Genomic DNA, 230,686 nt, shown 5'->3' on the forward strand with positions numbered 1-230,686 from the left:
TTAAAATAAAAAAACTATATATTTCAGTTCATTATCATAAGAAATAAAAAGGGGTCGGAGTGAATTAAATTTAATTCACTCCGACCCCTTTTTATTTGTGTTTATCGTTTTAGATGTTTTGGTATATCTGTTACTTGTAGGTTTACTGTGATTTCTTCACGGTCATGGTATAAATGTTTTGCCTGCAATTTATATTCAATGCCATATTTTTTAAGTTCAGTTCGAATTAAACTTAAATTTTCATATACGCTATCAAAGCGTTTTTTCATTGGTAATTTTAAGTTAAAGATAAGTTCTGTTACATAACCGTTCACAACCCAATCTAACATCAGCCTAGTAACTTTAGATGGTTTTTCTACCATGTCACATACTAACCAATCTATATTCTTTTTCTCTGGGCGAAACTTAAAGCCATCTTCAGTAAAGTGGCGTACTTGGCCTGTATCCATTAATGACTCAGCCATAGGACCATTATCAATTGCTTGAACAAACATACCTCTACGTACTAATTGATATGTCCAACCACCAGGACAAGCACCTAAATCAACTGCATTCATGCTTGGTTTGATACGCGCTTCTTTTTCATCATCAGGAACAAAAAATATAAATGCTTCATCTAATTTTAAAGTAGAGCGACTTGGCGCTGCACCTGGCATTTTTAACCTAGGAATCCCCATAAAGAATGCAGAGTTATTATTCGTATGAGAATAACCAACATAAGCAACTGAGCTTGATAAAAGCAATACATGCATTATAGGGCGTTTTTTAGCTGAATTGCTTATAGCGCCTTTTTTATCATCTATTAAACGATTCTTTTTGATGAGTTTATGTTTTAAAGGCACAGATAGTTTTTTACAGAATCTCAGTAATTCTTTGCCTTCATTCGTATCTGGGGTTTCAACACGTAATTCACTGCAAAGTTTAATGTCAGCAGCAAACTGCTCTGTGGCTTCAACAAGCGGCGTTACACGATCTTCATCCGGCATGTTTTCAACTAAAGTTGCTGCAAACCACTGTCTCGCAAACACCATTTGTGTAAATGGTACATTTTTAATTATTTTATCAGCATGACCTTCTTCAAAACACTGAAAAATAACAAACCCACTTTGTGGTTTGGTTTTTACAAAACCAGCGACATTTTGCTGTGCTGCTTGATGCGTGATCTCAGCTGCGGCATCACTTTCAAAACCAATACGACAGTAAATAACAATACAATTCATTAAAAATTAAACCCTAAACTTCGAAATAACGATAAATCTGAACAACAAATAAAACCCAACCAATTATAAAACATAATCCACCTAATGGTGTTATTGGGCCAAACCATTTAACGCCAGTTAGCGCTAAAGCATATAAACTACCACTAAAAAGCAATATGCCTGCAACCAAAAAACCTGAACCCCAATTAAGTGGCACTCCTTGTTTGGCAACAATTGCAAATAAAATCAAAGCTAAAGCATGATACATCTGATAAGTCACACCAGTTTGAAAAGTCACAATTGCTTGCTCTGAAATTTTACTTTTTAAACCATGTGCAGCAAACGCACCTAAAATCACACTTAACGTAGCAAAAATACCACCTAACATTAGATATACTTTAATCATGATAATAGCTCTTCAATAAAGCTAACTGCATTATCTGCAGCACTTGCCCAGTTTTGCTCTTGTGTAAAACCCGACTTTTTTCTTGGAACCAAAGAATGATCACCATCTGGAATCCAATTTAGCTGTACATTATCGCATAAATCCATAGCCGACACCTCAGCTTCAGTACCAAAGGTATCTCTTTGTCCTTGAATAACCCTTAATGGGCAATTTAAATTAAGAAAATGGGCCGTTCTTAATTTTTCGGGTTTACCAGGTGGGTGAAAAGGGTAACCAAATGCAATTATACCTTTAACAGCAGATATTGCTTCATGTGATAAATAAGCTTCATCGCTGACTATCATTGATGCCATTCTCCCACCCATAGACTTACCGCCTACAAACAAAGGTAATTCACTTTCTTTAACGGCTTGAGCTAATACTTTATCAAAATAAGCTAATAACTTATCTGCACGCTCTGGCGGCCTTCTTTTACCTTCTGCTTTTATTTTTTGCATATATTCAAAATTAAATAAACCTACGCTTATTTGTTTTTCAGACAGCATTTGTGCCATTTTTTGCATAAATTCAGAATCCATACCTGCACCGGCACCGTGTGCAAATATAAACTGTGCTTTTGCATTATCTGCTTTGTACCATTGAATCATTAAAACTTTCCTAATTTTGTTCTTGTGCTACTAAATCTAACATCCAATCTTTAAAAGACACGATTTTACCGAGCTCTGATTGCGACTCTCTAAAAACCAAATAAAATGCATTTTTACTTTCTAGATAATGACTAAAAGGTATCACTAAACGGCCTGCATCAATATCTGGTTTAGCTAATACACTGTTACCTAAAGCAACACCTTGACCATGAACAGCCGCTTGTAAAACCATAGATGAATGACTAAAGATCGGACCTTGATTCACTTTGATATCTCGTACACCTGCTGTTTTCATCCAGGTTTTCCAATTCCTACGTGTCATATCATGTAAAAGTACATGTTTTTGCAAATCTGCTGGGGTATTCATAGGGATTGAACTATTTAACAGCATAGGGCTACATAATGGCACCATATACTCAGTGTGTAACTTATGAGTCTCTATGCCGCTCCAATTACCCCTGCCATAATAAATAGCAACATCAACATCATCGGTTAACGAGTTTTCATCTTGATCTTGCGCTTTGATCCTTACATCAATATCAGGATGCGCTTCATTAAATAAATTAAGCCTAGGTACTAACCATTGAATAGCAAAACTAGGAGTTAAACTTACAGTTAAAGAACCCTTAGCACCACGCGCTAATAGCTTTTCTGTCGCATCAATTAATTGAGTGAAAATATCACGAATATCTAAAAAGTAACCTTGACCTTCTTCGGTCAATAATAGAGAGCGATTTTTACGTAGAAATAACTTTAAACCTAAGTGTTCTTCTAAGGTTTTTATTTGATGACTAACAGCAGCTTGCGTTACAAATAACTCATCTGCTGCTTTTGTAAAACTGAGGTTTCGTGCCGCAGCTTCAAATGCCTTTAACGCATTTAATGGGGGTAACCTTCTAGACATGACAACCTCATGACAGTGATACTCAAGCGACCTCAAAATACGAGTTTCAGTTGGAATTAAAAACGATTTAGACAAGGCATTGATAGCTGAGAATGGTTACTCCCTTTTCAAAATCAATAACGCAGTATTAATCGTTTTTAAACCAACCTTTTAGGCATTCAACAGGAACTTACTCTCTGCGTTCCAACTTATTAAAAGGGAATAGCCATTTCTGCAAAGCTGCGCCTTGATATTAAGTCCCTGTTAAATGCTGAATTCTGTATTTTGAGGTCACTTGAGTATTCATTAGTTTTTCTAATCTATTCGCATTATAAATGATCGTTTTTAAATTACAAACCAAACGGTTATTATTTCCCCGACCTTAAGGAACACCTTACAACCAAAGGAACTGAAGGTAAGAATTTAAAATTGATTTTAACTTTGAATATATTTATGCCCTCAACCTGCATAACTATTTCTATTCAATACCGAGGTATATTATGAAAAATTTAACAGCTAGCATCGCAATACTCGCAATCACTTTATTTAGTGCAAATGTTTTTGCAGCACAAACGCAAAGTGAAATAAAAGCACAGTTAAAAAATGAAGTAACAACTCAAATTAAAAACGTTATTGCAGTGCAACTAAACGATTCATTTAATGCGCAATCTTTTGCACCTAAATTAACATTGGAAAAGGTTAATACGCAATGGGCATTAGCAAAAAATACAGTAACGCAACCAAATACAGGTATTAAAGCAACAGATCTATCTGAATAAATGAATTATTTGCATTTATCAGCCAACCAAAATGAAAAAAGGAAGCTAAGCTTCCTTTTTAAAATGCGATTCTAATTAGTATCAGTTCACCACAACAAGCTGACCATCTGTTAACCGTTCAGCACCTCTAACAGCTACTTTATCACCTTCAATCAAGTCACCTTGTATTGCAACACGCTCTAAACTGCCTAACCCCACTTTTACTAACAATTTATGTGCTTTGTTCTCATTGTCGACTTTTATCACATAAGTGCCATCTTTTCTTAAAATTAATGCATCTCTATGAACTGTTAATTTTGCCAAGTTATTTTGAGTTGGTACTGTCACAGTGACTAGCTGCCCCGCTGCCCAATAATTATTTATCTCTTGTGGGATCTTAATTCTCACCTCAAATGTTTGTGAGCGAGGATCTGCACTTGGAATTTTTGCTATAATTGGTGCTTCTATTTCTTTACCGTTTGCGAATATTTTTAAAAGATTGCCTTTACTGATATACGCTAAATATTTTATTGGTACAAAAACGCGTACTTCTAAGTTTTCTGTATCAAGTAATTTAAGCAAAGTATCACTTCTGCTCACATCTGTGCCCGCACGTGTAAGCCTTTGCGTAATGACACCTTCAAATGGTGCTATTACTGTTGCACGATTAATTTGATCTTCAATTTGCTGTAATTTTAATTGTGCAATTTCAATATCGGTTTGCGCTAATTCATATTGAGATCGGGTTTGATCTAATTGAAATTGTGATGTCGAATTTGTTTTACGTAGTTTTTGCAGTCTATCCCATTCATTTTTAAGATAAGCCAAATTGATGTTTGCACGCTTAATTTGTGCTTTTTGCTCTGCAAGCTTTAATTTTAATGGCAATAAATCCATTTTGACTAAAGTATCTCCGGTATTTACATGCGTACCAGGCTCAGCAAGCCATTCTAAACGACCATTGATCCCAGCTGTGATCTGAATATGAGAGCGACTATGCAAAGTGCCCATTAAATCTGTCGTTGCTGGTAATGAAATACTTGTTACTGTATCTAATTTTACAGGGCTTGCAGGCTTATCTTGTGCGTTTGTAGAAATAGCTAATAACGCTATACTACTGGCTAGTAACCCTTTAACTAATTTTTTGGTAAACATACTGACTCCTAGCTAGCCTGTTGATGTAACGAATTTAAATCCGCAACTTTATTATCTGATTTATTTACTGAGCTATCTTGATTTGAACTCGATGAGTTTTTCCCTAACTGTAATAAACAAGGGAATAATAATAAGGTGAAAATTGCACTAATACTCATACCGCCAACAATAACGGTAGCTAACCCGCGGTATATTTCACTACCAACACCTGGCATTAACATAAGTGGCAACATGCCAAATAAGCTAGTTAATGTACTCATGTATACTGGTCTTGCACGAATACTCACAGCTTGTGCGACTGCATCTGTACGAGATAAACCTTGCTTTTGCGCTTCCCGTGTTTGATCTACTAATAAAATGGCATTATTAACTACTAGGCCAAGTAAAATAATGAAACCTATCATAGTTAATAAATCTAGTGACTGATAAGTAAATAGATTTAATATATATAGACCAATTACCCCACCAGCAACCGCTAAAGGCATTACCAAAAGTACTAACAAACTATCTTTTGCAGACTTAAATAAAGCTGTCATTAATAAAAACAAAATCAATAAAGCTAAAGCAAAATTCTGCAACATATCATTAATTGCATTAGCCATTTTATTTGCATTGCCACTTAATAGAATTGAAGCATCATTTGGTAAGTTTTCATTCATTTTTGGAATGATTTTTTCGTTGATCATCACTAGTGCTTCTTCTAATGACATATCAGCCGGCGGCGATACTTGTAAACTAATAGTACGTTTACCATCAACCCTCCTAAGCTGTGTTGGACCTGCTGTTCTCGTTAAAGTTGTTAATTCACCAATTGTTTGAACACCCGCTAACGGCGAATAAATAGGGAATGATGCAAGCTCATCGGGAGTCTTCCATTTTTCACCGCGTAAAATCACATTAACCCTATCGTTACCATCAAAGTATTCACTAATAAATAAACCACTGGTATAAGCTCTCACTGCATTTGCTACATCTCTTCTTGTGAGCCCAGCTTGGGTGATCCTTTGATCATTGGGTATTAAATTAAGCTCAGGCTCAGCAAGATTTAAGCTTGGAATAGGAAAAGCGGTTGTGCCAGACATATTTTCATTAATGGCATCTATACCTGTTTGTGCTACTGACATTAAGCTTTCAATATCAGAACCATTAATATCAATATCTATTGTACGGCCATTACCTGAGCCCGAGACATTGATCATAGAGCCTCTAAATAAAAATATTTGTGTATCAGGTAATCCTGCAAGCACTTTATTTCTAATAACATCCATAAGCTCTTCTACCCGCCTTGGATCATCAGAATAGATAAAACCACCGGTTGCGCCAGCACCGTAAGAGAAGAAGTTATAACTTTTAATCTTAGGCTCTTGTTCACCCGATATATAAGGTGCTAAACGTTCTTTTACTAAAGAAGCAGTTTCTTTTTCAATAGATTCCACATTGCCACCCGGTGGCATATTAAAACTCATAAAAAAACCATCTGTAGGTGCCCTTGGCATAAAATCTGTTTTTGGCATTAACATGACACTTGCCACAACAGAACCACCTAATAAGATTGCTATCCAAGAAAAGCGTTTAGCTGTTGTATTGGTAACTTTCATTACAAAGCTTGTCAGTTTTTGCCAATAAGCTTTATAAGGATCTATTTCTTCTTTGCTATTTAGCCAATACTTACTCGCAATAGGTAAAACAGTCACAGCTGATACAAATGATGCTATTACCGCGATAGATAAAGTAAGGGCTAAATCAGAAAATAACTGACCTTCAATACCAGCCATAAACAAGATCGGTAAAAATATCGCTACACTGGTTGCTGTTGAGGCAAATAAAGCGCCTGTCACTTGAAGCGCGCCACGCATTACAGCTTTCGATGTATCTAACCCCTGACTTCTAAGCCTTACGATATTTTCTTGGACAATAATGGCGGCATCAAGTACCAAACCCACAGAGAAAGCTAAGCCAGCTAAAGAAATTACATTTAAGCTACGATCAAAAATACTTAATGCTGCAAACGACACCATAAGCGAAACAGGTATTGTCATAGCAATAATTAAAGTTGTTTTTATACCCCTTAAAAATAACCAAAGAATAATCAATGCCAAAAGCACACCTAGACCTAAATTATTTTGTACTAGTTCTAGGGCGTTTCGAATATGCACAGAGGCATCAAAACTTAGATCTATGGTTAAACCCGCTGCCGCCATAGGGCCAGCATTGAGCTCTTTTATTGCGATATTAATTTCATCCAATAAGGCAACTGTATTTGCATCATTTTGGCGTTTTAAAGTGAAGTAATATGAAGGCTGGCCATTTCTTAAATTAAAAGCAAATTTATCGACTAAGGTATTTTCAACTGTTGCTACATCTTTTAAATAAATAGGACGTTCGCCACTATAACCTATGATCATATCGGTTAAATTACCAATATTGTACTGACCAGAAAAACGAACCGTATATTGACGGCGACCAACATTGGCAATACCACCTGATACGTCACTGGCTCTGGCAATGGTTGAACTAATATCAGTAATGCTTAGCCCTAGGGAGGCTGCTCTTAACGCATCAAAGGTAATTCTAAGCTCTCTTGGTCTATGGCTAGCTAAATTAACTTGGCCCATACCAGGGATACGAGCAAATCGTGGTTTTACTACATCTTCAATCAACTTTTGATATTGACCTAAATCTTGAGCCGGATTTGAAGGTAAAGTTTTTATCATTAATGATGCAGTATTGGGGCCGCCTCGGCCGCCACCAGCTGAAATTACAGGCTCTATCGCATCTAATGGTAATGGAGGAGCTTGGTTTAGATTATTAATCACATCTAACATAGCTTTTTGCATATCGGCACCGACATCAAATGTTAGTGAAATATTGCCAAAACCACGTTGAATATTAGTTGTTACTTTAGTAACACCTTGGGTATTTTTAACGACGTTTTCTATAGGTTCTATTATCACCGATTCCATTTCAGAGGGTGCAGCACTTCGCCAACCAGTTGAAATGGTAATTTGAGGTTGCTCTATATCTGGGGTGAGTTGCAGTGGTAATTTAAAAACACTTATGACGCCAAAAACCATCACTAAAGCGACTATTACGATAATAGCGGCAGGATTTTTTAAGGCCGAACGCGTTAAGTTCATTTTTTTATTCTCAATTTTAGCCAGTTGATTCCCTAATTTTATTATAAGCTTTGTACAGCGTTCCTCTAGTGAACTTTCGTTAAACAGCAATAATTTCACGTTAGAAACGAATTTTGAAACACCTTGTTACAGCTCGAAATCTTGAGCAACAATATTTAATCTGGGCTTCGAATAAGAGAATAAAATTTATTTTCGATGACTAAACAAAAAGGCAAGATAAGTTTGATGGTAAAATAACTTTAACTCTGGGTTTTTAATAACTACTGGACACAGTGCGCGCTTAGGTGGTAAAAACCTGACCTAATATTGAAATATAATAATAATTAAGGTCTGTTATGACAGCTTTTTTAAAAAAATTACAATCAACCAGTCTGGTTAGTCAAATTATAGTCGCTATTATTTTGGGCTGTCTTTTGGCTGTTGCATCACCCGAAACCGCTAAATCATTCTCTATGTTAGGTGGTTTATTTGTTAGCGCATTAAAAGCCGTTGCGCCTATATTAGTATTAGTATTGGTAGCCTCTTCAATCGCGAATCAAAAAGTAGATAGCGACGCTAATTTAAAGCCTATTGTCGGTCTTTATTTAATTGGTACATTAAGCGCTGCATTTGTAGCTGTTGTAATGAGCTTTTTATTTCCAACTCAACTGACGCTTGATTTAGCAGGCGCAACAGCAAACCCACCGCAAGGCTTATCTGAAGTCTTAACAACACTCGCTTTTAAAGTAGTAGATAATCCAATTAATGCCGTAGCTACGGGTAACTTTATTGGTATTTTAGCTTGGGGATTAGGGTTAGGTTTTGCATTAAAACGTGCCAGTGAGTCATCTAAAATAATGGTTCATGACTTAGCTGATGCAGTTTCTAGTATCGTTAAAACAGTTATTAAGTTTGCACCTTTAGGTATATTTGGTTTAGTTGCCAATACAATTGCAACAACTGGTTTTTCTGCATTAGCTGAGTTTAGCCATTTAGTATTTGTATTAGTAAGCTCTATGCTAATTATTGCGCTAATTGTTAATCCTTTAATTGTATATATCGTGACACGTAAAAACCCATACCCATTAGTATTAACTTGTTTAAAAGATTCAGGTATTACTGCTTTCTTTACAAGAAGTTCAGCTGCAAACATTCCTGTAAATATGGCTTTATGTAAAAGACTAGATTTACATGAAGATACTTACTCTTTATCAATTCCACTAGGCGCTACGATTAATATGGCCGGTGCTGCAATTACAATTACTGTACTGACTTTAGCTGCTGCTAATACGTTAAATATTGAAGTTGATATTGCGACTGCTATTTTATTAAGTGTGATTGCATCTGTATCTGCTTGTGGTGCATCAGGTGTTGCAGGCGGTTCTTTATTATTAATACCTCTAGCTTGTAGCTTATTTGGTATAGATACTGATATTGCAATGCAAGTAGTTGCGATTGGCTTTATTATTGGTGTGATCCAAGATTCAGCAGAAACTGCGTTAAATAGCTCTACTGATGTTGTATTCTCTGCAGCGGCTTCTCATCACGCTACAAAAGAATAATAAAATAACGTGTGGTACAAAATAAAAAGAGCAGCTAATTAGCTGCTCTTTTGCTTTAAGGATTCATCTAACTATTTCCTAAAGCTTACGCCATACTGACGCTGTTCCAGGTTCTTCATTTTTAGTCCACCAGCCAGCACTATATTGAGCGCCACTATGCGTTACTTTATCGCCGCTGTTATAAACTAAGTCTGAGCGCCAAGCGCGAACTTGACCATCATCAGGGATCACTTCTTCCCATGGACCACCAAGATCTGGTTGATTACCTTGCGTCCACCATTTTGCTTTATATGTCACACCATTAAATACGACAGTATCACCTGTGTTATATATTTTAGTGCTGCTCCATGTCGTATCACCGCCACCTGCTTTGTTTGTTACTGAAACAGTAAAGCTTTGTGATACAACAGCAGTGCCATCTGAAACATCAACAGATACAGTGTAATTTGTATCTGAAGTTACTTCATCTGCTGTTAAAGTCACACTAGAACCGGTTCCTGATACAACTAAACCAGCAGGTACATTCCACGTGTAAGTTAAAGCATCGTTATCCGCATCAGTTGCTGAAACTGACACATTTACTTGTGTATTTTCTTCCAAAGTAACATTACTAATTGGCGATACAACAGGTGCTGTATTTCCAGTTGTTGGTGCAACGACAGTAACAACAGCTGATTTTGTTACGATAGCAGTGCCATCTGACACACTGATAGATATTGGGTAATCAGTTGTCGAAGTTACATTTGGTGCTGTGATGCTGATTGAAGTTGAATCTGTACCTGTTGCATTTAATGCTGCATCAACAGACCAACTATAAGTTAGTACATCATTATCAGCATCTGTAGCTGTTGCTGAAATTGCTAAGGTGTCACCCGCATTAACACTAAAACTAGCACCTAAAGTAACAACAGGCTTTTTATTGACTGGATCCGTTGGACCACCCGCCAAACCTTCATGCATTGCATTAAGAATATCACCGTTATCAGCATCAATTTCCCATGCAAATAAACCGCCTAAACCACTATTAGTCACATATTGACCTTTAGCGATTACTGAACGTGGGCTATCATAAGTAATTAATTGGCCAGAAGTTCGATTCCAAACATAAGCAGCTTCTGCCACTTCGTCATAACCCACTTCAAAACCATTAACACCTGTACCTGCTGACCCTACTTTATAGTTTGCGATGCCTTTATAATCAATAACACCTGCTTCCCAAACACCTTCAGTTGTAGAACCTTTTAACTTACCATTACCTGGCGCAGTCATAGGATTATCCATATCCGTTGCGTTTGCAGGGAAAACACCTTCCCAACCACGACCATACATAGCAGTACCTACAACGATTTGCTTAGCAGCAACACCTTGAGCAAGTAATAAATCAACGGCATTAGTAATTGTATAAGCAGGTCCTTTACGTGGTTTACCATCAGCATCAACACCTGTGCCATCACACTCACCCGCACTGATATGACTACCACAATTAAGGCCAGTTTGGTGTCCAGTTACATTGTTCCAGCCACCAAAGAAGTCATATGTCATGGCAAAAATGTAATCCATGTACTGCGCAGCAGCTGCATAATCAACATCTTCAATTTTGTCATAGCCAGAACCTATTGCAGAAGTAAGTTCATATTTACGACCTGTCTCAGCTTCTAAGCCATTTAACATAGTGCGAAGCTCTTGCATTAATGCAATATACGCAGGGCCATCATTAATCGGATCGCCTAAGTTAGCAGAAGCACCGTCACCACCAGGGAATTCCCAATCAATATCAACACCATCATAGAACTTCCATGTTCTTAGGAATTTTTCCATCGATGCAACAAATACATCTCGGTTAGCTTTTTCTGTAAATCCATAGAATGGGTCTGATAACGTCCAACCACCCACTGAAGGTAAAATTTTCAAATCCGGATTTCGTTGTTTTAATGCCATTAACTGCGCATAAGTACCGCGAATTGGATCTTTTGCATCAATACCTGGTAGCGCTTTTTGAACAGCTGCCCATGGGTCGTGGATCACGACTTCATAATCAGCAGATCCACCACATGCTTTTTGCAACGCACGCCAGCTATTTCCATTTTCGATTTCTTTTAATGATTCGTTTGGACCACAAATTGGAATAAATCCATATAATAAGTGAGTTAAGTTATCTACAGGGATCTGAGTAACATCGTATTTACGACCATAGATACCCCATTCAACAAAGTAAGCACCCACTACATTATCTATTTGTTTAGGGTATTGCTTATTATTAGGATCAATATTCATATCTAATGGTGCTAAATGACCACCATCAGTATCTGCAATCACAATTGGCTTAATTGCACTTGTTGCACACCCCGTTGAGTCACATAATTGAATAGTTAAGTCATGACGACCTGATTTATCGTATGGGAAAGTGATCACACCACTTTTAGTACCAGCTGCTAATGCACCTTCATTTACAACAACACCATCAAATAATACTTTATAGCTATCGCCACCAGTACCACTCCAAGAGTTCCATTTGATGCTAATGTCTACGACATCTTTTGCTTTCACTAAATCTTTATAAGAGCCATTTGACTCTAGATTTACTTCAACAAAAGAATAATCTTGTGGTGTCCAATCTATGCTTGGTGCAGCTGGAGCAGCTGTAACTTGCCAAGATGACAGTATTGCCGATACAGCACAGGCAGTGAGTAATTTTTTATACATAATTTCCTCTTCTTTTTATTTAATTAAATCGATAGTTATTGCTTTTGCCAAACAGCATTGACGCCAGGCTCTTCACCCTTAGTCCACCACTTAGCTTTATATTGAATTGTGTTATGAGATACGATAGTGCCACCAGCGTAGTCATTTTGTGCATTCCATATTGCAACACCACCGTCACTCGGTGTCGCTAACTTCCAAGCATTGCTATTATTTGGCTTTTGGTTTTTATTCCACCATTTAGCTTCATAAACTTTGCCTTCAAACACTACTTTATCGCCAGCAGAATACGCTTTAGTGCTAGTCCACGGGGGTTCAGTTGGATCGATTACTAGATTATTTACACTTACGACAAAAGATTTTGTTGTTGTAAGCTTGCCATCTGAAACAGATACACTTATTGGGTAGTCAGTATTAAGTTCAACGGAAGGTGCTGTAATTACAATGTTTGCATCACTGCCTGTATAACTGATTTCACTTGGAACAGACCAAGTAAACTCAAGCGCAGTTTGTTCATCATCAAATGCATGCACATGAATTTGAACACTTGCTAATTCATCAATATTTATATCCGCAATATCATGAACGATCGGCGCTGTATTTACGGGTGCAGCTTTAATAGAAACAGCAAAGGTATGATCTTTATTTGTTACAAATACACTATTGCTTAAGATATTTTGCTCATCAAAAACAATATCACCAGTAGGATTTTTAATGCCGATAGCAACTAAATTGCTGTAATCAAGATTAAGCGATTGTGCAAAGTTGGTTTGCCAATTTGATACATTATTTTGAGTAATCGCTAATTGTTGATTAACAAGCTCTTGACCACTGGCATTAAAGACTCTAAATGTAACTGTTTCGCCAACTTTAGCTGTTTGACCCTGCTTTACATAAAAGCCGGCGTCAAACCAAGTATCAGGCTGAACATCATCACGCTTTATTGTAATGTCACTACAGTTATAAAAGCCTTCTCCTACCACATCTTCACGTTGCCAGCGAGTATAAAGGATTGCTTCACCAACACGATCTACAGGTAGATTTACATTCATTTCATAAAAACGCTTACCATCACTGTCTTTAATAAAATCAACATTACCTATTGATTGCACTAAAGTAAGATCAGACCAATTGAGTGCTTGTGTCGCATCATAGGTTTCATTACTTAAGTAAAACTGCCAAAAGCTGGGGTTATGGGGTGTTGTCGCTCTAAAACGTACTTTAATATCACCATTAGCATTTGGAATCACATCCGTTCTTTGCCAATGCGCTGATGTTAAGTTCATGCCTTTTTTATTCACGTCACCTGCAGCACATAAAGTACCATCAGGAATATTAGCTTCAACTGCTGCTTGGTTATTATAATCTCGCGTATTAACGGCAAATTCATGCTCTTGAATAAATTGAACATGGCCTGAATCTAAATATGCTGCACGACATGCTGCATTAGGAATATTTGAACCATCTTCTGGCCACCAATACCCTTGCTGCTCTTCACAAATGGCTTGCCTTGCTTTTGGGCTATCCATATAGCCATGGGCATTTACTTCTATTGAACTACCAAGTAAAGCAGTACTTAATGCAAGGCTAAGCACTGATAATTTACTCTTTTGGTGATTTTTAAACATAGTTATCTCCTAAGCAAAGAGATCACTCTCTTTGCTCATATTGATATTTACTTAAAAGAAGTAGTTAGATTAAAGTGCGCAGACTTTTTCCCAGTCAGCACTACCTGGCTCTGAACTTGTCCACCATTTAGCTTTGTAAACAGCACTACTGTGAACCATCATATCGCCTTGATTAGCATGACTTGGATTACCAGCCCAATCTTTTTGTGGGAAATCTGGATAGATAGGTAAAGTTGCTACATCAACACCTTCACACCCAGTACCTGTGCCGCCACCATCGCCACCACCTGTACCACCGGTAGTTGCTTCAGGTAAATTAGGGTATTCAGATTTAAAAGCGAATGACTTGCCATCTTTTTCAATTACGAAGTTAACTGGTCCGCTAATTGGCATGTAGTACATAACCTGAGCATTAACAGTTTCACCTACAGCAAATGATTCAGCCGCACCACCCCATTCATTTGTTAATGTAATTGAAAATCTATGGAATTCATTTTCAAAGCCACCAATATTATTTCCTGCTGCATTTGAAGCATTAGCATCAATCGCCATTTTGAGTTTTTTAGTGGCACTCCAGTTAGATTTGAAAATTGCCGAAGTGGACACTGGCACATCAAACGATATTTTTGCACCACTAAAGTCAATTGCTGAGTTATTAATAAATGCAAATGTTGGGCTGATAGGATAGTTTTTATCACCTTCAGGGAAATCTTTAGCAACGAAGCTCACATCAACCATTTCAGCAGGCTTAACAAAAGTACTATTACCTTTATCTATGCCATAAGGCACACCACTTTGATTAAACTTATCATAGGCAAGCGTTGTCATAGTTGAACCCATGAAGTACTCACCTTTAGCTGCATCAAAATCAAAATCACCAGCTAGCTCCCAGAACATCACGCCACCTAAGCCATTATTAATGACATAGTCAACCTTAGTCGCCATAGACTCTTCATCTTCAGTAGAGATAAATACTTTTTTAGTGTCATTCCATAACCAAGGTGCTACAGCAACACTGTCGTAATGACGTGTATATGTGCCTGTGAACTTATCTTCAGGATCTGTTACTGGATCTAAACCATATGCTGTTAAATAGCTGCCAACAATTCCTTTTTCTAAGTTTTTAGTATGCCAAAGCGGATTGCTACCAGCAGGTACTTCACGATCATTCTCAGTATCATGCCAAAGGTTATCTATACCAACGGCACCATTACCACAGAAGTTTTTATCTCCTTTACCTGTACCTTTAGGACAACTAGCTTGATCAGGCAGTTTTGCTTGACCCCACAGACCATTAGTTCCACCCGTTACATCTTTAAAACCACGCGTATAATAAGGTAAACCAATATTGATTCGACCTGCTGATAATCCACCTCTAAAGTACTTAACTGCCCAATCTGTATTTAAATAACCTATGCCTTCAAACTCTTTTGTGCCATATACATCCCACACTTTAAGCTCAGAATCTAAACCTGTATCATAGAGCGAAGCGTTATGACCAACATGAGAGTTCCAAGCGCCATGCAAGTCATAAGACATGATATTGACATAATCTAAATATTGCGTAGCTTGAAATGTTTCCATACCACGTAATAAGTAACCAGAAGATGGCGAAGCAATTGTTAGCATGTAATGTTTGCCCGCAGCTTCACCGGCTTTATCAAGTGACTCACGTAATGATTTCATTAATACTTGATAAGAAGCATTTAAACCTGCACGACGTGCATTAGATATTTCAAAATCATCCGGATGACCTGCATCAGCCATAGATGAAGGGTACTCATAATCTATATCAACACCATCAAAGCCATACTTTTCAATAAACTCAACAGCACTTGCACTAAATGCTGCAATACCAGCATGATTTACGCTGCCATCAGCATTGGTCGTTAATGTATAAAAACCACCATCAGCAATTCGTCCATTGTCACCAAAATGGCCACCTGTTTCAGCCCACCCACCTACAGACACAAGAGTTTTAACATCAGGGTATAATTTTTTATATTTATTTAATAAGTTGAAGTGACCTTTATAAGGTAAACTAGGATCCAGCTCTGCACCTGCAACACCAGGCCATTCCATATTTGTTGCTGGATTGTTAGGTGAATTAGGATCGCCAATTGACACTTTTTGATTGCTATCAACATGTGCAAAAGCATAGTTAATATGGGTAATTTTATCCCAAGGAATATCATTTACTAAATAACTAGGTTGGTTGTTTGCGCCATTTCGCCAACTAGTGAAATAACCGATTACACGTCTTGGGTGATCTGCCCCCATTAACTCACGACCATCAGCATCATAAATAGTACAATATGGCGTATTTACACCAGGTGTTTGATATAAACCTTCAGGGCGACATGCGTCTGCACCATTATCAACTTGACCATCCACTACAGAAACATTAATTACATTACTTAAATCTGTCGCACCTTTATCATCAGTTGCTTTAACCGAAAATTGTACAGCACCTAAAGCTGAAGCCGTCCATAAATAACTACCACTTGCTGAAGAAATTGTACTAACTACACTATTGCCTTCTAATAATTCTAAAGAAGCAATTTGGCCATCACTATCTGTTGCTGAAAATTCAAAGTTAATTGTATCGCCAATTAATACTTTACTTGGGATCGTTGCCATTAAGGTTGCAACTGGCGCTTTATTAACTGGTGGCTGATCTTTTGCAGTAACAGAAATTAAAACTGAATTACTTTGAGTTTGTTCACCTTTATCATCATAAGCAATTGCAGTGAGTGAATATTCGCCTTTAACTGCAGTCCAATTATAGGTGTATGGGTTATTCGCTAAGCTAGCTAATTTAACACCATCAATAAATACTTCTACTTGAGCAACGGTACCGTCTTCGTCAGATGCCGAAAGATCAAAGACAACGCTGTCATTTTCAACAAAAGAACTTCCACTTATAGGGCTATTCCAAGAAACAATAGGAGGTACATTAACAATGACACCGCTGTCACAATCGCCCGTTTTTTTCCATTCTTGCCAAGGTCCAGATTTTTCTAAAGGATTAGACTTATTCCACCACTGAGATTCAAAAGCTTGATTCTCAAGTTGAACTAACTGTCCTTCTGTATACGCAGTATTCGGTTGCCAAGTTTCTAAACTCGTACAGTCAACTGTTGCAGCTTGAGCTTGAACACTGACTATCGCCAGTGATACAGCACTAAGCGCTAATATATTTTTTATATTTTTAACAGGTTTCATTGTCACCTCCGTTATTATTTTAATTAACTTATTTTCATTACAAACACATGACAACATAAAGGTAACATAGTTTTTACATTCGTCAAGAATAAAGGTACTAAAATAAAAATCAATAACACCCAGCACAACTCATTAAAAAACAACAATCTACAACAAAACAAAAATAAGTAACGTGTAAATAAATATGATAATCGATGTTTAATAGGCATGCTATAACGGATAAATATTACTACAACCAAATCACTAGTTAACAATTATTTAACCATATAATACATAAACTTACGGAACAGAATAAAGTGGAAATAACTTCCCTCAATAGATATAACAAAATGAAATAAGACAAAAAAACATGTTATATAGAACTTAAAATAAAAATATTTAAATCCTAATTGATAATGATTTAATTAAGCTGTTACTTATCTGCTACTAGCATGATAAAATGATCTATTAGATTAAATGTTAAACCTTTTTTAAATAGTGAGTATATATTTTGCAAACAACTGAATTATTAGATTTTGCCTTTGATAAAATTGATGATATGAAAGCCAGAGATATTGTTAAACTTGATGTTATCGGTAAATCAAGCATTACTGATTACATGATTGTTTGTTCTGGTAACTCTAAACGTCATGTTTTATCAATTGCTGATAACGTGAATAAAGAAGCTAAAAAAGCAGGTATTGACCCTTTAGGTTTTGAAGGCCGAGATAGCGGCGAGTGGGTGATTGTTGATTTAGGCGAAGTTATTGTTCATGTAATGCAAGAGCAAAGCAGAGACTTTTATCAACTAGAAAAACTTTGGGGCTAGTATGAAAATACAGCTCGTTGCAGTCGGTACTAAAATGCCAAGCTGGGTTGAAACCGGCTTCAAAGAGTATCAGCGTCGTTTTCCTAAGGATATGGCGCTAGAGTTAATAGAGATCCCTGCAGGTAAACGTGGAAAAAACGCAGATATTAAGCGTATTTTGCATATAGAGGGTGAAAAAACCCTTGCAGCTGTACCTAAAGGTAATCGCATTGTTACGCTAGAAGTAACAGGTCAACCTTGGGATACGCATAAACTCGCAAAAAATATGACAAAATGGCAACTAGATGGCCGAGATGTCAGTTTATTAGTTGGTGGACCAGAGGGGTTAGCACCGCAGTGTATTGCAGCTTCAGAGCAAAAGTGGTCATTGTCAAATCTCACTTTACCTCATCCATTAGTGCGAATTATTTTAGCTGAAAGCCTGTATCGAGGTTGGAGCTTAAATACAAATCACCCTTATCACAGAGAGTAGCACTTTTAGATGTTTAAAGGCCCAACTACCATTCGAGATCACTCCTTTGAAGCAAATTTATTTGCACGTAGGGCCTTTATCGCTTTTGTTTTTGTACTTGTTCTAGTCGCGATTCTTTTTATCAATGTTTATCAATTACAAGTCACCTCACACGATACGTATCAAACACGCTCTAACGATAACCGTATAAAAATTGTTCCTGTCGCACCAAATCGTGGCATTATTTATGACCGTAATGGCGTAATTTTAGCTGAAAACAAACCTGTTTACAGTCTTGAAGGTATTTCAGAAAATATCAAAGATTTAGATAAGTCATTAGAAGAATTAGCTAAATTACTCGCGATTAGTGAACAACAACAAACCAACTTTTTAAATGATCTAAAACATAACCGCCGTTTTAAAAGCCAAATTCTAAAATCTAGATTAAGCGAAAAAGAAGTAGCGCTATTTTCTGTTAATCAGCATAAGTTTCCAGGTTTTAGTATTGAAGCCCGCTTAGCGCGCCACTACCCTTATGGTGATACTTTAACCCATGCTTTAGGGTACGTTGCAAAAATAGGCAAAAAAGAATTACTCAAATTAGATTCCGAAAATAAAACCAAAAACTACCGTGCAACCAGAGATATTGGCAAACTTGGAATAGAAAAATTCTACGAAGATACATTACACGGCACTGTGGGTTCACAAAAAATAGAAATCAATAATCGTGGTCGTGTATTACGCACTTTAAGCTTTACACCACCAATACCAGGTGATGATCTTGTTTTAACCATGGATATAGGGTTACAACAAGCCGCCCAGGAAGCATTAAAAGGCATGCGTGGAGCGATTACAATTTTAGATGCTAAAGATGGTGGTGTATTAGCTATGTATTCAAACCCTAGCTACGATCCAAATTTATTTGTCCATGGCATTAGCAGCAAAAATTACAAAGCACTACTCAATCCAGATAGACCACTTATTAACCGTGCAACACAGGGGCGATACGCTCCAGCTTCTACAGTTAAGCCATTATTTGCAATATTAGGTTTAAATGAAGGTATTATCACCGAAACGACAAAAATTCATGACCCAGGATTTTTTCAAATACCTAATGTTAAACATAAATGGCGAGATTGGAAATCTTGGGGGCATGGCACAAAAGAAGATGGTTATAAGGTAGGTATTTATAAAGCGATAGAAGAATCTTGTGATACTTTTTTTTATGATATTGCCTACCGATTAGGTATTACTAAAATAAGTGATTTTATGGCTAAGTTTGGCTTCGGTGAAAAATCAGGCATTGATATTTATGAAGAAACCAGTGCTATTTTACCTACAGTTGAGTGGAAAAAAGAGCGATATAAAGAAGGTTGGTATGTAGGCGATACAATTTCTGTAGGTATCGGTCAAGGATATTGGTCAGCAACACAAATTCAAATTGTCAATTCAATTAATATATTAGCAAATAAAGGCATTCATAACCCACCACATTTAGTGTCTGTCACTAAACAAGGTAGCACAGTAAATTTAATTAATAATGATGAAAAAGAACCTATTGTATTAAAAGATCCGCATTATTGGGATGTTGCATTAATCGCAATGCACAATACGGTTAAAAAGACGACTGGTACAGCGCACAAAGCATTTAAAGGGGTTGATTACGACCCAGCAGGCAAGACTGGTACAGCCCAAGTTGTAAAAATCGCCCAAGGCGAAAAGTATGATGAAAAAAAACTAAAAGAAAAACATAGAGACAATGCCATGTATGTTGGTTTTGCACCTTTTGATGACCCTGAAATAGTTATCGCGATCACTGTAGAGAATACTGGTGGCGGTAGTAGTGTTGGTGCACCTATGGCAAGAAAAGTAATGGATTATTACTTTGCAAATAAAGCAAAAGATTTAGCAGGCAACCCATGAACCCACTAAAACATCGCGCCACTCTTTGGGATAAATTGCATATTGATTTACCTTTGCTACTTGCTTTGCTTGTTTTGTTAGGAGCCAGTTTATTAATTGTATTTAGTGCCGGCGGTCAAGAAATGCCAATTGTATATCGCCAATTAAAACGAATGGGCGTTGCGCTGATTATCATGTTGGTTTTAGCACAAATTCCTCCCTCTACATTGCAAAGGTTTGTAATCCCATTTTATTGTATTGGTCTTGTTTTACTTGTTGCTGTATTAGTCGCAGGGATTACAATTAATGGCTCACAACGTTGGTTAAGTATTGGTATTACGCGTATTCAACCTTCAGAAATAATGAAATTAATGGTACCTATGATGGTTGCTTGGTATATAGGTAAGTATCACTTACCACCAAAAATGAAGCATTTATTTGTTGGTTTTATTTTAGTGATGCTACCAACTATTTTAATTCAGCGCCAACCAGATCTAGGTACTTCTCTTTTGGTGGCTAGTTCAGGCATATTTGTATTGTTTTTAGCCGGAGTTAGTTGGCGCCTAATAGGTGGTTTGGCTGCAGTAGGTGCTATTAGTGCCTGGCCGTTGTGGACTTATGGTATGCACGCTTATCAAAAACAAAGAGTGCTCACTTTATTTAACCCTGAAAGTGACCCTTTAGGTGCTGGTTATCATATTATTCAATCAAAAATAGCGATTGGCTCTGGTGGATTGGAAGGAAAAGGCTGGTTGCATGGTACGCAATCTCAATTAGAGTTTTTACCAGAACGACATACTGATTTTATATTTTCAGTGCTCAGTGAAGAGTTTGGCTTAGTAGGAGTTACATTACTGCTTGCAGCGTATTTATTTATCATAGCACGTGGTTTATTTATAGCTGTTAATGCACAAGACGCATTTGGTAAACTTTTAGCAGGCAGTTTAACACTCACTTTTTTTGTTTATTTATTTGTAAATATAGGCATGGTTTCAGGATTATTACCGGTAGTGGGCGTACCTTTACCATTAATTAGTTATGGCGGCACTTCAATGGTTACATTACTAGCAGGGTTTGGCATGATAATGTCAATCGCAACCCATAAACGTATATTGGTGCATACATGAACCTGATTAACAAAAGTATTTCACTACTTTTAATTCTGATGATTTTAGGCTGTAGTTCTAGTCGTTATGAAATGCGCCATGATTCTGCCCCGCTTAGAAAACCGACTTTGCTAGAACAATTAGATGCACAAGTTGTACAAGTAGATAAAAGCTCGGCTGCAAAACGCCCTTATAGTATCAGGGGAAAGCGTTATTATCCTATGCTGTCAGAAAAAGGCTATAAAGCATCTGGTGTTGCATCTTGGTATGGTCGTAAATTTCATGGGCACCTAACTTCTAATGGTGAAGTTTATGATATGTTTGATATGACAGCCGCACATAAAACATTACCTTTACCTAGCTTTGTTGAAGTAACCAATATAAAAAATGGTAAAACAGCAATAGTTAAAGTTAATGATCGTGGCCCATTTCACGATAATAGATTAATTGATTTATCTTATTCTGCCGCATACAAACTTGGTATTTATCAATCAGGTACTGGAAATGTAAAAATAAAGGCATTGTTACCTGACGACGCCAAAATACCTAAAACTTATATTCAGGTATTAGCAGCATCAAATCTCGTTAATGTTCAATCACTTGCGGTAACTCTTTCCAATAATTACAAATTAAATCATAAAATAAGCCAAGTAAATGGAATTTATCGACTTCATTTAGGTCCTATAAAAGATCAATCAAAAGCCCAAGAAGTATTAAATAGTTTAAAACAAAATTCACATAAACAAGCGTTCTTACTTTACTCTCAAGACAAGCTTTAGGATAATGCTCTTTCAGCGCGTCACTTTAACTCATTAAAAAGTAACTAATTAGCAATATGAAACAAATAAAAATGACATTATTAAAAAAACTCAGCAAAATTGTTTGCTCTGCGGCAGTTATTGCCACAGTAGGGACATCATTTAGCGCGACAGCTCAAATCATCCCTTCTGTACCTCAAATAAATGCAAAAGGTTATTATTTAGTAGACTTCACCACAGGTAAAGTAATTGCGCAAGGCGACGGCGATACCAAACTAGCACCTGCAAGCCTGACAAAAATGATGACTAGCTATGTAATCGGCTCAGAAGTTAAAAACGGCAATATCGCTTTAACTGACATGGTTACCGTAAGTGAAAATGCGTGGGCTAAAAATTTCCCTGACTCTTCAAAAATGTTTATTGAAGTAGGCAAAGAAATTTCAGTAGAAGATTTAAACCGCGGTATTATTATTCAATCAGGTAATGATGCCTGTGTCGCTATGGCAGAACATATCGCAGGTAGCGAAAGTGCGTTTGCGGATTTAATGAATGCACATGCTAAACAACTTGGTATGACTAACTCTCATTTCATCAATAGCCATGGCTTAGATACTAATGAGCATTACACTACGCCAAAAGATATGGCTACTTTAGGTGCTGCATTAATACGTGATGTTCCAGAAGAATATGCTTTATATGCAGAGAAATCATTTACTTTTAATGGTATAAAGCAATTTAACCGTAACTCACTTCTTTGGGATAATAGCCTAAATGTTGATGGTATAAAAACAGGCCATACAAGTGAAGCAGGTTATAGCTTAGTAACTTCAGCAACTAAAGGCGACATGCGTTTAATTACAGTTGTTATGGGTACTAAAAGCGAGCGAGCACGTAAAGTCGAAAGTAAAAAACTACTAAACTATGGCTTTAGATTTTTTGAAACAATTACACCTTATAAAGCAGGCGATAGCTTTGCTAAACAACGCATTTGGATGGGCGATAAAGAAGAAGTTTCTTTAGGTATTTTGCAAGATACACCTATCACGATCCCACGTGGTCAGCGCAAAAACTTAAAAGCAAACTTTAAGTTAGATACTGAATTAAAAGCACCGATAGCTAAGGGTACTCCTGTAGGCACTTTATTCTTACAGCTTGAAGGTGAAGATATTGCTCAGTATCCACTTGTTACTTTAGAAGAAATTGAAGAAGGTAGTTTCTTTAGTAAAGTATATGACTACTTACGTTTACAACTTACAAACTAAGCTGTACAAGTAAAAAGATATTGAAAAGCCTCATTAATTAATGAGGCTTTTTTTATTATAGACACCCCGCACCTATAATATAAAACCCTAACAGCTTTATTAATCTTTAAATTTAGAATATTAATAAGCGTTTTTAGCTGATTAATGTTAAAATGCCGACCTTTTTAACATTCAGTTCCTTTTATTATCTGCTCATCAAAGGCTTAAGGCTGTTGAACACATAACAAATCATTTGAACTGTAATGCGCTTGAACAAAGAATATTAAGGTGAATTATTGTGGTTAAACCAGTTAAAGATACTAAATTTGATGAACTTTTAGAATTTCCATGTCAACTTACTTTTCGTATCATGGGTTTGGCAAACACAAACTTAACAGATCAAATCATTGCTGTATTGCAAGAGTATGCACCAGGTGATTTTGCACCTACAAGCAAACCTAGCAGTAAAGGCACTTACGAATCAGTTAGCATTGCAACAACCGTGACAAGTAAAGAGCATATCGAACAGCTTTATACTGTGATTGGCAATATAGAAGACGTGCGTTACGTACTATAAGCGCTATTTTCCTATTTAGGAGTCATTAAGTTGAGTCAAAACAGCGTTATTATCCGTCAGTTGAATCGTCGTGGCTACGAAAGCGTCTTACATGCAATGCAAGACTTTACAGATACCAGAAATGACGATACGCCTGATGAAATATGGTTAGTAGAGCATGATCCCGTTTTCACACAAGGTCAAGCAGGTAAAGAAGAACACTTGCTTATGCCTGGTGATATCCCTGTGGTAAAAGTAGACAGGGGCGGTCAAGTTACTTACCACGGCCCAGGACAACAAGTTTTATATGTCATGTTTAACCTTCGACGCTTAAAAATAGGTGTACGTGAACTAGTAACTTGGCTTGAAGAAGCAATAGTCGAAACATTAGTTCAATATGGTATTAAAGCTTACGCTAAGCCAGATGCACCAGGTGTATATGTTGATGATAGTAAAATTGCGTCTTTAGGATTAAGAGTCCGTAAAGGTTGTTCCTTCCATGGTCTTGCTTTAAATATCGATATGGATTTAACACCATTTTTGCGTATAAACCCATGTGGTTACGCTGGTATGACTATGATACAAAGTAAAGATTTATCAGGTCCTCAAAACCTTGAAGAAGCCGCAAACGGTTTAGTTAAATCTCTACTTAATAAATTGCAGCAAAACAATGCTGACCTTACAAGCATTCAAATACAGGGGTTTGAGAACGAATGACTCTTTTAGACAAAGCACAAGATAAACCAGTAAAAGTACAACCAGGTGTTAAACTGCGTGATGCTGAAAAAATGCAACATATCCCAATTCAGGTTATAGCAACAGAAAAAAGTGAAATGCTGCGTAAACCTGAATGGCTAAAAATACGATTACCTAAATCAAGTGAACGTATTGATGGTATCAAAAAAGCAATGCGTAGCCGTGGATTAAGTTCAGTATGTGAAGAAGCGTCATGCCCTAATTTATCTGAATGTTTTAATCATGGTACTGCAACCTTTATGATTTTAGGTGCGATATGTACACGTCGCTGTCCATTTTGTGATGTAGGCCATGGTCGACCTTTAAAGCCTGATGCTGAAGAGCCAGAAAAGCTCGCTTTAACGATTCGTGATATGAAATTGAAATACGTTGTTATCACATCTGTAGATAGAGATGATTTACGTGATGGTGGTGCACAGCATTTTGCAGATTGTATTACGCAAATCCGAAAGCATTGTCCTGGTATTACAATCGAGATCCTAGTACCTGACTTTAAAGGTCGTATGGATCGTGCACTAGAGATATTAATTCAAACACCACCAGATGTATTTAACCATAACCTAGAAACAGCACCACGCTTATATAAACTAGCACGTCCAGGTGCTGGCTATAAATGGTCACTAGAACTATTACGTCGCTTTAAAGAAGCACACCCTGATGTTAAAACTAAATCCGGATTAATGGTTGGCTTAGGTGAAGAAATATCTGAAATTGAAGAAGTATTAAGAGACTTACGTGAACATAATGTTGATATGTTAACGGTAGGTCAGTACTTACAACCTTCAAAACATCATTTACCAGTTAAGCGTTACGTACCGCCAGCTGAATTTGATGCATTAAAAGCATATGCTGATGAGATTGGTTTTAGCCATGCTGCAAGTGGTCCATTTGTTCGTTCTAGTTACCATGCTGATCAACAAGCTGCCGGTAACGAAGTAAAATAGCTTCCTCAAGTAATTAATTTTACTTTGAAAGGCTTGATAATTTATCAAGCCTTTTTCTTATCTGCTCATTTTAAGTCAAATAAATGCTAAAATTCCTATATAACTTTAAAATTGAATAATGAAATGCTAATTTCCACTAAGATGTTTTCAATACTATTTTACTTTACTCTCACAACCTCCCCTTCATTGGCAGTTGATGCATTGCCCAATGCAGAAGTGAGTGCGATTAATAATCCTAGTATGGCGATAAGCGCTTATCAACAATATAAAGAGACTTTGAATACACTTCCCCATTCAATTCAATTAAGGTGGCATACCGTTGCAATAAGAGCCGCATTAAATAATTCTCAATTTTTATTTGCAGAAGAAGTATTTAGGGAAATGAATATAAGCTATGATAAAGCTGGTAATAATCAAAAGGGATATTACTTTAATTTATCTGGGATCTGGTTTCGCAAAAATGGCTTTTTTAAACAAGCGGAGCAAGCATATAAATGTGCTTTTAAAACAACAAAAAATACTTCTGAACAATTAAAATATCTTAATAATGCAGCAATTGTTACCCGATATACTAATAACACTGAGCAAGCAGAAAAGTATATTCAGAAAGCTTTATCAATTTTGGAAATTGCACCGCATAAAACTATCGAAGCAAGTATATATAATACTTTAGGCATGCTTGCGCTAAGTCAAAAAGACTATCTATTGGCTAAACAGAGCTTTACACGTTCTTTATTTTTAAAAGAAGGTAAATCAAGAGATTCTGCACAACTTATTTCAGCTCTTAACCTCTTAAATACATTACTTTATTTAGAAGATACCTCACTATCAATTAGAGTATTACCTACAATAGAAAGACTGTTAAAACGCAGTAATAATATAGATCATCATACTTATTACCATTGGCTGCAATTTAGCCTTGCAAAACTGCAAAATAAACAAAGTGATATCACATCCGAAATACTGGTAAAAGAGTTCAAATTATTAAGTGGTAGTAGTTATAAAGCATTGATAAAACAAAGAGCTATTCATTTAAACATCCAATTGCCACTGGCTAAAAAAACCACAAAAAAAATGCAGTATAGTGGCCCTATACTGCATTATTTAAAAGCGTGTAAAACAAAGGTATAGAAGAAATTAATCTTCTTCTATATTATCTAAGCCTTTCGTGCCTTTTTTTGCGTCTAGCTTATGATGTATGGCAGCCTTAATAAGCATATAGCCCGTTATAGGTGCCGTGATCAATAAGAAGATAGAGATTAATATTTCTTTCAAGCTTATGGTATCTGTTGTCACACTAAAATAGACCATAGCGGCAATTAAGATACCTGCCATACCTAAAGTTGTCGCCTTCGTTGGGCCATGTAAACGCATGAAAAAATCAGACATCTTATTTAGGCCGATAGAGCCAATTAAAATAAAAGCACCACCTAGCAGTAATAAAATCGATACTATCCATTCAAAAATCATAGTCACCCTTATTCAATAATATCGCCACGAAGCAAGTATTTACATACCGCTACCGTGCTAACAAAACCTAACATTGCAATTAATAGTGCAGCTTCAAAGTAAAGCGCTGTATCCATTTGCAAGCCGTATAAAATTATCAGAGCTATGGTATTTATATACATAGTATCTAAGGCTAAAATGCGATCAGGTACTGAAGGACCGACAATTAATCGCCAAAGATTTAATAATAAAGCGATGCCAATCATAGAAAATACAATCAAAATTACAGTGTCTAACATTGAAAAATCTCCTTTAGCGGCGCTTCATATCTTTGTTTAATCATTTTAATTAATGCTTCCTCATCTTCCAAATCCAAAACATGGATCAGTAAATATTTTTGAGGCTCAGGCGCTTCATCATCAATATTTTCAGGTATTGGATATATCTCTGCGCTGACAGTTCCTGGTGTTAGCGATACTGTGCTTGCCAATATGGTAATTGGCATTTCATGAGATAAATCCAAAGGTACCTTTACAAATGCTGGACGTAACTTTTTAGTTGATCCTAATATCAAAATTGCCACTTGCACATTAGCAGTCACAATATCGTAAAGTACTAATAAAAAGTGCCTAAGCGCAAGCCCAGGCTTTAAGATCAAAGGTTGCGGCTCTCTAAATCTAAAAGTTAACAACGGAATTAAAACAGCTAAAATCGTTGCTAAAATTAAATGCCCAACTGAAACACTATTATTTAATAATAACCATACAATAAATAATAACAGGCTGCGAAATGGCGTTGGTAGCCAAGATACCTTCGCTTCTAATCTCATTATTTAGCTCCATGGTTTGATATGGCTAAAACGGTATTAACATGATTAGTCACATCATGTAATTGTTTAGCAGCAGCTAATGTAAAGTCACTAATAGGTCCTGAAAAAATAACCATTAAAGGTGAACATAATAATAAAGCAATGATCACATTTGTTTTTAATGGTGCTGCGATTTCTTTGGTCGCTTCATTATTTGAATGTCGCCAAAATAAATAACTACCCGCACGCGATAAAGCAATTAATACAACAAAACTCGCAGTCAAATATACAGGCCAAAATATATAGGTACCGTTAATTTCTGAAGAGGCTTTTAATAACCAAATCTTACCAATAAAACCCGACATAGGCGGCATCCCCATTACAGCCAAAGCTGCAATTAAAAAACCACCGCCTAAAATATAAGGTTGAGCGACCGGTCGTCCTTCAACGAGTCTATCGGATACTTTACCTCTTTGGACTGAAATTAAATCAGCCAATAAAAAGAGTGCTGCTATCATTAAGGTTGAATGAATAACGTAATACAGTGCTGCGGCAGTCGCCATAACAGAATGCATACTAATTGCTGCAACCAAAGTACCCACAGAAATAATAACAAGGTTCGCTGTTAGCTTTCTTAAATCTTCACTGGCAAGTACACCAATAGCACCAATCGCGATAGTTAAAATAGCCAATGGCCATAACCAAGACTGCGCCATAAAGGCAAGCTCGCCCGCTTGTTCACCAAAAATAATGGTATATACTCTAAACATCGCATACACGCCTACCTTAGTCATTATTGCAAACATCGCTGCAATAACAGGCAAGGCTGATGAATAGGTTTTTGGTAGCCATAAATGCAGTGGTAAAATCGCTGCTTTTAAACCAAAAACAATCAATAATAATAATCCACCAATTTTAGCTAAAGCAACATCGTCTCCAGTAAGTTGTGATACTTTCACTGCCATATCAGCAATATTTAATGTGCCTAATACGCCGTATAATACGCCTAAGCCAATCAGGAATATGCTTGAACCAATGAGATTTAAAATCACATAATGCAATGCTGAACGAGTTTTATGCTTATCTCCTGCATGCATCAATAATGAATATGACGCGATTAATAAAACTTCAAAAAATACAAATAAATTAAATAAATCCCCAGTTAAAAATGCCCCATTCACACCCATAACTAAAAAATGCATTAAAGGGTGAAAAAAGCTGCCTTTCTCATCGTCACCAGCACTTGCATAAAAAATACAACATAAAGCTAAAAATGACGTTAAAGAAATCAAAAGTGTCGATAGCATATCGCTAACCAACACAATACCAAATGGCGCGCTCCAATTACCAACCGCATATACTTCGATGTTATTGCTAGCACTATGATTTAATAATATTAAAGAAGCAACTAAGGTAAAAAAAGCAAATGCTTGAGATACCATACGTCTAATTTTTACATTTTTACCACAAGGTGGCAGCAATGCTAAAATTGCGCCTAACATAGGTAATAATATAGGTAAGGTCACTAAGTGGCCCATTAACGACTCTCCCTTTTAGATTTCTTGTTTTTATTTGGAATAATGCCATCTACATGGTCATTACCTAAATCAGCTCTGCCACGTATAGATAAAATCACCACAAATGCCGTCATTGCAAAACCAATTACAATCGCGGTTAAAACTAAAGCTTGTGGTAAGGGGTCAGCATATTGTGCTGACTGACCTAATACGGCAGCTTGATTTGAGTTAAGTCGCCCTGAGGCAAATAAAAATAAATTAACTGCGTAAGACATCATAGTGAGACCCAAGACAACTGGAAACGTACGGGCTCTTAATATTAAAAACAGTCCGCAAGTTACAAGTATGCCGACACATGTCGAATATAAAATCTCCATTATTTACTCTCCTTAGCTTCAGTGCCTATGGTGAGCTTACCTAAACTAGCTAAAATCATTAATGTAGAACCTACAACTGTAATATAAACACCTAAATCAAATGCGATTGCACTGGCTAACTCTACTTTTCCGACAAATGGAATATCAAAGTATTCAAACCAACTTGTTAAAAATGGACGGTCGAAGAACCAGCTTCCCACACCCGTTGCTAAAGCAATTAAAATACCTGAGGCGATGATCTTCCTGTAGTTTGCATCAAATCGAGATGACACCCACTGAGAGCCATGTGCCATATACTGCAATATAAATGCAGTTGCAGTAACCAAACCAGCTATAAATCCGCCACCTGGTAAATTATGGCCACGTAAGAAGATATACACAGATACCAATAAAGCTAAAGGTAATAAGCTTTGTGAAATACTGGCTAGCAAAATAGGATGACGCTCTCTTGCCCAAGGACGCCCTTCACCATCGCTTGATGGCATAAATAAAGGTAAATTAGTTAATAATTTATAAATACCCAATGCGGCAATGCCTAAAACGGTAATTTCACCAAAAGTATCAAAGCCTCTAAAATCCACTAAAATCACGTTTACAACATTTGTACCACCACCGCCAGTTTTAGCATTAGCTAAAAAGAAGTCAGATATTGATGATAAAGGACGTGTCAGCATGGCATAACAGATACTACCTATAACCACACCAATACTAGATGCAATAGCTAAATCTCTTAAGATACGTGGCGAACTTGATTCTTTTGGTGTTTTTTGTGGTAAAAAGAATAATGCTAGCATTAATAAAATAACCGTCACAACCTCAACGATTAACTGTGTTAAAGCTAAATCAGGTGCTGAAAAACGGGTAAATGCCACAGATACCATTAAACCTACAATAGAAATACTGATCAGTGAAATGATACGTACTCGATGCCAAATGATAGTCGCAAATGCACCTGCTATTAACAAGCCTGCGCCAACCGCATTTTGAGGTGTAATAGGCATTAACTCTTCAGTACCTGCTAATTGGATCATATCGAATAATGGTAAGCCCGCTAAAATAAGCACTGTAAGCAAGAACAAAAATATGTATCTTTGTAATGAGGCGTTTTCAACAGAGTTTATAAATTTAGCGCTTACTTTAACCGAAGCTTGTACCCATGTTTCAAACCATATTTTTGCATCAATGCTTGGTAAAGATGCTTGAAACTGGAAGAAATGCTTGCGCTGTGTATATACAAATAAGCCAACTACAACAGCAATAAAACTCATTAATAATGGTAAGTTAAATCCATGCCAAATGGCTAAGTTAAATTCAGGTAATGCATGACCAACTACAGCCATCGATGCCGATGTTAAAATACCATTCACAACAAAATTAGGTATTACACCAACAATAATACAAAGCGCAACTAAAATTTCAACGGGTACACGCATATATCTTGGCGGTTCATGTGGGGTTTTAGTTAACCCAATTGGCTCACCATTAAAGAATACATCATGAATAAATCGCGCCGAATAAGCCACAGCAAAAATACCCGCTAAAGTAGCCAGCACAGGGATCAACCAAGACATTGAACCAAGTACTTGTTGGTGCAGTGTTTCAGCAAAAAACATCTCTTTAGATAAGAAACCGTTTAATAAGGGCACACCAGCCATAGAAGCTGATGCCACCATAGCGAGCGTTGCGGTATAAGGCATAAATTTAAATAAACCATTTAATTTACGCATATCACGAGAACCTGTCTCATGATCAATAATACCCGCAGCCATAAACAGCGATGCTTTAAATATCGCATGGTTGATAATATGGAAAATCGCTGCAACTGCAGCCAGTTGAGTATCTAAGCCTAATAATAAAGTAATCAAACCTAAATGGCTGATCGTTGAGTAAGCTAATAAACCTTTAAGATCGTGCTTAAATAATGCTATGTATGCACCTAAAAGCAAGGTGGCTAAACCTGTTAAACCAACAATTAAAAACCAAAGTTCAGTGCCCGCTAAAGCAGGATAAAAACGCGCGAGTAAAAATATACCTGCTTTTACCATAGTGGCAGAATGTAAATATGCACTTACTGGCGTTGGCGCGCTCATCGCATGAGGCAACCAGAAGTGGAATGGAAATTGTGCCGACTTAGTAAAAGCACCTAATAAAATCAATACTAAAGTAACAGGATAAAGTGCATGATTTTTTATTAATTCACCACTTTTTAATACAACACTTAAGTCGTAACTACCAACGATATTACCAAGCAAAATCAATCCAGCGAGTAAAGCTAAACCACCTGCTCCCGTCACAGCTAAGGCCATTCTTGCGCCTTTTCTTGCAGCCGATTGATGCCACCAAAAACTAATCAGTAAAAATGAACTAACACTGGTTAATTCCCAAAAAACCCACAGCTGAATAATATTATTTGATAGTACGATACCTAACATCGCAGTCATAAATAACATTAAAAAGGCATAAAACTTAGCCATTGAGTCTTTTTCACTTAAGTAATATCGGGCATACAAGATAACTAATAGCCCGATACCTAAGATCATAAATACAAATAATAAGGCAAGACCATCAAGTCTGAACGATAAATTTATACCTAGCGCGGGTATCCACTGAAGGGAATACAACAAAGTTTCACCAGCAAAAACAGCCGGTGTATAATAAATCGCAATCGCAAGCGCAATCGCCGGCAAAATTGCAGTTAACCAAGCGCTTGTCGTTCTGTTTAAGTTTCCGGTAACAGACGCAATTACACTAGCTAACAAAGATAATATGGGGATCCATAGCAAAGCCATTTGTTTATTTTATTTCCTGAATCTAAATTCAAATCTCTATGATGATATCATTTATCCCCCCAAACAAAATAGATATTAAATGAAAATTATAAAAAATAGCTCAGCGACACTAAAATTAACTTGTTGATGAAAATAAGCTAAATAGAACTTAAACATATCAGGAAGCTTTTACCCCTGATTTTGATAACATGATTAGAGCGACCCTTTCCTCCTATTCATATACTGCACTGCTAATGGGTTATTTTGTGCTGCTGATAACTTAAAATAACGCATTGCAGCCTTTTTATCCGCCTTGCCTCCCAATCCATCATTTAACATTTTCCCATAAAAATACTGTGCAAAACTATCCGATGATAACTTACTTGCACTAAGATAAAGTGCCCTCGCCTTTTTATAATCAGACTTTTCATAATGGAGCCTTGCTAAATGAGATTGTGCTAGCGGCCAGTCTCCGGCTTGTTGTAAACGTGTAATAGCCAAATCAATCTCACCTTTATTTTCATAATATAGAGCTAGCTGAAGCGACGCGCCTTTAAAGCCAAGTTCTGCTGCATACTGATACCAATAATAGGAATTGTCCAATTTAGCAAACGCCATGGAGAAAACCTCAAAGTCAGGCAAGCTATTCTCCATATTACGTTCTAATATATTTTTATAATCTAATGGTAAATTTTTATCTAAATACTGCATTAAAGTTAGTTCAGTTACAGGTTTATAAGCTGTCATTTCACTGCCATTACAAGTTGGTACAGCATGTAAGTTAAGTGGTTTTGGCTCTTTATTTGAAATCAGTGTTAATTGACTATGCTTTAAATTTAAAGCTTGAGAATTGCAGCGCTGTTTTTGTATAGGTTGTGAAAGCAGGTATTCATCTTCAAAGCCAAACAAATGCATAAACTCATGTTTGAAAACATTAAAGTGACTTTTTTTGGCTAAATACATTACCCCTGAATTGACATTAGCTTTACCTTTCTCGCTCATTATCATTAGGTGTCGTATGCCTTTAGGCCAATTTTCAGACTGCGCTAAATGGCTTAAATCACATGATATTGCTTTACCCTGCTGTGCAGAACATTTTAATTTAGCACTTTGAATATAAAGTGGTTTAGTAAAACATACAGGTAAACTTGATAAATATGCATCGTTTTTAAAAGATTGAATAATTTCTATAGAGCGCGCTAATCTAGAGTAACTCGTTGCTATGGGCACAATATTAATTTGGCAACTTGTGATATTAAGTTGATTTTCTTGAGCGACAAAGTCACGCGTAAAATAAAGAGAATTATGGCTTATACGCTTGTATAGCGCAGTTGAAGGCTTTATAGATAAAACTTGAGAGTTGTGCAACTGCGATAAGTAATGCCAACTGTCATCATCTTGCGGGGTTAAAAAGTCACTGATCTGAGACCAGTTATTTTGCTTTTCATAAAACGATAAAATGTTTTCTCTTGCTGATTTTTTACTAGCAGCATCATCAGCTAAATTTAAAATTTTATAATATAACTTTTTGGCTAATAAATGCTTTTGCTGCATTTGATAATGACTCGCCAATAACGTCATCGCCTTTACATCATTTTTTGATGATAAATACCTTAAACTCTCAATATCAATATAAGCCGAATCTGATAGCTCTGATTTTTGTAATATCAAATTAGCAAATTGATAACTGCCATTACTATAAAGGCTATACAAAGTTTGCATTGTTAAATTTGATGAATTTAAAACAAAAAGTGTTAAACAAATACATAAAAGCCGAAGCATTTGCTTCGGCTTAATATTGAAGGCTAAAAACATTACCTTATTGCACAGCTTGAGCGGCTTCTAAAGCTTGATTCTGTAATACTTGTAGTTCTAATCGAGCATATTTGTACTCTACAAACTCATGTACATTTGTTGATAATGCCAACTTAAAATATTCTAAAGCTCTTGCGTTATTACCGTCATATTGATGTTGTTTAGCTAAATAAAAATAAGCTTCGCATAAACGCTCTGCGTATTGCTGATGATTACTTATATTTTTATCTAAACCTGCTAAAAAGTCTTTTTCACTTAAATCGCCGCTATATAGCGAAACCAACTGATATGCCCAGTTATCTGAATTTAATTTTTTGGCATGTTGTTTTAAATGTTTAACAGCCTCTGGTTTTGATATCGCTTGCTCAGCTAAATATAACCACACTACACGGTAAGCGTCATCAGGTGCATAATCTAAAAACCTTTGAAAATCAGATTGCGCAAGTTGCGCTCTATCACCATAGTAAAGTGCTATACCACGATTTAAATAGGCGTATTCATGCTCTGGCTTTAAATCTAAAACCGAATCAAACATTTCATATGCTTTGGTATATTGTTGTTTAAGCGTTAAATGAATACCTAAAAAGTTATAAACCTCAGGTAAATCCGGCTTTAATTTAATAGTACGATTAAAGTCGATCCACGCTAAAGTTTGCATACCTAAGCTATCAAATAATACACCTCTGTCATAATACAGTTGTGCTTTTTGCTCATCAGTTAAGTTTGCACGATAAAGTAACTCGCTATAGCGGGCGATTGCGATTTCACTACGCACATCAGACTCTAATGGCGTGGTAAAAGCAACATTTACAATAGGTGTATCCGTTTTTTCAGGTGTTGATTGACATGCCATCAAGCTAAAACCTAAAAATGTACCTAGTATTATATTTTTTAATTGCATCGATTTCCCTAGAATTAATAATCGATAAAAAGAAACTACTCTTAAGAGTATAGCCTATTCTTTTGGTTCAATTAAACCTATTAAAAATAATAAATAACATTAGATCAAACTTTTACCTTAAACACAAAAAAGGGCCAAAAGGCCCTTTTAAAAAAACTAATTTTTAGTTTAAATTATTCTGCAGCAGGTGCTTCAGTCGGAGCAGCAGGAGCCATCGCTTCTTTGATGCTTAAGCGCACACGTCCTTGACGGTCAACTTCAACAACTTTAACTTTAACTTCTTGACCAACTTTAAGGTGATCAGCAACATTATTCACACGCTCTTGACAGATTTGTGAAATATGAACTAGACCATCTTTACCTGGAAGTACGTTTACAAACGCACCAAAATCAACGATACGTACAACTTTACCGTTGTAGATAGTACCTACTTCAAGCTCAGCAGTGATTTGCTCGATACGCTCGATTGTCGCACGTGCACTTGCACCGTCAGTTGCTGCAATTTTGATTGTGCCATCATCTTCAATTTCGATAGTTGTACCGAATTCTTCAGTTAATGCACGAATTACCGCACCACCTTTACCAATTACATCCGCAATTTTCTTAGCTGGGATGTTCATAGTGTAGATACGTGGAGCAAATTCTGATAATTCTTCAGAAGGTGCAGAAATCGCTTCGTCCATCACAGTAAGTATGTGTAAACGTGCCGCTTTTGCTTGAGTCAAAGCAATTTGCATGATTTCTTGTGTGATACCTTCAATTTTGATATCCATTTGTAGTGCAGTTATACCGCCTTGAGTACCCGCTACTTTAAAGTCCATGTCACCTAAGTGATCTTCATCACCTAAGATATCTGAAAGTACTACAAAGTTTTCGTCTTCTTTAACAAGGCCCATAGCAATACCCGCTACAGATGCTTTAATTGGTACACCAGCGTTCATAAGCGCAAGTGAAGAACCACACACTGAAGCCATTGAAGAAGAACCATTTGATTCAGTGATTTCAGATACAACACGAATTGAGTATGGGAATTCAGTTAACGATGGCATTACAGCTTTCATACCACGTTTTGCTAAGTTACCGTGACCAATTTCACGACGTTTAGGAGAACCTACAAAACCAGTTTCGCCAACACAGAATGGAGGGAAGTTATAGTTAAGCATGAAATGATTCTTTTGCGTGCCTAAAAGGTCATCGATAAGTTGTGAATCACGTTCCGTACCTAAAGTAGCTGTAACGATTGCTTGTGTTTCACCACGTGTAAAGATTGAAGAACCGTGAGTACGTGGAAGTACGCCAGTTTTTACATCTAATGCACGAACAGAAGCAGGATCACGACCATCAATACGCTTTTCACCCGCAATGATGCGGCCACGTACAGCTTTTTTCTCTAAAGAACCAAAAAGTTTACCTACTTCTTGAGAATCTAGCTTTTCATCTTCAGCAAGTTCAGCTGTTAATGTTTCGATTACTAATGCTTTTGTTTCGTTAAGAGAATCTTTACGAGCAACTTTATCAGTAATTAAGTATGCCGCACCGATTTTTTCTTCAGCGATTGCAGCAATTTTATCTGCTAATACAACATTTTTTTCAGGAGCAGTCCAATCCCAAGTAGGCTTGCCAGCTTCTGCTTTAAATTCATTTACAGCAGTGATAATAGATTGTGCTTGCTCATGGCCATATACAACAGCGCCAAGCATAACGTCTTCAGCTAATACTTCAGCTTCTGACTCAACCATTAATACTGCATTTTCAGTACCAGCAACAACTAAATCTAATTGGCTGTTTTCAAGTTCAGTTACTGAAGGGTTTAGTACGTATTGGCCGTCAACATAACCAACTCGAGATGCACCGATAGGACCATTAAATGGGATACCAGAGATAGCTAATGCTGCAGAAGTACCAATCATAGTTACGATATCTGGTTGGATTTCTGGGTTTGATGACATTACAGTAGCAATAACTTGCACTTCGTTCATGAAACCAGCAGGGAATAAAGGACGAATTGGACGGTCAATTAAACGTGCGATAAGTGTTTCGCCATCGTTTGGACGACCTTCACGCTTTAAGAAACCACCTGGGATACGACCAGCAGCATACATACGCTCTTGGTAGTTAACTGTAAGAGGGAAAAAATCTTGACCCGCTTTAACGTCTTTTTTACCAACAACAGTTACTAAAACTGAAGTATCACCGATGCTTGCTAATACCGCACCACATGCTTGACGTGCAATTGCACCTGTTTCTAGGGTTACTTCATGTTGGCCTAGTTGAAATTTTTTAATAATTGCTTGCACTTAATATTCCTTAATAAATAAGTTTGAAATTGTTGTTTTGCTTTAATCTGAAATCATCAATTGAACTCGTGGAAAGAGTGTTAGCCAATGGTGCAATTGGCGTAGCGAAAAAATTCGTAGTCACCTTATAGGCAATGAGTAATTTTTTCGTATAGCCAGGTGCATCAGTGGGTGGCGCTATTTTTCGTGGTTCAACTGATTAATCCAGGTTTCAGTACCAATTCCAGTAGTTAATTGTACTTTAACCGTCAAATTGAAAGATCAATTAACTACTACAATTGGTATCCGCGCTTAGTATACTTTACAAAACACATGATAGTAATAAACAGACATAAAAAAAGAGGCTAAAAAGCCTCTTTTTTTAATCAAAATCTTAGCATCGAATTAACGACGTAGGCCAAGCTCTTGGATTAACGCCTTGTAAGACTCTACTTTTTTACCTTTAAGGTAATCAAGAAGTTTACGACGTTGGCTAACTTTACGTAGAAGACCACGACGAGAATGGAAATCATGTATATGGCTTTTGAAATGGCCTTGTAGCTTGTTGATATCAAATGTTAATAATGCAATTTGAACTTCAGGTGAACCAGTATCGCCTTCAGCACGAGCAAATTTAGCAACGATTTCAGCAGTTTCTTGAGTACTTAGTGACATGTGTAACTCCAATATTTAAAAATTTAGACTCTTGAAAACAAGAGCACTTAGGGTGTTTAAGCCGATCACTAATTCAGCAAAAACGATTCGGACGGGATTATACGGTTTAATATACCAGTCTGCAAACTTTATTGTGGCTGTAAGCTTTCTAAAGTGCGTTTTGCTTTTAATTCGCCTTGGCTATTTTTTTCACCAACACCAATAAATGTTTTAGCGCTTCCGGCTGTTACCCTAACAACACCATCAGGTAAACCTTTAACAGCAATACTGCGGCCATTTGCAAAAAAGCGTCCGTTTTCTTCGCTGATATTAACTTCTTTAAGATCTGCAACCGCCGTATCCATAGGTAATAGTAGTGAATCTAACACAATGTAAGCATCAGCTGATATTTGCTCTCGTTTATCTGATTCATTTTCCTTGCCACGATCAAGTAACTCTTGTATTTGGTCTAGCGTAACCATTTGATCGCTAGGATAATTACCTACTTTTGATCTATGCAGCATAATGACATGCGCACCACAACCTAAGAGTTCACCTAAATCATCAACAATTGTCCTGATATAAGTGCCTTTGCTCACATGCGCTGTCATTTGAATTTCGTTGGTTTCACTGTCGAATTCGTCAAACGTCAGGCTAAATACATTTATTTTTCTGCATTTTCTAGGTACTTCTATGCCTTCTCTGGCATATTTATATAAAGGACGACCTTCATATTTTAGTGCAGAATACATAGAGGGGTATTGATCAGTTTCACCGACAAATGTTTTTATCGCATCGTCAATTTGGGCATGTGTTACTGATACCGGCTTTTCACACACTACATCACCTTGAGAGTCTGATGTTGTAGTACGAACACCTAACTTTGCACGAACAACATACGTTTTATCAGTGTCTAACAAAAACTGTGAAAACTTAGTTGCTTCACCAAAACAAATTGGCAGCATACCTGTTGCCAATGGGTCTAGTGCGCCAGTATGACCTGCTTTTTGAGCATAATAAATCGCTTTAGCACGTTGCAAAACATTATTAGATGATAGCCCTTCTTGCTTATCTAATAGCAAGACTCCATTGATAGGGCGACCTTTAGACCTTCTTGCCATTTTAAAACCTATTACTTTTGTTCTGTAGAACTGTCTTCATTGTTATCTAAGATATCTTCATTGTTGTCTGCGATATCTTCGTTATTATCTGCACCACGTCTTTCATTATCAGTACGTACAGCAGTTTCAACTAAGTTAGAAATACGCATACCATCCATTAACGAAGTATCTAATACAAACTTAAGCTCAGGCATAATTCGAGCACGAATTCGCTTGCCTAATAGAGAACGGATGTAGCCCGTTGCATCATTTAATATTGCCACACTCTTTTTACCACTATCTTCATCTTTTTGATCTAGGATAGTTATAAAAATTCTTGCATAAGATAAATCACGTGATACTTCAACAGCCGATACTGTTACAAAGCCTAAACGTGGATCTTTTATTTCTCTTTGTAAAATCTGAGCTATTTCTTTTTGAATAGACTGACTTACGCGATCTGTACGAGAAAACTCTCTCATTTTATCACTCTTTAATTTACATAAACTTTAGGTGACTTAAGACCTAAAATTTTAAAATTCTTAAAATACGAATGGGGGCTAAAGCCCCCATTCATTCATTTTGAAATTACTAAAAATTATAGTGAACGTTGAACTTCAACAATTTCAAATACTTCAATCTGATCGCCAACTTTAACGTCATTGTAGTTCTTAACACCGATACCACATTCCATACCGTTACGAACTTCTTGAACATCATCCTTAAAGCGACGAAGTGATTCAAGCTCACCTTCGTAGATAACAACATTATCACGTAGAACACGAATTGGGTTGCTACGTTTAATTGTACCTTCAGTAACCATACAACCTGCGATTGCACCAATCTTAGGAGATTTGAATACATCACGTACTTCAGCAAGACCAATGATCTCTTGCTTGAATTCTGGTGCTAACATACCAGACATTGCTTGTTTAACTTCTTCAATCAATGCATAGATAACGCTGTAGTAACGTAAATCTAGGTTTTCAGTTTCAATTACTTTACGCGCTGATGCATCGGCACGTACGTTGAAACCAACAACGATTGCATTTGAAGCTGCAGCAAGTGTTGCATCTGTTTCAGTGATTCCACCAACACCAGTACCAACAATTTTAACTTTAACTTCATCAGTTGATAAACGTTGTAATGAATCAGAGATTGCTTCAATTGAACCTTGTACATCAGCTTTAAGTACAACGTTAACTTCAGAAACATCACCAGCAGTCATATTAGCAAACATGTTTTCAAGTTTAGCTTTTTGCTGACGAGCAAGCTTAACATCACGGAATTTACCTTGACGGTAAAGTGCTACTTCACGTGCTTTCTTCTCATCTTTAACAACTGTCGCTTCATCACCAGCAGCTGGAATACCTGATAAACCTAAGATTTCAACTGGAATTGCAGGACCAGCAGAAGTGATATCTTTACCGTTTTCATCACGCATTGCTCTTACACGGCCATATTCTTGACCACATAAAACGATATCGCCTTTATTCAATGTACCTTCTTGAATAAGTACTGATGCAACTGGACCACGGCCTTTATCTAGACGAGATTCAATAACAACACCAGCAGCCATACCTTCTTTAGACGCTGTAAGTTCTAAAACTTCAGATTGTAATAATATTTGCTCTAATAAAGCGTCAACATTCTCACCCGTTTTAGCTGAAATATGAACGAATGGTACATCACCACCCCACTCTTCAGGTATAACATCATGTTGAGAAAGTTCATTTTTAACGCGATCTGGATCTGCGCCTTCTTTATCTATCTTATTTACAGCAATGATAAGCGGAACTTCAGCTGCTTTAGCATGCTGAACAGCTTCAACAGTTTGTGGCATAACACCATCATCTGCTGCAACTACTAGCACTACGATATCAGTCGCTTTAGCACCACGCGCACGCATTGATGTAAATGCCGCATGACCTGGAGTATCTAAGAAGGTAATCATACCGTTCTCAGTATCTACGTGGTATGCACCGATATGCTGTGTAATACCGCCGGCTTCGCCGTCAGCTACTTTCGCTTTACGAATATAATCTAGTGTTGACGTTTTACCGTGATCTACGTGACCCATTACTGTAACAACAGGAGCACGAGATTCTTTATTACCCGCTTCACCACGGTCAGCAAGAACATTAGTTTCTAATTCATTTTCTTTAACTAAAACAACTTTATAACCCATTTCTTCTGCAACAAGTTGTGCAGTTTCTTGGTCGATGATTTGGTTAATTGTAACCATATCACCCATTTTCATCATTGCTTTAACAACTTCTACACCTTTAACTGACATTCTGTCAGCTAAATCAGCTACGCTGATAGTCTCGCTGATGCGAACATCTTTTGATTTAACTTCACCAGTTGGTTTTGTAAAACCATGCTGTAATGAAGTTGGTGCTTTAAGTTTGTTTTTACCGCGACCTTTACCACGTAAAGTAGTTTGAGCAGCAGCTGGCTTTTTCTTCTTACGACGACGGTCACTTTTAGCTTCTTTCGCTTCAGTTTCATCTTCTGCAGCACGTGCTACTGTTGAAGTCGTTACATGTAAATCAGCTGTTGCTTCTGCTTTTTTACGTGCTTCTTCTTCCGCTTTCCAGCGTGCAGCATTTACTTCTGCAAGTTTACGTGCTTCTTCAGAAAGCTTAGCGCCTTCTTCTTCAGCTTTTTTACGTGCAGTTTCATCAGCAATGTTTTGAATGCGTTGTGCTTCTTGACGCTCTTTAGCAATACGTTGTGCTTCTTCTTTACTTACAACCTTTTTAGGTTGTGCAGCAGCTTTACGTGCAGCTAATGCTTTCTCTTTCGCTTCTTGCTTCGCTTTTACTTCAGCTTCATGCTTTAATTTTGCAGCCGCTTCTGGATTTGCTTTTTGCTTAGCAACTAGCTCTGCATTTTCTTCAGCTTTAATTGCCGCTTCTTTTTCAACAGCACGTTCAGCTAAACGCTTTTGCAATGCTTCAGCATCTTTTTTAGCTTGCTCTTGTTGTTGTTCTTGTACTGCGCTTTTCTTAGCGTAAGTACGTTTTTTACGAACTTCAACTTGAACTGATTTTTTACCTTTAACGTTTAAAGTACTTTTACTTTTACGTTGTAAAGTCATTTTAGCTGGTTCAGTTGTACCTGTACCACCGTGTTGCTTGCTTAAGTGATCTAGCAATGTCGATTTTTCAGCATCTGATACATTATCAGCTTCTGCTTTATTAATGCCTGCTTGTGCTAACTGTTTAACTAATTTATCAACAGTTGTGCCTATATCACTGGCCAGCTTTTTTACGCTTACATCTGCCATCTACTTGTTATCTCCGTCAATAAATTATTCGTTAGCGAACCAGCATATATTACGAGCAGCCATTATTAGCTTGCCAGCTTCTTCATCAGGAAGCTCCGTAATTTCTACTAGTTCATCAATACCTTGTTCTGCCAAGTCTTCTAAAGTGATTACACCTTTACTTGCCATAACAAACGCTAAATGTTTTTCTAAGCCTTCAAGGGCTAATAAATCTTCAGCTGGATGTGCATCTTCTAATGTTTCTTCAGATGCTAATGCTTTTGTTGTAATTGCTGCTTTTGCACGATTACGCAGTTCTTCAACTGTTTCTTCGTCTAAATCACCAATTTCCATAAATTCTGCTACTGGGATGTATGCAACTTCTTCTAAAGAAGAGAAACCTTCTTCAATTAATAAAGTGGCAAAATCTTCGTCTAAATCTAAGTTTTCAGTAAATAACGTCATTAACTTATCTGATTCAGCTTGATTCTTTTCAGCCATATCATCAACTGTCATTACGTTTAGTTCCCAGCCAGTAAGCTGTGTTGCTAAACGAATGTTCTGACCGTTACGACCGATAGCTTGTGCTAAGTTATCAGCTTCAACTGCGATATCCATAGAGTGTGTATCTTCATCCATTACGATTGAAGCTACTTCTGCTGGCGCCATTGCATTAATAACAAATTGCGCAGGATTATCATCATATAAAACGATATCAATACGTTCGCCACCAAGCTCTGTAGAAACAGCTTGAACACGTGCGCCACGCATACCAACACACGCACCAACAGGGTCAATACGTTTATCGTTAGATTTAACAGCGATTTTTGCACGAGAACCAGGATCACGTGCCCCAGCTTTAATGTCTATTGTTTCTTCGCCAACTTCTGGCACCTCAATGCGGAATAATTCAATCAGCATTTCAGGCTTTGAACGTGTTACAAATAACTGTGCGCCACGCGCTTCTGGTTTTACATCGTAAAGTAAACCACGTACACGATCGCCTGGACGGAAGTTTTCACGTGGTAACATATCATCACGGTATATAACAGCTTCAGCGTTATTACCTAAGTCTAACATTACAGCTTCGCGCGTTGCTTTTTTAACAACACCCGTTACCATTTCGCCAACTTGATCTTGGTATGCTTCAACCACTAAAGCACGTTCAGCTTCACGTACTTTTTGTACGATTACTTGCTTAGCCGTTTGTGTTGTTACACGGTCAAATTTAATTGAGTCAATTTGATCTTCAATAAATTCACCAAGTTTGATTTCAGGCTCTTCATATTGAGCCGCTTCAACTGTGATTTCTTTGAATGGGTTTTCTAAACAACCGGTTTCTTGGTTTGTTTCAACAACCATCCAACGACGGAAAGTATCGTATTCACCTGTTTTACGGTCAATACATACTCTTACATCAATATCACCTTCGTGTTTTTTCTTTGTAGCAGTTGCTAAAGCGATTTCTAAAGCTTCAAAAATCTTCTCTTTTGGAACTGCTTTTTCATTGGAAACAGCTTCTGCTACCAATAATATCTCTTTTGCCATTTTATATGCCTCGCTGCCTTAATTCCTTTATGCTTAATAAAAATTTAGCAGTTTAAAATTTAGCAATAATGTTTGCTTTTTCGACGTTACCTAGCATGATCATAAAATCTGAACCATCTATAGATAAAGTCAACATATCACCTTCTACTGATACCAAATCGCCCTTAAAATTACGGCGACCATCTTGAGGAAGTTTTGTTCTTAATCGAATTTCTTCACCCTGTGCTTTTTTATAATGTTCTAGCTTGAACAAAGGACGATCTATACCAGGAGAAGAAACTTCCAAATTGTATTCATTTGTTATTGGATCTTCGACATCTAAAATTGCGCTAATTTGACGACTCGTGTCAGCACAATTATCAACCGTAATTCCCTCAGCATTTTGTAAATTTTCAATATATACACGCAAAGTAGAATGCTGGCCAGCTCGAACAAACTCTAGGCCTAGTAACTCAAAACCTAATGCTTCAACGGCAGGTTCTAACATAGCTGTTAAATCTTGCTCTAGCTTAGTCACAAAAATCCTCCATACAGACAAAAAAGGGCTCAATACCCACATATAACCAATTACATTAAATAATTGTTTTCACTTATTTAATAAAACTGACATTTATTTTGCTTCAGAAACAACAACGCCCCTATCTAAGGGGCGCACACCTGAAACAAAAAAAATGTGTGCCCTAAAGGGCTTGCGTATTAACTTTAATGCCAAATATAAAAGCACTAAAACGCAAAATGCGCATTACCAGAATGCGCCATAACCATCATTATCAGTATAAACCGATAATGGCTTGGTTGCGGGAGCTTAAACTAAGTTTAAATTGCTCAATGAACAAATAAATTTAATTATATGTCCAGCACCGCTTTATGATGGCAGGGATTATAATTTCCCGCAGCTAATTTAGCAACCTTTGAATAGCTTATTTTTTGAGATAAAGTGAATGAAAGCCAATATTACTCAAGCTTAGTCACTGTAACCGATTAACCTATATATGTAGCTTATTGAATAGTGCTGTATTTTTAGGGTTTAATAACGTTTAAAACACTAAACTATTTTTCTACCGTTAAAAGCATGTGAGAGTGTCATACCATCCACTAAATCAAGCTCACCACCAACAGGCACGCCATGGGCAATACGTGAAGCCTTAACTTGATGTTTTAAACAAAGCTCAGCGATAAAGTGCGCTGTTGTTTCACCTTCTATTGTCGGGTTAGTTGCTAAAATAACCTCATCAACGTTACTTGAAAGCAAAACTGTTTCTAATTGATCTAAGCCAATTTCTTTTGGCCCAATACCATCTAACGGTGATAAGTGCCCCATCAATACAAAATAACGACCTACATACTGCCCTGTTTGTTCAATCGCGAGGATATCTGATGGTGATTCAACAACACATAATAAACCTGAATCAATTCGTTTTACGTTTTGACATAAATCACAAATAGCCTCTTCGCAAAAAGTACGACACGATTGACAATGACCTATTTTTTCCATCGCATTTGTTAAAGATTGCCCTAACTGACTGCCGCCATGTCTATCTCGCTCTAATAAGTGAAATGCAATTCTTTGTGCTGATTTTGGACCAATGCCAGGCAGACATCTTAATGCGTCGATTAATTGAGAAAGACTTGCAGATAGTTTCATTGAGTTTCGCTTACATACTTTTAGAGTGGGTTATTAAAAACTCTTGGCAATTTACACTGACAAGAGTTTTTAGAGTATTAATTGATGATTAAATCAATTAGAACGGCATTTTCATACCTGGTGGCATTTGCATGCCACCTGTTACTTTACCCATTCTTGATTCGCTTTCTTCAGCTACACGACGTACTGCGTCATTAGTTGCTGCTGCTACTAAATCTTCAATCATGTCTTTATCATCTTCCATAAGGCTTTCATCGATTTCTACGCGACGAACATTATGGTTACCTAGCATAGTTACTTTAACTAGACCTGCGCCAGCTTCACCAACTACTTCCATTTTCGCTATTTCTTCTTGGGCTTTTTGCATGCGCTCTTGCATTTGCTGCGCTTGCTTCATCATGTTGCCCATTCCGCCTTTAAACATATTCTCTACTCTCTATTACATTTAACTAAATTTAAACTGAGCAAAAGATAAGGATTTCTTTTGCTGATTACAAGTTTAAATACCTACATTTTATCTCGTTCGTACACTTGATTCATCCATTTGTGCATCAAAACGAGATACAAACTGCGTTACAACAGGATCTTGCTTTAATACTTCAGATGCATGTTGCAGTCTGTCTGAATCAATTTTTTGCTGGATCAGGTAAGGTGAATTTTCAACTGTATCTTCAAACTGCACTTGTAAGCCTATCGCTTCATTTAATACTTGAGATAAACTAGTCTGAAGTTGATCTCGTAACATCTGACTATCTAGATGCTGTTGCGTTAAATCTACATTTAAAAAAATTTGATTATCTTGCTTTTGATATATTGAGTGTAAAGCAAATTGACGAATACGCCCACCCAACTCCATTTTATTAATAATATCTGCCCAATGATCTTTTTGATAAGCAAATTTAGTTTCACTCAAAGGACTTACAAAGCCTTCTGGAATTTCAATTACTTGCTCAATCACCTCTTCAACCTGCTGGATATCACCTGATATTTGAACTAACAGTTCAGGTGCTAAATTTGCAGGATCAGACTTTATTCTTTCATGTACTTGTTGTTTTTTTCTAGGCTTAGCCGACCTAATATCTGGTTTTTGTATCGCTGCTACTTCGCCCCTTTGGGGCTCAGCCTTTTTTACGGGTGTTTCATTTTTTGTAGCAACTGGTGCAACTTGTTCTGCGGCTACTTTACTAGGCGACGATAACTGACCTGTACCTGATATATTCCTATTTGCTAAAATACGTGCGATAGCAGATTGTGCACCCGACATCATTTTAGCTACATTAACTGGCTCTTCTTGTTCAACATTAGGCGATTGTATGCCAGTTTCAGCTAGGTCACTACGTTGAATATCTGGATTGTGCGGAACTGAAGACGCTTGAGCTTGTTCCATTGCTTCAGATGATTGATTATCACTGTGTTGTTCTACAGCATTGCCAGTATCTGATGCGCTAGGTATCAATTGCTGTGCATTGCCTAATACATCTTGCATTTGTGCATTAATATCAGCTTCAGTGTCTGTACCCGGTAATTGAGAATCTAATTGCTGCGACACAATATGAATGTCATTTATAGCAGTAGGCATCAATTGCTGTGCATTGTCTAATATATCTTGCATTTGTGCATTAATATCAGCTTCAGTGACAGTATCTGCTGATTGAATATTTGCTTGCTGTTCAGCTATATTATTTTTAGGTATTGATCTAGCTTGCTGTTCAATATTATCAGTTTCAGAGACAGCCTCTGTCGTCACTTGTTTTTCAGGCTCAGAATTTGTTTTGCTCGGAGTATTAGATTTAGGTTGATCTAATAATTGACGCAAATTTGCCATTTTACTGGTTTTATCAGTTTGAGCAGTTGCAGTATTTTGATTCACGGGTGCAGACTGTACATGGGCACTCGGCTCAAATGCTAGCAATCTGAGCAGTACCATCTCAAAACCAAGTTTTGCTTCTGGTGCCCATAATAAATCTTTTTTACCATTGAGTAATAACTGATAATAAACTTGAATTTGTTCCGCACTACTTTGGTTGGCAACTTGAGAGATAAACGCTTCGTTCTTATCATCTAAATTGGCTGCACTCGGTACTAATTGTGTCATTAAAATTAAATGTGTTAATGCCAACAAATCATCAAGTACCCTAGTATAACTTGGGTTTTGCATTGAAAGTTGCGAAACGACATCTAATAAAGCTTCACCATCATTACACACTATGGCAACAAATAACTTTTGTGACCAACTGATGTCCATTAGCCCTAACATAGTCATTATATCAGGTGTTTTTAACTGGCCATTAGTTTGTGCAATTGCTTGATCGGTTAAACTTAAAGCATCACGCATACTGCCATCTGCAGCTTTTGCTAGTAACTTAAGCGCTTCAACATCAAAGCTAAGTTGTTCTTTATTTAATATTGTATCTAATTGTTGTTGGATTTCATCTTGAGACAGTGCACTGAGATTAAACTGTAAACAACGAGATAAAATTGTAACAGGCAGCTTTTGAGGATCGGTTGTCGCGAGTAAAAACTTAACATGCTCTGGTGGCTCTTCTAAAGTTTTAAGTAAAGCATTAAAACTGTGTTTAGATAACATATGAACTTCATCTATCAAGTAGACTTTATAACGTCCTCTAGATGGTGCATATTGCACGTTATCTAATATTTCTCTAGTATCTTCAACTTTAGTTCTTGATGCCGCATCGATTTCTAATAGATCTATATATCTACCTTCTTCGATATCTAAACAAGTTGAGCAGGTACCGCAGGGCTCTGCCGTAATGCCCTGCTCACAGTTAAGGCTTTTTGAAAATATACGCGCTATCGTGGTTTTACCTACACCACGTGTACCAGTAAATAGATATGCATGATGCAATCTCTGTTGTTCAAGACCATTAATTAAAGCTTGTTTAACATGGTTTTGACCAACTAACTGGTGAAAGTTTTGTGGTCGCCATTTACGTGCAAGAACCTGATAGCTCATTTATTATTAACCCTTAAGAACACTTGTCGAAACTGACTATTCGCCTTCAAATTCCACTAACTTTAATATATTAATCCCTAAGTCTTTCATTTTATCTTCACCACCTAATTCTGGTAATGAAACAACAAATGCAGCATCAGTTGCTTTGCCACCTAAACGCTCAACTAATTTGAACGTCGCTTCGATAGTGCCGCCCGTTGCTAATAGATCGTCAACTAATAATACCTTATCGCCTGCTACAATAGCGTCAGTATGTAATTCTAATACATCTTCACCATATTCTAATTGGTATGCTTGACTTGTAACGGCTCTTGGTAATTTACCTGGTTTACGAACTGGCACAAATGGAATACCTAAAGCATAAGATAAAGGCGCACCAAAAATAAAGCCTCTCGCTTCAGTACCGATGATTTTAGTAAAACCTTTGTCTTTATAATTATCGGAAAATAAATCAATTACCGCTTTAAAAGCGTCAGGATCAGCCATTAAAGTTGTTACATCACGAAACATGATGCCTGGCTTTGGGTAATTAGGAACTGTTGCGATGCTCGCTTTTATTTTATCAATGCTTGGCTGTGTCATTTTTGACTCTAGAAAATTTATAACTCATTAAGTGCATTATACCCAAGCCATTTCAAGATGCGAGTTTCCCAAGGAATTAAAGCTTAACATAAGTGAATAATCGTCTTTTTCTATTAGGCACAAAAAAGCCGGTTTAGTTATAAACCGGCTTTTTCATTATTTGGTGCGGATGGGGGGACTTGAACCCCCACGCCCTAAAGCACAGCCCCCTCAAGGCTGCGTGTCTACCAATTCCACCACATCCGCATTTTCTGTTCTAAAGGTTAATTTGGTACGTCTGAACCTTTATTGTCACTAACTGGTACATCTTCAGTACCTGGTACTGCTAGCGTTTCAACAGCTGGTACTGTTGATAAATCTGACCATTCATCAGTTTTTTTAATTTGATTTGCAGTTAAGTTACCTAATATGATACTTAATACAAAAAATACAGCTGCTAAAACTGTTGTTGTTTTAGTCATAAAGTTACCAGCACCACTCGAACCAAATACAGTTGCAGATGCGCCAGCTCCAAAAGATGAGCCCATATCTGCGCCCTTACCTTGTTGGATTAAAACCATACCGATTAAAGCCAATGCGGTAATTAAATAAACTACTAAAAATATTTCGTACATCTTATGCGTTCCTTTGGGCACTGTTACAGATATTTACAAAAGCGTTTGGTTTTAAGCTTGCGCCGCCAATCAAACCACCATCGATATCTGCTTGTGCAAACAACAATTCGCTATTTTGGTCATTAACACTTCCACCATATAGAAGCGCAATATTTTGTGATACAACAACATCTAATGCTGCTATCTCATCTCGTATAAATTTGTGCACTTGTTGTGCTTGTTCAGGGGAGGCTGTTTTACCAGTACCAATGGCCCAAACGGGTTCGTATGCTATCACAGAATTAACAAGGGCTGCTACACCTAATTTATTAATTACTGCATTTATTTGTTCAGAAACCACTGACTCAGTTAAGCCTTGCTCTCTTTGTTCTTCACTTTCACCTACACATAGAATAGGTGTTAAGTTATGTTGTTGTGCTTTTTCAAATTTAGCAGCAACGTCATCATTTGACTCGCCATAAATACTACGGCGCTCAGAATGTCCAACTAAAGTGTACTTACAGCCCAGTTCAGCAACAAGTTTTGCATCAACTTCACCCGTAAATGCACCGGCATCTTCTTGGGATACAGTTTGAGCACCGGCTACTATACCAGACTCTAGTGCCTTAGATAAAAGCGGAAATGGAGGAAAAATAAGTACATCAATTTTATTATTTGACGCGTTTTTCAATGTATCGGCCATGGAAGTGACTAACTCAACTGAGCCATTCATTTTCCAGTTACCAGCTACTATTGGTTTACGTGATGCCATTTCAGCCTCTTTTTAAGTTACCATTAAATAAAGCGGGCGAATTTTAACGTGACTCGCCCATTGTTTCAAGTCATTATCAAGCTTAAGCGTCTTGATTGCTCACAGATTCAACAACTTCAGCTATTTTCTTCGAATAATCGAAAACCTGTTTTTCATGTTCAGCTTCAACCATTACTCGGATCACAGGTTCTGTTCCTGACTTTCTTAACAATACGCGACCTTTTCCAGCCAACATCTCTTCAACTTCTTGAACAGCTTGTATTACTTCAGGGTTAATTGTTGGATCTGTTCCTTTAGGGTAACGCACATTGATCATATTCATTGGATATTTAACAAAACCTTTTCCTAAGTCTTCTAAAGTTTTATTTTGCGCTATCATAGCCGCTAAAATTTGTAGACTTGAAATAATGCCATCACCAGTTGATGTCAGATCTAAATTCAAGATATGGCCAGAGCTCTCTCCGCCTATCTTCCAACCTTTTTGTTTTAGTAACTCCATTACATAACGATCGCCCACTTTTGAGCGCTCAAATTCAATACCCTTTTCTTTTAAGGCATTTTCCAAGCCCATATTTGACATCACAGTGCCAACAACACCACCGCCTAATGTATTGGTTTCAAATGCTTGGCAAGCCATAATATAAACAATATCATCACCATCAAAAACACGGCCTTTATGATCAACCATCATTACACGGTCGCCGTCACCGTCGTAAGCAATACCTACATCAGCTTTGGTTTCTAATACCTTACGTACTAAAGCTTCAACATGGGTTGCACCACATTTTTCATTAATATTGATGCCATCAGGTTCACAAGCGTAAGTAATTACTTCTGCGCCTAATTCTTCTAAAACTGATGGTGCGATGTGGTAAGTTGCACCATTTGCACAATCAACTACCACTTTAAGGCCATCTAGTGATAGTGTTTGAGGGAACTGACTTTTACAAAACTCGATATAACGACCATCAGCATTATCTAAACGCTTAGCCTTACCTAGTTGCTCAGAAGAAACACATGTCATTTTTTCATCTAACATGGCCTCCATTTCAAGCTCAACTTTGTCGTCTAATTTAAGTCCTTTACTTGAAAAAAACTTAATACCATTATCATAATAAGGGTTATGTGAAGCACTGATCACTATTCCTGCTTCTGCACGGAAAGTTTCAGTTAAATATGCAACAGCGGGTGTTGGCATTGGGCCTAATAAAACCACATCAATACCCGCAGCAATTAAACCCGCTTCTAAAGATGTTTCAAGTAAATAACCAGAAATACGGGTATCTTTACCTATAATTACTTTTTGAGTTCCTGACTTAGCTAATACTTTACCTGCAGCCCAACCTAATTTAAGCGCAAACTTAGGTGTAATTGGATACTCACCTACTAAACCACGTACACCATCGGTACCAAAATACTTTCTATCCGACATTCAAATTTCCTTTATTATCTAAGCCTTTTTCACATGCTTGCCATACTGTTAATACATCAGATGTTTGAGCAACATCATGCACTCTAATTATTTTTGCACCTTTTTGTGCTGCGATTAATGCACCCGCTAAAGAGCCAGCTAGTCTCTCATTGGTATCTCTATTTAATAAATTTCCGATCATCGACTTACGAGATAGCCCAGCTAATACTTCGCAGCCTAATGTTTTAAAGGCGTCAATTTTATTTAAAATTTCGTAGTTATGCGCCAAAGTTTTGCCAAAACCAAAACCCGGATCTAATATTATTTGCTTTTTGTCTATTCCTAACTTTTCACATGCATCAATCCTTTGTGCAAAAAAGTCATTTATGTCTGATATTAAATTGTCATACTGAGGCGAATTTTGCATAGTGCGAGGTTGCCCTTGCATGTGCATTAAACATATTGGCACATTTAACCCTGCCGCAGTTTTCAGCGCATTTGGCTCTTGCAGTGCCCTAACATCATTAATGATATCAGCACCGGCTTCAACAGCCTTTTTCATCACAATTGCTTTACTGGTATCAATGGAAATAACACAATCAGATTGTCCTCTGAGGGCTTTTATGACCGGGATCACACGATTTAATTCATCTTCTAAAGTAACATCAGGTGCGCCCGGACGTGTTGACTCACCACCAATATCAATAATACTTGCACCATGATTGAGTAGTTCAAGGGCTTTATTGACAGCGCTATCATAACTTGTATGGCTGCCACCATCGGAGAAAGAATCTGGAGTAACATTTAGAACCGCCATTATATGCGGCTGGCTAAGATCGAGTTCTCGGCCTCTGGGTAGTTTTAAAATAGACATAATTCACATCATTGCGATGAAAAAGTTAATTTTCAATATAATAAAAAAAACCCCGATGGCTCGGGGTTTTTTGTTTTACTTATTCTACAGATTTATTGTCTGCATCATCAAGCTTAGATTCATCTTTTTTCTCAGGTTCTTCCTTTATTTCAGGTTTTTCTGAGGTTTCAGATTTTTTATCTTCACCCGACGGCGGTTTTTGGTCATGTAAGTCTCTTGGTTCTCTTACTGGCTTTCGAGCCATTAAGTCATCAATTTGACCTGCATCAATTGTCTCGTATTTCATAAGACAATCTTTCATAGCATGCAAAATATCAATATTATCTTTTAATATTTGCTCTGCACGTTGATAATTACGGTCAGAGAAGTCTCGTACTTCAGCATCAATTAGTTGAGCTGTATCAGCTGACATACTATTTGCGGGTGTACCGTATGTTGCTTCTGTTTCTTCTCTTGTATAAAGCAATGGACCAAGTTTTTCACTAAAACCCCATTGTGTAACCATTTTACGGGCAATATCTGTTGCGCGTTCGATATCATTTGATGCACCAGTTGATACTTTTGCAGTACCATAAATAATATCTTCAGCAATACGACCACCATAAAGGCTTGAGATCATCGATTCTAATAATTGCTTAGAATGACTTACACGATCTTTTTCTGGTAAGTACATAGTCACACCTAAAGCACGACCACGTGGAATAATAGATACTTTATATACCGGATCATGATCTGGTACTAAACGACCTACTATTGCATGACCAGCTTCATGATAAGCAGTCATTTCTTTTTCTTCTTCGCTCATAACCATAGACTTACGTTCTGAGCCCATCATTATTTTATCTTTAGCAGCGTCAAATTCAGCCATATTAACAACACGTTTATTATTACGTGCAGCAAATAATGCAGCTTCATTTACTAAGTTAGCTAAATCAGCACCAGAAAAACCAGGTGTACCACGGGCAATCACTTCAGCTTTTACGTCATCACCTAATGGCACTTTACGCATATGAACTTTAACAATCTGCTCACGACCACGAATATCAGGTAAACCAACAGTTACTTGACGGTCAAAACGACCTGGGCGTAATAAAGCGGGATCTAAAACATCTGGACGGTTAGTTGCAGCAATAACGATAATGCCTTCATTACCTTCAAATCCATCCATTTCTACTAACATCTGATTGAGTGTTTGCTCACGCTCATCATTACCGCCCCCCATGCCTGCGCCACGTTTACGGCCTACAGCATCGATTTCATCGATAAATATGATACAAGGCGCAGCTTTTTTAGCTTGTTCGAACATATCACGAACACGTGAAGCACCAACACCAACAAACATTTCTACGAAATCAGAACCTGAGATTGCAAAAAATGGTACTTTTGCTTCACCTGCAACCGCTTTAGCTAATAGCGTTTTACCCGTTCCAGGTGGGCCTACCATAAGTACGCCTTTAGGAATATTACCGCCAAGTTTTTGATATTTTCCAGGGTCACGTAAGAAATCAACCATTTCGGTTACGTCTTCTTTCGCCTCATCACAGCCAGCAACATCTTTAAAGGTCACTTTGATTTGGTCTTCACTCATTAAGCGAGCTTTACTTTTACCAAATGACATCGCGCCTTTACCACCACCGCCTTGCATTTGTCGCATGAAGAATATCCATACACCAATAAGCAGTAACATAGGGAACCATGAGATGAAGATACTTGCTAAGAAAGATTGTTCCTCAGGAAGTTTGCCTTGTACATTTACACCGTTTTTCAATAAATCGTTCAGTAAGTCCTCATCATGCATAGGAACAACTGTTTCAAAGCGTTCACCATTGCCTTTTATGCCGGTGATGATGCCTTGAGTACGATCTACCTGAACTTCACGTACAGCTTTAGTACGCACGTCAGATACGAATTGAGAATAGCTCATTTGACGGTCTGAAGAACCACCAGGATTGAAGCTTTGAAACACCGACATTAAAACAACGGCGATGACTAACCAAAGTATTAGATTTTTTGCCATATCACTCAAGAAGTTAACCTCTTGTTTCCAATTAAATTAAAATTACCAATAGTAGAATATCTTAATGTACTACAGTTTGTAGCCCGTAGCTACTATATATACTTCTCTTGAACGTGCTCTTGACGAATCAGGCTTTCTAATTTTGACCGTTTTAAAGCTTGCTCTTACATCTTTTACAAATTGTTCAAAGCCTGCGCCTTGGAATACTTTAACTGCAAAACCTCCATTTTTTTTCAAAACTTGATGACACATATCCAAAGCTAGTTCAACCAGATACATACTGCCAGATTGATCTACAGATAAATTGCCACTAAAATTTGGCGCCATATCAGACAGCACTAAATCTACATTTTTACCGTCAATTCGATTAAGTAGCGCATTTAATACGCCTTCTTCTCTGAAGTCGCCTTGCAAGAAGTCAACACCCGCAATAGGATCCATCGCGAGAATATCACATGCTATGACAGTCCCTTCCATACCAGCATGTTCAACACAATATTGCGACCAACCACCTGGAGCCGCACCTAAATCGACAACAGTTGCGCCCTTTTTGATAAGTTTATCTTTTTGCTGTAGCTCTTCAAGCTTAAATACAGCACGAGATCTGAAACCTCTTTTTTTGGCTTCATTTACGTAATGGTCATCAAAATGCTCTTTCATCCAGCGTTGCGAACTGGCTGACTGCTTCTTATTTGTCATCTTTTTGCTCAACTATAGTATTTAACTAAATACTCAACATATTAGTATTATTCAGTAGATGGCGGTAGAATACCCATAATTCAAGCTTTATCCAGTGAAAAATGTAACATTATGAAATTATCAAACAAGCAAAAGCAATTTTTAAAAGGCGAAGCACATAGCCTTAAGCCCGTAGTTTTACTAGGTTCTAACGGCCTAACAGAGGGTGTAATTGTTGAAATTCAAAGTGCTCTTGAAATACACGAATTAATTAAAGTAAAAGTTCCGACAGATGATCGCGAAACTAAAAAACTTATTTTTGATGCCATTGTTCGTGAAACTGGCGCTGAAAAATTACAAACAATTGGTCACACAGTTGTTTTATATCTACAAAGTGTAGAGAAAAAGATTCAATTACCTCGTAAGTAGTTTTTATCAGATTCTAAAAAAGGTTAGCTTTTGCTAACCTTTTTTATTTGTGAGTATTAATACCCATCTCTTTTATCACTGTGATATATTTTTTACCAACCAAGTTTATTTCAAAATACCGATCAAATTGCTTTTCATCAAATTGTTTATATTGTTTGCCATCAATCAGACCTGCTAACTTAGGTGTCGTATTGCTATGCCCTGCGATCACAATCGTGCCATTTAATTTTTTTATTTTATCAACAAAAACATTAAGCTCTCTTGGGTTATAAATAACCACATTCATTTTGGTTTTTTCTGCCAAAGGCGCTAATGTTTCTTTTGTGCGATTATAATCTGTGCTGAACAGTGTGCTTGGTTTAAATTCGCTCAAAAAACTAGCAACCCATTTAGCCCTTTGTTTACCTTCACTAGTTAAGCTTGGGTTATTTCCCTGCAACTTTTCAGCATGCCTCAATAAAAATATTTTATCCGGTGCAGCTATAGCACCTAAGCTTGTAAAACATAAAGCAATTAAAATTAACTTCATACTATGTCCTTATCTTTATATTCTACTAATACGCGATCTATAAAGTCTGTTGTAAGTTCATTAATTAAACCTGTTTCAGCATTTAACATTAAGCTAAAACCAATATTTAACCTAGGTAGTACCACTATATCAGCGCGATAACCTTGAACCCAACCACTATGATAATACAAAGTTTCACCTGCATAATCATATATTCGCCAACCTAAACCATAATGCGCTTCTTTTAAGTTTTTTCGCCAAATTCGTCGCTTTAATTCTTTATTTGTTTTCGTATAGTTAGTTACTTGCAGCGACAAAACCTTGTCATTTAATACATTAGGGTAATTCCCTAATTGCGCTTTTAGCCACTGAACCATATCAGATGCACTTGCATTAACACCTGCTGCAGGCTCCACTTTATAATAATTTTTTTTCAGTTTAGCGGTGTACCATCTTTTACGGCCACGAACATGCGGATGTGCATAATCTTCATCGACTAACATTGCATGATAGCCAACACTGGCATTTGTCATTTTTAGCGGTTTAAATAAAAACTTCTTTAGCCAATTGTTATAGCTCAACCCCGTACTTTGCTCTGCAATATCACCTATTAAGCTAAACATCACATTTTGATAGCCATAACATCGCCCTGGAGTACACAAAGGTTCAATATCAGTTAATTTATTAACGATATCTGGGTATTTCATTCTCGATTCAATTAAATTGTCATAGGCATTAGGGACTAACCCGCTTGAATGGCTTAATAAATGATAAATTTTTAATGATTCATCAAAATTTGAAAAATGCACACCTTGTAAATATTTATCAACCGGGTCATTGAGTGAAAATGCCCCTTGTGCGGCAAGTTTAGCAGCCAAAGAGCCTGCAAATGTTTTTGAAATAGAAGCGAGTCTAAAGCGTGTGTTTTCAGTGATCGGTTGTCCATTTTTTAATTTTGTAACACCGATACCTAATGCGATTGATGGTGAATTTGGTTTAACAATCGATAATGCAGCACCTGGAATTGCTTTTTTATTGAGTGACTTTTTTAAATGCTTTATATAAGACTCTGTAAATCCATCCCACTTTTGTGAATTGGCTTGCGATAAAAAACTAATTGAAACAACAAACAATGCAAAAATATACTGCATTTCACTCTCTAAAATATTATAAAATCATTTACAATTTTATCACATCCAAAAACGAAAGGGCACACCCTCTTCAAAATCTGATATTAGATAACTTTGAGCCTCTAGGGTATAATTCTCACTTTAGTACCTAATTACTGGGTATATATTTTTATTCAGGGAACAACATGCGTTTATCGATAGTCATCAGTTTTATCTTTTTACTAGCTGGGTGCCAGTTAACAACACCATTAGCGCCGTTACTAAATATGCCAGAGGCACCAAAGCTAACTTCTGAAGATATTCAAGTGCAATATATTAAAACAGACAGCTCAGATTCAGCTCAGATAAAATCGGTTCAATTACCAGCACACAAGATCACACCACAACAAACGATTGCATTCGATTTATCTAAGGCTAATGTCAATTATGATTTAGCAGCAATATTTAATGAACAAATTCAAAAAATAGCATTACAGCCTGTTAATGATGGCGTTAATGCAGAATATAAACTCACATTAAACAAACTATCTCACAAACAAGGGCTTGAAGCCCATTACGAATTAAAAAATAAACAGAATATTACAGACATAAAAAATAATGCTTTTATGACTAAATCCTGCCACTCCATGGATACAAGTATCAGTCTGCGTTTAACGCATACACAGTCTGGTGACGTTGTGTGGTTTGCACAAGGTGAGTTAAATACTTCTGAACACACTATTACACCTTTAATTTATCAATTTAATTTATATCAAGATATTACAAATAAAAAACAAGTGAGCGATTTTGTTTTAAATAATAATACAGAAGCAGCAAGAGCGATTAGATCGCAAAAAGAAGTAACAATACCAACCTATGAAATCTCGACTCACTCTACTAAATTAGTCAAAATTTCAGGGAGTTGTTCACAAAGTGAAGTGGATGCATTAGCACCAAAAATTAGCCTACAACTGATTAAAACTTTAGTGAAAAAACTAAAAATAAGTGATATAAAAATATAAAGCTACATTTTCTTACAGTTAAAGTACGTTATTTCACAATATAATAACACCTGTAAAATACCAACTAACAAAAAGGTTTCCATGTTAAAGGGTCTTTCAATCAAAACTTTATTAAAGCTACTCTGTTTAACAATTTTGTTGAGCCCTTTAGTATCTCAGGCAAGTAATCGACTTTATGCCGATAACGATTTAGAGCCAACTCAGGGCTTTGCTTGGGATTGGAGCTTTGGCGCGGGTGTATATATCCAAGATTCTTATCTGCTTGGCACAGATGATACCAACCAAGGGTTAGATCTCAATTTAAACATCGCCTTATCATATAATAACTTTTATTTAGATATAGATAATAGCCAGCTCAGCGGTACCTTAATTCTAGGTTATAGCGTGATAGACAAATATGATTGGGGTTTAGATATTATCGGCAGTAATTTTCAATCTGGCTTTGATGAACGCGGCATTTATACCAATGGCTTGATCAATGAGCTTGAAGGTATCACTCCTAGAGAATACGACTTTGATACAGGCATACGTTTATCTCGTAGCTTCAAAGATACCCAGCTTTCTTTTGAGTTATTAAATGATATTTCCGGCGCCCATGGTGGCTGGCTATTAAATACCTATTTAAGCCATATTCGTGTATGGAGAAACTGGGAGTTTCGTTCTGTTGCAGGCATAAATTTTTACTCTGAAAAGTTCACTCAATATTATTACGGCATTACATCTGAAGAAACCACTAGTGAGCGGCCACTATACAAACCAAGCAATGGGTATAGTGTATTAATTGAATTCCATGCTGAATATCCCATTACGGAAAACTGGGTATTTATGGGTGGTGTGCTATCAACTAAGTTTTCAAGTTCGATTGATGACAGCCCAATTATTTCTCAAAGTTATCAACACAAAGCCAAGGTAGGCGTTCGATATGTATTTTAGGAGTGTAGCTTACCTCTATTTATTAGCGGTATTACTATCATTTGACACATTTGCTGAGGTAACTTTAGATTCAGCAGAACACTTTGTTGTGACACCCAATAAGTGCATTGCTTTACGAGAAGGCAGACCTTGTTATGCCGTTGTTTCAGTCAATTGGAAAAAAACAAATATTGGTAATTACTGTCTAAGAAATAGTAAAAACAAACAAATATTACAATGTTGGACCTCCCAAAACACAGGTGTTTATCAATATGAATTTAACTCAGAAAAGAACCAAAAATTTGAGTTAGTTAATACCAAAACAGGGCATACATCAGGGCAAGCTGGCATAAAAGTCCATTGGGTATATACCAATAAACAAAAGAAAAGACGTTGGAGAATATTCTGATGAATAACTTAAATGCCAAAGACTTTATAAATTATAAATGGAAGTATTAGATGACTAATTTATCGACAAGTGGATACGGAAAAATATTATTAGTTGAAGATGATCTCTCATTAGCTGATTGGGTAAATAATTATCTTGTAGAGCAAGGTTTTGAAGTGATTATGTGCCATAGAGGAGATCATGTTGTTAAACTTGTTAAGCAACACGACCCTTCTTTAATTCTATTAGATATTATGTTGCCTGGTATGGATGGTATTAGTGTTTGCAGAGAACTTAGAAACTTTTATCAAAAACCTATTTTGCTATTAACTGCAAAAGGCGAGGAAGTAGATGAAGTGATAGGATTAGAAGTTGGTGCATCTGATTATATAATCAAACCTGTGCGCCCAAGAGCACTATTAGCTAGAATCAAATCTGCATTACGCAATGAGTCGACACAAACACAAGAGCCAGAAAAAGTAGTCGAAATCAATGTAGGCTGTTTATATATAGATTTAAAAGCCCGCAATGTGATGCTTGATGGTAAAAAGGTAATTATTTCAAACGCTGAATTTTCACTACTCAGCTTTTTAGCCTCACATGCAGGTGAAGTTGTTGATAGAGACTCTGTTTTTAAAGCAACTAAAGGCCGCGAATATGATGGTTTAGATCGCAGCGTGGATGTCTTAATATCAGCCCTGAGAAAGAAATTCGGTGATGACCCTCAAAATCCACAAAAAATAAAAACAATTTGGGGACAAGGTTATTTATTAGTAGATGACGCTTGGTAAATGAAAAAGCTCTATATATCACTTTTACTCAGTGCATTTTTTTCATTATTTGCTTTAGGTTGGTTGATTGATACTTTCAGCCAATCAAATACAAGTACTGAAGATGATTTTGCTTGGCAAAAAAATATGATGCAAGGTTTTAGTGCTCAAATAGCTGATACATTAGAGCCACAAAGAATAAAAAAATCTGCACAATTAAGTAGCCATTTTAAACAAGAACTTGCATACCGTAAGAATATAGAATTAGCTTTACCTGAAACGCTGATCTCTGAGCTTTATCTACCAGGAGGTTTAGTATTAGAAGATGATTTAGGTTTTTATTTGCTTAAATCTTCTCCTGAATTTATAGACTCCCATTTAGAGCTTCGATTAACTAAACAAATCAGTACTTCCACAAAGCTAGACTTATTTTTAACCCTCAGTTTTTATGCTGGGGTGTGTTTATTAATGTGGATATGGCTTTCTCCACTGACAAAACGATTGAGCATACTCAATGAGGCTTCTCAGAAATTTGCCAGTGGCGATTTATCTGCCCGAATAAGAATTAGTAAATTTACCTATATATATGATGTTGAGGCGGCATTTAACCGAATGGCTGCGCAAATTCAAAAACTCATTGAAGAAAACAAATTACTCGCATCAAGTATGTCGCATGATATTCGCACACCCGTTGCCTGTCTTAGATTTGGGCTCGACGCCGCGCTAGATACACAAGATAATGCTAAAAAAGATCACTATCTGGAAAGAATGGAAACCGACTTAGATCAAATGGAGTGCATGTTAAATAGCTACCTAGAGTTCGCAACATTAGAAAAAAACTCATATCAAATTTCCGTCAGTCCCGTTGAATTAAAGCCTTACTTAGATAATTTAGTGCAGCAAATAAAACCGAAACTCGATAATAAAGGCTTAATTGCAAGTGTCGAATGTGGAGATATTGAACTCAATGCAGACTTACATTGGCTCGCCCGCGCAATTATCAACTTATTAAGTAACGCCTGTGATTTTGCAGCAAGTAATATAGTGATTAATGCAACGACTGACAATACAAGCTTAATACTCACAATAGAAGATGATGGACCAGGGATCGCACCTGAAAATTGGCATAGTGTATTTACACCATTTTTCAAAGAGCAAAGTCACAGAAATCGCAGTACAAAAAGTTACGGCTTAGGACTCGCGATTGCAGAAAAAGTCGCAGATTGGCATTTTGGCTCCATAAAAGTAGATCAATCACTCTCTTTATTAGGCGCGAGATTTACAATTACGATCCCATTAAAACCACCAATCAACATGCATAACGTCAAATAATATTTTGTAATCGACCGTTTACATTAGAATAAACAAAAAATACAAAAAAGCACATTAAAAACAACAAGCTATACTTATAGTTTTTTATAAGTATCAATTTTTGTTCATTACACCTTTTTTTATTCTGTTATTTTGAGGCAGATCAAAACTATTTAGGCTTTTTATTTTTTAATATTTAAAGTAGATTGTCATCGGCACATTAACTAAAGAATAACCGTTACTTAATAAAAAGAGAATGATAATAATATGAGCGCTAATCGTGGGGAGTTTACCTCCCGTTTCGGATTTATTATGGCGGCAGCAGGTTCAGCTGTTGGTCTTGGCAATATTTGGGGTTTCCCTACACAAACAGCTTCCAATGGTGGTGCTGCATTTGTATTAGCTTATTTAGTTTTAGCTTTCTGTTTGGCATATCCCGCTTTTATGGCTGAGCTTGTTATTGGTCGATATGGTAGAGCTAATGCTGTTGAGTCACTAAGAAAAATGTCGAACAAAAAATGGCAACATCAATTTTCATTTGTAATTGGTTTTGGCGGTATTTTATGTGCAGCATTGATTTTAAGTTTTTATGGTATTATAGCTGGTTGGATGATGTCTTATACTATAGAACCAATAACAACTTTGGCAGGACTTAGCGAAGCAAGCACGTGGCTTACAAGTCAAAGTACAGTACCAAGTTTAATATTCACAGCTATATTTATGAGTTTAACGGTTTATATCATACGTAGTGGTGTACAAAACGGTATTGAAAAGTGGTCTAAGCGTTTAATGCCGATGCTGATCTTACTGCTTATCTGTTTAATTATTTATGTAATGACATTAGAAGGTGCAAGTGAAGGCCTTAATGCATACTTAAACCCTGATTTTAGTAAAATATTTGAACCACAACTGTTGATCAGCGCACTAGGACAAGCATTCTTTTCTTTATCGCTTGGTACCAGTGTGATGATCATATACGGTTCATATATTAGTAAAAAAGAAAACTTAGTAACTTTAGGCGCACAAGTAACGCTTATTGATGTTTCAATTGCATTTTTAGCCGGTTTATTAGTGATCCCAGCTATGTATGTGGCACAAGCACAGGGACTGCAAATATTTTCTGCAGACGGCAGTTTAATATCAGGCCCTGATCTGGTGTTTACTGTTCTCCCTAGTTTATTTGATGGCATGGGTTTTATGGGCTCATTTGTGGCTTTAGCTTTTTTTGCGTTAATGAGCATCGCCGCTTTAACCTCTTCTATCTCAATGTTAGAAGCGCCCGTTTCTTATGTAGTAGAGAGATTTAAATTACCAAGAAATAAAGCAACTTTAATCACTAGCTTAATCATATTAACAATAAGCATAGTGATCATATTTAACATGCAAACATTATTTGGCTTTGTAGTTACCTTAGCAACTGAATACGGACAGCCAATTATAGGTATGTTCTGTTGTATATTTATTGGTTGGATTTGGCACAGAAGTAAAATTATTGAAGAGCTAAAAAATGGTTATGAAGATTTAGAACAAGGTCTGTTTTGGAAGATATGGCCTTGGTATGTTAAATTTGTTTGCCCATTATGTATCTCATTAGTTTTTCTAAACTCAGTACTTTAAATTAATAAAAAACTTTAAATAAAAAGGCGCTAAAATAAGCGCCTTTTTTGTAAATCATTTTTAGCTCACTTACTTCGATACATATCCTGATGCTCAATACCATCTTCTAAATACGCTTCTCCAATCGGCGAAAAACCTAAACTTTTATAAAAGTCTAATAAATAGGTTTGTGCTGAAAGTTTTATATCTTGATTAGGCCAAGCAGCTTGTGATTCTTTTATAGACTCAAGCATTAATTCTTTTGCTAACCCTCGCCCCCGGCCCTCTTTTGAGACCAATACGCGACCTATTGCAGGATTTATATCAAATACCACTTTAGGCGCTAAGCAGCGCGCATAGGCCAGTAATGTTTCGTTTTGGTAAAACATAATATGGCGAGTATCATGATTCATATCTAAATTATCAAGCTCCGGATATGCACACTCTTGCTCTACAACAAAGACATCAACTCTTAATTTTAAAACTTGATAAAGTTCAGTTGTAGTCAATTGTGAAAATGATTTTGACACTTTTTTTATCATAAACTGGTTATCTCTTTCTCTATTTTTTGGCGCAGCGAACCTGAATTTTTTATATCTTGCTTTGCATATATATAGCCCATAACGGCACCACATATCATACCAAACAGGTGGCTTTCAAAACTCATACCTTCTTTAATCGGCAATACACCCCAGGCCATGCCTCCGTACAAAAATATCACGATAATAGAAATGACAACAGATTTAATGCTACGGCGTACAAAACCATAAAAAACAACGTAAGCCCAAAGAAAATATACCACGCCACTCAAACCGACATGAATCGATGTACGCGCAAATATCCATACTAGTAAACCAGGCAGTAAAGTGCCCAGAACTAGTAATAGCCATATCCTATTGGGTTTAAACTGCCACACCAAAGCAGAAAATAAACTAAATGAAATTAAGTTATTAATTAAATGGGACCAACCACCATGTAGAAAGGGATGAAATATTATGCCGTATAAACCTGAACTCTCTCTTGGTATCACACCATAATAATTTAATTGCATGGCAAAAAGTAAATTAATTAAATGAATCGCAACCAGTAAAATCCAGGTTGTTATTAGAAAAGGGAGCAGTTTAGGTTGGGAAATAGAATTCATGCACTATATCTCCTAAAAAAGAATGGGCACTTACATTATTGTATGTTGCCATATTTATCTTTTAGTTAATAATTTAATTAGCAAGTATTCAAATCAATCTTGTAACAATAAATATTAATTTAGTAAATTTTCAAGCTGAACACGTAATTTTAAAATAAATTAGCAAGCTCAATATTCAGAGCTTGCTACTTATCAAAATGTTAATTTAGTAAATGTTCAAGTTGATCACATAGTTGTGATAAATTTACTTGATCATGCTCGATAGTCATATCAACATAACCATCACCTCTAAATGCACGGTCTAGCTCAATTAATACATGCGTTTTATGTGCTTCAGGTACAAAAGATAACTCAACTTCCTTCAAACCAAACAAACTAGAAGAATTCGGTTTGTATTCTAGTTCTTGATAACAACCTGAAGTAGATTGAAAAGTTGATGCCTGTAAAAAGCCTTTTTCAACGTCAGATTTAACTAAATTAAAACCACATCTGTCCATCGCTTGCATAAAGGTTCTAACAGCATCATTTGGGTAAACATAAATAGGATCTTTATCTGTCGGATCCAGTGCCATATCTATATTTAAACCCGTAGCTAACCAAACTTGTGTTTGATTTAAACCTTGGTTTAATTCTGTTATTGGTGTTTCTGAGTGTAAGCGTGCTTCAAAAGGAATACTTTTTAGCTCACCCGCGGCTACAGTACAATGATCAACAATATGCCAACTTTCGATAACATGATTGGTAAAATAATCGCCCTCCTCACCTTCCACTTTAACCTTTGTCATTAAGGCTAAATCTAGACCAGAGATCTCTTGCTCAACATCTCCGCCCTGAATTAAAATTTCTGCACTGAATTTTTGCCCAGGTTGTAAATGTTCAGTCTGTAATATCGTATCGACTTTTGCAGCGCCGATCCCTACTGTTGCCAAGATTTTTTTGAACATCTTGTACTCCTCTATTTTTCTTTACCTGCATATTAACGCTATTTATTTGTAATTGTCAGCGAATATTTTCACCTAATTGAGTAAAACAAAAAAACATATTAAATCTGGTCTTATATTGAACTATTAGAGTAAGCTATTGTTCTAACTCATTTGAATTGGAAATAACGTGTTATGGAACTTAACTCTACTCACTTCATTAGTATAATATCATTACTCAGTCTTAGCTTTTTATCTGGCTGTAAATCTACTGAAACTATCGAAGTTAAAAATGGTTTTATCAGTAATTACAAACAAATGGAAAATGTAGACCGCGAAGATGGTAGCATCCAGCAACGTTGGGTCTCTAGAAAGTTAACACGAAAAATTAAACCGCTACAACCAAAATCTTTTTTCATTAAGCCTGTCGTATATTACCCAGAATTAACAACTACAGATCAATTTACTCAAAATTCTGCTGATATGTTCAGAACATATTTTGACAATGAATTAAAGAAAGTGGTCAAAAAGCACTTTCCGATTTCTAATACAATGGGGCCTGATGTATTTGTGATAGAGCCAGCAATAACCAGTATGAGGATTTCGTTAGAAGACTTTTCTCCACTGGAAGTTTTACCATTCAAAGCTGTGATTTCTAGTATCAACTATGCAGCAGGCGGCAGAGACAGGGACGTAGAAGTTCGTTTAGAGAATAAAATTAAAAATGGTGCTAACGGTGATGTTTTAGTAACTACAGTACTAAGAGGTGATGCCTTACAGCTAGAGAATGATACCGAAAAACTAGATAAAACCCATGTTATCACTTTACTCGACTCTTGGGTTAAACAGTGGGATAAAGATTTAGCTAATTATAAATCTCGCATTGAGAAAAAATAATTCATTAAAATTTATCATGCGTGTTTTACAGATTAAAGTGATAAAACACGCTTTGCTCGTATAAATAAGCGCTTAAATTCGTTACAATTTAATCAAATACTCTTTTTATTTTAAGTCTATGGAAATCATTTTTTTCGCAACAGCATTTATTTGTGGCTTCATTATTTTACAAATGAAACTCCCTCCTTTAATTGGCTTTTTAGCAGCTGGTTTCATTTTAAATTTTGCAGGTTTTGAAAGCACTGAATTACTGTCTAAAATAGCCTCTATTGGCATTACCTTATTGCTATTCAGCATCGGCTTAAAACTCAGAGTTAAAAACTTAACCCAGCTACAAGTTTGGGCGCCTGCTAGTTTACATATCATACTTAGTTGCGCACTGTTTTCTGGCTTTATTTTGTTGATGGGCTATTTTGGCTTATCTTTATTTAGCGAACTCACTTTAGAATCATCATTATTAATTGGTTTTGCATTTAGTTTTTCTAGCACTGTATTTGCTGTAAAGGTATTAGAGCAAAGAGGTGAAATGGCGAGCTTACATGGTAAAATTTCAATTGGTATTTTGGTAATGCAAGATATCTTTGCCGTGGTATATCTCGCTATAAGCACAGGCAAGGTCCCCAATATGTGGGCCTTAGTATTACTAGGTACTTTACCTGCGATCCGTCCTGTACTTTTTTGGATTTTAAACCACTCAAAACATGGTGAAATACTGCCTTTATTTGGTTTTTTCTTTGCACTCGTTGGCGGTTATCAGGCTTTTGAGTTTGCGGGTTTAAAAGGAGATTTAGGTGCATTAATTATAGGTATGTTATTTGCGCCTCATAAAAAAGCCAGTGAGTTAGCTAAATCACTATTGAGTTTTAAAGATTTATTACTCGTTGGTTTCTTTCTTACGATAGGGCTAAATGCAGATATAACTCTTGAAACACTATTTGTAGCTCTAATGTTTGTATTAATTCTACCGTTAAAAACGGCTTTATATTATATCTTAACAAACATATTTCATTTACGTGCCCGTACATCTCTACTAAGTAGTTTCACTTTAAGTAATTATAGTGAGTTTGGCTTAATTGTGTGTGCAATGGCTGCAAGCAGTCAATTAATCTCAGCACAGTGGCTCGCAGTCGTAGCTATCGCCGTTTCAATTACTTTTATCATTGCATCTCCGTTAAATAATCACGCAAATGAAATTTATGTCAAACTGGAAAATTGGCTTACTAAATTTGAATCAAATAAACGCTTAAAAGATGAACTTCCCGTTAATTTAAATCAAGCTAAAGTTCTTATTTTTGGTATGGGAAGAATTGGAACCGGTGCTTATGAAACCATTTACCATAGCTTCCCTGATTCAGTTGCCGGTGTTGATATCAAACCCGAGTGTGTTGAAAAGCACATAAAAAGAAATCGATTTGTTATTTTAGCTGATGCAACCGATCCTGATTTTTGGCAAAGGGTAAACCATTCTCATGTGGAAATGATAATGCTCGCAATGCCAAAACATGTGCAAAATATATTTGCTTTAGAGCAATTAAAAGCCTCAGGTTTTTCTGGACAAGTAACAGCGATTGCTAACTATCCAGATCAACAAAAAGAATTGGAAAGTTTAGGCGTTGATTCAACCTATAATTTCTATTTAGAAGCCGGTAGCGGTTTTGCCGAACACGTAAAATCGAAAGTATTTAACTAAAAAACCACTTATATTAATAATTTTTATAGGTACATTCTAAGTTATACCAAATAGTTATCAGAAACTGTTTCACGTACCGCCAACTGCAACTGATAACTATTTTCATTTTATCTTCAATATGTTACAAAATGTTTTAGATGTTTTCATAATTTTTAAAATCATCAATAACACAAACCTATTTACAAACATTTACATGTAAGTTAGCAATCTATTAGTTAAAGATCGTACAATTGATATCGCAATAGCTCATAAGTGTATATTTTCACTACAAAGAAGTTATTCATAACTAAAATTATAAAAAAGCTAGTTTATAAGAATACCAGTTGGGAGCTTAAATGATGTCTAAAGAAATAAATAAACAACAATTTAAAGCCGTAGCCGCAGATCGTCAGAGCGATGCCCTTATAAAGTTGCAGCAAGAATTAGATCATATACAAAACTCCGGCATTAGCCCTTCACAGCTAAGAGAATTACTTTTTCAAAAAATGTTAGATATGTATCACGTGCCGCAAAGTCATGAACTCAGAGCACAAGAAGTACCTAGTCGATTAGATGATCCAAAAATAAAACAAACATTGAACTCACATGGTTTTTTCCGTAAGTCAGCAAACATCATTCACTAATTTAAAAAGGGCCTATATCCTCTTTTAAATAGACCGGCACTGCCCCTGTCGGTCTACCCCCTAACAATTCCAATAAATATGTGACCAATCTAAATGGGCTAAATAAACCCACTCCTTTTAAATTACTGCTATTAAAACTTAATTACTAAGTTAATAGAATTGCTATAATGCAGCACTCCTTTAGCAATAGGTTAAATTCATATGGATAATAAAGCCCTTATAGAGGCGATTAATGTCATTATGCCATTTGGTAAATATGCCGGACGCCCACTATTAAACCTACCAGAACCCTACCTTGTTTGGTTTAAACAACAAGGTTTTCCCCAAGGGAAGTTAGGGGAGCAATTAGCACTTATGTACGAAGTTAAACTAAATGGTTTAGAGGGTATGCTAAAGCCTCTATTAAAAAAACCTTATTAACGCTTTAATATTCTAAGATATTATTACCCGTCAACCTAAATTAAAATAGGATCTCTCTGTGAATCAATTAAGTCAGTTATCACCAAAACCGCTTTGGTCTATTTTCGAAAAAATCTGTTCCATTCCTCATCCAAGTAAACATGAACAAAAAATATCAGCATGGATCCAGCAATGGGCTACAGATCTAGGTCTTAATATTAAAGAAGATAATGTTGGCAACTTAATCATAAAAAAACCAGCAACTGAAGGAATGGAAAATAAAAAAGGCGTTATTTTGCAAGCCCATATGGATATGGTTCCGCAAAAAAACTCTGATAAAGATCATGACTTTGTAACCGATCCTATTGAAGCTTATATTGATGGTGATTGGGTTACTGCAAACGGCACAACTTTAGGCGCTGATAACGGCATTGGCCTATCAGCGAGTTTAGCCGTTTTAGCGAGTAACGATATTAAACATGGACCAATTGAAGTACTTGTTACCATAGATGAAGAAGCAGGTATGACTGGCGCATTTGGTCTTGAATCGGGTTGGTTAGATGGAGAAATACTACTCAACACGGATTCTGAAGACGAAGGTGAGATCTATATGGGTTGTGCTGGCGGTATTGATGTTAATGTTAAACTGCCAATTGAAGTTGAAGCAACACGAACTGATATACGCAGCTACAGCTTAACACTTAAAGGTTTAAGAGGTGGTCATTCAGGTGTTGATATACATTTGGGCCGTGGTAATGCCAATAAACTACTTGCACGATTTTTAAAACTTCATCAGCAAGATTTAGATATCTCATTAACCGCATTTGATGGTGGTAGCTTACGTAACGCTATTCCACGTGAAGCAAATATCCACATTAATGTCAGTGCTGATAACTCAGCGAAATTAGAGCAAACAGTTGCATCATTTCAAGCTTTATTATTAAGCGAATTAAGCATCATTGAGCCTAATTTAGAATTAAGTTTAGAGGAAATATCTCCTGAAAAACAACAACTTTCAAAAGCAACGCAGTTTGCACTTGTAAATGCTGTAAATGCCTGTATCAATGGCGTAGTTCGAATGAGCGATGAAGTAGAAGGTGTTGTTGAAACATCAACAAATCTAGGTGTAATTAAAACTGAAGATAACCAATTACATATTCAATGCCTAGTACGCTCTTTAATTGATAGCGCACGCTTAAATACACAAAATATGATTAGTTCTACATTTGAGCTTGTAGGTGCCTCTATTGAGTGTACTGGCGCTTATCCAGGTTGGGAACCTAAAACAGATTCACCAATAAAAGATATTTTACGGGAAACTTATCAAACAATGTTTGGTACTTTACCTAATATAATGGTGATTCATGCGGGCTTAGAGTGTGGTTTATTTAAAGATGCTTATCCACATTGGGATATGGTGTCTTTTGGTCCAACTATTTGTTTCCCTCACTCACCAGATGAAAAGGTAAAAATAGATACCGTTGAGCCTTTTTATCAGCTTTTACTGCAAGTGTTAGAGAATATTCCGAATAAAGAATTGTAATACCAATTCTAATAAATATGCGATCAATCTAAATGGTTTAAATATACAATAACTGCGTTGCCTGCATGGATGCAGGTACTTAGGTTTAGCCTGGAGCTATAAACCTGTGCTCTTGAGAATTTATCCTAGTTTATATTACCTCACTAACTTAATTGAATTGCTATGATTTCACTCAATTTAAAAAAAGTTAGAATTAAATTAAAATAATTTTGAACCTTTTTTAAAAGCGGCACTCTGAGTTAGTGCTACTTGTTGAAATTCAGTTATCCCGAATAAAAAAAGCGCTCCTAGATGGGCGCTTTTTCTTTTACTAAAATTTTTTAGCATTATACTATTTAGATTGCAGCTGTATTTATTAGACTTGGTATTAATCTTTATTTATAACTGGCAACTCAATCACAAAACAAGCACCACCTAAATCGGTCTTTTCTAAATAGCACTTACCCTTATGCCATTGAATTATTTTACTCACTATCGCTAAGCCTAAGCCAAAACCCCCCGTCTTTTTATGGCGACTTTTATCTAAACGCGTGAAAGGTTTAAATACATTTTCCCATTCACTTTCTTCTATACCAGGGCCATCATCTGCAACTTTTATTAATACTTTATCATCTACAGCAATTAAACTTACCTGAACTAACTCATCAGCATACTTTACCGCATTACCAATTAAGTTTTGTACAGAGCGGGTTAAAAAGTGACCATCACAAGCATGTAAAAGCTCATCCTCAGATACCAAACGTATAGCACAGTCTGCGTTAAAGCTTAATTTATCAATTAAGTTGTCAGCTAATTCAACCAAATCAATAGGCGCAATATGCAATGCCGGCGTTTCTCTATCCATCTTAGCAAAGTTAAGCATTTCTGTTACGAGTGACTCTAACTCCGCAATATCGTAATTCATGCCATTGATATACTTTTTGCTTCTGTCATTTAAATCTTTATCATCCATCATAGCAATGGCAAATTTAAGACGGGCTAATGGTGTTCTAAATTCATGGGAAACAGATGAGGTTAATTCTTTTTGAGAATCCAATAAACGTTTAATACGCTCTTGCATTGCAGATAAAGTATCTGTTATTGGTAACAAAACAGAGTGAATTCCCGGCCCTAAATCCATATCTTCAGGTGCGTTCATGCTTTCACACATACCTCTGAGCCTTTCAAAGTCACGCCAGACAACATAACTCCATAAACCAATAGGTAAGCCTATAAATGCTAATATAATTAAATATGGCCAACTAGAATCATATACTGGTGCAACAACAGAAATAGGTCCGACCTTCAATAATTTATCTTTATGATATTTAATATACCAAACAGCACGGTCTTCACTATCAAATAATAATATAGGGATATTTTTTTGTAACTTAATTTCTTGATGGGGTAAAAACGCGATATCAGATAACGCAATTTCCTGCGCTGAAAAGTGCTTTTTCAGCTGTGAAACTCCGTCATCTGTTTTTGATAAAAGCAGTAAACTTTGACTAAATTCAGCACCTAACATTAATGCATCGGCACCTTCTTTATGTGGCCACAACTTTTCCATTGTGCCACTAAGAAGAAATAGTGAAATAATAATGTAGAGATATAAGCTGACAAAAAGCTTTCTCATTTAACTGCTAATCCTTATTTAATAGCAATCGTAAATCCATTATCCACTGTGCAGATTTTTGTTAATACGATTTGCTTTATATATTCCAAGCGTCAGAAACAAATAAATAACCTTGTCCCCAAACTGTTTTAATTCTATAAGGTTTATCGCTATTATCACCAAGCTTTTTACGTAATCGAGAAATACGTACATCAACTGTTCTATCTAAGCCATCATATTGACGACCAATCATTTTTTCGTGAACATGTTCTCGACTTAAAACTTCACCGGCACTATTAGCTAATAACCATAATAATTCAAATTCATGAGATGTCAGTGATACTTCTTTATCACTTAGTTTTACAATTCGACTGGTTTTATCAATATTTAAATAACCGAACTTTAATTCTTCTGTTGTTTTTTGTGGTTGATGACGACGTAATAACGCATTTACACGTGCTAATAATACGCGTGGTTCTGCTGGTTTTATCACATAATCATCGGCACCTAGCTCTAAACCAATTACTTGGTCAAAGTCCTCGCCTTTTGCTGTTAACATCAAGATAGGTAAAGAATATTTATCACGCACTTCTCTACAAACACTAAAGCCATCTTTACCTGGTAGCATCACATCTAAGATCATAAGATCTGGCATATCTGATTCAATACGGTTCATAACTTGAGCACCGTTATCAAGCACCTCAACTGTTAAACCATTATGTTCCAGGTATTCACGTGTTAACTGCTGTAAACCTAAATCGTCTTCTACCAATAATACTTTAGCCATATCTCTCTCCTTTAAAAGAAACTCCAGGGTGAACGTAAACGACGTCGTTGAGTTTTTAAATGTGAACTCTGGATTTCGACTTTCGTTTGGGCCAGTTTGTTACCCGTTTGTTGATTTATGAGAGAGTATACAGTCTCAACCTGAACGTAAGCTTTATAAGATACCTTTGCTTGGCTAGTTTTTTGCCAACATTGCACTTGTTCATCGTTTTCAAATAAACAGATATCTTGTTTTTTCGCTAATTTCCATTCAAAGTAAAGTGTTAACTCACAGAGCTCTTTTTCTTCACTGATCACACATACTTTTGGCGATACGCTAAGTGTAGGCTGGCTGTTTTTAGCAACAGCATTCCCTAGCGCTAACAAAAGTGAGAGCGAAAAAATAATAACAAAACTTGTGGTTAATTTCATATTAGAAAATGTATTTTAAACCCATAAAAATGTTAACGGCATAATCATATTTGAACAAAGGACTATTACTGACATTAGAATAGTCATCATAACTCAATTTGAATAATACTGCTTTGTTTTGCGACAAAGGATAGGTTAATTGTAGATGAGCGTAAGGTTGCCAAGCTGAATCTAATTCATATGTAATACCTAGGTTATCTCTTTTGCTCAGACCATAATAATAATTATTAAGTTCTGCGGCTTTATGCCAAATACCAATCACAGGTTGTACAATTAAGTTACCTATATTAAAACTATGTTCTAACTCAATCCCAGCACGCCAGCCATTATGTGCATTACTAATATCAGCTAATAAGTTAACCCTAGCCGTAAAGTACTCATGAAAGTATTGATAGTTTATGCCCGAGTCTAGTGCCCATCTTCTTTTGGCTACATCATTAGAATCTACGCTGTTGGCCTTTTCATTGCCAACAACTTGCCCTGGGTTTTCAGTAAAAGCGATGCTATTTTTAAGAAAAACATTTGAAGGATTCCAAAAAATAAAAAATCTTTTTTCTGGATTTAATTCTGCAATCAAGCTAATTACATGATTTTGCTCATCTAAAAAAGTGTAACCAAACTGCCCATTATCAAAATAAAGATGTTCGTCATAATAAGCAATATCAGGCAGTAGCAATAATGGAAAATCATCACCACCATGTAATGGGTTTTTAGCAACCCCCACACCGACACCTAAACCTAAGTGCCATTGGCCTACCTCTACTTTTGGAGCATCCATTTTCACTTTTTTAGCACTGGCTGCAAAGCTAAAACTACACAGTAAAATAATTAAAATGTAACGCACTACAGTCCCCTTGTAATTTAAAAGTATGCATTTTGAACATACTTTACCAAGATATAACACTACAAACACTACGTAGTTACAATTGATAACAAATGAATCACCTTTAGCTTCAAAATGTGAATTATTGACTTTTAAGTTTTTGAGATATTTGCCACATAGCTTGAATCAATGGATTTTGTAAATTTTTTCGTTGCACACATAAACCTATTTCAAAATCTTTTGGTTGATATGGTGCCTTAAGTACCTGAACTTTATCTTGTAATGGACTGTTATCCAAAACAATTTGAGGCACTAAAGCAATGCCAAAACCTAAACTCACCATAGATACAATAGCTTCATTACCTGCAACTTGGGCATAAATTTGAGGCGTTATATGATTTTTTTTCCACCAATGCTCTAATCTTTTTCGGTTCAAACCATGTTCTGGTACGATATAAGGCAAGGATTGCCACGGAATTTCTTGACCTGCACCTGAAATGATATTGCTAATATTACATTGCACTTTAGGTGCAATAAATTGTAATGCAGATGAACCCGTAGCACAAAAAGCCATATTTGAAGGCAACTGATCTGGCTTTGCTGCAATCGCCATATCTTCATAACCATCCAGTATGCGAGATATTGCCACGCCAGGATCGCCAGTATTAAGCTTAATTTCTATTTTTTGATGATGCTGGCGAAATGTTTCAAGCAATCGATATAAAAAACTATAAGATGCTGTAACAGAGCAATACAAACTGAGTTCACCTGTAAGCTCGGTATGGTTTTCATCTAAAGAAGATTTAAACCTGTGCCATTGGGCTAAACTGACATTAGCATATTCAATAAAGTCCTTACCTTGTTTAGTCAAACTCACAGTACGATTATCTCGATTAAATAACTCAACACCGACTTCTTGCTCAAGTTGTTTAATATTTCGACTCAGTGTTGAAGCACTTATATGGCACCGTTCACTTGCGCGACCAAAATGCAAGGTTTCAGCTAATGCTAAGAAGAGTTGTAGCGATCGATTATCCATATATGGTTCAAACTTTAACGTTTCACTTTATGCAATACTCTAATGCAAATATATCATTTTACGCAAGAGAATTAATTGTATAGATTGAACTTAGGGTTTAAACAAACCAACTAATTTTTTTTGTAGGATGAATATTATGACAGCGAATTATTTCAACTCTTTAGCATTACGCGAGCAATTGGCACAACTTGGCCAATGTGAATTTATGAACGAATCAGAGTTTTCTGATGGCGTTAAAGCTTTAGAAGGTAAAAAACTGGTAATTGTAGGATGTGGCGCACAGGGTTTAAACCAAGGTTTAAATCTACGTGATTCAGGTCTAAATGTAAGCTATACATTACGTGAATCTGCAATTGCTGAAAAACGTCAGTCATACATCAATGCGACTGAAAATGAATTTCAGGTTGGTACCTATGAAGAACTCATCCCTGGGGCTGACTTAGTACTTAACCTGACTCCTGATAAACAACATACAGCTGTTGTATCTGCTGTTATGCCATTAATGAAGCAAGGCGCAACACTTGCTTACTCTCATGGTTTCAACATTGTTGAAGAAGGCATGCAAGTTCGTGAAGACATCACAGTGATTATGGTTGCACCTAAATGTCCTGGTACAGAAGTACGTGAAGAATATAAACGTGGTTTTGGTGTACCAACACTAATAGCAGTTCATCCAGAAAACGATCCTCAAGGCAAAGGTTTAGCACAGGCAAAAGCATATGCAGCAGGCACTGGTGGACATAAAGCAGGTGTTCTTTTATCTTCATTTATAGCTGAAGTTAAATCAGATCTTATGGGTGAACAAACTATCCTATGTGGTATGTTACAAACAGGTTCACTACTATGTTTTGATAAAATGGTAGAAAAAGGCATCGATGCAAGTTACGCATCAAAATTAGTGCAATATGGTTGGGAAACAATCACTGAAGCGCTAAAATATGGCGGTGTAACTAATATGCTTGACCGTTTATCTAATCCAGCAAAGATAAAAGCGTTTGATTTAAGTGAAGAACTAAAACAAATCATGCGTCCTCTATATAACAAACATATGGATGACATCATGGGAGGCGAATTTTCTGCAGGCATGATGGCTGATTGGGCTGAAGACGATGCTAAATTATTAGGCTGGCGTGAAGAAACTTCTCAAAGCGCTTTTGAGAAGCAACAAAATACTGATTCTGAAATCTCAGAGCAGGAATTCTTCGATAATGGTATCCTAATGATTGCTATGGTTAAAGCGGGTGTTGAACTTGCTTTTGAAACTATGGTTGCAGCAGGTATTAAAGACGAGTCAGCATATTATGAGTCTTTACATGAAACACCGCTTATTGCTAATACAATTGCGCGTAAAAAGTTATTTGAAATGAACCGCACAATTTCAGATACTGCAGAATACGGTTGTTATTTATATAACCACGCATGTTTACCACTACTGAAAAATTTCATGGTAGATATTGATACTGACGTGATTGGTAAAGGTTTATCAACTGAGACTAATAGTGTTGATAATGCCCGTTTAATTGAAGTTAATGCAGCATTAAGAAGCCACCCTGTTGAAGTGATTGGTACTACTTTACGTGGTTACATGTCAGCTATGACTAAAATTGTTTAGTAAAATTTACTAAAAAAAGTTCAAATTTTCGCTTGTCAAAGCCTAGCTAATTTTAGCTAGGCTTTTTTAGTATTTACTCTAAATTATTCCCTAATCAGAATAATTGCCTTTAATTCAATAATCACAATATGGTAGCATAAATGTACCTTTTTCATTCATTTTAGAATTATGAAAATCACAATTACTCAAAAAGTGGCTTTAGTTGCCGCTTTTGTTGCCATAGCTGTTGCAACAATTATCGGTATCACTTCTATTCAATCAGCAAAATCTATCACAGAAGAACGCATGATAGGATCTGAATTACCGAGTAAAGTTAAAGAAATAAAAAATTATTTAAGTAAAGAAATAAATATTTTACTTATGGCAAGTAAACAGCTGTCTGGAAACAAGTTCATACAGCAATGGGCTAAAAACAATAGTGATAATGATGAACTACTTATCAAAGAACTTAATAGGTTAGTGACACAATATGACTTAGCCACAGCTTCATGGGCTAATAAGGAAACTAATAATTATTGGAATCAAGAAGGTTTTTTAAGAACATTGAATCACACACAAGATTCGTGGTTTTATGATTTTAAAAACTCCAATCAAGCATTTTCCATTAGCATTTTTCAAGAAAGTGTGGGTGATGTAAAAATGTTCATTAATCACCAAGAACTCAATGGAATGGGCTTAGCTGGTTTAGCTAAAAGCATAGATGAAATGCAAAACCTACTGCAAAAATTCACAATTGAACAAACTGGCTTTGTTTATTTAGCCGATAAAACAGGTTTAGTAAAACTACATTCTGATAATCAGCTTGTAGCAAAAGCTAATTTAAATCAAATATACAATTCAAATGTGCAAACTCAGCTATTAAATAATGCTGAATTTTCTTTAATTGAAACACAACATCAAAACCAAACAATCTTGCTAGCTGCTAGTCCAATCGATAACACTGATTTATATGTTATTGCTCAAGTACCAAAAGCTGAAGTGTTTTCGCAAATAGATACATTAACGTGGAAAATCATTAGCTTTTCAGTGGTAGTAGCAATAATAGCCTGCATAATAGGTTTATATTTAGCACGTAGCATTAGTGCGCCACTGCAAAAAATCACAAATTTGTTTGAAGAACTAGGTCAAGGCGATGGAAAAATCACTTATAGATTACCGACAAACAGCCAGCCAGAATTAAACAAATTAAGCTTAGGATTTAATCAATTTTTAAATAAAATTGAACAAGCATTACGTGATGTTTTGCAACAAAGTCATGCTATTAAAACGACTTCAGATGATGTTTTTTCACAAGCGCAACATCACTCATCTCAAATGAATTTACAAAAAGAACAAACTATTTCTGTTGCCGCTGCAATTAATGAGATGGGTGCAGCTGTACAAGAAGTTGCGAGTAGTGCTGCAAATACAGCAGAGTATACACAGCAAAATCATCAACAAGCCTCTTTAATACAAAATCAAGTTCAGCAATCTCAATCAGATATCAAAGACTTAGCAAATGACATTGATTTAGTGAGCAATAAAATCAATACATTAGCTAATAAAACACAAGAAATTGGCTCAATTTTAGATGTAATACGCTCTATTTCAGAGCAAACTAATTTGTTAGCTTTAAATGCAGCTATTGAATCTGCCAGAGCTGGTGAGCATGGCCGTGGCTTTGCTGTTGTTGCCGATGAAGTTAGAGGCTTAGCAAAGCGTACATCTGACTCAACAGATCAGATTCAAAAAATGATTGAAGAGCTCAACAGCACATCACAGCAAGTTGTAACAGATATCCAAAAATCTCAATCTAATGCCACTCATAGTGTTAGCTCTATGGAACACGCGGTTTCTCATTTAACTGATGTGGTTGAAAAGATTGAACAAATAAATGATATGGCAACAATTATTGCGACAGCGACAGAAGAGCAAAATGCAGTTGTTACTGATGTGAGTCAAAATGTTGAAAATATCAGTGCTATCAATGAAGAGTCCATGAATAATCAAATCAACATTGAAAGTGCAATTGAGTCACTGTCAGTTAATGCACAGTCTTTAGATTCATTAGTTGATACCTTTAAACTACAGAGATAGAACGCAGTTTTATACGTCTTTCAATAAGGATTTAATATCCTTTATTGAAAGACTTTGTAACAATTTCAAACTCCCAAACACACAAAATGCGCATATAGTTAACTAAGAGAGAAACTAATTCTTAGAGGTGTGTATGCCTATTAAAACCAACTCATTTAAAATTAGCTTGTTAATTATCATCACACAATTCATTTTAGCTGGGTGTGCAAATACCAAAAGCTCAGCGCAAGCATCGCCGCCACCTTTAACTTTATTTAGTAATCAAACACAATTTAAAGACTTTGAAGTCGAATCCTATGATGAAATATTCGAATTAAGTGATGAACTTAAAGCACAACTAGTGAAGAACATTCCGAATAAAAAACCCTCAATGAAAACTGCTAAAGATTTATTACATTTTATTTTTAACTCCGCAAATAACAACCTAGATTATCAATCCGGCGCCACACTTACTGCCAATCAAACATTTAAACAACAAAATGCAAACTGCTTATCTTTATCAATTATGGCTTTTAGCATGGCTGAACACTTAGGATTAGAAGCGAATTTTCAACGCGTTTTTATTCCCGAATATTGGGCATTAGAGAATGGCTTTAATTTATTAACCTCACACATCAATCTTAAATTGCAATTTGATCAAACAAAATTTGATGGTGTACAAAGACTGTATGATGTTTCAGATGGCGTTGTTGTTGATTTTGATGCCAACAGCCGTAAGGAGAAATTCAAAACAAAAGAGATCAATAAACACACAGTTGCTGCGATGTTTTACAATAACAAAGGGGCGATTGCGATGGTCAATGGCAGATATAATGAAGCTTATCATTATCTAAAAAGCGCCACAAAAATAGCATCTCGCTACTCCCCAGCTTGGGGTAATTTAGGCATATTATTTAGGATCAAAAACCAAAACAGTCATGCAGAACTCGCTTATCAATACGCACTCGAACTCGATCCTGCTAACAATACAGCAAAAGGTAATTTAGGCATCTTATTTGAGATGACAGATCGTATTGAACAAGCCCAAGTAATAAAAAGAGAACTTGATGCTAAAAGACAAAGTAACCCTTATTACCACATTGCTAAAGGCAATGAAGCTTATGTGCAAAAATTTTATAGAGAAGCCATCTCATATTATAAAAAATCAACTGAACTTGACAGAAAGCTTCATGAACCTTATTTTGGTTTAGCTCGTAGCTTTTATCAGTTAGGCGATTATAAAAAAGCCAAACGCTATTTAAAATCTGCAAAAAAGAATGCCTTTTTCATTGAGGATATAAACTCCTATCAAGGTAAAATAAACAGTTTAAATGCGATGGTAAATTAATGTTTTTCAGATCTATATGTTTTATTTCGCTACTTTTTAGCACCAATGCCATTGCACAAATATATCACTCAGATCAGAGCTTACTCAAAGACTTAAAAGCTTTAAGCGCATCAAAAATGCAAGGACGAAAAACTGGCAGCCAAGGTTCAAAACTGGCTGCCCAGTACATTATAACGCGGTTTAAACAATTAAATTTACACCCTATAATTGATAATTATCAACATGAATTTCAGTATAAAAGTGGCTTTTTTAGCACAAAGCAAGGGATAAATATTATTGGTAGCTTACCTGCAAAAAACCCAAAAACCCCCTATATCGTATTTACCGCACATTATGATCATTTAGGAAACTCAGGCAGTAAAATATATTACGGCGCAGATGATAATGCCTCTGGCGTTGCTGCCATGTTAAATATCGCTAAACGGCTACAAAAGTTAGATTTAAACTATCATTATATCTTTATTGCGACTGATGCAGAGGAAACCGGGCTGTATGGCTCTAAAGCATTTTTATCCAGTACGCTTGTTAATACTGATGATATTGTTTTAAACATTAATTTAGACATGCTGGCGGTTGCACCCAAACGCGGGTTTTTATATGCGTTTAGCTCAATAAAATTAAAGCCATATAAAGAAATCATTGAAGTAGAAAGTATTGATGGTATTGCTAAAACACTTTTCATTAGCTCAAACAGGCAAATGAATGCAAAACAAAAAAAAGACAGAATAGATTGGCGAAACGCCAGTGATCATGCCTCTTTTCGTAAATATAAAATCCCTTACATTTATTACGGTGTTGGTACACATAAAAATTACCATACCCATAAAGACACCTTTGAAAATATAGATGTAAAATTCTATCAAGCTGTTGTAAATAACATTTTTCAAACAGTGGTGTCATTAAATGACAGTCAATTATAACCTTTCATTTAATTGAGATTTTTGTTCAATAACCCAAAGGCGCTTTTGTGGTTTTGAAAATTTTTTGACCTGACACTCTAAAATGCTTGCTGCACTGCGATCGCCAACTTGCCGATGAAAAATCAACTCTAGCGGACCTTTACCTCTGAGATTTTTTGCACCCGTACCCTTGGAGTGTTCTTCAAAACGTCTCTGAACATCAGTGGTAATTCCGGTATACCAATGCCCCAACCTCGTTTGCACTATATATAAGTGCCATTCTTTAAGTGCAACTTTTTCATTCTTTTTAAGCTTTATTGAACTTTTATGCTCAGTTTTAGTCAAAATTCCACTTTCCACTTTTACAAGACGACGGCACAAGGTAGTATATCTGATATTATGCTCAAAACCGTTAAAAATAGGATATACATAATTAAAATGCAGTGGTTTAAAATAATTTCAGTGACATTACTTCTTACTCTAGTTAGCGGTTGTTCTAGCTGGGTTTACCGTATGAATATCCCGCAAGGTAATTTTTTAGAACAAAAAGACGTAAATAAATTACGTATAGAGATGACAAAAGAGCAAGTCATATATGTTTTAGGTCAGCCAATTGCAACAGATGCGTTTGATGATACAGCTTGGCATTATGTTTACTTGTTTAATTACAATCGTAAAAATGAGCAGAAGAAATCTCTTGTTGTTCATTTTGAAAATGATGTATTAAAAACAATTTCAGGTGACTTTGAATTACCAGAAACATTCAGTACACCTTTAGAAAAATAGATTTAGCTAACCTATTTAATTGAATAAAAAGCCCCTTATGATTTTCATCATAAGGGGCTTTTTTAATACTTAAACAGTATTAACCTCTAGCTCTGCCGCCTGTTATTTTATCGGCTCTACCTTCATCCTTGGCTTTTTCAGCCCTACGTCGACGCGCATCTTTAGGGTCAGCAATTAAAGGCCTATAAATTTCGATACGATCGCCATCTTTCAGTGTGGTATTTAACTTACAAGTGCGATTCCACACACCAACTTTTAGCTTAGCGGGATCTATTTCAGGGCATTTATCATAAATTCCTGACTTTATAATGGCTTGCTCTACTGTTGTGTCATCATCAATTTCAACCATTAAACAGGTTGCTCTATCAGGTAATGCAAATACAACTTCAACTTGTTTCATTCAATGTTACTCCACGCTCAACCTAACTAAAACCTCTGGCACCATATACATGTTTAGCACGATCAGTGAAAGCACCTAACATATTATTAGCCACTTCATTAAATACACGGCCAAATGCCATTTCAACTAATCGGCTTGAGAACTCAAAGCTCAGTTTTAATTCAACTTTACAGGCTGCTTCATCTAACTCAGTAAATAGCCAACCGCCTTCTAGCTTTTTGAAAGGGCCATCAACTAAAATCATATTAATTTCTTTATCGGTGACTAAAGTATTCTCTGTCGTAAACCATTTTTTTAAACCGCCTTTTGATATCTCAACAGAGGCAGTCATTTTCCCATCTGAATTTGAAATCACTTTAGCATCAGAACAATGCGGTAAAAATTCACGATAGTTAGCCACATCATTAACCAAAGTAAACATTTCTGCTGCGCTATACATCACTAACGCACTTTTTTTTATTTCAGGCATGACATCTCACGGTAAAAAACACAGCGACAGATTTTAGCAAGGTTTTCTCATATTATCTGCAATATATGTCATCACTTTTTCAAATTAAAAACCTGATTTCAAGTTAAGCGTAAAAAACGGATGTAAATCATAAGATTTTGCGTATAATGAGCCAGATTATGGCAAAGAAAAAATCCCCTAAATCAAACAGCAATACCATAGCGCTTAATAAACGAGCGAGACATGAGTATAAACTGTTCGACAAAATAGAAGCTGGCCTTGAACTTCAAGGCTGGGAAGTTAAGAGTATCCGAGCGGGAAAAGTAAACATCGCTGATACTTATATTCACATTAAAGATGGCGAAGCATATTTATTAGGCAGTTTAATACAGCCTTTGATCAGCGCTTCAAGCCATGTAATTTGCGATCCTTTAAGGTACCGTAAATTATTACTTAAAAGAAAAGAGCTCGATAGACTCGCAGGCTCTGTTGATCGAGGTGGCTTTACTTTAGTTGCAACTGCAATGTATTGGAAAAAGTGCTGGGTGAAATTAGAATTTCATTTGGCTAAGGGTAAAAACCTTCACGATAAACGCAGTGATGATAAAGATAAAGATTGGGCGCGTGAAAAAGAACGCACAATGAAGCACGATGCTAGATAGGCTCCCTTCTTAGACATTAGTATTAGACGCACCATTTGGTGCGTTTTTTCGTTTTAATAATCCAAAAAACGCACTAATCGTATTAAAAACAAACAAAATGTATACCTTAGTTTACTAAAATCCTCCAGCTTAAAAGTCAAGTAATTGTTTCCTTGTTAATCATGTGTTATCAATAAGCTACAAGTTTTATTAAATAATACTTGTACCAAAGAAAAATAAAATAATATAACAAAGTATGACAACAAGGATTTCAGGATGAACAAAACAACACAGCGCAAACTCAACGCCGTATTATATGCAATGGCCGCCACAGGTATTACATTATCAAGCAGCGCAATTGCAGCTAATGACGAAGAGAAAATTGAACGAATAGAAATAACAGGTTCACATATTAAAAGAAATGATATGGAAGGACCTTCTCCCGTTTTAGCGATAAACGAAGCTGATATTGCCAATTCAGGTGCACAAGATGTTTCAGAGCTACTTTCCAAGCTATCCGTTGCAGGCCAAGGAACATTTTCAACTCAAGGTAATGATGCAGATGATACCTCAAATGGAGGTTCAGCTATCTCTTTAAGAGGTTTAGGCGCTGATTCTACTTTAGTTTTACTTAACGGTAGAAGAATTAGTGTTTCTGCTTTTGCTAAAAATATCGGCACAGCCTTTGTAGATATCAATTCAATTCCTGTCAGTGCAATTAAAAGAATTGATATTTTAAAAGATGGGGCATCTGCAACTTATGGCTCTGATGCGATTGCAGGCGTTGTTAATATTATACTTAAAAAGGATTTTACAGGACTTGAACTTTCAGGAAGCATTGCTGATACAACAGAAGATGGAGGTAAAGAAAATTCATTTTCATTAATGTGGGGTAATGGCGATGAAAAAGGCCATACCACTGTGATAATGGATTATTTTAAACGTGATGAAACTATGTTTGCTGATCGAGATTACTCTAAATCCGCCGACCAATCATCAAAAGGCGGCGCAGATCAACGTTCATCGTCTGGTAATCCAGGTTCTTATATACCTGCAACCATAGGCGCTGATGGTTCAATAACAAGTAAATCAGATGAATACACCCGTACTCCTGATATCAATTGCCCTGCAGAATTAACAAAAGGCACTTTGTGTCGCTATGATTACGCACCACATATGAGTTCAGTACCAGCTACAGAACGTGCTGGTATCGTTGTTTTGCATGAAACACAAGTTAGTGATGATATTACTTTTTTTGCTGAAGCATCTTATCAGCGTAATAGTTCTACCGTAAAAGGAGCTGCAAGCCCTAGTTTTAATGAATTTTATATGCTTGCTGATAACCCAAGCTTACAAGGATCATGGTTACAAGAAATGTTCCCTGGTGAAGATATCACCATGCGCCGCCGTTTAACTGAGACAGGTGGTCGTCAAAAAGAAGCTGTTTCGAATAACTCTCGTATTGTTTTAGGCTTCAACGGTGTTGCTAACATTGGTGATAACGAATGGGACTGGGAAATGGGATATACTTTTTCTCATAACTCTAATCAAGAATATGGCCAAAATGGTTTTGTACAAACCTCTCGCATCCAAGAAGCAATTGAAGATGGCAGCTTTAATCCATTAAATACAACACAGCCACAATCCGTTATTGATGGCATTATGGTAAACACTACTCGAAACGGTAAATCAACAACAAAAAGCTATGATGCTAAAATGTCAGGTGATTTATTTGATGTAAGTGCAGGTACAGTCGCTATGGCGGTTGGTGCTGAATATCGTGAAGAAAGTATGAGTGATTTACCCGATCAAATGTTTTTAAACGGTGACATTTTTGGAACTGAAGCGACAGCTTCTGAAGGTTCTCGCGACCAAACATCTTTATTTGTTGAATTTGCAGTACCTGTTATTGAAAACCTAGAACTTCAACTAGCTTTAAGATATGAAGATTATTCTGATTTTGGTACTAACACCAGTCCTAAAGTGGCTTTCCGTTGGGCTGCAAATGAAGATGTAACATTGAGAGGTAGTTGGGGTGAAGCATTTAGAGCACCATCTCTAGTGCAGCTTGGTTTAGGTGAAGCGCAACAATCACCAAACCTTGTAGATCCAATACGTTGCCCACTGACAGGTAACGAAAATGACTGTAATCCAATTGAAAGAACGGTTATTTACACAGGTAATTCAGATTTAAAAGCTGAAGAGTCAGAGTCTTATAACTTAGGGTTGATTTGGTCTATTAATGATGAACTAAACTTCTCTATTGATTACTGGAGTTATGATCAAACTAACCTTGTAACTTTAGACCCTAAATTTGTATTGGATAACCACGGTACAGATCCGGCCTATGTTAAACGTCAAAACTCATCAACTGCAATTCCTGGTGAGATTGTTGAAATTTATGATACTTATCGTAATTTAGGTGGTCAACAAACTGATGGTATCGATTTAGATATAAACTATAAGTTAAATACGACTGATACTGGTGAGTTTAAATTTGGTGCAAATATCACTTGGGTTAACGAGTTTGATGAAATTTCAAGTTTAGGTGAAGTTGATAATTTAGCGGGTGAATATCAACATCCTGAATTCCGTTGGACAGGTAGCACAGACTGGACGATGAATGACCTTGCAGCTTCAATGAGAGTTAATTACATTAGTGAATATAAACAAGACAAAGATGCTGGCGCCACGGGTATTGTTGACTCTATGATGACTATCGATGCTAATGCGAGTTATTATGGTATTACCAATACTAAACTTACATTTGGTGTTAACAACTTGCTCAATGAAGAACCTTCATTTGTTACAACGACATTTATGGGCTACGACCAACAGACTCATTCTGCACAAGGTCGCTTTATTTATTTAAAAGGAACATATACTTTTTAAATAAAATCACTGTATAAAGTAGTGTTAATTCACTGCTTTTTCATCACAAAATTTAGACACAAAAAAACCAGAATAAGTAATTATTCTGGTTTTTTATTTAGTGCCACAAAGTGGCCCTAATAAAACTGCGCAGGTTCTTAGTTCCAGACAGAACCTAAGTACCTACATCCATATAGGCGGAGCAGGTTTATTTGTATTTTTGCATTACTAAAGTTGCGTTAGTACCGCCAAAACCAAAGCTGTTAGACATAACAGTATTGAGTTCTACGTCACGTTTTTCAGTAACGATATCTAAACCTTTAGCTTGCTCATCTAATTCATCAACATTAATTGAAGGCGCAACAAAGTTATTTTCTAACATTAATAATGAGAAAATTGCTTCGTGAACACCAGCCGCACCTAATGCATGACCAGTCATCGCTTTAGTTGCACTGATAGCAGGAGATTTGCCACCAAATACTTCTTGAATCGCACCTAGCTCTTTAACATCGCCAACAGGTGTTGAAGTACCGTGTGTATTTAAGTAATCAATCTCACCGTCTACAGTTTCCATCGCTTGTTGCATACAACGTACAGCGCCTTCGCCTGATGGTGCTACCATATCGTAACCATCAGAAGTTGCACCATAACCGACAACTTCAGCGTAGATATGCGCGCCACGCGCTAAAGCGTGCTCTAATTCTTCAACAACAACAATACCGCCACCGCCAGAGATAACAAAACCATCGCGGTTTGCATCATATGTACGAGAAGCAAGTTCAGGTGTCTCATTATATTTAGTAGATAATGCACCCATAGCGTCAAATTCCATTGCAAGTGTCCAGTGAAGTTCTTCACCACCACCAGCAAAAACAACATCTTGTTTGCCTAATTGAATTTGCTCTACCGCATTACCAATACAATGTGCAGAAGTTGCACATGCAGAACTAATTGAATAGTTAACACCTTTAATTTTAAATGGTGTTGCTAAACATGCTGATGCAGTACTGGCCATAGTACGAGGTACCATGTAAGGACCAACACGTTTAACGCCTTTTTCACGTAAGATATCAGCAGCTTCTACTTGATACTTAGATGAACCACCACCAGAACCGACAACTAAACCAGTACGAGGATGAGAGATTTGATCTTCAGTTAAACCTGAATCAGATACAGCTTCAGCCATTGCGATGTATGAATACGCTGCAGCATCACCCATAAAGCGAAAAGCTTTACGATCTACATGTGCCTTAGTATCAATATCAATATGACCACTAACTTGGCTACGAAGTTTATATTCAGCAAACTCTGCGTTATGTTTAATACCAGAACGACCAGTTTTAAGTGATTCTAGAACTTCTTTCTTGTCGTTACCGATACTAGATACAATACCGATCCCCGTAATTACGGCTCTTTTCATGGGGGTTCCCCTAATTTTACAAACTTAATTGCTGGCTATTTTACTGAAAAATTAAGCTGAACTGGTCAGCTTTGCTGATTTTCTTGATATAACTGACAATTACATTAAATAAATGTTCAATTTATATCATTTTAATTATGCTATTTTATGAATTAAATCAGTGAATTTACAATAAAAACCCTTAAAATGACGCAAAAAGATGGCAATTAGTTGATTATGATCGAAAACGCACACATATATTTCAATCAATCGGGTACACCCGTTGCAGATAAGTTTGACGATATTTATTTTTCTACCGATGATGGTTTGGCAGAATCTAGCTTTGTATTTGTTGAAAAAAACCGCATTATTGAACGATTTTGCAATCACGACCAAAATCACTTTGCTATCGCTGAAACGGGTTTTGGTACAGGTTTAAACTTTTTAAATACCTGGCAGCAATTTGAAAACAGTGAAAATAAAACCGTAAAAAAGCTACATTTTATTTCTTTTGAAAAATATCCAATCAAAAAATCTGATTTAGCACAATCTTTGGCTGCATGGCCGAGTTTAAAACCCTACGCAGAGCAGTTAGTTGATTTATACCCTGTGGCAATGCAGGGCTGTCATAGATTAGAATTTTCCAATGGCAGCATTGTATTAGATTTATGGTTTGGCGATATTCAAGATACTTTGCCGCAAATATGCTTCCAAGAAAAAGGCATTATTGATGCTTGGTATTTAGATGGTTTTGCCCCTAGTAAAAATCCAGATATGTGGCAGCAGTCACTTTTTAATGGCATGGCAAATTTAGGGCGACACAATTGTACTTTTGCGACCTTCACCGCATCAGGCTTTGTAAGAAGAGGATTAATTGAAGCCGGATTTGAAGTAAAAAAACATAAAGGTTTTGGCCGAAAAAGAGAAATGATCAGCGGCCAACTTAATAACGCTAATGATAAGTTTAGCGAACCTAAATATTACCCAAGAGATAATGTTGATATAAATAAAATAGCCATCATAGGCGGTGGCATTGCAACATCAAGCTTAGCCTTATCGTTAAGTAAGCGTAACACTGAGTTTGAAGTGTTTTGTAAAGATGAAAAAGTCGCTATGGGTGCATCACATAATCACCAAGGTGCTTTATACCCTCACCTTCAAGCTAACTTTAGCCGTGAAAGTCAGTTTTATGCTCATAGTTTTTTTTATGCTAGACGTTGTTTTGATGAAGTACTAGCTAAAGGCTATGAATTTCCATATCAATGGTGTGGTGTATTGCTACATGGCATCAATGCAGAAAAACAAAAAAGACAAAAATCACTGATAGATCAAAATAACTGGCCCAGTGAATTAATAAACTTTGTTTCACCAGAGCAAGCATCAGCCATAGCAAATGTAGATACACCCTACTCAGGGCTGTTTATAAAACATGGGGGCTGGATAAACCCACCAAAATTAGTAGAAGCGATGCTAGCTTACAGCCAGTCAAATAAAGCATTTAAGTTACATACCAATACTAAAATTGAAAAGTACTATCAAAAAGACAATGCATGGTATTTATTTGATGGTAAAAATGAGTATGGTCCTTATTCCCAAGTCATTATTGCAGCAGGTGAGCACAGTGATACATTTGAACAAACTAAATCACTTGATTTACACCCGGTAAGAGGGCAAGTAAGTCATGTTAAAGCAACCGCTAAATCAGCTAAATTGGCGACGGTTTTATGCCATAAAGGCTACTTAACACCACAATACTTAGATCATCATTGCATAGGCGCAACTTTTACTAAAAACAGTAAAGAAACACATATAAGCGATGATGATAATAATATAAACCTAAAACAAGTGACTGATTTTTATGGCGACTGTGAATTTTCATCAGGTTTAAATAATATCACTAGTGCAAAGGCTGCGATCCGCTGTACTAGCTTTGATCATATGCCATTAGTTGGCCAAGTTACCGATATAGATAATTACCAAACAAGTTTTGCCACACTTCGCCATGGCAGTAAATATGGTTATTTACCTTACCAAACTTCAACCCCAGGTCTTTATATTTTCACAGGTTTAGGTGCCAGAGGTTTATGCAGCGCACCATTAAGTGCAGAGTTATTATGCAGTGAGCTATTTAACGAACCTTTACCAATAGATTTGGCCATGAATCAAGCCCTTCATCCAGCGAGATTTATCGTCAGAGATTTAAAACGAAATAAAGTATGAAAAACAATAAATGATTGTTTATAGTTAATTAATAAGGAGATTTTATGAACAAAGTAATTGCCGATATTATGACAACTTCTGTATTTCAACTAGATATAGAAAACAGTATGTATGAAGTGCATAAACTCATGAAAGAGTCACAGATCCGTCATGTGCCAATTTCACAAAACAATGAATTTATAGGCGTGGTAACACAAAAGACTATTATCGCTAAGGTAATGTATTTATTAGATAACTATGGTTCTTCTTCATTAGAAAGAAGAGAGAAATCGGTGAGTGTATCTGATTTAATAGACAAAAACGTGGTGTTTGCAAATCCTGATATGCCTTTAGTTGATGCGGCAGAGTTTTTTTTAGCCAACCGCCATGGTTGTTTACCTATCGTAGACAAAGACAATTTATTACAAGGAATAGTGACCTCATCTGACTTTGTTAAGCTATCATTAACTTTATTAGATAAAGGAATATAATCATGTTAAAAGCCTGTCAATCACTCATATTTTTATCTTGTTTTATCAGCTTTTTCAGCTTTGCTAATCTGTCAGCAGTGCCTTTACCTGATGATACTGATATTAGAATGAAGCTAGATGATGAATTTCCGATGATCTTAAATGGTTTTGTGAAAATGTCAGATACTGATGTTATTACGTTTTACCATAATCAATTAGGCTCGCCTGATAAAACCATTGAAGATATTGGACGATATACTTACTTTTATCAAATTGATGATAACCAAGTTAAAATAAGTATTTATCAACAAACTCAATGGACTGAGATCAGCGTGATGATCACAGCCCTTTAAAGTATCTAAATTATGGCTTTGCTATTTGAATGACAACACGTCTATTTGTATCTCTTCCTAATATTGTTTTATTTGAAGAGATATGACGCTTTTCACCAAAGCCTTCAACTTTTACCCGAGCAGCTTCAACACCTAATTCAGTCATATAAGTTTTAATTGCTGTTGCACGCTTTTTAGACCAAGTTTCATTAAGATAACGCCCACCATAACTATCTGTATAGGCCGAAATTAAAACCGATTCAATGCTTGGGTCATTTTTAAGGTATTCACCAATTTTATGTAAACGCACTTTAGAGGCTTTTGTTAATTCACCTGTATTAGGTTCATAATTCATAACTGTAAAAGCAATATCTTCAAAGCTATAAGGTAAAAGCTCATCCCGACACTTTAAAAATTTTAGATATTCTTTTTTAAAATTAACCGCCAATAAACCAACTAAAACTTTATCATGTTGATTATTCCAGTCTTGATAATATAAGGTGGGCGTAAAGCCTTTTTCCAGCTCTGTCAGCATTAGCCAAGAAACTTGGCTATCAAGTTCGCCATCAAATTGTTTTAAAAGCTTTAAATTAGCCAAATCTTTTGATGGTACTCCGGGCATCCACATAGGCGGTACTGATTTTACAGCCGCAACATCATATCCTTCAGGTTGAACCAACATATCAAGAATAAAAGACATCGGTTTAGACTTACTTGCTGAACTCATAAACTGCGCTTGGCCATATGAGGGAATGTCATGATTGAGCTTGCAAGATAAACGTGTTGTTTTTTCTAACTGCCAAATAGAGTCATCTGCATTGGCAGAGTATTGCCGTATACCCGCATTAGCGTCAGAGCTAAAAGCAGCACAGCTGAGTAAACTTGAATAAAATAATAAAGCAATGCGACTAAACACTAATACAACTCCAATTAAAACAAAGCACTATAAAAAAAAGGTTTTTTTATGATGCTATAAATCGCAAATCAAAATGATAGATTTAAAAAAATCATCTTTAAATAATTAAGATACTATGCAATTTATCGGCCTCAATTTAAAAAAATGAAACTTTAATTAACTTAGTAAGATTTTTATTATCTGTTTGGGTATAATGCGGCCACTCATTCTCTAAAAAAACTTATAATGTCTTCAAACGAACAAACACTATTTTCTAAACGCTTTCGAGGTTATTTCCCTGTTGTAATTGATGTTGAAACAGCTGGGTTTAACAATAAAACAGATGCTTTATTAGAAGTTGCTGCAAGTATTTTAAAAATGGATGACAATGGTGTTATTTCACTTGATCATACATTGCATTTTCACGTTGAACCATTTGAAGGCGCCAATATAGAACAGGCAGCAATTGACTTTAATGGCATAAAACCATTTAGTGCTTTACGTGGCGCAGTACCTGAGTCTGAAGCCATAAAAGAAATTTGCAAAGCAGTTAGAAAAGCGCAAAAAGCAGCAGGCTGTCAACGTTCTGTAATTGTAGCCCACAATGCAGCATTTGATCATGGTTTTTTAAATTCAGCGATTGAACGCTGCAATATTAAACGCACACCATTTCATCCATTTGTCAGCTTTGATACTACAACGTTATCAGGCTTAGCATTAGGTCAAACAGTGTTAGCAAAAGCCTGTGCTGCAGCAAAAATTGATTTTGACAATAGCCAAGCTCATAGCGCTTTATATGATACTGAACGTACTGCTGAACTATTTTGTTTTATAGTTAATAAATGGCAAGCTTTAGGTGGGTGGCCGCTGGTTGATATTGAAGACGAAAGCGACACTAACGAAGATCAATAAACATATGAGGTTTAGTTCTATCTAAGCCTCTGTCATTTTGCAGTACTAAGATTTAAACGTTTGGGTAATTTTACCTTCAGTTACTTTTAATAAGTTTGGTGGGTAAATTCTAGAGAATTGCTTGTTATCTTTTGCAATATGAAGTTCAACACCAGGGTGCATCAATTCATTTATTGTTAAACGGCTGGTTTGCAATAACATATTCAGTTTTCTACGTAGTAAATCTCTATTTTTATAAACACGTTTCAATTTAGTTAATACCATATCTTCACTGGCTTTAATTTTAGTTTGATATGCTTTTTTTTGCTCTGCACCAGGTATTTTCTCAGCTTTTTTACGAGCTTGTTTTAAGGCGTTTGATTTGGAGTTAAGCGTTTTTTCGACACTTGCAAGGTGGTTTAATTTCTCTCTGAGTTCATGCCAATACTGCGCTAAATAAATTTTAGTTTTAGTGCCAGATGGCGCTCCTAGCTCACCAGTTTCGACTCGTAAAGCATCAATTACCTGACCGCCTATAATTTTACCTCGCGGCTTATCACCCTTTCCGACTCTAATTAATCGCCTAGCCGATAATTCACAGTGCAAAGCCTGTTTATCTATCATTAAATCTTGTTCTGAACTCAACTTGCTATATTGCGCATAGCCAATCGATACAGTACCATTAGCTTTCACTGAACATGTAAAATCGCACCCTTCTTCTCTTTTTCTTCCGATAACACCATTTATAATAGTCACTGCAGATTCAGATTGTATCTCTGCAGATTCCACAAAACCCGTTATGGTAATATCACCACTGGCTTTGATTTTCATACCATCTTTCACATCGCCAGATACAATCACACTACCATCAAATTCAATGTGCCCAGTTGTTACATCAACATTGTTGTAACACACAACATCATCAACACGCATACCTCTAGGTACAGCTACTGGTACACCTACTGCGTCAGCTATTAATATGTTCGAATTATTCTTATCTAAAGCCGTGCCATCCATGACTTGTAATGGAAAATCTTTACCTGGTACTGAAGGAATTATATCGCCAAAAACAGTAAAACCATCTTCTCCGTTAGTCGGCGGCACTCGTTGCATTAATGGTGTGCCAGGATTAACTGTAATAAGTGCGCCTAAATCTCGCATATCAACCTTGCCATCTTCTTTAGTTTGCGGACTTAAAACACGGTCTTGTGCAGTAGAGCATAATCTTACAAAACGAGTATCTGTGCCGTTTTTAGCCCTTTTACCATGAGCTACAATACAACTAAAAACTTCGCCAGCTTGTGTTTCAAATTGACGTCCTAAAAAATTCTCAATAGCTTTATTGCTGGCTCCATTTTTAACACCTGCTTCTTCTAAAGCGAGTTGCATGACTTCAACATTTGCAATCTCACCACCTTTTGCGGTAGTTAACGTTGCCTCTGCAGTCATGTTTGTATCATCAACTTTAATTGAAATTGTGGCATTTATTGCTTTAGCAATAAAATAAGGAGGTGCTTTTATGGTGGTAGAATTAGAATAAAGTGAGCGGATCGTTGCTAAATCGATTTCAAACTCAGCAAATTCAGATGATTCAATTAGCTCTACTAGCTGCTCTGCCGAAGCAGGATACCCTGAATCAGATGGGTGCTGAACTAATTGAACTTGCTTAGTTTCTTTATTTAACGAAAACAACGACATTTATAACCTACTTCCATAATTCAAGGTTTTAGTCATTTGAGCATAACTAGAATAAAAAGTTAAGTTTTGTCGATAAAAGTAATGATTATAAATAATTCAATACAAAATAAATGCAAAAATCATACATTTACCGTATTGCTTTACATAACAAAAACAAATAGGAGTAATTGAAAATATAATAGTTAATATGATTATAATTAACTATTTATTGGATTCAGTATTATTACACTTCGAACTTAGAAGTCGCATCTAATAAATTATCTGATAGATAATGTAAGTTTTTAGCTACTTCCCTAATAGTTTGCAAAGACTCTTGGGTATCTTCAAATGAATTATGCATGTTTGATACATTATCAACCACCATGGCAGCAACAGATGTTTGCTCCTCAGTTGCTGCTGCTATTTGTGCATTCATACCATTTATAGATAAAATTTGCTCTGAAATCTTTTCTATTGAAATACCAGTTTCTTGTGCAGAACTTGCATTATCTCTGGCCATATCTCTAGCTGAATTCATTGCACCAACAGATTCATTAGCAGCGCCCGTTAACACAGTTAATAATTCTCTAATTTCATTAGTTGATTTAGCCGTTCTAGATGCGAGTTCTCTTACTTCATCAGCAACAACAGCAAACCCTCGACCTTGCTCACCTGCCCTTGCGGCTTCAATTGCTGCATTTAAAGCAAGTAAATTAGTTTGCTCTGCAATAGAAGTGATAACATTTAATATTTGAGTGACATTTTGTGTATCACTTGCAAGTTGATCTATGGTAGACGAGGCGTTTTGAATTTCTTCACTTAAAGCTTGAGACATTTTCATTGATACATTAATTTGCTGTAAACTTTGCTCAACCTCTTTTTCAGCAACTTGCGCTGCATCTGCCGCATTAGCTGCAGAACCCGAAATATCACCGACACTCTGCTTCATCTCCTCCATAGATTGACGTACGATTTCTGCATCACTTGATTGCTGTGTTGTTGCGGTTTCAGCTTTTTCCATACCTTGAACTAATCGTGTGGAGTTTTCCATCAAAGGCTCAACAACGGCCATTATTTCTAATACAGACCCCTTTAAAACGCCAATAAATGAATTAAAGTGAATCGCTACTTGGCCTATTTCATCTTTAGAACACACCGTTAATTTTGAACTTAAATTACCACCACCACTTGCCAGCAACTCTAAGCCATTTGCGGCACTTTTAGCCGAAACCCCAATTTTTTTAGCAATAAAAATAGCTAATACAATTAAACCTATCAACATAACAATACTGATTGAAAGCATTAAAAATAAGGCTTCGTCAGAACGTTTTTGAGTACTTTGCACTAATTCTATAAATCGTGAATCAGCCTTATTTTGAATCGATTTAAAACTCTTCAGCAAAATATCATATTTAGCTGATTTATTTTTAGCATCATCTTGTATTTTAGAAAAATCAGCCGTGCCATCAATCATACCTTTAGCTATTTTTGATGAAATTTCAGCATATTCATTTAATTGCTGAATCTCTGAGCCCCCTTGATAACTTTTATCAAGCGCCTTTAATTCTTTTAAATGCTCAAAAATTTCAGCTTTGGTTATATCAGCCTTATCAACTAGTTCACCATCGCCAAAAGTTACTGCTTGGGTATATAAATCATCCAGTTTTTCAAGTAAAAATTTATTGGAAGTAGCAAGCTGAACGACTTTATATGAAGTAGTTTGCAGCTCATCTAAGGCCTGTTTATTATCAACCATAGCTGAGTAATTAATAATTGCCGAGACTAAAAATACCACAACCGATATACTCGTAATTGCATGTATTTTTTTGGTAATACTTAAATCACTAAACGAAAAACCATTCGACATTAACTCGCTCCAAAAACAACTAAAGTTATTTATTTACTTAATAAATCTCCTTTAATTGTTATCTATTTTAAGAATTTATCTAGTTTTTTTTAAATTGAGCTACAATTTATTTTGTTCGTTTATCTAAATCAGGGATAAATTATGAAAACTCAACTAGCAGTAGCAGTAATAGCAAGCCTCTCATTGCCCTTGCAAGCAGAAATAAATATTTCAGGTTTTGCCAGTGTTAACGGAGGTAAAGTTTTAAGCGGTACGGGTGTACCACATTATGGTATTGAACCCACTTTTTTAGCTGACTACCCCATAGTCAGTGCATACACCGAAGACTTCTCTATGAAACCGGAATCTCTTTTTGGTTTACAGTTTACAGGAGACCTGTCTGAAGGTTTGTCTGCAACGGCGCAAATAGTTGCGCGGGGAGCCAATGATTATGATGCTAAATTTGAATGGGCTTATATATCTTATGAGCTTAATGATAGTTGGACCATTCAAGCAGGTAAAAAAAGGCTACCATTATTTTATTACTCCGATTTTTTTGATGTAGGTTACGCCTACGTTTGGATGCGTGCCCCCGCAGATAACTACACATGGCAAATATTCAACTATAACGGAATAAATGCTTTATATAACGGCTCTATTGGTGATTGGTCAATAAGCGGGAATATATATGGTGGTAGAGAAGACGATACAAATAACAAACTGTTATCTGAATTCTTCTTCAGTGAAACTACACGAGAAATTTGGAAAGATATTTTAGGCGGTGTAATTCAAGTTAGTAATGACTGGTTAGAGATCAGAGCAACACATATGCAATACACCAACGAAAGGTTTCGTGGTGGTGAGCAAGTACTATGGGATGGAAAATCGGAGAGAGATGGTAAGTTTTATGGCTTAGCCGTAAATGCTGATTTTGGAGACCTATTTATTTTAACCGAGCTAAACCGACTTGATTTAGGCGGTAATTTAGATACAGCTATGATCACCTTAGGTTATCGCTTTGATTCTTTTACCCCTTTTATTTCATATGCAGAGTTTGAAGAAGACGCATTAGATGGGGAAAACCATAATACCAAATCAATTGGTATACGCTGGGATTTTCACTCATCAGCAGCATTCAAACTACAATATGATGATGTAGAAGATAATGCTTTTGATTTAGCCGTAGCGGGTGATAGTGAATCAATCACTTTTGGTATAGATGTTGTATTTTAGGAGAGTCATGATGAAAACATATACATTAGCGATAACTCTATTTTTATTCAGTACATCAACCTTAGCCGATGTCGCGGTAATTGTTCACCCTTCAAATGGCAGCGCCATTGACGCCACAGCTGTAACTAAAATATTTACAGGAAAGAGTAAATCTTTTTCTGATGGCAGTAAGGTTGGCCCAGTTAGTCAAAACGCAAGTTCAGATGTGACAAAAGAGTTTAATAAAAAAGCTCTTAAAAAATCATCTAGCCAATTAAAAGCATATTGGTCTAAATTAGTCTTTACTGGTAAAGGCACACCTCCCAAAGAACTAAGCAATGATGCAGCTGTTTTAAAACATGTGGCCTCAAAACCAAACGCGATTGGTTTTGTAAGTGCTGGTTCTGTTGATGACAGTGTGAAAGTTGTTCAAAACTACTAATTCACCTCAAAAATACAAAGTTAGTAGGTTTAACTTTGTATTTTTTCTACAAATTGCATAGAAATCAGCCAACAACATACACAAATACAATTAAAACTTGTGCCATGCCAAAATCTTCGCGTATACTTAATGCATTAGCATACATACCAGTAGCTATAGTCAAACAAACTGAAGTTTATTTCGACGTTAGGAAATAGTGAAATTAATATTCTTTCACTAAAACAGATTTCAGGGGCTGATTAGGATTCGACGGGATTCAAGAAGCCTTAGGTGCATGTCGAGGTGCGGCTGGCCTCGTAAAAAAGCCGCATTTAAAGTAATCGCAAACGACGATTCTTACTCTCTAGCAGCTTAGGCCGCTAGCGCTTCATCCAAGTATTCTCATGGACTTGGAAATTGAAGTGTCACCCTACATCGAGATCGCGATGGAAACCCTGGCCGGGGTTGAAGCGCTAAAACTAAGCGGCCTCGCCTTTGCTTATCGTGTACGTCCGAGACTTAAAGGTTAACTAAAAGACGATACTAAACATGTAGTACCGAGGGTCGACGCTTTCCGGACGGGGGTTCAAATCCCCCCAGCTCCACCACTTTATAGTGTTATAAATCAGGCAGTTAAGTTAAATCTTAGCTGCCTTTTTTGTATCTACAATCTAAAGTGTCCAATAATTGTCCATAAAGATGTTTTTATATATCAACATTGATAATAGGATTTTATCTTAACTGCCTTTTTTGTTTTTACCTACTAGTAACATCCACAAAACATCCACACTTAAAATAAAGCGACATATTAAACTACCTCCACTTCATGAAAATATAAGCCTTTAATGTCATGTTCTTTAGCCAAAGTATATAAACTATTTTTCGAATCAGTAGTGAAGTACTGAAGTCCAACTTCGCGTACTCTAAATAATTCGGGATTTTCAATAGCACTTTTTGTGAATACCATTTTTTTAAACTTTCTTATTCTACTTGGCTTTCCATTTTTTATATTTCTAATGGTTTGATCTTCATTAAGCGCTTTATTAAAACCAACTACATTAAACAAAAACCAAGTCTCGCCGTTTAAATTACAATCGATAAGCTCGATATTCTTACTGAAATTATTTAAGAATAAAGAGGAAAGTTTAGGTGATATAACAAAAGTAGAAGATCCTAATCCTGCAATGTCAGGTTTAGTTAAATTTAAATGAGAAGAACTGGCTTCAATTAACCAATCAACGCCAAGAGTTCGCCAGCAATCTTTCATACTAGTACCGTCAAACAGCATTAACTGCCCTTCAGTTAACTGAATCGTTTGCTCAAAGCCTGTTTCATTTAATAATAAAAACTCATCAGGTTCTACACTAACGCTAAATACTTTAGAAAATTTCACTTCCATTAGTTGGCCTCAGATAAAAGTTGGGTTATTGGGAAAGAGCCATCAGCAAGTTCTTCTCCAATTTCTTTTAGCATATCAATTATACCTCTATGGCCCAAACCATCTGCGATTGTTTCATTTAATAAAAATTCAATATTAAGATAATATTTACCAGTGTGAATTTTTGAATGTGGATATGCATCTGGGAGAATATCCATTGGAACATGTTTTTGAAATCTAGGTAAATACACTCCATTAGCTTCATGATCAATATCTACACCAAACGCTGATAACCTAAGGCGAGATCGAGCAGATCGCATATCATTCCAAGATACTATGTGATGAGCAGCTGCATTGACAGGTCTTTTTCCTCTCCCTGATTTATCCATGTTAGCAGATAATTTTTCAGCATGTTTTTTCATATGTTGCCAACGAACGTGGCGAGAATAAATCAAATCATCAGCAGATATAATGCCTCGCTGATATTTTACAGAATCAATAATTTCACCACGATAATGTATTGAAAATGCTTGGGCCTAAGCTTTTGCCAAGCCTCTATCACCCGTAACTAAAAATAAATCATTCTCAATATCTTGGACTGTTACCTCATGTATTTCTTGTCTCATTTAAAACTCCTTTTAATTTCGTTCCTAATATAGAGATTAAAATTGAGATAAACAAGCTTACGAATCATAAATAAAAATGATTTGAATAAGGAAGTATTGAAAGTGATTAACAATAATTATTTAAATGGAACAAGAGACAAGACAAGACAGAAATAACTATCTTATTGATATTTCAGTCAACTACAGAAATACTTATCAAACTAAATATAAAACGATATAGTCAAAGTTAATGAACAGCTCACTATTCTCGGTTTATTAATGATATTTAATTCTAAAGATGGATTATTTAGCGAGGGAAATAGGTAATATGCGCATTCTTTAATACAGAACACAAAATCTAGGGTTAAACATTTAGAAAGTGAGATAACTGAGACAACAAAAGTGACAGTATAAGTAAAACACTGATCATAGCCCCATAAAGCTTATGTTTATTTTAAGCTGTCCCTTTGTACCAACTATGATTATGGCTATGCGCATATTGCATTAGTGATGACTTTGAACCTGCAAAATTAGCGTAATGTCGCCTAAAGTGCTGAATAGTACTAAGCCAAGATTCAATCTCAATATTTAATACCTCTAAAATTTTAGGCTTTTCTTTTACAACTCTCCCTCTTTTGTTCGGCACTATTAAGCGACTACTAAAATCTGCCAGTGCTAAATAATCAATTAATGTAAATGGAATTGTATTTTTATCAATTGAACAACCAAGCTCTAATAATGATTTAGGTTGCTGTAATACTGTAAATTCAGGCTTCTTATTTGATTTTTTTAATTTACACGTTTGCTTTTTAAAAGACTGATATTGCTTTCTACGTTCTTGAATTGATGTGAACTCACTTTCTAACAGAGAATCTGCCATTTTTGCCCTAATCGGATTTAAATCAACATACATCATACAACTTAAAATTGCAGGCTCATCTAATAGCGCCTGAGACTTAAATCGCCCCTCCCAAAACTTACCAGTGCAATTATCTTCACTGTTGGCTTTTCTAGCTATAAATTCATTGAGGTTGCGCATAAACCAACTAATGTCATATAACCGAGCTCGCCACTCATCAATAATTTCATTAATTCTATACATATATGCCGAATTAAGCTCTTCACCCGATTTATAACGGTCCACCAAAATACACCCATGGTACAGCTGATACCAGCGCTCTATAACTTCATCATTAGTTAAATTTAAAGCTTCCTCTCTATTCACTTTTAAAACAAGATGGTAATGATTAGACATGATTGCATAAGCTGCAATATCGATTGAAAACACAGTTGAAAGGAATTTAATTCTATCAACTAGCCAAGTTCGTCTATGGTCAAAGTTATTGCCAGAATAAACATCATCACCACATAAAAAGCTTCTACGAATACACCGATTGATGCAGTGATAATATGGTGTTGCGCTTAAATCAATTAAAGACTCTCGAGCTCTGGCCATGATAACCACCAATAACAACTTAGTAATAGTTAAATTTTAGACTAGACTTCTCAATGTTCAAATATCAACGATACCGTTGTGATTTTTTTATTTAGTTTTACGTCTGTAGTGATTTTGCTTCATCGCGTACATTGCTTTATCAGCTCGTACTAAAGCATCTTCAAAAGTATGCTTTGTCGCTTGTTCAATACCATACGAAAAGTTAACGGCTTCATTTTCTAGCAGCGCATAAAGTTTGTTAATGTATTCATTGGCGCGCTCTGGCTCGACTATAACAACAAACTCGTCGCCACCGACTCTAAATGCCATTTCATCTTTTAAACAGGCTTGTTTTAATACTTGAGAAAAACGTATGATCATCAAGTCTCCCACTGCATGACCTTTGGTATCGTTAACTATTTTTAAACCGTTTAAATCAAAATAGATGAGTTCAAAAACATCTAATCGAATATCAGTAAATTTTTTGCGATTGTATAACCCGGTTAATTCATCTTGAGTTGTTTGATCTAGCAGTTTCTGGGTCATGCGCGTGATACCAATTGCAACGAGTACAAACGATATTAATAACGACCCATCATCTAAAATAGTGTCTATTGTTTCAAAGTTATCTACAACCTGTTCAATAAAAGGTATTTCAGTCAATAAGTCGTAAGTCTTATTAAAAAGTAATGAGTAAGCCCCCAGCTGTAAAAAGATGTAAGGCTTTATTGCTTGATAAACAGTTAAGTAAATGTAGATAAGCAGAACAAGCGTACAGCTTTCTAAATAAAGATCAGCGATAGACTCAAACCCATATGATTGATACACATTGATCAAGATTAATATACATAAAAATAAAATAGCTGAAACAATAAAGGGTGACTTTTTATAAAACATAAGAGTATCCAATTCACATTATGAGATTAACTTATCAAATGGGTAAGACTAACGTGTAATCTCAACATTCCTACGCCCTTTACATTCAGGTAACTTGATAGACTTATTCTCATTTTTTTGACTTTGAAATTTTACCTAAGATAATTTTAAATACATCAATTCATGTGTGAACAAATGTACCGAACAATTACAGTATGTAATTTTATTTCAGTCAAGCTGGTCATTGTTCTAAAGTATTAATAACTCATTAAACGCTTGCTTTAATCAGTATTAACCTTTCAATAGCATCTACTTTTTGGCTTGCATCACCTAAAAGGCTATCAGTAATACTCAGTTCGTCACTACGTTTGCTTGTAATCAAAGCAGCTAAACATTCTTCACTTAAACTCACATCGTAATAATCATTTAAATCTTGCGAGCCAATCACAATATAACTGTTTTCATTTAACCAATTAAACGTGGCACAGGCCGTATTAATAAACTCCATTTCATCTGTTGATTCAGGTTTTAATGATCTGGCTATTTTTATTAGTGAAAACGTTTCTTTTATTGGAAAACCTGAATAAAGGCTATTTATAATATGGGCTGAGATTAACTCAAATAATGGAGGTTTATTCATTGAACTACAGTATTACCGTTAAAATTATTATTAATGATAATACTGACATGATTTACAAAAATAAGCGTGACTTTTATTGCGTTGTTTAGCTGCTTTGACAGTCATAAAATGAGAAAGATAAACTGTATTAATAAGACAGGTTTATTCAATTTACTTATTGCCTTTCAGTTGATGGTTTACAGTAAATCAAACCGTTCATTGTAATTTGAAAGTAACTTCTCTTGTTTGTCTGACACCATTTCAACTGTAGGTGTGACGCCTTGTAAATATTGTTCCTCAAACCAATCTAATAGTTCAATTCTGACTTGATAACCATCTTCAATACAAAATGAAGGGTTGTTGACCATTATTTTAGGCGCCCCCATTGTTACTCCAGAATACGAAGAACATTGCGTATACCCATTATCATCTAGCCAATTCATTACTTGCCAACTATAAATTGCCCATCCAATTAGGAAAAGTGGAAAGCACCCAATTATTATGAACAATCCATTTTTTTGACTTCGTTCAGACACCTTATCAACTAATCTACAACCAATCCCCCATATCAATACCGCTAGTGCAGGCATCATCATAATGAGTGGAATTACAGATGTTCTGATCTTTAGTAAAGCAGTGTCTTCATAAACCCTTTTTAGCATCGTTATTTCATCATATAGCGTATAAAAATAGCCAATTATAATGAGCGTAAGCAACGCAATGAAAAAAACCTCCTGCCTTTTTTTTGATAAATGACTTGCTTCAGTCTGTGCATTCATCTCTAAAAACGCCTCTCAAAATATGGAATTCCAAATAAACGATACATAAATCCAATAGGATCTTTCTCATAACTGTTTTCTAATCGTTTGGCTTCATATTTTATTTTGAGTAAATTATCTTTTAATCTTTGTTCAGCTTCTCGTAAACTCTCTGATATTCGGTTTGATAACACATCAGAATCTATAAAAGCGTTAGTTAACACAGTTAATGCAGCACCAACAACAACTACAGCTAACATTGGACCAATAGCAACCATTGCAGCAGCTCCACCCACATAAGTTGCAACAGCCCCCCAAGCAATTCCAGATGAAACAGCAGCAATACCAATGTCTACAGATACCCCTCCGACAAAATCATGCCAAGTAGCTTTATCATTCAGCATTTGCTCAAAGGAATGAAACGTTGCCGAAATAATTACAGATGCAATAAATCCACCTTTAATCGCGTTAGCAGCACCTAATTTACCAACACCAAATGAAACTACTTTAGGGTTATTGGCTAAATATTTAGTGCCTGTAAGATCTTTACGTAAGCCTGCATAACCTTTAAATATAACATTCGGTTTTCCGTTATACGTTTTGATTTGATACTTAGCAAAAGTATTGCCTCCTCGCTTCATCTCTAAAGCTAAAGCACCTAAAACCAAACTATCCATTCCAAATGGAATAAAGCTAGTACCTGTTTTGATATTCGATTTATATAGCTCCCACTCTTTTGAAACTACTTTTTTCTTTTCCAAAGCAATATCAACCCACTCTATGATTTGTGATTGGCTTTTGCCTTTGAGTCGTTGAACATTAAACATAAAATCAAAAAACTCATCTGAATTCATTTGGACAAGAGTATGCTGATTATTTTTAAGTGCGGCTTGAATTTGTTGTTGGCGTTGCTGATTATTTATTTTACGGCGGGCATATGCAGACATTAGTCATTCCTTTGAAAATGCATTATTCGTTCCTTTAGTAGATACTAATAAAATCAGTTCGATTTTTCAATGCTAGTTTTGAATAGTGTAATACCGATTAAACTTAAGTTCTCAATAAATCAAAAAATGACATCATACTAAGTTCATCATTACGTTAGTGATACAAACCGATACAAGCGCTTACACCTTCTTACTTAACGTCAAAAACCATAATTGTATAATAAATCCATTATTTAATATTAAAGATATAGATTCATGTTCAAGTATATTTTACCTATCGCGCTTGGTATGTCTGCCAATGCATTAGCAGGACTAGAAGTACAAACACAAAACCCCCACTCTGTATTTTTTAGTGCGGGGTTTGGTGATGCCGAATTTAAAACTAAGAATAAAAATAACAACAGTCATACATATGACTTTGACGACTACGCATCAACCCAGTTTGGTTACCGTTATCAATTAACAAACATATTTGCGATTGATACTAGATATATAGACTCATCATCATTTGGTTTTAAACAAATTTTTTCATTAGGGTTATTAGATGGCACAATTGATTACGATGCGTTTGCAGTCTCAGCGCAAGCACGAAAATCAATGACTCAAAATTCATATTTATATGCAAATGCCGGTGTTGCCAGATATGATTGGGAATATAAAACAAAAAAATCTAAGTTAAACGAATCAGGTTTTGGAGGGTTATTTTCTTTAGGTTATAAATACCAATGGTGTAAAGTTGAGCTTTCAGTAGAACATCAATGGTTAACTATGGGCGATATGAAAGCCAGTAATTATGCAGCAGAAGTCGGTTATAGATTTTAATTTACCAACCAAGTAACCTTAAATAACTATCGCAAATCGATTTATAAAGTTAAAATAGTGAATTCATTATCTTAATTACAACCTCTATTTTGTGAGGTATTCCCAACGCCTCACAAAGTTGCTTTAATCAATATTAACCTTTCAATAGCATCGACTTTTTGGCTTGCATCACCTAAAAGGTTATCAGTAATACTCAGTTCGTCACTACGTCTGTTTGTAATCAAAGCAGCTTAACATTCTTCACTTAAACTCATTTCGTAATAATCATTTAAATCTTGTGAGCCAATCACAATATAACTGTTTTCATTTAACCAATTAAATGTGGCACGGGCCGTATTATTAATCTGCATTTAATCTGTTGATTCAGGTGTTAATACTTGGGCGATTCTTATTATTGAAAACGTTTCTGTGATAGGAAAGCCCGAATAAAGGCTTTTTATAATATGGGCTGATATTAACTCAAATAATGGAGATTTATTCATTGAACCACAGCATTACCATTAAAATTATTATTGAGGATAATACTGCCGTGATTTACAAAAATAAGCGTGGCTTTTATTGCGTTGTTTAGCTGTTTTAAAAGTCATAAAATGAGAAAGATAAACTGTATCGATAAGATAGGTTTGACTGTCTCAATTTACTTTCTTATTCATAATCAGTGAGTATTCGATAATGCAGGGTACTTAACTACACTACTTTCAGAACCATTATATTCAGCTAAATATGCTTTAGCCCATTGGTTATCGCTATGTAATGGAATTATTTTTGGCTCATCTATATAACCTGCAAATTCTTTTTCTGAAAAAAGACTAATACTCCAATCATTACTCCAATCAGTTTTGATAAAACATGCTGAAAGCTTTTTGATTACTTCTTTATCAGACAAAGAGGGTTTACTCTCTTGTATTACAAAATAGCGATGGTTTTTATCATCAACTCTAACTATTTCAAAGGCTGCAACATTTTCCACACAAGAGCTTGCCGCGGATAAATCATTTGATTTACAAGAAAAAGAAAACAGTGCAAAAAGTATAACTATTACATTAGATTTATTCTGAAAACTGTTCAAAATTCCATCTCCTAGGTTGCTTATCAAATACCCCTTGGATATTAGAAAAAAACTCTTCTCGTTTTTCAGGTATAACAGCGGGTAGATTACCTTGATACCAAACAACCTTGTATTTATCTTTTACAGGAGTAACAGTATGAATAACACGAGTATGACCAAGTGAATTATTCCACCTCGACATTATAAAATCACCGCCTTTAGAAGCTCCTATAGGGACTTTTTTTGTATTATCAATAATATTCAACGCGCCTAACATTCTCATTGCATTAGCTTTGAAATCATCCGCATTATCACTAGATGGCGAATAATTAATCCACTTCCAGCCACTCGAATAATACTTAAACCTATTAGGTAACTTTTCTTTTTTAGAAAAATCTACTAATGCAGCTATCCCTAGATCTGCACAGTCTATCTTTGTACTGTAAGTCGAAATATAATGCTTAGCAAACTGCTGGTACTTTACTTGTTTTTCACTAGTCCAAACCATTTAGAATTCCTTTTCTGATTAAGTCTCAATCACTTAAATTTAATTACTTATAAAACCTATTAAAAATAACTGTTATTTATTTTTAATAGGCCATCACGAACCCATTAAGGAACAACCTTACCGTTAGGATGAGCCTGAGAGCTTAAGCGCTGAACAAGTTGTTGTCCCACACAGGTTACGATTTATAAGGATAGAAAATAATAAAGCTCATACACTGCCAATATCAAAAGAACTGTATGACGAAATACCAAAAGGAAAAAGAAGTTTATTTTAAAACTGTTGAAATACTTTTAAAAAAGCTAGGGTAAGATCTGAGCTGCTCTTATAATTAAACATGACTAGATGCCAAAATGAGCCATGTTTTACACCATACTTTTGCAAGTCACTTCATGCAAAAAGACGGTTATATCCTAGCGCCTCATCAAATACTAGGTCATTCAAGCATTACCTAACTATGAAATATAGCCATTTTGCACCAACGCATTTGGAAGATGAAATTAATTAAAATCCATTAGTGACTCATATACAACCCATACTTTAACGTTATATATCAAAAATATACTTATAACCTGAACGTGACTAACGTTTAGATGGCTAAATTTTATGGGTGTCTATTTTTATTTCGATTTAACGACATTATTAATCAAAAACACTCTTACCATCAACGTATTTACACTAGCTAAGCGCATCCCTTATACCAATTATGGTGATGTGAATGCGCACACTTGATAAGTGACGTTTTAGAGCCTGCAAAGTTAGCATATTGCCTTCTAAAGTGCTGAATAGTGTTTATCCAAGTATCTATTTCTATATTCAATTCATTTAATATTACAGGTTTTGTAGATTCAATTGAGCCACGCTTATTTGGAACAACTAACCGACTGCTAAAATCAGCCAATTCTAAGTAATCAAAAAGTGTAAATGGAATGGTGTTTTTATCTACTGAACAGCCAAATTTTAATAGCTGTTTGGGTTGCTGAAGCACTGTAATGTCTGATTTTTTAACTGATTGTTTTTTAATGTGCTTTTTAAATGCTTGATATTGATTTATACGTTCTTGAATAGATGTAAAATCACTCTCTCGTAATGAGTCTGCCATTTTAGCTCTAATAGGGTTTAAATCGACATACATCATGCAACTAATAACCGCTGACTCGTCTAATAAAGCTTGTGATTTAAAGCGACCCTCCCAAAATCTACCTGTGCAATTATCTTCATAATTGGCTTTTCTAGCTATAAATTCATTAAGGTTACGCATAAACCAGCTAATATCATATAAGCGATTACGCCAATCATTTACAATTTCATTAACCCTAAATAAACAACCAGAATCTAATTCCTCACCCGCTCTATAACGGTCAACCAACATACAACCATGATATAACTGATACCAACGTTCAATGACTTCATCATTAGTTAAATTTAATGCTTCATCACGATTAACTTTTAACACTAAATGATAATGATTAGACATAATTGCATACGCTGCAATATCAATTGAAAAAACAGTTGAAAGAAATTTAATTCTGTCGATTAGCCAGGCACGTCTATGGTCAAAGTTATTGCCGGTATATTTATCATCTCCGCACAAGTAACTTCTACGAATACAACGATTAATGCAGTGATAATAAGGGGTTGAATCTAAATCTATTAAGGACTTTCGTGCTCTAGCCATAACAACCACCCATTGATAATGAACTCTATTTAACTCTAGTTCATTACCGTTTAGATGGCTAAATTTTATGGGTGTCTATTTTTATTTTCTATAAAACAAACGAATATTGCTTTACCAGAGGGGCAATGTAGCCATGTTTTAAGACATACCTTTGCAAGTCACTTTATGATGAATGGTGGCAATATTATTGTATTACAGCGTATTTTAGGCCATGCTAAAATAGAAGAAACAATGCGTTATGCTCACTTTGCTCCTAGCCATTTAGAAGATGCCATCAAATTCAACCCTCTTTCATAACTATTTGGATGATAAATTTAAAGTCATAAAACCTTGTACTGACTTGATTGTAATATATATATTCAAGTCAGTAGTCCGTCGGAAAATAATGGATAATAGAACCTTATCACCTATGGATGTCAATAGTCTTAAAGCTCCACCTCTAATAAATTTATATTATTTTAGTTTATTAATAATTACTTTTAGTTAAAAGCCAAAACATTGGATCACATACATTTTTAGGTTTTATTTCTTTAGGCGGCATCCCATCTTGTGTAATACCGACGGAAGAAACAGGGAAAAAATTAAAGTGTTTTGATTTTTGCGTCAATAATGAAAGTAAACGACTATATTTATTTTTCAATTGTTCAAATGCTTCTTCGTCAGAAGAGAACAAATCACTTTTTAGCAATAATAAAGCTATTGGAGTTTTAAATTTCTCACCTGCCTTACCTTGTGATTCTGTTAATAACATTTGATAAGCACCGATTAACATTGATTGAGAGTCTTCAATCTTTTCAATATCATTAGAAAATAATATGTCACCATCAACACAAAACATCAATGCATCGCTAGATAATGCATATTTAAAATAATCGCTTTTGTGTAACCACATATCTGATGAAGAGTCGAACTCATCAATATGTTCACCAGCATAATCACCAACTTCTAAAGTATATTGCTGCTTTAAAAAACCGCTTCCAATAGAGGCTCTTGCTCGAAAATAAAATGCAGTATTCACTTCCGTACTCGGAAGCCACTTTCCTTTCCTTAAACTAGTTAAATTATTATTAACTTTCTCAATAGTTTCACTACCTGAAGGTTGAAAATCGAACTTTTTTACTAAATGACTTTGGAGTTCATCAAATAGAACTGATAGGTAAACTGTTTTTCCTGCTCTCGGCTGACCGATGATAAAAGCTCTAAATGGTGTAGGATTCTTTTTCAAAAAGCTATAAATAAATGATACATATATTCCCATTAGTCCAGATACTAGTACTACAAGAATAGAACTGAAAGTAGATTTGAAAATATCATAATCCACTGTAAATAACACAGTCACGATAAATATAATTACAGTACCTAACACAAAGGCCAACTCTAAAATTCTTCGATTCATAATTTATTTATCCAAGTCATATTTATAGTTAAATAATATTGATGTAGGAACAACCACTGCCATCACGATGAAACCAATAACTCTAAATGTTTCTATTTTATTATTATAGGATAGAGGGTCTATAGCTCCTAAAGCCTTTTTAACATCTGTACCATCTGTTATAGCTTTCGATGCAACAGAAAAGTAATTTGTAAGTGTAATGTCTGCCTGAACGAGATAAACAAGTGACCAAGCAAATAAAACCATAGACACAACTAATCCAAACGAGATAATGTTAGTTAAGCCTTCTAACAAATCTTTATTGGCTACCTTTTTAAGACGAATTAATGAAATGACACAAATCATTGCCGATGCAAACAACAAATCAGTACCATTGATGGAGTCAGTAGAGAAGCTCCCTTTTTCTATTCCTTTTAAAAGCCACACTCCAAACATTGGAACTAAAGGAAGAGCTAAGCTAGTAGTAAGCCAATTAATAAAACGATACATTTTTTTATCTTTAAAATTCAATAGGTAATAATTAATAGGCAGCATTCTATCATAGAATATACAACACACTAGACCCTTATGTTAACAATGTACTATAATTTTTGGGCTAAGTTGATTAAAGCTATAACACAATAAATTCGAGTACTTCTATTCAAATCATTTATAGTAATTAATTAAATCCCAAAGAAACATCCACAAAGCATCCACAATGAATAAATACAGGCAGGTTTTACCATGTTTGCTCATACAGTAACTTATTGATTAATATATAAGTTGCTGTTTTATAAAGTACAAAGATACAATCGACGCTTTCCGGACGGGGGTTCACCCCCAGCTCAACCACATAATATCGTTGTAATACAAAAGGTTATAAACCTAGCGAATTACAAAAGATGACAAATTGGCGACAGCCAAAAAGAAAGGCAGTTAGGATTTTATCTTAACTGCCTTTTTTATTTCTATAAATTAAACCCAATAATAATTAATATCGCATTAAGTTAATATCATTAAGATATTTAATTAAGATATTTCATTAAGATATTTAATTAAGATAACAACTGAAATTTCTCTATTACTTTTTGGTGTTTTTTCGCCAACGGACCTGGCTTAACTGGGGGAATTCGCATTTGGTCAGTCTCATAATTACTTTTGCTAAATTCGCTGGCAAATTGTGCCGCTAACTCATGCTTTCTTGTTTGTTGAGATAAATCGGCAATCTCAGCAATATCTATTGCAGGATCAAAACGATGAAATCCCTGATAACTAAAGTTTTGGTCTACATGTAAATCACTTAAAAACACAAGTTCATTCATTAAAGCACGGCTTAATGTATTTAAAGTCAAATCTTCGGTTTGTAAAAATAGCGTTTTATTTTTTATTTCAGGTAAGGTGCTTAAATCATGACTTTCAATACCGATATCTATTAACCATAACCCGTTTTTTCGTTGCTCAACATCTTTCAAGGTTAAGTGACAGTTATCGTAATTGATGCAACTTAATACATGATTAATCTGCTGCTCGGGGCTTACTTTGTTTTGTGTTTGTTTAAATTGTTTATTGTCGTAAAACTGTGCCATTAACGGTAAATCTATATGTGTATTAAATGGTGTAGTAACACTGTTATTAACTTTAAGTTTAAACAGCTCCCTTACTTCGTGTTCTCGCGATTTTTTAATCGCTAAAAAAACGCTTTGTATAATTTCAGATGTGGGTAATTCAGGCTCTACGCGCCATTTACGGCCAAATAGTAGCTTTAAATCATTTTCGCTTGAATGCTTTTTGTAATTATCGTGGCCAACAACCCCTACTTGTATATAAATACACTCACCCTCTTGTGCTGCAAATACAACATAACGGGGATCATATTCAATTGCACAAATTAGCGCTTCAACACTTTGTAATGTGTGATGATAAGTTAAATAATGCTGAGGTATACAAAACTCACCATTACTTAATTTAACCATAGGTGCTTTTGGCATTACTTTCTCACCTAAACGTAACTGTACTTCTTTTTGCATTGTCGTATCCTTATTTTGTGTCTAAAAGTAATACGAAAAACAAAGTAAAATAGTTCAGTGATATTTAAAAGAATATGAAAATCCAGTTTTTATAATCAATACAATAATATATTATTTATAAAGTTTAACTCGATGTAATCTCCAAATTTGATTTAATCAGTATTAACCTTTCAATTGCATCGACTTGTTGAGTATCATCACCTAAAAGGCCATCTGTAATACTCAGTTCATCACTACGTTTGTTTGTAATAAATGCAGCTAAACATTTTTCACTTAAACTCACATCGTAATAATCATTTAAATCTTGTGAGCCAATCGCAATATAACTGTTTTCATTTAGCCAGTTAAAAGTGGCACTAACCGTATTAATAAGCTGAATTTCATCTGTTGATTCACTCTTAAATACGCGTGCGATATTAATACTCGAAAATGTTTCAGTGATAGGAAAGCCTATATAAAGGCTTTTTATAATATGGGCTGAGATTAACTCAAATAATGGCGGTTTATTCATGCTCTACAGTATTACCGTTTAAATTATTATTAACGATAATACTGCCATGATTTACAAAAATAAGCTTGGCTTTTATTGTGTTGTTTAGCTGCTTTAAAAGTCATAAAAAGAGAAAGATAAACTGTATCAATAAGATAGGTTTGACTGTCTCAACTTATTCTTTTTAACTGAATAATACCTCACCCTATCTCAATTTAATTGAATGCAAAAGCCGATATATTTAAGGTCTAAAAGTCACATGTTGTAGACAGTTTAATTTAATAAGGTAACACACAATGAAGCTTGCAATTATAACAGGCGGTTCAAAAGGACTTGGTAAAGCACTAGTAGATATATACGCAAATGCACATTGGCAAGTCGTAGAATTTTCAAGAAGTGGTAATAGTCAAAACCATCAAACATGCGATTTTTCTGAACCAGATTCATGCACTGATACCCTCAACAAAACATTTAAACAGCTAAGCAATAATTGCTATAGTGAAATTGTTTTAATTAATAATGTGGGAACATTAGCCCCTGTCGGCCCACTAGAATCAACTCAGCCACAAGATTGGCAACAAAACATTCAAATAAACCTTAATGCTTGTGTGACAACAACAGGTTTATTTTTAAAATATTTTAGTAAGCAAGACGCCAATATAAAAATCGCCAATATATCATCTGGCGCTGCAGTTAAGCCGTTTTATGGTTGGTCGCTGTATTGTGCTACCAAATCTGCAATCGAAACTTTTACGTCCTGCATAGCACTTGAAACACAAAATAATAAAAACTTAAGCATTATGACTATTCGACCAGGTGTGATTGATACGCAAATGCAACAAACAATTCGCGATCAAGATGAAGCTAACTTTACCGATGTCGCGCACTTTAATGCGCTAAAAACAGATAACAAATTACAAACACCCACCATAGCGGCTAAAAAAATAATAAAACTATTTAGTCAGTCACCTTTATCTGGACAAGTATATGACTTAAATGAAGTCATATTAAAATAAAATTAAGCTTTTTTATATTCATAATAAATTTAATGCGATGCAATATCTCAGAGGCAAAAATGATAAATGAAGTAAATAATAAACCTGATATTTTAACGCCTGTTGAACGCCAACTTGAGGCTTATAATGCAAAGAAAATTATTCCTTTTACTGCACAGTTTAGTGACGATATAGAAGTTTTTAGACCGCCAAACCCAGAGCCTGCCATTAAAGGGATAAAAGATTTTACCGATTTTTATAAAACACAAAGATTTAATTTAGATTATCTACACGTCGAAGTTTTACAGCGCACAGTGATGGGTAACAAGGTGATAGATCATGAGCGAGTTTCAAGTGAGAAAGGTGTTACCCGAGAAGTCGCAGTTGTTTACGAAATAAAAGGTAATAAAATTGCTAAAGTGTGGTTTTTTAGTGCTGAATAAACAATAAAGTAAATTGTCACTTTATAAACTGTACATGTATTAATAATAATCACATCGACAGTAAAAATAATAAAAAATGTGAGCACGACCTATATCCCCTAGTTTTAAGTACTTTATTTATTATTTTAAAACGAATACATATTGCAAAAAACGCAACATTACTGCAATAGCCCTACTTTAACTTTTAAAAATCAAGATAAAACTCCCTGGTATTTACTCGTAACACGTGATTTCAATACTTTTAACACTACAATTTTTAGGTTGCAAACTCGCTGCAAGCCCTTACAATGCGCCCTTTTTAGCATCTGCGTTGTTATTTTAAGGTTTACATGTCTAAGTCTACACTTCTTTCTTTGGGTTTTATGACCTTTGCACTTTTTTTAGGGGCGGGAAATGTCATTTTTCCGCCACAATTAGGTCAAGGTTCGGGTGAACATTTCTTATTAGCGATGTCTGGTTTTTTAATCACTGCGGTTGGTTTGCCTGCGCTCACACTTATTGCAATTGCTTATATGGGCGGCAGTGATGCACTTACAAGCAGATTACCTAGATGGGGACATTTACTTTTTTGGAGTGTATTGTTTTTATCGATTGGTCCGCTTTTTTCTATGCCGCGTACTTTTACGGTTGCTTACGAGTTTACGGCTAAGCCTTTTATTGGTGATACTGGTTTATTAATGTGTACCTTAGCAATGGCAGCCGTCACATTATTTTTTGCATTAAACCCAGGTAAATTAATGGACCGTATTGGTAAAATACTGACACCAATTTTACTTGTTATGCTGGTCGCGATAGCCGTAAGTGCCTATTTATTTCCTCATGGCGAAACGTTAAGCATCGCTAAACAATATCAAGAATTTGCTTTTGCTTCGGGTTTATCTGAAGGCTATATGACGATGGATGTATTAGGTGCTGTGGGTTTTGGTTGGTTGGTAATGAATGCCATAAAAGAGGCTTCGCCTAAAAGTGCCATATTGCCAAGCATGACCCGTGTTGTTTTAATTTACAGTGTTGCTATGAGTTTAGTTTATATTGCTATCGCATATGTCGGCGCTAACTATGGCCAAGCTGAAACCAACGGTGGCGCGATATTATCTAATTATATGAATTGGATTTATGGTGTACCTGGCGTTATATTATTAGGTTTTGTGATTTTCATGGCCTGTTTAACGACAGCGATTGGCTTAACTTGTGCCAGCGCTGAATTTGTTAGTAAAAACTTTAGTAGCTGTAATTATAAGGTGAGTGCCATAGTGATTGTAGCAGTGACTACCTTAGTGGCAAATTTAGGCTTAGATATGCTGATAGCCATTACATTGCCTTTAGTTGTTGTATTGCACCCTGTGGCAATCACTGTAATTTGTTTAGCATTATTAAATGTGAAACGCCCTGTTAGTGGTCTGACTTATAGCTTAACACTTATAACAGCAATTGCTGGCGGTATTGTAGATGCACTTAAAATATTAGAAAAAATGCCATCTGATATTCATGCTACATTTATTCAGTATTTACCTTTATATCAATATAACGCGGGTTGGCTAGTGCCTACCATGGTTAGTTTTTTATTATTTTCAAATATATGTGGTTTAAATAAGAAATCAAACATTAACAGGGTAAATAACACCTCTACATAATATTAAAGTGTTACAAATCATTATATTAACAATGATTTAACGATAACCCCTTGAGAGTTCTGATAGTTTTAAATTAGGTACTCAGTTTTTAAGCGCTGCTTTGATTTATTTTTCAAAGCAGCAATCTCTAAAACACAAGGAAACCAGTATGATGAAAAATAAATCTCATGAACCAGAAATTGATGCAGAAGTAGATATGAACCCAATGCTCGATGTTGTGTTTATTCTTTTAATTTTCTTTATTGTCACTACCACATTTGTAAAGGCCAAAGGCATAGAACTTAGCCGACCTCAAAGTAATTCACAGAATAATCAAACTTCAAAAAGCGTACAAATTGCAATTGATAAAGACAATATTATTTGGATGGATAACCGACAAGTAGACTCTGAGCGTATTGCAGCAAACATTGCTAGAATAGGCGCTAATTTTTCAATTCAAACAATACAAATAAATGCGGACCTTGATAGCACTCATCAAACATTAGTAACAGTTATGGATCAGGTAAAACTCATGGGTGACTACCCTATAGCGCTCACTTCACACGCCATTTAATTATTTATAAATACTCACTTTATAGTATCGAATATAAGCCATCAATGATGATTATATTAGATACTAATTCAGTATTAACTACTTAACTGAGACTTTACTCAATTTATCTTTTAGCTGAATTAAAGTTTTGATTCGATTAAACCAAAATGGTGCACCTAGTGAGATGAATATGGTTGAAATCATCATGCCAATCCAAAAAGATAGTAATTGCCATATGGTTTTGTGGCTTTGCTGCTCACCCGCCTTATAAAAATGAGACTCGCCTTTTGGTAATAAGGTAAATCCATATAAAGCCGCATTTTTTTGCTGTGATATTAAACAAGATTGAATATTTTCAAACTGAGTCAAAACACGACAATCTTCATAAGGTTTATTAATTTGTTGTTGCGCTTGATTAACTAAACTGTCTCTATAAGCCTTATCTTGAGATACCTTATTCAGTACTGAGAATGTATCTAATTGAAACAAAAGCACAAATACACCTGCAACTATAAATGACCAAAAGTGGGTTTTTCGCGTAAAATGACTACTCATTTCGGTTTCTATTCGCGCAAAAAATCTATCGGCTTCATTTAATAATGCATCTAAATCAGGTTTAGTATTACAGTCACTTTGTTGATGTAAGTTTGTGAGTACCGCTTTTATTTCTTCATCATTTATATGCCCACGTTCATAGTTTCTAAATAGCTGATAAAACAAGCCGCCTCGATTAGCTTTAATAGTTGGCCTCATTAAATCGAGTAGCGAATCATTTAAAGAGCTCTGCGACACCCAACTATTGTTAATTTTGAATATATGAGTCGCTAATGCTGTTAATCCTAACTTTAAATGTGCTGTTCGCCATTTTAAGTTATTTTGTAAAAACTGAATAAAAGCAGTGACTACTAAACTAAACATTAGCATGACTGAGCAAAAGGCGATTAAAATCCCTAAAATATCTAAAAGCATATCTTATTGTTATTGTTAAATTAATAATGATGATAGTTGAGCATTTTTAGGAACAAAGCTCAACTCTATATTTTTTGAAGTACATAACGATCATTAATAATTTTTGAATTCACAAATCGTGTTTATAAAACAAACAAACTGGCCTATATTTAATATCAAATAGCTGTAAAAGTTTAATTATGATTGATACTCAAGCTTGTTTAATTCAGTACCCACATCCTGAAGTTGATTATGAACAATGGCAAAATGTCGTGAATATTATTGCTGAGCTTTATAATGCTGCAAGTGGCACTATCATTCAATTTAGGCAAAATGAATTTAATGTTATTTCAACCAGTAAAAATCCAAATAATTTTTTAGAAATAAACTCATGCTGGCCCTACGACATTCAAAGTTTTTGCCGTGAAATGATGGAGACTCGAAATTCTTTATATATAAATGATGCACTTGGTTCTGAAAAATGGCGAGACTCTCCACCAGTTGTAGAAGGCGCTGTACGTTCTTATTTAGGGTTTCCTATTTTTTGGCCCGATCAAAGTTTATTTGGTTCTATTTGTGTGATCGACACTAAAGCAACTGAGTATCCTAAAATATTGGTTCATCTACTGTCACAATTTAAAGAAATAATAGAAAGTGATCTAAAGCATCTGATTAATTATGAAAAAATAAGTGCCCTAGCTTTAACCGATGAGTTAACACAACTATACAACCGTAGAGGATTTGAAACTCTCGCCAATCAAAGAATAAAAGATGCGATAAGGTTTGAAAAAAAACTCGCTTTTATATATTTCGATATTAATAACTTAAAGTTTGCCAATGATAATTTAGGTCATGACATAGGCGATTTATTAATTAAAGAGTTCGCCAATACGATACAAACGCATACTAGAGATTCAGATATCAAAGCAAGGCTTGGCGGTGATGAGTTTATTGTGATGATACTGAGCAATAGTGAAAGCTTTATAGATGAATGGAGTCAGGATATTGTTCAGAGTTTTAATCAGTTTTGTAAAACAATTTCAACAGATGCCGGTTTAGGTGTCAGCTATGGTGCCGAAGTATTTGAATACGACAGTCAATACACTCTTCAAGAAATGATAAATATTACAGATAAAAAAATGTATATACATAAAAATGAGAATAAATAACAAACTAATCCGCAAAGCCTTTAGCGACTTAATCATGACTCATGATATAATTTAAAACGTAAATATTTATGAGGTTAACATGGCACGTACAGCATCGGCTTTACACATTTTAGTAAAGCATAAAGAACAAGCAGAAGACATTATCAAGCAGTTGAATAAAGGCGCTAAGTTTCATGTGTTAGCCAAAAAGCATTCAACGTGTCCATCAGGTAAAAAAGCAGGTGGTAGCTTAAGTGAATTCGCAAAAGGCACTATGGTTCCTGCATTTGATAAAGTTGTTTTTAGTAAAGAGGTATTAACGCCTCATTTAGTTAAAACTAAATTTGGCTGGCATGTTATTAAGATTTTATATCGCACTTAGTTTTTTTGTTTTTTGTGATTTAAAAAACTAAAATAGCTCTAACATCATGCTAAAACCCATCATTCCCGAGTGGTTTATATCGGGAATCTTATTTTAGCTAGATCTCCGATAAAACATTAAGAAATAACTAAAGTGCAGCTCCAGTTCTGACCAAAGAGCACTATTTAGCATTGGTTGAGAGTGATAAGAAAACTAGGCTTTAACTGTTACTAAAGTAATTGAACCTAACATACTTAATATTAAGCTAGTTCTAAATATTAACATTTTACGTTGTTCACGTTTTATTTCTGCAACTGTCATTTCGCCTTTTTCTAGGCTATCTTTTTCAAGTCCTAACATAAATGCAAAAAGAACTACCGAGCCAAACATGAAAAAGCTTACTAATGCTGGTATATCAAATCTTTGATGTAAGGCATAGATTAATATAAAAACTAATGTGAATAATCCTAACCTAAAAAAATCAATTTTATTACGCATGTATGGGACCTTTACATTTAATGCTAATTTCTTAACACCTATTTTGGTACTTAGAGTAAAGCTTTATTTTCTTTTAAAAGAAAGCTTTACCTTAATAATTAATAAAAGCTTCACAGAAGATTATTAATTGAAATAGAAATAGATGCTTTATTCTAAATCAAATTATACGCTAATTAATAAATAAAAAAGCCAATATCGATACCGATATTGGCTACAACACGCATTGAATGGTGTTTATACAGTATATTAATGCATTAAATTATTTATGCATCTACTAAGCTTTTAAATAAATCAGTAAAAGTATCAAGCCCTTCGTTGGCTAATTCATCGCTTATTGTTAAGGCAGGTAAAAAACGAATTACATTGCCATAAAAACCGCAGGCTAATAGCACCAAGCCATATTGGGCAGCTTTGCCTATGATTGCTTGCGTTAATGGTGTATTGGCGTGTTCTGAATCACCACCAACAATTAGCTCCATCGCAATCATAGAACCTTGATTTCTTACATCTAAAATTAAATCAGGGTACTGTGATTTTAATGCTGATAATCGCTCATTAAATAAAGCACCTATTTGTTTAGAACGCTCAATTAAATTTTCTTCTTTAATCACATCTAATACTGCAAGTGCTGCAGCACAGGCAACTGGCGAACCACCATAAGTACCGCCTAACCCGCCAGGTAATGGCGCATCCATAATGTCACTTTTGCCAACAACCGCAGCAATCGGGAAACCACCAGCAATACCTTTTGCCATTGTCATCAAATCAGCTTCAACACCGCTATGTTCAAAGCTAAACATTTTACCAGTACGGCCAAAGCCTGTTTGAATTTCATCAGCTATTAATACGATGCCATGTTCATCACATATTTGACGTAAAGCTTGTAAGAATTCAGCTGGTGCGGCATAAAAACCGCCTTCACCTTGTACTGGCTCTACAATAATGGCTGCGACATCAGTTGGTGCAATATCTACTTTAAATAAGTTCTCTATCGCTTTTAAAGATTCCTTAACAGTAATATCGTGGCATGCAACAGGAAAAGGTGCATGAAAGATATCACCAGGGAAAGGACCAAATAAGTTTTTATAAGGTGTTATTTTACCTGTGAGTGCCATGGTTAAATTTGTGCGACCATGAAAACCACCGTTAAAGGCAATGACACCACGACGACCTGTATATGCGCGTGCTATTTTTACACAATTTTCAACGGCTTCTGCACCTGTTGATACAAAAATCGCTTTTTTATCTGATTCGCCAGGGGCTGCTTCAACTAATTTTTCAGCAAGCTCAACCGCTACTTCGTATGGATTTACCATCACACAAGTATGACTAAATTTATCTAGCTGTTCTTTTACGGCATTCACAACTTTTGGATGACTATGACCTGTATTACATACGGCAATACCAGTGCCAAAGTCTATGTAACGTTTACCTTCAACATCCCAAAGCTCTGAGTTTTCAGCGCGCTCTACATATACTGGATATACATTGCCTTGGCCACGGGCGATCACTTTGGTTTTTCTTGCTTGTAAATTTGCGTTTGTCATTTTTATTTACCTAAATTCTATTCGTATAATTAATAAGTGATAAAAAGCTTTATTACTTATTAAGGCCGCCCATGCATAGATATTTGATTTCTAAATAATCATCTAAACCATATTTAGAGCCTTCCCTGCCATTACCAGACTGTTTAACACCACCAAATGGCGCAGCTGCATTTGAAATAATGCCTTCGTTAATGCCTACCATGCCGTACTCTAAACCTTCAGCGACACGCCAAATACGGCCAATATCACGCGAGTAAAAATAAGCAGCTAAACCATATTGGGTATCATTTGCCAATTGTATTGCTTGCTCTTCGCTATCAAATGCAATGATAGGAGATACAGGGCCAAATATTTCGTTATTAGCAATTGGCATATCATTTGTCACGTTAGTTAATATGGTAGGTTTATAAAAGTTTTCGCCTGCCTCAGTTGCTTTGCCGCCAATTTTTAATTGTGCGCCTACTGCAATAGAATCATTTACCAGTTTTTCAACATCACTCACGGCATTTTTAGAGATCATAGGGCCAATATTAATACCCTCGTTTAAGCCATTACCTAATGATAGTTTTTCTACTTCTGTCGCAAACTTTTCAGTAAATTCTGCTAATACTTCTTTTTGCACTAAAATACGATTAGTACAAACACAGGTTTGACCTGCGTTTCTGTATTTAGAAACTAAAGCGCCTTGTACTGCTGCATCTATATCTGTGTCGTTAAATACAATAAAGGGTGCATTGCCACCTAATTCCATAGATACTTTTTTAACAGTGCTTGCACATTGACCAATAAGCGTTTTACCTACTCCTGTAGAACCAGTAAAAGTAAATTTAGCGATATCAGGATGCTGGGTTAATACTTTACCCATGCCACGAGAGTCTTCTCCGACTACAACATTAAATACGCCTGCGGGTATGCCTGCACGCTCTGCCAATTCAGCCATAGCAAGTGCCGATAAAGGTGTTAATGTTGCTGGGCGTACTACAAATGTACAGCCAGCGGCTAAAGCAGCAGCAGCCTTACGTGCAATCATTGCATTAGGAAAATTCCAAGGTGTAATTGAAGCCACAACACCTACAGGCTGTTTTAAAACAATAATGCGTTTATCGCCTGAAGGACCAGGGATCACATCGCCATAAACACGTTTACCTTCTTCAGCAAACCATTCAATAAATGCAGCACCGTAGGCAATTTCGCCTTTTGCTTCTGCTAATGGTTTACCTTGCTCTAGTGTTAATATGCGACCAAGATCATCTTGATGTTGCATCATCAAGTTAAACCAGTTTCTTAATAAACCAGCACGCTCGTTTGCCGATTTAGCAGACCACGCTTTTAATGCATCTTTTGCCGCTTTAACAGCAAGCTCAGTTTCAACAATGCCAGCATTATTTACGCTTGCTACTAATTCACCATTTGCAGGGTTAGTTACATCAAACTCACTCTCACTGCTATGCCAACTACCATTGATATAAGAAAACGTTTTTAATAGTTTTTCATCTTGTAAGCCATGATCTTGTAAAATGCGCACATTAGTCTCCAATGCAAAATGTTTTATCTATTGAATAACAAATTCAACTCAGGTTAAATACAAAACATTAAACCTTAAGTTTTACCCTGATAAAACATAGAGCCGAATTTTGAATAAATCATCTATCATTCCCAAACCGATCACTGAGTATGATTTACGTTTATTACGTATTTTTGTATGTGTTGTAGAGCATGGCGGTTTTGCTGCTGCCGAAACTGCACTAGGCGTTACTCGCTCTACCATAAGTGTTCATATGTCTAATCTTGAGTCTAGAATGAAACTCAAACTTTGTTTAAGAGGTAGAGGTGGTTTTTCACTTACTGAAGATGGACAAGCCGTATATCGCGCGGTAATTAGCTTATTTGATTCTTTAAATGACTTTTCATTACTTGTAGGCACTTTAGGCAAAGAATTAAGTGGTGAACTGGTTATTTTATGTGCCGACCAATTAGATCATGCAAAACAACAAAAAATGGCGCAAGTAATTCAAGAAATTCACGACAGTTCGCCCAATTTACATTTAGTATTAGATGGTGATTCAATTTCTAATATTGAAAAATCATTATTAAAAGATAAAGCACATATTGGTATTTTCCCTGATTATCAACAAATTGAAGGCTTAAGTTATACGCCTTTATGTAATGAGCCTATTTATTTATGTTGTGCACATTCTCATCCATTTTTTAATAAAGTTGATACCCTAATCACAGATGAAGACTTAGCTTCTGCTTTAGCGATTCACCCTGGTATTGATATTGATTTGTCAGGTAAAAATCAGCTCACTAAATTAAATTTAGCAGCTAAGGCTTATCAGTTTGATACTCGTAAATCTATGATTTTATCGGGCCGTTATATTGGGTATATGCCTCAAAGTTATATTCAGCATGAGCTTAATATGGGACTTATGCGAATAATCCAACCTAGCTCATTAACCTATCAATTTAATTTATCTTTAGTGAGTAAAAAGTCACCGAGAGAAATCAATAAGGTCAAATTACTGAGCGATGTATTTAGCAGGGTTTTTGAACTTAACTAACTATAGCGTTTCCTCGTAAATGAATTTTAGGTATATACTTAAAGGTAAGCTTTTATCCTTTTGAGTACTTGCCTATGCATAAAGCCTTTATAACTGGTTTACCTAAAGTTGAGTTACACCTTCATATTGAGGGCTCTCTGGAGCCTGAACTCATGTTCAAACTCGCCAAACGTAACAATGTTGATATTCCATTTAAGAACCCGAAAGAAGTCGCTAAAGCGTACGAGTTTGAGGACTTACAGTCTTTTTTAGATATTTATTATCAAGGCGCTAATGTACTTATTCATGAGCAAGATTTCTTTGAGTTAACATGGGAATATTTATTACGCTGTAAGCAAGATAATGTAATTCACACAGAGATATTTTTTGATCCACAAACCCATACCGACCGTGGTATTGCTTTTGCGACTGTCATAAATGGCATTGATAGAGCTTTAAAACAAGCAAAACAACAACTCAATATTAGCAGCCATTTAATTATGAGTTTTTTACGCCATTTAGATGAAGATTCCGCTTTTAATACCTTAGAGCAAGCAAAACCCTTTAAAGATAAAATCATTGCTGTTGGATTAGATTCATCAGAGTTAGGTAATCCGCCAGAAAAGTTTGAACGTGTTTTCCAACAAGCCATTAAACTCGGGTTTTTAACTGTTGCCCATGCAGGAGAAGAAGGCCCTGCAAGTTATATTTCAGATGCCTTAAACTTACTTAGCGTATCACGCATTGATCATGGTGTACGTTGTATTGATGATCAAAAATTACTTGAGCAATTAATATCACAACAAATACCTTTAACTGTATGCCCATTATCTAATGTGAAATTATGTGTATTTAAAAATATGACACAACATAATATTGTTCAACTTTTAAGAATGGGTGCATGTGTCACAATTAATTCTGATGATCCTGCATACTTTGGTGGTTATATGAATAGTAACTTTTTAGCCTTAGCGCAAGCACATGAAATGAGCAAAAGTGAAATCACGAAGTTTACTTACAATGCCATTGAAGCAAGCTTTATTAGTGATGCAGAAAAACTAAGATTAAATAAAATCACTTCTGAGTATGTATCTAGATTTGATGATTGATATGAACAGTTATAATAAATAGCTCTGCTTTAAATCAATATATTTGGGATAAACCCAATTGTAGCCACTCGTCATTCGCGTAGTATTTTAATCGGGGATCTTATTTAGGTTCTAGGTTTTAAAATACTTAGCAAAGTGTTTAAAACAATAGATCTTCGATTAAACAACTCGGAGATGACGTCTGTAAGGTTATTTCTTAATTTTGCATTGAGTATATTTTTATAGCTCAAGTGAATCATTAAATTAGATTAAACAGCAATCCAAGTTTTACTAATTAACTCAGTTTCACCTTGTAATACACGAGCTTCAAACTTATCACCTGATTTAATCACTCCGACCCCTTTTGGGGTGCCTGTCATAACGATATCGCCATTTTGTAAATCCATGAATGATTGAATTTCTTTTAAGATATCATCTGGCTTATACATCATTAATTCAATGCCACCAGCTTGTATCAGTTCATTATCAATTTTAAGTGCTAACGTTAAATTAGGGCTGATTTTATCTATTGATACAAAGTCACTAAAAACGGCAGAACCATTAAACGATTTTGCACGCTCCCAAGGTAAGCCTTTGCCTTTAAGTTTGCTTTGTAGCCCTCGTTTAGTTAAATCTAAACCAAAACCTACTGCACTAAAACGCCCTTGCTGATAAATAAAACTCAACTCACCTTCGTAATGTAGCTCTTCTTGATGAAAAGCTGATAACTGATCTGATATTGCAGAGTTAGGTTTTAAAAATATCACCATTTCGTCTGGCACTTCATTACCAAGCTCTGCAATGTGTTCAACATAATTTCTGCCGATGCAAATAATTTTATTAGGTATGATGGTGTTATTATCAAGTTGAACTGTTTTCAAATTTAATACCTGCTATTGAAGAGAAAGGAATAAAAAATCGCTTATCATTTTACATAATAAACGCGGGTATTTTTTAATGTATTGAAAATGATGGGTATTCATCAGATTAATGTGGTTTTAATTAAATCTAACCCTTCGCGACTGAAGTCCCGTCTACGGATAAATCAACTCCTGTAGTAATACTCCGCACAGCTAAAGCCGAGCTTACAATATTGTTTTAATCCAAGCTTCAAAACGTTTTACTTTATCCCATTTAAAATGATGTGGTGGTGCAACTAAATAAAGCGTACGAGGGCTATCAAATACATAATTAAGCGGATTAATTAAATGGCCGTTTTTAATATGTTCATCAACTAATACCTTGCTCACAAAAGCAATACCTTGCCCTGCGATTGCACTTTGAATAATAGGTAACGCATCTGTTGTTTTAAGGCCTGATTTAAGCCGATTTGGATGAATATGATATTGTGCACAACAAGCTTTTATTACTTCTTGGATATCTGAACTGGTATCTTCTAACAAAGGATGTTTAAAAACATCTTTTGCATTTATCTTTTTCGAGAAAAGCAAAGGGCTTGCGATCATGATAATAGTATCATTTAATAACTTCCGGCTTTCTAACCCTGGGTAGTCACCTAAACCCCTTCTGATAGCAATATCAACATCTTGATTTTCAAAAGTATCCAATTTGTTATTGGGAGAAAACTGAACACTTAAATGAGGATTTAAATCTTGAAACTCACTAATCTTTGGAATAAGTATTGCTGAAGTTACTGAATGCAGAGTTGAAATTTTTAACTCATTCGCATTGGGCTCTAAAGAAACTGCATTTACACCATGACTAATTTGCTCAAAAGCTTGTTCGATATAAGGCTTTAATAAAAGGCCTTTTTCATTTAACTTAGTCTTTTTGCTATTGCGTTCAAATAACTGGCAGCCTAAAAATTCTTCTAATAAACGAATTTGCTGACTCACCGCCGCTTGCGTTACATACAATTGCTCTGCTGCAGCTTTAAAACTTTCATTTTTTGCAGCACTTAAAAATACATTTAATGATTTTAAAGGGGGTAAATTTTTCATAGTTAAGAAAACCTTAATTAAGATTAAATTTATATCGTTTGATGAATAATAAAACAAAGTTTAATTTAATAATCAAGTTAATTAAACACAGAGCATAGTCATGAAACTTTTAACCTATCTTTCCATTTACTTAATAGCATTGCTTTCTATAACGCTTGCAGAAGCTAACACCAATAAGCTGTTCACTGAACAAGGTTATCCATATGATTTATTAATAAAGCGAACTAATGAAGTTAAGATTATCTATAGTGAAAATAAAAAAGCAGTTAATTGTAGAGTAGAGTTAAATTGGCAAGATCAAAAAGTTACTACACAAAGTATCAAAGTTGAGAAAGTTAAATTTAATGCAAAACCTTTTGCAACTTGCTTACCCAGAGAGCAAGCGAAAACAATTTTAGCTAAAACCTTTAATTAGAATCATATAGTTATACCAATTGTGTTGAAGGCTTTATGTAATTTAAATATTATCAAAGCCTTAATTGTTTACAATCAAACTCTAATATTGTGAAAATATTTCAAATACTCTAAGATAAAATTATGATTCTGTTATGTAAGTCTGGTGAATGTTAAAGATAAGTTTTTTTATTCTAAGCCTTATAAGTGCAAATTATGCATTAGCTGTATCGCATAATAATGATGAAGACAGTAAAAAATCAGAGCTTATTTCACAAGTTGCTAAAACCTATCAAGCTTCAATGGCTTTTATATTTCAAAACCAACCTCTTATAAATCAACAAAGAGTTGATAAGTCACAACTATTCGGCCAAGCCTTTATATTAAACGTCAAAAACACTTACAAAACTAAATTTAATCAAGAATTTCCTGAACAGAGCTCCCCCGTTATAAAATCACTAATACAGATCATGATTGAAGTGATGGAAAGTAACCGTACTTTGCTTTATGACGATGATATTGCTTTTAAAGGGTTTATCCCTGCGATATTTGCTTTTCAATTATCAGAAAAACTCTCAAAAAAAAATATAGGCGTAAAAATTAAGTTTACGAGTAAACCAAAGCAAATTCGAAATCAATTAAATCAGCCTGATTTTTGGGAGATTAATGCGATGAATGAAGTACAAAAACTTAACTTAGAAAGCTATTTTGATGATCAGGTAAGCTATTTAGGCAAACCTGCTCAAAGATATTTTTTACCCGTAAAAATGCAACCTTTTTGTTTATCTTGTCATGGTATCCCTGCTGATAACCCGCTCAATGTAGGTAAACCGGAAGCGCAATGGAGTAATATTGATAGAACCGGTTTTCCTATGGAGAACTGGTCACTGAATGATTTTGGCGGCGGCATTAGCATTACTTTTTTTGATAAATAAGCGAACATGCAATTATGATAAATAAATACACTTTGATAGCGCTCATTATTTTATTAATGCCTGAAAAAGCCATTTCAAATTCTCTTACGGTTGGTGTAATTGAATATCCGCCACATATTGATTTTAAAAACAATATAAAAAGTGAAAAGGCTTATAAATATGTACACGCTATTTTAGAGAGAAAGTTTTCTGATATTAAATATATAAAATACCCAACGAAGCGCGCTTTATCTGAGTTAAAAAAAGGTAATATAGATTTACTTTACCCTGTTGATGATCCTTTTAATAAACTAAACCAACTTTCAAACGCCTTTTTTTATTCGACTCCAGGTTTATGCTTTAAAAAGAAAAATTTCATTCCAATTTTAAGCGCTACACATTTATTTAAAAAACTTGCTATTGGCATACCATCAGGTACCAAAATAGTGCCAACATTAGAGCACTCGCAAGCGAATCTAATTAATATTAAAGGTACTGATTCTTTAAATAGAGGGATCGAACTTTTAAGACTTGGTAGATTAGATGCGTTATTTCATCCAAGTCCCATAAAACTTTATAATGAAAATAACCCATTATCAAAAGAAATTGCATGCTCTTATTTTCATGGTTACTCTTCTGAAGTGCATATTGCGACTAGACCGAATATGGATAAAAAAACATTTAAATTAATAGATAATGCTTTTTCTATTGCACAAAATGAAACATCTTATGAGTACTTTTTCACTCAAAAATAAACTAGCTTTAGCCTATTAAAATTTTATTCACTAACAATGCAATTTCTCCCTAGATTTTTTGCTTTATATAAATATTCATCCGCATGTTGAAATAAGCTAATAAAATCTTCTTTATCAGGGCTAAATTGCGCCACACCAAAGCTCGCAGTGATATTAATTGTTTCATCTTCAAAGGAAACAGATTGCGATTCAATAGCTTCCTGGATCCTTTGTGCTACCTCTAACGCCTGCGATAAAGATGTGTTTGATAATATAGCCAAAAACTCTTCCCCACCTATGCGCCCTAACACATCTTGCTCACGAATAAATTTATTTGCTGTTTTAGCCGTATTTATTAATACCTCATCACCACCTGCATGACCATAGGTATCATTTACTTTTTTAAAGTGATCAATATCAAAAATAATAATAGAAAAAGCTTTGCCGTTATTGATTGATTTTTTTAATTCTAATTCAGAGTGAGAGAAAGTATATCTGCGGTTAGCAAGCTGCGTTAATACATCTGTATTGGCTAACCGGTTTAGTTTTTTGCTTGTACGTATTTGTCGGTAAATGAAAAAAAACAAAACAGCGATAAACAAAGCTGCCGTTATAATTATCATATTTTTCAATTGCTGCTCTTGTTTGGCACTTTCAAGGGCGATAGTTGATAACTGCTTATCTCGTTCTAATAGTTTATTGTTTAAAAGTGTTTGTTCAGTATCAAACATCACTTTATATTTTGAGCGCGCATCTTCTCTTACGGCATTTTGATATTTATCGTTTAATCTTTTTCCTTCTTTTTGTAACTCAAAAGCGGTTTTATAATCTTCCTCTAATACTGCAATATCTATTTTTACATCATAGAGTAAAATATACATATCAAGATTTTTATCTTGCTCTAACGTAAATATTATTTCCTGCGCTTTTGAAACAGTATTAAATGCTAATTTAGTATTTTTGTCATTTACTTCCAGCTGTGCTTTTACTAAATAATGATGTGCTTTTGAGTATGGTCCCTCTATATCAGAGAATAGTTGCTCTGCTTGCAACCAATACTCCTGTGCTTTTTCAAAGTTTTCTAACTTTAAATACAGCATACTAATGCCTATGTTTGCAAAATAAACTTTACTTGGCTCATTAAATTCAAGCGAAAGGGCTAACATTTTATTGTAACTGACTAATGCTCTTTCAAATTGTTTATCTCTTTTATAAATAACAGCTTGGCTATAGTGGGCTAACATTTCATCGTATTTATAATCATTATTTTGAAAATACGTTATCGCTGTATTTTGCAAAGAAATTGCTTTATTAAAATCCTTTAAATTTGCATAAACACTTGCCATATTTGTATTTAAATAAGCCATATCTAATTCATCATTTAACTCTTGCACTATTACATAGGCTTTTTGATAGTACTTAAGTGCCTCAACATCATTGTGGTTTAAATCATACATACCAGCTAACCCTGCATAACTATCAGCTAGAATCTCTAAATCCTCAATTTCTTTTGATATTTTAATGGCTTGATAAAATAGGTCTTCACTTTCACTGGCTTTGCCTGTTGAATCAAGCAGCATGCCATGGGTTAATAAAATACTTACGCCAATTCTATTATTTAAAGTTTTTAGTAGTTTTTTTGATTTATTCAACAGCTTTAAACTTTGCTCATATTGTCCAAAATAAAAATGATAAGTACCTAACCGGCTATATAAAGCAGATAAATCATAGTCACTCAGTTCATTTTTATGATCAGCTAAAAGTTTTTTTACAAAATTTAAAGAAAGGTTAGGATTTCTATCATTAAGGTTGTCGGCTTTATCTAACTCGATTTTCAACCAACTAGGATGTACTTGATTGGCTAAAAGTTGGCTACAAACGCACATAAAAACACTGAAAATAAACAATTTCAGTACGGTTGAAAACCTTTTTAATTTTTTAGTGTTCACCAGCTTAACTCTATTAACCACATCTACTAACTATAGTTATACTTTCATTAATTACAACCACTTAGAAATAGTTTTATGGATTTCATCTTTATCAAAAGGTTTAGGTAAATAATCATCCAATCCCAACTGTTTGCATTGCTCTTTAGTTTATTGAAGTGCACTTGCTGTTAAAGCGACTATGGGAGTTGTTATGCCTAGCTTTCTTATTTCTTTAATTGCAGTAAAACCATCCATTTTAGGCATTAAACAATCCATCAAAATTATTTGATATGTTTTTTGTTTCACTTTCTTAACTGCCTCAATACCATTATTGGCTATATCAATCTGATTTTCTGCTAAAATCGCTTTTGCTATTTATTGATTAATTAACATATCTTCAACTAAAAAATTTTTTGCCTTTGATACTCATTTTAACTTCTTGTTGTACATATTCCTCACTATTAATTAAATCAGAGATATCAAAAGGTAAATCAAATATAAACCGAGAGCCTTGCCCTAATTCACTTTCAATCCAAATTTTACCGCCCATTAACTCAACTAACCTTTTACAAATAGCTAACCCTATTCCACCATATTGCCTAGTGGTAGAAGTATCTGCTTGTACAAATTGAGCAAACAATTTATCCATATGCCTTTGGCTTAACCCTATGCCAGTATCTGCTACCATAAACCTCACTTTAGTTATTTTATTCAAGTATAGATTAATAATTTTAGAGTCTAATATTTTTTTAAAATAACAGCTGTAAACCCTTTTTGTTTTTAATCAAAATAGCGCCTATATTTTATTTATCCTTTTAATAATACCAATTGTATTAAGTAAGTTCCCACTCAGAGCCTTTGAGGGTTTTAAATTCTAGGCATGTTATCGCAGTAATGGTCATTCCCTTAAAAGATAACATAACAACGAAGTGTAAATCCCCAGAGGCTCCTGTAAGGCGGGTTTAAAAGCGATTTATACTGCGTTAAATAATTTTGAAATACGACTGAATGGATTCAGAAGGTAGAGCAATGCAGGAGCTATTGCCGAGAATAACTATGACTTCAATTATTTGCCTTGTCTAAAGCGCTTTTAACTCCCGCTGAATGGGAAGTTAATTAGTACAATTGGTATAATCTACTTTGGTTACTCGCAATTGTTTTATTTCATTAAAATTAAAGTATTTTTAGTCATTACTTTTTTATTTATTTCAACCCCATTACTTTCATGTACTTTAGTATTGGCGGTTTCAGATGACTTTCCGCCATATCATATGAGGCATGCCGATAATACTTGGTCGGGTATCAGTATCGATATAGCAAAGTTATTGGTGACAAAAGCGGGTTGTGAGTTAGCTGTATTAGATGTGCCTTGGATCAGAGCGATTAAATTATTAAAAGAAGGGAAAGTTCATATATTAACTAATTTCACAAAAAACCAGCAACGCAGCCAATTTTCTTATTTTCTCGGCCCTCATCATATTGAACAGGTCTCTTTTATAGCCCCTAAAACAATGAACCTTAATGTAAGTAACATTTCACAGTTACAAAACTTTAAAGGCAGTATAGGCATAACCCGTGGCAATTTTTTTGGGCCTGAATTCGAAAAATATGTATTACAATCCGTTGATGTGAAAAACAAAGTAGTTGAAATAAAAAGTAATAATGATCGATACCATATGTTATTACAAGGGCGTATAAATGGTATGTTTGATGATAAATTATCTGCTAATTATTTACTGGCAAAACATCAAACAAACAATCAACAATTTGTTATTCGATTTTCTTTTAATGCTAGTCCAGTATATTTTGGTGTCAGTAAAAAAGCCCTATCAACAGCTTTACGAAAAAAATTAAATAATGCTTGGTTAGATATTTTAGAGATGAATCTCATTGCTGACGTTTATCAAAAATACGGTTTAGAATTTGATAAACATCAGCTAGATTCGTACAAAGTGAAACTCTTAGATTTATAATGCAGATTTAATTTTCATTGTTGCTTTCTTCAACTTCTCCCTCATTTAAATCAGCCTCCCCCTTACCTGCACAGCTATTTGAAGTTTGACCACAACTGCGACCTTTAATTCTACTACCCGTTGCGGCCGTATATTTACCTCTATTTTTATTGAGCCTTTTTAAAGTCAGCGACATATTATCTTGAATCTCAAGCTTATTAGCAGTGACATCTATCAACTCCATATTCAAGGTAGAGGTTAGGCTGGTTACTAAAGTGGTATCATGGCTTTGTGATTTTGATATTTGGTTAATAAGAGACGCTAATTGCGATTTACTGTCTTTATAATTTGAAGTTGCTATTTTTTGATAATATAAAGCGGATGTTTCAATATTCTGCTCTGTGTAGTTACCTAACTGAAACATACGGGCCAATATATAAGTCGCAGGTTTATATTTGTTTTCACTTGCTTGTTTTAACAGTGTAATGCCTTCATCGACCTTATTTAATTTTAATAAAGCAATCGCTTTTGCATAAACAGTTGGACCGTACTGTTTTTCTAATAATTTATTGGTATATTTTTCTGATTTTTCAGAATCGACTTCAACTCCTATGCCCTCTTTATAAATTTTAGACATCATTTGAAATGCTTTTAATGAATATTTAGTATCATTAGAATTGTCATATGCTGCACGATTCAGCCAGTAAAGCGCTTTTTCAATATCTTGCTCTATGCCATCACCGTATAGATATGCAGTCCCCACTAAAAGTTGCGCCTTTGGATCACGCCACCTTGCAAATTTTTTCATTTTTTTTATCTGATTTTCACATTGCTCAGAGGTACATGTTTTTTGATATTTCGCCGTTATATCTTGAAGATTTTGTTCAGGTGAAATTTGAGCTGCGCTCACCTTAATAGCAAACAAGCTAAGTAATAAACATACAGAAGAAAAGCATCTTACAGTCATAATTTAGTTCCATCTAAAGTTAAACCAATTTGGGATAAGTTAGTTTTTTATTCATTAACCAAAGTGATATGTATCTGAGGTAAGTTATCTATCATAACAAACATATAAAGAATTAATTTTCTATTTTACATAACCTTACATTTAAAATAATTTATATACTGATTAAGTTATTTATTTTTTGATCTTTATGTCAGCAAAACTACTAAAATGAAAACTCACTTCTATACTTGTAATTATTGCGTTTAGTTTGAATCGCTTAATTAAGGGATCCTATGAGAAGCATTGAGCATTTTGTTGAGATAGGCATAGCCTTATCTTCAGAAAAAAATCACCATGTATTATTAGAAAAAATCCTCAAAAGCGCTATGCAACTCGCCAATGCCGACGCGGGTACCATTTATTCAATTTCTAAAGAAAATAAACTTGTCTTTGAAACTCTGCTAAATAATACCTTAAATTCTCATTTGGGCGGAACAACAGGAAAACCAGTTGAATATCCCAATATTCCCGTTTTCCAATTTGGTGAAATAAATAACAATGCAATGGTTGCAGTTGCTGCAGCTTCCGGCGAGATAATCAATATAGAAGATGCTTATACTTGCACCGAATATAATTTTTGTGCCGCCAAGGAAATGGATAAATTAACGGGATATAGAACACAGTCAGTTTTAACATTGCCGATGAAAAACCATGAAGAAGAGATCAATGGTGTTATACAACTCATAAACGCAAGTGATGACCAAGGTAATGTTATTCCGTTTGATGATGAGGTTGAACGTATCACTCATGCACTGACATCCCTTGCAGCGGTCATTCTTACAAATAAACAACTCATTAATGAAATGGAGAATTTATTTGCAAGCTTTTCACAGCTAATTGCCTCTGCGATAGATAAAAGATCACCTTATACTGGCGAGCATTGCCGCCGAGTTCCTGTTATTACTATGATGCTAGCAAAAGCCTGCCACAATATAAATACAGGACCACTAAATGACTTTAATATGGAAAAAGAAGACTTTCATGAACTTAATGTTGCTGCCTGGCTGCATGATTGTGGCAAGGTTGCTACACCAGAATATGTAATGGATAAAAAAACAAAACTTTCTACCGTATTTGATCGCATTGAACTCATTGAATCTCGCTTTGAAATTGCTGCCAGAGATATTTATAGCTCTAAAAAATTAGATGATAAAAATAAAGCCGTATTATTAAAACAACTGGATATTGATAGAAATTTTATTTGTCTTGCTAATACGGGAGGAGAATTTTTTGACGATGATAAAATAAACCGTATTTATGCAATCGCTAAACAATATCAAGTATCTATTAAAGGGAAAACGCAACCAGTGATCAGTGATGATGAGGTTTATAACCTCATTATTAAACGCGGAACGATTAACCCTAAAGAGCGAAAAGTTATTAATGGTCACATGGATGTTACGGTAGAAATGTTGGAATCAATGCCATTCCCAAAACATTTACAAAAAGTACCAGAATACGCTTGCGGTCATCATGAAAAAATGGACGGCACAGGTTATCCTAAAGGCTTAACCCGAGAGCAAATGTCTATTCCAGCCAGAATGATGGCAATTGCAGATATATTTGAAGCCCTTACAGCAAATGACAGACCTTATAAACCACCAAAAACGCTTTCTGAAACTTTAATTATTATGGGCATAATGAAACTAGATAATCATTTAGATCCCGATTTATTTGACGTTTTTGTAAATGAAAAAGTATACGAAGCATTCGCAAAAGAACATTTACTGCCCTCACAAATAGATGAATTTAATATTAATGATATTCCCGGATGCGGTGATTTTGATTGTTAGATTGTTAAAAAACTCTATTTGGTGCTTAGTCTCTATCTAAGATAACCGCACCAGTTCCCTCTTGGGCTAATTCATCTTCAGGATTATAGATAGGGCAATTCTCCATAGATAAACACCCACAGCCGATACATCCTGTCACTGAGTCTCTCAGTTTTTGCATATAAGCAATTCTCGCATCTAACTGCTTTTGCCAATTAACAGATAAATTAGCCCAATCTCCTTTGCATGGCGTACGTTCATTAGGCAAATCGGCAAAAGTTTGTTTTATATCATCTAATTTAATACCAATTTTTTGAGCTGCTTTAATGACAGCAATACGCCTTAAAACATCTCTTTTATAGCGCCTTTGGTTTCCTTGATTACGCCAACTTTTAATAAGCCCCTTTTCTTCATAAAAATGTAATGTAGACACTTTTACACCGCATCGTTTAGCCACAAAACCTACGCTAAGGTTTGCTTCTTCTAATTTCATAATGATCTCTAAAACTAATTATTTTTTTAATAGTTTAGTAAAACAACCTCTTGACCTCAAGTTAACTTGAGATTTTATAGTTTCAGCATCAAATCAACGATAGGAAATAGAAAATGAAAATAGTTAACGCTAAAATGTTATTCATACAAACTAATGAAAGTTTTTTTAATAAGCTTTTTCACTTAATCAATGAAACTATGGATCGGAAATAGTTAACATAATAAAAGCCACTGTAATATAACGAGTGGCTTTTAACCTAATTAACTTTAAAATATTAAGCAGAGTCTTCAGCAATATTTGTTTGTTCTGGATCCGCATTAAGCTGACCTTCATAACCTTTAGGCAAACGTAATCTAAATTCTCTTCGTAATAAATAAAAGCTTACAGCAGCTTGGATACATACAGTAATAACTGACAAGTGCCATAAGTTTTCAATGGTAAAATCGCTTTGTTGTGATAGCCATAAAGCAGGGATTGCAAAGCTAATTAATCGCGTTCCAGTGCTTATTAATGCAGGCCAAGTATTACCTAAAGATTGAAACATGCCTGAACAGGTAAAAGTGAGTCCTGATGGCATAAAGTTCCAGCAAATCATTTGTAAAAACATTGCACTGATCAATATCACTTCAGGTTCATCAACAAAACTCTGTACTAAAAGCTCTGCTTGGAATAAACATAAAATTGTCAGTAGCGACATTAACGAACAAGTTAAAATAGCCGACCACTTAAAGGTTTCTCTGACACGATCATATTTTTTAGCTCCAAAATTTTGCCCAGCGACAGCTGGGGCTGCAAATGCTAACGCCATGGCAGGTAAAAATAATGACTGCATAATACGTGAGCCTAAACCAAAACCAGCTTGCGCATCAGCGCCAAAACGTTGAATTAGCCAATAAATCATGCCCATATAAATAAACATTAAAAAGAACTCTCCACCAGCAGGTAAACCGATAGATGAAATTTTCTTTAAACTTGCTGTATTAGGTCGCCATAAAGCAAAATCGACACTGATATATTTTTCTGATTTTTTAAAATACAAACATAAAATAATCACTGCACACACGACAGAAATTGAACTGGCAAAACCCGCTCCGGCTATGCCCATTGCATGTCCAGTGCCCCAACCTTCAATTAATATTGGCGACAAAATAATATTGATTATGATAGAAATCATTTGCACTAACATGGTTGGTTTAACGACCCCAGTACCACGTAATGCGGCGCTGATAGATACCATTACAAACTGCAAAGCCATACACGGTATAAACCAATGTAAATAACTTAAACCTGCGGCCACTGTTTGTGGGTCTTGTGACACCATATTTAAATATGAACTGGCTCCAAAGTAGCCAGCAATACATACTATAATACCGACTATGCTTGAAGCCATCATAGATTGATTGAATATTAAATTAGCATCTACTTTATCTTTTCGCCCTACCGCATGAGAAATTGCCGCGGCCGTGCCCACATTCAAAATCTGCGTTAAAGCAAAAATCAAAAACATGGCATTACCCGCAAGACTTAACCCTGCGAGTGCCGCACCGCCTAACTTGCCTACAAAATATAAATCAACTAAGAAATATAGCGTTTGCACAAACATGCCTACCATCATAGGTATGGCCATAGTGATCAAATGTTTAGGTAAGGAACCTTGGGTAAGATCTTTCATTATTATGGAACTCGAGTTTTAATTTTGGAGGAGTTTGAAGTGGTATATTTAATATACAATGCAAACTAAAGCGGTACTTTATAGGCAACTAAGTTTAACTACAATGATTTGAGATTATTTAATTGTTACAAAATAAAAAGGCCGCTTTATTAGCGACCTTTTTGAAAAACGCGATAAGTAATTAGCTAGCTGACTGCTCTGCTTTTCTATCTGCTTTTTCTTGGCGGCGTTCGTTGATTAATTCTTTAACTTCACCACCGATATGCGATTCACCACGTTGCTCAGCTAAAGCAATTTGACGTTCACGTTCAGCAAAACGCTCACGTTGTTTATCAGTTACTTTTTCATGACATCTATGACAGCTCACACCTTTAACATAATGCTCACTTTCTTTTTCAGCTTCAGTTAAAGGGAAGCGACATGCAAAACATTGGTCATATTGACCTTGCTCTAAATCATGGTTAACCGCTACACGGCCATCAAATACAAAACACTCGCCTTGCCATAATGTTTCATCACTTGGTACTTCTTCAAGGTATTTTAAGATACCACCTTCTAAGTGATAAACTTCTTCAAAACCTTGATCTTTTAAGTATGCAGTTGATTTTTCACAACGTATGCCGCCAGTACAATACATAGCTACTTTTTTATGTTTATTTTTATCTAAGTTGTTTTTCACATACTCAGGAAATTCACGGAAAGTTTCTGTATTTGGATTTACTGCGTGCTTAAATGTACCAATTTCTATTTCGTAATCGTTACGTGTATCTATTGTGATCACTTCAGGATCAGAAATCAGTGCATTCCAATCTTTCGGTTTTACATATGTGCCGACAACTTGGTTAGGGTCAACACCTTCAACACCCATAGTCACGATTTCTTTTTTCAATTTAACTTTTGTACGATGAAATGGGTTTTCATCATTAAAAGCCACTTTGTAAGAAATTTTACTTAAACTAGGATCTTCAGCCAAAAACTGTAAAACTTGTTCAATACCCGAATGAGAACCGGCGATTGTGCCGTTAATGCCTTCATTAGCTAATAATAAAGTACCTTTAACATCTAGGCTTTCCATTTTTGCTAATAGTGGCGCGCGTAAAGCTTCAAAATTTTCTAAACGAACAAATTTATATAATGCACAAACAGTTATTTGTGATGCTGACATTGTGTGTTCTCCATTGAACGAACTGGAACGTAAAACCAGTGCTGTAGATAGAATTAATACACTTAACTTGATCTAGGTCAAATTAAGTTGGGCGCGAATTCTATCAGATAATATACATTTTGAATAGCGTCACTCAATTAATATACAAGGTACAGTTGTGTTTAAAAGTGATATCATTTTATAAATAAATATCTCTTAGCATTATAAAGAAAGCTTAAATTATGAAATTTTCTAACACTTACAGCCAACTGGATAGTGCCTTCTATCAGCGCATCGCTCCTACAAAAGTGGCAGCACCACAATTGCTACTATGGAATAAAAATTTAGCATCCGATCTTTTGATAGATGAAATGATCACACAAGATCAAAATTTATTAGCTCAATACTTCTCTGGTAATTTAATACCTGATGGCGCAGAACCTATGGCGTTGGCTTATAGCGGACATCAGTTTGGTCACTTTAATCCTAACTTAGGTGACGGTCGCGCTCATTTATTAGGGGAGATCATAACCAGTGATAACAAGCGATATGATATTCAATTAAAAGGTTCAGGCCCTACACAGTTTTCTAGACAAGGTGATGGTCGTTGCGCCATAGGCCCTGCTGTGCGTGAGTATATTATGAGTGAAGCGATGTTTGCACTGGGCGTGCCAACCTCACGATGTTTATCTGTGGTCATAACAGGAGAGCCTGTATACCGAGAGCAAGCAATGCCTGGCGCTGTTGTTACCCGTGTCGCATCAAGCCATATAAGAGTAGGTACTTTTCAATATTTTGCAGCTAAAGGTGATTTAGAATCGTTAAGCACATTAACTGATTACACTATTAATCGCCATTTTTCACATATTAATATCAATGCTGAAGATAAAATAGAGCAGTTTTTAGAGTGTACTATCGACAAACAAATTGAATTGATTGTTGCCTGGATGCGTACTGGTTTTATTCATGGTGTAATGAATACAGATAATACCGCGATTTCTGGCGAGACCATAGACTTTGGCCCTTGTGCCATGATGAGCAATTATCACTCTGGCACTGTCTTTAGCTCTATTGACAAACAAGGCCGATACGCGTTTGGCAATCAGCCTCATATTGCACAATGGAATATGGCAAGATTGGCTGAATGTTTATTGTTATTAGTAGATGCTAATCAAGAAAAAGCATTAGAAAAAATAGAACCTTTAATTATTGCCTTTACTGATAAGTTTGAAACGGCTTATTTTACAATGCTAGCTAATAAATTAGGTTTAAATGAAGTTAATACAGAAGACCATCAATTTATAAATGAATTATTAGAACATATGCAAAAACAAGCTCTCGACTATACAAATACCTTTATTAAATTAACTGATTCTTTAACTGATACAAATATACAAAACGAACTAAAACAACAATTCGGTGATTGGTATGCTAACTGGCTAACAATGCTTGCAAGTAAAAACCAAAGTACTCAGGCAGCTAAAACATTAATGACAAAAAATAATCCTTTAGTGATCCCAAGAAACCATCATGTTGAAGCGATATTAGCTGAATATGAAACATCAGGTCAAAGCGCTATAATTGATAGTTTTCTTGAAGTATTACGCGCTCCATATGAGCAACAAAAAGAAACAAGCCAATTTCAAGATGAACCAAAAGATGGCGATCATCAATATCGCACTTTTTGTGGTACTTAACACCTAACTCGCTATAATGCACTTCAAATAAAGAGGTAACCTCATTATTTGAAGTCGCCTCAGCCAACCACATTTAAATATAATTAAGAGCTCTTTTGAAAATAAGCAAACGCCTAAACACTATCAATAATAGGATCATCAATCAGTACGATCATATTTGGGATTGCTGTTGTGATCATGGCCAATTAGGTATCACACTTTTGGCAAGAAAAGCTGCAACTAAAATTCATTTTGTAGATGTTGTTGCACCTCTGATGACTGAGCTTGAAAAAAAATTGAACCGGTTTTTTAGCGTTAATCCGGCTCATAAAAACTGGCAAGTATACTGTTTGGATGTTGCACGACTTCCTTTAGAAAATACACATAAAAACAGTAAACAATTAATTATTATTGCCGGTGTTGGCGGAGACTTATTGGTTGATCTCGTTAATAGCATCATTGAAAAACATTCAGAGCATGATTTAGAGTTTTTATTATGCCCAGTGCATCATCATTACAAAGTACGTACATCGCTAAATGAATTAGGCTTTGGTTTAATTGATGAAACTCTTATTCGTGAAAATAACCGTTTTTATGAAATATTACACGTCAGTAAAACAGCAAATAAAGCCATTCATCCAGTTGGCTCCAGCATGTGGGACTTTACCAGAAGAGATGATAGCGATTATCTTAAAAAAACAATTAAGCACTATCAGCGCATGGCCCAAAAGCCAGATAAAGAAATCTTAAATATCATTGCGCAATATCAAGCTCTAATAGTTAACTAGACTTGTAAGCTTATAACAGCAAGTCACCTTCTATCGGAATATAGTCTGTTGCACTGTTAATTAAAGCGGCAGCTGTTAGTTTAGCCACACCATATACATCGCAAGGAACATTAAATTTACCTTGAACACGCTCTAATAACATTGCAAAATCGCCATCACCTGACACTAAAATAACTCTATCTACTTCGCTGGCATAATCCATAATATCTAATGTAATGCCCACATCCCAATCACCTTTTGCACTACCATCAGCTCTTTGAATAAAAGGCTTTAATTTTACTTCAAACCCTATGGCTCTGAGAATATTTTGAAATTGCTTTTGCTTATCATCACTGCGCCCAATAGCATAAGCAAAAGCATACTTAACCTCTGCATTTTCAGTTACTTTCGCCCAAAAAGCATTGTAGTCAAAATTACGTTTATGGGCATCTCTACAGGTATAATATACATTTTGTACATCTACAAAAATTGCTATTTTTTCCACATTAAATCCTATTAATTTTTATTTTATTTTTTCGGTCATATAGGAACTATTTCAAATTAGTGCCTACACTTCTTTTAAAGGAATTAAAAATAAAATGATATGACAATAAAAAGTAATCTATCATACTCTTTAGCTATTTATGCCTTTTCATGCATTTTATGCTTCAAAGTAAATGCTCAAGAGCCTGAGTTTTCGGGGTTTTCACGATTAGTGACAGGTGCAACACTTGGAGATGATGCCCAATATGCAGGCCATCATGATGACTTTACCTTTAAAGCAGACAGTTTAATTGGCTTACAACTTGATATCGATATCGCTAAAAACCTATCTGCAACAGCACAATTGCTAGGAACATTAGATAAACAAAAACATTCTGGCTTAGAATGGCTGTATTTAAATTACACCCCAACCTCAGCTACCAGTATTAAACTTGGTCAATTAAGAACATCATTTTTTACCTTTAGTGATGTGCTTGATGTAGGTTATGCCTACCATTGGATCAAACCGCCAGAAGAAGTATATGCTTCCTTTTTCTTTTCTCATTTTGATGGTATTAACATTCAACATAACGTAGTTAACAAATCATTTACAACCAAAATTGAAGCTTTTTATGGTCAGTTTGATGATGAAGTCTCTTTTAATAATGTGACTTTTGAACCTAAAGTTGAGAAGTTTACAGGGCTTGCTTTAACAACAGAGTTAAATGCAATAAGTGTTCGTATGGCATACTCAAGCGGTGATGTATCTATTCATGATGAAGGTTTAACACCATTGGTTGCAGGTTTACAGCAAGTCAACCAAGGGCTTGCTGCTAATGCTCTATTATTAGATGGTAAAATGGAATATTACCAAATTGGGTTAAGTTATGATTCGTTAGATTATTTTATTAAAAGTGAATGGATTAATTTAAAACATGATTTTTATTTATTATCTGAAGGAGAATCATTTTATATCAGTGGTGGTTATCAATATGATGACTTTACTTTTCATTTAACATTCGCAGATAGAGATGATGAATATAATAACCCCCTTCCTGCATTATCCCTACCAGCAGTACCTGACTTTATGCCATTAATTCAAGGATACAACGCAGTAGGTACAAACTTAACCGAAGGTGACCAAAACTCCTGGACTTTAGGTCTCAGGTGGGATTTTAGCCCCGGGTTTGCATTTAAATCTGAAGCAAAAAAAATTGATTACAGCGCTAAAGCTCAAGCGGATACTCGCCTAGTTACTTTTGCATTAGAGTGGGTATTTCAATGAAACCTTTAACTAAAGCAGTTTTATTTTTTAACTTAGCAATGCCAAGTGCATTTGCTCAAGATCATATCTGGGTTGTTACACAAAAACTAGATAATGATATCGTTCTAAGCAAACAAGAAGTTCGCCAAATATATCTAGGCATTAATATATATTTAAGCGATGACGTTACTAGTTCTGCCATTACTCTGAGCCGTAAAAATCGAGTACGTTCACAGTTTAACGCTCAAGTGATAGGCTTAACAGAGTCAAGATTGCAGTCTTATTGGGCACATATGCGCTTTTCAGGCAGAAACAAGCCGCCAAAAGAGTATGACTCGATCCCCTCTTTACTTGAACATATTACAACTAATAAAGGCAGTATCGGTTATGTACCCGCTCAAACAGTTTTACCTGAGAATGTGGTCGTAATTTATCCTGAAAATTAGAGGTTAATACTGAGCCTACCCCCTAGTTCCTAACATCTCACCTATCCTTATCAGTACATATCAAAAGCAATATCGGTTTTGTGCCCGCCCAAACAATTTCACCTGAGAATGAGGTCGTAATTCACCCTGAAGATTAAAGATTAATACGGTTCCTAATTCCTAATTCCTAATCTCTAATCTCTAATCTCTAATCTCTAATCTCTAATCTCTAATCTCTAATCTCTAATCTCTACAAATGAACCACTTTATCATCTATACCTGCAAAGTGGTGTTTGCAATGAATTTGCTTAACCATACCTGGTAGTTCTTCAATAGGTACTGGTTTAGAAAAGTAATAACCTTGAATTAATTCACAGTTACTTTGCGCTAAAAAGTCAAACTGCTCTTTTGTTTCAACTCCCTCTGCACATATTTTTAAACCTAACTTTTTAGCTAAACCAATTATGCTTTCAACTATTAATCGGTCGCTATCTGAGGTAAATATTTTTTTGACAAACTGTTGGTCTATTTTTAAGGTGTTTGCTTGTACTTGGGTTAAATAACTTAACGAAGAATATCCAGTGCCAAAATCATCTAATGCAATTGAACAGCCAAGCTCATCTAATGCATTAAAAAACTTGCTAGATGATTCAAAATTCTCAATATATGATGATTCTGTTACTTCAAATTCAATAAACTGAGTATCGTTTTTATTAAGTTTAATTAAAGCCTCTATGTACTGTATAAAACCTTGCTTAGTGATATCTATGGCAGATACGTTAAATGAAGTAACTGTATCAAACCCTATGCTGTCTTTTATTTTAGATAAATCACCTAAACCTTGCTTTAAAACCCAGCGCGTAATGTCATGTACTCGCCCACAATGTTCTGCAACAGGTATAAATTCAGCAGGAGAAATTAAACCATCAAAACTACTATGCCATCTAATAAGCGCTTCAAAACCAACAACCCCTAGAGAAGGACTGACTTTAGGTTGGTAATATAATTTAAACTCATCTCTGTGAATGGCTTTAGCTAATTCATTAGCTAATAACATATGCCTATGCTGTACACTTTGCATTGCATCTTCAAATACCGCAAATTGCCCCCTACCGCCTTCTTTTGCTTTATACATGGCGACATCAGCATTACTAATTAAAGAAGCCGCATCAAATCTGTCTTTATCATTAAAAGCAATGCCCATACTTAACCCTGAGTGAATTTGCCATTCTTGAATATGAAAGTAATCAACAAAACTTTCTAAAATACGTTGCGCGATTGCAATTGCAGTCACATGACTTGGTAGCTCAGTTAATATGACTATAAATTCATCTCCACCTAAACGCGCTAAGGTATCGCCATCTCTTAAATGTGATTTTATTCTTTCACTTACTTGTTGTAATAATACATCACCTGCATGATGGCCTATCGTATCGTTCACTGTTTTAAAATCATCTAAATCCAAAAACATTACTGCTATTTCATAATTGTTTCTATGAGATTTACTCAGTTCTTGCTTTAGTAGTTCAGAGAATAACTTTCGATTTGGCAGCCCAGTTAGCTGATCATAATTAGCTAAATGTTTTAATGACTTTTGTTGTTTTAATAATTTAATCGTATGACGTTTATTTTCAATATCTTGTGTATTAATGATCGACAGCATTTTATTAATGTTTTTACCGAGAATGGATACTTCATCTTGACCATTGTTCTCATATCTTAACTGATAGTTTTTAGTATCTCCGACTGATGATACAAGTTGAGACAAATTAATTAGTGGTGTAATTAAGCCACTTTGCACCCAGTGAGATACTATAAAGATGACTAATATAATGACTAAAATTAAAGGAATAAGTTGGGTAAGAAATGATTTCATATTACTTGATAATTGATTAGATAAATCTGCTACTAATATTAAGTGGCCCGATGAAAAGTCTTTATCTCCAATCAAGTGAATTTCCATTAAACTCGACTGCGCAGTTAAACCATTATCTTGTAAAATTTGCGGCCAATTCATTTGTGCAAGTTGGTTTGGTGTGGTTTTAAATTTAGGATTTAAATATTGGGTCACAATGTTATTTGATTTATCTAAAATCAAGCCATACTTTATTTGCTGATACCTTTCTAATTTTAAAAGCGTGGTTGTTAAACCTATTAACTCAGGTTCATTTGAAGCTAAATAAGGAAAGAGTTCATCTGATAAGTTACTGCTTAAAGCGTAGAGGTTAGTTGCTAAGTCTTCTTTGTATAATTTTTGATGTTGATATAAAGTTAAAAAAGTGATTGCTAACGCGCATAAAAATACCACAAAAAAAGTGATCGATATGAGTTTTGTTTTAATGCTTAAATAGTTCAAATCCATTTTAATCCAATTTTGCATTTACCTTTTCTAAGCCTAGCACTTTGTATTTAAATTGCTTGAAAAGCTGAACTAATTTTCATAAAAAATGAATAAAAAAATATTTTTAAATAAAACAAATAATAATAGCTAATCCTTTATTTTTACTATAATAATTAAACTTAGTTAAAATTTATAAACTACTAATTAAAGGATTAGCTGCATGTTTAAAATGAATTTAAATCTATATTTTAAATTATTCACTTTTATTTTAAGCTTAACGGCTTCCCAGGCCCACGCTAATAAAATTTATAATATTTATTTAGATTCTGATTTTACCGGCACTAAAGCCTCTAGTTTATCAATTGAGCAAGGTATTGAAACTGCCTTATCAGAAATAAACCACAAGATTCTTGATTATCAATTTAAGGTCATAAAAAAAAACCATAGGGGTAACTCCTTACGAAGTAAACGTAACTTAGAAAGCTATTTAAAAAACCCAAATGCTTTGCTAGTTTTTTCCGGTTTGCACTCGCCACCGATATTAGCCAATAAAGACTTCATAAATCAAAACCGTATTTTACTATTAGATCCATGGGCAGCAGCTGGCTCGATTACACGCTCTAACACAGAGGAGAATTGGATTTTTAGACTATCTATTGATGATCAAAAAGCAGGATATGTCATTAGTGATAATGCATTTAAAGAAGGATTGAAAAAGCCATTTTTATTATTAGAAGATACAGGTTGGGGTCGCTCTAATGAAAAAACGATGACACGAGCACTTGCTAAAAAAGGCCTTAAGCCAACCGGAGTCAAGTGGTTTAATTGGGGATTAGGAATAAATAATGCCAAATTAACTTTAAGAGATATTGCTTTATCTGATGCCGATGTAATATTTTTTGTAGGAAACGCACCTGAAGGAAAAACGTTTGCCAAAGCCATATTTGAACTTAATCAATCAGAACGGCTACCGATTCGAAGTCATTGGGGGATCACTGGCGGAGATTTTGCAGACATCATTAACAAAAACATTCGAAAATCATTAGATTTACAATTTATACAAACTAGCTTTTCCTTTAATTCATCAAGTTTAGATGATTACTCCCTTGGTGTTTTTGAATCCGCAAAAGCGCAATATCCCCAATTATCTGTTCCCAAAGATTTAAAAGCACAAACAGGATTTATTCACGCATATGATTTAACCAAATTGCTTATTGCATCAATCAAACAAGCAGGATTAACAGGCGATAGAAACGTTGATAAACTCGCAATTCATCAATCACTTGAGTCTTTAACCTCCCCTGTAAAAGGGTTAATTAAAACCTATAAAAAACCATTTACTGCTTATGATAAAATGAACAATAATGCCCATGAAGCACTGACTTTTTCTGATTATGTCATGGCGCATTACGGTATTGATAATCAAGTTATTTTAATTAAATAAACACTGAACCTTTATATGAAAAAAATAACCATTTCATTCGCTCTGGCACGCTTTGTATTTTTAAGCAGCCTTGCGCTGGCACTACTCATTTCAGCTTTAATCAGCAATCAAATTGTGAATGTATTGAACTCTGAGCAAAATAAAGTGCTGCTACGAGAGATAAACCAAATAAATGATAACTATCATATATTTTTAGATAATCGACTGACTTTACTCAAAGAGCATTCAAATTTTCCGATTATGATACAAACTTTAATGCAGCCAGAATCAAACAAAGGCAAAATTGATGATTTTATGGCCGGTTTGCGTATATTAGGTAAAAACTATCGAATGAGTTTACTCGACTTTGAAGGTCAGCTAATACACTCAACTAATCCCGAATTAGATATTAATTATAAAAATAATCCGTGGGTAAAATGGATATTAAACAATGAAGAGATTGATGAGAAATCTCTGTCTAAAACTTCCGTTATAAAAATAAATAACGATTATTACTTTTCGATTGCCGTTGCAATTATTTATAACAATTCTATCGAAGGCATTTTAACAACTGAAATTCCTATTCAAGATATAAACGAAGGTTTAAATTCAGAACGGAGATTACAAGGTATCAGCATTAAAATAATACATAACAAACAACCACTTACCACCTTTGGGGCAGTCACCAATGGTGAACAAAAATCAATTTTCTGGCCTGAATTAAATTTATCATTACGCTTCACACTAGATAGAAGTACGATCAATTCAACACTTCACAATTTAATGGTACAGATCAGTTTTATCATTATTTTTGCTATTTTTATTATATCTTTGTTAGCCTACTTGTATGGCTATCGTTACTTTGTAAAACCACTATTATCCTTATCAAATGCAGCTGAAGAGTTAGACAAAGGCGAACATTACCGAGTTTTAGTAGGAGATAGTAAAATCAAAGAGCTATCATCTTTATTTTTGCAGTTTAATCAAATGCTCTATCAGGTTAAAAAAAGAGAGACTGATTTAAAAAATAGCTATGCTCAACTCGCTCAAGCAAATGATGAATTAAAGTTAAGTGAGTCTCAACTAGTGCAATCTGAAAAGATGGCCAGTATAGGTGTATTAGCGGCAGGTGTTGCCCATGAAATTAACAACCCTATTGGTTATGTCAAAAGTAATTTAGAGGTTTTAAGTGATTATATTGATACCCTAAAAGAGTATGAAGCTTCAATTTCTCAGGATCCAATCCTTATTGATAGTTCAAATTCACGATACAACGATCGAAAACAAGAACTGATTGAAAAACATGATATCGATTATTTATTTCAAGATATCTTTCCTTTAATAAAAAGCACTATCGGTGGTGTAGAACGCGTTGATGAAATAGTAAAAAGTTTGAAAGTTTTTGCCCGAGAAGAACAACCAAATAAAAGTCTCGTCGATATTAATGAAGGGCTAAATGCAACACTCAAAATAGTGTGGAATGAACTTAAATATAATTGTGATATTCATGTTGATTTAACAAAGTTGCCCATGACTTTAGCCTACCCAAGTAAGCTAAACCAAGTATTTATGAATTTATTAATTAATGCTGGGCAATCCATTGAAGAAAAAGGCGATATTTTTGTTCGGACTAAGGTCAAAAACAATAAGATTCTTATAGAAATTGAAGATACAGGGTGTGGAATATCACAAGATACTTTATCTCAAATATTCACTCCTTTTTATACCTCAAAACCGGTAGGTACAGGTACCGGATTAGGCTTATCTATCAGTCACAATATTGTCAAACAACATAATGGAGAAATATCTGTTGTTTCAGAGGTTAATAAAGGCAGTTGTTTCACCGTTGCGATCCCTTTAATAGAGCCTCAATCGCAAGACCTTACTTAGTTACTACCATAATAAGCTATTTTGCTATAAAGTAATTTGCTATCAACTGGCTTGGTAATTACATCATCCATTCCCGCTGCTAAACACTGTTTTTTATCATCTAAGCCTGCATTTGCCGTTAATGCAATTATAGGCGTAACTTTATTTTTCTGCCTGATAATCTCTGTAGCCTCAATCCCATCCATTTCAGGCATCATCATATCCATTAAAATCAAATCAAAATCTTGTTGCTGTAAAATATCAACGGCACCTTTTCCCGTTTCAACTAATATGACTTTATGATTTCTTTTTTCTAATAAAGCCTTTATCACCATTTGATTTGCGATATTATCTTCAGCCACTAAAATTGAGTAAGCAATATCAAGCTTGTCATCTTTCATACCATTTCGACTGTTTTCTAGCATAGTCTTTGATATTGGAATATAAGGAATTGAAAATTCAAACTGCGTAAACTCCCCTAATTTACTATTACATTGAATATTACCATCCATTAAAATCAATATTTTATTAGCAATACTTAAACCTAAACCAACCCCTTGTTGACGCCTCTTGATTGATGAGTCAACTTGAGAGAATGGGTCGAATAATTTAGTGATGTTTTCCTCTGATATACCCACACCAGAATCCCTAACAGAAAAAATTAAAACATCATGATTTAAAACGAGTGAAAACGCTATAGAACCTTTTTCTGTAAACTTGAAGGCATTGCCTAGAATATTAAAAAATATTTGTGCCAGACGAGTGGCATCGCTCAGTATTAGCTTTGGCACATTTTCATCAATTGAAACATTAAACGCTAATCCCAACTTAATAGCCTGGGTTTCAAATTGTTTGGTTATATTTTTAACTAAAAGATGTAAATTAACCGTGCTGTACTCTAGCTCTAATTTACCATTTTCAATTTTTGAAAAGTCTAATGTATCTGAAATAACGCCTTGTAATAACTTGGCACTACTGTTGATATAATCATGTAATTCCTGTTGTTCATGAGTCAAACCTGTATCTTGCATGAGCTCTAACATGCCTAAAATCGCATTCATGGGAGTTCTAATTTCATGAGACATCACAGCTAAAAACTGAGATTTAGCTTCACTTGCCCTTTCTGCTTTTTGCTTAGCTTGCTGTAAATCTATCTCTCTTTGTTTACTATAAGTGATATCTTTAGCAGTTCCCATATAACCTACATACTGGTTGTTATTATCAAAATTGGCATAACCACTTAATGACATCCAATAAATAACACCATCAGAACCAACTACTTCAAATTCAAAATCATACAACTCTTTCTTTTGACTTACTATATGAAGAAAATGACTCCATTTTTTTAATTGATTAGATTCATTATCGCTTCTTAGCTCTAAGGGCGTGCTACCAATAAACCCTTGGTATTTTTTATATTTAAGTCCATCATCAGAATTAGACAAATAGGTATATCTAAAGTCCTTATCTGTTTCCCAAAACCAATCGGAGGCTGTTTTAGCAAAACCTTTAAATCTCTGCTCACTCATTTTCAGAGCTAAAGTACGTTCATTTACTCTTTTTTTAATCCAGTAGTCTTGCTCAAACTGCACATAAGCTTGCTTTAATATCGGAGCAATCCTTTTCAACTGCAATATTTGAAGATCACTTACTGTTTGCTCTTCTGTAATCGTAAAAATGAACATGCCCTTTCGCTCTGAAAAATTAAAGCTAAATAGTAATGCTTTATTCATTTTTTGTTTTACTGGTAAAGGTTGTATTTCAAACTCTAAATCTTCGAATAAGTTTTCAGCAATAACGACTTCTTGATTAAAAGCCTCAGTGAACCTTTTGCAAATAGGCCAATATGTATCATTGAAGTCGGGATCTGTAGCACAAATACTTGTTAAAAAATTAGAAGATTGTATTTCACATTGATCTGCAATTGTGACAACTAAATTCTCAAAACAAAAAATAGGCTCTAGAGCGAGCCTCAGCCTAAACAGAGTCTCTTCATTTCCACGAGAAAAAGCTAAGCTTTCTATAAAATTAAGAACATACTTCTCACTGATCCCAATATCCGACAAATTCATTATTCCTTTAAAAAATTACATATCATAATAGTAGCTTAAAATGACTAAATTAATACAGTTCACGCATAAAGCTTTGCAATATGCGACACCTGAAAATATTAACATATTGCAAATGTGTTATTTTCAGATAGATATTAGATTTTTTAAGGAAACAAGCATTTATTACGCTATTAAACTATATTTATCTAACTGATTTTAAACACCATTAGCAAGAAGATTCAGCTACTTTTAAAACGGTTGTTTTACGGTTTTTAAAATTGGCTCAAAACTTGATTATTTAAACTTATGATTACTTATTTTGGAATTGAATTATGAAACTTGTATGTATCGGCGGCGGTCATGGATTAGCACAAGTACTTAGTGCTTTACGTCCATTAGATAATGACATTACAGCGATCATTTCAACAACAGATAATGGTGGCAGTACAGGTAAATTAAGAGAAGCTAAAAATTGTATTGCTTATGGTGATATAAGACGTTGTATTTTATCACTGGCAAATCCTAATAATCTACTAAGTGTTATTGCCGAACAACGCTTTGAAGACGCTGGTGAGCTTTCAGATCACGCACTAGGTAATTTAATTTTGCTTGGTCTTTCTCAAGTAACAAAAACACCGACTCAAGCAATTTATTGGTTATGCCAATTACTAGAGGTACAGCAAACAATTTTGCCTATGAGCAATGAAGTTACTGATTTATCAGCCACGCTTCTCGATGGTACTCAAATCAATGGCGAATGTGAAATTGATACCTTAAAAGAACTACCTGATAAGCTAACATTAACTAATCCTGTAGATGCGCCTGAAGAAGCAATTAATGCGATTTTAGAAGCTGACTTTGTTTTTATGGGTCCTGGTAGCCTACTGACCAGTGTATTGCCTGTTTTATTAGTTGAAAACATTCAAAAAGCTTTAAAAAGCACTATGGCAACTCGTATATTCATTGGTAATAAGTCAGAAGAAACAAGTGTCGCTTCTTTAATCAAAAATCAAGAAAATGAGCAATGGGCTTCAAAAATTTTAGGTTTTAAGTTTTATGATCTTATTTTAGGGCAAGATGCAATTATGGCTTTAGATAATAGATTGTCACATTTTGACGAGCTAAATAAAGAGTCTAACTTACATGATGTTGAACAATTACAACATGTTTTAAAACAGCTTATTTGCTCTAAACCACATCAAAGCAATGTTAATCAATTGAATACTCAGGTAATTCATTAGGTATATTTTATGGCTGATAGCAACGTTTTTTCGCTGATGTCTGATAACTGTTTAAATAACAAATTCAGTGCTAATGTATTATTATTTTTACCTTCAGACTCTATTTTCTCACATAAACTGCCCAGAGTTTCTGCGCCATATGTACGAGCACTACTTTTGATGCTGTGGCTAATTAAAATAACAGTATCTAACTGTGCTTGTTCATGTGCAATTTCAAGCTCTTGTACTAACTTTTTAGTCTCACTAATAAAAATTAACATCAACTGCTTTGATAAATCTTCACCGATATCATTTTGTAGTTTTAAAACAGTTTCTTTTACAAACATAACAATTCCTTTTAGCAGGTAATAATATGAAAAAACACATTATTTTATTTGTTGATTCAGGGTTATATGGTGGCATTGAATCTCATATAGTTCAACTTTCTAAGCTTTTGCAAGATCACCAGTTTGATTTAAAAGTACTTTTCTATCAAGAGCATAATAATGTCTTTTTATATAATCAATTAAAAAGGCACAATATTAACTACCACGTATTAAACGGCAAGTTTTTTTCTTTATTCTCTTACTTAAAAAATCAAACTTTCCCTTACATATTACACACTCATGGATATAAAGCTGGGATTTTAGGTCGGCTTATTTGTAAGTGCATTGATCGTCCTTGTGCGTCAACTTACCACGCAGGAGAAACGGGAACTGGCAAAGTTAAGGTTTATAATTTACTAGATAAATTTACCAGTTTTCTATCTATAAACTTTGCTGTATCAGATCAAATAGCTCGAACAATTTCCAACGCCACTGTTTTAGACAATTTTGTATCTCCTAAAGAGTTTAATTACATATCACCCTCGGAAAAAATAAAAATTGGCTTTGTTGGCAGGCTTTCTTTTGAAAAAGGCCCTGATATATTTATACAAGTTGCGCAGCAGTTTATTAATAATGATGTTTTTAGTTTCCATATATATGGCGATGGACCTATGCGGGGGCAACTGGAAGAAAACGCACCTCGTAATGTCAATTTTCATGGCCATCAAGATGCTAAAACTATCTGGTTAAACATTGATGTGCTGATGATCAGCTCTCGTCAAGAAGGATTACCTTTAGTGTTATTAGAAGCGATAAATAACTGTACTGCTGTAATAAGCACTCAAGTTGGCGCGGTAAATAAAGTAATAGAACATCAACTTGAAGGATTAATTTGTAATGATATTTCGAGCCAGTCTCTTAGTTCAACATTAACTTCGTGGCTGCAATTAAATGATCAGCAAAAATTATTATTAATAAAAAATGCTTATAATAGAGTTGCACAATATTTCAGTGGTAAACAACAACTAAAACTACTAATTAATGGCTATTCGAAAGCAATAAAGAACTCAGGTAATAACTTATAAACTCTTGCCCTACAAGCAAATAAAGAGCGTAAATACGCTCTTTATGTTCTTTACCACTACTTTATATTTATTCAAATTTATTTTTAATAACCAATAACTCTTGTTTTATAGATAAAAAAGCACACACTAAAGTAGGGTCAAAATGAGAACCTGCGCCCTTTTCTATTTCTTTAAATGCAGATTCTATTGACCAAGCATCTTTATAACTGCGTTTCATAGTAAGGGCGTCAAACACATCTGCAATCATGACTATGCGCGCACAATACGGTATCTGCTCTTTTGATAATCCATTTGGGTAGCCTGAACCATCCCATTTTTCATGGTGGTTTTCTGCAATTTCAGCTGCGAGTTGAAATAATGGTGTATCACTTTTAGCTAAAATATCTCGTCCTATGATTGTATGTGATTTCATCGTGTTCCACTGTGTTTGTGTGAGTGAACCTGGTTTTTTCAGAATATTATCAGGGATCCCTATTTTACCTGTATCATGCATAGGCGCTGCCATTTCGAGTAATTCACATTCTTCACTATTCCAACCAACTTTTTTTGCTAATTGCGCAGAATAAGCAGCCATGCGCCAAATATGTACACCAGTATCATTATCATTGTAATGCCCTGCCTCACCTAACATGAAAATTGCCGCTTTTTGACTTTCTAATAATGCTTGGGTACGCTCCCTGACTTTCAACTCTAATTGGGATGCATAATTTTTTTGTGCCGCTTGTGCACGACCTAATGCGATATAAGTTGAAATTCTACGTAAAGCGACTTCTCTTTGAATAGGAAAGTTAAGGTGATCAACAATATCAAGATCAAAGCCCTTTTCTATTTCCTTCTGTGATTGGGTTAATAAAATAATGGGAATGTTTTGGGCTAGGCAAGTATCTTTTTTTAGCTCATTACAAAAATTAAATTGAAAATTATCACCATAATCAACTAATTTTGCATCAAGTAAAATTATATCTGGCACATTTAATTTTAAACAACTTCTTGCCATATCAAGATCTAAAGCAACATTCATATCATACCATTCGTTGAATATTGTATTTAATAAAATAAATTTATCTAAAGATCCAATCACCATAAGTGTATTTTTTTTCATATCAAATACCTTATCTCAATTTTATTTCACTACAGCTTTACCATTAATTGCAATAAAACCTGTATCGTGAGCAACTGCTAAAGAAGTTTCAGCAAAGGGAATTAAAGCATCGCAAGACAACTCATTAAGATATGAAATACCAATTGAAAGTTTTAAAAAAGGGAAGTTTTCTTGAAGGTTATTAGTAAAATGTTCTGCAACAATAACTGCACCTGACGCATTTGTTTCTGGCAGTAGTATCGCAAATACATTTTCTTTCCATGTAACCATAATATCTGAAATGCGATTAGGCAAACAAGAGATCCAACCTGATACATCATCGCTTTCATTTTTGCTATTTTGCATTGCTACTTTTTCAACTTGAAAAAGCATCAAACATAGATATCGATTATGACGCTTAGCCCTGCATATTTCAGCATCTAAACGAACGCTTTCAAAATACCTTCTAGAGCAAAGCCCTGTTTTAGGATCATGCAATGATAGCTCTGCACTTTTTTTTGTATTAAGACCTCTCTCAACCCTTATTAATAGCGCTTTAATATCAAAAGGTTTTTTTATGTAATCATCAGCACCACTACTTAAAGCTTTAACTTCGGCTGTCAGTTCGGCCGTTAAAAATATAATCACGGTTGTATCTAATTGAGGATTGCTACGTAAAATATCACATGCTTGAAGCCCATCCATTACGGGCATTCTAATATCCATTAATATTAAGTCGGGTATTTTTTTTTGCGCTACCTGAACCGCCTCTTCCCCATTATTAGCTTCCATAATGTGAATTTCATAATTTAATTTTTTAAACTTAAACCTAATATGTCGTATTAAAGAATCTCGGATATTTTTTTCATCATCTACGATTAATACGCTTTTATAATTCGCCATTTAGCAGCCTTATATCATTTAATATAATTAGATATAAGTTAATCAGCAAGTGATATGCCACAATCCAACACAACAATAAAATGTTAAAATTCAAAAAGTTAAAAACAAACATTGATTTTCAATGCTAATTAATCAATCTATTAGATATAAAAAATGCAAAGCTCTCAATAAGCTTTGCATTTTGCTAATTATGTCCGTGTCACTTAAGCTATAGAACCTTGTTCTTGCCAAGTTTTCATTTTTCTATATATAGTGGAAGGGCTCACATCTAGCATTGCAGCAGCTTTTGGTATGTTGTTATCACACAGCGCAATAGCCTGTTCTATATAACACTTTTCAACGACCCATAATGGTTCAATAGTTTGCACTGAGTTTGCTTGCTTTACCTGTATTTGATTACTCGCAATATCACTTATGCCCTCACTTTGATGCACTGGAGGTGCATTATAATTTTGTTGAGCTATATTTGTAGCGCTTTGCTCTGAACTAGGTAATGAAGGCAGCATATGCGGTTCGATTACAAGTGCGTCATTTAAGACTAAAGTATTTCTAACTATATTTTCTAACTGCCTCACATTGCCAGGCCAATTATATTGAATCATCGTTTGTTTTGTAGCAAATGACATCTCTTTATAATTTCTCTCTTCTTCTTTAGCTATTTTCTTAAATAAGAAATCAGCAATTTCTACAACATCATTTTCTCTTGCTTTTAAAGAAGGTAATTCTATTGGGATAACATGTAATCGATAATACAAATCTTCTCTAAATCGCCCTTCATTTACTTCAACTAATGGATCGCGATTAGTCGCACACACAAAGCGTACATTTACCTTTTCTAACTTTTCGCTACCGACCTTTTGAAAGGTGCCGGTTTGAATAAATCGTAATAACTTACTTTGCAGATTAAGCTGCATTTCACAAATTTCATCTAAAAATAATGTCCCACCATTTGCCTGACCTGCTAAACCTTCTCGATTATTTGTAGCCCCAGTGAACGCCCCTTTCACATGGCCAAAAATCTCACTCTCAATTAAATCTTTAGGAATAGCTGCACAATTTAATGCTATAAAAGGTGCTTTACTTCTTGGGCTCGCTTGATGAATGGCACCAGCACATAACTCTTTACCTGTACCACTTTCACCAGTAATAAAAACCGTTGCTTTACTTGTCGCTGCATTGCCAATGATTTGATAAACAGACTGCATTATTTTTGAGCTGCCAATTAAGTCATAAAAACGGCCGTTTTCATATTTTTTCTGATAGTTTGATACTTTTTCACTTAATGTTTTTAATTTTAATGCATTATTTACAGTGACACGAAATCGGTCGGCATCAATGGGTTTTTCAAGAAAATCAGTAGCGCCTAATCTAATTGCTTTTACCGCGAGCTCTTTACTGGCATGTCCTGTTAAAACGATTACTTGGGGGCGATTTTCGGCTCCTAAATTAGCTAAAATATCCATACCATTCATATCTGGTAGCATAATATCTAATAATATAAGTTGCGGTTGATTCTCAGCTAAAAAAGCTAAAGCTTGCTCACCAGTGCTTGCTACATAGGTATTAATCCCTGTCGGAATTAAATAACTTTCATACAACCGAGATAGGGACTCATTGTCTTCTACAATTAAAACACTTGGTGCCATAAATAACGTCCTTATAATTCAAACTTATAGTTTAATTAAGGACTAATAAGCTTGAATCGTCAATCGAAAAATATAAAAAAACGCTTTATCTGCAATCACTTATTACATCCGTGGCACCTCAAAGCTAAAGTAGTTTTTCCCTTGAGTGATAGTATATTGATAATCATCAAAATAATGTTTTATTAAAGCTAACCCCATGCCTCCCTCTACTAGGCCTCCCTCATCAATTTCCCAGTGTGTTTCTCCACTTTTAAGTAGCTCACAGTAAAGTGTTGGATCTATTAAAGTAATACGTATTTTATCTCCTAAATCACTTAAAACTAAAGTGACAGCCTCATCTTCTCCATTGCTATGACGTAATAAGTTAGACAAATATTCGGTCATTACTAAACCTGATTTATCAATGTCATCCTCACTGACAGGTATGTTTTTTAAAATGCATAGCAAAGTTTGCCTGATCAAAGTCAATGCAGCCCAAATTAAATTAAATCGTCGATAATACAGAGTCGACATATTCCCTCCTAAGGGCAATGAAATAGCCATTGTTGTTTTTTTATGATATTTAATAACCATCTTTGAATTTTTGGAAACTTCACTAAGCGATTTTTAATCGTTGAAATAAGCTGAGGTCCTAGTGGGGGTAGATATTGCTGCATAACAACATATGATATGTTTTTAAAACCCGCTAACTGAATCTTAGTTTGCGCTTCTAATAAATCGCTTTCACTATTTTTACCTAAAGCGGCGCAAACCAAAGTTAAATCTGTAAATTTACTCACAACATGTAATGGAATATTCATTTTATTAACCCTTAGAGCGGGTGACATATCAATTAGAATATATTCAAATTCTTGTTGTAGTCTTAAGATTGCTTCGTTTAATACATTAGATTCACGTGCTTTCTCTATATCAATCAAACCACTCAAACTCAAAAATGGTACTTTTTTTAACTCTATAATATTTAACTGACAACTAATATCACTAAAACACCAGTCTTCAACCTGCTCATTGAAGCCTAAAAATTGTGGTTTAATTGGTTGAAACTGATTTAACTCAACTACTAATACTGACTTTTTGGCTGACATAATTTTAGACGCCAAAGAAAATGTAACTGAAGATGTGCCCTCAGTGCCATATGACGAGATTAAGGTAACAACTTTAGCATCTTGATCTTTCACTTGTTGAAATAAGCTTTCAATCTCTTGGTATTGTGGTGGGATTATTTTCATTTCAACCTCCTCCTTCAAAGATTTCATGATTACAAGCCAATAACTAAAGCGGCAATTGTTAAGATATCTCTCAGCCAGGTTTTTGTATTAGCCGTTATATCATCTTTATCTGAAGGAATATAAACGGTATCCCCAGCGCGCAATACGGGAATATTTGCCGAATTTGGATTCTTTATAAACTTTTCAAAATCAAACACTCTTGCTTGCTCTTTACAACATGAATGGTTAATAACAACTATTTTATCAATTAAAGCGGTATTACTTGGCCCACCTGCTTCAGCCAAAATATCTAGTAAAGACATTGAATCATCAAAGCTATAACGACCGGGCTTTTCAATTGCGCCCATTATTCTGACAACACTTTCTTTTGGCTTACTTAGCCAGTCTTTATTTTTTTCTGGTACATAAATTGTGTCACCCGTTAATACTTTAGGAAATAAAGTTTCATCTCCGGTTTCAAAGTATAGTGCCAAATCTAATTTAGACACTCTTGCCTGACTCCCGTTACGGTGTGTTATACGTATATTACGAATATCTGCATTTTCATTTGTACCATCAGCAGCTGCTAAAATATCTAAAAAATGTAACTCATCATTAAAACCATATCTTCCAGGTGAACCGACTTGCCCTATAACATAAATAGAGCTGTCAGGGCTTTGCCTTACCCATTGAGATTTATTATCTTTAGGATCATGTGGTAACTCTTCAACGATAATGGTATCACCGGCCTGAAGTTTAGGTAATGGATAATCATTAGAATTACTAGAGGCATATTTATCTAAACTAAATCTCATAGCCACTTGGCCAGCACGAACAATTTTGATGTCATTAAGATTGGCTGCTTTTGTTGGCCCACCAGCATGTGAAAATAGATCTGTGAAATCCATTTCATCGCTCCATTCATAACGCCCTGGTTCATTCATAGCACCAATTATTTTGATTGCTCTTTTTGGCGAAACCTTTAACCAACTTTTTTCATTAATATCGGTTTTTTCTGGTACAAAAATCACATCACCTGGGTTTATTAAAGGTAACTTTTGATCTGTAAACCCTTCCGTATAAGCTAATAAGTCAAATTGTTTACTCTCGCCAGCTTTTGTTAATATTTTAATTTGTCTGGTTTCGGCATAGCGTGTAGGACCGCCCGCATTAGCAAGAATATCCATAAAAGACACTTCCTTACTAGCCTCATAGCCACCTGGTTTTGGCACTTCACCCATAATATAAACAGTGCTAGCCGTTGTATTAACATCATCAACAACAATTGGTACAAATATTGTTGTTCCAGGCTCTACCACAGGTAATAAGCTGCTATCACCGGTATCTAAGAATTGTTTCAAATTAAAAATTGTGGGTTCACCTGAACCTATTACACGAATTTTTGTCACATCAGCATATCGTGTAACACCTTCTGCACGCATTAATGCATCTACAATTGTCATATCGGGTTTAAATGAAAAGCTTCCAGGGCGATGTAACTCACCAAATAAAGTCACCGCTTTTTTATTTTCGCTAGCATCTCCTGTTGCTGTTAAAGTTTGTGCATCAAAATCAACCTGAACATTGCCTATTAATTTAGAAACAGGCACAAATACAGTATCACCGGTTTTTATAGTTGGTAATAAATCAACATTTCCTGAGTCTAAATAGGCTTTATAATCAAATTCAATGACTTCACCTGAGCGACGAATTTGCATCTGGTCAAGTTGCGCACCAGGTCTTAATCCTCCCGCTTTATTGATAACCATTTGAATGTTACCTTTTTCAGATATGGTTATTTGAGAGGGGGTATTTACATAACCTAATACGGTAACCAATAAATCACGTGAACGCACTTCAAGGTAGAAACGAGACAACTCACGATAAAACCCTGCAAGTCTTAATTTAAGTTCAGATTCAACCCGTGAGGGTAGCTTTCCTGCAACCTTAACTTTGCCGATTTCTGGTAAAGTAATGTTGCCTTCTTCATTAACTTCAAATACTTTTTCAAATTCAACTTCACCTGGAATATATAAAAATATCTTATTGCCGATATCAATTTCTTGCTCACGGTTAGGCTCTAATGCAATAGATGATGCGCTATAGAAAAATACTGATAGCAATATAAATATAAGATTACGCATAATCTACTCCCTAATCCTTTTGATTTTTATTTGTATTTAATTTGTGTGTCCATTTTGTTAAAGGTACTGCGCTATTTTCTTTTTTTTCTATCACTTCAAAACTTTTATCTGTCGTTTTAACTGCCAATATATAAGCATTCACTCTGCGGTCTGAATGACGTTTTGCTTTTTTATCATTTAAATTAGATTCAGCACCAGGTGGTACAAAAGGCTGATTACTACCTTGGGTTAAAGTTTGCAATGATTCACCATCAACGCCATATACTTTTAACCAATGCTTTACTTGCTCCGCCCTTTTAAAGGCTAATTCATAATTGGCATTATCTTGGCCAACAGCATCTGCATGACCGACTAATAAAATTCGAATACCGTCTGCCAATTTAATTAATTCAGCAACTTGTGCAATGCGAGTCATAAATTTAGGGGTTATCTGAAAGTTATTTATCGCAAACTGATTATCACTATTAAGCAAGGTTTCAATACGTGATATTAGTTCTTGATTATGAGTATCGCTTTCTTTCTCATCGTTTTCAGTGACTGCAGGAACACACTGAGTTTGCGCTATAATAATTTCAAAATGGCGCTCAAGCTGATTTAATTGATGATATAAAACCCTTAAATCTGCTTGTGCATCAGAAAGCATATCGGCAGAAATTTCCCTTTGTATTCGATTTAACATCAGATTCGCTTGATGTAATTGAGCCGGCATGCATAATTTAATTCCTCTGCTTTTTAATAAATTAAGCTTTATTGATAAATGATCAAATTCCGTTTGCAAATGTTGCTTATTTTGCCAGTACCAAGTATCTCCATACTCCACACCTTCTGGAGGGAAACTTTCAGCCCAACCTCCTCGACCTTCTTCTGGCCAACTAGCGCAACCAGACAACGCATTTATTAAAATAGCTAAACTAATTGAATTCAAATATTTCATATTTACATCCTTTTAAATCTAAAACGTTAAAGCGATTTTAAATCATCAATAAAAGTAATAGTGCGATCTACTCTTAATAATTTCATTAGCTTATTTGGCTGCCCTGCTACTTTTAATAAAAGAAGTTGTACACCTCGCTTCTCAATTCTTTTATATAAATACACCATAGCTCCTATACCTGAAGAATCAATAAATTCAGTAGAACCAAAGTCTAAAACAATTGTAGACTTATCTGTTGTTACTAAATCATCAAACTGATCTCGGTATTGATCTACTGATAAACCAGAGAAATCACTTGGTAAAGTTACTATTAAAGTATTTTGCTGTTCTGAAGCTTGAGTATGTGCATTCATGGTAATACCTCATTGGGATATTTAAATTTGATTTATATAGTAATATCCAAAATGAGTGCCAATATATTTTTTATTAAATTACAATGAGTTAGTTGTTTCTTATATTTTAAAATCGCACTTTGCAACGATTATTGCAAAGTGCGAGAGGAGTGATTTTCAAATTAAAAATAAATGGGTTACTGCCCTTTACCTGTAAAAACAATATAGATTGTCCTAACTAAAATATCACATTCCATTTTTATCCATTGTGATACTGAGCACATAGCCAATACATAGGCATAGTCCCATGCTATTTTTGACTTTACATCATCTAAGGATTCATCATAGCCGTTCATTACCTGCGCAAGCCCTGAAATACCAGGTTTAACACCAAAAGTACGTTGACTATAAAATGGAATACCAGATTCTAGTTTACTATAAAAAACAGGCCTTTCAGGTCTAGGTCCGATCAAAGACATTTCACCTTTTAACACATTAAAGAATTGCGGTAATTCATCTATTCTTGTCTTTCTTAAAAATAAGCCTACTTTAGTAATTCGTGAGTCCTGTTTACTTGCCCAAACAGCACCAGTTTTTTGCTCCGCATCAACTACCATAGTTCTGAGCTTATATACATTGAACAATTCAACAAAGTGGTCTTCAAATTTACCTACGCGTTGCTGTTGATAAAATACAGGCCCTTTAGAACTCAACTTAATAGCAATACCTGCAAATAACATTATTGGCGCTGATAAAATCAAACCTATAATAGATCCCAAAATATCAATACCACGTTTTATAGTTGATACTAAAACAACTTGATTATAATGACTGGTACTTTTAGTTGATTTGGTTCTTTTCCAAGGTTTACGATAAACCCCAGACATTAACCTAAAAATACCAATAAATGCAGCACCGTAGCCTGACATTAAATAATTAATATCATCAATAATAGGTAGCTTTTTATTAATCTTAAACATAGATTTTAATACTCCTAAAATAATCACAGAACCTAATCCTAGCAATAAAGCACCTGCTAATTCATTGTTGTCATAACCCGCCAAAATACTTAAAGTTATTATCGATAACATTAATATTAATGGCATCATGCCTCGCAATACTTTGTGAGACAAAAATGAAAAAGTAAGCGGTAAATTTTTGAAATAACATAAGTGTTTCAATAAAAATATTTGTTGAAAATTACCAGCACCAATTCTAATGCGCCTAGCTTGGTCTACATCTTGCGTATCATCATCCATCTCAATGATATTAAGGCGTTGATCTATTATTGATTTATGACCCTCACTTAAAGCCATCATAGATAAAACAAAATCATCATTTATTGTACTGACAGGCAATACTTGGGTTAACTCACTTCTCATCGCAAAAAAAGCACCCGGAACACCAATTACGGCACCTAAATGTGACTCTTTGTATTTAATATCATTTTGATATTTCCAGTATTTTTGCTGTTGCTCAGATGGACTGTTATAAAATTGATAAACACCTGAGACCACACCTAACGCTTCATCTTCAAAATCATCCACTATGACTTCAAGCGCATCAATACTCGTAATAGCGCTAATATCGCTAAATAATAAAATGTCATAATGTTGCTTTTGATTTGCTATTAAATGATTTAAAGAGGTCAGTTTTCCTTGATTTTTATCAAAAACATGTAACTGACAAGCAACATGCTGTTGATGTAATTGTGCGATCGCAACTTCTGCTAACTCTTGCGTATTATCAGTACAACCATCCAATAGTAGATGGATCTCAAATTTACTTGACGGATACTGCAAAGCAGCTAAGTTAAATAATTTTTGTTGAATATATTGAGCTTCGTTATGAGCACATAGCAATATGCCTATTGAAGGAAGTTTTTGCTCCTCTTCACTAGCATATCTATTACTCTTTTTTTCAGATAACTCATTACGCTTCACCATCCGAGTCACAAAAGTTAATAATTTTGGGTATAGTAAATGATGATAAATAAAAGCGAATGCACAAATTCCTATGATAGCCCACATTAAATTTAACAATGATGAAGTCATAATTTCACTCCTTTTACACTAAAACTGAATCGTATAATGCATCGTACTGGGCAGCCATAACACGAGAACAACCTTGTTTTATCGCTTCTTCACGGATCACATTATCTTGTTTTAAATTACATGCATTTGATACTGCACTTGGTAACAAATGAGCTTCATTTAACTCAAGTAAAACACCACACCGCAATGTAACAACTTCACTGATCCCGCCAACATTACTCGCTACAACAGGTTTATTACACGACATGGCTTCTAAAATACTTAAAGGCAAACCCTCTCGTTCTGAAAATAAACAAAAGATATCAATTGCAGAATAAAAAGTGACCATTTGATTAACATTACCTAACCAGTGAACTCTATGATCAACACCTAATGTTTTAGCTAACATTTTATATTCTGCTAATTTAGATCCAGCTCCAGCAAAAACAAGTTGATATTCATCTGAAAAATTAACTAACTGCTCTAATAGTGCTTTATGGCCTTTTCCCTCTTCAACTCTTGCTGCACAGCCTATTAATTTCATTTTGCGAGGCAAGTTGAGTTGATATCTTGCGTATTGCATATTGAGCGGGCTAAACTCGACACTATCTATACCATTAATCACTATTTGCTGCGCTTTAAAATCTACTTTATTATAAACTTCATCTGCAACAGCAGCTGCATCAGCAACAATTGTGATAGGGCTAAATTTACACAGTAACCTGGTGATCCAACGATAACGCCAGTTATTCAAATACCATGCATCATGAACGGTACTGATATGTTTTACATTAGGTCTTTTACTCACTGCATAAGCGGCATAAAGCATAGGTCCTATATGATGGCTATGAATGATATCAATTTGATACTTGTCAATTAATTCAACCAGTTGCTCAACAACTTTCAAACTAATTCCAGGTTTTTTATCTAAACAACAAATATGAGAAAGTGCATTTAATTGAGGCCAGCTATTGAGAACGTCTTCACATTCACCTTCTAACGCTACAACATGCGTTTCTTGGCTGTGAGAACTTTTACTACTAAGCTCAAAAACCATTTTTTCAAGGCCACCTATTTTAAAGTGCTGAACTAACTGCATTACATTAACCATAATTACCTCTCTCAATAAATATCATTATCAATAGTTTCAATGACTGGTATAACTGAAATCACTTTGTTACCAGTTGTTTTTTCAATATTTTCAACATCTTGAATAGTGCTATCACATAATACACTTAAGAAAATTGAAGCCACACCAGCCAATATCCCTAGGCCTAAACCAATAAATAAAATCAAAATTATCGGTTGATTAATTGCATTTGTCGGGCTAAATGCTTTTTCTATTGTTTTAACTTTATCTGGCCCTTCATAACGTACTAATTTACCGGTCATTTTTGCCATTTCGTAACGGCTTAACATTTCTTTATAAAGTAACTGTTTCACTTCATAATCTCGTTCAAGTTTATGCAGTTCTTTTTCAACTCCTGATGTACTTGATAAACGACCTGATAATTGTTTAATTTGCATCTCTAACATATTAAATTCTTGCTCTATTTGAGATACATTATTTTTAGATTCTTGTAATGCAACTAACTGTGTAACTAATAAACTATTGTCGTTATTACCATCAGCAGAAGGTAATGTATTTGCCATTTGCCATAATTTATCCATATCACTTGTATCTAACTGCGTATTTTGTGCCATTAATTGCGATTGACGTTTTTTTAAGTTATATAATGTGCGTAACTTAGCTTGGATTTGACTATGTTTATCGGTATAACGCGTCCTTAATAAAGCGATTTCTGATTCAACATTAATAATCTTACTTTCTAGGATCCCTAAAATTGGATTCGCCTTACCTAACTTATTAGACAGCGCATCAAGTCGTGCTTTTGCACCGCTTAATTCAACCGATTTTTGCTGTTTTTGCAGCTCTAAATTCTCAAGGGTTTCTCTATTTGAACTAAATAGCTCAGGCAATGATTCACTGTTTTCAGCTTTAAAATTACTAAGACTTTCTTCCGAAAACTCTAACTCAGTTCTTAATATATTTAACTGCTGAGAAAAGAATTGCTCAGAAGTATCTAAAGAGGTTTTTGTAGGTGCAAGCAGCCTTTCTATAAACTTATCCACCAAAGCTTCAAGAACTGGCTTCATCTGCTCTCTATGTGGCCATTTGAAATGAATTCTCACCAATTCGTCGCCAACAAGTGAGAGAGATAAACCTTTGCTTAATTTTTTCTGCATTTTATCAACGTCTAACTCTGAGGCATCTTCCGGCACAAGTTTCACTTCTCGAGCAACAGCACCGAGCACTTTACGGCTAATTACTAAAGTACGTAATGCCTCCATTCTGTCTTTAAGTTCGAAAGAAAAAGATAATTCATCTAAAAATGGGTTTAGTAATGCTGATTCTTCAATAAGAATAGTTGTATGATTGGTATATTGTTTTTCTGCCATTAAAGAGATAGTCACAACTAAGGTTGGCACTAATATAAGTGGCAATATCATCATTTTAGCTCTCGTATATAAAGCATATAACGAGAGGTAAACAATTCTCCTTATTTGGTCTCTAATCAACATTAACGACTCCTTATTTGCAATTTGCAAAGCAAACTGCGCTTTACCTCTAACTTCTTAGCAAAAAACAATTATTTAAAAGTTTTTGCATCCATAAAGTTATATAACGCAATAAGGCTGCCAATAAATTGGATTGTTGGAATAAACACCTTATGTCGATTTAGCGTTAGACTACTATTGACTACAAATTTAATTCGATTGGTTTTGGTCTATATTAGATTTTAAATACTGCTCCTCAATGTAATGGCATAAAGAGATTGTTAAAGCCATTAATATATAAAAAGGCCAAGTGAAACCTTGTGTTAAAAATGTGCCTGAAATCATAAAGCTCAATAACCCCGCAAAAACAGAAAATGAAAATGTTTGAATTACGTTTAATGCTTTATTTTCTTGTTTACTTCCTGACGATTGACACATCAGAATAAGTAACTCTAATTGTTGCTGGGATTTTCTTAATTTTTTGAACAAGCTCACTAATAATCCAATAAATACACCTAGACCTAAAAACCCTGTTTCAGCTAAAATACCAAACCAAGTACTATGAACTGCGTGATTTTTTCCATCCCAATGTGAGCTAAAGTAATAGTAGTTAATATAAAAATTATCAAGTCCAACCCCTGTCAGTGGGTTTGATACAGCCATTTTTATCGCAGCTCCCCAAGCGTAAATTCGTCCCATAGCAGATTCGTCAATCCCATCTTCAGCGGCACCACCAGAAGAACGATCTGAGATCCCTGCAGCGACAAATAAAATAGGTAACAGCATGCCAACAGCACTGATTAACAATATTTTAGATTTCACTTTAATCCAAGCAAAGTAGCCACAAATAGCCATAATGCCCAATAATCCACCTCTACTTTGTGTGGCTATGATGGCACTGGCTAATGTAATAAAACCAATAAGACTTAAAAGGCGTTCTAACTTACTGATACCTTGAGAAAAAAATAAACTGAGCCCAAAACTACTTGGAAAAAGCAAAACAAGAGATAAATCATTAGGATCTCCCAATATAGAACCAATATCACGACCGATTGTGACGCGTGTACCTTCAACTAAACCAATGCCATTGGCTTTATTATTAAGTGCAACAAGGGCAACAGTGACACCTGCGATTAAAAATAATCGACTGGCTAACAAAAAATCTTCGGGTTTACGACTAAGCCATACAATTGCAAGTGCCATAATTGCAATTTTGATATAAGTCGCACTAAAAGTACCTATTGCCTCAGCTTTATTACTGGCAAACATAAGACCTATAACAACCAAGCCAAAGAAACTGGCAAACCAAGATAATTGTGTTGTCCAGTAACACTCGATTTGTTTAGATACAAATAAATGCCAACCCAATACACCAAGTGATGATAGGGCTAGCAGTTGAGGTATATGCAAAGGGCTTAATACAGGGAAAGCTTCATGGATCCTAAAAAATGAAAATATAATAAATCCGAGGCAAATAACATAAGGATACTTAACCACTTTAACCACAATTAATGGCGCAATAAATAAGGCGATTACTACTATAGGCGATGGCATAAAAAACCAAATTAACCCAACCAATAATGAATATGTAATACTAGTATAATAAACCATTTAAGCCCCCCTTCTGGTGACGACTCTTGGCTCAAGGGCTTTGCTATTTTCAAATTTATTAAAATTCGCTAACTGACTCACATAAAGAAATAAACATAATATACAGCTGAATAATCCTGCGATTATTGATTGCTTCAATAACTCATCAATTTGAAAAACAATGAAAACGCCCAAGCTGCATAATAAAGCTAAAAGAATGAGCTTTTTCCATTCATAATTTAGCGTTAATACCTTTTGACTGCTTTGATAAAACAATACCCCCCTACATAATTGCGCAATAATTAAAGCAAGAATGACCCCTGGTATTTTAAAGTATTGGCTTAAAAAGTAACTCAAACAAAGAGAAATTGCAGCTGTTACCATATCTATAGACATAACGTTCCAAGTGGTTTTCCCTAAATAAGATCCTAAATTTATTAAGTCTGTTGTTTGTTTAACAACATAAAATAGCGCAAGCCAAGGAATATATATAATTGCCGATGAAAACTGACTATTGATCATTATATTTATAAATAAAGGAGAGAAGATACAAATTACACTTGCACAACACATCACTAAAGCGATGCCTAAAGAACTAAAATGGGCGACTTTTTGTGCACCGTTATCTTGTTTTAATTGTTTAAAGCGTCTTGCGTTCCACCACATGCAAAAGGGCTGCATTAAAATTAACGTAATTGACGCTAATTTTTTACCTAAAGCATATAAACCTAACTCTGACTCAGAAGAAATAGCAGCAATGATCCAGCGATCTGCACCAATCAACGCAAATGCAGCAATACCACTGAGAACTAAAGGACTGCCATATAATAAGATTTGAGTTAATCGTTTTTTATTAAAGCTCAAGCCTGTTTTTCGAATTTGTAATGCTATTAAAATACTCATCAACAACAATGCAGATACCACTCCTGCAATTAAAATCGCAGTAAGACCATATCCGGCACTGAGTAACTGCCAAGATAAAAAAGCCTGAATAGCCGCTTTTCCTGTCGTCAGTAAAAAAAAGCTACGTGCATTTTCTTTCATTCTTAGCCAAGCTAAAGGAATGGCGATACAACCTTCAACTGAAAACATCACTACAACCAATTGCATATCAAATAAACTAATATTTGAGAACAGGTTATTAACTAAAAATGGTGAAATATATAAACCGATTAATAAACTAAAAATACCAATAAGAATTGCTAAAGATAAGATATTTGAAATAACATGTGTTTCATCAGAGGTATTTTTACTTAAACCTACAAATCTATAAAGTGCTTCAACTAAACCAAAACCAACAAGAATAGTAGCAAAATTAGAAATACTCAGTAATAACTCAAGAGAACCGTACTCTGCTGGTGTTAAATAAAATGTCACCACAGGCAGCATTACTAACGATACTGATTTCATCATTAAAATGCCTAAGCCATAATAGAAGGCTTGATGTAATGCAACATTGCGACTCATAAGTTAGTTCCTGTAGGAAGATCAAGAGGCAATAACCTGTTAAATAATGCATTTTCATTAAGTGTTCTTAACTTATCTTCCTTAGTATTTTTAAGAATTGAAGCACAATCAAAGTCAACTAAAAGCGGGATCCCATTATTGTTAATAATATTGCCAAATTTTACATCTCTGATTAATACGTCATTTTTATGAATATCATGTAATAACTGTTTAAATTGAGAAATAAAGTCATCCGATACTAAATTGCGGCCATAATCCTTAAAAAGGTGCTTAGGGTAACCATTATTTTCTGACATTTCATTTTCATATAAGTATATTTCCTCTTCCGTGCAACCTTGCTTTATTAAACTATGAGCTAAGCTAATACCAGGCATAAAACTTTGATAGGCTTGTTTTTTACTTAAGTTAATATCAAGTAATTTAGGCACACCATCAATTTTTTTAAGCTTATCTAACGCTCGAACTTCGTTAATTAAACAATTAATATTTTCATAACATTTCATCAAACAAACTTGATTTTGGTGGATCACTAAAGAAACGACATTTCGCTCTCTTGCTACAAATTCAGTTTGCTTCTTATCATTAATGGATAAGTGACTTAACTGCTCGTTGCTTTGGTTAAACTGAGAAATTAATTTATCTTTTTGATTAATAGGACATAAAGGTAAAGCATTTATTTCTAACTCAGTTAGCACACACTCATTTTCAATCTGTAATTTTTCAAGTTGTTTTTGATTGTGGGTTAAAAGAATAAAAGTAAAATCGATATAACGCACAGAAAAAGATAAAACTTGGCTGGCTCTTTTAACCAATCGTTTTGTAAATATTGAAAATACTCCATCATATTTAAAACGCATGTTTATTCCTCCCGAACAAATATTGATTATTTACTGCTGGTTTTTTCTTACAATCATTGCAGATAAACACGATGCTTGTATCTCTGATGTATAAAAATTACTCACTCGGTCATAAGCACTATTTTTCATTTTTTGTATATCTTCAATAGGCATATCTAAAAACTGCTTAATCATTTGAGCTAATCTAACCGGATCTTTTGGCGGTACTCTTAAACCACTATCGGATGTTAAAAATTCATTACAGCCCATAAAAAATGTTGTGATCACGGGCAATTTCAATGCCATAGCTTCTTTTACAACTACTGGTCCTGTATCTCTGTCACCATTTTTAGCTAACTCAAAAGGCGCAACCATAGCTGCGTAATCTTGACTATGCTCAATAAACCAATTTGATTGCTTAGAACCTAAGAATTGAACATATTTCGTTAATTGGTTTTTTTTAACATATTGCTCAAGCTGATCCCTAAGCACGCCATCGCCAACCAAATCAATACAAGGTCGTTTATTTACATCAATCATCTTTAATGCATTTAATAAAGTGAATAACCCTTTGGTTTCACATAACCGTCCTATAAAGAGTAGTTTTATATTTTTTTCTTGCTGAGTTTTTAATTTTAATTCGCATTTTGCGATGTTTTTATTTTTTGTGATACTGACTACATTTGACTGAACTTGAGAAAACCTTTGTTTTTCAATGCCACAATATATTAATGAGATATCTACCTTAGGCGCCATGTCTCTAAAATCAGCCGCCATGTCTTTGCAAACTGCAACAACAAAGTCTACTGAGTTTAGTTTTAATGCTAAATCTTGCGGGGTCGCATATACATCATATCCATGGCCAACAAAAGAAACTGTTGCACCACACAATCTAGCAGCTACGATTGCAGTTGCAGCAGTACCTTGCGAAAAATGCGCGTGAAAGTGAGTACAGTTATTTTTTTTAGCTAAATAAGCTAACTTTAATGCATTACCAATCAAAGACTTAAATGATATTCCTTGTTGTAAAAATGCAAACTTTAAGGCTTTAATTACTGTTGGACGTAAAAAGCTTAACGCCTTGAATGCAATACCTTTACTGTAATCACATAAATAGAGAGTACGTGCTTTTAGCTCACTATCTTGTTGTTGGTATTCGCCCAAATGATGAATGAATGCGATTGGCTGCACATCGTGCCCAAAAGCTTCCATCGCTCTCATTTCTGTGCCAACAAAAGTCTCTGACAGAACAGGATAACTAGGTAATACATATGCGATTTTATTCATAATTTCACATCCATAAGTTAAATTTTGCTTCAATCCCTTTGACTCACTTTATTTTTAAACCTTACTTCAAAGTGGCATGTCAAATGCGTATTAAATAACTATTATGAAGCGTTGAATAAAGTAATTTGCAATTTGAATGCCATTCATCAAAGATTAATTTTAGGAGAGTACCAATGACTGATTTAGAATTATTAATTCAAAAAAACTTTTCAAATCAAATGCTAATTGATAGCCATCACTATGTAGAAAAACCTGAAATATCAATCATAATTCCGACTTACAACTGCTTAGAGTATTTGCCTCAAGCGATAAAGAGCATTCAAAAACAACATGTGGAATCGATTGAGATTTTAATCTTAGATGATGGCTCAACCGATAAGACTTGGCACTATTTATCATTAGCAGCTAAATGTGATCAGCGAATAAAACCAGTAAGATTAGCAGGTGGTGGTGTTGCAAAAGCGAGAAACTATGGCTTAAAAAAAGCTCTAGGACAATATATCGCCTTTCTTGATGCAGATGATTATTGGTTACCTCGTAAACTATTGAAACAAATTAACTTCCATAAATCTCAACCAAGCGTAACCTTAAGCTTTTGTAACTACTTGCATTTCAATGAAAAAAATGAAGACTTAGGTAATTGTTTTGGTTATTGGCCTCGCTTTAAGAAGCATTTAAACGAATCTAATTCAAATGGTTATTCAAAATTAGACCTCGTTGGTACTGCCACAATTTTTGCAGAAAATGTTATTGGCACTTCAGGTGTGATGCTAAATAAGAAAGCACTAAACGAAGAGCTATATTTTGATGAGGCATTAGAGTCAGCAGAGGATTGGGACTTTTGGCTAAAAGCATCTCTATTAGGTCCTATAGGCTTTACTAACAGTGTTGATCTCGCTTATTTAATGCGTCCAGGTTCAGAAACATCAAATGTACAACTTCGCTTAAATTACATGCAAAAAATAATGCAGAGATATTCTAAAGAGGTATTAAAAATCAATCCATTAGCATTTTTACAATGCTTATCTCGCTTATTTACTGGTTATGCTGAATATCATCGTATATCTACAAACCAGAGAAATAGCTTACTTATAAGGTTGAGCAAAAGTGTAAAACCCTGTTTATATCACTTAATCGCATTCGCACTCTCCCCTTCATGGCGTCTATTAAAGGCGGCTTTATCTGACGTAAAGACTTTTATCTTAATATTTTTTGCAGGTTCCGTTGCAAAATGCAAATAAAATTATTTATTGAAAATACCTATTCCCGCATTTTAGAATAAAAAAATAATTGATGAATAAATTATAGAAATATAATTATTCATCAATTATTTTAAAACTCACCTTTTATTTCTTGCTTATTCCATTATTAGTTTCGATTAGAGAACAACCATTACTAGTAACTAATTCCTTGCCTTAATGAATGGAGATACTTAACTTATCCTCAGAACGCAAAATCTGTGTTTAATATCCTTTAACTACCACTAAATGACTACTTAATTTATGAAATACGCATCGAAGTACGATCTTCACTTTAATAAAATATCAAAACATCTAGATATATATTCAAACTTTAACAATCACACTTCCCAAATAAAATAACCATTAGTTTTTCTAATCTGAAAAACATAAAAAAACTCGTTAGGAATTTTTTATATTTGGTTGCAAAATAGACTCACTGTTTACTAACGACCGGAGTAAGACCATGACTAATTTAAATATAGCTAATTCAACCCAATTAAATAATGAAACTGTAAAACCAACATCAAAAAGACAAAGAATGCTTTCTAAGTTAAATAGCTATGGTAAAAAACTAGCGCTATCTGGAGTCGTTCGTTGTAAATAACTCATAAATTCAAGTGGGTACAATACACTACAATTGATTCACTCGCATTTAGTTAAACTGGATTTTAAAACTATCAGTTTCACACTAATTAGTTATTTATGTTTATATTTTCATGAAATACAAATACAGTAAGACAGGGAGTTTTACTGTATTTTATTTAAAACATAAAAAAACCTTCAATATAATGAAGGTTTTTTTGTTTTAAGTATTTATACTTTTAATTAGAATAAATAATCATAATTAATTGTTATTTATCTAATCAAAAAACTTTGTTCTGCTTGCTCGCCTTGATATTGCCACTCATATTGCAAAGGTGTTGTGCTGCCATCATAAAACCAAACTTGAGCAACTAACTTAATCTCTGAATGGCTGATCATTATAGACTCAGTTAAACCATTTTCGTTTAAAGGCGCTCTAAATAAACATGAATTAAGATTTACCTTATTACCCTCTTCAGGCGCTAAACATACATTTAAATAAGCCCTTTGATCTAATCCCGCTAACTTTGCATCCAATTTTAAATTAAACTTGGTTGAAAAATCAAAGTCTGCATCAGCAACAATATCCGCAGTTTTTTTAACTGTATTATCTTGTGGTGGATCACTCACGACTGCTATAGGCTCTGGAGCAGCCGCTTTTGACTCACTTTCACCGCCACCACCACAGCCCATTAAAATCGATATTAAAACAACTAAAGTACTACTTTTAAAATATTTCATAATAGACTCCTAATTACTATTCGTTATAACGTTTACGCCTTGAGGGCTATTAAACCAGGTTGAATTTAAGCTACCAGCGGTCTCTGCAAAATCTCTAAATAATGGATAAGCAGTATTTAAATCAATATTTTCTTTTGGGTGAGACCAATTCACTCCCATTTCCATCGCAAAAGGTAAACCTGTTGCAGTTTGGAAATAACGACCTAGAGATGAATCGCTGACATCATCAGCTTTTTCAAATAAACTAGTATCAAATGCCTCTGTCGGCTCTTGGTTTTTAAGGTGGACTTCCCAAGCACGTGCATTATTTATATTTACAAAGTCGCCATGAGCATAGCCATTTACAGCAAATATAAAGGGGTCTAATAAACCAGAAGGTGCTACAGCCGAATCAATAGGCGTACTTAAAGGTAAGGTTATTTTAAAACTAATCGTAGGATCACTTTCACAGCCATTTGTTCTAAAATAAGTACATGCACTGCTATAAGCTCTTTTTGTATCAGGAATAACAACTAATATTGCTTCACTTCTTCCAGCCTCTAAAGCCACACTTGATTGCAAAGCCCCATCAATTTCATGGCGAATTAAACCTTCGTTAACATAACCACGGGGTAAATTTTTAAACCTTACTGCAAAGCCATTATGATAACCGGCACCAACTGCATTAAGCTGACCTTCAATAACATAACGAATAACACTTGAACCAACTTTATTTATTGTTGTTCTATAATTTACAACAACATCATTAAAGTCATAATCTCCTATTTCAGGCCATAAATCTTCGTAAGCTAATGTTACCCAAGAACCAGCACCAGGATAGTAAGTTGTAGACATGCCAGGATCTGTTACATTCTCTTGATAATCCTCAACTTCACCATTAGCCACACCACCATTAACACCCACATCTGTACTTTCGGTTGCCCTAAAGCGCATCCAAGTATCGCCAACTGTTGCATCACTTGGCACTTCTAATAAAATATAGTTTTCTCCCGCTTCTAATGCCTCTGAAGTAATCGTTTGTTCATCTTCATCAAACTCACCATTTTGATTCCAATCAAACCATGCATTCAAATAACCTTCTGTTGAAGATGTGACACGAATTAGCGTATCTAACCCGGCTTCAAAACCAGTTATAAACTCAACACCATCATCACTATCATCAACGCTTTTTGGTGTAGACTCACCATTTACGATACTGCCTAAAAATAGCCCTGAGCTATCAAACTCATGCCTTGCACCATTGTCAGCAAGTGATAAACCATAACTACTGGGCGCATCACCAAAATCTATTGTGGTATCGTCTTCATCTATTATAGGAGCTGTAGCACAACGTGCTCCATCGTTATTACCAGATGCGGGGCCTGATGCGAATAACTCGGCCTGAGGAGAGTCACTAGAAACATCTATTCTAAAAATACTACCATCACTATTCCGGCTAATATAAAAAGTACCTTCCACATCAAAATATACAGCGCCAAAAGTACCACTTTGCCCAACATTAATAAGTGCTGTACTACTGCCATCAGTGACGTCAATTTGATGTAAAATCCCACTACTATCCACACTATAAGCATCATTTGTATCTGGATGAAAAGCTAAATCAAAAATATTTAAGTTTAACAAACCGCCATTTATAATCTTGGCTACTTGTAAATATGCCGCACTAGTTTCGTCAAGTTCGATACGATATAAGCCGTAATCATTACCTTTTCTATAAAAATAATAACTATTTTCTTGTACTGACACATCACCCACATAAAAATTCTGATTGGGCGCGCCACTTAAAGGCAAGGCCTCTACTTGGAAATCTTTGCCTATTCTCACTAAAGTGCCAGCTTCATAACCCCAGCCATATAAATATCTGTCATGAACACTAAAACCAATACCATTGACCTTACTAGAAGTCCCCATATCATTTTCAAGTTCAGGCGCACTACCAGAGACTAAATTAACACCATATAATCTTGCTGTTGTATCTTGAACCAAAAAAGCTTTTGACGGACAAGTATCAAAAGGTGCCGCCTGAACTGATAAACTCGAAAACAATCCTATACCTATTAACGCCTGATAATTTTTCATATGTCTCTCCAAAAAATAAAGCTAACAAAGGAAATGCATTGAACAGGCCATTATTTTATTCATTAAATTTCAATCAGTTATAAATTAACGTTTTTATCTAATCGCAATATGAGATTATAAATTTGCATATTGCAAATCAAGAATAGATAAAAAATGAAGAAAATACGTAATGAAGGTTTATCAGGAATAATTAAGGCTGCAATTAAATAATGAAGTGCGACCTTAAAATAAAGTGATTAAATTTAATTCTATGATTTTAAAATTTGTTCTAAAACATCTTCAGATTTATTTTTCCAGCTATCTTTTTTAACAAAACCCGCCGATACTTGACGCCAAATTAAACCATAATAAGCATTCATACATACAGCCCAATCGACTCTTTTTATAAAAGTCTCAGTAGATGAAGCTATCATGATAATTTCTTTATATTTATGAACCGCAGGAAAATCAGTAGCCACAACTGGTACTCCAGCTGCGAGATATTCTTTTAATTTTAGCGGATCACAAGCTCTAATTTGCGCATTATCAACAAAAGGTAATAATGCAACTTGCCAATGCTGTGAAAATTCTGGTAGCGATTCATGAGAAATCGCTTCAATATGTGATACATTTTTAAAAGCTAATAATTTATCTAAATTAATTTTTATTTCACCAATTAATAGCAGGTCATATTCAGGCCGTATTTTTACAAGATTTATTAATAATTCAATATCTAGCCAATTTGATAATGAACCGTAAAAACCGATTGTGGGTCTATGTTTTTTAAGCATAGGGTTAATGACTTTTGGATGATTAAATAATTTAAAATCAACGCCATGCCTTAACATTATCGTTTTTTCTTCAGGCATTTTTGCCATTAATTCATCGCTAACAACATAAATAATATCAGCTTGATCGATCAGTTCTTTCTCAAATTTTTCAACCATAGAATAATCGACCCCCTCTAAACCTGAAAAGTCATCACCGCAATAATATATAATTTGATCTTGTTCACGTTTATCTATCAAGCTAATAGCTGTGGGTACACTTACCCAATATGTAATTGGCTCATCACTTTGGTTTTCTAAAGAAAGTGTTTTTTTTAGTTGCTTTTTATTAAATGCGTTTACCCATGAAAACTGATGCCAAGGTAGAACCTTAGGGTTATAAACTTTAACTTCAGTATATTGCTGCTCTTTTTTATTTTTTAAAAATATACTCTTACATTTATTATACAGGCGTTTAAAATCTCGAAGACTTAATTTAGGTGAACGCATGCCAACTGAATTTATCCAACTTACAGAGTTAGATTGTGCAATCTCTTTAATTAAATGCTGAGTACTACTAGGGTGTGCTCCCCAGTCTTCACCAAAAACAATCATTCGCATAATAAATTCCTTTAATATTAATTAAAGCTTACTTAATAGACTTAACAACCCGCGCAGGGTTTCCTGCTGCAATGCAATTATCAGGAATGTCTTTAGTCACTACAGAGCCTGCACCTATAATTGTGCCACAGCCAATTGTTACCCCTGCAAGTACTGTTACACCTGTTCCTAACCAAGCCCCTTGTTTTATAACAATATCCCCAACCTGTTCATCTAAATCAGGCTTTCCTGCGGCCCTATCAACACTATCAATAGGATGACCAGGATACCCTGCTAAAAAAACCTTACCTGCTAACCTCACATCATTTTCGATAATAACTTTAGTGCCAACAGAAATTGAATTTTGCCAACCTATATCAACATTATCCCCGATGATCAGCTGATTTTTAGTAGTTGAACAGGCTCTTCCACAAAAGGTAGTGATACCTGACATTCTGACATCCTTTCCTAGTGTAATTTCTAAATTCCCTAATAGTAGCGGCATACCAGAATAAAGATATAAATTACTTTTAGACCCTTTTATCTGACTTTTAAATAATGGTGTAAAATACATAATACGCAAAAAGTCAGCTATTAAATTCACTAAAAGAATGTGCAAAGAAAATAAAGCGTGATGCAAAAAAGGTATCACTGGTACTTGAGGATTGATTATTTTTTTTAACCATTTACGACAAAAACAGCCAAAATCACTTTCACTATTTTTAACCCAATAAACCATTTTTACTAACATGTAGCCTCCTAATAAAATTACTTATTTATCTGTTCAATTAAATTCGATAATTTTTTTGCTTGAGAAATTGAATCAAATAAAAGCTCAACTCTTTGTCTTGCTAATAATCCCATCTTTTTTCTGATACTCGGTTTTATATAATTTAATGATTCTATTGCTTCTTTTAATGCTTCAGGATCTTTAGGTTTTACAACATAGCCCACATCACAACTGACAACATCTTTACAGCCTTTAGTATCACAAGTGATCACGGGAAGCCCCATTGCCATTGCTTCTTTTAAAGCGAGTAAGCTGTTATTAGCCTCTCCATTTTCAAGCGTATTGAGTGGTGCAATAAATGCGTCATATTGCCCTGCAGCTTGCACTATCCAATTTGGAGTGTGATGTCCGAGTAAACAAACAAACTCTCCTAAATTTAATTTTTCTATTTGATCTGCAATTTGTTCATATTTAGGTCCTTTGCCAACAATATCTAAATATGGCCTATGCTCAACGTCAATTTTAGCAAGCGCGTCTAAAGCGTAATTAAGACCTTTTTTTTCTATCAATCGACCTACAAATAATAGTCTAAGTCTATTATTTTTTGTTTTTGAATGTTCAGAAAAACCATTAGTAGAAAAATGCGATGTATCCACACCACACTCAAGCAAATAACTTTTTTTAGCTCCCAACATATTGAAGGTATTATTCATATCCTGACAAACCGATATGCAAAAATCACACATCTGTAATTTATACTGCAGATCTTTACTTTCCATGTTGATATCAGTTTCATGTCCAACACCTGACACAGTTAACCTCGCTAATTTCGCTGCAACTAGCGTATAAGCCAACCCACTGTGTAAAAAATGGCAATGAAAATGCTGACAGCCGTGTTTTTTAGCTAACGCAGCCAGTTTAGCACCATAAAATAAAAGTGACTTTGTAGATATTTCTTGCTGTCGATAGGCACATATAAATGATTGCAATAAATAAAACGGATTAAAGAAAAATATAAAACTCATATCTATCGGCAAAGCCGTATTGATTTCAATTACCTTCACCTGATTAGGGAGATCTATAAAGTGATATGCTCGGTTAAAGCAAAAAATTGTTATCTTATGTTTCGCCTTAAGCAAAGCTTTAATTTCTGTCACCACAAAAGTCTCTGATGGCACTGGAAAATTAGGAATAACAACTGCAATGTGCTTCATCTTTCAGCCCTCTATTTCGATATAAGTAACAAGGAGCAAAGACCGTGCCCGGGTTTTTAAACTTTATAGAGGCTATTTTTTATTTTTATGCAAATGTTATTGCATTTTGCAAAGCAAAATGAAGGTATGTATGTACTTTTAAGCTCCCTTACATGGCATTTTATTTGCAGATTTATTTGATAATTTAAAAATACTAATTAACTAAGCGGGTTCTGCGGAGGGTAAATCATGTGTAAAGATGTATGTATTATTATTCCTAGTTATAAAAATAAAGAATTATTATCAAAATCATTGGGCAGTATTTTAAGACAACAAAACTCTCAACTAGAAATCATTATAATAGATAATGGAGTAAGTGAAGATATTTCCGACTGGTTGCAACATATTATATTAAGATATGATTGCATTCGCGTGATTAAATATGACAAACCAAATATCGCTAATGCAAAAAATCTAGCTATCAATAAGTCAAACTGTAAATTTATCACTTTTTTAGATTCTGGTGATACTTGGTATGATAATAAATTAGTTAATCAAATTAAATTTATGAAAACGCACCCTACTTGCACGTTGTCTTTTACCAATTATCTGAATGTGGATAAACAATATCAACCTATTGTTGATTGTTTTACTTACTTATCCGAGTTTTCAAAATCATATAAATTTGCCAGTAATGAATTTATACCTTTTAAAAGCGCCCTCAATACCTTGCTTAAAAATAATGTTATCGGTTCCTCAACTGTAATGGTCAGGAGAGATGCAATATTAAAATCAGGGGGTTTTGACCCTAGCTTAAAAACTGCTTCTGACTGGGATTGCTGGCTAAGACTTGCAGTGCAAGGTAATTTCTATTTTTGCCATGAAATAACCACAGAACATTTTATGCATAAGCATGCTCAGAATACTTTTGAAGAAAAACACCTAGAGGCACTTGGTGAAATCATTGAACGTGTGAGTTTACATCCCGATATAAAGCCTCTTACGATACAACATGCACAAGCAAATTTAAATGAGATCCATGCTGATTATCATCGTCAATTAGGACATAAAATCTTAGCTATAAAACATGATATAAAAGCGGCTTTTTTATATCCCCATAAAAGAAATCTTAAACACTTTTTCCATGACATTAAGCAATTGATGTATATTTAACTAAAGTATTAAATATAAGGAGGTTATTTATGACCCATATATTATTAGTAGATGATGAACCTGAAGTATTAAATGCATTAACACGTATTTTACGAAAAGATTATCAAATTACGAGTTTCTCAAGTGCCAATGACGCGCTTGAGGCAATAAAGCATAATCTAAATACAGATGCGCAATTTGATTTAATTATTTCTGATATTCGGATGCCACACATGGATGGCATTGAGCTATTAACCCATATTTATAAAATAGCGCCACAAATGAGTCGGGTTTTATTATCTGGCTACGCAGATATGGAACTTTGTCAGTCTGCAATACCTGAAAACATAGCACAAATTATATTATCTAAACCTTGGGACAACTTTGAAATAAAAACCATAATCAATCTATTGTTAGAGCTTGCACATTTAAAGCAAGAAAATTTATCACTTAAAAATGCTCACTCATCCAATTTATAGAATATTACAATCTAATTAATCCATTTTATCTATTTTTATATTGCTATATTCTAGGTGTTATTCAAATAAGTGAGGATTAAAACATGTTTACAGTAATTTTTGGTCGTGATGGTTGTCCATTTTGTGTTCGCGCTAAAGAAGTAGCAACGCAATTAAGCAAAGATGTTGAAGGATTCAAATTTAAATATATAGATATAATTAAAGAAGGCATTTCAAAAGCGGATCTTGAAAAAACTGTCGGTAAACCGGTTGAAACTGTACCTCAAATCTTTATCGATCAAGCGCATATTGGTGGTTTTACCGAATTTGAAGCACATGCAAAAGAGAATTTAGGCTTATACAGCACAAAACAGCCTGTTTAAAATTCGACCAAGTTCAATCACATAGAAAATAGTTGTAATTTACCCGAGCTATTACTGCTCTTTTCCTATACAATGCGCGCCTCTTTAAATATGCCGAGGCGCTTTAATGTCTGAATCTGTCACTTTTTCATCCTTAGAACTATCACCTGCTATATTACAAGCTGTTGAAAAATTAGGTTACGAAACACCTTCTGAAATTCAAGCTAAATGTATTCCTTCTTTATTAGCAGGAAAGGATGTATTAGGACTTGCACAAACAGGTACAGGTAAAACTGCTGCGTTTGCTTTACCCCTGTTAAATAATATAGATGTTAAAGCTAAATACCCTCAAATATTAGTATTAGCACCAACTCGTGAACTTGCTATTCAAGTAGCAGAAGCATTTGAGCAATACGCTAAATTTACTCACGGCGTAAAAGTATTACCTATCTACGGTGGCCAAAGCTACGGTATCCAATTAAAAGCACTACGTGAAGGCGCACAAATTATTGTGGGTACTCCTGGTCGTGTTATGGATCACTTAAATAAAGGCACATTAAAGTTAGATAGACTTAGCGCTATGGTACTTGATGAAGCTGATGAAATGTTACGCATGGGCTTTATCGATGATGTTGAAACTATCATGGCTAAAACGCCAGCAGAAAAACAAACATGTTTATTCTCTGCCACTATGCCTAAGCAAATTCAGTCAATTTGTAGCAAATACTTAGAAAATGCAGAACATGTAAGTGTTGCAGCACGTAACTCAACTGTTGAAAGCGTTGAGCAAGTATTTTGGATGGCTGGTCACGTTCATAAGAACAAAGCAATTGTACGTTTCTTACAAGCTGAAAACTATGACGCATCTATCGTATTCGTAAGAACACGTAACGATACAGTACAGCTAGCAGAGTACTTAGAGCGCGCAGGTTTCTCTGTTGCACCACTAAACGGTGACATGAATCAACAAGCACGTGAACGTACTATTGAACGTTTAAAAAATGGTTTATTAGATATCGTAATCGCAACAGACGTTGCAGCACGTGGTCTAGATGTACCGCGTATCGATTTAGTTATTAACTACGATATTCCACAAGATGCTGAAGCATATGTTCACCGTATAGGCCGTACTGGTCGTGCTGGTCGTACTGGTAAAGCACTTTTATTTGTTAAGCGTAACGAGCGTTACATGCTTAAAAATATTGTTCGTGGTACTAAATCAGATATCGCTGAAGTACAACTTCCAAGCACTGATATTGTTCAACAAAAACGTCTTGAAAATTTAGCAACGACATTAACAAAAACTGCTGAGTTAAATGATATTGCGTTTTATAATGAATTAGCAGAGAAATTAACTGCTGAACTTGGCTTATCAAGTGATGCACTTGCTGGCGCTTTACTTTACTTGGCACAAAAACAGTCGCCAATCAAAGTTGAAGAAGCACCTAAAATGCCAGAACGCGCACCAAGAGGTGATCGTAATGATCGTGGCCGTGGTGAGCGTAATGACAGAAGTGGTCGTGGTCGCGATAGAAATGATCGCAATGACAGAGGCGGTCGTGGTGAGCGCTCTGAAGGTCGTCAAGACAGAGAACGTAAACCTCGTGAGCGTCGTCCTAAAGACAATGGTCCAGTAGATACATACCGTATCGAAATCGGTCGTGATGATGGTGTACAAGTTAAAAACATCGTAGGCGCAATTGCTAACGAAGCTGATATTCCAAGTAAGTTTATTGGTGATATTCGTTTACATGACGATCACAGCACAGTTGAATTACCACAGAATATGCCTGAAGCAACATTAAAGCATTTTAAAACTGTTGTAATTTGTCAAAAGCAAATGAAAATGTCTTTAAACAAGTAATTGTTTAAACAATAAAAAAAGCTTGCCTAGGCAAGCTTTTTTTATGTCTGACTTTTATATATATAGTTAAAAACACATTCTGATATTTCAATAAAATTCAGACCGCAACTATGCTCGTATTTAACACACTGCTCGGGCGTCACATCAATGCATAAAACTACAGGGCAAATATCTTGAAGATATTCAGCCATTCTTTCTTTAAAATCAATACGGCCATCTAATTCATCAACCATATTTTCAACTCCGGCCCATTTATCAGAAGCCAATAGCTTTTCAAAATAAATTTGAGATTTTGAGTTCATAAAATTTTATATTTTCACAAGTTATACAAGTCAGATTTTCAGCATAACTAAGTAAAAGTACAAAACTTTGATTGAAATCAAAAACTCCCTTTATTTAATATTAGAGCAACAAATGATTACATTTTTAGCTAATAAGCCTTAGCTATAGGCTTTAATAAAGCGTTTAATGCAATCTTTTAAATAACTATCACTGGGTGCCGTATCCTCAGTGTTATGACCTAAAGTACGTTTTAAATGCCAATCACCCTGAACCATACCTAGCAACTGAATTGTCGCAAACCGTGTATCCTCTATATCCAATTGACCAGCCGCCGATACTAAAGCTAAGCACTCACTTACTTGATCTTGAACCATTCTAGGTCCTGCGCAGTAAAAACACGAACCTAGCTGTGGATGCTCTTCTCTGTGAGTTACACAAGTCGTATAAACTTGAATTGCATCAGCTGATAAAATCAAATCACTGAAGGTTTTTATTATTTTAAATAAGTTATCTTCTAAAGGATGTTCAGGATGATAAAGCTGCCCGTGAAATTCTGAAGCCGCACAACGGGCACCCACAGTTTCGACAAATAAAGACTCTTTGTCTTTAAAGTGGCTATATACTGTTTGTTTCGATACGCCCGCTTCTTTAGCAACTTTGTCCATACTGGTATTTGGATAACCATGTTCAATAAATAACTTACTGGCAGATTCAATTATTTGATCACGTTTTAACTGTGACTTACTGCGCTTTGACTCAACTTCACTTACGACCATTTATGAAAAACCTCGACCCCGAAAACCACAGTAGACTAGACAGTCTAGTTTGGTTGTTTTATAGTTAACCTAGACTCACCAGTCTAATATGATAATTAGCCTACTTCAAGGTGCAAGCGGCAGCATACTGAGGTAGAACTTTTTCTGATTTCACCAGGAAGGTAAAATGAAAAACCAACTACTTGCTTTTTTAAGTTTATTTTTTATAAGTTTGAGTGCTTTAAGTGCTGAAAACATTGTCAATATTGAAGCAATGACATTACAACAAAAAGAGTCTTACCAAGTAGAGCGCCACTTTAGCGGTCGTATAATTAAACAGCAGGATGCTAAACTCGCTTTTGAATTTTCGGGAAAAATTAACAAAATTCATTTTGACCAGGGTGATAAAGTCACTAAAAACACAACGCTGATCAGTTTAGATACCCGCTTGCTTAATATTGAAAAACAAAAGCTTGAAGCGAATCTCAAACGGTTAGAAGCGGAATTATCCCTTGCTAAACTAGATCTAAAAAGACTAGTGAAATTAAAACAACAAAATTACTCAGCTGAACAAAACCTCGACCAAATCAATACACAAATTAATATTCTTCAAGCGAATAAAAGCGAAATTCGAGCCGCTATTTCAGGTATCGAACTACAAATAGAAAAATCACATTTAAAAGCCCCCTTTGACGGTATTTTAGGCCAAAGATTTGTTTCTACGGGTGAAATTGTCGCACCAGGCACGCCAGTTATTCGTTTATTAAAAAACGGCCATAATCAAATTCAAGTAGGTGTGCCACAACATTTGCAACATACAATACAATCGCATATGCCTGTCATTATCGCAGGCAAAGAATATATGGCAAAAGTGCTCAGTACAGGTGCAGAATTAGACCCTATTTCACATACCCTGCTAATGCGATTTTCGCTACCTGATGATGCGCCCATTTATGCAGGTCAAGTTGCACGATTGAAAATAAAACAGAATAAACAGGCTTTAGGTTATTGGGTGCCTTTATCTGCATTAACAGATGGTATCCGTGGGACATGGAATCTTTATCATATAAATCAACAAGACGGTACATCTCGCTTAAAACCTATCATAGTTGAGGTGATATATACCGATGGTAAAAATGCTTATGTCAGTACTTCCTTACCCGATAAAAGTAAAATTGTAGCTAATGGCCTGCACAAAGTAAGCACTAACATAGCGGTCAATATAGTTAAAACCAGACTTGCCGATAAAGCGACTTTAAAAGGTGAGCTTTAATGATCAAATATCTATTTGAACACCCTCGTCTTCAAGCATTAATCATTGTTTTATTATGCGTCAGTGGGCTTGCTGCTATTAGCAGTTTACCAAGAACAGAAGATCCAAGGATCACCAATCGCTTTGCCTCTGTTACTACTTTTTTACCTGGTGCCAGTGCTGAGCGCATTGAAGTACAATTAAGTGAAGTTTTAGAACAAAAATTAAAAGCACAACAAGAAATAAAACTCATCGTTTCAACTTCACGACCGGGAATTTCGGTACTCAGTATTGAACTCAAAGATAATGTTATTGATCCAATTCCTATTTGGTCAAGATTAAGAGATTTATTAGCCGACGTACAAACTCAATTCCCCCCCCAAGCGAGCACACCTCAGTTAGATGATGAAAAAGGCTATGCATATACCCGAATATTCGCACTAACAGGTAAAACGCCACAAGTACCTCTTTCTGCAATCAACCGTTATGCTAAAGAGCTACAAAGTAAATTACGTAATGTATCTGGTGTGGAAATTGTGCATTTTTTTGGTAAGCCTGAAGAAGAAGTATTAGTTGAAATCGACGCAAACAAAGCAGCCATAGCAAATATTTCTGTACAACAAATAGCAAACGCACTTAAAGGGGCTGATTCAAAAGTTGCCGCGGGAACCTTAGTTAATAATAAAACACAAATTCAGTTAGAGGTAACTGGTGCTTTTGACTCTATCACGCGCATTGAACAAATCCCCATTACCAGTAGTGAGACTGGCAGCCAATATCAATTATCAGATTTAGCAAGTATTACAAAATCAATTAAAACACCACAATTTGATATTGCTTTAATTGATGGTCAGCCAGGCGTTTATGTTGCGGCACGCATGCTACCGGGGCTTCGTATCGACAATTTTTCAAAGAATGTAGATGACAGCAAAAACCTTTTTTTACAAAATCTACCTGAACAAGTGCAATTAAAGGAGGTTTTTAATCAACAACCCTATACAGAAAATAGATTAGGAGAACTGCTCAGTAATATTTTGGTCGGTTTTATTATTATCCTTTCGGTATTAATGCTTACCTTAGGTTTTAAAGCCGCAATTATAGTCGGCACAGCATTACCACTCACAGTATTATTTACTTTAGTAACTATGCAATATTACGGTTTGCCGATACATCAAATGTCGGTAACAGGTCTCGTTGTTGCACTGGGTATTATGGTAGATAACGCAATTGTAATGACCGATTCGATACAAAGATATCGCCAGCAAGGATACTCTGCATTAAAAGCCGTACAAACTGCAGTGTCACACTTTTGGATGCCGTTATTAGGCTCAACCTTAACAACTATATTAGCCTTTGCTCCCATAGTACTTATGCCGGGACCTGCAGGTGAATTTGTTGGCGGCATTGCCTTAAGCGTAATTTTTGCATTAATTGGCTCATATTTAATATCTCACACCTTAATAGCCGTATTTGCAGGTCAATTTATCAATGGCAAAGAACCTAATACCATTTGGGGCAGAGGTATACGCCTGCCAAAACTATCCAAAAAATTTATATCGACTTTAAACTGGAGCTTAAATCATCCTAAGCGCACTTTATCTTTAGTCTTTATGTTGCCAGTGTTAGGTTTTTTAAGCGCGGGTCAACTGACTGAGCAGTTTTTCCCGCCATCTGATCGTGACATGTTTCATATTGAAATGCGTTTATCACCAAGCAGTAGTATAGAAAATACCAAACAAACAACTTTAGAAATTGATCAGTTTATCAGGCAGTTTGAAGGAATAGAAAAACTAGACTGGATGATAGGCAATAACTTCCCCAGCTTTTATTACAATATAAAACCTCGAAGCCGTGGTGCATCAAATTATGCACAAGCTATGGTGAAAGTACCTAATTTTAAGGTTGCCAATAAACTTATCCCTAAGCTGCAAACTGAGCTAGATATTGCATTTCCACAGGCACAAATTATAGTCAGGAAATTAGAACAAGGCCCGCCATTTAATGCGCCTATTGAAATGCGAATTTATGGTCCTAACCTTGATACATTAAATACGTTAGGATCAGAACTACGTACTTTATTAATCTCACATGAAAATGTCACGCAAACCCGTGCAACATTAATGTCAGGCAATCCGAAGCTTTGGTTAAAAGCGGATGAAATCGCATTAAAACAAAGCGGATTAACCTTGAATGATTTAGCCAATCAATTACAGTCGCAATATCATGGTGTGATAGCGGGTAGTATCATAGAACAAACAGAAACCATTCCTGTTAGGGTGAGAGTATCTGATGCTGACAGAAGCTCAACGCAAGCACTCAACTCAACTAACTTTCTAGCAAACCAAGCATTAAACATTGAAGCTTTTACAGAGCTCAGTTTAAAACCATCAAGAGGCAGCATAGAGCGCAGAAATGGCGAACGGGTTAATGTTGTTGAAGGTTATTTAAAAACAGGCATTATTCCACAATCAGTATTAAGTGACTTTCAAGAAATTTTAGCTAATGCTGACTTTAAAGTACCACCAGGATATAAATTAGAAATTGGTGGCGAATCACAAAAACGTAACGAAGCCGTAGGCCAATTAATTGCATCAGTAGGTATTATTGCTGTATTGCTGATCACTGTACTGGTTGTTTCTTTTAATTCATTTACCACCACATTTTTAATTCTCATTAATGCGATTCAAGCTGCTATGTTAGGTTTATTAAGTGTTTATCTAGGCGGTTTTCCATTTGGTTTTACTGTGATTATCGGTCTACTTGGCTTAATGGGATTAGCAATTAATGCCGCTATTGTTATTTTATCTGAGCTGCGTGCAACTAATGCGGGCACAGATCAAGATAAAATCATTGCAGCAGTGATGAATAGCTCCAGGCATATTACTTCAACAACAATCACGACAGTAGGTGGTTTTATGCCTCTTATATTAGCTGGCGGTGGTTTTTGGCCTCCATTTGCTGTATCTATTGCAGGCGGAACAGCATTAACAACCATATTATCTTTCTATTTTGTACCTGTGGCTTATAAATTACTGATAGCAAAAAAATGTAAACTTGCTTTCACGCCTAAAAGCAGCGAAATACCTGCAAGTTAAGTCGACTAAATAGCTTATCTAAAATTTAGATAAGCCATTTAGTCTCGCAAACTACTCGCTCTAAAAATATCAAATTACATTATTAGATCCAAAAAACTTGGTTTAAATTCAGGGTTATGCAAAACTAGAGTTATTCAATAATCTCTATAAATTAATGCTGATAAAAGGTGACAATGAATGTCGAATTTTAATGCCTGGAAGCTCTTTAGTTTTTTTTGCTTTTCAATTTTTCTGTTAGGCTGTGAGTCTAAAGAAGAACAAGCCCAAAAATCTGTTCAGTTAGAAATTAATTCAACTGAATTAGAAATCGCAAGCTTAAGAAAAGCACTGGATAATAATTATATCCGTAACGCTAAACTGCTAAAAGAATATGATAGCTATGTACAAAGTAACTTACCTAAAATTTCACAAATAAGTAGTTTAGTTGCACAAGATGCCACAACTCAAGGTCCATTATTTCAAGGTTTAACAACACGCTTAAATGATATAAAAAACGAGCCTGTTACCTTAGATAATGCGTATATCCAATTAGACAGATTAGCCAAAATTAAAGAAGCCGCCAAGCTCAGCTTATTTGGTGATGCTTTAACAGATCCGTTAAATGTAATCGCTGATATGTCTGAGGGCAATTTAGCCCGTGTGGGTGCGATCAGCAAACAAGCTGAAGATGCCGCAAACCAAGGTGAAAACTTTGGTTCTGGTAGCCAAATGATAGGCAACCCTAACTATGGTAATTGGCAAACTAACTCTAGCGGTATTAGCTTTTGGCAATGGTATGGCATGTACCGTATGTTTGGCGATGTTGTTGGTGGCGTAAGCTACGATAGATGGAGCCGCAAGCGCCGTTATAGTTATTATAACGACTATGGCCGTTCACGTTATACCAGTAAAAATCAATATAAAACACAGCAAAAAATTGAAACCCGCACTAAGCAATCATACAAGCGCCAAGGTAAGCAATTCACCAGCCCTTACGCTAAAAAACGCTCAGGTGCTTCAAGCTTAAGTAGAAGCAGTTATACCCCAGTAAAAACCAGAAGTAGTTATTCAAAAAGCAGCTATTCAAAGAGTTCTGGCTCTGTTCGAAATAGCTCAAGCCGTACTTCTCGTGGCGTCAGTCGCGGTAAATAACCAATAAAAATACTGGTACTAACGAATTTAAATAAAGAATTTTTTGGAGAATATAATATGAACGGATTAACATTATGGACAGCGCAAGCACTCGCCATAGACTTTATCGTCATCATAGCCCTATTTGTAAGTTTAAAACTCATTAAAGGTTGGGTATCAAATTTACATGCTAATGATGAAATTACTAAACGTGATAACTTTGCATTTGGTTTAAGTTTTGCTGCAGGCCTAGCTGGTTTAGCTATCGTATTAACAGGAATTACAAGTGGTAACTTTGCAGATACTTTACTTGAAGAAGCGATGCAAATGGGTGGTTATGGTTTAGTAGGTATCGCTTTAATTAAACTTGGACATTTTTTTCAAGACAAAGTGGCACTACGTAAAGTTGATTTACATTTTGAGATTGTAAAAGGCAATGTAACTGCAGCACTAATTGAATTTGGTCATATCGTTACTGTCGCAATACTGATTCGCTCGGCACTAATTTGGGTATTAACTGAAGGCTGGCATGGACTGCCTATCGTGATTGCAGCATTTATCATAGGCAATATCATCATGTTATTAGTCAGTCAGTACCGTGTGCAGTTATTCAAACGCACAAATAAAAATGGCGATTGTTTACAACAAGCAATTAAAGATAATAATCTAGCTGTTGGTGTTCGCTACGCTGGTTTCCTAATTGGTAGTGGTTTAGCAATTACAGCAGCAACGGGTCTTGCGCCTTATAATGCTGAAAATATCAATATGAGCTTAGTTTACTGGGCAGGTGCTGCTATTTTCAGTTTAGTGATGTTTATTATTTTGCATTTAATCACTATAAAAATCATTTTATCTGGTACTGATATTTCAGATGAAGTGAACCGTCAAAAGAATGTAGGTGTTGCAGCTATTTCAGCAACAACCTCATTTGCGATTGGTTTAACGATGGCGACTTTATTAGGTAACTAAACCTAAACTTTCATAGCTCATAAGCAACAAACGCTTATGAGCTACTCCCTCACATTGATCTGAGCTTAACCCTATTGAATACCTCAACACTAACACAGTCTAAAAAAACATTATGGTTTCACGATATATTACTAATTTCAGTAATGGCAATCCTTGCTGGCTGTGGCCTTATTTATGAATATTTACTCTCTCACTATGCTGGACGTGTTTTAGGATCCGTAGAAAGCGCTATATACGCCATGATCGGCACTATGATAGTTGCCATGGGCATAGGTGCATTCTTAGCACGCTGGTTTAAAGACGCATTCACCGCTTTTGCATGGTTAGAAGCTTTAATTGCTTTAATTGGCATGAGTTGTATTTTATTTATCGCCAGCCTTATTGCCATTAGTTACACCTTGCCTCACACCCTTTCCGATACATTCAACTTACCACCTAACGTACTACTTGATGGTTATTTATTTGAAAAAATGCAAGATGTCGCGCAATTTATGCCTTATGTATTTGGTTTAATATTAGGCATCTTTATTGGTATGGAGATCCCACTTATCGCCCGAGTTCGACAACAAGTATATGGTCGTTTTTTAGAAAATAATGCAGGTACGATTTATGGTGCTGATTACATAGGTGCAGGTATAGGCGCGGCTATTTGGGTCACGATTATGCTATCTATGCCCATAATGCAAGCTGCTGCTTGGACTGCTTTATTTAATATCGTGGCTGGATTTATCTTTTTAGCTAAATATCGTAGCCATATCCGTTATGCAAAGTCTTTATTTGTTTGCCATATTATATTGTTATGCTTATTCAGCCTGCTATTAGTGATGGGCACAACTTGGATGAAAGATTTAAGCAGCGTGTTATATAAAGACAAAGTAATCTATTCTCAATCAACAAAATATCAGCACTTAGTGGTGACGGAGCGCTTTTTAAAAAATCAAAATGAGCCAATAACAGATCTCTACTTAAATGGACGATTACAATTCTCCAGCGCCGATGAACAACTGTATCATTCAATGTTAGTTTACCCTGCTATGGCAGCATCAAATCGCCATGATAATGTTTTAATTATTGGCGGCGGTGATGGCTTAGCACTAAGAGACGCACTGAAGTGGCCAGTTAAATCGGTGACTTTAATTGATTTAGATGCGCAATTACTGACTTTATTTGGTTTTGAAAACAAGCAATATTCAAGTGAAAAATTCGAAATACCTCACTATATAAAACAGCGTGTGGTTAAGTTAAATGAAAATGCGATGAGCGATCCTAGAGCGAATATCATTGCAACTGATGCTTTTTTAGAAGTAGAAAAGTTATTAGATCAAAGCAAACAATTTGATACCATAATTATTGATTTACCGGATCCTAATCATCCTGATTTAAATAAACTATATAGTGACTATTTTTATAATCAGGTTCGACAATTATTAGCACCAGATGGTGCCTTAGCAATACAATCTACCTCACCTTATCATGCCCAAAGTGCTTTTTTAAGCATCGCCAAAACGGTTAAATTTTCTGGCTTTTTACATGTTGAACAATACCAGCAAAATATCCCTTCTTTTGGCCAATGGGGTTGGACGATTGCAACACGCTCAGGACAAAGTGCCAGTCAGCGCATTGAAAAATTGCAACAACTACCAGTTGAATCACCATGGTTAAGCAAAGAATATATTCTTGCTTCATTTATCTTTCCACGAAACTTTTTTGATGAAATTAAGTCTATTGAAGTCAATAGGCTAGGATCAGGTGTACTGTATGATTATCACAGTCAAGCTTGGCAAAGTGAATCTGAATTGTATAAAAATTAAATTAATTTGCACTTTACTGTTGACATAATATGTCGCAAGTGCAATTCTTAACTCAGACATAATATGTCATTTATAGCAAAGGAACAGAAGATGGAATTAAATGAACTTTCAATCAAGTTAGCAACATTCGAAGCAGAAGGTGTTAGTTTTGAGTCTTTTCTAATTGCAAGTGAAGACGAACAGGAAGTCCTTCAAGTAATTGTTGATGGTAATGATGAGTTACCAATTTTTGTTACACAAACTGACGAACAACTGCTTTGCATTAGTTACTTATTTTCTGAAAGCGAAGTAAAAGCAGAATTAAAAGATGAACTTAATGAAGCACTACTTAGATTAAACGTGCCAATTCCATTAAGTGCATTTGCAAAAGTTGATGATAAATATGCCATTTTTGGTGCTTTATCAGTTAACTCATCATTTGATGATATAACACATGAATTAGTAACATTAGCTGACAACGCAATTGATGCATTAGATGCGGTCACAGCTTACTTAAATGAATAATGGTTTAGGCCAGGAGATAAGATTATGAGCATACTTAAAAAATTATTTACAGCAGTACGTGGCGGCGCAAGAGAAGTAGGTGAATCAATTGTTGACGCTAATGGTATCCGTATTTTCGAACAAGAAATTGCTGATGCACAAAACGCATTACAAAAAGCGAAAAAAAGCTTAACTGAAGTAATGGCTAAAGAAATGCAGTGTAAACGTAAAGTAAGTGCTTTAAATGACAGCATTAGCGAGCATGAAGAATATGCAGGCCAAGCACTTAGCCAAGATAACGAAGCATTAGCAATTGAAATTGCTGAAAAGATTGGTGATTTTGAAACTGAAAAAGCAGAGCAGGAACAAGTGCTAGCGGGTTTTAGTAATCATATTGTTGCCCTTAAGCAACAAGTTAAAGAAGCAGAAAAAACCATCAAGGAAAATCAGCGTCAATTAACTATGGTGAAAACCACTGAAAGCGTGCAAAAAGCAACAATGGCAGTTAATAGCACACTTAATACAAACGAGTCATCTATGACATCAGCGCGGGCTTCTCTTGATCGTATCAAGCAAAGACAAGCTGATAGACAAGATGAGCTATCGGCAGCAAAACAGCTTGAATCAGCGGCTAACGGCGATGATTTAAAAGCTAAGATGGCAGAAGCAGGTATTGGCGGTAGCAATACCAAAAATAGCGATATTTTAGCGCGTATTAAAGCAAAACAAGGTAAGTAAGTTTTAAATACCTTAAGGTTAGCGAGTTCGCTCGCTAACTTATCCCCTCTCACTTTAACTCTATAAACATCTAGTTAAGGAACGCTCCATGTTTAGTTTCTTCAAATCAAAAAAAAATAAACCCGAACGCCAACTTAATGATGCCAGTCAGCTAAAATCTGGTGATATGCTGCAAGTCATTGACTCTTTTGCCTACCCTGCTTGGCTTAAAGGTCAAATGCTTAAAGTGGCAGATGTGCAAACTTATCAATATGAACGCAGTTCAGATACCGAATTTGTTTTAGAAACAGATTCTGGTCAAGTTGTATTTTTACAAATAGAAAAAGAAGATGGCGAACAATGGGCTAACTTTTCAATAAAAGTTCAAAGAGAAGATGTAAATGCAATTTTCACTTTAGATGAATTTTCTCGTATTTTTGATGAAGAAGATTTAACACATTTAAAAACCAACGATAAACCGAGCCAATTTAGTCAATTCTTAGCTGACGAATATAAACAAACCGAAGACCCTTATGTAGCATACTTTCATAAACAAGATTTTCGTAATTTAGCATTACCACGTTATGAAAGTGAAAGTGGTGAACCTTGTGAAATGATTACGCTAATGTCGCCTCAAGAAAGCCATAGCCTTAATATTGAGATTTGGGATGGTGGTGATACAGAAGTATCATTAACACTGACGCGCCCTATCACTGATATCGTAGACCTATTTCCTGGTAGCGCTACATGATCAAAAAAGAAGAAAAGTGGTTAAAACAAGAGCAAGCGATCCGTGCAACGCAAATGGCTTTTGATTTAAGCAGTGAAGTGCAAAAAAATATTAAGAAACAGGCGATAGATGAAGAGTTAACGCCTTCAGATATGATCCGAAAGATTTTAGATTTAGATGTTAAATCTAAAAAAACCAGACAAAGGTTATCTTTTAATCTTAATGATGACGAGATTAAACAATTAGCCATTCGCTTTGGTGTCGATACCGAAGATAAACGCGCGGTTAAACAGAAAGTAGCAGATATTTTAATTGAGTATGCAATAGACGATAACAAGGAATAAGTATGAAAGGTGCAGGCGGAACGTCAGGTGGCATAGGCCAATTTTTTATTGGTTTAGTCATGATGAGTGGCGGGTTTTATATGCTACTCAACGCTATTAAGGTGAGTTCATCTTTTGGTATGGGTACCCGCTTGTATGGCATTTCAGGTATAAGCATAACCAGTGGCATGGTAATGATCCCTTTTATATTTGGTATTGGACTCGTATTTTATAACAGTAGAAACATATTAGGTTGGATACTCTCATTAGGCTCAATCACAGCTTTAATTTTTGGTGTTATTAGCTCTATACGCTTTTCATTTGCAAGTATGAGTTCATTTGATTTAATTGTTATTTTAGTGCTGAGTATGGGTGGATTAGGTTTATTTTTAAAATCTTTAAAAGCGATAGATAAGCATTATCCTGATGAAAAGTCTTAACTTTTATTTGAAATCAATTTATATTATGGGAACAATATATTACATAAAATAATAAAAGTTTAATGATTAAACTAATAAAAATGTAAAAGGAGTAAAAATGGAATTTTTAAATACCGCATTGACCTTTCCAACTGTTGTATTTTCAGTGTTATTAATCATAGTTATTTTATTTTGGTTAGTCACAATCGTTGGCTTAGCCGATATAGATATGTTTGAAGCAGATGTTGAACTCGAAACCCAAGCGAATACAGCAAGTACCTCAGGAATATTTAATAACTTAGGATTAAGTGAAGTACCTTTAACGGTTTCAGCTAGTATAATAATTATGAATGCCTGGTTAATCAGCATTTATAGTCAAGCCTGGTTTTTAGCTGAGTTTAAATCACATTCATTATATTATGTTTTTGGTGCGCTCATTATATTAGCCTGTAGCATCATATCACTTCCCCTTAGCGCGTTAATGACCAAACCATTAAGACGTTTTTTTACCAGTAAACAAACAGCCAATAAACATGATTTTATCGGCCTAGAATGTACCATTGCCACCTCAAAAGTAACCCAGACATTTGGCCAAGCCAGAGTCACGCTTCAAGGGGCTGAACAATTAATTGAAATCAGAGTTCAAGATTCAACCCATCAATTCAATCTCGGTGATACCGCACTATTAATAGAGCACTTAGTTGACTCTCGTAGTTACGTTATCGCACCAAAACCTTGGTCATAAACCAATAATATATAAACTAATCAGCTGAATTTAAGTCATTAAAATAGTTAACAAAAGCAACATATAATCATTTAGCAAGGAAACAACATGGATTTTTTAGACAATTTAGTACCAATATTAACGTTTGTTGGTATCGGTATCGCAATTATTTTTGCCATTTTACTAATCGTAGGTAAGTTTTATCGCAAGGTAGATCAAGGCCAAGCATTAATCATTAATAAAATGAAAAATGAGCCTGATGTCACCACCACAGGCGGAATTGTATATCCTGTGATCCATAAGATGGAAGTAATGGATATTTCAACCAAGCGCATGGTATTAGAACGCAAAGATAAAGGCGGTTTAATTTGTAAAGATAATATTCGTGCCGATATTACAATTACATTTTATATTCGAGTGAACGAAAATAAAGATGATATTTTACGTGTCGCTAAGCAAGTAGGTTGTGTACGCGCATCTTTCCCTGAAACACTACAAGAGCTGTTTGAAGCAAAATTCTCTGAAGCACTTAAAACAGTCGGTAAACAGCTAGATTTTGTTGAATTATTCACTCAAAGAAATCAATTCAGAGACAAAATAAAAGAAGTGATTGGTCAAGATTTATCGGGTTATACCCTAGAAGATGTGGCGATAGATTATTTAGAGCAAACTGCTATTTCAAAATTAGATCCACAAAACATTTTAGATGCTGAAGGTATACGCCGTATCACTGAAATGACAGCTTCACAAAATGTTGCAACTAATCAGCTAAAAAACGAAGAAGATATTCAAATCAAAAAGCAAAATGCTGAAACACATGAAAAAGCATTAGAATTAGCACGCCAAGAAGAAGATGCTAAAGCCAGACAAGCAAGAGAAGTTGCAACAGTACAAGCGCGTGAAACAGCTGAAACAGAACGCGTTCAGCAAGAAGAACGCTTAAAATCAGAGCAAGCTAAAATGCAAACTGATGAAGCGATTGGCATTACTGAACAAAACAAACAACGAGAGCTTGATATTGCCGAACAAAATCGTTTACGTGTATTAGCCATTGAAGAAGAAAAAGTATTAAAAGCACGCCAAATAGAACAAATAGAGCGTGAAAAAGAAACTGAAATATTAACCATTAATAAACAAAAAGCACTGGAAGTTGAACGTAAAGAAATAGCTGAAGTACAACGCGATCGTATCGCGGTTGAAAAAACAGTTGCTGAAGAGCAGGAACGTATCAAAGATGTACAAGCGCTTTCAGAAGCCGAAAGACAAAAAGAATCTCTTATTATTGCAGCCAAAGCAGAAGCTGAACAGGCATTAGTAAAAGACATTGAAGCAGCAAAAGCCGCTGAACAATCAGCAGAATATAAAGCTAAGGAACAAGAGACTTTAGCAGCTGCACAACTACGCGTTGCGAATCAAAATGCAGAATCGAAAAAAATATTAGCTGAAGCCACCAAAGTAGAACGTGCGGCCATAGGTTTAGCTGAAGCCGATGTTATTAAAGCAAAAGCCGAGGCAAGTGCTGTACAAGGTGAAGTTGATGCTAAAGTACTAAAACAAAAACTTGAAGCCCAAGCGCAAGGTGATAAAGAAATTGGCTTAGTCGATGCAGAAATAAAAGAAGCTATGGCACAAGCAATTGAAAAACAAGGTCAAGCAGATGCTCAAGTATTACAACAAAAATTAGAGGCGCAAGCACAAGGCGATCGTGAAGTTGGTTTAGCTGATGCGCAAGTAAAAGAAGCGATGGCACTGGCGATAGAGAAACAAGGCGAAGCTGAAGCGCTTAACTTAGAGCGTATGATGACAGCTGAAGCTAAAGGCTTAGAAGAAAAGCTTGAAGCGCTTAACGCAATGAGTCCAGAAGCGAGAGATTACGAGACTTACACATTGCAACTCAATCAGAAAAAAGAACTGTCACTTGCCTCTATTGAAGCGAATAAACATGTTTCAGCTAATCAAGCTGAGATTATGGCTAAAGCACTTGGTAGTGCTGATATCAATATCATGGGTGGTGATGGTCAGTTCTTTAATCAATTTATGAAAGCGATTAGCTTAGGTAAATCTATTGATGGTTTTGTTGATGAAAGCAAAGTTGTGCAATCGGCATTTAAAGATCATTTAAGTGGTGAACGTAACATCATTGAAGATTTAAAAGGTGTGATTTCAGGTGCTCAAGGTTCAAGTGAAACCATGAAAAATATGAGTATGACAAAACTGATGAATCAATTTGCTAATTCATCGGAAGCTGATAAATCACAACTAATGAGCTTATTGGGCTCTACTTTCAATTCCAATAATAAAACAAATGGCGCTCAAGATTCTTAATTGAACCATTACATACTTCAAATCACATGATTTTTTATTGTGTGATTTGATATTCAATTTAGCCTTTTCATTTGTCATAGTTATCGAAATTACAATGCGTTTCGTTGTAATTTCAATAGCATTGATATCAAGATATAAACAGTTAAGTCAATTTTAACTGGACTAGTTCAGCAATAGGATTTTATAAATGACGGATTCACATAACTCAGACCAAGACAATATAGCTTTACAAGGCGGATCTTATGATTTGATCAAAAGGCGTTTATTAAACTTAGGCACTGAACTAAAGTCACAAATAGATAACGTAAATCAAGAACGCATAGAAACCTTTGGTAGTACAGATTTAAAAGTAAAAGGTAGAGTACGAGTACGTACTGAAAACAACTGTATTCCACGTGATATTATATGCATTGGTGATACGCTGGTTTTTGCTTTTAATGTCTTTATTGGATTGAAAACCACAACTAAAGTGTCTGATGTATTTAGTTTACATAGGCTAGCAAATCAAGAAGAACACTTTGAAATAGAAGATATAAAAACTGATAACAACTTCTTAACCGATAGCCGATTTATTCGCGACTTTGATGAGTTATATACTTATTACAAACAGGCTCAGCTGCAACATTTATATAAGCAAGATGGTCATTTATATGCGATATTTCAAATCGGTGAGCGTCTTACTGATATTCGCGTATTTCGTTGGTCTATCTCAGCTGACAATCAAATTAGTTATATTGATAATCGCGGTGAAAAAGCAATAAAAGCACCACAAAATCACGATTTTGAATGGCATCAAACCAGCAGAAAAGAACATGAGGAAGGTCGCTACCCTCATATCAACATTTTAGATAAGGTCTTTGTTGAAACTTTAAATGGCACCCTAACTGTTAAAGTTGAAAATAATACCAGTTCTGGGCAAGGGATCTACAGTGAAGCAGTTGAAGATAAAAACCAATCTTTAGCTGATTGCGAACTTCAATACGCTCATGTTGGTTCATTAATTTTATTAAAAATACTGCCTTATCGCGAAAAACAGTGGCGCTACTTGATTTTTAACATTGATTCTCAACAAGTGATCCGCCAAGATGCTATTGGTGATGCATGTGTACAATTACCAGAAGATCACGGCATTATTTTTCCAGGTGGTTATTATTTACAATCAGGGCAAACTCGACAATTTGAAGATAACGCTGTTGATTTAGAATTTCACCGTCAAATAAAATCCCCTAATGGCGAAGATGTATTATTTGTATTTTATGAGCCAAAAGAAGGTCGTTATGCCCTATTTGCTTACAATTTAATTGATAAGAATTTACAAAACCCTATTTTTGGTCATGGCTATACTTTATTTGAAAACGGCACAACCCTGACTTTTAAAGCAGATAAAGATGAAGCTGAGCGAGTTCATCCCGTTCAAATATGGCAAAGCCCATTTGTTAGTCCTGAGTTTGCAGCTAATGCACCGCAAGATACTAGCCTTTTAGGCAAGATCGGTAATCCTGATTTAGTACGTGGTATTTCAGATTTATATAGTTTGCATAAATTGATCAACGAACAAAGTCCACAAATCCATCACTATGAAGCCATGATTGGATTATCTCGTAACTTATTCGATCGGTATCATTGGCTATCTGAAACTACTTTTAGTGATATAGAGCAAAGCTTACATCATATTTTTGAGACTTCAGAGCAAGTCTTGGATGAGTTTGAAAAAGTTAATGAGATACAGAATAAAGCAAAACTTGCACTAAACGATGCAAATACAGCTTTTGAATCTTTAAAAAGTGCAATCCGTCCAGATAGTTTTAAACTCGCCAGTGAGTTTGTTGATGGCTTAAATCAACTTAAGCAGCAAAAAGGGCAATTAATCAGCTTAGAAGAATTAAAGTTTATTGATTTATCCGCATTAGAAATTTTAAATCAACAAGTTGACGATATTACGCAAACGTTAAGCCAAGCCACCGCTGTTTTTTTGCAGCAAGAAAAAGCGCTTACACCGTACCATTCAAGTTTAAAAGAAGTTGAAGACTTTACCAAAACCTGTGACAGCGTAACAGAGCTAAAACAGCATATCGCTACCTTAGACGAATTAAGCAATGGCTTAGATTTACTAAACCATACCATGCTTGATTTACAAATTGACGACAGCCGCATTCGCAGTCAAATATTAGAAGATATTTCAATTGTATATGGCTTAGTTAATCGCGCTAAAGCCAGTGTAGAAATCAAGCGTAAAAGCTTAGGTTCAGTGGAAGCTAAAGCCGAGTTTTCAGCCCGATTTAAACTACTATCACAAAGTGTTACCGGTGCACTTAATAATGCAAAAACACCTGTAGAATGTGATGACCAATTATCTCGTTTACTGATCCAACTAGAAGAGTTGGAGTCTCAATTTAGTGAATACGATGAATTCTTAGCTGATATTCTCACTAAACGTGATGATATTTTTGATAGCTTTGAAAAACATAAACAAACTTTAATTGATGCCCAGCAACGACGTGCGGTCAACTTAGCTTCTGCAGCAGAGCGTATTCTACAAGGGATCAACCGTAGAACCGCGACTTTCACTGATTTAGATGTACTAAATACTTATTTTGCTTCAGATCCAATGATCAGTAAGCTAAAAGCTTTGATCAATGAATTAAAGACCTTGGACGATCAAATCAAAGCCGATGATTTACAAGCAAAACTTAAAGCCTGTAAAGATCAGGGAATACGAGGATTACGGGATAAACTCGATATTTATAGCGATGGTGGTAATACAATCTCGATTGGTAAGCACCAGTTTAGTGTTAATAAACAAGTATTAGATCTGACGTTATTACCGAAAGATAATGAGCTTACATTACACCTAACCGGTTCAGATTATTTTGAAAGCATTAAAGATCCACTTTATAAAAATCAATTAGATGCTAATAAGCACTTATGGGAGCAAGCATTAGTATCTGAATCTGAGGTAATTTATCGCGGTGAGTATTTAGCATCCGCAATCTTGCTTGCAGCAGATTCAATTACTGATCCGCTTACTTTTAGTCAATTATTTACAGCTCAAAAAGATAATAGTTTAATTAATCTCGTACAAAAGTTTGCAGAACCGAGATATCAAGAAGGATATGAAAAAGGCATTCATGACCATGATGCCTGCCTCATTTTAAACGTATTATTAAAGCAAAAGTCAGAAAATGGCTTATTAATTTATCCTGCTGCTGAGCGTATTATTACTGCTTTATTTTGGCAAAATAAAGAACAAACAGAACAGGAGTGTTTATTACAACAAGCCAAAAATGCCGACTTAATGCAGCAACACTTCAAGGATAGTGTCTTTTTCAATAACCTGACCACCAGCTTAATTGATGAGATAAGCCAATTTCAGCAGACTAATCCCCTATTAGCTGAGCATCATTTAGCAGCCAATGCACAAATTTGTGCTCAGTACTTAATAAGTGAACTCGCACAGCAAAAACCTGATTGTGATCAAGCCATTTTTTCTATTACAGCTGCTGCAAAAAGTTTAGCTGAACAATTTATACAAGATGTTAAAAGCAAAGGAATTTATAATCATTTACAACAAGCAGATGAACAACTCAATGCCTTAACACCTCGCTGGCAACTCTACTTCACTTGGTTAAATGCATATAATCAAACATTGCAAACACCGGCTACACACGCTATTTCACTTGAAAGTGCGTATTACTTACTGTGTTTAACGCCTGCTTCATTACAATTTAATAGCTTAAACAATACTGTAACAGATAATCGTATTACCGGGTTAATGGGGCAACACTCAAGAATCACTGAACAAACTTTAACGGTTGATTATGCTGAGTTTTTTGCACGTACTACTGAGTATCAAAACAGCCAAGTTAGCGCATTTACTCAATATCATAAATTGCGAAATAATATTCTCGAAATAGAAAAAGAACGCTTACAATTAGATGAGTTTAAAGCGCGACCTTTGAGCTCTTTTGTACGTAATCAATTAATTGATAAAGTATATTTTCCTATCATAGGTGACAATTTAGCCAAGCAAATTGGTGCTTCAGGTAATAATAAACGTACCGATTTAATGGGCATGTTATTACTCATTTCACCGCCAGGATATGGTAAAACAACCTTAATAGAATACATTGCCAGTCGTTTAGGTTTGACCTTTGTAAAAGTAAATTGTCCATCTATAGGTCATGATCAAGTATCCCTAGATCCTGCTCAAGCCATTAATGCAACCGCTGAAAAAGAGATTGAAAAAATAAATCAAAGTTTCGAAATGGGCAATAATGTCATGTTATACCTTGATGATATTCAACATACTAATCCAGAGTTTTTACAAAAATTTATTTCTTTATGTGATGGCTCTCGACGTATTGATGGTGTATGGAAAGGCAAAAGTAAAACCTATGATTTACGAGGTAAAAAATTTGCTGTGGTCATGGCTGGTAATCCATATACTGAATCTGGTGAAAGTTTCCAGATCCCTGACATGTTATCTAATCGTGCCGACATCTATAACTTAGGTGATACTTTATCAGGGTGTGAAAGCGAATTTGCGATGAGTTTCATTGAAAATGCATTAACTTCAAATTCTGTATTGGCACCGCTTGCCAATCGAAATATGCAAGATCTCTATAAGCTAGTTAGAATTTGCCAAGGCGAAGATATTTCCCTTAATGAGTTAGAACATGGTTATAGCCAGGCTGAAGCAAATGAAATCAAAGCTGTACTGACTAAATTAATGACAATTCGTGACACAGTGCTCAAAGTTAACGAACAATATATCGCATCAGCAGCGCAAGATGATAAATACCGCACAGAGCCACCTTTTAAATTACAAGGTAGCTACCGAAATATGAATAAAATGGCGGAAAAAGTGGTTGCCGTCATGAATGACTCAGAACTTGAAAATTTAGTACAAGATCATTATCAAGGCGAAGCACAAACACTCAGTAAAGGTAGTGAAGAAAACTTACTTAAACTCGCAGAATTACGTGAAACACTTTGCGAAGATGATAATGACCGTTGGCAAGCTATTAAACAAGATTATAGTCGTCTAAATAAATTAGATGATGCAGGCAGTCCTGCAATGTTAGCCGTTAATCAAATGAGTTTATTACATGAATCTCTTGAAGGTATTTCAAGTAAACTTGATAAACAAAACCTGAGTTGGGATCATAGTGATTCACTACTACAGGTGGCTAACTCTATAAACCAAACTAGCCCTCAAAGCCAGTTACAAACCATAGCTGAATCTTTAATCGGTAATAACTCTAATGAGCAACTAGCAGCACTTAACCACACGCTTTCTCAACTAGATAACAACAATAACTTACAACAATTATCACAATCTTTAACGCAAGCTATCAGTGCCAATAACAACACTGATAATCTCAGCGAATTAACACAATCAATCACTCAAGCTATCAGTACCAATAACAATATCGATAAGCTCAGTGAGCTAACGCAATCTGTAACTCAGGCTATCAGTGGCAATAACAACACTGATAAGCTCAGTGAGCTAACACAATCAATAACGCAAGCTATCAATGCCAATAACAATACTGATAAATTATCTGAATTAGTTTTAGCTATTAAAAGCAATAATAATTCAGACCAATTATCTCAACTAATTGATATCAATAAACAGTTAACTGACACATTACAACAACAAGCTGTGCCAGAGGTAAATATCGATAATCACACAGACCCCCAAGTAGCAGATGCAGTTCAGGCCATAGCACAAACGATTGATGTTTCTTTATTACCGGTATTGAAAATTATGCATCATAAAATAAGACTCGATCATGATGTGTGGAATAAAGTTGATGCGATAGCTAAAAAATTAAAACAACTTGACCCTGCTTTTAGTGAACCAGAAACAACATTAACGAGTCACGATGAAGAAATTGTCGCAACCAGAAATAATTAAGGAAAATAATAATGCGTTGTCCCAAATGTAAAGATACAGATTTAACTGCGACTAGAATAGATAGGGATTATCGGCCATGGGCTGTCAACAATGCTCTGGCGCTTTAATATCTTTACTTTATTATCGAGATTGGGCTGAATTATCAGCTAATAGCCAATTAAATGATCAAAATATATCAGCTGAGGATATAGAACTTGAAAATGTTAACGATACTAGCACCGCTTTGAACTGCCCTAAGTGTGCACGTTTAATGCGTAAATTTAGGATCTCTGGTTGTCATAATAATAGATTAGATTTATGTAATAGTTGTGACGATGTTTGGTTAGATGATGGTGAATGGCAAATGTTACAAGCGCTTAAAATGAGCAATTTAATGCCCAGCATCTTTACTATTCCATGGCAAACAAAGGTACGTATTCAGGCGCAAGATGAAGATAGAAAACAGCGTTATTTAAAGATATTAGGTGAAGAAGATTTAACTAAATCAGAGCAATTACGTCAATGGTTAAAAGATCACCCAAAAAGACAAGATATAATATTTTATATTAATCATCAGTAAGTTATTAAAGAGGGAGGTTATTCGTCTGATTTAACAATTATTACAACAAATCAAACAAAATGTAATATTTTCCCCAACAAGTTAAATTTTATAGTAAAGTTAAAATAGCTTTACTATAAAATATTAATTTAATGAAACCAAACTCTTTAGAACAATTTTTTGATATTCAATCAAGCACAGATATTGAATTAAAACGTAAAAAGTTTATTTTATATTTTGCCAGCTATATTGGTGCATTAATCATTCTGGTTTTTGCGCTCACAAACTATAGCTCAAGTAATAATACCTTATCTTTAGTTTTATTAAGCAGTGCTTTTTTTATTTTTATAAATGCTTTTATTTCACACTTTACAAATAGGTTCCACATATCTTGCTATGTAGGTAGCTTTTGCATTGCAGCATTAATGTTGCAGTTACTTGTTAGTGGCGGATATGAAAATACAGCACTTTATTGGATGTATCCTTTCCCTTTAGTTTTTTTTGCATTACTAAATTATAAAATTGGTTTAATATTTAATTTAATTTTATGGTTTTTCCTTACTTTTTTACTCTTCAACCCTGAGATCTTAGTTGCCCAATATCGAGATACTGAACTAACGCGTTTTAGTGCTTCATTATTAATTACGATATTAATTGGATTCCTATCTGAGTATTATCGATTTCGAAGTCATAAAGAATTAAGTGATATTAATGTTGAAAAACAACACCAGGCTAATACCGATTCATTAACTGGATTGCCCAACCGTCGTTTTATAGAATCATGCTACATAAAGCACATACAAGAACAAAAAAGCACTCAGATGCCTTTAACATTAGTCATGGTTGATATTGATCATTTTAAGATTGTAAATGATACATATGGGCATGATATTGGTGATGAAGTACTTTGCTTTATCGCTCATCAATTAAAAACAAAACTAAGAAAAAGTGATGTTGCAATTAGAGTGGGCGGCGAAGAGTTTTTATTATTAATACCGCAAACCACTTTAGAAAATAGTATAAAAATAGCGAATAAAATAAGATTGCTCATTGAGAAAAACACCTTTCATCAAGATAAAATCCATATCAATATTACAGCAAGTTTTGGGATCAGCATTTGTGAAGATGAAACAAAGCTAAACGATTCCATCAAACAAGCTGACCTTCTGTTATATAAAGCCAAAGAGGCAGGCAGAAATTGTATCAAATACTAAAGCGCTAAATTTGCTTTTAATGATGTATAAACAGGTAAGCGTACAATTGGTAAATCTGCTAGCTTTACTTGTGCAAAATGTAGCTTTGCTTGCTTAATATCACCTAAACGCCAATCCATTAAGGCGATATAGAGCTTTGCTAAGGAAATATGGGATAAATGCGCGACTGATTCATAAAATTTCAGTGACGTTTTAAAGTGCTGTGAAGCTAAAACATAGTTGTTATCAGCTTGTAGTGATCTGGCTAAATTAAAATGAGCCTCAGCAATGTTCGAATTACTTTCAGTGCGCTTGGCCCATATTAATGCCTGCTCTCTGGCAATAATACTTTGGGTATATTTGTTCATCCGAGTAGCAAAATGACCGAGGTTGTTATATAACTCAAACTTGAATTTTGGATCATAACGCTTACTAAATTTCTTCTCTAATTTTCTCAGCATATGATAAGGCACCCTAGGTGCTATATCGCTATAAAGCTGTAAATTAACAAGATCAACAACTAAAGATGGATCTGAAAAGTTTTCATTTAACTCTATTAAATAGCCTTCAACTTGAGCTCTAAAATAGTCTCTTTTTTCGTTATCTTTAAAAACCCCTAGAACTTTAGTGTGATAAATAAGCACTCTAACTTTAAAATATTGAGATACAGATTTGGCTTCAACCCATACGGTTGTTTCTTGTAATAACGTTTCAAACTTTGCTAATTCAAATAAACTATCTAACCGAAACAACATCAACTCGTACCATAATGCCGTATCCTCCTTCGTAACAGCTAGTTTTGCGTTCACTTGTTTTAAACAAGCTGCTGATGAATATGTGCATATCGTATTTATTGATTTTATATCTACTTTAGCTGCGAGTGATGAACTTGATACAGAGATTAACAACAGTAAAGTTATTACGTTAATAGCGATTGACATTACCACTGCACCTAAACTTTAACTGTCACTTTATAAGCGCAACGTCTCGCTCCTTCAATGATATGCTCTTCTCTGCTCACAGTTGCAACATCAGCTAAAATAGTTTGGAATAAATTCAGCTCAGAACGACAGAAATTTAAACAACTACTCGCCGCTGCACAGATAGGACAATGGTTTTCTAATAGCCAGTAAACAGAGTCATCACATATTTTATTATCAAGCGATCCTTTTACCACATTGGCCATATACCCTTCCTCTGTTCTTAACTGTGCTAAAGCATTTAGTTTATCTTCTAAGCCCTCTTTATCCGCTAATTTAGTTTGATATAAATCTAATGATGCTTGCTCTCTATGAGAGATTAACTGCTCTAAACCTGAGTCACCAAATACACTTTTAACTGAATCAATGAGTTGAACCGTAAGCTCTTCATGTCGGTCTGAGAATCGGCTATTACTTTTACTTGTTAATGCCCAATATCGTGTTGGACGACCTCTGGCAGCCTTTTTATCTTCAAAACTGATATCACCTGACTCTTCTAATACTTGTAAGTGCTGCCTTACGCCCATGGTTGTTAATTTTAATTCGCTCGCTAACACCTTAGCGGTTAATTCACCTTCAACTTTAAGTAAGCTAATTATTTTTTCGCTTGTTTTCACACCTTCACCAGTACGCAATTTTTATTTTTCCTCTCTATTATTCCTAAATGCGAGATTAAGTAAACTTTTTTATTTATAAAATACGCTTTACTTTATTAAGTAAAGAGTTTACTTTACTTAATAATTAATAAACAAAAAGGTTTACTAAATATGAATTTACTCATTGTCAGTGGCAGTCAAAGAACAGAATCACAAAGTGCCAAAGTCGCTAATTACATTGTCCAAGTAGAAGAGTTATTTGATGACGTTTCGCATATAGAGCTATGCAAACATAATCTTCCATTTTGGGATGGTGAGCATTCAAGCAAATTAGAGGCAGGCAGTGAATGGCCTTTAATTAATAAAAAGATACAAAAAGCAGATGCACTTGTTTTAATTACACCTGAATGGGGCGGTATGGCAACACCAATCCTTAAAAATTTCTTATTAATGTGTGATGCACAAGATACTGCTCATAAGCCTGTTTTATTAACCTCTGTCGTCAGTGGGATCAGTGGTGCCTATCCAATTGCAGAACTTAAAATGAACGCACTTAAAAACAACAAGCTGGTTGCAACTCCTGATCACTTAATTATTAGAAATGTTGAGCAAGTATTAAATGATAACCCAGGCCAAGATTTAACGCCTAGAGATACAAATTTGAGAGACCGAATTGATTACAGCTTGCATATGCTGCATCAATATAGTGGCGCTTTAAAAATGATAAGAGCGCAGCATCACAACCAACCTTTTCCTAAGCAACAAGAGTATTTATACGGCATGTAAACAATAAAACACAAATAAGGAGCAAGATATGAACTTAAATCAAATCACACTACCTGTAAATAACATGGAGAAAGCAACTGAGTTTTATACTTTATTAGGCTTTTTACTGATAGTTGATACACCTGACTATGCAAGATTTAAATGCCCTAGTGGTGCCAGTTTTTCTCTTTCATTAACCACAGAAATTTTTAGTAATGGTGCCATTATATATTTTGAGAACGAAGATTTAGATATTTGGGTAGAAGCGCTGATAGCTAAAGGCGTTGAATTTAAGCAATTACCTACTGATCAATCTTACTTATGGCGTGAAGCTATTTTAATCGACCCTTCAGGCAATAAAATTAAGCTCTATAAAGCAGGTGAAAATAGATTGAATCCGCCTTGGCGAGTTAATTAGGATATAAGATAAAGGAGCATAAAATGATACACCTAGAACATTTAAATTTAGTCGTAAAAAACATTCCTAATTCACTTAAGTTTTATCAAGCAGCATTCCCTCACGGGTCTATACGTGGTGGCGATAAAAGCCAATGGTCTGGTAAACCTCGTAACTGGGTACATTTTGGTGACGATTACCAATATCTATCACTCAATGATAATGGTGAAAATGAGAATAGAGACTTAACAGGCCATCAGGTAGGCCTTGCCCATTTTGCCTTTGTTACACATGACCTTAAAAATGTCATGGCAAGATTAGCATTAGCAGGCTTTACATCTGAAAAAGGTGACATCGAAAATAAATCCCGTCAAAACTTATATTACTTAGATCCTGACGGCTATGAAGTTGAATTCGTGCAATATTTTAGCGACCTGCCAAACCAAAGAAATACATATTAAACAGTACATTTATTTTCTGGTTATATTTTATACGACTTAATTATATTCCTTTACGATATTTATTTGTAAACTCAATCAAGTACCAAATAAGGGTACTTTAGTTTCAACAATAATAAAGTTTTTAAATAAAACATATAAAGGAATAAAAATGAATTCAAAGCCAAACATAATATCTAAAGCATTTTTTGCTACCTTAATGACAGCGCTGTCCACAGGTGTTTGTGCAGCCACAACAACCGCTAATAATAGTGTTTCAGAACAAAAAGTTAATATATCTGACACGGTAAGCTATATTGCCATTGTTGATATCAATAACAAAATAAAAACAATTCACCATGCTGATGCCAGCTTTATAAAAGTAAACTTTACTAAGTTATCACTACCGTTAGGTGCTTATATTGAAGTGGCAAATGAAAATGAAAGCTATCGTTATGAAGCCATTGATTTACAAAATGGCGCTGAATTTTCTGCGATGTCTATATCTGCAGATACGTTAACGATTACGTTAGTGCTTGAAGATGACACTCAATGGCAAAGCCACCATGGAGTTGAAATAAAAAATTATAGTGCTGGTTATTCTGATTTTGAGTTAGCAGAACATAATCTAGCTTATGAAAATACGGGCACTTTTGATAATTCAATACTTTCAACATGCGGGGTTAACGAAAGAAGGGATGTGGCCTGTTGGCAACAAAGCAACCCTGTTGAATATGAACGCTCTAGACCTGTAGCAAGGTTACTCATTGGTGGTAGAAGCTTATGTACTGCATGGCGTGTTGGGCCAAATAATCACATGTTTACCAATAACCATTGTATTGAAAGCGCTGCAGAAGCATCACAAACTGAAGTTTGGTTTGATTATCAAAGAACGCAATGTGCCTTTGGATCAGCTAAAGCACCAGTCAAAGTAATGGCAAATCAGCTGTTATCAACTGAAGCAACTCTAGATTACACCTTATTTACAGTGAATGATTTTGCAAAAATAAAACAGTTCGGACACTTTGGTTTAGATATAAACCCGCAGGTACAAGGGCAACGCATCTACATCCCGCAACATGGCGCTGGAAACCCTAAAGAGCTATCAATTATAAGTGATAAAAATGCATCAGGTATGTGTGAAATAGACCAAACGAAAACAACTGGTAGAGGCTATAATACTGATGCTGGCTATTACTGTGATACTACTGGAGGCTCATCAGGTTCACCGGTATTGTCTGCAAAAACCAATAAAGTTGTGGCCCTGCATCATTTAGGTGGTTGCCCAAGACCAGACGTATTAAATCGTGGAGCAAGAATGGAGTTGATATGGCCGAAAGTTGCAAACTTTTTTGCTAACGTACCACCCCAAGGCGACAACGTAATAGATACCAACCAACCACCTATTGCAAAAATCACATATCAATGTGATTTAAAAACATGTCAATTTAACTCTACAGATTCGATAGATCCTGACGGTCAAATTATTGATGTAAAATGGGATTTAGGTGACGGTAATACAAGTAATAGTTTAAGTCTCAGCCATACATATCAGACAGAGGGACAATATCAAATATCGCTGACTGTGACAGATAACGAAGGTGCACAAGCAGGTACTGCAATTTCAATCAATGTAACAGATTTAGACGCTTTACCTGTTGCCGATTTCTCTTATAGCAAATCTGGTTTACAAGTATCTTTTATCAATACTTCTACTGATGATATTGATATCACACGCGCCAATTGGGCATTTGGCGATGGACAAACGGCATTAACTAAAGACAGCCAAAATACCTATTCACAACCAGGTAGCTATGATGTCACGTTAACCGTATCCGATAGCGCAGGGCAACAATCCTCTATCACTAAAACAATTACGGTTACAGATGGACAAACAACTTGTAATGGAATAAATGATTGGTCTGCCCAAAAAGTTTATCTTAAAGGCGATCAAGTAGCGTATTTAGGCGCTATTTATCAAGCTAATTGGTGGACAAAAAATCAAACACCAAAAGAGCATTCAGGTAATTGGCAAGAGTGGAGCTACATAAACCAATGTAACTAATCAAAGTTACCTTGGTAATTTAAGTTACGTCATAGTCAGCTATGGCGTAACTTCGTTCCTTTAAAATCATCAAAAAAGTGATAAAACCAGTCATGAATACATATCTAAAAAAACACTATTTTTACAGGTAAATACTAATAGTTGTCATTACTAATAAAATGCCTATCTCGAAATAATAATAACTCTAATTTGCATTGTAAGTTATTTATTTTAAAAGAATATATCTAATTTCCATTTATATAAAAACAATCTAGCGCTGTATGTTTTTTGTTCTACACTGTAATTACCTAAGTGTATTTAGTATTAGAGCAAAACAGGACAAAAACATGAAAGGCAAAAGCAATATAATAAGCTCTTTGAATCAGATCCTGACCTATGAGCTGACGTCAATAAATCAATATTTTCTGCATGCCCGAATATTTAAAAACTGGGGATTAGAAGAACTCAACGAAAAGGACTATAAAAAATCAATTAAGGACATGAAGCAAGCTGATGATTTAATTGAAAGAATTTTATTTCTAGAAGGTTTACCTAATTTGCAACACCTTGAAAAACTTCGCATAGGCGAACATACAGCAGAAATGATTCAATGTGATATGGACTTTCAACTAGAGCAAATCGCCATAATGCGAACAGCCATTGAATTATGTGAAAAAGAGGAAGATTACGTTAGTAGAGAATTACTAGAGTCTATCCTTGAGTACGAAGAAGAACATGTAGATTGGCTTGAATCTCAACAGTTCTTAATTGATAACACAGGTATAGAGAACTACCAACAATCTATGATGGAGTCTTAACATGCAAGGTTCACAAAAAGTAATAGATCTACTCAACAAACAGCTCACCTTAGAACTCACTTCTATGGATCAATATTTAGCTCATGGCAAAATGTTTGAGGATTGGGGAATAGACAAACTCCATGAGCATGAAATGCATGAACATGAAGAAGAATTAGGTCACGCTAAACGTTTAGCTGAAAGAATACTATTTTTAGAAGGCCAAGCAGATACCGCCTCCAGAGCACCTTTATTAATAGGCTCTAATACCAAAGAAATGCTAGAAAATGATTTAAAAGCTGAGCATATTGTAGCTGAAAGTTTAAGAATGATTATTGGCGTATGTGAGCAAGAAAAAGATTATGTGACGCGAGAAATTCTTGAAGACTTATTAGATGATACAGAAATGGATCATATCTACTGGTTAGAGCAACAGTTAGGTCTAATAGATAAGGTTGGAATTCATAACTATATTCAGTCTCAAATGAGTACACCATAAAATTTATTTTTCAAAACAAAATCGCTTGTAATAGCTAAATGTTACAAGCGATTTTTTTTATTTTAATATGCTACTTCTGACGACTAGGCTCAAACGTATCATATCTAGGTAACCCTGCATCTAAGTCTTCCCAATTAGCTTGTGAAGATACAAAATTATGAGATATGGGTCGCTCTATAATATCAGACTCTAAAATTCCTAAGCGTAACCTTAAACGACTTGGGTCATCTAGGTTTTCACTATATACAGGTGAGCCACATGCCGAACAAAAGTGACGAATTCTTCCTGGCTTAAAAGTAAATGAAGATAACTTTTCTTTACCTTTTACAACTTCAAAGTCACTTGATTGTATAAAACCATTGGTCGCAAAAGCGGTTCCACTTGATTTACGACATAATGAACAATGGCAATGAATAATATCGCTGATAGCACCTTTTAACACGACTTCAACTTCGCCGCACAAGCATTTACCTGTATACATTTTACATCCTTTTAAACAGTTAGCATTTTTGTAGTTGCTGCTAATAAATTATGTTTTGTTGCTGGCTCTACTGAGGCATGCCCTGCATTTTCGCTTATCACTAATTCTGATTTTGGTAAATGTTGATGTAACATCCAAGCATTATCAAATGGGCAAACAACATCATAACGACCATGAACTATCGTTGTTGGGATATGCGCTATTTTATCGCAATTAGCTAAAATTTGATTTTCAGTTAAGAAACAATCATTCACCATATAATGTGCTTCATGGCGCGCTAAACTCCAACTAGATTCATCATCAGTTTTATCTGCAACAAATGCTTCATCTGGTAATAAAGTACAACAACGGATCTCCCATTGCGCCCAAGCTTTTGCAATTTTTAATGCCAGTTCTTTATCTTCACCTATCATGATTTCATAAGCCGCTTTGATAGAAGTATCAGTTTGACCTTTAGGTAAAGTATCTAGGTATGCTTGCCAGTAATCAGGGAACAATCGTGTAGCACCACCTCCGGAAAATGCCCAATTAGTATCGTCTGGTCTGGCTAAGAAGATCCCCCTTAATACTAAGCTTTTTACATTGTCAGGATGAGTTTGTGCATATACTAAAGATAAAGTTGAGCCCCATGAGCCACCAAATACATGCCAGCTATCCACATTTAATTTAGCTCGGATCATTTCTATATCGGCAACTAAATACTTGGTTTCATTTTTCTCTAAACTGCCATGGGGTTTTGAGCGACCACAACCACGTTGATCAAAAAGAATTATATGATATTTTTCTGGATCAAAAAAACGTCGATCTGTTTCTGAACACCCTCCTCCAGGTCCACCATGAATAAACAAAACGGCTTGGCCTTGTGGGTTACCACATTGTTCAACATAAACTTGGTGACCATCACCTACTTCTAACAGAAAATCATTAAAAGGTGTGATTTCTGGATAAAACTCATTCATTAACTTTGTCCCACTATTCTTGTTTGCTGCAAAGCTATCAGAAAATACTTATGTATAAAATATTTAATGTGAGTTTTTAATTTATTATTGGAATTAATCAATGGAAGTATAGAACAAATTTACAAGTCGAGGAGTATTTTCAAGCAAGACTTAATCAAACAGCATGCGCCCAATTTAATTTCATTTCAAGCTAAAAGATCACTATTTTATTAATTAAAAAAAAATTAATTTATTTGTCATTTAACCCTTGTTTTTTCGATGCACAAGACCGATTATTATATTGAAGACAATGAAAAAGGATACAAATATGAAGATAGAGATTTCCGGCCATCACGTTGAAATTACTGAAGCTATTAAACAATCAGTAGAGAATAAATTTTCTAAAATCGGCCAGCATTATCCAGATATTATGTCGCTAAAGGCTATTGTTACAGTAGAGCGAAATGAACAAAAAATTGAAGTATCGACCGTATATGAAGGAGTAAGTATTTCAGTAAACGCATCAGATAAAGAACTATACTCAGCAATTGCAAGTGCAGTTAAAAAGCTAGAGTCATCTTTATCACATCGCAAAGGCGTTTTAAAAGCGAATTTACATAGCAAACCACATTCAGCAGAGGTATTAGACGAAGTTGAATAACGAATAAGATTTTTATTAGCTTGCTCTAAATTTTGAGCAAGCTTTCCCATTTAAAATCAATTAAAACAATCCTTAACTACAAACACTTTCCCCAGACTGACTTTTATTAACTAACCCAAGTTCTACAATTCTTTTAAGTAAAAATGTTTCCCTTTCAATCGACATGCCTTTTTTATCACTATTGGCTATTGTATCTTCGTTATGCTTAATCGATTTAAATATATTAATCCAAACAGGTTTCATACCATTTTTAATTTCATAATCTTCAAGCTTAGTTTCACCTAACTCATCATCTATGGTGCAAGTAAAACAATAAGACAGCATATGAACAATATCAAAATCAGCTTTATACCAAGGTCTAAACTCTTCATATAAACCAAATTCTTTAATATCTGTAATATTACAAGCACCGGTCTCTTCACTTAACTCTCTAATTAAGCCTGCTTGAATATCTTCTCCCTCATCAATACCGCCACCAGGTAAAGTGTAATCATGGTATCTAGCGGTATACACCATTAAAATATCTTCACCTTTTAAAATAATGCCTCGAGCAGCCTTACGTTGAAAAACACTGCCGGATAAAGATGCTATATCAGGATGAGTAGTTGATTTAAATAATTGCATATAACTCGATAAATTAAGATTTTGAGGCGCGGATTTTAACTCAGATAAAACATGATATATACCATAACTGATTCTTTTTTATTCTTTATGACCTTACTTAAACTAAGGGTTTCACATTCATTTACATTAGCTTTCAAACTACTAAAACAGAAATAAGAACAATTATCATAAACTTACAATTCCTTATACTTTTTTCCTCAATTTAAGTCCAAATTAGTTCTATACAAGAGACTTATGCTCAGTAGAATCCTCAAAAATTGACAGCGCTGTCCACATCTATTTTATCGCATTATGGAGATTAAAAAGAATAAATGTTTAATGTAAATAAACTACTCAATAACCTACAAGTGAGTGCAAAACTTCGTTTAACAATCATCATATCCAGTTTGATTATTTTAATAACTCAGTTACTTTCTGCCGATAAATTAAAAGAAAATATGTACGCAGAACGTACCCAAAATGCCAAACTATTAACTCAAGTGATTAATAATCAAGTTAATGCCATTTCAACTATGGACGATAAATCAATAGATGAAAAAAAGCAGTATATAAAGTCGCTTATAAAAAACGCTAGGTATGGTGATTCAGGATACTTTTTCTTGTTCGATTTAAGCGGCAACATGCTAATGCATCCAATAAAACCGCATTTAAATGGCCAGTCTATGCTTACTCAACCTCAAGCATTTATCACGAATGCCTTTAGCAAGTTTGTAAATATAGCTAATAGTAAGCAACAAGGCTTTGCCAAATATCAATGGCCAAAACCTGGGGCTACCATTCAAGAAGATAAAACATCCTATATAAAATCATTATCGCAATGGGATTGGGTAATTGGTACAGGTATTTATTTTGATGACATAGAGGATACTTACAATGAACAACTGATCATTATTGCCATTGAGTTTGTTGTCTATATTATTTTACTTATTTTATTTTCATCCCTTATAGCAAAAAATATCACCAAACCACTGAATAAACTTACTCATGCTATGACACAAACAGCAGCCAATAAAGATCTCACCATCACGCTAAAAAGCTATGGTAAAGATGAGCTTTCAAAAATAGGTGTCGCTTTTAATGCTATGAATAAAGATTTTTGCAATGTGCTATTTAATATTAATGACAATACCAATTCACTGGCTTCACAAGCAGAAGAGTTATCTTGTGTCACCAAACAAATTAATACAGGTATGTCATTACAAAAACAAAATATAAATAATATCAAAGGTGAAGTGAGCGATTTATCTGCATCAGCAGAAAACGTATTTAAGCAAACTGAATCATCTTTAACAGTCGCAAAACAAGCAAATACCCTTACTATTGAGGGTCTGTCGCATATAGAGCAAAACGCTAAAACAATTCAATCGGTTGTGTCCAGTGTGGCCAATGCACAGCTGACAGTAAAAGCACTGCAAGTATCTTCAAGCCAGATAGGTGAAGTCCTTGATGTTATTAAACAAGTGGCTGAGCAAACAAATTTACTCGCACTCAATGCCGCTATTGAAGCAGCAAGAGCGGGAGAGCAAGGTCGTGGCTTTGCAGTGGTAGCCGATGAAGTCAGGACATTAGCTAAACGGACACAAGATTCCACAGCAAATATTGAAACCATGATAGATAAACTACATCAAGGTGTTGAATCCACTGTATTGGAAATGACAAATTGTAAATACGCCACAGAGAAAGGTTTAGAAATCAGTAATGCTTGTAATACAACTTTAACTAAAATAGATGTTTCAGTTAAACAGCTCATGGCTAACTGCTCAGATATTGCCGGCGTTACACTAGAACAAAAGCAGGCAGTTGAAGTCATAGAACAAAGCATCTTTGATGTTTCTAATATCGCAGAGGAAACAGAGCTAGGCGCTAAACATGTTTATTCATCAAGTCATCAATTAAGTGAAATGTCACAAAGCCTCAATTGTCTAGTTCAGCAATTCAAAGTCTAAATAGTTAAAAAATTGTCGAGCGCCCTGCTCGACAACTCTCCATGAACCTTTATTAATAATGTTCGCGTACACCTGTCCGCGGACTGTCCGCTGTCCGTCCGCACAATTATATCCTCCCCCACTAACAACATAAAAAACCTTAAAATCAATAAGTTAAAATATGGCACGTTAGTTGATATGGTAAGAAATAATTACACGATGAAAATATAAATAAGGACATGGCACATGATTAAAGATACTTCACAACAAGACCGTGTAGTACAACCTAAAAATAATAAGTTTTTAGGTTTTAATCGCACGAGTTTAATTGCCCTAACATGTGCAACAGCAATCGTTGCAATTGGCTGGTTCAGCTACCCTGCTATGGCATCATTGTTAAGTGCAGATCTCACAGTATCAAAACAACAAGTTCGTTTAGCAATCGTTGAGCGCGGTCTATTTATTGAAGATATTCGTGTTGAAGGTCGTACTATTGCCGCTGTTAATCCAACTTTATATTCTATGGATGAAGGCACAGTTTTTTTACATGTTAAGCCTGGTGACACAGTAAAAGAAGCGCAGCTATTAGCTGTAATCGATAGTCCACAACTTAAAAGTGAATACGCACAAGAACAAGCCAGATTAGATGAGCTTTCGATTCAAGTTGAACGCCAAAAAATTCAAACCCGTAGTGATTTATTAAATAATCAACAAACTATGGAAATTGCAGCAGTAGATTTGGCTGCAGCACAAAGCGAAATGGCCCGCTCAAAAGCCAGCATAGAAAAGTCGCTTATTTCGCAATTAGAATATGACGAAGTTGTTGTAAGGTTAAAGCGTGCAACGCTCACTAACAATCATGCTATCGAAAGTTTAAAGCTACAAAAAGAGCAATTAGAGTTTGAGCTAAAAGCATTAGAACTGCAATTACAGCGCCAACGCCATATTAGTGAAGAACTAGAGCGAAAAGTCGCTGCATTAGAAATTCGTTCACCACTAAATGGTATTGTGGGTAATGTTAATATCCAACAAAAACAAGCCGTATTACGTAATACACCACTATTATCACTTGTAGATTTATCCGCTTTTGAAATTGAAGCGCAAATTCCAGAAAGCTACGCCGATGAATTAGGGCTAGGATTTGATGCCAATATCACCCTTAATGGGCAATCTTATGCTGGTAAGCTGACTGCAATTTCACCTGAAGTAAACAATGGTCAAGTCTCTGGACGTGTACGTTTAATTGAACAAATTCCAGGCATGCGTCAAAACCAACGCGTATCAGCACAAATCATTATAGAGAAAAAAGACAACGTTCTCACACTCCAAAGAGGTGCTTTTGTTGAATCGGGTGCAGGACTTAAAGCCTATGTTGTAAAAGACAATTTAGCAACAAAAGTGAAAATAACACTGGGTGCACGCAGTACAGGAAAAGTTGAAATAACCTCAGGCTTACAGCCAGGTGATACTGTGGTCATCTCAACTATCACGCCATTTAATGATCAAAGCCAAGTGCTTATCACTCAATAAAATTATTATAAGAAAAGGATTCTAAAAATGTTATCAATGAAAAATGTCAGCAAAATTTATCGTACTGACTTAATTGAAACCCACGCATTAAGCGATGTTAATTTAGAAGTTGCAGAAGGTGATTTTGTATCCGTTACAGGACCTTCAGGTTCAGGTAAAACAACTTTTTTAAACCTAGCAGGTATGCTTGAAACCTTCGAACAAGGAGATTACTTTTTAGATGGTGTAAACGTTAAAGGCCTTAACGACAATCAACTATCAAGATTAAGAAATGAAAAAATAGGTTTTATTTTTCAAGGGTTTAACCTTATTTCCGATTTAAGTTTATACGATAATGTAGAAGTGCCTTTAATATTTCGAGGCTTAAACCGTAGCGAGCGTAAAAAACGCATAGAAGAATCATTAGAGATCGTAGGTTTAGCCTCTCGTATGCATCATTTACCTAATCAGCTCAGTGGTGGTCAGCAACAAAGAGTTGCCATTGCCAGAGCATTAGCGGGTAAACCACGGTTTTTATTAGCCGATGAACCCACAGGTAATTTAGATTCTTTAATGGCACGCCAAGTCATGGATTTATTGCAAGATATCAATAAAAAAGGCACGACGATTATCATGGTAACCCATGATTCTGAGCTTGCTAGGCGTGCGAATCGTAACATTCAAATTCTTGATGGCCAAGTTAGTGATATTCAGCAATCTCAATTAACTGATATGGCTGTTTAGGAGTCTCAAATGAGTGAGTTACTAAAACAAGTTTTACATAGTTTAAAACATAAAAAAAATCTGAACGCCCTGATGGTGATTACTATTGCAATTGGCATTGCCTTAATGACCACTATGATGACGATTTCACTTCAACAGCAAAAAGTACCGTTACCTCATAAAAGTGAAAATATACAGCTTGTCATGTTAGATAACAGATCTGCTGATGCGCTAGAGCAAGAAGCGGCTCGCATGCCAAGAACAACTTACAAAGATGTCGAAAACATTTTTAATGCTCGATTAGCTCTTAACAGCCTAGTCAGAATATGGGAAACACAATTTATTGCTGAACCAGAAAATTTAGCAGCAAGACCAATGAATTTATCTGCTAGTGCAACCAACTATCAACTTTTCAATCTTATGGAAATGCCATTTATTTATGGAGAACCTTGGAGTAAAGAAGCTGAATCAAGTTCCCAAGCTGTAATTGTGATAGATAAAACAGTCAATGATGAACTCTTTGGCGGCGCGAATTCTATTGGCAAGCGAATTTTAGTAAATAAAAAACCATTGACCATAGTCGGTGTGATGGATATATCAGTTCATAACAGACGATTTCAAAATAGATATTTTAGCACCAGAGATAATGATCAAGCCTTTATTCCATATACTTTTGCATTAGATAATAATTTTAGGCGACGTGGCCAAGTTTTTTGTCCCGAATCACAAAGAGCCTTAAGCAGTACCTTTAGAACGCAAAATGTGGCTGGATTAAAAACATCTGAATGTGGCTTTGAAAATCTATGGGTTGAATTTTCTAATGCAGAACAGTCAGATGCATTTTTTACTTGGCTCACAGCTTATAGTCAAAAACAAAAAGAAGTAGGACGCTTTTTCCAAGAAAAAATCGTTTATGGTCAAACTATTAATCAGCTTATGACTGTGTATGGAAATGATACATGGATAAAAACTTTAGCCATGATGTCTTACCTATTATTTGCAGTATGTATTATTAATACTTCAGGAATTATGTTGGCAAAGTTTCAATCGAAGTCAAAATTAGTCAGCTTATACCGTGCCCTAGGTGCAACAAAAGCTTATATCGTAAAAATACATTTAATCGAAGTATTGTTTATTTCTCTCATAGGTATTTTAGTAGGTTTGTTACTTTCAAAATTTGGTTTAGAAATTATGTTCCATATTAGAAGATATCAATCTGATTATTTATCAGATCCTGTTCAGTTACGTGCAATTTATTCCATTGATTGGCTACTTATAGCTAAAACAGCAACTATCACAGTTTTCAGCGTCATTATCGCTGGTCTTTATCCAATATGGCGCATTAGTAATCTTGCTCCAGCTAGTCAATTACGAGGCGCATAACATGGAAATTTTACATATTCTTAAAATATTAAAGCGCTCTAAAGCCATCGCATTATTAATCATTTTACAAATTGCGATCACTTTAGCCATCGTGAGTAACTCAGTATTTATTACTGCTAACGTTCTAGATAACTGGTTAATTGAAGCTAATTTAGATGAACACGAAATCATCAATATTTGGACCACTGTATATGATGAAAACTTGGATAAACGTCAATTGTTAGAGGATGACCTAAAACGATTAACAAATATAGACGGCGTAAATTTAGCGACACCAACAATAGAAAACGTACTTGAAAGAAGAAGATACTACAATCAAGTTTATAACTCTGTTGATGAAAATGCGGCGGCACATGAACTTGGGTTATTTGACACCAACTTAGATGGTCCAGCAGTCTTAGGCATAGAAATGATTTCAGGCAGAACGCTTGAGCCTCTAGATTTAATACAAGGCCATTATCTCGACGTACAACAAACGGCACCCAACGTACTTGTTAGTGAAGATATGGCTGAAAGCTTATTTCCTGACGGCAATGCTTTAGGCAGTACTTTTTATATAACCAGTGAAAGAGTGCCAGCAAAAATAGTCGGTATTTATAAAAATATCATGTTAGGAGAAATGGCTGTTTATGGGCAAGTTGAATACCACAGCGTTATTCGACCACAAGTGAAATATGGTCAAAATGCCCTATTCAATTATATGGTGCGTATAAATCCAAATATGGGTGAGGAAATTTTACAAAAGATTGAGGATGTTTTATATGAGCAACCAGGCAGATATGTGCAAGGGGTTGAATTTGCAGCGCGTGCTAAAAAACGCTTGTGGGATGGCCGTAGTAGCTTTGCCTTTACTATGTTGGGGATCAGTTTCATTGGCTTATGCATTACAGCCATGGGCATTGTTGGTTTGGTAACTTTTTCTGTATCATTACGAAAAAAAGAAATTGGTACTAAACGCGCTTTAGGTGCAACTAAAAGCCAAGTAATTAGATATTTCTTAATTGAAAATAGTATTTTAGCCTTTATGGGCATGGCCTTAGGCATTATTTTATCACTCTACCTAAACCTACTTTTAATTGACCGATTTAATATTAGTGGTTTAATACAGTTTGATTATTGCGTTTATATTGCCTGTTTTATTTGGTCAATATGTTTAATGGCTGTTTATTTTCCTGCAAGAAAAGCCGCGAATATCGCACCTGCAATTATCACACGTGGTTTAGCGTAACAAAATAAGAGGAGGTTATGATCTCCCTTTTCAAAGGATTAACATGAACCCAAAAGTCTTAGTGATAGACGACAACTCAGATGTAATAAAAGCACTTAGAGTGCTTTTTATTTTAAACGATATTGAATGTATAGGCGCCGAATCCCCCGCTCAAGGGCTAAAGTGTTTAGCAGATCAAAAAGTTGACTTAGTTATTCAAGATATGAACTTTAGCCAAGACACCACATCAGGTGATGAAGGCAAAGTTTTATTCGGACAAATACGCGAAGCATTTACTGATTTACCTGTTATTTTATTAACCGGTTGGGCAGATCTCGAAACAGCAGTGCAATTAGTAAAAGAAGGCGCAGCAGATTATTTGTCTAAACCTTGGAATGACGATAAAATTTTAGCCTCAGTACGAAATCTTATAGAGCTATCTCAGCTACAACAACAAGACTCTCGCCGTCGTACTCGTGTGCAAACCCGCTTACAAAAGCTACAACTGAAATATGACTTATGTAATATGGCTTTTGCTGCTGAATCTATGTTGAGTTTATTGGAAATGGCAACGCAAGTCGCAGCTGCCCCCATTCCAGTATTAATAACAGGCCCTAACGGTGCAGGTAAAGAAAAAATAGCAGAAGTCATTCAAGCGAATAGTGATTTAAAAAACAAACCTTTCATAAAAGTAAACGTAGGTGCCCTGCCCGCAGATTTATTAGAAGCTGAATTATTTGGTGCAGAACAAGGTGCATTTACGGGTGCAGGCAAACAACGCATTGGCCGTTTTGAAGCAGCTGATGGCGGTACTTTATTTTTAGATGAAATAGGTAACTTATCTATTGAGGGTCAAAAAAAGCTATTACGCGTTTTACAAACTGGTGAATTTGAACGTTTAGGCAATTCAAAAACCCAAAAAGTTACCGTTAGAGTGATCAGTGCAACCAACGAAAACCTCTCATCAGCTATTGAAAAAGGTCATTTTAGAGAAGATTTATATTACAGACTCAATGTGATTGAACTTGATTTACCCCCGCTAAACCAACGTAAAGAAGATATTAACGCGCTGATATCATTATTTATGGATGAAGGTAAGACCTTATCAAAAAGCGCTGAATCGTTAATACAAAACTATGATTGGCCAGGCAATGTAAGAGAGTTACAAAATGCCATTGCACGAGCATGTTTATTATGTGGCGATAATGAAATTCAGCCCGAGCATTTAGGTATAAAGCTGACTAAAAATACGCGAAATGAAGCTGTCGAATATACAAAATCAGATATTGAGAAAGCACTAGAGCAAGCAAAAGGAGTGGTATCACAAGCAGCAAAAGGGTTAGGGCTTAGTCGTCAAGCTTTTTATCGCAGAATGGAGAAGTTTTCAATCGAGTTAAATAAACGATGATTAAAAAAATGACGCTTTCAGCGCGATTACTGAGTTTATTTTTTATTGCGTTATTAATACAAGCTTGCATTTATGTAAGCTTTTCCTACTTAGGCTTCCCCTTAATATTAGCGGTATTTATGGGGTTGATAACTAGTTTTAGTTTAGTGTTTATAGGCATTCAAAGCTTATTAAAACCTAGTCGAAATTTGATAAGTGCCTTAACTTCTGGTGTATTAAGCTTTCAAGATAATGATTTTAGTGTGCAGATTCATAATGAGTTTAAAGGCGAGTTAGGACAATTAGTTAATGCCTATAACGCCTTAGCAAAAACCATGAAAAAAGAACGTATGAGCCTGTTTCAGCGAGAATTACTGCTCGATACTATAATGCAAAGCACACCTGTTTCTATCGTTTTAACCAATGAAAATGAACAGGTTGTTTATTCAAATTTAGTGGCGCAAAAGCTATTTAATGTAAAAGGAAAGTTAGAAGGGCTAACCTTTACAAACATTGTGAACCATCTTGATGATGAACTTAAAAGCAGTTGTTTAAACAAACAGTCAGGATTAATTACCTTAAATAAAGATGATAAAAAGCAGACCTATTATTTGTCTTGTCAACATTTTCAAATGAATATGCGTCAACATACTTTATATTTATTTAAAGATTTAACCACTGAGATTTCACGACAAGAAATTAATCTTTGGAAGAATGCAATTAGATTAATTTCCCACGAACTCAATAATTCATTAGCGCCTATTGCATCACTGACTTCATCAGCACTTAAAATACTCGATAAACCAGCCCACTTTGACATGCTGCCTGATATTTTAACAACGATTAACCGTCGCGCTGATAATTTAAAAGTATTTTTAGAGCAATACGCACAGTTTGCCCGTTTACCAGAGCCAACTAAAACAAGACAAAATTTGAATATACTGCTCACTTCAGTGCAGCGTATTTATGACTTTAATTTATTAGGCGAATTGCCCAAAGTAGATGGTTATTTTGATGCAACTCAGATTGAACAAGTACTTATCAATTTATTAAAAAATGCGCATGAATCAGGTTGTGAGTTAAGCGAAATTGCACTTAAAGTCGTATTTGAAAATAACCGTTTAGTCTTTGCGTTAGTTGATAGAGGCAAGGGCATGCAAGCCTCACAGCTACAACAAGCACTTTTGCCATTTTTTAGTACTAAAGAAAAAGGCACCGGTTTAGGTTTGAGTTTGTGTAATGAAGTAATATCTGCCCACGATGGTCAATTAAAATTAGCCAATCGTGAGCAAGGTGGATTATTAGTTAAGTTTGACGTGCCTGCTTGGGATAAAAACAAACAGGATTAATAATAGTATCTTGGTTTGTCTCCTTTAATTATGAGGCCTCAGTTGCAGTACTTTTAAAATTATCAATAGTCACTTTAATTGCAACCAACAATAATGTGATTAAGCCAGCTACACCAATAATTAAAAATAATTGATGATAGCCAAACTGTAATACCAAAGGCTCAGTAATAAATGCACTAACAAATTGACCTAAGAAGAAACAAGTTGTGATCCCGCCAATCACTTTTCCTCTTACTTGTAATGGTGTAAAAGAAAATAACCAAATGAATAAATTAGGCCTAATCATGCCTAAACCTATCCCAATGGTTAAAGATCCAGATAAAATTAAAGCTAAATCAAATGATTGACTTAATACAACTAACCCTATACTAATTAATAACCAGCCTATAAAATGAATCTTAAATATAGAGAGTTTTAAACTTATCTTTGCGTATAAAAGAGAAAACACCGACATAGCTAATAGTAAAAGTGCTAAAACCCATCCTGCTTCTAATGACGAACCTAAGTTTAATTTTTGTAACATAAAGGGTAAATTCATTGTCACACAATAAAGTACAATAACTTCAAGTGCCGCAAAGGTATAACATAGAAATAAGCTGTTTTTTGCGATTGCAACAGGTATATTTTCGCCGGCTTTATCAAGCATATTTACTTGTTTATTTGGCTCATATAAAAACGACATAACCCCTGGTAAAATTAGTAAAGCAAATAAGTAAATTAAAAAAACATAAGTCCAACTTTGCTCTGCTAATATGCCTGCAATAGACAAAAATATAACGCCACCAAATCCACCGAAAGCAGCTTGTAGACCCATATATTGCCCTAGTTTAGGACCTTTAAAGTATTCACCAGCTAATACTGTACAGGCCACCATAATAGCAGCGACAGCAGTACCTAATGTTAATCGACTTACCAAAATAGCCATTATAGAGTCTGAATAAAAATACCCTATGACACCACTTATCGCATAAAAAACCAGTGCTATAATTAACACTGATTTTTTATATGTGCGATCAAGAAGACGTCCAAAGAAAGGTGCACAAATAGCAATTGTTAACCCAGGTAGAGATAAAGCAAACTTTACCAAAAATTCAGCATATGGCAGCTCTGTAAAAGCTTGTTGCATACCAGGTAACGCAGGCGCTAAAGTCGCACCAGCCATAATAGTCATAGTGCTGGCTAATAATAAAAATAGTGTCCTCAATCGAGGAAAATCAAATTGAACTTTACTCACTTAGGTCCACCTATTCTTGCGCGTGCTGACTGTGCTGCTTTTTGATAATCCTCAAATAATACAGCTTCATCAAACTGGGTACTTTGACCATTTTCAACTAACATTTCACCAGCAACCATGACACTATCAACATCATGGCTAGACCCTGTTACTAAGTAAGTTCTTAAAGGGTGATTACCAAGCTTGTATCTGTAATCATCAATATTGATCAATACAATATCAGCTTGCTTTCCAACTTCTATTGATCCTATTTTTTCATGCCATCCCAGTGCTTTTGCACCATATAATGTGCCTGTTTTTAAAGCTAAATTAGGAGGACAAGCAGTATTACAATTTTGTGCTTCGTTATGACCTAAATGCGCACCACGCATGGCTTCACACATACCACCAATAAACGAAATATCACCATCTGTGCTACTAGATACCCAAGCACCTTCTTTTAAAAATCGCCCTAGCTGTTTGGTTTCACTCACAGTCGCTTCACCTAACATGCCATAATGCGCTGGTGAATGGCATATATTAACGCCCGTTGCTAATAATCGTTGAAATTCACTTTCTGATGCATAAGCGGTATGAACAGCTAGTAATCTGTCAGTCAGTAATCCTAAATCATCAAATCTTTGAATAGGTGACTTACCAAATACTGCTTCAACTGCACTTCGCTCATTTTTTAAAGGTGCTAAATGGGTTGCATAGGGAACCTGATATTTATTTGATATTTCAGCCAATGACAATAGTTGCTCATCAGAACTACCAAAAGCGCCCATTACAGATGGCATGCCACCAACTAAACCAGACTCATGATCATGCCACTTTTCTAATAAATCGACCCAATCATCAGTTTGTGTTTGCGTATTGGCAATCACTTTAAATTGATTGCTATCTTTTGGTAGCATAATGTCTGAACCCCAACGGCTCACACGTAATCGCATACCCAAATCAATCGCAGCATTGGCCATTGAATCTGCTTTATTAGCAGAACCAAGATCCCCTAATGCAGTGGTGCCAGAACGTAACTGTGTCCACATGCTCCACCTTGCAATTGCTCGGCCTTCTTCTAAAGTCAGTTTTTCACCCACTGTAGAAATAAAACCAAACATAGCGCCTAAAGCAGCAATATCACCACCATTTGAATAAGCTGTTGGTTGTAAGTTAGCGTCGTCTGCAGTTTCATGGTTTGGTGCAACAAAACTTTCATGCCAATGTGGGTTTACCAAACCAGGGACAACTAATTTACCCTTCGCATTTATTAAGATATCGTATTGAGGAAGCGGCTGTCCCTCTTTTCCAATCTCTACAATTAAATCATCTTTAACTAAGATCCAGCTGTGCTCAATTATGGTGTTTGCAATATCTGCACAATAAAGAAAACCACCTTTAATCAAAGTTGTTTTAGACTTATTTGCTTTAGTTGAAAATGATTGCTGAGCAGTAAATTCATTGCTTTGGCTATCAATACCACCAGCTTGGATATTTTTCTGACTAGTATTAGTTAATGATGAGCCTATGCTCATCATTAAATTGTCTAACCAACTTGGTGTTAAACAAGAACAACTCATAATTAAACAGCACCTTGTTCTTTATTAAATAAACCAGCTTGTTTCATTGCATTTAATGAATCTCGAACTGCTTGTATTGTTTTATTTATATCTTCTTGTGTATGTGCACCAGATATAAAGTTAACTTCACGCCTAAGTAATACACCTCTTTTTGCCATTTCAGCTAAAAACGGTTCTGCTAATTTCACATGTTCAAGTGGATTTTTTGCAAATAAAAACATTGGAATTGGGTCATAACCAACAACTTCTAAAGGTGTTTCTAAGTTTTTAGCTATCGCATTTACCTCTGATTTTAATACAGAACCTAAGCGTGCTATGTGTGAGATGTAATCCGTCTTTTGATACTCTTTTAATACCGCATCACACACTTCTAGCGACAGCATTTCGCCACCAAAAGTAGTTGAAACTTGTAAAGCTTCCATTTGCGACATAAATTTATCAGAACCTACAACTGCAGAAAGCGGCATACCAGCTGCGATGCCTTTTGATAAAGTAACTAAGTCAGCTTTAACACCAAAATATTCTTGTGCTCCGCCTAATGCCAAGCGAAATCCAGTCACAACTTCATCTAAAATTAACAAGACTCCTGTGTCATCACATGCTTTGCGTACTTGCTGTAAAAAATCAGCTGTTAACGTACGGTTATATGGAACGGATAATAGAACAGCAGCTAAATTTTCTTGTTTATCTTGTATTAACTCTAATATTTTAGGTTCATCCATAGGTGTAAATAATGGCATTCTGTGCGTTAGAGATTCAATTCTCGCTGGCACTCCTGGAGTGTCAAACATGTATTGATCATGCCAACCATTATAGCCAATCGTCACTATCTCTTCTTTTTTAGTTAAATATCTTGCTAACCTTATGGCTGCTGAGTTGGCATCAGCACCCGTTTTAAAAAAGCGTGCTTTTTCGGCTCCAGGGATCATTTCAACTAAGGTTCTGGCTGTTTTTATTTCAACAGGTGTTGGTAAAGAATGGATCAAACCTTTCTTTAAATTATTTTCAATTGCACCAACAACAACAGGATGATTATGACCCAAAGTATTTGCAGCTAATCCACAAATAAAGTCTATGTATTCATTGCCATCTACATCGGTTACTCGGCTACCTTGTCCTGACTCAACATATACAGGGAATTGACCTGCAGCAAATTGCTCAGGCTTTTTCATCATAGTTTGTGTAAATCCGGCTACATACTTTTTGCCTTGCTCTTCAAGTAAGAGTGATTTTTCTATGTGTAATGATTCAGGGTTATTGTTATTCATGTGATCTCCAAAAAAATGCGAATAAGTTTGTGAAATGGGGCTAATGACCTAAAGTCGCACCGCCATCAATAAGTAAGTTTTCCATGGTGATATGGCGTGCTTGATCTGATAATAAAAACAGCACAACTTTTGCAATATCATCGGGTGTTGCGATTCTTTGTAAGGGAATACCCAATTTATAATCAGCGCCATTGCCTAAAATTGTGTTTTTAAGACCATGCTCATCTTGCCAAAGCTGGCGTTGCATTGGCGTATCGGTTGAACCTGGGGCAACTAAGTTACAGCGAATACCATCCGCAGCTAGCTCTAGCGCTAAGCCTTTAATTAATGCAGTTAAAGCCGCTTTTGATGCGCAATAGCTGCCCATATTTAATCTAGCCGTATTTGCAGCGTTAGAGCCAACAGCAACAATTGCACCGTTACCTCTTTTTTTCATCTGTTTAGCAACGGCTTGACATAAAATAAAAGGGCCATGACAATTGACATCAAATGTATCTAACCAGTCTTGCTCTGTATGCTCTAACAAAGCACTCATACGTAAAATTCCTGCAACGCTGGCTAAATAATCAATCGGGCCTAATTGCAATTCAATGGCATCAATTAAAGATTTAATACTCTGGCGCTGACTAATATCTAAATGAAAACGAAACATGCCATCGCCATCAGGTTGATTTTTATCGCCTATAACAGCATCAAAGGCGATATCTAAACCGATGACTTGTGCGCCATGAAAAAGTAATTGAGTTGCAACGGCTAAACCTATCCCTTGGCTTGCACCAGTTACAATGACGCGTTTGCCTTTAAAATCTTGATATGCCATTTTGCTAATACACCTGATCCATTATGGTGTGCCTTTCTTCATGATACATTTCTTCGTCTTGACCTCTTCGCCAATATGGCACTGCGTAAAGGTTCTTTTTAGTCAGTTGATAATCAGCTCTTAACTTATCTCTACATAAAATCACTGCTGAATTTTCTCCAGCAACAAAGCCTGATATCGACTTCACATCGTTTTCCGGCGCAACTTCTCCAATCGCTTTAATTAATGCGTTTGTTTTAGCCCCTGGGGTACGTAAAACCCAGTGAATTTTAATCCCCAATGGATGCGTAATAAGGTGCTTATCTATTAGATCATCTAGTTCAATAAATACATGACCTTTAGCATCTTGTGGTAAAGTTTCTAAAATAGCGCTGATTGCGGGAACTGCAGTTAAATCCCCTGCTAATATGTGCCAGTCAGCGGTTGCTAATAAAGGATCTGGCCCCCCTGGACCTGCTACACCAATACAATCACCTTTTTTAGCATTGATTGCCCAGCCTGATGCCGGACTCGATTTACCATGGGCAACAAAGTCCACATCAAGCTCATTTACATCAGCTCTATATTTTCTAACACTATATGCCCGTGTAATGGGCCGATTTTTTGGCCAAATAACGCCTGTTTCACTTAAAGTGGGCAACTCAGGTTTACTTTGTCCTTTATGGGGAATGAATAACTTAATATGTGAGCCATTTTTATTGTTCGGAAACCCTTTTAATGCCTCACCTGTTAAGGTAATTCTTAATAAGTTTTCACTAATATATTTTTTATCTACAAGCTGTAAAAGCCTTGGCGGTACTCGCCTTGGAGTGTCACTCATATTATGAATCCTCATTAATTATGTTTGATTGATTGATCTCTTGGTTAGAGGATGTTTGCTGTAAAAATCCAGGTAAGATAGCGCTCAAATCTAGCTTAGGCAGTGCTATTAATTTATTTTCTATGGCGTACTCTAAATATTTAAAGAAGATTTCTTTATCTATTTTTGGCAATCTAAGCTGTAGTTTGGATGACGTATTTAAAAATTTCTCATTGATATAAGATGCAATATGAACTTCATTATTTACCGTGCTATCTGTCTTATTTTGCTCAAAAAAGCTTAATATTGTTAAGTCTTGATCTGAACCATGAGATTTAATGTGTTCACACCATGAAGGTAAATCAACTAGCTTAAAATCAAACGATAATGTTTTTAACCATGTAAAAATTTCCGCTATTTTAACTTGATCTTTTGGCGTTAAATTAAACACCCCTTCACCAGGTAAATTAATACCGTGCGCTATGATAAATTCAGAGATAAGATCTACTGGCGTCCATGGTTCTTGCACATCAATCTTTGGCAATAC

At 35.3% G+C, this 230,686-nt stretch carries 210 protein-coding genes, 1 tRNA gene, 1 other RNA gene and 1 pseudogene (1 of these 213 cut by a window edge); 96 read left to right on the plus strand and 117 right to left on the minus strand.

Going from position 1 to position 230,686, the window contains the following annotated elements; translation table 11 throughout:
* Window positions 1-101 precede the first annotated feature (101 nt).
* The 4 genes from rlmM to KO527_RS18070 are packed head-to-tail and all read right to left on the minus strand — an operon-like array spanning window position 102 to window position 3,156.
* Window positions 102-1,220, minus strand: coding sequence for a 23S rRNA (cytidine(2498)-2'-O)-methyltransferase RlmM (rlmM, locus tag KO527_RS18055; RefSeq protein WP_216041673.1), 1,119 nt, complete (start codon window positions 1,218-1,220; stop codon window positions 102-104).
* 13 nt (window positions 1,221-1,233) lie between these two features.
* On the minus strand, window positions 1,234-1,605 hold the full coding sequence (locus KO527_RS18060) for a DUF423 domain-containing protein (protein ID WP_216041674.1): 372 nt from the start codon (window positions 1,603-1,605) through the stop codon (window positions 1,234-1,236).
* Window positions 1,602-2,252, minus strand: a complete 651-nt coding sequence (locus KO527_RS18065) for an alpha/beta family hydrolase (protein ID WP_216041675.1) — start codon at window positions 2,250-2,252, stop codon at window positions 1,602-1,604. The genes KO527_RS18060 and KO527_RS18065 overlap by 4 nt, the downstream gene beginning before the upstream one ends.
* Before the next feature lie 10 nt (window positions 2,253-2,262).
* On the minus strand, window positions 2,263-3,156 hold the full coding sequence (locus KO527_RS18070) for a transcriptional regulator GcvA (protein ID WP_042146024.1): 894 nt from the start codon (window positions 3,154-3,156) through the stop codon (window positions 2,263-2,265).
* Between the two features lie 479 nt (window positions 3,157-3,635).
* On the opposite strand from KO527_RS18070, the gene KO527_RS18075 reads away from it, so the two are divergent.
* On the plus strand, window positions 3,636-3,914 hold the full coding sequence (locus KO527_RS18075; RefSeq protein WP_216041676.1) for a hypothetical protein: 279 nt from the start codon (window positions 3,636-3,638) through the stop codon (window positions 3,912-3,914).
* A gap of 81 nt (window positions 3,915-3,995) precedes the next feature.
* On the opposite strand, the gene KO527_RS18080 is transcribed toward KO527_RS18075, so the two are convergent.
* Together KO527_RS18080 and KO527_RS18085 are read right to left on the minus strand one after the other, a co-directional pair.
* On the minus strand, window positions 3,996-5,048 hold the full coding sequence (locus KO527_RS18080) for an efflux RND transporter periplasmic adaptor subunit (RefSeq protein ID WP_216041677.1): 1,053 nt from the start codon (window positions 5,046-5,048) through the stop codon (window positions 3,996-3,998).
* 8 nt (window positions 5,049-5,056) lie between these two features.
* Entirely contained in the window at window positions 5,057-8,185 is a 3,129-nt protein-coding gene (locus tag KO527_RS18085; RefSeq protein WP_216041678.1) for an efflux RND transporter permease subunit, read from the minus strand.
* 335 nt (window positions 8,186-8,520) lie between these two features.
* On the opposite strand from KO527_RS18085, the gene sstT reads away from it, so the two are divergent.
* Window positions 8,521-9,726, plus strand: coding sequence for a serine/threonine transporter SstT (gene sstT / locus KO527_RS18090; protein WP_216041679.1), 1,206 nt, complete (start codon window positions 8,521-8,523; stop codon window positions 9,724-9,726).
* 78 nt (window positions 9,727-9,804) lie between these two features.
* On the opposite strand, the gene KO527_RS18095 is transcribed toward sstT, so the two are convergent.
* The 3 genes from KO527_RS18095 to KO527_RS18105 form a co-directional block, all read right to left on the minus strand.
* Window positions 9,805-12,429: a glycosyl hydrolase family 18 protein gene (locus tag KO527_RS18095; RefSeq protein ID WP_216041680.1), complete on the minus strand. Its 2,625-nt coding sequence runs from the start codon at window positions 12,427-12,429 to the stop codon at window positions 9,805-9,807.
* A 35-nt stretch (window positions 12,430-12,464) separates the two neighbouring features.
* Window positions 12,465-14,054 carry a lytic polysaccharide monooxygenase gene (locus KO527_RS18100; RefSeq protein WP_216041681.1) on the minus strand — a complete coding sequence of 530 codons (1,590 nt, stop codon included), beginning with the start codon at window positions 14,052-14,054 and terminating at the stop codon, window positions 12,465-12,467.
* Window positions 14,055-14,123: 69 nt separating this feature from the next.
* Complete coding sequence (locus KO527_RS18105) at window positions 14,124-17,279, minus strand: glycosyl hydrolase family 18 protein (protein WP_216041682.1); 3,156 nt, start codon at window positions 17,277-17,279, stop codon at window positions 14,124-14,126.
* A gap of 490 nt (window positions 17,280-17,769) precedes the next feature.
* On the opposite strand from KO527_RS18105, the gene rsfS reads away from it, so the two are divergent.
* From rsfS to KO527_RS18155, 10 genes are all read left to right on the plus strand, one after another.
* Window positions 17,770-18,087: a ribosome silencing factor gene (rsfS, locus tag KO527_RS18110; protein ID WP_042146038.1), complete on the plus strand. Its 318-nt coding sequence runs from the start codon at window positions 17,770-17,772 to the stop codon at window positions 18,085-18,087.
* 1 nt (window position 18,088) lies between these two features.
* Entirely contained in the window at window positions 18,089-18,559 is a 471-nt protein-coding gene (gene rlmH / locus KO527_RS18115) for a 23S rRNA (pseudouridine(1915)-N(3))-methyltransferase RlmH (RefSeq protein WP_042146040.1), read from the plus strand.
* Between the two features lie 9 nt (window positions 18,560-18,568).
* Window positions 18,569-20,461 (plus strand): penicillin-binding protein 2, encoded by a 1,893-nt coding sequence (gene mrdA, locus KO527_RS18120; RefSeq protein ID WP_216041683.1) that lies wholly within the window; start codon window positions 18,569-18,571, stop codon window positions 20,459-20,461.
* Window positions 20,458-21,567, plus strand: coding sequence for a rod shape-determining protein RodA (gene rodA / locus KO527_RS18125; RefSeq protein WP_216041684.1), 1,110 nt, complete (start codon window positions 20,458-20,460; stop codon window positions 21,565-21,567). The genes mrdA and rodA overlap by 4 nt, the downstream gene beginning before the upstream one ends.
* Window positions 21,564-22,325 (plus strand): septal ring lytic transglycosylase RlpA family protein, encoded by a 762-nt coding sequence (locus KO527_RS18130; protein ID WP_216041685.1) that lies wholly within the window; start codon window positions 21,564-21,566, stop codon window positions 22,323-22,325. Before rodA ends, KO527_RS18130 begins: the two co-directional genes overlap by 4 nt.
* Before the next feature lie 56 nt (window positions 22,326-22,381).
* Window positions 22,382-23,566 (plus strand): serine hydrolase, encoded by a 1,185-nt coding sequence (locus KO527_RS18135; RefSeq protein WP_216041686.1) that lies wholly within the window; start codon window positions 22,382-22,384, stop codon window positions 23,564-23,566.
* Window positions 23,567-23,843: 277 nt separating this feature from the next.
* On the plus strand, window positions 23,844-24,122 hold the full coding sequence (gene ybeD / locus KO527_RS18140) for a DUF493 family protein YbeD (RefSeq protein WP_042146051.1): 279 nt from the start codon (window positions 23,844-23,846) through the stop codon (window positions 24,120-24,122).
* 30 nt (window positions 24,123-24,152) lie between these two features.
* Window positions 24,153-24,818 (plus strand): lipoyl(octanoyl) transferase LipB, encoded by a 666-nt coding sequence (lipB, locus tag KO527_RS18145; protein WP_216041687.1) that lies wholly within the window; start codon window positions 24,153-24,155, stop codon window positions 24,816-24,818.
* Window positions 24,815-25,801 carry a lipoyl synthase gene (gene lipA / locus KO527_RS18150; RefSeq protein ID WP_216041688.1) on the plus strand — a complete coding sequence of 329 codons (987 nt, stop codon included), beginning with the start codon at window positions 24,815-24,817 and terminating at the stop codon, window positions 25,799-25,801. The genes lipB and lipA overlap by 4 nt, the downstream gene beginning before the upstream one ends.
* Before the next feature lie 123 nt (window positions 25,802-25,924).
* Window positions 25,925-26,932, plus strand: a complete 1,008-nt coding sequence (locus KO527_RS18155; RefSeq protein WP_216041689.1) for a tetratricopeptide repeat protein — start codon at window positions 25,925-25,927, stop codon at window positions 26,930-26,932.
* Between the two features lie 6 nt (window positions 26,933-26,938).
* Here KO527_RS18155 and KO527_RS18160 read toward each other — a convergent pair whose 3' ends face one another.
* The 26 genes from KO527_RS18160 to rlmE all read right to left on the minus strand — a co-directional run bounded on the left by KO527_RS18160 (window position 26,939) and on the right by rlmE (window position 55,852).
* On the minus strand, window positions 26,939-27,271 hold the full coding sequence (locus KO527_RS18160) for a Na+/H+ antiporter subunit G (RefSeq protein ID WP_216041690.1): 333 nt from the start codon (window positions 27,269-27,271) through the stop codon (window positions 26,939-26,941).
* An 8-nt stretch (window positions 27,272-27,279) separates the two neighbouring features.
* Window positions 27,280-27,549, minus strand: coding sequence for a K+/H+ antiporter subunit F (locus tag KO527_RS18165; RefSeq protein ID WP_216041691.1), 270 nt, complete (start codon window positions 27,547-27,549; stop codon window positions 27,280-27,282).
* Window positions 27,543-28,079 (minus strand): Na+/H+ antiporter subunit E, encoded by a 537-nt coding sequence (locus KO527_RS18170; protein WP_042146063.1) that lies wholly within the window; start codon window positions 28,077-28,079, stop codon window positions 27,543-27,545. Before KO527_RS18170 ends, KO527_RS18165 begins: the two co-directional genes overlap by 7 nt.
* Window positions 28,079-29,596, minus strand: a complete 1,518-nt coding sequence (locus KO527_RS18175) for a monovalent cation/H+ antiporter subunit D (protein ID WP_216041692.1) — start codon at window positions 29,594-29,596, stop codon at window positions 28,079-28,081. The genes KO527_RS18170 and KO527_RS18175 overlap by 1 nt, the downstream gene beginning before the upstream one ends.
* The gene (locus tag KO527_RS18180) at window positions 29,596-29,952 is read right to left on the minus strand and encodes a Na+/H+ antiporter subunit C (RefSeq protein ID WP_216041693.1); all 357 of its coding nucleotides are present in this window, start codon (window positions 29,950-29,952) and stop codon (window positions 29,596-29,598) included. The genes KO527_RS18175 and KO527_RS18180 overlap by 1 nt, the downstream gene beginning before the upstream one ends.
* The gene (locus KO527_RS18185; protein ID WP_216041694.1) at window positions 29,952-32,741 is read right to left on the minus strand and encodes a monovalent cation/H+ antiporter subunit A; all 2,790 of its coding nucleotides are present in this window, start codon (window positions 32,739-32,741) and stop codon (window positions 29,952-29,954) included. The genes KO527_RS18180 and KO527_RS18185 overlap by 1 nt, the downstream gene beginning before the upstream one ends.
* A gap of 192 nt (window positions 32,742-32,933) precedes the next feature.
* A complete protein-coding gene (locus tag KO527_RS18190) occupies window positions 32,934-34,502 on the minus strand; it encodes a hypothetical protein (RefSeq protein WP_216041695.1) in 1,569 nt (522 codons plus the stop codon).
* A gap of 37 nt (window positions 34,503-34,539) precedes the next feature.
* The gene (gene nlpI, locus KO527_RS18195; RefSeq protein WP_216041696.1) at window positions 34,540-35,436 is read right to left on the minus strand and encodes a lipoprotein NlpI; all 897 of its coding nucleotides are present in this window, start codon (window positions 35,434-35,436) and stop codon (window positions 34,540-34,542) included.
* 173 nt (window positions 35,437-35,609) lie between these two features.
* Entirely contained in the window at window positions 35,610-37,733 is a 2,124-nt protein-coding gene (gene pnp, locus KO527_RS18200; RefSeq protein ID WP_216041697.1) for a polyribonucleotide nucleotidyltransferase, read from the minus strand.
* Window positions 37,734-38,117: 384 nt separating this feature from the next.
* The gene (gene rpsO, locus KO527_RS18205) at window positions 38,118-38,387 is read right to left on the minus strand and encodes a 30S ribosomal protein S15 (protein WP_042146076.1); all 270 of its coding nucleotides are present in this window, start codon (window positions 38,385-38,387) and stop codon (window positions 38,118-38,120) included.
* Between the two features lie 128 nt (window positions 38,388-38,515).
* The gene (gene truB / locus KO527_RS18210) at window positions 38,516-39,487 is read right to left on the minus strand and encodes a tRNA pseudouridine(55) synthase TruB (RefSeq protein ID WP_216041698.1); all 972 of its coding nucleotides are present in this window, start codon (window positions 39,485-39,487) and stop codon (window positions 38,516-38,518) included.
* 11 nt (window positions 39,488-39,498) lie between these two features.
* On the minus strand, window positions 39,499-39,948 hold the full coding sequence (gene rbfA, locus KO527_RS18215; protein WP_216041699.1) for a 30S ribosome-binding factor RbfA: 450 nt from the start codon (window positions 39,946-39,948) through the stop codon (window positions 39,499-39,501).
* 116 nt (window positions 39,949-40,064) lie between these two features.
* Window positions 40,065-42,758, minus strand: a complete 2,694-nt coding sequence (gene infB, locus KO527_RS18220) for a translation initiation factor IF-2 (RefSeq protein ID WP_216041700.1) — start codon at window positions 42,756-42,758, stop codon at window positions 40,065-40,067.
* A gap of 24 nt (window positions 42,759-42,782) precedes the next feature.
* On the minus strand, window positions 42,783-44,285 hold the full coding sequence (nusA, locus tag KO527_RS18225) for a transcription termination factor NusA (protein ID WP_216041701.1): 1,503 nt from the start codon (window positions 44,283-44,285) through the stop codon (window positions 42,783-42,785).
* 52 nt (window positions 44,286-44,337) lie between these two features.
* Window positions 44,338-44,802, minus strand: coding sequence for a ribosome maturation factor RimP (gene rimP / locus KO527_RS18230; protein ID WP_042146098.1), 465 nt, complete (start codon window positions 44,800-44,802; stop codon window positions 44,338-44,340).
* 528 nt (window positions 44,803-45,330) lie between these two features.
* Entirely contained in the window at window positions 45,331-45,930 is a 600-nt protein-coding gene (recR, locus tag KO527_RS18235) for a recombination mediator RecR (RefSeq protein ID WP_216041702.1), read from the minus strand.
* Between the two features lie 97 nt (window positions 45,931-46,027).
* On the minus strand, window positions 46,028-46,354 hold the full coding sequence (locus KO527_RS18240) for a YbaB/EbfC family nucleoid-associated protein (RefSeq protein ID WP_216041703.1): 327 nt from the start codon (window positions 46,352-46,354) through the stop codon (window positions 46,028-46,030).
* A 90-nt stretch (window positions 46,355-46,444) separates the two neighbouring features.
* Window positions 46,445-48,904, minus strand: coding sequence for a DNA polymerase III subunit gamma/tau (gene dnaX / locus KO527_RS18245; protein WP_216041704.1), 2,460 nt, complete (start codon window positions 48,902-48,904; stop codon window positions 46,445-46,447).
* Between the two features lie 36 nt (window positions 48,905-48,940).
* A complete protein-coding gene (gene apt / locus KO527_RS18250) occupies window positions 48,941-49,486 on the minus strand; it encodes an adenine phosphoribosyltransferase (RefSeq protein WP_216041705.1) in 546 nt (181 codons plus the stop codon).
* A gap of 161 nt (window positions 49,487-49,647) precedes the next feature.
* Window positions 49,648-49,732: transfer RNA gene (locus KO527_RS18255), tRNA-Leu, on the minus strand.
* A gap of 17 nt (window positions 49,733-49,749) precedes the next feature.
* The gene (secG, locus tag KO527_RS18260; RefSeq protein WP_216041706.1) at window positions 49,750-50,100 is read right to left on the minus strand and encodes a preprotein translocase subunit SecG; all 351 of its coding nucleotides are present in this window, start codon (window positions 50,098-50,100) and stop codon (window positions 49,750-49,752) included.
* 1 nt (window position 50,101) lies between these two features.
* Window positions 50,102-50,851: a triose-phosphate isomerase gene (gene tpiA, locus KO527_RS18265; RefSeq protein ID WP_216041707.1), complete on the minus strand. Its 750-nt coding sequence runs from the start codon at window positions 50,849-50,851 to the stop codon at window positions 50,102-50,104.
* An 82-nt stretch (window positions 50,852-50,933) separates the two neighbouring features.
* The gene (gene glmM, locus KO527_RS18270) at window positions 50,934-52,283 is read right to left on the minus strand and encodes a phosphoglucosamine mutase (protein ID WP_216041708.1); all 1,350 of its coding nucleotides are present in this window, start codon (window positions 52,281-52,283) and stop codon (window positions 50,934-50,936) included.
* Window positions 52,273-53,139, minus strand: a complete 867-nt coding sequence (gene folP / locus KO527_RS18275; protein WP_216041924.1) for a dihydropteroate synthase — start codon at window positions 53,137-53,139, stop codon at window positions 52,273-52,275. Before folP ends, glmM begins: the two co-directional genes overlap by 11 nt.
* A 76-nt stretch (window positions 53,140-53,215) precedes the next feature.
* On the minus strand, window positions 53,216-55,153 hold the full coding sequence (gene ftsH / locus KO527_RS18280) for an ATP-dependent zinc metalloprotease FtsH (protein ID WP_216041925.1): 1,938 nt from the start codon (window positions 55,151-55,153) through the stop codon (window positions 53,216-53,218).
* A 69-nt stretch (window positions 55,154-55,222) separates the two neighbouring features.
* Window positions 55,223-55,852, minus strand: coding sequence for a 23S rRNA (uridine(2552)-2'-O)-methyltransferase RlmE (gene rlmE, locus KO527_RS18285; RefSeq protein WP_042149625.1), 630 nt, complete (start codon window positions 55,850-55,852; stop codon window positions 55,223-55,225).
* Window positions 55,853-55,963: 111 nt separating this feature from the next.
* Between rlmE and yhbY the strand changes: the two genes are divergently transcribed.
* Entirely contained in the window at window positions 55,964-56,260 is a 297-nt protein-coding gene (yhbY, locus tag KO527_RS18290; protein WP_042149622.1) for a ribosome assembly RNA-binding protein YhbY, read from the plus strand.
* 43 nt (window positions 56,261-56,303) lie between these two features.
* Here the strand turns inward: yhbY and KO527_RS18295 are convergent, their stop codons facing one another.
* A complete protein-coding gene (locus KO527_RS18295; RefSeq protein WP_216041709.1) occupies window positions 56,304-56,789 on the minus strand; it encodes a phosphoglycerate mutase family protein in 486 nt (161 codons plus the stop codon).
* Window positions 56,786-57,919: a serine hydrolase domain-containing protein gene (locus KO527_RS18300; RefSeq protein ID WP_216041710.1), complete on the minus strand. Its 1,134-nt coding sequence runs from the start codon at window positions 57,917-57,919 to the stop codon at window positions 56,786-56,788. Before KO527_RS18300 ends, KO527_RS18295 begins: the two co-directional genes overlap by 4 nt.
* A gap of 164 nt (window positions 57,920-58,083) precedes the next feature.
* Here KO527_RS18300 and KO527_RS18305 point away from each other — a divergent pair, with 164 nt between their 5' ends.
* The 6 genes from KO527_RS18305 (at window position 58,084) to KO527_RS18330 (ending at window position 63,897) form a co-directional block, all read left to right on the plus strand.
* Window positions 58,084-58,899, plus strand: coding sequence for a hypothetical protein (locus KO527_RS18305; RefSeq protein WP_216041711.1), 816 nt, complete (start codon window positions 58,084-58,086; stop codon window positions 58,897-58,899).
* An 81-nt stretch (window positions 58,900-58,980) separates the two neighbouring features.
* Window positions 58,981-59,832, plus strand: a complete 852-nt coding sequence (locus KO527_RS18310; RefSeq protein ID WP_216041712.1) for a MipA/OmpV family protein — start codon at window positions 58,981-58,983, stop codon at window positions 59,830-59,832.
* On the plus strand, window positions 59,822-60,220 hold the full coding sequence (locus KO527_RS18315; protein WP_216041713.1) for a DUF3019 domain-containing protein: 399 nt from the start codon (window positions 59,822-59,824) through the stop codon (window positions 60,218-60,220). The genes KO527_RS18310 and KO527_RS18315 overlap by 11 nt, the downstream gene beginning before the upstream one ends.
* Window positions 60,221-60,270: 50 nt before the next feature.
* Window positions 60,271-60,990 (plus strand): response regulator, encoded by a 720-nt coding sequence (locus KO527_RS18320; RefSeq protein ID WP_042149607.1) that lies wholly within the window; start codon window positions 60,271-60,273, stop codon window positions 60,988-60,990.
* Entirely contained in the window at window positions 60,991-62,301 is a 1,311-nt protein-coding gene (locus tag KO527_RS18325) for an ATP-binding protein (RefSeq protein WP_216041714.1), read from the plus strand.
* A gap of 246 nt (window positions 62,302-62,547) precedes the next feature.
* Window positions 62,548-63,897 (plus strand): sodium-dependent transporter, encoded by a 1,350-nt coding sequence (locus KO527_RS18330; protein ID WP_216041715.1) that lies wholly within the window; start codon window positions 62,548-62,550, stop codon window positions 63,895-63,897.
* A 65-nt stretch (window positions 63,898-63,962) separates the two neighbouring features.
* Here the strand turns inward: KO527_RS18330 and KO527_RS18335 are convergent, their stop codons facing one another.
* The 3 genes from KO527_RS18335 to KO527_RS18345 all read right to left on the minus strand — a co-directional run bounded on the left by KO527_RS18335 (window position 63,963) and on the right by KO527_RS18345 (window position 65,964).
* The gene (locus KO527_RS18335) at window positions 63,963-64,406 is read right to left on the minus strand and encodes a GNAT family N-acetyltransferase (protein ID WP_354668636.1); all 444 of its coding nucleotides are present in this window, start codon (window positions 64,404-64,406) and stop codon (window positions 63,963-63,965) included.
* Between the two features lie 8 nt (window positions 64,407-64,414).
* Window positions 64,415-65,020 carry a rhomboid family intramembrane serine protease gene (locus tag KO527_RS18340; protein ID WP_216041717.1) on the minus strand — a complete coding sequence of 202 codons (606 nt, stop codon included), beginning with the start codon at window positions 65,018-65,020 and terminating at the stop codon, window positions 64,415-64,417.
* Between the two features lie 200 nt (window positions 65,021-65,220).
* Window positions 65,221-65,964: a sporulation protein gene (locus tag KO527_RS18345; RefSeq protein WP_042149596.1), complete on the minus strand. Its 744-nt coding sequence runs from the start codon at window positions 65,962-65,964 to the stop codon at window positions 65,221-65,223.
* A 171-nt stretch (window positions 65,965-66,135) separates the two neighbouring features.
* Here KO527_RS18345 and KO527_RS18350 point away from each other — a divergent pair, with 171 nt between their 5' ends.
* The 5 genes from KO527_RS18350 (at window position 66,136) to KO527_RS18370 (ending at window position 71,092) form a co-directional block, all read left to right on the plus strand.
* Window positions 66,136-66,837 (plus strand): DUF3313 domain-containing protein, encoded by a 702-nt coding sequence (locus KO527_RS18350; RefSeq protein WP_216041718.1) that lies wholly within the window; start codon window positions 66,136-66,138, stop codon window positions 66,835-66,837.
* Window positions 66,838-66,955: 118 nt separating this feature from the next.
* Window positions 66,956-68,527, plus strand: a complete 1,572-nt coding sequence (locus KO527_RS18355) for a cation:proton antiporter family protein (RefSeq protein ID WP_216041719.1) — start codon at window positions 66,956-66,958, stop codon at window positions 68,525-68,527.
* Between the two features lie 335 nt (window positions 68,528-68,862).
* Window positions 68,863-69,150: a hypothetical protein gene (locus tag KO527_RS18360; RefSeq protein WP_216041720.1), complete on the plus strand. Its 288-nt coding sequence runs from the start codon at window positions 68,863-68,865 to the stop codon at window positions 69,148-69,150.
* Window positions 69,151-69,351: 201 nt separating this feature from the next.
* The gene (locus KO527_RS18365) at window positions 69,352-69,570 is read left to right on the plus strand and encodes a DUF3820 family protein (protein WP_216041721.1); all 219 of its coding nucleotides are present in this window, start codon (window positions 69,352-69,354) and stop codon (window positions 69,568-69,570) included.
* A 58-nt stretch (window positions 69,571-69,628) separates the two neighbouring features.
* On the plus strand, window positions 69,629-71,092 hold the full coding sequence (locus tag KO527_RS18370) for an aminoacyl-histidine dipeptidase (RefSeq protein ID WP_216041722.1): 1,464 nt from the start codon (window positions 69,629-69,631) through the stop codon (window positions 71,090-71,092).
* A 367-nt stretch (window positions 71,093-71,459) separates the two neighbouring features.
* Here KO527_RS18370 and KO527_RS18375 read toward each other — a convergent pair whose 3' ends face one another.
* The 5 genes from KO527_RS18375 to ilvY all read right to left on the minus strand — a co-directional run bounded on the left by KO527_RS18375 (window position 71,460) and on the right by ilvY (window position 75,745).
* A complete protein-coding gene (locus tag KO527_RS18375) occupies window positions 71,460-72,641 on the minus strand; it encodes an ATP-binding protein (protein WP_354668637.1) in 1,182 nt (393 codons plus the stop codon).
* A gap of 142 nt (window positions 72,642-72,783) precedes the next feature.
* Window positions 72,784-73,473, minus strand: a complete 690-nt coding sequence (locus tag KO527_RS18380; protein WP_216041724.1) for a response regulator — start codon at window positions 73,471-73,473, stop codon at window positions 72,784-72,786.
* Between the two features lie 11 nt (window positions 73,474-73,484).
* Entirely contained in the window at window positions 73,485-73,883 is a 399-nt protein-coding gene (locus tag KO527_RS18385) for a DUF3019 domain-containing protein (protein ID WP_216041725.1), read from the minus strand.
* Window position 73,884: 1 nt separating this feature from the next.
* The gene (locus KO527_RS18390) at window positions 73,885-74,727 is read right to left on the minus strand and encodes a MipA/OmpV family protein (protein WP_216041726.1); all 843 of its coding nucleotides are present in this window, start codon (window positions 74,725-74,727) and stop codon (window positions 73,885-73,887) included.
* 121 nt (window positions 74,728-74,848) lie between these two features.
* On the minus strand, window positions 74,849-75,745 hold the full coding sequence (gene ilvY / locus KO527_RS18395; RefSeq protein WP_216041727.1) for an HTH-type transcriptional activator IlvY: 897 nt from the start codon (window positions 75,743-75,745) through the stop codon (window positions 74,849-74,851).
* Window positions 75,746-75,881: 136 nt separating this feature from the next.
* On the opposite strand from ilvY, the gene ilvC reads away from it, so the two are divergent.
* The 4 genes from ilvC (at window position 75,882) to KO527_RS18415 (ending at window position 81,680) form a co-directional block, all read left to right on the plus strand.
* Window positions 75,882-77,357, plus strand: a complete 1,476-nt coding sequence (gene ilvC / locus KO527_RS18400; protein ID WP_216041728.1) for a ketol-acid reductoisomerase — start codon at window positions 75,882-75,884, stop codon at window positions 77,355-77,357.
* 168 nt (window positions 77,358-77,525) lie between these two features.
* Entirely contained in the window at window positions 77,526-79,433 is a 1,908-nt protein-coding gene (locus KO527_RS18405) for a methyl-accepting chemotaxis protein (protein WP_216041729.1), read from the plus strand.
* A 133-nt stretch (window positions 79,434-79,566) separates the two neighbouring features.
* Entirely contained in the window at window positions 79,567-80,760 is a 1,194-nt protein-coding gene (locus tag KO527_RS18410) for a tetratricopeptide repeat protein (RefSeq protein ID WP_216041730.1), read from the plus strand.
* Window positions 80,760-81,680 (plus strand): M20/M25/M40 family metallo-hydrolase, encoded by a 921-nt coding sequence (locus KO527_RS18415; RefSeq protein WP_216041731.1) that lies wholly within the window; start codon window positions 80,760-80,762, stop codon window positions 81,678-81,680. The genes KO527_RS18410 and KO527_RS18415 overlap by 1 nt, the downstream gene beginning before the upstream one ends.
* Here KO527_RS18415 and KO527_RS18420 read toward each other — a convergent pair.
* On the minus strand, window positions 81,675-81,977 hold the full coding sequence (locus tag KO527_RS18420) for a GIY-YIG nuclease family protein (RefSeq protein WP_354668639.1): 303 nt from the start codon (window positions 81,975-81,977) through the stop codon (window positions 81,675-81,677). The two genes, KO527_RS18415 and KO527_RS18420, sit on opposite strands and share 6 nt — an antisense overlap.
* A 120-nt stretch (window positions 81,978-82,097) precedes the next feature.
* Between KO527_RS18420 and bamE the strand changes: the two genes are divergently transcribed.
* A complete protein-coding gene (bamE, locus tag KO527_RS18425) occupies window positions 82,098-82,445 on the plus strand; it encodes an outer membrane protein assembly factor BamE (protein ID WP_216041733.1) in 348 nt (115 codons plus the stop codon).
* A 79-nt stretch (window positions 82,446-82,524) separates the two neighbouring features.
* Here bamE and KO527_RS18430 read toward each other — a convergent pair whose 3' ends face one another.
* The gene (locus KO527_RS18430; RefSeq protein ID WP_216041734.1) at window positions 82,525-82,845 is read right to left on the minus strand and encodes an RnfH family protein; all 321 of its coding nucleotides are present in this window, start codon (window positions 82,843-82,845) and stop codon (window positions 82,525-82,527) included.
* Window positions 82,846-82,867: 22 nt separating this feature from the next.
* Window positions 82,868-83,314 (minus strand): type II toxin-antitoxin system RatA family toxin, encoded by a 447-nt coding sequence (locus KO527_RS18435; RefSeq protein ID WP_216041735.1) that lies wholly within the window; start codon window positions 83,312-83,314, stop codon window positions 82,868-82,870.
* 158 nt (window positions 83,315-83,472) lie between these two features.
* Here KO527_RS18435 and smpB point away from each other — a divergent pair, with 158 nt between their 5' ends.
* Window positions 83,473-83,955, plus strand: coding sequence for an SsrA-binding protein SmpB (gene smpB, locus KO527_RS18440; protein WP_042149555.1), 483 nt, complete (start codon window positions 83,473-83,475; stop codon window positions 83,953-83,955).
* A gap of 255 nt (window positions 83,956-84,210) precedes the next feature.
* Window positions 84,211-86,826: a TonB-dependent receptor gene (locus KO527_RS18445; protein WP_216041736.1), complete on the plus strand. Its 2,616-nt coding sequence runs from the start codon at window positions 84,211-84,213 to the stop codon at window positions 86,824-86,826.
* A gap of 187 nt (window positions 86,827-87,013) precedes the next feature.
* Here KO527_RS18445 and fabB read toward each other — a convergent pair whose 3' ends face one another.
* A complete protein-coding gene (fabB, locus tag KO527_RS18450) occupies window positions 87,014-88,225 on the minus strand; it encodes a beta-ketoacyl-ACP synthase I (RefSeq protein WP_216041737.1) in 1,212 nt (403 codons plus the stop codon).
* 216 nt (window positions 88,226-88,441) lie between these two features.
* Here fabB and mnmC point away from each other — a divergent pair, with 216 nt between their 5' ends.
* From mnmC to KO527_RS18465, 3 genes are read left to right on the plus strand one after another with little or no spacing between them, the layout of a single operon-like run.
* The gene (mnmC, locus tag KO527_RS18455; protein WP_216041738.1) at window positions 88,442-90,424 is read left to right on the plus strand and encodes a bifunctional tRNA (5-methylaminomethyl-2-thiouridine)(34)-methyltransferase MnmD/FAD-dependent 5-carboxymethylaminomethyl-2-thiouridine(34) oxidoreductase MnmC; all 1,983 of its coding nucleotides are present in this window, start codon (window positions 88,442-88,444) and stop codon (window positions 90,422-90,424) included.
* Window positions 90,425-90,468: 44 nt separating this feature from the next.
* On the plus strand, window positions 90,469-90,894 hold the full coding sequence (locus tag KO527_RS18460) for a CBS domain-containing protein (protein WP_216041739.1): 426 nt from the start codon (window positions 90,469-90,471) through the stop codon (window positions 90,892-90,894).
* A gap of 2 nt (window positions 90,895-90,896) precedes the next feature.
* Window positions 90,897-91,226 (plus strand): hypothetical protein, encoded by a 330-nt coding sequence (locus tag KO527_RS18465; RefSeq protein WP_216041740.1) that lies wholly within the window; start codon window positions 90,897-90,899, stop codon window positions 91,224-91,226.
* A 10-nt stretch (window positions 91,227-91,236) separates the two neighbouring features.
* On the opposite strand, the gene KO527_RS18470 is transcribed toward KO527_RS18465, so the two are convergent.
* Window positions 91,237-92,109: an OmpA family protein gene (locus KO527_RS18470; protein ID WP_216041926.1), complete on the minus strand. Its 873-nt coding sequence runs from the start codon at window positions 92,107-92,109 to the stop codon at window positions 91,237-91,239.
* A gap of 237 nt (window positions 92,110-92,346) precedes the next feature.
* Here KO527_RS18470 and rnt point away from each other — a divergent pair, with 237 nt between their 5' ends.
* On the plus strand, window positions 92,347-93,012 hold the full coding sequence (gene rnt, locus KO527_RS18475) for a ribonuclease T (protein WP_216041741.1): 666 nt from the start codon (window positions 92,347-92,349) through the stop codon (window positions 93,010-93,012).
* Window positions 93,013-93,057: 45 nt separating this feature from the next.
* On the opposite strand, the gene KO527_RS18480 is transcribed toward rnt, so the two are convergent.
* Both KO527_RS18480 and KO527_RS18485 read right to left on the minus strand, forming a co-directional pair.
* Window positions 93,058-94,689 carry a FapA family protein gene (locus tag KO527_RS18480; RefSeq protein ID WP_216041742.1) on the minus strand — a complete coding sequence of 544 codons (1,632 nt, stop codon included), beginning with the start codon at window positions 94,687-94,689 and terminating at the stop codon, window positions 93,058-93,060.
* Window positions 94,690-94,912: 223 nt separating this feature from the next.
* Window positions 94,913-96,535, minus strand: a complete 1,623-nt coding sequence (locus KO527_RS18485; RefSeq protein ID WP_216041743.1) for a HAMP domain-containing methyl-accepting chemotaxis protein — start codon at window positions 96,533-96,535, stop codon at window positions 94,913-94,915.
* 141 nt (window positions 96,536-96,676) lie between these two features.
* On the opposite strand from KO527_RS18485, the gene KO527_RS18490 reads away from it, so the two are divergent.
* The 3 genes from KO527_RS18490 to ssrA all read left to right on the plus strand — a co-directional run bounded on the left by KO527_RS18490 (window position 96,677) and on the right by ssrA (window position 98,755).
* Complete coding sequence (locus KO527_RS18490; RefSeq protein ID WP_216041744.1) at window positions 96,677-97,747, plus strand: porin; 1,071 nt, start codon at window positions 96,677-96,679, stop codon at window positions 97,745-97,747.
* Between the two features lie 7 nt (window positions 97,748-97,754).
* Entirely contained in the window at window positions 97,755-98,168 is a 414-nt protein-coding gene (locus tag KO527_RS18495; RefSeq protein WP_252733870.1) for a phosphate ABC transporter substrate-binding protein, read from the plus strand.
* 231 nt (window positions 98,169-98,399) lie between these two features.
* Window positions 98,400-98,755: a transfer-messenger RNA gene (ssrA, locus tag KO527_RS18500) on the plus strand.
* Window positions 98,756-98,955: 200 nt separating this feature from the next.
* Here the strand turns inward: ssrA and KO527_RS18505 are convergent.
* The 7 genes from KO527_RS18505 to KO527_RS18535 all read right to left on the minus strand — a co-directional run bounded on the left by KO527_RS18505 (window position 98,956) and on the right by KO527_RS18535 (window position 104,765).
* Window positions 98,956-99,546 carry a hypothetical protein gene (locus KO527_RS18505; RefSeq protein WP_216041745.1) on the minus strand — a complete coding sequence of 197 codons (591 nt, stop codon included), beginning with the start codon at window positions 99,544-99,546 and terminating at the stop codon, window positions 98,956-98,958.
* Window positions 99,546-99,980, minus strand: a complete 435-nt coding sequence (locus KO527_RS18510; protein ID WP_252733873.1) for an AHH domain-containing protein — start codon at window positions 99,978-99,980, stop codon at window positions 99,546-99,548. Before KO527_RS18510 ends, KO527_RS18505 begins: the two co-directional genes overlap by 1 nt.
* Before the next feature lie 604 nt (window positions 99,981-100,584).
* Window positions 100,585-101,586, minus strand: coding sequence for a transposase (locus KO527_RS18515; protein WP_216041746.1), 1,002 nt, complete (start codon window positions 101,584-101,586; stop codon window positions 100,585-100,587).
* Window positions 101,587-101,673: 87 nt separating this feature from the next.
* On the minus strand, window positions 101,674-102,462 hold the full coding sequence (locus KO527_RS18520; protein WP_216041747.1) for a GGDEF domain-containing protein: 789 nt from the start codon (window positions 102,460-102,462) through the stop codon (window positions 101,674-101,676).
* Between the two features lie 247 nt (window positions 102,463-102,709).
* Complete coding sequence (locus KO527_RS18525) at window positions 102,710-103,081, minus strand: hypothetical protein (protein WP_216041748.1); 372 nt, start codon at window positions 103,079-103,081, stop codon at window positions 102,710-102,712.
* Between the two features lie 176 nt (window positions 103,082-103,257).
* Window positions 103,258-103,839 carry a hypothetical protein gene (locus KO527_RS18530; RefSeq protein WP_216041749.1) on the minus strand — a complete coding sequence of 194 codons (582 nt, stop codon included), beginning with the start codon at window positions 103,837-103,839 and terminating at the stop codon, window positions 103,258-103,260.
* A 2-nt stretch (window positions 103,840-103,841) separates the two neighbouring features.
* Window positions 103,842-104,765: a hypothetical protein gene (locus KO527_RS18535; protein WP_216041750.1), complete on the minus strand. Its 924-nt coding sequence runs from the start codon at window positions 104,763-104,765 to the stop codon at window positions 103,842-103,844.
* A 255-nt stretch (window positions 104,766-105,020) separates the two neighbouring features.
* Here KO527_RS18535 and KO527_RS18540 point away from each other — a divergent pair, with 255 nt between their 5' ends.
* Window positions 105,021-105,587 carry an outer membrane beta-barrel protein gene (locus KO527_RS18540; protein ID WP_216041751.1) on the plus strand — a complete coding sequence of 189 codons (567 nt, stop codon included), beginning with the start codon at window positions 105,021-105,023 and terminating at the stop codon, window positions 105,585-105,587.
* Window positions 105,588-105,937: 350 nt separating this feature from the next.
* Here the strand turns inward: KO527_RS18540 and KO527_RS26325 are convergent, their stop codons facing one another.
* From KO527_RS26325 to KO527_RS18555, 4 genes are all read right to left on the minus strand, one after another.
* On the minus strand, window positions 105,938-106,069 hold the full coding sequence (locus tag KO527_RS26325) for a hypothetical protein (protein ID WP_289847716.1): 132 nt from the start codon (window positions 106,067-106,069) through the stop codon (window positions 105,938-105,940).
* A 173-nt stretch (window positions 106,070-106,242) separates the two neighbouring features.
* Window positions 106,243-106,656 (minus strand): hypothetical protein, encoded by a 414-nt coding sequence (locus KO527_RS18545; protein ID WP_216041752.1) that lies wholly within the window; start codon window positions 106,654-106,656, stop codon window positions 106,243-106,245.
* Entirely contained in the window at window positions 106,637-107,143 is a 507-nt protein-coding gene (locus KO527_RS18550; protein WP_216041753.1) for a hypothetical protein, read from the minus strand. Before KO527_RS18550 ends, KO527_RS18545 begins: the two co-directional genes overlap by 20 nt.
* Before the next feature lie 679 nt (window positions 107,144-107,822).
* Window positions 107,823-108,818, minus strand: a complete 996-nt coding sequence (locus tag KO527_RS18555; protein ID WP_216041754.1) for a transposase — start codon at window positions 108,816-108,818, stop codon at window positions 107,823-107,825.
* Between the two features lie 99 nt (window positions 108,819-108,917).
* Here KO527_RS18555 and KO527_RS18560 point away from each other — a divergent pair.
* Window positions 108,918-109,115: pseudogene (locus KO527_RS18560) on the plus strand (tyrosine-type recombinase/integrase); the annotation flags it as partial.
* Window positions 109,116-109,284: 169 nt separating this feature from the next.
* Here the strand turns inward: KO527_RS18560 and KO527_RS18565 are convergent.
* From KO527_RS18565 to KO527_RS18580, 4 genes are all read right to left on the minus strand, one after another.
* Window positions 109,285-110,214: a hypothetical protein gene (locus tag KO527_RS18565; protein WP_216041755.1), complete on the minus strand. Its 930-nt coding sequence runs from the start codon at window positions 110,212-110,214 to the stop codon at window positions 109,285-109,287.
* Window positions 110,215-110,217: 3 nt separating this feature from the next.
* Complete coding sequence (locus KO527_RS18570) at window positions 110,218-110,703, minus strand: hypothetical protein (protein WP_216041756.1); 486 nt, start codon at window positions 110,701-110,703, stop codon at window positions 110,218-110,220.
* A gap of 545 nt (window positions 110,704-111,248) precedes the next feature.
* The gene (locus tag KO527_RS18575) at window positions 111,249-112,220 is read right to left on the minus strand and encodes a hypothetical protein (protein WP_216041757.1); all 972 of its coding nucleotides are present in this window, start codon (window positions 112,218-112,220) and stop codon (window positions 111,249-111,251) included.
* A gap of 124 nt (window positions 112,221-112,344) precedes the next feature.
* Window positions 112,345-112,731 (minus strand): hypothetical protein, encoded by a 387-nt coding sequence (locus KO527_RS18580; protein WP_216041758.1) that lies wholly within the window; start codon window positions 112,729-112,731, stop codon window positions 112,345-112,347.
* A gap of 275 nt (window positions 112,732-113,006) precedes the next feature.
* On the opposite strand from KO527_RS18580, the gene KO527_RS18585 reads away from it, so the two are divergent.
* The 4 genes from KO527_RS18585 (at window position 113,007) to KO527_RS18600 (ending at window position 116,335) form a co-directional block, all read left to right on the plus strand.
* Complete coding sequence (locus KO527_RS18585; protein ID WP_216041759.1) at window positions 113,007-113,726, plus strand: SDR family NAD(P)-dependent oxidoreductase; 720 nt, start codon at window positions 113,007-113,009, stop codon at window positions 113,724-113,726.
* A gap of 59 nt (window positions 113,727-113,785) precedes the next feature.
* On the plus strand, window positions 113,786-114,148 hold the full coding sequence (locus KO527_RS18590; protein WP_216041760.1) for a nuclear transport factor 2 family protein: 363 nt from the start codon (window positions 113,786-113,788) through the stop codon (window positions 114,146-114,148).
* Between the two features lie 329 nt (window positions 114,149-114,477).
* A complete protein-coding gene (gene brnQ / locus KO527_RS18595) occupies window positions 114,478-115,782 on the plus strand; it encodes a branched-chain amino acid transport system II carrier protein (RefSeq protein WP_216041761.1) in 1,305 nt (434 codons plus the stop codon).
* 148 nt (window positions 115,783-115,930) lie between these two features.
* Entirely contained in the window at window positions 115,931-116,335 is a 405-nt protein-coding gene (locus KO527_RS18600) for a biopolymer transporter ExbD (RefSeq protein WP_216041762.1), read from the plus strand.
* 78 nt (window positions 116,336-116,413) lie between these two features.
* Here the strand turns inward: KO527_RS18600 and KO527_RS18605 are convergent, their stop codons facing one another.
* Window positions 116,414-117,232, minus strand: a complete 819-nt coding sequence (locus KO527_RS18605) for a hypothetical protein (RefSeq protein ID WP_216041763.1) — start codon at window positions 117,230-117,232, stop codon at window positions 116,414-116,416.
* Between the two features lie 230 nt (window positions 117,233-117,462).
* On the opposite strand from KO527_RS18605, the gene KO527_RS18610 reads away from it, so the two are divergent.
* A complete protein-coding gene (locus KO527_RS18610) occupies window positions 117,463-118,431 on the plus strand; it encodes a sensor domain-containing diguanylate cyclase (protein ID WP_216041764.1) in 969 nt (322 codons plus the stop codon).
* Window positions 118,432-118,510: 79 nt separating this feature from the next.
* A complete protein-coding gene (locus KO527_RS18615) occupies window positions 118,511-118,792 on the plus strand; it encodes a peptidylprolyl isomerase (RefSeq protein ID WP_216041765.1) in 282 nt (93 codons plus the stop codon).
* A 192-nt stretch (window positions 118,793-118,984) separates the two neighbouring features.
* Here KO527_RS18615 and KO527_RS18620 read toward each other — a convergent pair whose 3' ends face one another.
* From KO527_RS18620 to KO527_RS18630, 3 genes are all read right to left on the minus strand, one after another.
* Complete coding sequence (locus tag KO527_RS18620; protein ID WP_216041766.1) at window positions 118,985-119,269, minus strand: hypothetical protein; 285 nt, start codon at window positions 119,267-119,269, stop codon at window positions 118,985-118,987.
* A 263-nt stretch (window positions 119,270-119,532) separates the two neighbouring features.
* Entirely contained in the window at window positions 119,533-120,816 is a 1,284-nt protein-coding gene (gene gabT, locus KO527_RS18625) for a 4-aminobutyrate--2-oxoglutarate transaminase (RefSeq protein WP_216041767.1), read from the minus strand.
* Between the two features lie 52 nt (window positions 120,817-120,868).
* Window positions 120,869-122,341 (minus strand): NAD-dependent succinate-semialdehyde dehydrogenase, encoded by a 1,473-nt coding sequence (locus tag KO527_RS18630; protein ID WP_354668638.1) that lies wholly within the window; start codon window positions 122,339-122,341, stop codon window positions 120,869-120,871.
* Between the two features lie 109 nt (window positions 122,342-122,450).
* Between KO527_RS18630 and KO527_RS18635 the strand changes: the two genes are divergently transcribed.
* Together KO527_RS18635 and KO527_RS18640 are read left to right on the plus strand one after the other, a co-directional pair.
* Window positions 122,451-123,377 (plus strand): LysR family transcriptional regulator, encoded by a 927-nt coding sequence (locus KO527_RS18635; protein ID WP_216041768.1) that lies wholly within the window; start codon window positions 122,451-122,453, stop codon window positions 123,375-123,377.
* Window positions 123,378-123,451: 74 nt separating this feature from the next.
* Window positions 123,452-124,465: an adenosine deaminase gene (locus tag KO527_RS18640; protein WP_216041769.1), complete on the plus strand. Its 1,014-nt coding sequence runs from the start codon at window positions 123,452-123,454 to the stop codon at window positions 124,463-124,465.
* Window positions 124,466-124,713: 248 nt separating this feature from the next.
* Here KO527_RS18640 and KO527_RS18645 read toward each other — a convergent pair whose 3' ends face one another.
* Together KO527_RS18645 and KO527_RS18650 are read right to left on the minus strand one after the other, a co-directional pair.
* Complete coding sequence (locus KO527_RS18645) at window positions 124,714-125,325, minus strand: fumarylacetoacetate hydrolase family protein (RefSeq protein ID WP_216041770.1); 612 nt, start codon at window positions 125,323-125,325, stop codon at window positions 124,714-124,716.
* Between the two features lie 204 nt (window positions 125,326-125,529).
* Window positions 125,530-126,405: a LysR substrate-binding domain-containing protein gene (locus KO527_RS18650; RefSeq protein ID WP_216041771.1), complete on the minus strand. Its 876-nt coding sequence runs from the start codon at window positions 126,403-126,405 to the stop codon at window positions 125,530-125,532.
* A gap of 100 nt (window positions 126,406-126,505) precedes the next feature.
* Here KO527_RS18650 and KO527_RS18655 point away from each other — a divergent pair, with 100 nt between their 5' ends.
* The 3 genes from KO527_RS18655 to KO527_RS18665 all read left to right on the plus strand — a co-directional run bounded on the left by KO527_RS18655 (window position 126,506) and on the right by KO527_RS18665 (window position 128,467).
* Window positions 126,506-126,820, plus strand: a complete 315-nt coding sequence (locus tag KO527_RS18655) for a hypothetical protein (RefSeq protein ID WP_216041772.1) — start codon at window positions 126,506-126,508, stop codon at window positions 126,818-126,820.
* Window positions 126,821-126,968: 148 nt separating this feature from the next.
* Window positions 126,969-127,733 carry a DUF3365 domain-containing protein gene (locus tag KO527_RS18660; protein WP_216041773.1) on the plus strand — a complete coding sequence of 255 codons (765 nt, stop codon included), beginning with the start codon at window positions 126,969-126,971 and terminating at the stop codon, window positions 127,731-127,733.
* Window positions 127,734-127,747: 14 nt separating this feature from the next.
* Window positions 127,748-128,467, plus strand: a complete 720-nt coding sequence (locus KO527_RS18665; RefSeq protein WP_216041774.1) for a hypothetical protein — start codon at window positions 127,748-127,750, stop codon at window positions 128,465-128,467.
* Between the two features lie 23 nt (window positions 128,468-128,490).
* Here the strand turns inward: KO527_RS18665 and KO527_RS18670 are convergent, their stop codons facing one another.
* The 3 genes from KO527_RS18670 to KO527_RS18680 form a co-directional block, all read right to left on the minus strand.
* Window positions 128,491-130,332 carry a tetratricopeptide repeat-containing diguanylate cyclase gene (locus tag KO527_RS18670; protein ID WP_216041775.1) on the minus strand — a complete coding sequence of 614 codons (1,842 nt, stop codon included), beginning with the start codon at window positions 130,330-130,332 and terminating at the stop codon, window positions 128,491-128,493.
* 210 nt (window positions 130,333-130,542) lie between these two features.
* Window positions 130,543-130,749 carry a response regulator gene (locus tag KO527_RS26060; RefSeq protein WP_216041929.1) on the minus strand — a complete coding sequence of 69 codons (207 nt, stop codon included), beginning with the start codon at window positions 130,747-130,749 and terminating at the stop codon, window positions 130,543-130,545.
* 22 nt (window positions 130,750-130,771) lie between these two features.
* The gene (locus KO527_RS18680) at window positions 130,772-131,071 is read right to left on the minus strand and encodes an ATP-binding protein (protein ID WP_354668640.1); all 300 of its coding nucleotides are present in this window, start codon (window positions 131,069-131,071) and stop codon (window positions 130,772-130,774) included.
* A gap of 457 nt (window positions 131,072-131,528) precedes the next feature.
* Between KO527_RS18680 and KO527_RS18685 the strand changes: the two genes are divergently transcribed.
* Entirely contained in the window at window positions 131,529-132,347 is an 819-nt protein-coding gene (locus tag KO527_RS18685) for a transporter substrate-binding domain-containing protein (protein WP_216041777.1), read from the plus strand.
* A 7-nt stretch (window positions 132,348-132,354) separates the two neighbouring features.
* On the opposite strand, the gene KO527_RS18690 is transcribed toward KO527_RS18685, so the two are convergent.
* Complete coding sequence (locus tag KO527_RS18690; protein ID WP_216041778.1) at window positions 132,355-133,293, minus strand: tetratricopeptide repeat protein; 939 nt, start codon at window positions 133,291-133,293, stop codon at window positions 132,355-132,357.
* Between the two features lie 272 nt (window positions 133,294-133,565).
* Between KO527_RS18690 and KO527_RS18695 the strand changes: the two genes are divergently transcribed.
* Window positions 133,566-135,125 carry an HD domain-containing phosphohydrolase gene (locus KO527_RS18695; protein WP_216041779.1) on the plus strand — a complete coding sequence of 520 codons (1,560 nt, stop codon included), beginning with the start codon at window positions 133,566-133,568 and terminating at the stop codon, window positions 135,123-135,125.
* Between the two features lie 25 nt (window positions 135,126-135,150).
* Here the strand turns inward: KO527_RS18695 and soxR are convergent, their stop codons facing one another.
* From soxR to KO527_RS18710, 3 genes are all read right to left on the minus strand, one after another.
* Window positions 135,151-135,597: a redox-sensitive transcriptional activator SoxR gene (gene soxR / locus KO527_RS18700; protein ID WP_216041780.1), complete on the minus strand. Its 447-nt coding sequence runs from the start codon at window positions 135,595-135,597 to the stop codon at window positions 135,151-135,153.
* A 274-nt stretch (window positions 135,598-135,871) separates the two neighbouring features.
* The gene (locus KO527_RS18705) at window positions 135,872-137,269 is read right to left on the minus strand and encodes an MATE family efflux transporter (RefSeq protein ID WP_216041781.1); all 1,398 of its coding nucleotides are present in this window, start codon (window positions 137,267-137,269) and stop codon (window positions 135,872-135,874) included.
* Window positions 137,270-137,450: 181 nt separating this feature from the next.
* Entirely contained in the window at window positions 137,451-138,434 is a 984-nt protein-coding gene (locus KO527_RS18710) for a rhodanese-related sulfurtransferase (RefSeq protein WP_216041782.1), read from the minus strand.
* Between the two features lie 221 nt (window positions 138,435-138,655).
* Between KO527_RS18710 and KO527_RS18715 the strand changes: the two genes are divergently transcribed.
* Window positions 138,656-140,110: a protein adenylyltransferase SelO gene (locus KO527_RS18715; RefSeq protein WP_216041783.1), complete on the plus strand. Its 1,455-nt coding sequence runs from the start codon at window positions 138,656-138,658 to the stop codon at window positions 140,108-140,110.
* A 95-nt stretch (window positions 140,111-140,205) separates the two neighbouring features.
* Complete coding sequence (locus KO527_RS18720; protein WP_216041784.1) at window positions 140,206-140,877, plus strand: tRNA (adenine(22)-N(1))-methyltransferase TrmK; 672 nt, start codon at window positions 140,206-140,208, stop codon at window positions 140,875-140,877.
* A gap of 10 nt (window positions 140,878-140,887) precedes the next feature.
* Here the strand turns inward: KO527_RS18720 and KO527_RS18725 are convergent, their stop codons facing one another.
* On the minus strand, window positions 140,888-141,361 hold the full coding sequence (locus KO527_RS18725; RefSeq protein WP_216041785.1) for an NYN domain-containing protein: 474 nt from the start codon (window positions 141,359-141,361) through the stop codon (window positions 140,888-140,890).
* Window positions 141,362-141,460: 99 nt separating this feature from the next.
* Here KO527_RS18725 and KO527_RS18730 point away from each other — a divergent pair, with 99 nt between their 5' ends.
* Together KO527_RS18730 and KO527_RS18735 are read left to right on the plus strand one after the other, a co-directional pair.
* Window positions 141,461-142,624 (plus strand): hypothetical protein, encoded by a 1,164-nt coding sequence (locus KO527_RS18730; RefSeq protein ID WP_216041786.1) that lies wholly within the window; start codon window positions 141,461-141,463, stop codon window positions 142,622-142,624.
* On the plus strand, window positions 142,621-143,049 hold the full coding sequence (locus tag KO527_RS18735; RefSeq protein ID WP_216041787.1) for a hypothetical protein: 429 nt from the start codon (window positions 142,621-142,623) through the stop codon (window positions 143,047-143,049). The genes KO527_RS18730 and KO527_RS18735 overlap by 4 nt, the downstream gene beginning before the upstream one ends.
* Before the next feature lie 229 nt (window positions 143,050-143,278).
* On the opposite strand, the gene KO527_RS18740 is transcribed toward KO527_RS18735, so the two are convergent.
* Window positions 143,279-145,408: an EAL domain-containing protein gene (locus tag KO527_RS18740; protein ID WP_216041788.1), complete on the minus strand. Its 2,130-nt coding sequence runs from the start codon at window positions 145,406-145,408 to the stop codon at window positions 143,279-143,281.
* 181 nt (window positions 145,409-145,589) lie between these two features.
* Between KO527_RS18740 and KO527_RS18745 the strand changes: the two genes are divergently transcribed.
* The gene (locus tag KO527_RS18745) at window positions 145,590-146,813 is read left to right on the plus strand and encodes an ABC transporter substrate-binding protein (RefSeq protein WP_216041789.1); all 1,224 of its coding nucleotides are present in this window, start codon (window positions 145,590-145,592) and stop codon (window positions 146,811-146,813) included.
* Window positions 146,814-146,828: 15 nt separating this feature from the next.
* On the plus strand, window positions 146,829-148,682 hold the full coding sequence (locus KO527_RS18750; RefSeq protein ID WP_216041790.1) for an ATP-binding protein: 1,854 nt from the start codon (window positions 146,829-146,831) through the stop codon (window positions 148,680-148,682).
* Here the strand turns inward: KO527_RS18750 and KO527_RS18755 are convergent.
* Window positions 148,679-150,733 (minus strand): response regulator, encoded by a 2,055-nt coding sequence (locus KO527_RS18755; protein ID WP_216041791.1) that lies wholly within the window; start codon window positions 150,731-150,733, stop codon window positions 148,679-148,681. The genes KO527_RS18750 and KO527_RS18755 overlap by 4 nt on opposite strands.
* 311 nt (window positions 150,734-151,044) lie before the next feature.
* Here KO527_RS18755 and yvcK point away from each other — a divergent pair, with 311 nt between their 5' ends.
* Window positions 151,045-151,953 (plus strand): uridine diphosphate-N-acetylglucosamine-binding protein YvcK, encoded by a 909-nt coding sequence (gene yvcK, locus KO527_RS18760; RefSeq protein ID WP_216041792.1) that lies wholly within the window; start codon window positions 151,045-151,047, stop codon window positions 151,951-151,953.
* Here the strand turns inward: yvcK and KO527_RS18765 are convergent.
* Window positions 151,950-152,279 (minus strand): Hpt domain-containing protein, encoded by a 330-nt coding sequence (locus tag KO527_RS18765; protein ID WP_216041793.1) that lies wholly within the window; start codon window positions 152,277-152,279, stop codon window positions 151,950-151,952. The two genes, yvcK and KO527_RS18765, sit on opposite strands and share 4 nt — an antisense overlap.
* Window positions 152,280-152,305: 26 nt before the next feature.
* Between KO527_RS18765 and KO527_RS18770 the strand changes: the two genes are divergently transcribed.
* Window positions 152,306-153,343, plus strand: coding sequence for a glycosyltransferase family 4 protein (locus tag KO527_RS18770; protein ID WP_216041794.1), 1,038 nt, complete (start codon window positions 152,306-152,308; stop codon window positions 153,341-153,343).
* A 67-nt stretch (window positions 153,344-153,410) separates the two neighbouring features.
* Here the strand turns inward: KO527_RS18770 and KO527_RS18775 are convergent, their stop codons facing one another.
* From KO527_RS18775 to KO527_RS18845, 15 genes are all read right to left on the minus strand, one after another.
* Window positions 153,411-154,445 carry an HD domain-containing phosphohydrolase gene (locus KO527_RS18775; RefSeq protein WP_216041795.1) on the minus strand — a complete coding sequence of 345 codons (1,035 nt, stop codon included), beginning with the start codon at window positions 154,443-154,445 and terminating at the stop codon, window positions 153,411-153,413.
* Window positions 154,446-154,466: 21 nt separating this feature from the next.
* Window positions 154,467-155,327 (minus strand): response regulator, encoded by an 861-nt coding sequence (locus KO527_RS18780; RefSeq protein ID WP_216041796.1) that lies wholly within the window; start codon window positions 155,325-155,327, stop codon window positions 154,467-154,469.
* Between the two features lie 203 nt (window positions 155,328-155,530).
* Window positions 155,531-156,973, minus strand: a complete 1,443-nt coding sequence (locus KO527_RS18785) for a sigma-54 dependent transcriptional regulator (protein WP_216041797.1) — start codon at window positions 156,971-156,973, stop codon at window positions 155,531-155,533.
* A gap of 102 nt (window positions 156,974-157,075) precedes the next feature.
* Window positions 157,076-157,486 (minus strand): ATP-binding protein, encoded by a 411-nt coding sequence (locus KO527_RS18790; protein ID WP_216041798.1) that lies wholly within the window; start codon window positions 157,484-157,486, stop codon window positions 157,076-157,078.
* Window positions 157,487-157,494: 8 nt separating this feature from the next.
* The gene (locus KO527_RS18795; RefSeq protein WP_216041799.1) at window positions 157,495-158,202 is read right to left on the minus strand and encodes a capsular biosynthesis protein; all 708 of its coding nucleotides are present in this window, start codon (window positions 158,200-158,202) and stop codon (window positions 157,495-157,497) included.
* 29 nt (window positions 158,203-158,231) lie between these two features.
* Complete coding sequence (locus tag KO527_RS18800) at window positions 158,232-160,325, minus strand: SLBB domain-containing protein (protein ID WP_216041800.1); 2,094 nt, start codon at window positions 160,323-160,325, stop codon at window positions 158,232-158,234.
* A 10-nt stretch (window positions 160,326-160,335) separates the two neighbouring features.
* Window positions 160,336-161,259, minus strand: a complete 924-nt coding sequence (locus KO527_RS18805; protein ID WP_216041801.1) for an OmpA family protein — start codon at window positions 161,257-161,259, stop codon at window positions 160,336-160,338.
* Between the two features lie 26 nt (window positions 161,260-161,285).
* Window positions 161,286-161,612, minus strand: coding sequence for an STAS domain-containing protein (locus KO527_RS18810; protein ID WP_216041802.1), 327 nt, complete (start codon window positions 161,610-161,612; stop codon window positions 161,286-161,288).
* A gap of 176 nt (window positions 161,613-161,788) precedes the next feature.
* A complete protein-coding gene (locus tag KO527_RS18815) occupies window positions 161,789-163,645 on the minus strand; it encodes a sugar transferase (protein ID WP_216041803.1) in 1,857 nt (618 codons plus the stop codon).
* 13 nt (window positions 163,646-163,658) lie between these two features.
* Window positions 163,659-164,735, minus strand: coding sequence for a glycosyltransferase (locus tag KO527_RS18820; RefSeq protein ID WP_216041804.1), 1,077 nt, complete (start codon window positions 164,733-164,735; stop codon window positions 163,659-163,661).
* A gap of 11 nt (window positions 164,736-164,746) precedes the next feature.
* On the minus strand, window positions 164,747-166,207 hold the full coding sequence (locus KO527_RS18825) for a sugar transporter (protein ID WP_216041805.1): 1,461 nt from the start codon (window positions 166,205-166,207) through the stop codon (window positions 164,747-164,749).
* Between the two features lie 186 nt (window positions 166,208-166,393).
* Entirely contained in the window at window positions 166,394-167,794 is a 1,401-nt protein-coding gene (locus tag KO527_RS18830) for an O-antigen ligase family protein (RefSeq protein WP_216041806.1), read from the minus strand.
* Complete coding sequence (locus KO527_RS18835; RefSeq protein ID WP_216041807.1) at window positions 167,795-169,240, minus strand: oligosaccharide flippase family protein; 1,446 nt, start codon at window positions 169,238-169,240, stop codon at window positions 167,795-167,797.
* On the minus strand, window positions 169,237-170,097 hold the full coding sequence (locus KO527_RS18840; protein WP_216041808.1) for a hypothetical protein: 861 nt from the start codon (window positions 170,095-170,097) through the stop codon (window positions 169,237-169,239). The genes KO527_RS18835 and KO527_RS18840 overlap by 4 nt, the downstream gene beginning before the upstream one ends.
* Before the next feature lie 30 nt (window positions 170,098-170,127).
* Window positions 170,128-171,363, minus strand: a complete 1,236-nt coding sequence (locus tag KO527_RS18845; RefSeq protein WP_216041809.1) for a glycosyltransferase — start codon at window positions 171,361-171,363, stop codon at window positions 170,128-170,130.
* Window positions 171,364-171,536: 173 nt separating this feature from the next.
* Between KO527_RS18845 and KO527_RS18850 the strand changes: the two genes are divergently transcribed.
* The gene (locus KO527_RS18850; RefSeq protein ID WP_216041810.1) at window positions 171,537-172,604 is read left to right on the plus strand and encodes a glycosyltransferase family 2 protein; all 1,068 of its coding nucleotides are present in this window, start codon (window positions 171,537-171,539) and stop codon (window positions 172,602-172,604) included.
* 463 nt (window positions 172,605-173,067) lie between these two features.
* Window positions 173,068-173,208 (plus strand): hypothetical protein, encoded by a 141-nt coding sequence (locus tag KO527_RS18855; protein WP_216041811.1) that lies wholly within the window; start codon window positions 173,068-173,070, stop codon window positions 173,206-173,208.
* A 251-nt stretch (window positions 173,209-173,459) separates the two neighbouring features.
* Here KO527_RS18855 and KO527_RS18860 read toward each other — a convergent pair whose 3' ends face one another.
* The 5 genes from KO527_RS18860 to KO527_RS18880 all read right to left on the minus strand — a co-directional run bounded on the left by KO527_RS18860 (window position 173,460) and on the right by KO527_RS18880 (window position 179,296).
* Window positions 173,460-173,927: a hypothetical protein gene (locus tag KO527_RS18860; protein ID WP_216041812.1), complete on the minus strand. Its 468-nt coding sequence runs from the start codon at window positions 173,925-173,927 to the stop codon at window positions 173,460-173,462.
* Between the two features lie 9 nt (window positions 173,928-173,936).
* Window positions 173,937-176,006: an LruC domain-containing protein gene (locus KO527_RS18865; RefSeq protein ID WP_216041813.1), complete on the minus strand. Its 2,070-nt coding sequence runs from the start codon at window positions 176,004-176,006 to the stop codon at window positions 173,937-173,939.
* A 248-nt stretch (window positions 176,007-176,254) separates the two neighbouring features.
* Window positions 176,255-177,373 (minus strand): glycosyltransferase, encoded by a 1,119-nt coding sequence (locus KO527_RS18870; RefSeq protein WP_216041814.1) that lies wholly within the window; start codon window positions 177,371-177,373, stop codon window positions 176,255-176,257.
* Window positions 177,374-177,401: 28 nt separating this feature from the next.
* Complete coding sequence (locus tag KO527_RS18875; RefSeq protein WP_216041815.1) at window positions 177,402-178,103, minus strand: acyltransferase; 702 nt, start codon at window positions 178,101-178,103, stop codon at window positions 177,402-177,404.
* A 17-nt stretch (window positions 178,104-178,120) separates the two neighbouring features.
* A complete protein-coding gene (locus tag KO527_RS18880) occupies window positions 178,121-179,296 on the minus strand; it encodes a glycosyltransferase (protein WP_216041816.1) in 1,176 nt (391 codons plus the stop codon).
* 228 nt (window positions 179,297-179,524) lie between these two features.
* Here KO527_RS18880 and KO527_RS18885 point away from each other — a divergent pair, with 228 nt between their 5' ends.
* The 4 genes from KO527_RS18885 to KO527_RS18900 all read left to right on the plus strand — a co-directional run bounded on the left by KO527_RS18885 (window position 179,525) and on the right by KO527_RS18900 (window position 183,111).
* Window positions 179,525-180,448 (plus strand): glycosyltransferase, encoded by a 924-nt coding sequence (locus KO527_RS18885; RefSeq protein ID WP_216041817.1) that lies wholly within the window; start codon window positions 179,525-179,527, stop codon window positions 180,446-180,448.
* Window positions 180,449-180,477: 29 nt separating this feature from the next.
* Window positions 180,478-180,906, plus strand: coding sequence for a response regulator (locus KO527_RS18890; protein ID WP_216041818.1), 429 nt, complete (start codon window positions 180,478-180,480; stop codon window positions 180,904-180,906).
* An 83-nt stretch (window positions 180,907-180,989) separates the two neighbouring features.
* The gene (locus KO527_RS18895; protein WP_216041819.1) at window positions 180,990-181,268 is read left to right on the plus strand and encodes a GrxA family glutaredoxin; all 279 of its coding nucleotides are present in this window, start codon (window positions 180,990-180,992) and stop codon (window positions 181,266-181,268) included.
* Window positions 181,269-181,374: 106 nt separating this feature from the next.
* A complete protein-coding gene (locus KO527_RS18900) occupies window positions 181,375-183,111 on the plus strand; it encodes a DEAD/DEAH box helicase (RefSeq protein ID WP_216041820.1) in 1,737 nt (578 codons plus the stop codon).
* A gap of 41 nt (window positions 183,112-183,152) precedes the next feature.
* On the opposite strand, the gene KO527_RS18905 is transcribed toward KO527_RS18900, so the two are convergent.
* Window positions 183,153-183,413 (minus strand): hypothetical protein, encoded by a 261-nt coding sequence (locus tag KO527_RS18905; RefSeq protein WP_216041821.1) that lies wholly within the window; start codon window positions 183,411-183,413, stop codon window positions 183,153-183,155.
* Between the two features lie 138 nt (window positions 183,414-183,551).
* Window positions 183,552-184,169, minus strand: coding sequence for a TetR/AcrR family transcriptional regulator (locus KO527_RS18910; RefSeq protein ID WP_216041822.1), 618 nt, complete (start codon window positions 184,167-184,169; stop codon window positions 183,552-183,554).
* A 166-nt stretch (window positions 184,170-184,335) separates the two neighbouring features.
* Here KO527_RS18910 and KO527_RS18915 point away from each other — a divergent pair, with 166 nt between their 5' ends.
* From KO527_RS18915 to KO527_RS18985, 15 genes are all read left to right on the plus strand, one after another.
* Window positions 184,336-185,421, plus strand: coding sequence for an efflux RND transporter periplasmic adaptor subunit (locus tag KO527_RS18915; RefSeq protein ID WP_216041823.1), 1,086 nt, complete (start codon window positions 184,336-184,338; stop codon window positions 185,419-185,421).
* Complete coding sequence (locus KO527_RS18920; protein ID WP_216041824.1) at window positions 185,421-188,495, plus strand: efflux RND transporter permease subunit; 3,075 nt, start codon at window positions 185,421-185,423, stop codon at window positions 188,493-188,495. The genes KO527_RS18915 and KO527_RS18920 overlap by 1 nt, the downstream gene beginning before the upstream one ends.
* 177 nt (window positions 188,496-188,672) lie before the next feature.
* A complete protein-coding gene (locus KO527_RS18925) occupies window positions 188,673-189,626 on the plus strand; it encodes a CHAD domain-containing protein (protein WP_216041825.1) in 954 nt (317 codons plus the stop codon).
* Window positions 189,627-189,683: 57 nt separating this feature from the next.
* Window positions 189,684-190,574, plus strand: a complete 891-nt coding sequence (locus KO527_RS18930; protein WP_216041826.1) for a DUF350 domain-containing protein — start codon at window positions 189,684-189,686, stop codon at window positions 190,572-190,574.
* Between the two features lie 74 nt (window positions 190,575-190,648).
* Window positions 190,649-192,385 carry a polyamine aminopropyltransferase gene (locus KO527_RS18935; RefSeq protein WP_289847718.1) on the plus strand — a complete coding sequence of 579 codons (1,737 nt, stop codon included), beginning with the start codon at window positions 190,649-190,651 and terminating at the stop codon, window positions 192,383-192,385.
* A 90-nt stretch (window positions 192,386-192,475) separates the two neighbouring features.
* A complete protein-coding gene (locus KO527_RS18940) occupies window positions 192,476-192,889 on the plus strand; it encodes a DUF2170 family protein (protein ID WP_216041827.1) in 414 nt (137 codons plus the stop codon).
* Between the two features lie 24 nt (window positions 192,890-192,913).
* Entirely contained in the window at window positions 192,914-193,606 is a 693-nt protein-coding gene (locus KO527_RS18945; protein ID WP_042146552.1) for a PspA/IM30 family protein, read from the plus strand.
* A gap of 88 nt (window positions 193,607-193,694) precedes the next feature.
* Window positions 193,695-194,336, plus strand: a complete 642-nt coding sequence (locus KO527_RS18950; RefSeq protein ID WP_216041828.1) for a hypothetical protein — start codon at window positions 193,695-193,697, stop codon at window positions 194,334-194,336.
* Window positions 194,333-194,659 (plus strand): hypothetical protein, encoded by a 327-nt coding sequence (locus tag KO527_RS18955; RefSeq protein ID WP_042146548.1) that lies wholly within the window; start codon window positions 194,333-194,335, stop codon window positions 194,657-194,659. Before KO527_RS18950 ends, KO527_RS18955 begins: the two co-directional genes overlap by 4 nt.
* 2 nt (window positions 194,660-194,661) lie before the next feature.
* Complete coding sequence (locus KO527_RS18960; RefSeq protein ID WP_042146546.1) at window positions 194,662-195,078, plus strand: hypothetical protein; 417 nt, start codon at window positions 194,662-194,664, stop codon at window positions 195,076-195,078.
* Window positions 195,079-195,175: 97 nt separating this feature from the next.
* Complete coding sequence (locus KO527_RS18965) at window positions 195,176-195,802, plus strand: DUF1449 domain-containing protein (RefSeq protein ID WP_216041829.1); 627 nt, start codon at window positions 195,176-195,178, stop codon at window positions 195,800-195,802.
* Between the two features lie 87 nt (window positions 195,803-195,889).
* Window positions 195,890-198,106: a hypothetical protein gene (locus tag KO527_RS18970; protein ID WP_216041830.1), complete on the plus strand. Its 2,217-nt coding sequence runs from the start codon at window positions 195,890-195,892 to the stop codon at window positions 198,104-198,106.
* A 187-nt stretch (window positions 198,107-198,293) separates the two neighbouring features.
* Window positions 198,294-204,026, plus strand: coding sequence for a DNA repair ATPase (locus KO527_RS18975; RefSeq protein ID WP_216041831.1), 5,733 nt, complete (start codon window positions 198,294-198,296; stop codon window positions 204,024-204,026).
* A 76-nt stretch (window positions 204,027-204,102) separates the two neighbouring features.
* The gene (locus KO527_RS18980; RefSeq protein ID WP_216041832.1) at window positions 204,103-204,585 is read left to right on the plus strand and encodes a zf-TFIIB domain-containing protein; all 483 of its coding nucleotides are present in this window, start codon (window positions 204,103-204,105) and stop codon (window positions 204,583-204,585) included.
* A 131-nt stretch (window positions 204,586-204,716) separates the two neighbouring features.
* A complete protein-coding gene (locus KO527_RS18985; protein WP_216041833.1) occupies window positions 204,717-205,778 on the plus strand; it encodes a GGDEF domain-containing protein in 1,062 nt (353 codons plus the stop codon).
* Here KO527_RS18985 and KO527_RS18990 read toward each other — a convergent pair.
* A complete protein-coding gene (locus KO527_RS18990) occupies window positions 205,775-206,698 on the minus strand; it encodes a tetratricopeptide repeat protein (RefSeq protein ID WP_216041834.1) in 924 nt (307 codons plus the stop codon). The genes KO527_RS18985 and KO527_RS18990 overlap by 4 nt on opposite strands.
* A gap of 11 nt (window positions 206,699-206,709) precedes the next feature.
* Complete coding sequence (locus tag KO527_RS18995; protein WP_216041931.1) at window positions 206,710-207,354, minus strand: metalloregulator ArsR/SmtB family transcription factor; 645 nt, start codon at window positions 207,352-207,354, stop codon at window positions 206,710-206,712.
* Window positions 207,355-207,504: 150 nt separating this feature from the next.
* Between KO527_RS18995 and KO527_RS19000 the strand changes: the two genes are divergently transcribed.
* The 6 genes from KO527_RS19000 to bfr (KO527_RS19025) all read left to right on the plus strand — a co-directional run bounded on the left by KO527_RS19000 (window position 207,505) and on the right by bfr (KO527_RS19025) (window position 212,272).
* Window positions 207,505-208,119 carry an NAD(P)H-dependent oxidoreductase gene (locus tag KO527_RS19000; protein WP_216041835.1) on the plus strand — a complete coding sequence of 205 codons (615 nt, stop codon included), beginning with the start codon at window positions 207,505-207,507 and terminating at the stop codon, window positions 208,117-208,119.
* Between the two features lie 28 nt (window positions 208,120-208,147).
* On the plus strand, window positions 208,148-208,516 hold the full coding sequence (locus tag KO527_RS19005) for a VOC family protein (RefSeq protein WP_216041836.1): 369 nt from the start codon (window positions 208,148-208,150) through the stop codon (window positions 208,514-208,516).
* Between the two features lie 23 nt (window positions 208,517-208,539).
* Window positions 208,540-208,956, plus strand: a complete 417-nt coding sequence (locus KO527_RS19010; RefSeq protein WP_216041837.1) for a VOC family protein — start codon at window positions 208,540-208,542, stop codon at window positions 208,954-208,956.
* Window positions 208,957-209,104: 148 nt separating this feature from the next.
* Window positions 209,105-210,997 (plus strand): PKD domain-containing protein, encoded by a 1,893-nt coding sequence (locus KO527_RS19015; RefSeq protein WP_216041838.1) that lies wholly within the window; start codon window positions 209,105-209,107, stop codon window positions 210,995-210,997.
* 326 nt (window positions 210,998-211,323) lie between these two features.
* Complete coding sequence (gene bfr / locus KO527_RS19020) at window positions 211,324-211,794, plus strand: bacterioferritin (RefSeq protein ID WP_216041839.1); 471 nt, start codon at window positions 211,324-211,326, stop codon at window positions 211,792-211,794.
* A 1-nt stretch (window position 211,795) separates the two neighbouring features.
* Window positions 211,796-212,272, plus strand: coding sequence for a bacterioferritin (gene bfr, locus KO527_RS19025; protein ID WP_042146534.1), 477 nt, complete (start codon window positions 211,796-211,798; stop codon window positions 212,270-212,272).
* 70 nt (window positions 212,273-212,342) lie between these two features.
* Here the strand turns inward: bfr (KO527_RS19025) and KO527_RS19030 are convergent, their stop codons facing one another.
* A complete protein-coding gene (locus KO527_RS19030; protein ID WP_216041840.1) occupies window positions 212,343-212,753 on the minus strand; it encodes a GFA family protein in 411 nt (136 codons plus the stop codon).
* A gap of 11 nt (window positions 212,754-212,764) precedes the next feature.
* A complete protein-coding gene (gene pip, locus KO527_RS19035) occupies window positions 212,765-213,712 on the minus strand; it encodes a prolyl aminopeptidase (protein WP_216041841.1) in 948 nt (315 codons plus the stop codon).
* 307 nt (window positions 213,713-214,019) lie between these two features.
* On the opposite strand from pip, the gene raiA reads away from it, so the two are divergent.
* Entirely contained in the window at window positions 214,020-214,352 is a 333-nt protein-coding gene (gene raiA, locus KO527_RS19040) for a ribosome-associated translation inhibitor RaiA (RefSeq protein ID WP_042146530.1), read from the plus strand.
* A 72-nt stretch (window positions 214,353-214,424) separates the two neighbouring features.
* Here raiA and KO527_RS19045 read toward each other — a convergent pair whose 3' ends face one another.
* Window positions 214,425-214,976 (minus strand): NUDIX hydrolase, encoded by a 552-nt coding sequence (locus KO527_RS19045; RefSeq protein ID WP_216041842.1) that lies wholly within the window; start codon window positions 214,974-214,976, stop codon window positions 214,425-214,427.
* A 311-nt stretch (window positions 214,977-215,287) separates the two neighbouring features.
* On the opposite strand from KO527_RS19045, the gene KO527_RS19050 reads away from it, so the two are divergent.
* From KO527_RS19050 to KO527_RS19080, 7 genes are all read left to right on the plus strand, one after another.
* The gene (locus KO527_RS19050) at window positions 215,288-216,922 is read left to right on the plus strand and encodes a methyl-accepting chemotaxis protein (protein ID WP_216041843.1); all 1,635 of its coding nucleotides are present in this window, start codon (window positions 215,288-215,290) and stop codon (window positions 216,920-216,922) included.
* Between the two features lie 225 nt (window positions 216,923-217,147).
* A complete protein-coding gene (locus tag KO527_RS19055) occupies window positions 217,148-218,431 on the plus strand; it encodes an efflux RND transporter periplasmic adaptor subunit (protein ID WP_216041844.1) in 1,284 nt (427 codons plus the stop codon).
* A gap of 27 nt (window positions 218,432-218,458) precedes the next feature.
* Window positions 218,459-219,154, plus strand: coding sequence for an ABC transporter ATP-binding protein (locus KO527_RS19060; protein ID WP_216041845.1), 696 nt, complete (start codon window positions 218,459-218,461; stop codon window positions 219,152-219,154).
* 9 nt (window positions 219,155-219,163) lie between these two features.
* A complete protein-coding gene (locus KO527_RS19065; protein ID WP_216041846.1) occupies window positions 219,164-220,516 on the plus strand; it encodes an ABC transporter permease in 1,353 nt (450 codons plus the stop codon).
* Between the two features lies 1 nt (window position 220,517).
* Window positions 220,518-221,744, plus strand: coding sequence for an ABC transporter permease (locus tag KO527_RS19070; protein WP_216041847.1), 1,227 nt, complete (start codon window positions 220,518-220,520; stop codon window positions 221,742-221,744).
* A 43-nt stretch (window positions 221,745-221,787) separates the two neighbouring features.
* Window positions 221,788-223,131, plus strand: a complete 1,344-nt coding sequence (locus tag KO527_RS19075) for a sigma-54 dependent transcriptional regulator (RefSeq protein WP_216041848.1) — start codon at window positions 221,788-221,790, stop codon at window positions 223,129-223,131.
* An 8-nt stretch (window positions 223,132-223,139) separates the two neighbouring features.
* Entirely contained in the window at window positions 223,140-224,459 is a 1,320-nt protein-coding gene (locus KO527_RS19080) for an ATP-binding protein (RefSeq protein WP_216041849.1), read from the plus strand.
* A 28-nt stretch (window positions 224,460-224,487) separates the two neighbouring features.
* Here the strand turns inward: KO527_RS19080 and KO527_RS19085 are convergent, their stop codons facing one another.
* The 6 genes in view from KO527_RS19085 to KO527_RS19110 are tightly spaced (at most 40 nt apart) and all read right to left on the minus strand, a layout consistent with a single transcriptional unit that may run on beyond the window.
* Window positions 224,488-225,693 carry an MFS transporter gene (locus KO527_RS19085; RefSeq protein ID WP_216041850.1) on the minus strand — a complete coding sequence of 402 codons (1,206 nt, stop codon included), beginning with the start codon at window positions 225,691-225,693 and terminating at the stop codon, window positions 224,488-224,490.
* Window positions 225,690-227,252 carry an amidohydrolase family protein gene (locus KO527_RS19090; RefSeq protein ID WP_252733876.1) on the minus strand — a complete coding sequence of 521 codons (1,563 nt, stop codon included), beginning with the start codon at window positions 227,250-227,252 and terminating at the stop codon, window positions 225,690-225,692. The genes KO527_RS19085 and KO527_RS19090 overlap by 4 nt, the downstream gene beginning before the upstream one ends.
* Before the next feature lie 2 nt (window positions 227,253-227,254).
* The gene (locus tag KO527_RS19095; protein ID WP_216041851.1) at window positions 227,255-228,520 is read right to left on the minus strand and encodes an aminotransferase class III-fold pyridoxal phosphate-dependent enzyme; all 1,266 of its coding nucleotides are present in this window, start codon (window positions 228,518-228,520) and stop codon (window positions 227,255-227,257) included.
* A 40-nt stretch (window positions 228,521-228,560) separates the two neighbouring features.
* Window positions 228,561-229,340 (minus strand): 2,3-dihydro-2,3-dihydroxybenzoate dehydrogenase, encoded by a 780-nt coding sequence (gene dhbA / locus KO527_RS19100; RefSeq protein ID WP_216041852.1) that lies wholly within the window; start codon window positions 229,338-229,340, stop codon window positions 228,561-228,563.
* 4 nt (window positions 229,341-229,344) lie between these two features.
* Window positions 229,345-230,160 carry a siderophore-interacting protein gene (locus KO527_RS19105; RefSeq protein WP_216041853.1) on the minus strand — a complete coding sequence of 272 codons (816 nt, stop codon included), beginning with the start codon at window positions 230,158-230,160 and terminating at the stop codon, window positions 229,345-229,347.
* Between the two features lies 1 nt (window position 230,161).
* Window positions 230,162-230,686, minus strand: partial view of a non-ribosomal peptide synthetase gene (locus KO527_RS19110; protein WP_216041854.1) — the end only. The gene runs 3,864 nt beyond the window's last position; only the last 525 of its 4,389 coding nucleotides appear in the window; its start codon lies beyond the right edge, outside the window — the gene reads right to left on this strand; its stop codon occupies window positions 230,162-230,164.

It is taken from the genome of Pseudoalteromonas sp. C2R02, from assembly GCF_018860845.1.
Lineage (GTDB): Bacteria > Pseudomonadota > Gammaproteobacteria > Enterobacterales > Alteromonadaceae > Pseudoalteromonas.

Bases quoted from the DNA above. Each gene is read 5' to 3' on its own strand.
- rlmM (WP_216041673.1), bottom strand. From the start codon at position 1,220: ATGAATTGTATTGTTATTTACTGTCGTATTGGTTTTGAAAGTGATGCC.
- KO527_RS18060 (WP_216041674.1), bottom strand. From the start codon at position 1,605: ATGATTAAAGTATATCTAATGTTAGGTGGTATTTTTGCTACGTTAAGT.
- KO527_RS18065 (WP_216041675.1), bottom strand. From the start codon at position 2,252: ATGATTCAATGGTACAAAGCAGATAATGCAAAAGCACAGTTTATATTT.
- KO527_RS18070 (WP_042146024.1), bottom strand. From the start codon at position 3,156: ATGTCTAGAAGGTTACCCCCATTAAATGCGTTAAAGGCATTTGAAGCT.
- KO527_RS18075 (WP_216041676.1), top strand. From the start codon at position 3,636: ATGAAAAATTTAACAGCTAGCATCGCAATACTCGCAATCACTTTATTT.
- KO527_RS18080 (WP_216041677.1), bottom strand. From the start codon at position 5,048: ATGTTTACCAAAAAATTAGTTAAAGGGTTACTAGCCAGTAGTATAGCG.
- KO527_RS18085 (WP_216041678.1), bottom strand. From the start codon at position 8,185: ATGAACTTAACGCGTTCGGCCTTAAAAAATCCTGCCGCTATTATCGTA.
- sstT (WP_216041679.1), top strand. From the start codon at position 8,521: ATGACAGCTTTTTTAAAAAAATTACAATCAACCAGTCTGGTTAGTCAA.
- KO527_RS18095 (WP_216041680.1), bottom strand. From the start codon at position 12,429: ATGTATAAAAAATTACTCACTGCCTGTGCTGTATCGGCAATACTGTCA.
- KO527_RS18100 (WP_216041681.1), bottom strand. From the start codon at position 14,054: ATGTTTAAAAATCACCAAAAGAGTAAATTATCAGTGCTTAGCCTTGCA.
- KO527_RS18105 (WP_216041682.1), bottom strand. From the start codon at position 17,279: ATGAAACCTGTTAAAAATATAAAAAATATATTAGCGCTTAGTGCTGTA.
- rlmH (WP_042146040.1), top strand. From the start codon at position 18,089: ATGAAAATACAGCTCGTTGCAGTCGGTACTAAAATGCCAAGCTGGGTT.
- mrdA (WP_216041683.1), top strand. From the start codon at position 18,569: ATGTTTAAAGGCCCAACTACCATTCGAGATCACTCCTTTGAAGCAAAT.
- rodA (WP_216041684.1), top strand. From the start codon at position 20,458: ATGAACCCACTAAAACATCGCGCCACTCTTTGGGATAAATTGCATATT.
- KO527_RS18130 (WP_216041685.1), top strand. From the start codon at position 21,564: ATGAACCTGATTAACAAAAGTATTTCACTACTTTTAATTCTGATGATT.
- KO527_RS18135 (WP_216041686.1), top strand. From the start codon at position 22,382: ATGAAACAAATAAAAATGACATTATTAAAAAAACTCAGCAAAATTGTT.
- lipA (WP_216041688.1), top strand. From the start codon at position 24,815: ATGACTCTTTTAGACAAAGCACAAGATAAACCAGTAAAAGTACAACCA.
- KO527_RS18155 (WP_216041689.1), top strand. From the start codon at position 25,925: ATGCTAATTTCCACTAAGATGTTTTCAATACTATTTTACTTTACTCTC.
- KO527_RS18160 (WP_216041690.1), bottom strand. From the start codon at position 27,271: ATGATTTTTGAATGGATAGTATCGATTTTATTACTGCTAGGTGGTGCT.
- KO527_RS18165 (WP_216041691.1), bottom strand. From the start codon at position 27,549: ATGTTAGACACTGTAATTTTGATTGTATTTTCTATGATTGGCATCGCT.
- KO527_RS18170 (WP_042146063.1), bottom strand. From the start codon at position 28,079: ATGAGATTAGAAGCGAAGGTATCTTGGCTACCAACGCCATTTCGCAGC.
- KO527_RS18175 (WP_216041692.1), bottom strand. From the start codon at position 29,596: ATGGGCCACTTAGTGACCTTACCTATATTATTACCTATGTTAGGCGCA.
- KO527_RS18180 (WP_216041693.1), bottom strand. From the start codon at position 29,952: ATGGAGATTTTATATTCGACATGTGTCGGCATACTTGTAACTTGCGGA.
- KO527_RS18185 (WP_216041694.1), bottom strand. From the start codon at position 32,741: ATGGCTTTGCTATGGATCCCCATATTATCTTTGTTAGCTAGTGTAATT.
- KO527_RS18190 (WP_216041695.1), bottom strand. From the start codon at position 34,502: ATGCTTCGGCTTTTATGTATTTGTTTAACACTTTTTGTTTTAAATTCA.
- nlpI (WP_216041696.1), bottom strand. From the start codon at position 35,436: ATGCAATTAAAAAATATAATACTAGGTACATTTTTAGGTTTTAGCTTG.
- rpsO (WP_042146076.1), bottom strand. From the start codon at position 38,387: ATGTCACTAAGTACTCAAGAAACTGCTGAAATCGTTGCTAAATTTGCT.
- truB (WP_216041698.1), bottom strand. From the start codon at position 39,487: ATGGCAAGAAGGTCTAAAGGTCGCCCTATCAATGGAGTCTTGCTATTA.
- rbfA (WP_216041699.1), bottom strand. From the start codon at position 39,948: ATGAGAGAGTTTTCTCGTACAGATCGCGTAAGTCAGTCTATTCAAAAA.
- infB (WP_216041700.1), bottom strand. From the start codon at position 42,758: ATGGCAGATGTAAGCGTAAAAAAGCTGGCCAGTGATATAGGCACAACT.
- nusA (WP_216041701.1), bottom strand. From the start codon at position 44,285: ATGGCAAAAGAGATATTATTGGTAGCAGAAGCTGTTTCCAATGAAAAA.
- recR (WP_216041702.1), bottom strand. From the start codon at position 45,930: ATGAAACTATCTGCAAGTCTTTCTCAATTAATCGACGCATTAAGATGT.
- KO527_RS18240 (WP_216041703.1), bottom strand. From the start codon at position 46,354: ATGTTTAAAGGCGGAATGGGCAACATGATGAAGCAAGCGCAGCAAATG.
- dnaX (WP_216041704.1), bottom strand. From the start codon at position 48,904: ATGAGCTATCAGGTTCTTGCACGTAAATGGCGACCACAAAACTTTCAC.
- apt (WP_216041705.1), bottom strand. From the start codon at position 49,486: ATGACACAGCCAAGCATTGATAAAATAAAAGCGAGCATCGCAACAGTT.
- secG (WP_216041706.1), bottom strand. From the start codon at position 50,100: ATGTACGAAATATTTTTAGTAGTTTATTTAATTACCGCATTGGCTTTA.
- tpiA (WP_216041707.1), bottom strand. From the start codon at position 50,851: ATGGCATCACGTAAACCAATAGTAGCTGGTAACTGGAAAATGAATGGC.
- glmM (WP_216041708.1), bottom strand. From the start codon at position 52,283: ATGTCGGATAGAAAGTATTTTGGTACCGATGGTGTACGTGGTTTAGTA.
- ftsH (WP_216041925.1), bottom strand. From the start codon at position 55,153: ATGGCAAAAAATCTAATACTTTGGTTAGTCATCGCCGTTGTTTTAATG.
- rlmE (WP_042149625.1), bottom strand. From the start codon at position 55,852: ATGACAAATAAGAAGCAGTCAGCCAGTTCGCAACGCTGGATGAAAGAG.
- yhbY (WP_042149622.1), top strand. From the start codon at position 55,964: ATGAAATTATCAAACAAGCAAAAGCAATTTTTAAAAGGCGAAGCACAT.
- KO527_RS18295 (WP_216041709.1), bottom strand. From the start codon at position 56,789: ATGAAGTTAATTTTAATTGCTTTATGTTTTACAAGCTTAGGTGCTATA.
- KO527_RS18300 (WP_216041710.1), bottom strand. From the start codon at position 57,919: ATGCAGTATATTTTTGCATTGTTTGTTGTTTCAATTAGTTTTTTATCG.
- KO527_RS18305 (WP_216041711.1), top strand. From the start codon at position 58,084: ATGCGTTTATCGATAGTCATCAGTTTTATCTTTTTACTAGCTGGGTGC.
- KO527_RS18310 (WP_216041712.1), top strand. From the start codon at position 58,981: ATGTTAAAGGGTCTTTCAATCAAAACTTTATTAAAGCTACTCTGTTTA.
- KO527_RS18315 (WP_216041713.1), top strand. From the start codon at position 59,822: ATGTATTTTAGGAGTGTAGCTTACCTCTATTTATTAGCGGTATTACTA.
- KO527_RS18320 (WP_042149607.1), top strand. From the start codon at position 60,271: ATGACTAATTTATCGACAAGTGGATACGGAAAAATATTATTAGTTGAA.
- KO527_RS18325 (WP_216041714.1), top strand. From the start codon at position 60,991: ATGAAAAAGCTCTATATATCACTTTTACTCAGTGCATTTTTTTCATTA.
- KO527_RS18330 (WP_216041715.1), top strand. From the start codon at position 62,548: ATGAGCGCTAATCGTGGGGAGTTTACCTCCCGTTTCGGATTTATTATG.
- KO527_RS18340 (WP_216041717.1), bottom strand. From the start codon at position 65,020: ATGAATTCTATTTCCCAACCTAAACTGCTCCCTTTTCTAATAACAACC.
- KO527_RS18345 (WP_042149596.1), bottom strand. From the start codon at position 65,964: ATGTTCAAAAAAATCTTGGCAACAGTAGGGATCGGCGCTGCAAAAGTC.
- KO527_RS18350 (WP_216041718.1), top strand. From the start codon at position 66,136: ATGGAACTTAACTCTACTCACTTCATTAGTATAATATCATTACTCAGT.
- KO527_RS18355 (WP_216041719.1), top strand. From the start codon at position 66,956: ATGGAAATCATTTTTTTCGCAACAGCATTTATTTGTGGCTTCATTATT.
- KO527_RS18360 (WP_216041720.1), top strand. From the start codon at position 68,863: ATGATGTCTAAAGAAATAAATAAACAACAATTTAAAGCCGTAGCCGCA.
- KO527_RS18365 (WP_216041721.1), top strand. From the start codon at position 69,352: ATGGATAATAAAGCCCTTATAGAGGCGATTAATGTCATTATGCCATTT.
- KO527_RS18375 (WP_354668637.1), bottom strand. From the start codon at position 72,641: ATGGAAAAGTTGTGGCCACATAAAGAAGGTGCCGATGCATTAATGTTA.
- KO527_RS18380 (WP_216041724.1), bottom strand. From the start codon at position 73,473: ATGGCTAAAGTATTATTGGTAGAAGACGATTTAGGTTTACAGCAGTTA.
- KO527_RS18385 (WP_216041725.1), bottom strand. From the start codon at position 73,883: ATGAAATTAACCACAAGTTTTGTTATTATTTTTTCGCTCTCACTTTTG.
- ilvY (WP_216041727.1), bottom strand. From the start codon at position 75,745: ATGGATAATCGATCGCTACAACTCTTCTTAGCATTAGCTGAAACCTTG.
- ilvC (WP_216041728.1), top strand. From the start codon at position 75,882: ATGACAGCGAATTATTTCAACTCTTTAGCATTACGCGAGCAATTGGCA.
- KO527_RS18405 (WP_216041729.1), top strand. From the start codon at position 77,526: ATGAAAATCACAATTACTCAAAAAGTGGCTTTAGTTGCCGCTTTTGTT.
- KO527_RS18410 (WP_216041730.1), top strand. From the start codon at position 79,567: ATGCCTATTAAAACCAACTCATTTAAAATTAGCTTGTTAATTATCATC.
- KO527_RS18415 (WP_216041731.1), top strand. From the start codon at position 80,760: ATGTTTTTCAGATCTATATGTTTTATTTCGCTACTTTTTAGCACCAAT.
- bamE (WP_216041733.1), top strand. From the start codon at position 82,098: ATGCAGTGGTTTAAAATAATTTCAGTGACATTACTTCTTACTCTAGTT.
- KO527_RS18430 (WP_216041734.1), bottom strand. From the start codon at position 82,845: ATGAAACAAGTTGAAGTTGTATTTGCATTACCTGATAGAGCAACCTGT.
- KO527_RS18435 (WP_216041735.1), bottom strand. From the start codon at position 83,314: ATGCCTGAAATAAAAAAAAGTGCGTTAGTGATGTATAGCGCAGCAGAA.
- smpB (WP_042149555.1), top strand. From the start codon at position 83,473: ATGGCAAAGAAAAAATCCCCTAAATCAAACAGCAATACCATAGCGCTT.
- KO527_RS18445 (WP_216041736.1), top strand. From the start codon at position 84,211: ATGAACAAAACAACACAGCGCAAACTCAACGCCGTATTATATGCAATG.
- fabB (WP_216041737.1), bottom strand. From the start codon at position 88,225: ATGAAAAGAGCCGTAATTACGGGGATCGGTATTGTATCTAGTATCGGT.
- mnmC (WP_216041738.1), top strand. From the start codon at position 88,442: ATGATCGAAAACGCACACATATATTTCAATCAATCGGGTACACCCGTT.
- KO527_RS18460 (WP_216041739.1), top strand. From the start codon at position 90,469: ATGAACAAAGTAATTGCCGATATTATGACAACTTCTGTATTTCAACTA.
- KO527_RS18465 (WP_216041740.1), top strand. From the start codon at position 90,897: ATGTTAAAAGCCTGTCAATCACTCATATTTTTATCTTGTTTTATCAGC.
- rnt (WP_216041741.1), top strand. From the start codon at position 92,347: ATGTCTTCAAACGAACAAACACTATTTTCTAAACGCTTTCGAGGTTAT.
- KO527_RS18480 (WP_216041742.1), bottom strand. From the start codon at position 94,689: ATGTCGTTGTTTTCGTTAAATAAAGAAACTAAGCAAGTTCAATTAGTT.
- KO527_RS18485 (WP_216041743.1), bottom strand. From the start codon at position 96,535: ATGTCGAATGGTTTTTCGTTTAGTGATTTAAGTATTACCAAAAAAATA.
- KO527_RS18490 (WP_216041744.1), top strand. From the start codon at position 96,677: ATGAAAACTCAACTAGCAGTAGCAGTAATAGCAAGCCTCTCATTGCCC.
- KO527_RS18495 (WP_252733870.1), top strand. From the start codon at position 97,755: ATGATGAAAACATATACATTAGCGATAACTCTATTTTTATTCAGTACA.
- KO527_RS18505 (WP_216041745.1), bottom strand. From the start codon at position 99,546: ATGGAAGTGAAATTTTCTAAAGTATTTAGCGTTAGTGTAGAACCTGAT.
- KO527_RS18515 (WP_216041746.1), bottom strand. From the start codon at position 101,586: ATGGCCAGAGCTCGAGAGTCTTTAATTGATTTAAGCGCAACACCATAT.
- KO527_RS18520 (WP_216041747.1), bottom strand. From the start codon at position 102,462: ATGTTTTATAAAAAGTCACCCTTTATTGTTTCAGCTATTTTATTTTTA.
- KO527_RS18525 (WP_216041748.1), bottom strand. From the start codon at position 103,081: ATGAATAAACCTCCATTATTTGAGTTAATCTCAGCCCATATTATAAAT.
- KO527_RS18530 (WP_216041749.1), bottom strand. From the start codon at position 103,839: ATGAATGCACAGACTGAAGCAAGTCATTTATCAAAAAAAAGGCAGGAG.
- KO527_RS18535 (WP_216041750.1), bottom strand. From the start codon at position 104,765: ATGTCTGCATATGCCCGCCGTAAAATAAATAATCAGCAACGCCAACAA.
- KO527_RS18540 (WP_216041751.1), top strand. From the start codon at position 105,021: ATGTTCAAGTATATTTTACCTATCGCGCTTGGTATGTCTGCCAATGCA.
- KO527_RS26325 (WP_289847716.1), bottom strand. From the start codon at position 106,069: ATGAATAAATCTCCATTATTTGAGTTAATATCAGCCCATATTATAAAA.
- KO527_RS18550 (WP_216041753.1), bottom strand. From the start codon at position 107,143: ATGGTTTGGACTAGTGAAAAACAAGTAAAGTACCAGCAGTTTGCTAAG.
- KO527_RS18555 (WP_216041754.1), bottom strand. From the start codon at position 108,818: ATGGCTAGAGCACGAAAGTCCTTAATAGATTTAGATTCAACCCCTTAT.
- KO527_RS18565 (WP_216041755.1), bottom strand. From the start codon at position 110,214: ATGAATCGAAGAATTTTAGAGTTGGCCTTTGTGTTAGGTACTGTAATT.
- KO527_RS18570 (WP_216041756.1), bottom strand. From the start codon at position 110,703: ATGTATCGTTTTATTAATTGGCTTACTACTAGCTTAGCTCTTCCTTTA.
- KO527_RS18575 (WP_216041757.1), bottom strand. From the start codon at position 112,220: ATGCAAAAAGAAGTACAGTTACGTTTAGGTGAGAAAGTAATGCCAAAA.
- KO527_RS18580 (WP_216041758.1), bottom strand. From the start codon at position 112,731: ATGAATAAACCGCCATTATTTGAGTTAATCTCAGCCCATATTATAAAA.
- KO527_RS18585 (WP_216041759.1), top strand. From the start codon at position 113,007: ATGAAGCTTGCAATTATAACAGGCGGTTCAAAAGGACTTGGTAAAGCA.
- KO527_RS18590 (WP_216041760.1), top strand. From the start codon at position 113,786: ATGATAAATGAAGTAAATAATAAACCTGATATTTTAACGCCTGTTGAA.
- brnQ (WP_216041761.1), top strand. From the start codon at position 114,478: ATGTCTAAGTCTACACTTCTTTCTTTGGGTTTTATGACCTTTGCACTT.
- KO527_RS18600 (WP_216041762.1), top strand. From the start codon at position 115,931: ATGATGAAAAATAAATCTCATGAACCAGAAATTGATGCAGAAGTAGAT.
- KO527_RS18605 (WP_216041763.1), bottom strand. From the start codon at position 117,232: ATGTTTAGTTTAGTAGTCACTGCTTTTATTCAGTTTTTACAAAATAAC.
- KO527_RS18610 (WP_216041764.1), top strand. From the start codon at position 117,463: ATGATTGATACTCAAGCTTGTTTAATTCAGTACCCACATCCTGAAGTT.
- KO527_RS18615 (WP_216041765.1), top strand. From the start codon at position 118,511: ATGGCACGTACAGCATCGGCTTTACACATTTTAGTAAAGCATAAAGAA.
- KO527_RS18620 (WP_216041766.1), bottom strand. From the start codon at position 119,269: ATGCGTAATAAAATTGATTTTTTTAGGTTAGGATTATTCACATTAGTT.
- gabT (WP_216041767.1), bottom strand. From the start codon at position 120,816: ATGACAAACGCAAATTTACAAGCAAGAAAAACCAAAGTGATCGCCCGT.
- KO527_RS18640 (WP_216041769.1), top strand. From the start codon at position 123,452: ATGCATAAAGCCTTTATAACTGGTTTACCTAAAGTTGAGTTACACCTT.
- KO527_RS18650 (WP_216041771.1), bottom strand. From the start codon at position 126,405: ATGAAAAATTTACCCCCTTTAAAATCATTAAATGTATTTTTAAGTGCT.
- KO527_RS18655 (WP_216041772.1), top strand. From the start codon at position 126,506: ATGAAACTTTTAACCTATCTTTCCATTTACTTAATAGCATTGCTTTCT.
- KO527_RS18660 (WP_216041773.1), top strand. From the start codon at position 126,969: ATGTTAAAGATAAGTTTTTTTATTCTAAGCCTTATAAGTGCAAATTAT.
- KO527_RS18665 (WP_216041774.1), top strand. From the start codon at position 127,748: ATGATAAATAAATACACTTTGATAGCGCTCATTATTTTATTAATGCCT.
- KO527_RS18670 (WP_216041775.1), bottom strand. From the start codon at position 130,332: ATGTGCGTTTGTAGCCAACTTTTAGCCAATCAAGTACATCCTAGTTGG.
- KO527_RS18690 (WP_216041778.1), bottom strand. From the start codon at position 133,293: ATGACTGTAAGATGCTTTTCTTCTGTATGTTTATTACTTAGCTTGTTT.
- KO527_RS18695 (WP_216041779.1), top strand. From the start codon at position 133,566: ATGAGAAGCATTGAGCATTTTGTTGAGATAGGCATAGCCTTATCTTCA.
- soxR (WP_216041780.1), bottom strand. From the start codon at position 135,597: ATGAAATTAGAAGAAGCAAACCTTAGCGTAGGTTTTGTGGCTAAACGA.
- KO527_RS18705 (WP_216041781.1), bottom strand. From the start codon at position 137,269: ATGAAAGATCTTACCCAAGGTTCCTTACCTAAACATTTGATCACTATG.
- KO527_RS18710 (WP_216041782.1), bottom strand. From the start codon at position 138,434: ATGTCAGCATCACAAATAACTGTTTGTGCATTATATAAATTTGTTCGT.
- KO527_RS18715 (WP_216041783.1), top strand. From the start codon at position 138,656: ATGAAATTTTCTAACACTTACAGCCAACTGGATAGTGCCTTCTATCAG.
- KO527_RS18730 (WP_216041786.1), top strand. From the start codon at position 141,461: ATGACAATAAAAAGTAATCTATCATACTCTTTAGCTATTTATGCCTTT.
- KO527_RS18735 (WP_216041787.1), top strand. From the start codon at position 142,621: ATGAAACCTTTAACTAAAGCAGTTTTATTTTTTAACTTAGCAATGCCA.
- KO527_RS18740 (WP_216041788.1), bottom strand. From the start codon at position 145,408: ATGCAAAATTGGATTAAAATGGATTTGAACTATTTAAGCATTAAAACA.
- KO527_RS18745 (WP_216041789.1), top strand. From the start codon at position 145,590: ATGTTTAAAATGAATTTAAATCTATATTTTAAATTATTCACTTTTATT.
- KO527_RS18750 (WP_216041790.1), top strand. From the start codon at position 146,829: ATGAAAAAAATAACCATTTCATTCGCTCTGGCACGCTTTGTATTTTTA.
- KO527_RS18755 (WP_216041791.1), bottom strand. From the start codon at position 150,733: ATGAATTTGTCGGATATTGGGATCAGTGAGAAGTATGTTCTTAATTTT.
- yvcK (WP_216041792.1), top strand. From the start codon at position 151,045: ATGAAACTTGTATGTATCGGCGGCGGTCATGGATTAGCACAAGTACTT.
- KO527_RS18765 (WP_216041793.1), bottom strand. From the start codon at position 152,279: ATGTTTGTAAAAGAAACTGTTTTAAAACTACAAAATGATATCGGTGAA.
- KO527_RS18770 (WP_216041794.1), top strand. From the start codon at position 152,306: ATGAAAAAACACATTATTTTATTTGTTGATTCAGGGTTATATGGTGGC.
- KO527_RS18775 (WP_216041795.1), bottom strand. From the start codon at position 154,445: ATGAAAAAAAATACACTTATGGTGATTGGATCTTTAGATAAATTTATT.
- KO527_RS18780 (WP_216041796.1), bottom strand. From the start codon at position 155,327: ATGGCGAATTATAAAAGCGTATTAATCGTAGATGATGAAAAAAATATC.
- KO527_RS18785 (WP_216041797.1), bottom strand. From the start codon at position 156,973: ATGGCACCAAGTGTTTTAATTGTAGAAGACAATGAGTCCCTATCTCGG.
- KO527_RS18790 (WP_216041798.1), bottom strand. From the start codon at position 157,486: ATGTCGACTCTGTATTATCGACGATTTAATTTAATTTGGGCTGCATTG.
- KO527_RS18795 (WP_216041799.1), bottom strand. From the start codon at position 158,202: ATGAAAATAATCCCACCACAATACCAAGAGATTGAAAGCTTATTTCAA.
- KO527_RS18800 (WP_216041800.1), bottom strand. From the start codon at position 160,325: ATGCGTAATCTTATATTTATATTGCTATCAGTATTTTTCTATAGCGCA.
- KO527_RS18805 (WP_216041801.1), bottom strand. From the start codon at position 161,259: ATGAAATATTTGAATTCAATTAGTTTAGCTATTTTAATAAATGCGTTG.
- KO527_RS18810 (WP_216041802.1), bottom strand. From the start codon at position 161,612: ATGAATGCACATACTCAAGCTTCAGAACAGCAAAATACTTTAATAGTA.
- KO527_RS18815 (WP_216041803.1), bottom strand. From the start codon at position 163,645: ATGACTTCATCATTGTTAAATTTAATGTGGGCTATCATAGGAATTTGT.
- KO527_RS18820 (WP_216041804.1), bottom strand. From the start codon at position 164,735: ATGGTTAATGTAATGCAGTTAGTTCAGCACTTTAAAATAGGTGGCCTT.
- KO527_RS18825 (WP_216041805.1), bottom strand. From the start codon at position 166,207: ATGTTGATTAGAGACCAAATAAGGAGAATTGTTTACCTCTCGTTATAT.
- KO527_RS18830 (WP_216041806.1), bottom strand. From the start codon at position 167,794: ATGGTTTATTATACTAGTATTACATATTCATTATTGGTTGGGTTAATT.
- KO527_RS18835 (WP_216041807.1), bottom strand. From the start codon at position 169,240: ATGAGTCGCAATGTTGCATTACATCAAGCCTTCTATTATGGCTTAGGC.
- KO527_RS18840 (WP_216041808.1), bottom strand. From the start codon at position 170,097: ATGCGTTTTAAATATGATGGAGTATTTTCAATATTTACAAAACGATTG.
- KO527_RS18845 (WP_216041809.1), bottom strand. From the start codon at position 171,363: ATGAATAAAATCGCATATGTATTACCTAGTTATCCTGTTCTGTCAGAG.
- KO527_RS18850 (WP_216041810.1), top strand. From the start codon at position 171,537: ATGACTGATTTAGAATTATTAATTCAAAAAAACTTTTCAAATCAAATG.
- KO527_RS18855 (WP_216041811.1), top strand. From the start codon at position 173,068: ATGACTAATTTAAATATAGCTAATTCAACCCAATTAAATAATGAAACT.
- KO527_RS18860 (WP_216041812.1), bottom strand. From the start codon at position 173,927: ATGAAATATTTTAAAAGTAGTACTTTAGTTGTTTTAATATCGATTTTA.
- KO527_RS18865 (WP_216041813.1), bottom strand. From the start codon at position 176,006: ATGAAAAATTATCAGGCGTTAATAGGTATAGGATTGTTTTCGAGTTTA.
- KO527_RS18870 (WP_216041814.1), bottom strand. From the start codon at position 177,373: ATGCGAATGATTGTTTTTGGTGAAGACTGGGGAGCACACCCTAGTAGT.
- KO527_RS18875 (WP_216041815.1), bottom strand. From the start codon at position 178,103: ATGTTAGTAAAAATGGTTTATTGGGTTAAAAATAGTGAAAGTGATTTT.
- KO527_RS18880 (WP_216041816.1), bottom strand. From the start codon at position 179,296: ATGAAGCACATTGCAGTTGTTATTCCTAATTTTCCAGTGCCATCAGAG.
- KO527_RS18885 (WP_216041817.1), top strand. From the start codon at position 179,525: ATGTGTAAAGATGTATGTATTATTATTCCTAGTTATAAAAATAAAGAA.
- KO527_RS18890 (WP_216041818.1), top strand. From the start codon at position 180,478: ATGACCCATATATTATTAGTAGATGATGAACCTGAAGTATTAAATGCA.
- KO527_RS18895 (WP_216041819.1), top strand. From the start codon at position 180,990: ATGTTTACAGTAATTTTTGGTCGTGATGGTTGTCCATTTTGTGTTCGC.
- KO527_RS18900 (WP_216041820.1), top strand. From the start codon at position 181,375: ATGTCTGAATCTGTCACTTTTTCATCCTTAGAACTATCACCTGCTATA.
- KO527_RS18905 (WP_216041821.1), bottom strand. From the start codon at position 183,413: ATGAACTCAAAATCTCAAATTTATTTTGAAAAGCTATTGGCTTCTGAT.
- KO527_RS18910 (WP_216041822.1), bottom strand. From the start codon at position 184,169: ATGGTCGTAAGTGAAGTTGAGTCAAAGCGCAGTAAGTCACAGTTAAAA.
- KO527_RS18915 (WP_216041823.1), top strand. From the start codon at position 184,336: ATGAAAAACCAACTACTTGCTTTTTTAAGTTTATTTTTTATAAGTTTG.
- KO527_RS18920 (WP_216041824.1), top strand. From the start codon at position 185,421: ATGATCAAATATCTATTTGAACACCCTCGTCTTCAAGCATTAATCATT.
- KO527_RS18925 (WP_216041825.1), top strand. From the start codon at position 188,673: ATGTCGAATTTTAATGCCTGGAAGCTCTTTAGTTTTTTTTGCTTTTCA.
- KO527_RS18930 (WP_216041826.1), top strand. From the start codon at position 189,684: ATGAACGGATTAACATTATGGACAGCGCAAGCACTCGCCATAGACTTT.
- KO527_RS18940 (WP_216041827.1), top strand. From the start codon at position 192,476: ATGGAATTAAATGAACTTTCAATCAAGTTAGCAACATTCGAAGCAGAA.
- KO527_RS18945 (WP_042146552.1), top strand. From the start codon at position 192,914: ATGAGCATACTTAAAAAATTATTTACAGCAGTACGTGGCGGCGCAAGA.
- KO527_RS18950 (WP_216041828.1), top strand. From the start codon at position 193,695: ATGTTTAGTTTCTTCAAATCAAAAAAAAATAAACCCGAACGCCAACTT.
- KO527_RS18955 (WP_042146548.1), top strand. From the start codon at position 194,333: ATGATCAAAAAAGAAGAAAAGTGGTTAAAACAAGAGCAAGCGATCCGT.
- KO527_RS18960 (WP_042146546.1), top strand. From the start codon at position 194,662: ATGAAAGGTGCAGGCGGAACGTCAGGTGGCATAGGCCAATTTTTTATT.
- KO527_RS18965 (WP_216041829.1), top strand. From the start codon at position 195,176: ATGGAATTTTTAAATACCGCATTGACCTTTCCAACTGTTGTATTTTCA.
- KO527_RS18970 (WP_216041830.1), top strand. From the start codon at position 195,890: ATGGATTTTTTAGACAATTTAGTACCAATATTAACGTTTGTTGGTATC.
- KO527_RS18975 (WP_216041831.1), top strand. From the start codon at position 198,294: ATGACGGATTCACATAACTCAGACCAAGACAATATAGCTTTACAAGGC.
- KO527_RS18980 (WP_216041832.1), top strand. From the start codon at position 204,103: ATGGGCTGTCAACAATGCTCTGGCGCTTTAATATCTTTACTTTATTAT.
- KO527_RS18985 (WP_216041833.1), top strand. From the start codon at position 204,717: ATGAAACCAAACTCTTTAGAACAATTTTTTGATATTCAATCAAGCACA.
- KO527_RS18990 (WP_216041834.1), bottom strand. From the start codon at position 206,698: ATGTCAATCGCTATTAACGTAATAACTTTACTGTTGTTAATCTCTGTA.
- KO527_RS19000 (WP_216041835.1), top strand. From the start codon at position 207,505: ATGAATTTACTCATTGTCAGTGGCAGTCAAAGAACAGAATCACAAAGT.
- KO527_RS19005 (WP_216041836.1), top strand. From the start codon at position 208,148: ATGAACTTAAATCAAATCACACTACCTGTAAATAACATGGAGAAAGCA.
- KO527_RS19010 (WP_216041837.1), top strand. From the start codon at position 208,540: ATGATACACCTAGAACATTTAAATTTAGTCGTAAAAAACATTCCTAAT.
- KO527_RS19015 (WP_216041838.1), top strand. From the start codon at position 209,105: ATGAATTCAAAGCCAAACATAATATCTAAAGCATTTTTTGCTACCTTA.
- bfr (WP_216041839.1), top strand. From the start codon at position 211,324: ATGAAAGGCAAAAGCAATATAATAAGCTCTTTGAATCAGATCCTGACC.
- bfr (WP_042146534.1), top strand. From the start codon at position 211,796: ATGCAAGGTTCACAAAAAGTAATAGATCTACTCAACAAACAGCTCACC.
- KO527_RS19030 (WP_216041840.1), bottom strand. From the start codon at position 212,753: ATGTATACAGGTAAATGCTTGTGCGGCGAAGTTGAAGTCGTGTTAAAA.
- pip (WP_216041841.1), bottom strand. From the start codon at position 213,712: ATGAATGAGTTTTATCCAGAAATCACACCTTTTAATGATTTTCTGTTA.
- raiA (WP_042146530.1), top strand. From the start codon at position 214,020: ATGAAGATAGAGATTTCCGGCCATCACGTTGAAATTACTGAAGCTATT.
- KO527_RS19045 (WP_216041842.1), bottom strand. From the start codon at position 214,976: ATGCAATTATTTAAATCAACTACTCATCCTGATATAGCATCTTTATCC.
- KO527_RS19050 (WP_216041843.1), top strand. From the start codon at position 215,288: ATGTTTAATGTAAATAAACTACTCAATAACCTACAAGTGAGTGCAAAA.
- KO527_RS19055 (WP_216041844.1), top strand. From the start codon at position 217,148: ATGATTAAAGATACTTCACAACAAGACCGTGTAGTACAACCTAAAAAT.
- KO527_RS19060 (WP_216041845.1), top strand. From the start codon at position 218,459: ATGTTATCAATGAAAAATGTCAGCAAAATTTATCGTACTGACTTAATT.
- KO527_RS19065 (WP_216041846.1), top strand. From the start codon at position 219,164: ATGAGTGAGTTACTAAAACAAGTTTTACATAGTTTAAAACATAAAAAA.
- KO527_RS19070 (WP_216041847.1), top strand. From the start codon at position 220,518: ATGGAAATTTTACATATTCTTAAAATATTAAAGCGCTCTAAAGCCATC.
- KO527_RS19075 (WP_216041848.1), top strand. From the start codon at position 221,788: ATGAACCCAAAAGTCTTAGTGATAGACGACAACTCAGATGTAATAAAA.
- KO527_RS19080 (WP_216041849.1), top strand. From the start codon at position 223,140: ATGACGCTTTCAGCGCGATTACTGAGTTTATTTTTTATTGCGTTATTA.
- KO527_RS19090 (WP_252733876.1), bottom strand. From the start codon at position 227,252: ATGAGTTGTTCTTGTTTAACACCAAGTTGGTTAGACAATTTAATGATG.
- KO527_RS19095 (WP_216041851.1), bottom strand. From the start codon at position 228,520: ATGAATAACAATAACCCTGAATCATTACACATAGAAAAATCACTCTTA.
- dhbA (WP_216041852.1), bottom strand. From the start codon at position 229,340: ATGGCATATCAAGATTTTAAAGGCAAACGCGTCATTGTAACTGGTGCA.
- KO527_RS19105 (WP_216041853.1), bottom strand. From the start codon at position 230,160: ATGAGTGACACTCCAAGGCGAGTACCGCCAAGGCTTTTACAGCTTGTA.